The 230,686-nt window shown below is 44.6% G+C and carries 212 protein-coding genes, 1 tRNA gene, 1 other RNA gene, 2 pseudogenes and 5 riboswitches (1 of these 221 cut by a window edge); of the genes and pseudogenes, 49 read left to right on the top strand and 167 right to left on the bottom strand.

The genetic code is table 11. The features are described from left to right. On the bottom strand, positions 1-441 hold the 5' end (the start) of the coding sequence (locus tag AM506_RS11610) for a DEAD/DEAH box helicase (protein ID WP_152968590.1). The gene continues 999 nt to the left of window position 1, outside the view; the window shows 441 of its 1,440 coding nt (coding positions 1-441); its start codon is at positions 439-441; its stop codon lies beyond the left edge, outside the window. A 91-nt stretch (positions 442-532) separates the two neighbouring features. Here AM506_RS11610 and AM506_RS11605 point away from each other — a divergent pair, with 91 nt between their 5' ends. Then, positions 533-988, top strand: a complete 456-nt coding sequence (locus tag AM506_RS11605; protein WP_060672645.1) for a hypothetical protein — start codon at positions 533-535, stop codon at positions 986-988. A 98-nt stretch (positions 989-1,086) separates the two neighbouring features. Here AM506_RS11605 and AM506_RS22510 read toward each other — a convergent pair whose 3' ends face one another. From AM506_RS22510 to AM506_RS11595, 3 genes are all read right to left on the bottom strand, one after another. Beyond that, positions 1,087-1,278, bottom strand: coding sequence for a hypothetical protein (locus AM506_RS22510; RefSeq protein ID WP_152968581.1), 192 nt, complete (start codon positions 1,276-1,278; stop codon positions 1,087-1,089). Between the two features lie 17 nt (positions 1,279-1,295). Next, positions 1,296-2,459, bottom strand: a complete 1,164-nt coding sequence (locus AM506_RS11600) for an iron-containing alcohol dehydrogenase (protein WP_060672644.1) — start codon at positions 2,457-2,459, stop codon at positions 1,296-1,298. Positions 2,460-2,560: 101 nt separating this feature from the next. Beyond that, a complete protein-coding gene (locus AM506_RS11595) occupies positions 2,561-3,436 on the bottom strand; it encodes a LysR family transcriptional regulator (RefSeq protein WP_060672643.1) in 876 nt (291 codons plus the stop codon). Between the two features lie 159 nt (positions 3,437-3,595). On the opposite strand from AM506_RS11595, the gene AM506_RS11590 reads away from it, so the two are divergent. Together AM506_RS11590 and AM506_RS11585 are read left to right on the top strand one after the other, a co-directional pair. Beyond that, positions 3,596-4,147, top strand: a complete 552-nt coding sequence (locus AM506_RS11590; protein WP_060672642.1) for a flavodoxin family protein — start codon at positions 3,596-3,598, stop codon at positions 4,145-4,147. Positions 4,148-4,220: 73 nt separating this feature from the next. After that, complete coding sequence (locus AM506_RS11585; protein WP_060672641.1) at positions 4,221-4,508, top strand: hypothetical protein; 288 nt, start codon at positions 4,221-4,223, stop codon at positions 4,506-4,508. A gap of 333 nt (positions 4,509-4,841) precedes the next feature. Here AM506_RS11585 and AM506_RS11580 read toward each other — a convergent pair whose 3' ends face one another. Together AM506_RS11580 and AM506_RS11575 are read right to left on the bottom strand one after the other, a co-directional pair. Next, positions 4,842-5,468 carry a nuclease-related domain-containing protein gene (locus tag AM506_RS11580; RefSeq protein ID WP_160316871.1) on the bottom strand — a complete coding sequence of 209 codons (627 nt, stop codon included), beginning with the start codon at positions 5,466-5,468 and terminating at the stop codon, positions 4,842-4,844. Positions 5,469-5,615: 147 nt separating this feature from the next. Then, on the bottom strand, positions 5,616-6,044 hold the full coding sequence (locus AM506_RS11575) for a MarR family winged helix-turn-helix transcriptional regulator (protein ID WP_060672639.1): 429 nt from the start codon (positions 6,042-6,044) through the stop codon (positions 5,616-5,618). A 170-nt stretch (positions 6,045-6,214) separates the two neighbouring features. On the opposite strand from AM506_RS11575, the gene AM506_RS11570 reads away from it, so the two are divergent. Both AM506_RS11570 and AM506_RS11565 read left to right on the top strand, forming a co-directional pair. Continuing rightward, the gene (locus AM506_RS11570; protein ID WP_060672638.1) at positions 6,215-6,637 is read left to right on the top strand and encodes an organic hydroperoxide resistance protein; all 423 of its coding nucleotides are present in this window, start codon (positions 6,215-6,217) and stop codon (positions 6,635-6,637) included. Positions 6,638-6,751: 114 nt separating this feature from the next. Further along, entirely contained in the window at positions 6,752-7,942 is a 1,191-nt protein-coding gene (locus AM506_RS11565) for an NAD(P)/FAD-dependent oxidoreductase (RefSeq protein ID WP_060672676.1), read from the top strand. 16 nt (positions 7,943-7,958) lie between these two features. On the opposite strand, the gene AM506_RS11560 is transcribed toward AM506_RS11565, so the two are convergent. The 4 genes from AM506_RS11560 to AM506_RS11545 are packed head-to-tail and all read right to left on the bottom strand — an operon-like array spanning position 7,959 to position 11,476. Continuing rightward, positions 7,959-8,597 carry a Crp/Fnr family transcriptional regulator gene (locus AM506_RS11560; protein WP_060672637.1) on the bottom strand — a complete coding sequence of 213 codons (639 nt, stop codon included), beginning with the start codon at positions 8,595-8,597 and terminating at the stop codon, positions 7,959-7,961. Beyond that, entirely contained in the window at positions 8,594-9,736 is a 1,143-nt protein-coding gene (msrA, locus tag AM506_RS11555) for a peptide-methionine (S)-S-oxide reductase MsrA (RefSeq protein WP_235576095.1), read from the bottom strand. Before msrA ends, AM506_RS11560 begins: the two co-directional genes overlap by 4 nt. Then, positions 9,733-10,788 (bottom strand): sensor histidine kinase, encoded by a 1,056-nt coding sequence (locus tag AM506_RS11550; protein WP_060672636.1) that lies wholly within the window; start codon positions 10,786-10,788, stop codon positions 9,733-9,735. The genes msrA and AM506_RS11550 overlap by 4 nt, the downstream gene beginning before the upstream one ends. Continuing rightward, complete coding sequence (locus AM506_RS11545; RefSeq protein ID WP_060672635.1) at positions 10,775-11,476, bottom strand: response regulator transcription factor; 702 nt, start codon at positions 11,474-11,476, stop codon at positions 10,775-10,777. Before AM506_RS11545 ends, AM506_RS11550 begins: the two co-directional genes overlap by 14 nt. Before the next feature lie 325 nt (positions 11,477-11,801). On the opposite strand from AM506_RS11545, the gene AM506_RS11540 reads away from it, so the two are divergent. The 3 genes from AM506_RS11540 to AM506_RS11530 all read left to right on the top strand — a co-directional run bounded on the left by AM506_RS11540 (position 11,802) and on the right by AM506_RS11530 (position 13,970). Then, positions 11,802-12,884 (top strand): MBL fold metallo-hydrolase, encoded by a 1,083-nt coding sequence (locus tag AM506_RS11540; protein ID WP_060672634.1) that lies wholly within the window; start codon positions 11,802-11,804, stop codon positions 12,882-12,884. 59 nt (positions 12,885-12,943) lie between these two features. After that, on the top strand, positions 12,944-13,510 hold the full coding sequence (locus AM506_RS11535) for a DUF6944 family repetitive protein (protein ID WP_060672633.1): 567 nt from the start codon (positions 12,944-12,946) through the stop codon (positions 13,508-13,510). A 172-nt stretch (positions 13,511-13,682) separates the two neighbouring features. Continuing rightward, a complete protein-coding gene (locus tag AM506_RS11530; RefSeq protein WP_060672632.1) occupies positions 13,683-13,970 on the top strand; it encodes a hypothetical protein in 288 nt (95 codons plus the stop codon). 86 nt (positions 13,971-14,056) lie between these two features. Here AM506_RS11530 and AM506_RS11525 read toward each other — a convergent pair whose 3' ends face one another. Together AM506_RS11525 and AM506_RS11520 are read right to left on the bottom strand one after the other, a co-directional pair. Then, on the bottom strand, positions 14,057-15,034 hold the full coding sequence (locus AM506_RS11525) for an LLM class flavin-dependent oxidoreductase (RefSeq protein WP_060672631.1): 978 nt from the start codon (positions 15,032-15,034) through the stop codon (positions 14,057-14,059). A 126-nt stretch (positions 15,035-15,160) separates the two neighbouring features. Beyond that, positions 15,161-16,009 carry a VOC family protein gene (locus AM506_RS11520; RefSeq protein ID WP_060672630.1) on the bottom strand — a complete coding sequence of 283 codons (849 nt, stop codon included), beginning with the start codon at positions 16,007-16,009 and terminating at the stop codon, positions 15,161-15,163. Between the two features lie 161 nt (positions 16,010-16,170). Between AM506_RS11520 and AM506_RS11515 the strand changes: the two genes are divergently transcribed. Then, positions 16,171-16,485 carry a winged helix-turn-helix transcriptional regulator gene (locus AM506_RS11515; protein ID WP_060672629.1) on the top strand — a complete coding sequence of 105 codons (315 nt, stop codon included), beginning with the start codon at positions 16,171-16,173 and terminating at the stop codon, positions 16,483-16,485. 153 nt (positions 16,486-16,638) lie between these two features. On the opposite strand, the gene AM506_RS22110 is transcribed toward AM506_RS11515, so the two are convergent. Then, positions 16,639-16,794, bottom strand: coding sequence for a DUF1540 domain-containing protein (locus AM506_RS22110; RefSeq protein ID WP_079532121.1), 156 nt, complete (start codon positions 16,792-16,794; stop codon positions 16,639-16,641). Between the two features lie 117 nt (positions 16,795-16,911). After that, positions 16,912-18,120, bottom strand: coding sequence for an MFS transporter (locus tag AM506_RS11510; RefSeq protein WP_060672628.1), 1,209 nt, complete (start codon positions 18,118-18,120; stop codon positions 16,912-16,914). Between the two features lie 147 nt (positions 18,121-18,267). Here AM506_RS11510 and AM506_RS11505 point away from each other — a divergent pair, with 147 nt between their 5' ends. Both AM506_RS11505 and AM506_RS11500 read left to right on the top strand, forming a co-directional pair. After that, positions 18,268-18,696: a MarR family winged helix-turn-helix transcriptional regulator gene (locus tag AM506_RS11505; RefSeq protein WP_060672627.1), complete on the top strand. Its 429-nt coding sequence runs from the start codon at positions 18,268-18,270 to the stop codon at positions 18,694-18,696. A 10-nt stretch (positions 18,697-18,706) separates the two neighbouring features. Beyond that, positions 18,707-19,465, top strand: a complete 759-nt coding sequence (locus AM506_RS11500; RefSeq protein ID WP_060672626.1) for a sugar phosphate isomerase/epimerase family protein — start codon at positions 18,707-18,709, stop codon at positions 19,463-19,465. Between the two features lie 42 nt (positions 19,466-19,507). Here the strand turns inward: AM506_RS11500 and AM506_RS11495 are convergent, their stop codons facing one another. Beyond that, the gene (locus AM506_RS11495) at positions 19,508-20,389 is read right to left on the bottom strand and encodes a zinc-binding dehydrogenase (protein WP_060672625.1); all 882 of its coding nucleotides are present in this window, start codon (positions 20,387-20,389) and stop codon (positions 19,508-19,510) included. Here AM506_RS11495 and AM506_RS22105 point away from each other — a divergent pair. After that, complete coding sequence (locus tag AM506_RS22105) at positions 20,378-20,569, top strand: winged helix-turn-helix transcriptional regulator (protein ID WP_235576094.1); 192 nt, start codon at positions 20,378-20,380, stop codon at positions 20,567-20,569. The genes AM506_RS11495 and AM506_RS22105 overlap by 12 nt on opposite strands. Positions 20,570-20,610: 41 nt before the next feature. Here AM506_RS22105 and AM506_RS11490 read toward each other — a convergent pair whose 3' ends face one another. Continuing rightward, complete coding sequence (locus AM506_RS11490) at positions 20,611-21,501, bottom strand: TIGR01777 family oxidoreductase (RefSeq protein ID WP_060672624.1); 891 nt, start codon at positions 21,499-21,501, stop codon at positions 20,611-20,613. A 345-nt stretch (positions 21,502-21,846) separates the two neighbouring features. Here AM506_RS11490 and AM506_RS11485 point away from each other — a divergent pair, with 345 nt between their 5' ends. Further along, on the top strand, positions 21,847-23,490 hold the full coding sequence (locus AM506_RS11485; RefSeq protein WP_060672623.1) for a M4 family metallopeptidase: 1,644 nt from the start codon (positions 21,847-21,849) through the stop codon (positions 23,488-23,490). A 149-nt stretch (positions 23,491-23,639) separates the two neighbouring features. Here AM506_RS11485 and AM506_RS11480 read toward each other — a convergent pair whose 3' ends face one another. After that, complete coding sequence (locus AM506_RS11480) at positions 23,640-24,587, bottom strand: arginine deiminase family protein (RefSeq protein WP_060672622.1); 948 nt, start codon at positions 24,585-24,587, stop codon at positions 23,640-23,642. A gap of 127 nt (positions 24,588-24,714) precedes the next feature. On the opposite strand from AM506_RS11480, the gene AM506_RS11475 reads away from it, so the two are divergent. Beyond that, entirely contained in the window at positions 24,715-26,025 is a 1,311-nt protein-coding gene (locus AM506_RS11475) for an amino acid permease (protein ID WP_060672621.1), read from the top strand. 4 nt (positions 26,026-26,029) lie between these two features. On the opposite strand, the gene AM506_RS11470 is transcribed toward AM506_RS11475, so the two are convergent. Continuing rightward, positions 26,030-26,767, bottom strand: a complete 738-nt coding sequence (locus tag AM506_RS11470; RefSeq protein WP_060672620.1) for a YqcI/YcgG family protein — start codon at positions 26,765-26,767, stop codon at positions 26,030-26,032. 64 nt (positions 26,768-26,831) lie between these two features. Continuing rightward, positions 26,832-27,461, bottom strand: coding sequence for a LysE family transporter (locus tag AM506_RS11465; protein ID WP_060672619.1), 630 nt, complete (start codon positions 27,459-27,461; stop codon positions 26,832-26,834). A 140-nt stretch (positions 27,462-27,601) separates the two neighbouring features. Between AM506_RS11465 and AM506_RS11460 the strand changes: the two genes are divergently transcribed. Both AM506_RS11460 and AM506_RS11455 read left to right on the top strand, forming a co-directional pair. Then, the gene (locus AM506_RS11460) at positions 27,602-28,240 is read left to right on the top strand and encodes a spore coat protein (protein WP_082386335.1); all 639 of its coding nucleotides are present in this window, start codon (positions 27,602-27,604) and stop codon (positions 28,238-28,240) included. A 117-nt stretch (positions 28,241-28,357) separates the two neighbouring features. Continuing rightward, positions 28,358-28,852, top strand: a complete 495-nt coding sequence (locus tag AM506_RS11455) for a L,D-transpeptidase family protein (RefSeq protein WP_060672618.1) — start codon at positions 28,358-28,360, stop codon at positions 28,850-28,852. Positions 28,853-28,891: 39 nt separating this feature from the next. Here AM506_RS11455 and AM506_RS11450 read toward each other — a convergent pair whose 3' ends face one another. Together AM506_RS11450 and AM506_RS11445 are read right to left on the bottom strand one after the other, a co-directional pair. Continuing rightward, complete coding sequence (locus AM506_RS11450) at positions 28,892-30,088, bottom strand: aspartate kinase (RefSeq protein ID WP_060672617.1); 1,197 nt, start codon at positions 30,086-30,088, stop codon at positions 28,892-28,894. A 44-nt stretch (positions 30,089-30,132) separates the two neighbouring features. Then, on the bottom strand, positions 30,133-31,380 hold the full coding sequence (locus AM506_RS11445) for a homoserine dehydrogenase (RefSeq protein ID WP_082386334.1): 1,248 nt from the start codon (positions 31,378-31,380) through the stop codon (positions 30,133-30,135). A 127-nt stretch (positions 31,381-31,507) separates the two neighbouring features. Beyond that, a riboswitch (SAM riboswitch) is annotated at positions 31,508-31,618 on the bottom strand. Between the two features lie 248 nt (positions 31,619-31,866). On the opposite strand from AM506_RS11445, the gene AM506_RS11440 reads away from it, so the two are divergent. Next, positions 31,867-33,252: a DUF2254 domain-containing protein gene (locus AM506_RS11440; RefSeq protein ID WP_060672616.1), complete on the top strand. Its 1,386-nt coding sequence runs from the start codon at positions 31,867-31,869 to the stop codon at positions 33,250-33,252. 42 nt (positions 33,253-33,294) lie between these two features. Here AM506_RS11440 and AM506_RS11435 read toward each other — a convergent pair whose 3' ends face one another. Both AM506_RS11435 and aspA read right to left on the bottom strand, forming a co-directional pair. Continuing rightward, positions 33,295-34,227: a helix-turn-helix domain-containing protein gene (locus AM506_RS11435; RefSeq protein WP_060672615.1), complete on the bottom strand. Its 933-nt coding sequence runs from the start codon at positions 34,225-34,227 to the stop codon at positions 33,295-33,297. 330 nt (positions 34,228-34,557) lie between these two features. Further along, entirely contained in the window at positions 34,558-35,988 is a 1,431-nt protein-coding gene (gene aspA, locus AM506_RS11430; RefSeq protein WP_060672614.1) for an aspartate ammonia-lyase, read from the bottom strand. 250 nt (positions 35,989-36,238) lie between these two features. On the opposite strand from aspA, the gene AM506_RS11425 reads away from it, so the two are divergent. Next, positions 36,239-36,607: a cytochrome-c oxidase gene (locus AM506_RS11425; RefSeq protein ID WP_060672613.1), complete on the top strand. Its 369-nt coding sequence runs from the start codon at positions 36,239-36,241 to the stop codon at positions 36,605-36,607. A 61-nt stretch (positions 36,608-36,668) separates the two neighbouring features. Here AM506_RS11425 and qoxD read toward each other — a convergent pair whose 3' ends face one another. From qoxD to AM506_RS11370, 11 genes are all read right to left on the bottom strand, one after another. Further along, on the bottom strand, positions 36,669-36,965 hold the full coding sequence (qoxD, locus tag AM506_RS11420) for a cytochrome aa3 quinol oxidase subunit IV (protein WP_060672612.1): 297 nt from the start codon (positions 36,963-36,965) through the stop codon (positions 36,669-36,671). Then, a complete protein-coding gene (gene qoxC, locus AM506_RS11415) occupies positions 36,965-37,576 on the bottom strand; it encodes a cytochrome aa3 quinol oxidase subunit III (RefSeq protein WP_060672611.1) in 612 nt (203 codons plus the stop codon). The genes qoxD and qoxC overlap by 1 nt, the downstream gene beginning before the upstream one ends. A 2-nt stretch (positions 37,577-37,578) precedes the next feature. Continuing rightward, complete coding sequence (qoxB, locus tag AM506_RS11410) at positions 37,579-39,540, bottom strand: cytochrome aa3 quinol oxidase subunit I (protein ID WP_082386333.1); 1,962 nt, start codon at positions 39,538-39,540, stop codon at positions 37,579-37,581. Positions 39,541-39,556: 16 nt separating this feature from the next. Further along, positions 39,557-40,576 (bottom strand): cytochrome aa3 quinol oxidase subunit II, encoded by a 1,020-nt coding sequence (gene qoxA, locus AM506_RS11405; RefSeq protein ID WP_060672610.1) that lies wholly within the window; start codon positions 40,574-40,576, stop codon positions 39,557-39,559. Positions 40,577-40,935: 359 nt separating this feature from the next. Continuing rightward, entirely contained in the window at positions 40,936-42,459 is a 1,524-nt protein-coding gene (locus AM506_RS11400; protein ID WP_060672609.1) for a multicopper oxidase family protein, read from the bottom strand. Between the two features lie 71 nt (positions 42,460-42,530). Beyond that, positions 42,531-42,767 (bottom strand): SHOCT domain-containing protein, encoded by a 237-nt coding sequence (locus AM506_RS11395; RefSeq protein ID WP_060672608.1) that lies wholly within the window; start codon positions 42,765-42,767, stop codon positions 42,531-42,533. A 250-nt stretch (positions 42,768-43,017) separates the two neighbouring features. Continuing rightward, complete coding sequence (locus AM506_RS11390) at positions 43,018-43,299, bottom strand: glutaredoxin family protein (RefSeq protein WP_060672607.1); 282 nt, start codon at positions 43,297-43,299, stop codon at positions 43,018-43,020. 28 nt (positions 43,300-43,327) lie between these two features. Further along, positions 43,328-45,784, bottom strand: a complete 2,457-nt coding sequence (locus AM506_RS11385) for a heavy metal translocating P-type ATPase (RefSeq protein ID WP_060672606.1) — start codon at positions 45,782-45,784, stop codon at positions 43,328-43,330. 15 nt (positions 45,785-45,799) lie between these two features. Beyond that, on the bottom strand, positions 45,800-46,015 hold the full coding sequence (locus AM506_RS11380; protein ID WP_060672605.1) for a heavy-metal-associated domain-containing protein: 216 nt from the start codon (positions 46,013-46,015) through the stop codon (positions 45,800-45,802). A 22-nt stretch (positions 46,016-46,037) separates the two neighbouring features. Continuing rightward, complete coding sequence (locus AM506_RS11375; protein WP_082386332.1) at positions 46,038-46,499, bottom strand: CopY/TcrY family copper transport repressor; 462 nt, start codon at positions 46,497-46,499, stop codon at positions 46,038-46,040. 240 nt (positions 46,500-46,739) lie between these two features. Next, the gene (locus tag AM506_RS11370; protein ID WP_060672604.1) at positions 46,740-47,330 is read right to left on the bottom strand and encodes a DUF1541 domain-containing protein; all 591 of its coding nucleotides are present in this window, start codon (positions 47,328-47,330) and stop codon (positions 46,740-46,742) included. A 221-nt stretch (positions 47,331-47,551) separates the two neighbouring features. Here AM506_RS11370 and AM506_RS11365 point away from each other — a divergent pair, with 221 nt between their 5' ends. Genes AM506_RS11365 through AM506_RS11355 form a run of 3 tightly spaced genes read left to right on the top strand, consistent with a single transcriptional unit; the run spans position 47,552 to position 50,560 of the window. After that, the gene (locus AM506_RS11365) at positions 47,552-48,913 is read left to right on the top strand and encodes a sensor histidine kinase (RefSeq protein WP_060672603.1); all 1,362 of its coding nucleotides are present in this window, start codon (positions 47,552-47,554) and stop codon (positions 48,911-48,913) included. An 18-nt stretch (positions 48,914-48,931) separates the two neighbouring features. Further along, positions 48,932-49,618 (top strand): response regulator transcription factor, encoded by a 687-nt coding sequence (locus AM506_RS11360; RefSeq protein ID WP_060672602.1) that lies wholly within the window; start codon positions 48,932-48,934, stop codon positions 49,616-49,618. Positions 49,619-49,639: 21 nt separating this feature from the next. After that, a complete protein-coding gene (locus AM506_RS11355; RefSeq protein WP_060672601.1) occupies positions 49,640-50,560 on the top strand; it encodes a F510_1955 family glycosylhydrolase in 921 nt (306 codons plus the stop codon). Between the two features lie 50 nt (positions 50,561-50,610). Here AM506_RS11355 and AM506_RS11350 read toward each other — a convergent pair whose 3' ends face one another. Both AM506_RS11350 and AM506_RS11345 read right to left on the bottom strand, forming a co-directional pair. Continuing rightward, a complete protein-coding gene (locus AM506_RS11350) occupies positions 50,611-50,937 on the bottom strand; it encodes a four-helix bundle copper-binding protein (RefSeq protein WP_060672600.1) in 327 nt (108 codons plus the stop codon). 227 nt (positions 50,938-51,164) lie between these two features. Continuing rightward, positions 51,165-52,346, bottom strand: coding sequence for a permease (locus AM506_RS11345; RefSeq protein ID WP_060672599.1), 1,182 nt, complete (start codon positions 52,344-52,346; stop codon positions 51,165-51,167). Between the two features lie 181 nt (positions 52,347-52,527). Between AM506_RS11345 and AM506_RS11340 the strand changes: the two genes are divergently transcribed. Further along, positions 52,528-53,649: a cell wall-binding repeat-containing protein gene (locus AM506_RS11340; protein ID WP_060672598.1), complete on the top strand. Its 1,122-nt coding sequence runs from the start codon at positions 52,528-52,530 to the stop codon at positions 53,647-53,649. Between the two features lie 44 nt (positions 53,650-53,693). On the opposite strand, the gene AM506_RS11335 is transcribed toward AM506_RS11340, so the two are convergent. After that, entirely contained in the window at positions 53,694-55,127 is a 1,434-nt protein-coding gene (locus AM506_RS11335; RefSeq protein WP_152968580.1) for an MATE family efflux transporter, read from the bottom strand. Between the two features lie 327 nt (positions 55,128-55,454). Here AM506_RS11335 and AM506_RS11330 point away from each other — a divergent pair, with 327 nt between their 5' ends. Continuing rightward, positions 55,455-56,330 (top strand): cupredoxin domain-containing protein, encoded by an 876-nt coding sequence (locus AM506_RS11330; protein ID WP_060672596.1) that lies wholly within the window; start codon positions 55,455-55,457, stop codon positions 56,328-56,330. Positions 56,331-56,837: 507 nt separating this feature from the next. Further along, a complete protein-coding gene (locus AM506_RS11325) occupies positions 56,838-58,403 on the top strand; it encodes a multicopper oxidase family protein (protein WP_060672595.1) in 1,566 nt (521 codons plus the stop codon). Between the two features lie 68 nt (positions 58,404-58,471). Here the strand turns inward: AM506_RS11325 and AM506_RS11320 are convergent, their stop codons facing one another. Then, positions 58,472-59,596, bottom strand: coding sequence for an MBL fold metallo-hydrolase (locus tag AM506_RS11320; RefSeq protein WP_060672594.1), 1,125 nt, complete (start codon positions 59,594-59,596; stop codon positions 58,472-58,474). A gap of 182 nt (positions 59,597-59,778) precedes the next feature. Continuing rightward, a complete protein-coding gene (locus AM506_RS11315; RefSeq protein ID WP_060672593.1) occupies positions 59,779-61,803 on the bottom strand; it encodes a copper-translocating P-type ATPase in 2,025 nt (674 codons plus the stop codon). 141 nt (positions 61,804-61,944) lie between these two features. Here AM506_RS11315 and AM506_RS11310 point away from each other — a divergent pair, with 141 nt between their 5' ends. Continuing rightward, a complete protein-coding gene (locus AM506_RS11310) occupies positions 61,945-62,394 on the top strand; it encodes a DUF305 domain-containing protein (protein WP_060672592.1) in 450 nt (149 codons plus the stop codon). Between the two features lie 120 nt (positions 62,395-62,514). On the opposite strand, the gene ssrA is transcribed toward AM506_RS11310, so the two are convergent. The 15 genes from ssrA to AM506_RS11235 all read right to left on the bottom strand — a co-directional run bounded on the left by ssrA (position 62,515) and on the right by AM506_RS11235 (position 77,572). Next, positions 62,515-62,878: a transfer-messenger RNA gene (ssrA, locus tag AM506_RS11305) on the bottom strand. Between the two features lie 148 nt (positions 62,879-63,026). Next, positions 63,027-63,497, bottom strand: a complete 471-nt coding sequence (gene smpB / locus AM506_RS11300) for an SsrA-binding protein SmpB (protein WP_060672591.1) — start codon at positions 63,495-63,497, stop codon at positions 63,027-63,029. Between the two features lie 119 nt (positions 63,498-63,616). After that, on the bottom strand, positions 63,617-65,953 hold the full coding sequence (gene rnr, locus AM506_RS11295; protein WP_060672590.1) for a ribonuclease R: 2,337 nt from the start codon (positions 65,951-65,953) through the stop codon (positions 63,617-63,619). Positions 65,954-65,980: 27 nt separating this feature from the next. Then, positions 65,981-66,727 carry an alpha/beta hydrolase gene (locus tag AM506_RS11290; RefSeq protein WP_060672589.1) on the bottom strand — a complete coding sequence of 249 codons (747 nt, stop codon included), beginning with the start codon at positions 66,725-66,727 and terminating at the stop codon, positions 65,981-65,983. A gap of 320 nt (positions 66,728-67,047) precedes the next feature. Continuing rightward, entirely contained in the window at positions 67,048-67,275 is a 228-nt protein-coding gene (gene secG / locus AM506_RS11285) for a preprotein translocase subunit SecG (protein WP_060672588.1), read from the bottom strand. Positions 67,276-67,438: 163 nt separating this feature from the next. Next, positions 67,439-68,731, bottom strand: coding sequence for a phosphopyruvate hydratase (gene eno, locus AM506_RS11280; protein ID WP_060672587.1), 1,293 nt, complete (start codon positions 68,729-68,731; stop codon positions 67,439-67,441). A 13-nt stretch (positions 68,732-68,744) separates the two neighbouring features. After that, positions 68,745-70,280: a 2,3-bisphosphoglycerate-independent phosphoglycerate mutase gene (gene gpmI, locus AM506_RS11275; RefSeq protein ID WP_060672586.1), complete on the bottom strand. Its 1,536-nt coding sequence runs from the start codon at positions 70,278-70,280 to the stop codon at positions 68,745-68,747. Next, positions 70,273-71,037 (bottom strand): triose-phosphate isomerase, encoded by a 765-nt coding sequence (tpiA, locus tag AM506_RS11270; RefSeq protein WP_060672585.1) that lies wholly within the window; start codon positions 71,035-71,037, stop codon positions 70,273-70,275. The genes gpmI and tpiA overlap by 8 nt, the downstream gene beginning before the upstream one ends. Positions 71,038-71,097: 60 nt before the next feature. Then, entirely contained in the window at positions 71,098-72,282 is a 1,185-nt protein-coding gene (locus tag AM506_RS11265; protein ID WP_060672584.1) for a phosphoglycerate kinase, read from the bottom strand. A 182-nt stretch (positions 72,283-72,464) separates the two neighbouring features. Beyond that, positions 72,465-73,472 carry a type I glyceraldehyde-3-phosphate dehydrogenase gene (gap, locus tag AM506_RS11260; RefSeq protein ID WP_060672583.1) on the bottom strand — a complete coding sequence of 336 codons (1,008 nt, stop codon included), beginning with the start codon at positions 73,470-73,472 and terminating at the stop codon, positions 72,465-72,467. A gap of 55 nt (positions 73,473-73,527) precedes the next feature. Beyond that, positions 73,528-74,547: a sugar-binding transcriptional regulator gene (locus AM506_RS11255; RefSeq protein ID WP_060672582.1), complete on the bottom strand. Its 1,020-nt coding sequence runs from the start codon at positions 74,545-74,547 to the stop codon at positions 73,528-73,530. A gap of 149 nt (positions 74,548-74,696) precedes the next feature. Further along, the gene (locus AM506_RS11250) at positions 74,697-74,942 is read right to left on the bottom strand and encodes a glutaredoxin family protein (RefSeq protein WP_060672581.1); all 246 of its coding nucleotides are present in this window, start codon (positions 74,940-74,942) and stop codon (positions 74,697-74,699) included. A gap of 137 nt (positions 74,943-75,079) precedes the next feature. Next, on the bottom strand, positions 75,080-76,420 hold the full coding sequence (gene rpoN / locus AM506_RS11245) for an RNA polymerase factor sigma-54 (protein ID WP_060672580.1): 1,341 nt from the start codon (positions 76,418-76,420) through the stop codon (positions 75,080-75,082). Between the two features lie 364 nt (positions 76,421-76,784). After that, positions 76,785-77,384 carry a 3'-5' exonuclease gene (locus AM506_RS11240; protein WP_060672579.1) on the bottom strand — a complete coding sequence of 200 codons (600 nt, stop codon included), beginning with the start codon at positions 77,382-77,384 and terminating at the stop codon, positions 76,785-76,787. A gap of 116 nt (positions 77,385-77,500) precedes the next feature. Continuing rightward, positions 77,501-77,572 (bottom strand) — tRNA-Arg (locus AM506_RS11235). A gap of 570 nt (positions 77,573-78,142) precedes the next feature. Here AM506_RS11235 and clpP point away from each other — a divergent pair. Beyond that, a complete protein-coding gene (gene clpP / locus AM506_RS11230) occupies positions 78,143-78,742 on the top strand; it encodes an ATP-dependent Clp endopeptidase proteolytic subunit ClpP (RefSeq protein ID WP_060672578.1) in 600 nt (199 codons plus the stop codon). A gap of 48 nt (positions 78,743-78,790) precedes the next feature. On the opposite strand, the gene AM506_RS11225 is transcribed toward clpP, so the two are convergent. The 13 genes from AM506_RS11225 to AM506_RS11160 form a co-directional block, all read right to left on the bottom strand. After that, positions 78,791-81,661 (bottom strand): ATP-binding protein, encoded by a 2,871-nt coding sequence (locus tag AM506_RS11225; RefSeq protein ID WP_060672577.1) that lies wholly within the window; start codon positions 81,659-81,661, stop codon positions 78,791-78,793. Beyond that, positions 81,648-82,019, bottom strand: a complete 372-nt coding sequence (locus tag AM506_RS11220) for a response regulator transcription factor (RefSeq protein ID WP_060672576.1) — start codon at positions 82,017-82,019, stop codon at positions 81,648-81,650. Before AM506_RS11220 ends, AM506_RS11225 begins: the two co-directional genes overlap by 14 nt. 2 nt (positions 82,020-82,021) lie before the next feature. Then, positions 82,022-85,255, bottom strand: coding sequence for a hypothetical protein (locus tag AM506_RS11215; RefSeq protein ID WP_082386331.1), 3,234 nt, complete (start codon positions 85,253-85,255; stop codon positions 82,022-82,024). Further along, positions 85,252-86,661: a glycosyltransferase family 2 protein gene (locus tag AM506_RS11210; protein WP_060672575.1), complete on the bottom strand. Its 1,410-nt coding sequence runs from the start codon at positions 86,659-86,661 to the stop codon at positions 85,252-85,254. The genes AM506_RS11215 and AM506_RS11210 overlap by 4 nt, the downstream gene beginning before the upstream one ends. Continuing rightward, positions 86,658-87,701, bottom strand: coding sequence for a HEAT repeat domain-containing protein (locus tag AM506_RS11205; RefSeq protein ID WP_060672574.1), 1,044 nt, complete (start codon positions 87,699-87,701; stop codon positions 86,658-86,660). Before AM506_RS11205 ends, AM506_RS11210 begins: the two co-directional genes overlap by 4 nt. 1 nt (position 87,702) lies before the next feature. Further along, positions 87,703-89,304: a GGDEF domain-containing response regulator gene (locus AM506_RS11200; RefSeq protein ID WP_060672573.1), complete on the bottom strand. Its 1,602-nt coding sequence runs from the start codon at positions 89,302-89,304 to the stop codon at positions 87,703-87,705. A 343-nt stretch (positions 89,305-89,647) separates the two neighbouring features. Then, positions 89,648-89,905 (bottom strand): HPr family phosphocarrier protein, encoded by a 258-nt coding sequence (locus AM506_RS11190; RefSeq protein ID WP_060672665.1) that lies wholly within the window; start codon positions 89,903-89,905, stop codon positions 89,648-89,650. A 26-nt stretch (positions 89,906-89,931) separates the two neighbouring features. Next, positions 89,932-90,879, bottom strand: coding sequence for a DNA-binding protein WhiA (gene whiA / locus AM506_RS11185; protein ID WP_060672571.1), 948 nt, complete (start codon positions 90,877-90,879; stop codon positions 89,932-89,934). Between the two features lie 60 nt (positions 90,880-90,939). Beyond that, on the bottom strand, positions 90,940-91,902 hold the full coding sequence (locus AM506_RS11180) for a gluconeogenesis factor YvcK family protein (protein ID WP_060672570.1): 963 nt from the start codon (positions 91,900-91,902) through the stop codon (positions 90,940-90,942). Beyond that, on the bottom strand, positions 91,899-92,792 hold the full coding sequence (gene rapZ / locus AM506_RS11175; protein WP_060672569.1) for an RNase adapter RapZ: 894 nt from the start codon (positions 92,790-92,792) through the stop codon (positions 91,899-91,901). Before rapZ ends, AM506_RS11180 begins: the two co-directional genes overlap by 4 nt. 48 nt (positions 92,793-92,840) lie before the next feature. Further along, complete coding sequence (locus AM506_RS11170) at positions 92,841-93,299, bottom strand: 8-oxo-dGTP diphosphatase (protein ID WP_060672568.1); 459 nt, start codon at positions 93,297-93,299, stop codon at positions 92,841-92,843. Between the two features lie 429 nt (positions 93,300-93,728). Further along, a complete protein-coding gene (locus AM506_RS11165; protein WP_152968579.1) occupies positions 93,729-94,445 on the bottom strand; it encodes a GDSL-type esterase/lipase family protein in 717 nt (238 codons plus the stop codon). Positions 94,446-94,917: 472 nt separating this feature from the next. Beyond that, positions 94,918-95,232, bottom strand: a complete 315-nt coding sequence (locus AM506_RS11160; RefSeq protein WP_060672566.1) for a MerR family transcriptional regulator — start codon at positions 95,230-95,232, stop codon at positions 94,918-94,920. Positions 95,233-95,414: 182 nt separating this feature from the next. Here AM506_RS11160 and AM506_RS22100 point away from each other — a divergent pair, with 182 nt between their 5' ends. Next, positions 95,415-95,567: a Fur-regulated basic protein FbpA gene (locus AM506_RS22100; protein WP_082386330.1), complete on the top strand. Its 153-nt coding sequence runs from the start codon at positions 95,415-95,417 to the stop codon at positions 95,565-95,567. A 51-nt stretch (positions 95,568-95,618) separates the two neighbouring features. On the opposite strand, the gene trxB is transcribed toward AM506_RS22100, so the two are convergent. From trxB to uvrB, 21 genes are all read right to left on the bottom strand, one after another. Next, complete coding sequence (gene trxB, locus AM506_RS11155; protein WP_060672565.1) at positions 95,619-96,566, bottom strand: thioredoxin-disulfide reductase; 948 nt, start codon at positions 96,564-96,566, stop codon at positions 95,619-95,621. 152 nt (positions 96,567-96,718) lie between these two features. Then, positions 96,719-98,230 (bottom strand): tetratricopeptide repeat protein, encoded by a 1,512-nt coding sequence (locus tag AM506_RS11150; RefSeq protein ID WP_060672564.1) that lies wholly within the window; start codon positions 98,228-98,230, stop codon positions 96,719-96,721. A 124-nt stretch (positions 98,231-98,354) separates the two neighbouring features. Continuing rightward, the gene (gene hisIE / locus AM506_RS11145; RefSeq protein WP_060672563.1) at positions 98,355-98,984 is read right to left on the bottom strand and encodes a bifunctional phosphoribosyl-AMP cyclohydrolase/phosphoribosyl-ATP diphosphatase HisIE; all 630 of its coding nucleotides are present in this window, start codon (positions 98,982-98,984) and stop codon (positions 98,355-98,357) included. Beyond that, on the bottom strand, positions 98,981-99,739 hold the full coding sequence (gene hisF, locus AM506_RS11140) for an imidazole glycerol phosphate synthase subunit HisF (RefSeq protein ID WP_060672562.1): 759 nt from the start codon (positions 99,737-99,739) through the stop codon (positions 98,981-98,983). Before hisF ends, hisIE begins: the two co-directional genes overlap by 4 nt. Further along, on the bottom strand, positions 99,733-100,467 hold the full coding sequence (gene hisA / locus AM506_RS11135) for a 1-(5-phosphoribosyl)-5-[(5-phosphoribosylamino)methylideneamino]imidazole-4-carboxamide isomerase (protein ID WP_060672561.1): 735 nt from the start codon (positions 100,465-100,467) through the stop codon (positions 99,733-99,735). The genes hisF and hisA overlap by 7 nt, the downstream gene beginning before the upstream one ends. Then, positions 100,464-101,099: an imidazole glycerol phosphate synthase subunit HisH gene (gene hisH, locus AM506_RS11130; protein ID WP_060672560.1), complete on the bottom strand. Its 636-nt coding sequence runs from the start codon at positions 101,097-101,099 to the stop codon at positions 100,464-100,466. The genes hisA and hisH overlap by 4 nt, the downstream gene beginning before the upstream one ends. A 3-nt stretch (positions 101,100-101,102) precedes the next feature. Further along, complete coding sequence (gene hisB, locus AM506_RS11125) at positions 101,103-101,687, bottom strand: imidazoleglycerol-phosphate dehydratase HisB (RefSeq protein WP_200908442.1); 585 nt, start codon at positions 101,685-101,687, stop codon at positions 101,103-101,105. A gap of 58 nt (positions 101,688-101,745) precedes the next feature. Then, positions 101,746-103,020, bottom strand: coding sequence for a histidinol dehydrogenase (hisD, locus tag AM506_RS11120; RefSeq protein WP_060672663.1), 1,275 nt, complete (start codon positions 103,018-103,020; stop codon positions 101,746-101,748). Between the two features lie 167 nt (positions 103,021-103,187). Next, positions 103,188-103,811 carry an ATP phosphoribosyltransferase gene (hisG, locus tag AM506_RS11115; protein ID WP_060672558.1) on the bottom strand — a complete coding sequence of 208 codons (624 nt, stop codon included), beginning with the start codon at positions 103,809-103,811 and terminating at the stop codon, positions 103,188-103,190. Next, positions 103,808-104,995, bottom strand: a complete 1,188-nt coding sequence (locus tag AM506_RS11110) for an ATP phosphoribosyltransferase regulatory subunit (RefSeq protein ID WP_060672557.1) — start codon at positions 104,993-104,995, stop codon at positions 103,808-103,810. Before AM506_RS11110 ends, hisG begins: the two co-directional genes overlap by 4 nt. A gap of 378 nt (positions 104,996-105,373) precedes the next feature. Next, on the bottom strand, positions 105,374-105,913 hold the full coding sequence (locus tag AM506_RS11105; RefSeq protein WP_060672556.1) for an acyltransferase: 540 nt from the start codon (positions 105,911-105,913) through the stop codon (positions 105,374-105,376). Then, the gene (gene ppaX, locus AM506_RS11100) at positions 105,910-106,560 is read right to left on the bottom strand and encodes a pyrophosphatase PpaX (RefSeq protein WP_060672555.1); all 651 of its coding nucleotides are present in this window, start codon (positions 106,558-106,560) and stop codon (positions 105,910-105,912) included. Before ppaX ends, AM506_RS11105 begins: the two co-directional genes overlap by 4 nt. Further along, on the bottom strand, positions 106,532-107,497 hold the full coding sequence (locus AM506_RS11095) for a nucleoside recognition domain-containing protein (protein WP_060672554.1): 966 nt from the start codon (positions 107,495-107,497) through the stop codon (positions 106,532-106,534). Before AM506_RS11095 ends, ppaX begins: the two co-directional genes overlap by 29 nt. 18 nt (positions 107,498-107,515) lie before the next feature. Then, on the bottom strand, positions 107,516-108,352 hold the full coding sequence (gene lgt, locus AM506_RS11090) for a prolipoprotein diacylglyceryl transferase (RefSeq protein WP_060672553.1): 837 nt from the start codon (positions 108,350-108,352) through the stop codon (positions 107,516-107,518). 31 nt (positions 108,353-108,383) lie between these two features. Then, positions 108,384-109,319 (bottom strand): HPr(Ser) kinase/phosphatase, encoded by a 936-nt coding sequence (gene hprK / locus AM506_RS11085; RefSeq protein ID WP_060672552.1) that lies wholly within the window; start codon positions 109,317-109,319, stop codon positions 108,384-108,386. Between the two features lie 191 nt (positions 109,320-109,510). Then, the gene (locus AM506_RS11080) at positions 109,511-109,867 is read right to left on the bottom strand and encodes a phage holin family protein (protein ID WP_060672551.1); all 357 of its coding nucleotides are present in this window, start codon (positions 109,865-109,867) and stop codon (positions 109,511-109,513) included. Next, positions 109,867-110,070 carry a PspC domain-containing protein gene (locus AM506_RS11075; RefSeq protein ID WP_060672550.1) on the bottom strand — a complete coding sequence of 68 codons (204 nt, stop codon included), beginning with the start codon at positions 110,068-110,070 and terminating at the stop codon, positions 109,867-109,869. The genes AM506_RS11080 and AM506_RS11075 overlap by 1 nt, the downstream gene beginning before the upstream one ends. A gap of 21 nt (positions 110,071-110,091) precedes the next feature. Beyond that, positions 110,092-111,219, bottom strand: coding sequence for a DUF4097 family beta strand repeat-containing protein (locus AM506_RS11070; protein ID WP_060672549.1), 1,128 nt, complete (start codon positions 111,217-111,219; stop codon positions 110,092-110,094). A 22-nt stretch (positions 111,220-111,241) separates the two neighbouring features. Continuing rightward, on the bottom strand, positions 111,242-111,556 hold the full coding sequence (locus tag AM506_RS11065; RefSeq protein ID WP_060672548.1) for a DUF4870 domain-containing protein: 315 nt from the start codon (positions 111,554-111,556) through the stop codon (positions 111,242-111,244). A 484-nt stretch (positions 111,557-112,040) separates the two neighbouring features. Then, positions 112,041-114,914 (bottom strand): excinuclease ABC subunit UvrA, encoded by a 2,874-nt coding sequence (gene uvrA / locus AM506_RS11060; RefSeq protein WP_060672547.1) that lies wholly within the window; start codon positions 114,912-114,914, stop codon positions 112,041-112,043. Positions 114,915-114,921: 7 nt separating this feature from the next. Next, on the bottom strand, positions 114,922-116,904 hold the full coding sequence (uvrB, locus tag AM506_RS11055) for an excinuclease ABC subunit UvrB (protein WP_060672546.1): 1,983 nt from the start codon (positions 116,902-116,904) through the stop codon (positions 114,922-114,924). A gap of 597 nt (positions 116,905-117,501) precedes the next feature. Here uvrB and AM506_RS11050 point away from each other — a divergent pair. Continuing rightward, a complete protein-coding gene (locus AM506_RS11050) occupies positions 117,502-119,514 on the top strand; it encodes an N-acetylmuramoyl-L-alanine amidase (protein WP_060672545.1) in 2,013 nt (670 codons plus the stop codon). 50 nt (positions 119,515-119,564) lie between these two features. Here the strand turns inward: AM506_RS11050 and AM506_RS11045 are convergent, their stop codons facing one another. From AM506_RS11045 to AM506_RS11020, 6 genes are all read right to left on the bottom strand, one after another. After that, positions 119,565-119,795 (bottom strand): CsbA family protein, encoded by a 231-nt coding sequence (locus AM506_RS11045; RefSeq protein WP_034764322.1) that lies wholly within the window; start codon positions 119,793-119,795, stop codon positions 119,565-119,567. A gap of 72 nt (positions 119,796-119,867) precedes the next feature. Further along, positions 119,868-120,509, bottom strand: coding sequence for an HD domain-containing protein (locus AM506_RS11040; RefSeq protein WP_060672544.1), 642 nt, complete (start codon positions 120,507-120,509; stop codon positions 119,868-119,870). 214 nt (positions 120,510-120,723) lie between these two features. After that, positions 120,724-121,899 carry a phosphoglycerate dehydrogenase gene (locus AM506_RS11035; protein ID WP_060672543.1) on the bottom strand — a complete coding sequence of 392 codons (1,176 nt, stop codon included), beginning with the start codon at positions 121,897-121,899 and terminating at the stop codon, positions 120,724-120,726. A 2-nt stretch (positions 121,900-121,901) separates the two neighbouring features. Beyond that, positions 121,902-122,981, bottom strand: coding sequence for a 3-phosphoserine/phosphohydroxythreonine transaminase (gene serC, locus AM506_RS11030; RefSeq protein ID WP_060672661.1), 1,080 nt, complete (start codon positions 122,979-122,981; stop codon positions 121,902-121,904). A 207-nt stretch (positions 122,982-123,188) separates the two neighbouring features. Next, positions 123,189-124,511, bottom strand: a complete 1,323-nt coding sequence (locus AM506_RS11025) for a TrkH family potassium uptake protein (RefSeq protein ID WP_060672542.1) — start codon at positions 124,509-124,511, stop codon at positions 123,189-123,191. 2 nt (positions 124,512-124,513) lie between these two features. Then, on the bottom strand, positions 124,514-125,170 hold the full coding sequence (locus AM506_RS11020; protein ID WP_060672541.1) for a potassium channel family protein: 657 nt from the start codon (positions 125,168-125,170) through the stop codon (positions 124,514-124,516). A 126-nt stretch (positions 125,171-125,296) separates the two neighbouring features. Next, positions 125,297-125,434, bottom strand: a riboswitch (cyclic di-AMP (ydaO/yuaA leader). A gap of 201 nt (positions 125,435-125,635) precedes the next feature. Between AM506_RS11020 and AM506_RS11015 the strand changes: the two genes are divergently transcribed. Together AM506_RS11015 and AM506_RS11010 are read left to right on the top strand one after the other, a co-directional pair. Then, positions 125,636-126,499, top strand: a complete 864-nt coding sequence (locus tag AM506_RS11015; RefSeq protein WP_060672540.1) for a DUF1206 domain-containing protein — start codon at positions 125,636-125,638, stop codon at positions 126,497-126,499. 237 nt (positions 126,500-126,736) lie between these two features. After that, a complete protein-coding gene (locus AM506_RS11010) occupies positions 126,737-127,972 on the top strand; it encodes a dicarboxylate/amino acid:cation symporter (RefSeq protein ID WP_060672539.1) in 1,236 nt (411 codons plus the stop codon). 42 nt (positions 127,973-128,014) lie between these two features. Here AM506_RS11010 and AM506_RS11005 read toward each other — a convergent pair whose 3' ends face one another. The 32 genes and pseudogenes from AM506_RS11005 to flaG all read right to left on the bottom strand — a co-directional run bounded on the left by AM506_RS11005 (position 128,015) and on the right by flaG (position 159,742). After that, on the bottom strand, positions 128,015-129,211 hold the full coding sequence (locus AM506_RS11005) for a PDZ domain-containing protein (protein WP_060672538.1): 1,197 nt from the start codon (positions 129,209-129,211) through the stop codon (positions 128,015-128,017). Between the two features lie 329 nt (positions 129,212-129,540). Further along, positions 129,541-130,569: an alpha/beta hydrolase gene (locus AM506_RS11000; RefSeq protein ID WP_060672537.1), complete on the bottom strand. Its 1,029-nt coding sequence runs from the start codon at positions 130,567-130,569 to the stop codon at positions 129,541-129,543. Positions 130,570-130,586: 17 nt separating this feature from the next. Then, positions 130,587-130,772 (bottom strand): hypothetical protein, encoded by a 186-nt coding sequence (locus tag AM506_RS10995; protein ID WP_060672536.1) that lies wholly within the window; start codon positions 130,770-130,772, stop codon positions 130,587-130,589. Positions 130,773-130,784: 12 nt separating this feature from the next. After that, positions 130,785-131,546, bottom strand: coding sequence for a glucose 1-dehydrogenase (locus AM506_RS10990; protein ID WP_060672535.1), 762 nt, complete (start codon positions 131,544-131,546; stop codon positions 130,785-130,787). A 149-nt stretch (positions 131,547-131,695) separates the two neighbouring features. Further along, complete coding sequence (locus AM506_RS10985) at positions 131,696-133,153, bottom strand: S41 family peptidase (RefSeq protein ID WP_060672534.1); 1,458 nt, start codon at positions 133,151-133,153, stop codon at positions 131,696-131,698. Positions 133,154-133,317: 164 nt separating this feature from the next. Continuing rightward, positions 133,318-134,391 carry a homoserine O-acetyltransferase MetX gene (gene metX / locus AM506_RS10980; protein WP_060672533.1) on the bottom strand — a complete coding sequence of 358 codons (1,074 nt, stop codon included), beginning with the start codon at positions 134,389-134,391 and terminating at the stop codon, positions 133,318-133,320. A 61-nt stretch (positions 134,392-134,452) separates the two neighbouring features. Next, complete coding sequence (locus AM506_RS10975; RefSeq protein WP_060672532.1) at positions 134,453-135,748, bottom strand: O-acetylhomoserine aminocarboxypropyltransferase/cysteine synthase family protein; 1,296 nt, start codon at positions 135,746-135,748, stop codon at positions 134,453-134,455. A 150-nt stretch (positions 135,749-135,898) separates the two neighbouring features. After that, positions 135,899-136,017, bottom strand: a riboswitch (SAM riboswitch). 88 nt (positions 136,018-136,105) lie between these two features. Further along, the gene (locus AM506_RS10970; RefSeq protein WP_060672531.1) at positions 136,106-137,245 is read right to left on the bottom strand and encodes a trans-sulfuration enzyme family protein; all 1,140 of its coding nucleotides are present in this window, start codon (positions 137,243-137,245) and stop codon (positions 136,106-136,108) included. Positions 137,246-137,368: 123 nt separating this feature from the next. Beyond that, positions 137,369-137,749 (bottom strand): DUF302 domain-containing protein, encoded by a 381-nt coding sequence (locus AM506_RS10965; RefSeq protein ID WP_060672530.1) that lies wholly within the window; start codon positions 137,747-137,749, stop codon positions 137,369-137,371. Positions 137,750-137,832: 83 nt separating this feature from the next. Next, positions 137,833-138,414: a redoxin domain-containing protein gene (locus tag AM506_RS10960; protein ID WP_060672529.1), complete on the bottom strand. Its 582-nt coding sequence runs from the start codon at positions 138,412-138,414 to the stop codon at positions 137,833-137,835. Further along, the gene (locus AM506_RS10955) at positions 138,407-139,027 is read right to left on the bottom strand and encodes a hypothetical protein (RefSeq protein ID WP_060672528.1); all 621 of its coding nucleotides are present in this window, start codon (positions 139,025-139,027) and stop codon (positions 138,407-138,409) included. The genes AM506_RS10960 and AM506_RS10955 overlap by 8 nt, the downstream gene beginning before the upstream one ends. Before the next feature lie 21 nt (positions 139,028-139,048). After that, the gene (locus AM506_RS10950; RefSeq protein WP_060672527.1) at positions 139,049-140,101 is read right to left on the bottom strand and encodes a HAMP domain-containing sensor histidine kinase; all 1,053 of its coding nucleotides are present in this window, start codon (positions 140,099-140,101) and stop codon (positions 139,049-139,051) included. Beyond that, positions 140,094-140,780, bottom strand: coding sequence for a response regulator transcription factor (locus AM506_RS10945; RefSeq protein WP_060672526.1), 687 nt, complete (start codon positions 140,778-140,780; stop codon positions 140,094-140,096). The genes AM506_RS10950 and AM506_RS10945 overlap by 8 nt, the downstream gene beginning before the upstream one ends. A 9-nt stretch (positions 140,781-140,789) precedes the next feature. Continuing rightward, positions 140,790-141,500 (bottom strand): cytochrome c biogenesis CcdA family protein, encoded by a 711-nt coding sequence (locus AM506_RS10940; RefSeq protein WP_060672525.1) that lies wholly within the window; start codon positions 141,498-141,500, stop codon positions 140,790-140,792. An 86-nt stretch (positions 141,501-141,586) separates the two neighbouring features. Beyond that, positions 141,587-142,156 carry a class I SAM-dependent methyltransferase gene (locus AM506_RS10935; protein WP_060672524.1) on the bottom strand — a complete coding sequence of 190 codons (570 nt, stop codon included), beginning with the start codon at positions 142,154-142,156 and terminating at the stop codon, positions 141,587-141,589. A gap of 212 nt (positions 142,157-142,368) precedes the next feature. Beyond that, positions 142,369-142,608 carry a hypothetical protein gene (locus tag AM506_RS10930; protein ID WP_152968578.1) on the bottom strand — a complete coding sequence of 80 codons (240 nt, stop codon included), beginning with the start codon at positions 142,606-142,608 and terminating at the stop codon, positions 142,369-142,371. Between the two features lie 123 nt (positions 142,609-142,731). Further along, positions 142,732-142,818, bottom strand: a riboswitch (cyclic di-GMP riboswitch). A 180-nt stretch (positions 142,819-142,998) separates the two neighbouring features. After that, the gene (locus AM506_RS10925) at positions 142,999-144,357 is read right to left on the bottom strand and encodes a murein hydrolase activator EnvC family protein (protein ID WP_060672522.1); all 1,359 of its coding nucleotides are present in this window, start codon (positions 144,355-144,357) and stop codon (positions 142,999-143,001) included. A gap of 39 nt (positions 144,358-144,396) precedes the next feature. Then, on the bottom strand, positions 144,397-145,281 hold the full coding sequence (ftsX, locus tag AM506_RS10920; RefSeq protein WP_060672521.1) for a permease-like cell division protein FtsX: 885 nt from the start codon (positions 145,279-145,281) through the stop codon (positions 144,397-144,399). After that, positions 145,271-145,957, bottom strand: a complete 687-nt coding sequence (ftsE, locus tag AM506_RS10915) for a cell division ATP-binding protein FtsE (RefSeq protein ID WP_060672520.1) — start codon at positions 145,955-145,957, stop codon at positions 145,271-145,273. Before ftsE ends, ftsX begins: the two co-directional genes overlap by 11 nt. A gap of 563 nt (positions 145,958-146,520) precedes the next feature. Next, positions 146,521-146,835 carry a cytochrome c551 gene (gene cccB, locus AM506_RS10910; RefSeq protein WP_060672519.1) on the bottom strand — a complete coding sequence of 105 codons (315 nt, stop codon included), beginning with the start codon at positions 146,833-146,835 and terminating at the stop codon, positions 146,521-146,523. Between the two features lie 76 nt (positions 146,836-146,911). Next, positions 146,912-147,784: a YitT family protein gene (locus AM506_RS10905; RefSeq protein ID WP_152968577.1), complete on the bottom strand. Its 873-nt coding sequence runs from the start codon at positions 147,782-147,784 to the stop codon at positions 146,912-146,914. A gap of 412 nt (positions 147,785-148,196) precedes the next feature. Beyond that, positions 148,197-149,298, bottom strand: a protein-coding gene (prfB, locus tag AM506_RS10900; protein ID WP_152968576.1) for a peptide chain release factor 2 whose coding sequence is annotated in 2 segments (ribosomal slippage) — positions 148,197-149,225 and positions 149,227-149,298 — 1,101 coding nt in all. Because the reading frame shifts where the segments join, the coding sequence is not laid out codon by codon here. Positions 149,299-149,779: 481 nt separating this feature from the next. Beyond that, on the bottom strand, positions 149,780-152,290 hold the full coding sequence (secA, locus tag AM506_RS10895) for a preprotein translocase subunit SecA (RefSeq protein ID WP_060672517.1): 2,511 nt from the start codon (positions 152,288-152,290) through the stop codon (positions 149,780-149,782). 382 nt (positions 152,291-152,672) lie between these two features. Then, positions 152,673-153,788, bottom strand: coding sequence for a YecA family protein (locus AM506_RS10890; RefSeq protein ID WP_060672516.1), 1,116 nt, complete (start codon positions 153,786-153,788; stop codon positions 152,673-152,675). Between the two features lie 130 nt (positions 153,789-153,918). Beyond that, complete coding sequence (locus tag AM506_RS10885; protein WP_060672515.1) at positions 153,919-154,755, bottom strand: DUF1028 domain-containing protein; 837 nt, start codon at positions 154,753-154,755, stop codon at positions 153,919-153,921. A 145-nt stretch (positions 154,756-154,900) separates the two neighbouring features. Further along, positions 154,901-155,479, bottom strand: a complete 579-nt coding sequence (hpf, locus tag AM506_RS10880; protein WP_060672514.1) for a ribosome hibernation-promoting factor, HPF/YfiA family — start codon at positions 155,477-155,479, stop codon at positions 154,901-154,903. A gap of 365 nt (positions 155,480-155,844) precedes the next feature. After that, positions 155,845-156,600: an ABC transporter permease gene (locus AM506_RS10875; protein ID WP_060672513.1), complete on the bottom strand. Its 756-nt coding sequence runs from the start codon at positions 156,598-156,600 to the stop codon at positions 155,845-155,847. 127 nt (positions 156,601-156,727) lie between these two features. Next, a complete protein-coding gene (locus tag AM506_RS10870; RefSeq protein ID WP_060672512.1) occupies positions 156,728-157,081 on the bottom strand; it encodes a hypothetical protein in 354 nt (117 codons plus the stop codon). Positions 157,082-157,122: 41 nt separating this feature from the next. After that, positions 157,123-157,470, bottom strand: coding sequence for a flagellar protein FliT (locus AM506_RS10865; protein WP_060672511.1), 348 nt, complete (start codon positions 157,468-157,470; stop codon positions 157,123-157,125). Next, positions 157,470-157,874, bottom strand: coding sequence for a flagellar export chaperone FliS (gene fliS, locus AM506_RS10860; protein ID WP_060672510.1), 405 nt, complete (start codon positions 157,872-157,874; stop codon positions 157,470-157,472). Before fliS ends, AM506_RS10865 begins: the two co-directional genes overlap by 1 nt. Before the next feature lie 22 nt (positions 157,875-157,896). Continuing rightward, positions 157,897-159,367, bottom strand: a pseudogene (locus AM506_RS10855) (flagellar hook-associated protein 2). A gap of 15 nt (positions 159,368-159,382) precedes the next feature. Continuing rightward, positions 159,383-159,742: a flagellar protein FlaG gene (gene flaG / locus AM506_RS10850; RefSeq protein WP_060672509.1), complete on the bottom strand. Its 360-nt coding sequence runs from the start codon at positions 159,740-159,742 to the stop codon at positions 159,383-159,385. A 156-nt stretch (positions 159,743-159,898) separates the two neighbouring features. Between flaG and AM506_RS10845 the strand changes: the two genes are divergently transcribed. Continuing rightward, on the top strand, positions 159,899-160,831 hold the full coding sequence (locus AM506_RS10845; RefSeq protein ID WP_060672508.1) for a hypothetical protein: 933 nt from the start codon (positions 159,899-159,901) through the stop codon (positions 160,829-160,831). A gap of 45 nt (positions 160,832-160,876) precedes the next feature. Here AM506_RS10845 and AM506_RS10840 read toward each other — a convergent pair. From AM506_RS10840 to AM506_RS10775, 14 genes and pseudogenes are all read right to left on the bottom strand, one after another. Then, a pseudogene (locus AM506_RS10840) lies at positions 160,877-160,993 on the bottom strand (flagellin); the annotation flags it as partial. A 340-nt stretch (positions 160,994-161,333) separates the two neighbouring features. Next, positions 161,334-162,395: a flagellin N-terminal helical domain-containing protein gene (locus tag AM506_RS10835; RefSeq protein WP_060672507.1), complete on the bottom strand. Its 1,062-nt coding sequence runs from the start codon at positions 162,393-162,395 to the stop codon at positions 161,334-161,336. A gap of 157 nt (positions 162,396-162,552) precedes the next feature. Further along, positions 162,553-162,774 carry a carbon storage regulator CsrA gene (gene csrA, locus AM506_RS10830; RefSeq protein WP_060672506.1) on the bottom strand — a complete coding sequence of 74 codons (222 nt, stop codon included), beginning with the start codon at positions 162,772-162,774 and terminating at the stop codon, positions 162,553-162,555. Positions 162,775-162,778: 4 nt separating this feature from the next. Further along, positions 162,779-163,222 carry a flagellar assembly protein FliW gene (fliW, locus tag AM506_RS10825; RefSeq protein WP_060672505.1) on the bottom strand — a complete coding sequence of 148 codons (444 nt, stop codon included), beginning with the start codon at positions 163,220-163,222 and terminating at the stop codon, positions 162,779-162,781. An 18-nt stretch (positions 163,223-163,240) separates the two neighbouring features. Further along, positions 163,241-163,831: a DUF6470 family protein gene (locus tag AM506_RS10820; RefSeq protein ID WP_060672504.1), complete on the bottom strand. Its 591-nt coding sequence runs from the start codon at positions 163,829-163,831 to the stop codon at positions 163,241-163,243. A 74-nt stretch (positions 163,832-163,905) separates the two neighbouring features. Continuing rightward, a complete protein-coding gene (gene flgL, locus AM506_RS10815; RefSeq protein ID WP_060672503.1) occupies positions 163,906-164,811 on the bottom strand; it encodes a flagellar hook-associated protein FlgL in 906 nt (301 codons plus the stop codon). Between the two features lie 14 nt (positions 164,812-164,825). Beyond that, positions 164,826-166,403 carry a flagellar hook-associated protein FlgK gene (gene flgK, locus AM506_RS10810; RefSeq protein WP_060672502.1) on the bottom strand — a complete coding sequence of 526 codons (1,578 nt, stop codon included), beginning with the start codon at positions 166,401-166,403 and terminating at the stop codon, positions 164,826-164,828. 29 nt (positions 166,404-166,432) lie between these two features. Beyond that, positions 166,433-166,927 carry a flagellar protein FlgN gene (locus AM506_RS10805; RefSeq protein WP_060672501.1) on the bottom strand — a complete coding sequence of 165 codons (495 nt, stop codon included), beginning with the start codon at positions 166,925-166,927 and terminating at the stop codon, positions 166,433-166,435. Between the two features lie 16 nt (positions 166,928-166,943). Next, positions 166,944-167,210 (bottom strand): flagellar biosynthesis anti-sigma factor FlgM, encoded by a 267-nt coding sequence (flgM, locus tag AM506_RS10800; protein WP_060672657.1) that lies wholly within the window; start codon positions 167,208-167,210, stop codon positions 166,944-166,946. A gap of 112 nt (positions 167,211-167,322) precedes the next feature. Then, complete coding sequence (locus AM506_RS10795) at positions 167,323-167,739, bottom strand: TIGR03826 family flagellar region protein (protein WP_060672500.1); 417 nt, start codon at positions 167,737-167,739, stop codon at positions 167,323-167,325. Between the two features lie 60 nt (positions 167,740-167,799). Then, on the bottom strand, positions 167,800-168,501 hold the full coding sequence (locus AM506_RS10790) for a ComF family protein (RefSeq protein ID WP_060672499.1): 702 nt from the start codon (positions 168,499-168,501) through the stop codon (positions 167,800-167,802). Then, a complete protein-coding gene (locus AM506_RS10785; protein WP_082386327.1) occupies positions 168,491-169,981 on the bottom strand; it encodes a DEAD/DEAH box helicase in 1,491 nt (496 codons plus the stop codon). Before AM506_RS10785 ends, AM506_RS10790 begins: the two co-directional genes overlap by 11 nt. A 195-nt stretch (positions 169,982-170,176) precedes the next feature. Beyond that, positions 170,177-171,028, bottom strand: coding sequence for a DegV family protein (locus AM506_RS10780; RefSeq protein ID WP_060672498.1), 852 nt, complete (start codon positions 171,026-171,028; stop codon positions 170,177-170,179). Between the two features lie 213 nt (positions 171,029-171,241). Continuing rightward, entirely contained in the window at positions 171,242-172,144 is a 903-nt protein-coding gene (locus AM506_RS10775) for a DMT family transporter (RefSeq protein WP_082386326.1), read from the bottom strand. Positions 172,145-172,395: 251 nt separating this feature from the next. On the opposite strand from AM506_RS10775, the gene AM506_RS10770 reads away from it, so the two are divergent. Together AM506_RS10770 and murB are read left to right on the top strand one after the other, a co-directional pair. Next, positions 172,396-174,456, top strand: a complete 2,061-nt coding sequence (locus tag AM506_RS10770; RefSeq protein ID WP_082386325.1) for a bifunctional 2',3'-cyclic-nucleotide 2'-phosphodiesterase/3'-nucleotidase — start codon at positions 172,396-172,398, stop codon at positions 174,454-174,456. 188 nt (positions 174,457-174,644) lie between these two features. Next, entirely contained in the window at positions 174,645-175,565 is a 921-nt protein-coding gene (murB, locus tag AM506_RS10765; RefSeq protein ID WP_060672497.1) for a UDP-N-acetylmuramate dehydrogenase, read from the top strand. 106 nt (positions 175,566-175,671) lie between these two features. Here the strand turns inward: murB and AM506_RS23325 are convergent, their stop codons facing one another. The 6 genes from AM506_RS23325 to AM506_RS10740 all read right to left on the bottom strand — a co-directional run bounded on the left by AM506_RS23325 (position 175,672) and on the right by AM506_RS10740 (position 180,073). Continuing rightward, complete coding sequence (locus AM506_RS23325; protein ID WP_258264940.1) at positions 175,672-175,800, bottom strand: hypothetical protein; 129 nt, start codon at positions 175,798-175,800, stop codon at positions 175,672-175,674. A 98-nt stretch (positions 175,801-175,898) separates the two neighbouring features. Beyond that, positions 175,899-176,360 (bottom strand): hypothetical protein, encoded by a 462-nt coding sequence (locus tag AM506_RS10760; protein WP_060672496.1) that lies wholly within the window; start codon positions 176,358-176,360, stop codon positions 175,899-175,901. Between the two features lie 133 nt (positions 176,361-176,493). Continuing rightward, entirely contained in the window at positions 176,494-177,387 is an 894-nt protein-coding gene (locus AM506_RS10755; protein ID WP_060672495.1) for a helix-turn-helix domain-containing protein, read from the bottom strand. 175 nt (positions 177,388-177,562) lie between these two features. After that, positions 177,563-178,480, bottom strand: a complete 918-nt coding sequence (locus tag AM506_RS10750; RefSeq protein WP_160316870.1) for a tetratricopeptide repeat protein — start codon at positions 178,478-178,480, stop codon at positions 177,563-177,565. Positions 178,481-178,693: 213 nt separating this feature from the next. Beyond that, positions 178,694-179,080 (bottom strand): SMU1112c/YaeR family gloxylase I-like metalloprotein, encoded by a 387-nt coding sequence (gene gloA2 / locus AM506_RS10745; RefSeq protein WP_060672493.1) that lies wholly within the window; start codon positions 179,078-179,080, stop codon positions 178,694-178,696. A gap of 66 nt (positions 179,081-179,146) precedes the next feature. Then, complete coding sequence (locus tag AM506_RS10740) at positions 179,147-180,073, bottom strand: manganese-dependent inorganic pyrophosphatase (protein ID WP_060672492.1); 927 nt, start codon at positions 180,071-180,073, stop codon at positions 179,147-179,149. Between the two features lie 177 nt (positions 180,074-180,250). On the opposite strand from AM506_RS10740, the gene AM506_RS10735 reads away from it, so the two are divergent. The 4 genes from AM506_RS10735 (at position 180,251) to AM506_RS10725 (ending at position 181,829) form a co-directional block, all read left to right on the top strand. Then, positions 180,251-180,490 carry a hypothetical protein gene (locus tag AM506_RS10735; protein WP_060672491.1) on the top strand — a complete coding sequence of 80 codons (240 nt, stop codon included), beginning with the start codon at positions 180,251-180,253 and terminating at the stop codon, positions 180,488-180,490. Between the two features lie 126 nt (positions 180,491-180,616). After that, entirely contained in the window at positions 180,617-180,805 is a 189-nt protein-coding gene (locus tag AM506_RS10730; protein WP_060672490.1) for a hypothetical protein, read from the top strand. A 55-nt stretch (positions 180,806-180,860) separates the two neighbouring features. Further along, positions 180,861-181,022 carry a hypothetical protein gene (locus AM506_RS22770; protein WP_160316869.1) on the top strand — a complete coding sequence of 54 codons (162 nt, stop codon included), beginning with the start codon at positions 180,861-180,863 and terminating at the stop codon, positions 181,020-181,022. Between the two features lie 15 nt (positions 181,023-181,037). Next, positions 181,038-181,829 carry an SDR family oxidoreductase gene (locus AM506_RS10725; RefSeq protein WP_060672489.1) on the top strand — a complete coding sequence of 264 codons (792 nt, stop codon included), beginning with the start codon at positions 181,038-181,040 and terminating at the stop codon, positions 181,827-181,829. A 79-nt stretch (positions 181,830-181,908) separates the two neighbouring features. Here the strand turns inward: AM506_RS10725 and AM506_RS10720 are convergent, their stop codons facing one another. Continuing rightward, the gene (locus AM506_RS10720; RefSeq protein WP_060672488.1) at positions 181,909-183,915 is read right to left on the bottom strand and encodes a penicillin-binding transpeptidase domain-containing protein; all 2,007 of its coding nucleotides are present in this window, start codon (positions 183,913-183,915) and stop codon (positions 181,909-181,911) included. 251 nt (positions 183,916-184,166) lie between these two features. On the opposite strand from AM506_RS10720, the gene trhO reads away from it, so the two are divergent. Further along, positions 184,167-185,132 (top strand): oxygen-dependent tRNA uridine(34) hydroxylase TrhO, encoded by a 966-nt coding sequence (gene trhO / locus AM506_RS10715; protein WP_060672487.1) that lies wholly within the window; start codon positions 184,167-184,169, stop codon positions 185,130-185,132. Between the two features lie 60 nt (positions 185,133-185,192). On the opposite strand, the gene AM506_RS22095 is transcribed toward trhO, so the two are convergent. After that, positions 185,193-190,451 carry a 5'-nucleotidase C-terminal domain-containing protein gene (locus AM506_RS22095; protein WP_082386323.1) on the bottom strand — a complete coding sequence of 1,753 codons (5,259 nt, stop codon included), beginning with the start codon at positions 190,449-190,451 and terminating at the stop codon, positions 185,193-185,195. Positions 190,452-191,103: 652 nt separating this feature from the next. Between AM506_RS22095 and AM506_RS23400 the strand changes: the two genes are divergently transcribed. After that, positions 191,104-192,258, top strand: a complete 1,155-nt coding sequence (locus tag AM506_RS23400; protein ID WP_060672486.1) for an SEC-C metal-binding domain-containing protein — start codon at positions 191,104-191,106, stop codon at positions 192,256-192,258. 87 nt (positions 192,259-192,345) lie between these two features. On the opposite strand, the gene AM506_RS10700 is transcribed toward AM506_RS23400, so the two are convergent. The 8 genes from AM506_RS10700 to AM506_RS10665 all read right to left on the bottom strand — a co-directional run bounded on the left by AM506_RS10700 (position 192,346) and on the right by AM506_RS10665 (position 201,131). Then, the gene (locus AM506_RS10700; RefSeq protein ID WP_060672485.1) at positions 192,346-193,161 is read right to left on the bottom strand and encodes a MetQ/NlpA family ABC transporter substrate-binding protein; all 816 of its coding nucleotides are present in this window, start codon (positions 193,159-193,161) and stop codon (positions 192,346-192,348) included. Positions 193,162-193,183: 22 nt separating this feature from the next. Then, positions 193,184-193,849 carry a methionine ABC transporter permease gene (locus AM506_RS10695; RefSeq protein WP_060672484.1) on the bottom strand — a complete coding sequence of 222 codons (666 nt, stop codon included), beginning with the start codon at positions 193,847-193,849 and terminating at the stop codon, positions 193,184-193,186. Beyond that, complete coding sequence (locus AM506_RS10690) at positions 193,839-194,852, bottom strand: methionine ABC transporter ATP-binding protein (RefSeq protein WP_060672483.1); 1,014 nt, start codon at positions 194,850-194,852, stop codon at positions 193,839-193,841. Before AM506_RS10690 ends, AM506_RS10695 begins: the two co-directional genes overlap by 11 nt. Positions 194,853-194,921: 69 nt before the next feature. Continuing rightward, positions 194,922-195,027: riboswitch (SAM riboswitch) on the bottom strand. Positions 195,028-195,217: 190 nt separating this feature from the next. Continuing rightward, on the bottom strand, positions 195,218-196,207 hold the full coding sequence (locus AM506_RS10685) for a LacI family DNA-binding transcriptional regulator (RefSeq protein ID WP_060672482.1): 990 nt from the start codon (positions 196,205-196,207) through the stop codon (positions 195,218-195,220). Between the two features lie 94 nt (positions 196,208-196,301). Beyond that, positions 196,302-197,936: an alpha,alpha-phosphotrehalase gene (locus AM506_RS10680; RefSeq protein WP_060672481.1), complete on the bottom strand. Its 1,635-nt coding sequence runs from the start codon at positions 197,934-197,936 to the stop codon at positions 196,302-196,304. A 76-nt stretch (positions 197,937-198,012) separates the two neighbouring features. Next, positions 198,013-198,843 carry a carbohydrate ABC transporter permease gene (locus AM506_RS10675; protein ID WP_060672480.1) on the bottom strand — a complete coding sequence of 277 codons (831 nt, stop codon included), beginning with the start codon at positions 198,841-198,843 and terminating at the stop codon, positions 198,013-198,015. A gap of 33 nt (positions 198,844-198,876) precedes the next feature. After that, positions 198,877-199,779, bottom strand: coding sequence for a carbohydrate ABC transporter permease (locus AM506_RS10670; RefSeq protein WP_060672479.1), 903 nt, complete (start codon positions 199,777-199,779; stop codon positions 198,877-198,879). A gap of 116 nt (positions 199,780-199,895) precedes the next feature. After that, positions 199,896-201,131 carry a sugar ABC transporter substrate-binding protein gene (locus AM506_RS10665; RefSeq protein WP_060672653.1) on the bottom strand — a complete coding sequence of 412 codons (1,236 nt, stop codon included), beginning with the start codon at positions 201,129-201,131 and terminating at the stop codon, positions 199,896-199,898. Between the two features lie 385 nt (positions 201,132-201,516). Here AM506_RS10665 and bglX point away from each other — a divergent pair, with 385 nt between their 5' ends. Together bglX and AM506_RS10655 are read left to right on the top strand one after the other, a co-directional pair. Further along, positions 201,517-203,676: a beta-glucosidase BglX gene (gene bglX, locus AM506_RS10660; RefSeq protein WP_060672478.1), complete on the top strand. Its 2,160-nt coding sequence runs from the start codon at positions 201,517-201,519 to the stop codon at positions 203,674-203,676. Between the two features lie 19 nt (positions 203,677-203,695). Beyond that, the gene (locus AM506_RS10655) at positions 203,696-207,028 is read left to right on the top strand and encodes a GH36-type glycosyl hydrolase domain-containing protein (protein ID WP_060672477.1); all 3,333 of its coding nucleotides are present in this window, start codon (positions 203,696-203,698) and stop codon (positions 207,026-207,028) included. 66 nt (positions 207,029-207,094) lie between these two features. Here the strand turns inward: AM506_RS10655 and AM506_RS10650 are convergent, their stop codons facing one another. The 5 genes from AM506_RS10650 to AM506_RS10630 form a co-directional block, all read right to left on the bottom strand. Then, positions 207,095-207,313, bottom strand: coding sequence for a DUF2922 domain-containing protein (locus AM506_RS10650; protein WP_060672476.1), 219 nt, complete (start codon positions 207,311-207,313; stop codon positions 207,095-207,097). 40 nt (positions 207,314-207,353) lie between these two features. After that, positions 207,354-207,572 carry a DUF1659 domain-containing protein gene (locus AM506_RS10645; protein ID WP_060672475.1) on the bottom strand — a complete coding sequence of 73 codons (219 nt, stop codon included), beginning with the start codon at positions 207,570-207,572 and terminating at the stop codon, positions 207,354-207,356. 201 nt (positions 207,573-207,773) lie between these two features. Beyond that, positions 207,774-210,500: a YhgE/Pip domain-containing protein gene (locus AM506_RS10640; RefSeq protein ID WP_060672474.1), complete on the bottom strand. Its 2,727-nt coding sequence runs from the start codon at positions 210,498-210,500 to the stop codon at positions 207,774-207,776. A 72-nt stretch (positions 210,501-210,572) separates the two neighbouring features. Then, positions 210,573-211,145: a TetR/AcrR family transcriptional regulator gene (locus AM506_RS10635; RefSeq protein WP_060672473.1), complete on the bottom strand. Its 573-nt coding sequence runs from the start codon at positions 211,143-211,145 to the stop codon at positions 210,573-210,575. A gap of 161 nt (positions 211,146-211,306) precedes the next feature. Continuing rightward, positions 211,307-212,686: a Glu/Leu/Phe/Val family dehydrogenase gene (locus AM506_RS10630; RefSeq protein WP_060672472.1), complete on the bottom strand. Its 1,380-nt coding sequence runs from the start codon at positions 212,684-212,686 to the stop codon at positions 211,307-211,309. A gap of 267 nt (positions 212,687-212,953) precedes the next feature. Between AM506_RS10630 and AM506_RS10625 the strand changes: the two genes are divergently transcribed. The 8 genes from AM506_RS10625 (at position 212,954) to AM506_RS10590 (ending at position 222,905) form a co-directional block, all read left to right on the top strand. Beyond that, a complete protein-coding gene (locus AM506_RS10625) occupies positions 212,954-213,742 on the top strand; it encodes an ABC transporter ATP-binding protein (RefSeq protein ID WP_060672471.1) in 789 nt (262 codons plus the stop codon). Further along, complete coding sequence (locus tag AM506_RS10620; protein ID WP_060672470.1) at positions 213,726-214,481, top strand: ABC transporter permease; 756 nt, start codon at positions 213,726-213,728, stop codon at positions 214,479-214,481. The genes AM506_RS10625 and AM506_RS10620 overlap by 17 nt, the downstream gene beginning before the upstream one ends. Before the next feature lie 40 nt (positions 214,482-214,521). Then, on the top strand, positions 214,522-215,514 hold the full coding sequence (locus tag AM506_RS10615; protein ID WP_060672469.1) for an aliphatic sulfonate ABC transporter substrate-binding protein: 993 nt from the start codon (positions 214,522-214,524) through the stop codon (positions 215,512-215,514). A gap of 64 nt (positions 215,515-215,578) precedes the next feature. Further along, entirely contained in the window at positions 215,579-216,169 is a 591-nt protein-coding gene (locus AM506_RS10610; RefSeq protein WP_235576093.1) for an SCO family protein, read from the top strand. Between the two features lie 741 nt (positions 216,170-216,910). Continuing rightward, the gene (locus AM506_RS10605) at positions 216,911-217,480 is read left to right on the top strand and encodes a hypothetical protein (protein WP_060672468.1); all 570 of its coding nucleotides are present in this window, start codon (positions 216,911-216,913) and stop codon (positions 217,478-217,480) included. 544 nt (positions 217,481-218,024) lie between these two features. Beyond that, positions 218,025-220,436 carry a sensor domain-containing protein gene (locus AM506_RS10600; RefSeq protein ID WP_060672467.1) on the top strand — a complete coding sequence of 804 codons (2,412 nt, stop codon included), beginning with the start codon at positions 218,025-218,027 and terminating at the stop codon, positions 220,434-220,436. Between the two features lie 199 nt (positions 220,437-220,635). Then, positions 220,636-221,577, top strand: a complete 942-nt coding sequence (gene galU, locus AM506_RS10595) for a UTP--glucose-1-phosphate uridylyltransferase GalU (RefSeq protein ID WP_235576092.1) — start codon at positions 220,636-220,638, stop codon at positions 221,575-221,577. Beyond that, positions 221,574-222,905 carry a UDP-glucose dehydrogenase family protein gene (locus tag AM506_RS10590; protein WP_060672466.1) on the top strand — a complete coding sequence of 444 codons (1,332 nt, stop codon included), beginning with the start codon at positions 221,574-221,576 and terminating at the stop codon, positions 222,903-222,905. Before galU ends, AM506_RS10590 begins: the two co-directional genes overlap by 4 nt. Before the next feature lie 14 nt (positions 222,906-222,919). Here the strand turns inward: AM506_RS10590 and AM506_RS10585 are convergent, their stop codons facing one another. The 6 genes from AM506_RS10585 to AM506_RS10560 all read right to left on the bottom strand — a co-directional run bounded on the left by AM506_RS10585 (position 222,920) and on the right by AM506_RS10560 (position 230,035). Continuing rightward, positions 222,920-224,041 (bottom strand): sensor histidine kinase, encoded by a 1,122-nt coding sequence (locus tag AM506_RS10585; protein ID WP_060672465.1) that lies wholly within the window; start codon positions 224,039-224,041, stop codon positions 222,920-222,922. A gap of 167 nt (positions 224,042-224,208) precedes the next feature. Further along, complete coding sequence (locus AM506_RS10580) at positions 224,209-225,240, bottom strand: MupG family TIM beta-alpha barrel fold protein (protein WP_060672464.1); 1,032 nt, start codon at positions 225,238-225,240, stop codon at positions 224,209-224,211. Next, positions 225,237-226,595: a PTS transporter subunit EIIC gene (locus tag AM506_RS10575; RefSeq protein WP_430341778.1), complete on the bottom strand. Its 1,359-nt coding sequence runs from the start codon at positions 226,593-226,595 to the stop codon at positions 225,237-225,239. The genes AM506_RS10580 and AM506_RS10575 overlap by 4 nt, the downstream gene beginning before the upstream one ends. Positions 226,596-226,689: 94 nt before the next feature. After that, entirely contained in the window at positions 226,690-227,592 is a 903-nt protein-coding gene (gene murQ, locus AM506_RS10570; RefSeq protein ID WP_060672463.1) for an N-acetylmuramic acid 6-phosphate etherase, read from the bottom strand. Between the two features lie 511 nt (positions 227,593-228,103). After that, positions 228,104-228,634 carry a competence protein ComK gene (locus tag AM506_RS10565; RefSeq protein WP_152968575.1) on the bottom strand — a complete coding sequence of 177 codons (531 nt, stop codon included), beginning with the start codon at positions 228,632-228,634 and terminating at the stop codon, positions 228,104-228,106. A 561-nt stretch (positions 228,635-229,195) separates the two neighbouring features. After that, on the bottom strand, positions 229,196-230,035 hold the full coding sequence (locus AM506_RS10560; protein ID WP_060672461.1) for a tyrosine-type recombinase/integrase: 840 nt from the start codon (positions 230,033-230,035) through the stop codon (positions 229,196-229,198). Positions 230,036-230,686 lie beyond the last annotated feature (651 nt).

Genomic DNA, 230,686 nt, shown 5'->3' with positions numbered 1-230,686 from the left:
ATCGACCGTCTCGCGGCGCACATGATCAAGGAGTCGCCCCGGTGTTCCGATTACGATATGAATCGCCTTATTCTTCAGTCGCTTAATCTGTTTCTCAACATCCTGACCACCATATACGGCTAATACATGTATGTCATCTTCCGTAGAAGAAAGTATTTGATTCAATTCAGCGGTTACCTGAATCGCAAGCTCCCTCGTCGGAGTCACGATAAGAGACTGGATTTCATCTTTTTCCGAGTCGATTTTTGCAAGCATGGGCAGGAGAAACGCCATCGTTTTTCCCGTTCCGGTCTGCGCCTGTCCGATCACGTCCTCACCATTTAATAACACAGGGATGGTTTCGCTCTGAATCGGCGTCGGTTCTGTTATGGATTGTTCTTTTAATGCGTTAACGTACTTAGGTTGAATTCCTAAGGAAGTAAAATCATTCAATGGGGTCACCTCTTTGATACTCATTATACCCGTAATCCTCTTTAGAAAATAGGGCGCTGTGGTATAATGGGAAAATCGTAAAATGAAATGAGGAATCACATTGCTGACATTTGAAGATAAATTAGCTCTCATAGAAGAGTTTCCCGAGCTTACCCGGAAGGACGTTTCACTGAACCGGGTGAACTTCCACTTTGAAGACAGTCTCTATGAAAAAACGACCGTCGTCTATCACCTGCACCCTAACGGGAACGGATTTGTATATACGGGCAGCCTTCCCGGTTATGAAGCGAATCCGAAAGGTCTTGTGAATATCCGGGATTTCAATCGGGATGAACTCCTGACCATCATCCGTGCTTCAATTGATCATCTGGCAACAGAAGAAGAAATCGTGCCTCCCGTGGAACAGTTATGGAAAGATGCGGAAGGGCATTCCCTCACGTTGCTCGAGGAAGATGACCGCTGGAGTATTTATGCCGGTGATAATCTTGAGGACAGCTTCGGCGGGTATGATGAAGCTGCGCTGTATTTGCGTGAAGAAGGGTTTCGGAGACGGTAAATACTTCTCCTGGGTGGCAAGAAGGATGAAAAAAGGACGAATCGGGTGACGATTCGTCCTTTTTTGTCTTAGAGTAGCGTGGATGTGGGGGGATCCGTTCATGGTGCATGGGCATCCAGTCCGGGTGAGGCCAGAATGGGAAGGAATCCAGCCGTTTTTCGAGAAAATCCAGCCGAAACGCGCGTTAATCCGGCCTTTTTTGATGAAAATCCGGCCGCAATGAACCAGAATCCAGCCGATTTCGAGAAGAATCCAGCCGTTTTACTTTTATTTCCCCACACTATACCCAAACCGGCAGCCACATCATCTAAAGAGATCTTGTCAATATATCCCTCACACTGTCCCCATCCATTTCTTTATACGTACCTACGCCAGGCTTGATGAACGTCTTCTCCACAATGGCATCGAACTGACTGTCATCGATGTCATAATCGGCTAGGGTGCCCGGTGCCCCCAGGGAGTTCCAGAAGTCGCGAAGAGCTTTCGCCCCTTCCCGTGCCACGTCGATATCTTCCTTACCATCAGGCGAGACCCCGAACACATTCACCGCAAGCTGTGTGACCCGGGATGGATCCTCTTCCAGCACATGCTCCAGCCAGTTCGGGAAAAGAATCGCAAGACCGCCGCCATGGGGAATATCGTAGATGGCGGAAATGGCATGCTCGATTCGGTGGGTGGCCCAATCCCCTCCATCGGTTCCGTTTGAAAGAGATCCGTTGAAGGCCGTCGTACTGATATACATCATCGTTTCCCTATGCTTGAAGGACTCGAGATCCTCCAGTAGTTTAGGACCGGCTGCAATCGCCGTCCTTAGAAGGGACTCAATGAACCCGTCAATCATCGGTGTATTTTCCGTCCGATGGAAATAATGTTCAAGGGCATGGGACATGCTGTCGACTATCCCATAGATCGTCTGATCGCGGGGTACAGAGAATGTGTAAGAAGGATCCAGTATTGAAAACGTCGGGAACACATGCCGTGATCCCCAACCTAATTTATCATTCGTCTCCCAGTTCGTAATCACAGACACAGAGTTCATTTCAGAACCTGTCGCAGCCAAAGTCAGGACCGTTCCAAAGGGAAGTGCTTCCTCGATCGGGGCTTTGGCGGTGATCAGTTCCCACACGTCCCCCTCGTACTTTGCTCCTGCCGATATCGCTTTTGTGCAGTCGATCACACTTCCACCGCCTACAGCAAGGATGAAGTCGATGCCTTCTTTTATGCAGATATCGACACCTTTACGGACAGTGGTCAGTCGGGGATTGGGTTCGACTCCCTTTAACTCAAAAACGTTGGCTTCCATTTTCCCCAACTCGGTCATCACATCATCGTAAACGCCATTTCTCTTGATGCTTCCTCCCCCATAAACCAGTAAGACCTTCAGTCCCTTGTCCAAAATGGTAGACAGCTGCTTCACTTCATCTTTACCGAAGTAAAGCTTTGTGGGATTGTATTGTAAAAAAGTGTTCATGTTTAGCACCTCTTCGTAAGAATTATCCATTCATTTTACCATTGCTTCGACTCATAAAGTTAACGATAGTTTTTCATCTTATTGATCAATAATTTTGATAGCTAAGTGGTCAGGGCTTCAATCAATTGTGTAAGTGGAGGCGTCAGCCATTTCTTTTCAAGATAAATAATCTGTGTATAGACGGGGCTTTTTTCATGATCAAAAGGAATCTGGACGACCTTTCCACTCTCAATCTCCTTTTGCACGGCTATTTCAGGCAGGATGGCCAGACCCAAGTCGTCGGCTACACACTGTTTGATGGCTTCTAAGCTGCTAAAGGAGATGATAGATTTTGCCTGTACATCGTTCTCTTTTAAAAGTTGCTCCAATAAGACCCGGTACGAACAACCTTTCTCTGTTAAAATGAGGGTTTCCGATTCAAGCTCCCTTACGTTCATTTGTTTCAGGGAATGCAAGCGGTGACCCGGCGGCGCAATCATGACCAATTTCTCCTGCCGGATGGGAATCGTCGTTAAGTCGGGATGTTCTGAAAAACGGTCAAGCAGGATGGCCATATCGTACTTCCCTTCAAGGATACCTTCCTTTAAGTTCGGACATAGTCCGGATTCAAGGAGGATCTTTAATTCAGGGTGCTCGCCCTTCAAGTCCTTAATATAAGGCGTGATGAAATAAGCTGCGAGGGATTCCACGGTCCCGATCCGCAAGGTCCCCCGCAGATTGCTTTCCTGCGAGATCCGTTCTTCCGCTTCATCCAGAAGGGACACTATTTTTTCCACGTAGTAGTAAAGCTCTTCCCCTGACTGTGTGATCCTCATTTTCCCGCCGACCCGTTCGAATAATTTTATCCCATAATGCTCTTCCAGCTTCTTGATCTGGGTCGTCACACTGGACTGGGCATATCCGAGTTCCTCCCCGGTCTTTGTGTAACTCCCCCATTTAACCACTTCCTTAAATGTATAAAAATAGTTCAGATCCATTTTTCCCCTCCTATCATCTATTACAATAATTAGTATCGATAATTATAGATAACTTTAATCTCCCCATCAATGGTATACTCTTAATCATTAAGAATCCCATGTTGGCATTAAAGGCTGTTAAAGCCCAATATACTGAAATGTATAAAGGAGTGTTCATCAATGAAAGTACTGGCCCTTTTAGGAAGCACACGAAAAAACGGGAACTCCGAATATCTTGCGAAAAAAATCGTCGAAGGTACCGACCATACCATCGTTTCCCTTGCCAATCTGCATATTGAACCGATTGAAGACCTGCGTCACGCTGAAGGTGGGTTTCTCCCTGTCGAGGATGATTACGAACAGCTGGTCCAAATGATCGAAGAGCATGACGTATTATTATTCGCAACTCCCCTATACTGGTATGGGATGAGTGGTCCGATGAAGAACTTCTTCGACCGTTGGAGTCAGTATTTGCGCGACGAGCGCTTCAACCTGAAAGAAGAGCTTACGAAGAAAAAGGCGTACGTCGTGATTACCGGAGGAAGCTCGGCCAACATAAAAGGACTTCCCCTTGTACAGCAATTCAATTACATTTTTGAATTTGTCCATATGGAATTCACAGATTATCTGATCGGTGCCGGCGTCAAACCTGGTGAGATCGTGAACGACACGGCTGCACTGGAGAAGGCAGAACGCTGGAACGCGCGATTCAAAATGGATGATCCCTCTTAAGGGGTCATCTTTTTTTGTTAAACCTCACACAATAAGGAAATAGTATGAACAAAACCCTTATTGGAGGCTTTATATGGATTTCCCTACCATTCACACAAACTTCTGGGATGCCGTCATCGCCATTCCCGTCATTATCCTGTTAACCCAGCTAATCAAAGGCTTCTTTAAACCACGAGCTTTTCTGGTACCGAATATTGCCGTTCTACTCGGGCTTTTCATCTCAATTTTCATCAGCCACAGGGGGCATCTCGTCACGGGCATTTTCATGGGCTTTTTTTACGGTTATGCGGCGATTGGGAATTACGCTTCTTTGAAGACTTCGGTGCTGGCTTTTCGGGGGGAGAAGGAGGAGTCGCCATAAGTGGTGATAAGTTGTATGCCCGGTCCCTTGTGGATAACGTCGACGGAAGGCCCAATTTTTGCAGGAGTTTGCGCGCAGTTGAAGTGGACTCCAATTTTAAGAATTCCCTCGCTTGCTTGTTCGTAATAAAGGTATTTATCAGAAACGCATAATCTCTCAATGAATGAGTATGGGCATTCTTTTGAACGGATAAACAGTGCCCGCATCTCCATGTACCACTTATTCTCTCCATAGATCCGGACTGACAGTGAACACAGTATACTCCATGAAGAATAATCGATTGTGAGATATCGAACTGTTTTAACAGGTCATAGGATTGTGGTATGTGATGCTTCAGAATGCTCTCGTCAATTTGGTTACTTGTTGAGGAGATAATGATGGATTTTGATGGGATTGGAAATAGCTTTCAATGTGGAAAAGGAGTTTTGCACTTCTTATCACCCTTTGATAAACCGAATGATCTTGCGAAGAATTTTTTATATGGGAATGTGGGTTGGTAAAGACTACAATGTTCTCGACAGGTATGGACGGGTAATTTCTTTCCACCAGCCACCTTTCAAGGTCCTTTTTTTGTCTGTAGGACTGGAGGATGGGATCCTGAAATACCTCTATTTTACCATTAAGGTTCCGGATCATTTGGTTATAGGTTGTATCAATATAAATTTCTCCTGCAATGTTCTTCACTTCTAAAATGAGAATGAAATTCCTATGAAGGATTAAAGTATCGATTTGGAAAAAGGCGGATTGAATAAAGAGGCGAAGATCGTGGAGAATCAAATATTCTTCTTCTGGGAGTCGATTCAAATAATAGTCCAAAGATAACTCCCCGTGGTATCCTGCCTTGAAATTTCCCAGCTGATGCTCAATCTCATTTCTTCCGCTGAAGGATTTGGGTAAGCGCCGTAATAACACCTCAAGGTTTACGATGATACCAGGGGGTTCATGCTTTTTTACGATCAATAAGATCACTCCTTTAAGATAAGTAGGGTGTTGGGATGGTCTTAGGGGATGATTTCCATCAATTTTTGATGAGAGTTCGGGCCAGACAGCAAAAATCCAGCCGATATCCAAATTATAACAATTCCTATACAGAAATGATAATTATTTTTATCCCTGCAGTTTCCCCAAAATCGTCGTCAGCGTCTGATCCAACTTCGAAAGCTCCTCACCATCCATCTCAAGCCTATCCAATAAACGGGTCGGGACACATTCTGCTTTTGCCTTCATTTCCCGTCCTTTATCCGTAAGACTGATGATGACACTTCTCTCATCCTCCGCCGAACGCTTCCGTTCCACCAGTCCGTTCGCTTCCATCCTTTTCAGCATGGGAGTCAACGTGCCGGAGTCCAGGAATAACTTCCTACCGAGTTCCTTTACCGATATCGTTTTTTCTTCCCATAACACGAGCAAAGCCAAGTATTGAGGATACGTGACACCGATTTCCTCCAGGAGGCTCCGGTAAAGCTTCGTGATCTCCCTCTCAGCTGTATATATTTTAAAACAGATTTGATTTTCCAATAAAAGTGGATCCTTCATACATGTCGATTCCTTTCTTGTACAAACTAATTGTGATTATCATACAAAAAAAAGTATCATTTATCAAATTAAATTTTACACAACTAAATAGTTGACAACTAAATACAAATCTATTATATTTAGTTTTGTAATATTTAATTGTACACAATCAATAAAGAGGAGTGAAAGAAATGAATGCATTATACACAGCAAAAGCAACGGCTAAAGGTGGCCGTGACGGAAAAGTAACAAGCAGTGACGGAGTATTGGATGTTGCTTTGGGCATGCCAAAATCACTTGGTGGTTCCGGAGCAGACGGGGCAACAAATCCTGAACAACTATTTGCAGCTGGATATTCGGCTTGTTTCGACAGCGCTCTTAATTTAGTGGCTCGCCAGGAAAAGAAAAAAATCCAATCCAATGTAACGGCTGAAGTGTCAATCGGTAAAGATACAGACGGAGGATTTAAATTAGGCGTTGTCCTCTCAGTTGCCGTAAATGGTGTAGAACTGGATGAAGCCAAACAACTGGTGGAAAAAGCACATGGTGTATGTCCTTATTCCAAAGCGACAAACGGAAATATCGATGTAGAATTGCATACTGAATTATTTTAACGGATCAGGATGGGCAAATGAATGCCCATCCTTTTGTTGATTTCAAATGTTTTAATCTCCCCTCTTCAAGGGAATGGAATAGGAATAAATTCATTACTCAATGGGGGCACCAGGATGGAATTACACAATGGTCAATTGTTTTGGCCGACCACTTTAAAAAATAGAAAAGAAGATTTTGATCAAAAGTATGATGCAGTCATTATAGGAGGCGGCATGTCCGGGGCATTATGCGCCTATTCACTCGTCCAGGAAGGCTTGAATGTCGCCATCATTGAAAAACGGACGCTTGCTGCCGGCAGTTCATCCGCCAATACAGGTCTGCTTCAATTTTCCAATGACGTCATGCTTCATGATTTGATGGACCAGATCGGAGAAGACAAAGCGGTTCGTTTTTATTCCTTATGTATGGAAGCAGTAGAAAATCTGGAGAAGGTAGCGATGAATCTACCGGTTTCTCCTGATTTCATCCGCAGGAAAAGCATTTACTATGCAAGCACATCCCGACATGTTCCAAAGTTAAAGAAAGAATATAAAACCTTGAATGAGCACGGCTTCCCTGTGGAATATTGGTCTCGTAAAGAGATGAAGGACCGCTTGCCTTTTTCAAAGCCTGGCGCTTTGATCACTCATGGTGACGCAGAAGTGAATCCATACAAATTCGTGAATGGGATATTTGATTATTTAAAAGAAGGAAAGCAAACAACGATCTTCGAAAATCTGGAAGCAACAAACATAGAAGAACATTCTACAGGTGTAAATATCCAAACCCCTGACGGAATCATTCAAGCAACGCACCTGATCCATGCAACAGGCTATGAAACGCCTCCCTTGAATAAGAAAATCGGCTCAGACATCAACAGATCCTATGCCATTGCGACAGAACCGATTGAAGATTTATCTCAATGGGATGACAGAGCGCTCATCTGGGAGACAAAGCGGCCTTATTTATACTTGCGCACTACGGTAGATAATCGAATTATTGCCGGAGGGTTAGACGAAGACCCTGCAGAGGCGCCGCAAAGTGAGAAGAAAATTGAAAAACGCGGAAAGCGGATCGAAAAAGAAGTTCAGAAACTGTTTCCCGACCTGAAGATCAAGATGGACTATGCATGGGGGGCAAGCTTCGGGGAGTCCCTGGACAATCTTCCCTATATCGGAAAACATCCTGAAAAGGAAAGGATTTATTACCTGCTCGGTTATGGCGGAAACGGCACTGTCTACAGCATGCTCGGAGCCAACATCCTGCGGGACCTTATCCTCGACCGTCCAAACCCGGATGCAGAGATTGTCAAATTGGATAGATGAAAGAGAGGACGGACTTTCAGGAAAGATCCGTCCCTTTCACCATATGATAATTTCTATTGATTTTTTGGATGTAGCCTTCTTTGATTAGTTCTTTTGTGAGGCTGGTGACGGTTTCCCTGGTCGAACCAATGAAGCTTGCGATGTCCTGGTGTGTGAGGTGCACATTGATTTTAATCAGGTTACCCTGCTTTTCTCCGAATCGCTTCATTAGAAAGGACAGAAGGAAAAGGATCCTTTCTTTTACAGGGGTATACATGATACGTTCGATGAATAGATTTCGCATTTTCATTTGTTGGTTAAGGGTTGAATATAATTCCGTCACGGTCAGTGAATGTGTGCCTTTCATACTCTCAACCTGTTTGTGAGAGAGTACATGTAAAATTGTCGGATCGATCGTTTCTGCATACACGCCTTCTTCATCTAAACTGAAACTGGGGATATTGCTAAATATCTCACCTTCTCCTAAAACGATAAGGATGGTTTTCCGCCCATCCTCACTGTTCTTATAAAGCTTAATTTTTCCCGAATGAATCATATATAGATGATTATCCAATGAAAAAGGTTGGAAGATGACTTCTTTTTTTGCGTAGTTTACGAGCCTCTCTGACAGTTCTTCTAAAATGGAAGTCGATTGCAACGGGGTGGATGAATTCATAAAGCTCCCTCCTCTTTTGTTCCAAACTGAGACACAAACTCACCGTACCCCTGCTCTTCTAATTCATCCTTCGGGACAAAACGAAGGGCTGCAGAGTTCAAGCAATATCTTAATCCTGTTGGCTTAGGGCCATCTTCAAACACATGACCCAAATGTGAATCGGCGTGTTTACTTCTGACCTCTGTCCTGGCCATGAACAAAGTCCGGTCTTCTACTTCAACAACATTATCTTCCACGAGGGGCTTCGTGAAACTAGGCCATCCTGTTCCACTTTTGTATTTATCCTTTGAACTGAACAAAGGTTCACCCGAGACGACATCCACATAAATGCCTTCCTTTTCGTTATCCCAATATTCATTCTTGAATGCTTCCTCGGTGGCTTCTTCCTGGGTGACTTTGTATTGAATATCCGTCAATTTATCTTTTAATTCTTCATCCGTAAAAGAAGGATAAAGAGAATTGGTTTGGAGTTTAATATGACGGTCATCGCCCCACGCTTCATCCAGAAAATCATCCCTTCCTGAATTACTTCTGTAGAACTTATAGCTTAATTTATTTTTCTTATAATAATCCTGGTGATACTCTTCGGCTTTATAAAAGGTTTTGGCCGGTTGAATTTCTGTTACAATTTCTCCTTTAAAACGTGCCGAGTCTGCCAATTCCTTTTTTGACTGCTGAGCAGTCTTCATCTGTGCTTTATCGTGGTAGAAAATCCCGCTTACATATTGAGGTCCCCGGTCTACGAACTGTCCACCTGCATCCGTCGGGTCAATCTGCCTCCAGAAAACTTCTAGTAATTGTTCATAAGTGATCACGTCAGGATCGTACTCGATTTGGACCGCTTCCACGTGGCCCGTCTGTTTGGAGGATACCTCGTCATAGGTAGGGTTTTTTTCTTCTCCGCCCGTATATCCTGAAATGACCGAGTATACGCCATCCAGTTTTTCAAAAGGTGGTTCCATGCACCAGAAGCATCCCCCTGCAAAGGTAGCAAGTGCATGGTCTTCATCGACTATCTTTGTTTTCACCGCTTCACTTCCCACCGATTTCTGGGTCATGCTTGCATACAGTTTCGGTCCGAAAAATGCTCCAATAGCAACTAAGAGTATCAATCCGATTCCGATCATAATTTTTTTCACTGTCTCTCCTCCTCGCTATTTTCTAAAGGTAATTGAAACCAAAAGGTGCTGCCAGAATGTCCATCACTTTCAACGCCCATTTCCCCACAGTGGAGTTCAATGATTTCCCTGCTGATGGAGAGTCCGAGTCCTGACCCTCCTCCCGCTTTAGTGCGAGACTTTTCCACCCGGTAAAATCGTTCAAAAATGGAGGCCTGTTCTTCACTGGGTATCCCCTTCCCTTGATCTGTCACGGAAAATTCCATTTTTTCTCCTTTTTTGACAGTCCGTATGGTAAAAGCCGTTTGATCAGGCGAGAACGAAAGAGCATTTTGGAGAAGGTTTGTCATGACCCTTTTGATTTGAACAGACATTAACGGAATGAGAGGCAAGCTGTCATCGTACTCGACCCTCACTTGTATTCCTTTCTCCTGTATTCTTCGCTCGAATTGCCCTAGGGTATCAATCAGAAGCTGATCGATTGAAGTATAATGTGGATTCCATGGCAGCTTTCTGTTCTCTAATTGAGAAAATTCCAATACTTCTCCTATCAATAGACTTAATTTTTCCGTTTCAGATAGTATCGTTTCGTAGTATCGCTTCCGGGTCTTCCGATCTTCAATGATGTCATCATTTAAAGCCGCTACAAAGGAATGAATGGATGACAGGGGTGTCCTTAGATCATGTGAGACATTGGCAATCAACTCACTCTTGAATTTTTCTGATTCCTTTAATTCCCAAAACATCTTTTCTATCCTAGTGGACATATCATTAAAGTTGGCAGCGAGCTCCTTGATTTCCTTAGGTCCTGCTTCCGTTACCTTTACCTTAAAATCACCATTGGCCATCTTCCCTGCTTCCCTGCTCATTTGCTTCATGGAATTTAACAAGGGGCTCGTGATCATCAAATTGACTGCAAAAGATAAAACCCCCGCTCCCAATGTAATAAAGAAGAGAAGAATGATGATATCTGTTGAAATAAACATTTGGACATATGATATGGTGAGGAAGATCATAATCACCATCAGGGAAATCGTATTGGCTAAAATGAGGAGGGTCCTAATCTTCATCATGCTGTTCCCCCTCGAATTTATACCCTATCCCCCATACCGTTTTAATCCACTTGGGGTCTGATGGATCAACCTCGATCTTCTCTCTTAACCTGCGAATATGGACATTGATCGTATTGGCATCACCAAGATACTCATATCCCCACAACGTTTCAATCAGTTGGGATTTTGAGAACACCTGAGATGGATGTTTGGCCAGTAAGGATAACAGTTCAAACTCCTTTACCGTCATTTCGACTTCGTTTCTCCCTGCAATCACTCTCCGTTTAGTACGATCAATGAGCAAACCCTCCCACGTAAGAATGTCCTCTTTCCTTTCAGATGAAGAATGGGTTCTTCTTAAAACATTCTTAACCCGTAATAACAGCTCGCGTGGACTAAATGGCTTCGTGATATAATCGTCTGCTCCTAAAGTAAGCCCATAAATACGGTCCTTCTCTTGCCCAAGAGCCGTGAGCATGATAATCGGAGTGTCATGGTCCTCCCTTATTTTTTCAGCTACCTTCCATCCATCCATTTCGGGCATCATGATGTCGAGAATCACAATGTCCGGGTGGAATGCATCATATTGTTGAAGTGCTTCTTTGCCGTTAATGGCCGCACTCACTTCATACCCTTCCCGGACAAGATAGCGTGAACATACATCTACAATATTTTCCTCGTCATCCACTAATAGCACTTTTTTCGCCATTTAAATGCCCCTTCCTTCTATCCCTCTGATTGAGACCTTCTATTCCAAAGGTTTTGTATATATTCATTGTACCGTTAGTCATTTTGTCTGGCGAAGATGAATCGGTTTCCTTTTACGCAGGAGGATGCCGGTGCTACCCTGTCTGAAAAACGAGGAAACGAGTTACTATCTTCTCTAATTCCAATTACCAATAGTATAAAATACAAACCTTATGGAATCTTAACGTAATTCTTAATTATTTCTTAACTATCGTACGGGTTTCGTTTTGGACAGGTTCTTACAAATTTGAGATAGTAAAAGATATCTAACGAAAAGGAGAATCTCCATGTTTATCACTCTTATATTGCTTTTAGCCGTAATTTTGACCGGGATGATGATCGTGAAGTATTACCCCCCACTGGGGAAAAAGCCTTCACGTGAGCGAGTCGGCTCGTCTCTCCAGTATTCTCAAGGATCTTTTCAAAATTTAATACCCACTTCCATGGACACGAGCTTTTCTTCATCCGTTTCAATGATTCGCGACCTTTTCAAACGAAACGCTAATCGCAAGCCTAGACAGGATATTCCACGAGTCGCATTTCCTTCTATTCCCCACCCCCACCCTGTGACGAATGTTACGTGGTTCGGACATTCCGCATCTTTGATTGAAATTGATGGAAAGAGACTTCTCCTTGATCCCATGTTCGGGAGATCCCCTTCCCCATTTCCATGGATCGGTGGAAAACGGTACAGCAAGGAGCTTCCCTTTCAAATCGATGAACTGCCTCCCATCGATGCAGTGATTTTTTCTCATGATCATTATGATCATCTTGATTACGGAACGATTCGGAAACTCCGAAACAAAGTGAAGCAATTCTTCGTTCCTCTTGGTGTAGGGAGTCATTTGGAACGATGGGGAATTCATCCTGAACATATAGCCGAACTAAACTGGTGGGACAAGGTTGAATTCAATGGACTTACCTTAGCCTGTACTCCCGCCAGACATTTTTCCGGTCGGAATTTGAATGACCGTAACGCTACATTATGGTGTTCTTGGGTTATTGCCGGTGAAACTACCAGGATCTTTTTTAGCGGAGATAGTGGTTACGGTCCTCACTTTAAAGAAATAGGGAAGGTCTTTGGTCCTTTCGATTTGACCCTGATGGAATGCGGACAGTATGACCCCAGATGGGCACCGATCCACATGCTCCCTGAAGAGACGGTCCAAGCCCACCTTGATGTGGGAGGGAATTGGCTGCTGCCCATCCACTGGGGGGCCTTTACGCTATCTTTTCACGAGTGGACGGATCCGATTAAAAGGGTCACGAAAAAAGGAGCAGAACGGAATGTGCCCGTTGCCACTCCTAAAATAGGTGAAACATTTCTTCTGGAGGAAGATTCTCTACCCTCTTCGATTTGGTGGGAATGAACAAACAATCGTCCTGATGTATACACTATTTAAGGAACTGTAAAGTAGGCGATTATACTATGAGCAATGAGCAAAAAGCAACGTTCGGAGCGTGGGTTGCAGCCATTGGGACCGTCATTGCCGCCATAGGCAGCACTCCCATTAAAAGGATTCCTGATGGTACACTTAGGTCATTCAATCTCATAGGAAACGAACTTCAAGCTACTGGGAACGCCCTCGAAGCTGATGCCATTGAAGAATTCACACTGACGAAAGTGGGAAATGAAATTCAAGCCATCGGAAACGTAACGGTCATTGCTGGCATCGTCATCGATTTCAATACCATCATCAAGCAGGAGCTGAACATCAAAGGGAATCTCCTCCAGGCGTTGGGGGGATCGGCTGCCCTGGCTGATTCTTTCGATGAAGAACATACACTAGAAGAGCTTTATTCGATCTATGGGAACCTTCTACAAATCATCGGAAACTCTCTCCAAGCCATATCAGGTATCCTCACTTTAAATAATAAAGACAGTGGGAACCTGAATGTTGTCGGCAGTTGGATCCAGGCGATTGGAGCCATTATTTCTGCCCTCGTCCAGACAAAAGAATCCTCTACTTGTAGTTGCTGTACATATAGAATGTAGAGCAACGGGATCAAGTGCTCTACAAGGATGAGTGATTTAACACATGACCATTTTAGTTGTCCTTCTCCTCTCGGTCCATTTTTATAAAATCTCTTTATCTGGGGATATGCCCATACCAATCCATCTCTAAACGAATACTCATAACCTAGATAGAGAGAGGAGGTTTTATGCTATGAATGATTTTCAAGCAGGCAATGAAACGTTTGTAGACTATCATGATTACCGCCGGCCAATCGGACGGGTAGGCTTCGGAAGACCGGGATTTGGAGGGTTCGGGAGACCAGGGTTCGGTTATGGCGGATTCGGAAGACCAGGATTTGGATTCGGCTTCAGTCCGTTTGTGGGAGGACTTGCAGGCGGATTATTAGGAGCAGCATTATTGAGCCCGGGTTATGGGTATGGTTACGGGTATGGATATCCGCCAGCTTATGGCTATCAACCATATCCTTATTATTATTGATTTCATATAAATTGAGAGGGAACCTTATGTGAAAGCGCAATAGGTTCCCTTTCTTATTTTCAGAGGTTTTCTTGCCTCATCTTGACTTAGAGAAGCGCCTCAGCTATCAACTCATACGACCTTACTTTATCTTCAAACTGCGACACGTTAGTGATGATCATAAATTCATCCGTTTGATATATTTCACTTAGCATCCTTAGTTCTTCTTTCACTTTTTGAGGAGTTCCTACTATCGTCCTTTTTCTGTTTTCCTTTACTTTTTCTTTTTCTTTCGGCGTCAGCACTCTTGCCTTTGCTTCTTCTAAGGAAGGAATTTCCGTATCAATCCCCTTTTCTACAGCCAATAACCACAAGTCTTGTGTGAGAGCCATCTCTTCTGCTTCCTCCTCGGTTGGAGCGCAAACGACAAAGATACACACATTGCTCAAAGGTCTGGCTAATGAGGAAGAAGGCTGAAACTGTGTATGGTAATAATCCAGCGCCCGCTTCCCATTGACCGGATTGATGAAGTGACCAAACGTAAAAGCCGTGCCTTTTTCAGCTGCCACCCTGGCACCACGGTGAGTGATCCCCAATATCCATGGAAGTGGAGGAGACGCTGCGTCAGGATAAGCCTTCACGGATTGTCCCGGTGAAAGATGCAAGTAATTCTGAAGTGCCTCCACCTGTCCCGGAAACCCATTCATACTCTTTTTCACCCCATCCGTAAGAGCCATCCGTGTTTCATATGACCCTCCTGGCGAACGACCGATTCCAAGATCAATCCGATTGGGAAATAGGGTTTCCAACACCTTGAAGTCCTCCGCAATTTTGTACGGACTGTATTGTGGAAGGAGGACACCCCCGGATCCTACCCGGATCGTAGTTGTCATGGAGGCAATATGTGAAATCAGTACCTGGGGAGCAGAACCCGCAAGACCATTCGTATTATGATGCTCCGCCACCCAGAATCGTGTGTACCCCAACTGCTCTGTATACTGTGCAAGCCTGACTGTATTCCGAAACGCACTACCTGCGTCCCCTCCCCTTACAATCACAGACTGATCCAATACACTCAACTTCATCCATCCCACTCCCTGCTAACCGAATTTCCTTTAGTATGTACATACCATTATCCCACTAAAATCTGCAGGACCAAAAAAAACTGCTTAGAGGGACGGACCTCGTTTTTCGAGGTCCGTCCCTCCCCTTTACAAGCTTAAATGGATGTGGTTGCCGGATGGGTCCACGGTGAGGATTTTACCGTCGTGTTCCTGGACTGTGGCCCCAATGGACTCCAGACGTTGAATGATGCTGCTTCGTTTTTCTTCATTTGGGAAGTGAAGGGTGAACCAGTTGAGGCCCACGCTGTTTTCAGAAGGAGCCGGTGCGCCTACCCCATTCCACGTATTCAATCCTATGTGATGATGGTACCTGCCTGTCGAAATGAACAGTGCCTGATCCCCGAATCGGCTCACCACGTTAAAGCCAAGACCTTTCCCGTAGAATTCTTCCGCCGACTTCAAATCTGATACGTGAAGATGAATGTGCCCCATCACTGTACCGGCAGGGAGTCCATTCCACGATTTCCCCTCTGCCTCGGCTAATATCCCCCTTGCATCGATGGGATCAACGGCCATCTCGACTTGATCACCATGCCATGTCCAGCCGGATGATGGACGGTCCCTGTAAATCTCGATTCCATTCCCATCAGGATCAGATAAATATAATGCTTCACTGACAAGATGGTCAGAAGAACCGAGCTGTATATTCAGCTTGATCAGATGGGCCAGAATCTTCCCAAGGTCCTCTCTGCTTGGCAGCAACAGAGCAAAATGATACAACCCCGTCGTCCTAGGTTCTTTAGGTAAAGCTTCATCCGGCTCTTCCAGGGATAACAAAGCATGAATGCCGTCTGCCGTTAAGGTCGCCCGTCTTTCTGATTGTTCCAGAACCTTAAACCCGATGACTTCCTTGTAAAAAGATAGAGACTGCTCCAAATCTTGTACGATTAAGCTCACTTCCCCAACAAAGGTATGGGGTTCTTTATGAAAGTTCATTATGATTCCTCCGATTTATTTTTAGACGTTTTTTGTTAGGTTACTTTATGTAACTAATTTTAAGTTAATAACTATCTTCCGTCAAGTAATTAAATTACCCTATCACCTGTTATATGGTATACTACTAAATAGAATTCCCATGATTAAAGGAGGCATTGAAGATGAACCAATCTGAAATATGTCCAAGATTTGAAAAAGCGATTGGCATCTTAAGTCAGCGATGGACGGGACTCATCATTTATCAACTGCTGTCTGGCCCTCAACGGAACTGCACCATCAAAGACGCAATAGGCATCAGCGGCAGACTTCTATCCGAGCGATTAAAAGATCTTGAACAAGAAGGAATCGTTACACGGACCGTCTATCCCGAAACACCGGTGCGGATTGAATATTCGTTAACAAAGAAAGGCTATTCTTTAGAGCCTTTAATGAAGAATATTGAGAAGTGGTCACAGGAGTGGATTGAAAAGGATTGAGAACCCGTCTAGCGGCGGGTTTTTTGTTTGGATTTGGTTGAGGGATTGGAGGAGTCTTTTACTTTAAATGTGGGCTTTTTGTATAACATTGAGAATTATTATCAATACTATACAAAAAGAAGACAACCACGCCTATGGTTGCCTTCTCTCCTATTACATACCAGGTTCGAATGTTTTGCAATCCGTTTCTTCGCTGTTATGCGCTTTGTTCCCTTTATGACTGACTACGAAAATCTGGTCTGCAGAACACTTCTTACCTTCACTGTTGTACCGGCAGTTGCTTACTTCACATAGTACGTCTTGTGCCATGGTTTTACACCTCCCCTGTACCTTTAGAGTGTACGTTTCGTTTCAGGTTCATACCTTCACTTAACCGCTGACGATCAAAAAGGGACTCACCTTCGAAAGGTAAGCCCCTTTTACATTTTATAACTCCAACGCTTCTCCTTGATTTACAGCCTTCGTTCTTCGTTTCGTCACGATTTTATATGCCGCTACTGTGACCAGTACCACTCCACTGCAGATGATATATAAAGCTGAAAAGCCGAACTGCGAGGAAACAAGCCCCAACGCAAACGATCCAACCGCAATCCCGAGGTCATAAAAAATGAAAAACGTGGCCGTCGCATGCCCTGTTCTCCTCTTCGGTGCCGCCTGAATGGACATCGTCTGGAAGCTTGGAAGCAAAGCACCGTACCCAAGTCCGATCAGCGTTCCTGAAATCAATAAGAAAATGACGGAATGAGTCATGCTCAAGAGAATCAGTCCACCGGCAAAGATAATGAGGGACGGGTAGATGACCGCATTGGGTCCCGACCGGTCAAATAATCTCCCTGTATATGGCCGCGACAGCAGCATGGCAGCGGCAAACACGACGAAGAATAAGCTGACGGATTCGAATAGCCCGATAGACTTCGCGTAAACGGAGATAAACGACATGATCCCGGAGTAGGCAAATGAGGTCAGGAACCCTACCAATGCAATCGGGATGGCCTTCACTTCGATTAAATCCTTAAGAGTTAAGCGTCTGCTCACTACCTGTTCCACCACATCGTCCTCCGTCACCTGAATTCCAAATGAGCAAAGAAAGCCTATGACAATAATCAAGGCAAGACCCATAAATAATGTCGTGTACGGGATCCACTGTATAAGGGCGAGGGAAAGAAACGGTCCGACCACGACTGCCAGGTTCATCGACATGGCAAAGTAACCAAGTCCCTCCCCCTTCCTGTTTGCAGGGATCATATCTGCGGCAATCGCCACCATGACCGTTGAACCGACACTAAACCAAATCCCATGGAAAAAACGGAGCCCCATCAAAAAATAAAAATCATTTACCCAATAGTAAATGAATGAGGAAATCCCGAACATCAATACACTGAGGATGAGCGTCTTTTTCTTACCCAGCAGCTCAATGATTTTTCCAGAAAAGGGACGGACAATGATGGCTGATAATAAGAAGACCGTTGTAGCAAGTCCTGCCTGACCTTCCGTTCCATGCAACTCATCGAGCACATACAGGGGCAGGATGGTTAACAATGAGTAAAAAACTAAAAAGAGAAAAAAGTTATTCAGTAACGCCATAAAAAATGGCCGCGTCCAGATGTTTTGTTTTGTTGAATGCTCCACTATCATTCTCCTTCGCGCAATTAATTGTTATACTAATTATATCTACAACATGTATATTTGTAAATATAGTTGTTGTGACAATTAATTCAAATTCTTCCGGAATTCATGTATGATAAAAAGAAGAAACTCATGTAGAAGGTGAAACCAGTGACAATGTCCCGAGATGAAACCATCGGCTTATATACGAGCCGCACAGTAAAAAATATCATTCGATTCCTCACTCTCCATCTGAAAGATTTCGATGTGACACCTGAACAGTGGACCGTTCTGAAGAGACTTGCAGAGCAGGATGGAATCAGTCAAAAAGAGCTTGCCATGAGGTCAGAAAAAGACCAGCCGACCCTGACAAGGATCCTGGATATATTAGAAAGAAAAAAGCTGATCTACAAAGAAAAGAATTCCGAGGATAGAAGATCATTCCTTATTTTCATCACAGAGAAAGGAGTGACGGCGAAGGACGAGCTGTCCCCTTTCATTGAAAATTTGTATGAGGATACGATTCTTAAAGGGATTTCAGAAGAGGAATTAGAAGTATATAAGAGCGTTCTTTCTCAAATCAACGCGAACATGACCAAAGGATAGGAGTGAGCGTATGAAAAAAATTCCTGTTGCCCTCCAGATGTATACATTGCGAAACGAGGCGGAAAAGGACTTTCTCGGTACTCTTAAAAAAGTGGCTGATTTAGGTTATGAAGGTGTCGAGCTTGCCGGTTACGGAGGTCTATCCGTCAAGGAGTTGAAAGATTTACTGGACAAGCTGAATCTTCGTGCCGTCTCCAGTCATATTTCTTTATCTGAACTAAGGAGCAATGTGGATCAGGTGATCGAGGATCAGCTTGCCCTTGACAGTACCTATATCGTATGCCCATATTTGCCCCCTGAAGAACGAACAGAAGATGATTATTTCCGATTGATCGATGACCTGAACTCCATTGGTGCAAAATGCTTTGAAGCGGGTATCACCCTCTGCTATCATCACCATGACTTCGAATTAATGACTCTATCGAACGGGAAAACGGCTCTCGAGACGATTCTGACTGAAACGAATCCCCACACGGTGAAAGCTGAGTTTGATATTTATTGGCTGACCTATGCCGGCGAAAATCCCGTTGAGTGGCTGAAGCGTTACCAGGGACGGACTCCTCTTGTCCATTTAAAAGACATGACAACCGACGGAGAACGATTTTTCGCGGAACTTGGATCAGGTGGACTGGACCTGGAACCCATCCTTGAATTCGGTATGCACAGCGATGTGGACTGGTGGATCGTCGAACAGGACGACTCCAAGATCCCTCCCATCGAAAGCGTGCGAAAAAGTCTTGAATACCTGCGACATAACGAAGTTCGATGAGATAAAAAGGAGAGCCCTGGTACTCGGGCTCTCCTTTTCGTATTATTTCATTTTAGCTACAATCTTACCTTTCACATGGCGATCGGATAAACGGCTGAGGGCTTGCGGGACGTCTTCAAGGGTCACCGTCTCCTTCAGCATGGCATCCAGCTTCCCTTGTTCCAACAGGTCAAGCATTTCATCTCCGATAACCGCAAAGTCCTTTTGGGCTTTGAAGTCATCGGTTTGATGCGCCGCTGCAAGGGCGATTTCATGATAGGAAACGACTTTCGTGAATGATTTGATTTTGGTGAAATCAGGGGCACCGGCGATGTACACCATGTGACCCATATAGGCCAAAGCATCCAGGGAGTCTGTGGCACTTTGTCTGCTGACTGCATCAACAACTGCATCAACACCACGACCATCTGTGATTTCCATCACTCTCCGGGTGACGTCTTCTTCCCGGTAGTCGATACAATAGTCTGCTCCAAGTGATTTCACATAGTGATGATTGTGACGGGAAGCCGTGGAAATGACAGTCTTCCCAGCAAGTTTCGCAAGCTGTACGCCAAACCCGCCTACTCCACCAGCACCTCCATGAATCAAAATGGTGTCGATCTGTTCGAGGGGCAGTTTACGGTGAATGGCCTGATAGGCTGTATATCCCGCGGTCGGAAGTGCTGCCGCATCCTCAAAGGAAACGCTGTCCGGGATACGTGAAACGGTATGGGCAGTGGTGACCGCGTACTCTGCATATCCGCCTTTTTTGGTAAAATTCCCATGATAAACGACACGATCTCCTTCTTTAAAATCTGTTACCCCTTCTCCTGCTTTTGCGACCACTCCTGCCACATCCAATCCGAGAATATGCGGATAGGACCAGGCCGGCATCCCATTCGTGGCTGTCTTGTTACCCAGCAGCTTCGGGAGTTGGAAGAACATGGACTGGTCGAGCGGACGGTGTACCAGGAAGTCCCGCCGAAAGTCGAATATTCGACGACGGAGATGGGTAAGAAACTCCAGGCCACGCTATTTGAGATGTGTAAATGGGGAGATGAATATGCCGAGCAGAAAGGGATCGGGATGAACCGCTGCTGGACGACATATGATTTCATGGAATAGCAAGAAAAGGACTTGTCAGTGTGTGATAAGTCCTTTCGTCTTCACTTGGAGAGGATCTGCCCCAGTGCCTTATCAAGCGTATCATATTGAAAGATGAATCCTGCTTTCTCCAGCCGTTCCGGGAAGACCCACCTGCTTTTCAGAACCAGTTCGGTTTCCGTTTTGATGACCACTGCACCTGCTTCAAGCATCCACTTCGGGGTCGGGAGCCCTATTTTCTTATTCATCACATCCCTCAATTTAGCCATGAGTTCACGATTGGTCACTGGATCCGGCGACGCACAGTTGAACACTCCGCTTAACTCCTTCTCTTCATTCAAAAAAAGAATGATCCGGTACACGTCTTCTACATGAATCCAGCTGAATTTCTGGGTGCCCGGCCCCTGCACCCCTCCGAGACCAAACTTGACCAGGTTTTTGTATGGCGTCATCACGCCGCCATCCGGTCCCAGCACGATAGCGATCCGTAAAGCCGCCTGCCGCGTCTCCGGTAATGAAAAGGAGAAAAATGCTTTCTCCCATTCTTTTGCCACTTCAACGGAAAAGCCCGTACCGATATCTCCGCCTTCCTCCGTCATCGGCCGGTCCTCTGCATGGCGATAGATCGTGGCCGTGCTCGAATTGATCCATAAAGGTGGCGGATTCTGACATTCTAAAAGAGCCATCCCCAATATGTCCGTCGTTTCCGTCCTGGATTTGAAAATGTCCGCTTTATTCTTTTCATTGTACCGACAGTCGACTGACTTGCCTGCAAGATTGATGAGCATTTCCGCCCCTTCCAATGCCTGTACTATTTCACTGGGCCGCTCCCACGACACATGGGGAGACTGTCTTGAAATGATGGTCGCTTTATAGCCCTTCTCGAGAAATTTCTTCTGAAGGTACTGGCCAATGAAACCTGTACCCCCTGCTATGACGATTTTCTTTTCCACAGTATCCACTCATTTCTTTTATGTGAGTTTGTGAATTAATTCACATTAATTATACCAAATGCTGTAACAAATTCAACCGTTTCTTCTCTGATACTCTTTTGCACAAAAAATAGTGGAATATTCCTAGAAAAATATTTTTCACCGAAAGTAACAGATAAAGGTAGAAATTCCCCTCAAATTTGTTTTATATCGACATTATTAAACACTAAATATTTTAAATTTACTGATRATTACCATTTTTTTCATTGTCAACCTTCCTTTTTTTTACTAGACTACTAATTAGCCGCCGGGGCCAAAAGAAATAGCTATTTCCAAAATCTATGATCAAAAGGGGAAATTGTAATTATGTCGAAAAAGAAATTAGTTAGTTTAGCACTAGGTACTTCTCTTGTATTCAGCGCCTCCTTTACGGGTGCATCCGCATTCGCCCAGTCTTCAGATTCTATTACTTCGAAAATGGACATTCATCAAAAGGTCATGAACATAGATAAAAAAGGGCCTAGCTTCATATCTGGGAAACTATCAAAGGGTATTGTGAAGAACGACAAAGACGTGAGAACGTTCATGAAGGAAAATAAAGAGCTGTTCGCCATCGATCCACATTCTGAACTGACATTACTTGAAAAGACGACAGATGATCTTGGAATGTCACATTATCGATTCACTCAATCAGTGGACGGTGTTCCTGTTGAAGGGGCCATCTTCATTGTCCATACAAATAAAAACAATGAAGTGACGGCCACTACAGGTCAGCTATTCAAAGAAGCTTCTAAAAAAGTGACCAAGACAAAATCAAAAATCAATCAAAAATCAGCTACGGATCTTGCTTGGAAACATATCGGTTTATCTAAAGCAGATACAGTGACAGGAACTCAAGACGTTCCCGCCATTGATGGAAAGAAAGATAGTAACGTAGAAAGCACCAATGTGAAGAATGATCTTGTCATCCATGAGAAAGATGGAAAGTTCACTCTTGCTTATAAAGTACAGCTTCAATTCATCGAGCCGTACGGAGCAAACTGGCAGATTTATGTTGATGCCAAAGACGGTTCCATCGTCGAAGCATTTAATGCGGTGACAGATGCTGGTACGACAGGAAGCGGCTACGGGGTTTTAGATGACTATAAAACTCTTAATACTTATTCTTCAAACGGTACCTATTACTTATTTGATGTGACGAAACCGATGAACGGTGTCATTGAAACCTTTACGGCCAGAAATGGGTCCAGTCTGCCTGGTGTCTATTCCACTGACAGCAATAACTCATGGACCGCGTATTCCCAAGCGGCTGACGTCGATGCCCATGCGTATGCCGGCAAAGTCTATGACTATTATAAAAACACACATAACCGCAATAGTTTCGACAATAACGGAGCGACCATCCGTTCGACAGTCCATTACGGATCCAACTACAATAATGCGTTCTGGAATGGTTCACAAATGGTCTATGGTGACGGGGACGGATCGACCTTCACTTCCCTATCAGGTGCACTCGATGTCGTTGCCCATGAACTGACACACGCCGTGACGGAGCGTACTGCCGGATTACAATACCAATATCAATCAGGGGCCCTGAACGAATCATTCTCTGATGTATTCGGCTATTTCTTAGATCCAGGTGATTATTTAATGGGTGAAGATGTCTACACACCTGGCATCTCAGGTGATGCACTGCGCAGTCTTTCTAACCCATCTAAATATGGACAACCGGAACATATGAATAACTATGTGAACACCTCTTCCGATAACGGAGGCGTTCATACAAACTCCGGTATCCCGAACAAAGCGGCTTACAACACGATCTCAAGCATCGGGAAAGCCAAAGCAGAGAAGATCTACTATCGTGCCCTTACTGTCTACTTAACACCAACAAGTAATTTCAGTTATGCACGTGCTGCGCTTCTTCAATCAGCAGCTGACCTGTACGGAAATGGAAGCTCCACTTACAATTCCGTTAAAGCAGCTTGGGACGCTGTCGGGGTTTATTAATTCAGAAGCTATTCAAAATGCAAAAGCCGTCCAATCCGGACGGCTTTTTGTCTGTTATATGATCATAACCGACAGGGTTCAACATCATTTCCTGGGAAAAGCTGTTGAATCCTGTCATTTACGTAGAGAAAACGAGAACCATATTTCAACTATTCTCTCCGTTCTAACGGAAGCGTCATACACCTTATCCCGCCCCCGCCTTTTTCAAGCTCATTCACATCGACTTCTATCAATTTTTTCCCTTTTAATTTCGGATGATCTTTCAATATCTTCTTATTGGCTTTCGTGCTGATCAACAGGGTATCCGGGTCCAGATTCAGAAAATTGATATCCGCGACCGTGTGCTTTATGTCATCCGTCCATAATACGTCGAAGCCCTGACGCTTGATGAATTCTTCCATCATCACGTACCTCCCGCCTTTTTCGTTGACGACTTGTACCGGGAAGAGACGCATATAACTTTTCGCAATCAGGATGTCAGTCCCCGCTACATTGCAGTTCATGTCCAAATGCATCGTTTCACCCGTCCTTGGTAAGTCGATGATCCCGATTTCCGAAAACCCTGCCTGAAAGATCTTCCCCTTCAGTGCTTCTATGCTTTCGATGCTTGATCGAAGGCCGGTATTAATGAAAACAGAGTCCCTGTTCAACACAAACACATCCCCATTTTCCAGAGCCTTCAACCGGTTATTATCCTGAATCGAAAATACCTTCTCATCAAACCAGGATTGAAACAATTCATGACAATGAACATATTCAGGGGCCCTCATGGTAGTTCCTGCATCACCCGGAATCACTGTATTCCCATACACACAAGCCAGATCTCTGACAAAGACCCGGTTAATCAGCTGTTGATTCAGCTCCTTAACCTCATCTTTAAGATATTTAGAGTAGTCGATGACCGCTATTCCTGCATCTTCCATGGCCTGCGTCATCTCTTCATGGTTTTCCTTCGCTTTCTCCTGATTAACAGGTTTCTCCCACCCTACATAATCCGCCGTTCTTTGATCGGGTACATCCACTGATGAAGGCGAGCATACCATGACCGTCTTTAATTCCCCATGTTCGTTCCAGCAATTCGGATGAATCTTTTCCATCAGCCTGCCTCCTCGATTTCACTTTCCCTTACTTTCTCCTTTCTCATGAAAAATCATTCCGATTCCAATCACATAATTCATGAGCGGGAACAACACAATATGAAAGATAAAGGTCAGGTGAAATGATATGAGCAAATGTACGAATCAGACAAATCTATCGTGGTGGCAGCTCTCTTTCATCGGGGTGGGCTGCATCATCGGAACCGGTTATTTCCTTGGGTCTGCCATACCGATTCAAAGAGCGGGCTCCTCGGTTCTCATTGCCTATTTGCTGGCGGGTATCGGCACGTGGATGGTTTTCCAGGCACTGGCCAAACTAACGGCACATCATCCTGAGAAGGGTTCATTCCGGACATATGCTAAACAAGCATACGGTTCCTGGGCAGGTTTCAGTAACGGATGGGTGTATTGGTCTGCAGAAATGTTGATCATGGGAAGTCAATTAACCGCACTCGCCCTCTTCGCCCAATTTTGGTACCCACACATCCCGCTTTGGATATTCACGGCCGGATTTGCCCTTCTCGGTTTGGTGATCATCCTGATGGGAGTCCGGAAAGTGGAACAAATGGAGAATATGTTCGGAGTGATGAAAGCTGCTGCCATCATCATGTTCATCCTCATTGCAGGTGCCGCCATGTTTGGCTGGCTTGGGGGTGAGAGTTCGGGGAGGGTTCTTCAATCTCCCATAAAGGACGTTCTCCCACATGATGGGAAAGGCTTATGGCTCGCCCTTCTTTTTGCCTTCTATGGATTCGGGGGGATTGAAGTGATGGGTCTGATGGCCAAGGAATTGAAGGATCCTAAGGAAGCACCGAAATCAGGGAATATCATGCTTTTGATTTTGACGATCCTTTATATTCTTTCCTTTTATCTCGTATTAAAGCTGGTACCGGTAACCAGGATCGACCCAAATGAAAGCCCATTTCTGACCGCCCTGGACCAATACAGCATTCCATGGGTCCCCCACATATTCAATGCCATTCTGATCATTGCCGGGTTTTCTACCATGGTCGCTTCTTTATACGCCGTCACGACGATGCTCGTGGCACTGGCCGAGGAAGGCGATGCGCCCGGTATTTTTGCCGAAAAGGGGAGATTGGCAGTCCCGCTTCCCGCTTTCGGATTGACCACTTTGGTCGTTGCACTATCCATTGTCGTTGCCATGCTTCTTCCGGATAAACTCTTTGAATATATCACTACCGCTGCAGGGCTGATGCTTCTGTACACATGGCTTTTTATCCTGGCTTCCTTCCATAAACTCATGAGCCAAACAGTGTGGGACCTGACTCGGACGATCATTGCCCTGCTTCTCATTCTGTTTGCCATCAGCGGTACTCTCCTTGATGGAGTAAGCCGCGTCGGCTTCTTTGTCAGTCTTGGATTCATACTCTTGATTGCTATAGCTGCCTTCATAAAAGAAAAAAGAGTTAAAGCCTGATGCTTTAACTCTTAATTTTCTTATGCATATGTGAAAAAGGGCATTTACTCATGGAAGAATCATCATCGCTGAGATAATACTGCTTCCACTCATAGTTGTCTTCCTGTCCGTACCATTTTAGGCTGGGATGAGGATCGACACCGTCATATTCAACGAGCCGTTTTCGAATGACTTTCTTTAATTTCTGACCGAATGTCGTGGAAGAATTGATTTCATCAAATACCCAACGGGGCTGGAAGGCGAGGAGAAAATAGGGAAAGTGTCGACTCTTTCGGACGATATGGGCGGGAGTCGCGCAGAACGCAAAATAAGGTTCCCCGTCAAAACAAAACTCCCATGTGTGGTCATGGGGATCCTTTCCGATACCATCCGGCCAAGGCTTATCATCCAGCTTGTGTACCCGATTCAATAAGTCCCAGAAAATGTGTTGATACGTTTCGACGGAACCCTCGATTTCCTCTGATTGAAAAAACACGACGAGAGATGCATACTTCCCTGTATCCCTTGAAATTCCTCCGTATTCTTTTAATAAAGAGACGAGCATATCCGTCGCTTCATCCTTTCTCGGATCTTCTGCAAAACCGAAGCGTAATGTATCTGTTTGAAATCCTTGTTTACCCGGTACGCACGGGTATGGGTGCTCTTCATCACTCATCACTTCCGAGAAATGTGTATAGGCAGATTGCTGCCAGGAAGTAAGCTCTCCCAAATGTTGGTCGATCCAACCTTTTGAATATATCATGTAGCCGATCCCTCCTAAAGATTACACATCTATCCTATTAGGAGGGCGCCCATTGGGTGTCTGTCTAACCAAACACTATGCGACAGGCCTCTACGCCGAAATAAATGCCGAACCCCATCAGAACGATTCCCGATAGGATGGAAATGGTCCTCAGGATGAGTGGACTCACCAGTTTCCTTGCCCCCGTCGCAACAAACGCCATCGTCACATCCCAAATGGTGATCCCCAGGAATATTCCCAGACTATACAAGAAAAGCTGGGAGGACTCATATGATCTGGACGTCTGTGCGAGGATCGATCCATAGATTCCAAGCCAGAATAAAATGCTTAAAGGATTCGAAATCGCCATAAAGAAACCAGTCCGGAACGCTTTTCCTTTCGACTCATTCTGCGATTGGGGTGAGGAAGATGTGAGGGTTCCGGACTTTTGGATGCTTTCAACCCCCGTGTACGTCAATATAATAAAACCAAAGATCCATAAGCATAGTTTTATTGATGGTGTATCAATGAATTGAGCCAATCCAAAATATATAAAAAGCATAAAGATGCCGTCTGCCAGCATCCCCCCGATTCCAACAAGCCAGGCATGGAAGAAACCGAATCGGATACCCTTGTCCAATTGGGCGGCATTGATCGGTCCCATAGGTGCAGACAGGGATAACCCTAATACGATATAGCTAATAAATATACTCATATCCGTACCACCTTCAAATTGACTTCTCCCTATTGTATTCGGACAGGCCGGGAAGTATTAAACCATTCCCCCTGGAGTCATACATAATTTTAATTTAAGGGGTTATTCTAATCATCGAAACCATTTGAGGAGGAATATGTATGAATAACCAAGGTCAATCCAATGGGATGCCGCAACCCGGCGCTCAAATGCCACCGAATATGATGAACACCCAAAGTCAGGACCATGGGGGTCACGAGCTCTTTGATGCCCATGAAGTCATCGCTGGGATCATCAGCATGCTCGACCAATATCAAATGTATGATCAGCACATTCAGGACCCGGAATTGAAAGATATGGTCAAGCGCCAGACCGACTTCGTGACGACCATGTACAATACCATTGTAGGAAGCTTCTCGACGGGCCAAGACCCTGTAGTGCCGACACAACAATACCAAATGACCCAAAACCATACGACGACTTATGGGATCAAACCCGGAGCACCGAAAAAACCGAATCAATCCGTGCAGGAGCTTTCCGATAAAGGCTTATCCGCTTATATGCTGGGACAGACGAAATCCCTGGCCACACTCCTTGCGATGACGGCTCTCGAGATGACAAATCCCGTGTTGCGCCGTGTTGTTGCAGACAGTGTACCGAATTTCATTGAAATGAGTTATGAAATTTTCCTTTACCAAAATAAGCACGGGTATTATCAGGTTCCACAACTGAATGGACAAGATATGACGCTCATGCTTCAGAGCTATACGACTGTCCCGCAGCAAAACCTGCCTCAATGATCTGTTAGCCCGCATCTTCATGGATGCGGGCTTTTTTGATGTAAGCTCATTGAACCACTTTTCCCCTCCTACATAGAATAGAATGATAAGAATGTGAAAAAAGGAGGTTTGGTACCCTTGATCCACACTGTAAAGACTGGAGAAACTCTTAATCAGATATCAAGGGATTTCAGGACCCCCCTGGCTGACATCCTGAACGCTAATCCCGGTATCGACCCGAATCAACTATACCCGGGCCAGACGATCAACATCCCCGGAATCCCCGATACAACGGGAAATCCCTACAATATTCTAGTGTCTGTTAACAACCGGACCCTCCGATTATTTAAAGATGGGGTCCAAGTGAAAGAATACCCCATTGCCGTAGGTAGGGTCCTGTTCGAAACGCCCATCGGGGAATTCATCATCATCAATAAAGCACCGAATCCAGGGGGACCCTTTGGCACGATGTGGATGAGTTTATCCAAAGAGAGCTATGGGATCCACGGAACCAATAACCCTGCCTCCATAGGGAATGCGGTATCCAAAGGGTGTATCAGGATGAATAACAAAGACGTGGAAGAGCTCTCAAGTATCGTACCGGTCGGGACTCCGGTATCCATCACCCCATAAAGAAAGAAGTGTATAGAGCCGACTATACACTTCTTCCCTTTATAAAATCGCCCTTTTGGATTCAATATAATCCAACCCAAAGTGCATATGAAGGATTCTTGCGGCCTTTTCGACATCCGAGCGATCGACAATGGCGCTTAAGCCCACTGACGATTCCCACTCGGACACTTTCCCTATATGGTAATCATGAAATACATTCGTCACCTTTTCTTTTACTTCCCCTGAAGACTGGATGCTTCCAATCACACATACCTTCGATAAATCTTCCCTTATGTCAAAAGTGGAGTAAGCCTGGTTATACTGACTGACGATTTTTTTTACGAGGGGAACATCCTGATCTTTTATGATCAAGGCCAGGTCTTGCCGATGCTTGATCCTTTCTGTTTCAATATGGTGGGAATCAAGATCGTAGAGGATCAATGATTCCCCTCCATCGCAGCCATGGATCGTAAGGACCGAAATCTCTTCCTGGAGGGCAACACCTACGATGGCATCATTTCTTTGGACTTTCCCGCTGATGACGGTTCCCCTCCCCTCTTTTAAACTGGAACGAACGATCAAAGGTACTCCGTGTTCCTTCGCGTGTTTAATCGCTCTCGGATGTAGGACATTGGCTCCCATCGTGGCAAACCGGAGCATGTCGGTATAGGAGAGACCGTCGATTTTCGCAGCCCGTGAAACCACCATCGGGTCGGAAGTGTACACCCCGTCAACGTCCGTATAAATGTCGCATCGATCCGCATTCAGGGCTGAAGCCAGTGCAGCAGCCGACGTGTCGGATCCGCCCCTGCCTAAAGTGGTGAGCTCCCCCTCTTCGGTGACACCTTGAAAACCGGCCACCACTACGATTCGCCCGTTGGATAATTCCTCTTTTATCCTCCCTGTATCAATGGAAGTGATCTTTGCATTACCGAACACTGCATCGGTCCGGATTCCCGCCTGCCGACCTGTCAAGCTCACGGCTTTCATCCCTCTATGCTGAAGGGCCATCGTCAGAAGGGAAATCGTGACCTGTTCACCTGTTGCGAGGAGCATATCCATCTCTCTTTTACCGGGATCATCAGAAAGTTCCCCAGCCAGTTTCACAAGGGTATCCGTTGTATTGGCCATCGCCGATACGACTACCACGACGTCATTCCCCTTTTCTTTTTCCTTCACAATATATCCTGCCACCCGCTTCATTCGATCCGTAGAACCTACAGAGGTCCCACCAAATTTCTGAACAATGATACTCAAGTGATCCCCCTACTTTCTATCAGATTTCGCTTTTTCTAAAGCGGTCATGAAACAACCATTCCTTCTTTCACTTCATTTTCAAGAGGAATTTCGTTTAAGATCGATACAGCCTGAATGTGTTCTTGTGAGTGAAGAAGGGATTGGAGGTCTTCTTTTCTTCCTTCGACAAAGACATAAAGGTCATTTCCAAGCTGAATGCGGTCCTTTAAGGTGAACGGTGTAATCCAGCTTTGATACTCCTCTTTTTCCTTGAACCGCAGGACCCATTGCCTGATGCTTTCTTCTTGGGTATCTTCGCTCCTCACCGTCTTTTCGGGAGCAACGGTGTATTTCCCCTCTATCAGGGAGAGAAAATCCTCCACCATGGCACTTCCAGTCGGATGTTTCCCCGCTCCGGGACCGAGCAGCGTGACTCTCCCTACCAGACTCCCCTTTAGGGAAATCGCGTTTTCCACATCCTCCACCCCGTAAAACGGATGGGTGTCATGGACAAGGACCGGTTCTACCCCTCCCCTGATGCGATTGAATCCGTCCCGTTCAAGTGATCCTATATGCTTAAATCGCAATCGGAAGGACTCAGCAGCCTGCAGCCATTCCGCCGTCAAATGTGTAATTCCTTTCCGCCTGATATCCTTCCAGTCCGGCTGCCTGCCAAAGGCGGTCTGACTTAAAATCAGAAGCTTATAAAACGCATCATATCCTTCTATGTCGCTCGTGGGATCCGCCTCGGCATACCCCTTTTCTTGGGCCTGCTTTAGGGCAGTTTCAAAAGAAAGTCCCCGTTTCCTCATTTGAGATAGAATGAAGTTGGATGTCCCATTCAATATGCCTTGAATGCTGGTGATTTCATTTACCTTCAGGAGCTGACGGATGGTGCCGATGACCGGGATCCCCCCGGCTGTAGTCGCTTCGAAACCAAGGGACACCCCTTTATTTGAAGCTTTCTTTAGAAGCTCGGGGCCGTATTTTGCAAACATGGCTTTATTAGCCGTTATGACGTGAATCCCCTTCTCGATTGCTTGTGTTATATACGTATAAGTCGGTTCTTCTCCCACTATCGCTTCAAAGATCACATGAAGGTCAGGTATGTCGAGAATGTCTTTAAAATCGGTCGTAACCCTGATGGAGGGATCGATTTCCCTTTGCTTAGAGGGATCCTTGATGAGGATGGCCCTTACCTTTACCTCTTTACCGAGTGCTTCTTTCAATCTTTCCTGATGAGTTTCAATGGCTTCACAGACCCCTTGACCAACGGTTCCAAAGCCCAGAAGCGCCACATTTATCGCTGACATCATTCAGCCTCCTTTTTTCCGGTATTACCTGCACGTACGATTCCTGTCTGAAGGCGTGGTGGTAAGAAAGAGGGTATACAGAAAAGCCCTCTTCTTGTAAGAAGAGGGCTAATTGATCATGCTCCTCCCCTTATCTTCCAGATCCACATGGAATCTGTAGGAATTGGCACCTTTACAGACTGATCCTGCAGGTTGCCGGGCTTCATCGGGCCTATCCCTCCGCCGCTCTTGATAAGAGATATAACGTTATGTTTTCATTTGATATTTGAGTATGAATTGGATTATATAGGGGATTCACCCCTTCGTCAATAGAATATTTGTTATTTTTTAAAAATTCTTTCTAATGAATCAGGATGCGGTATTTCCGATCGGTTTAGTCCAAAATACTCCCGTTTCTATTAATCTTTTTGTAGTAAGGACGTTTTAACCATGTTAGAGAGGGAAAACTAACCCATATCCATTTACTAGAAAGGAACCGGTTCGATCATGTTGAAAAAGATGCTCCCCTTATCCATCAGAAAATATTTGCTCATGTCAAAACGGCAGCGCATGCATGAAATCAGGCTCACCATTTGGTATATGCCCTTCATTTACATATGCCTGTCCTTGCTCATGGTCGCCATTACCCTTTATTTAGATCTCTCTCTGGAAGTGTCACAGTACACGCCTGATGTGTTAAGTATGGATTCATCGGTCACCCGCATTCTGGTGAGTACGCTTATAGGAGGCATCCTGACACTCAGTGCTTTTACACTTAACTCCCTGCTCGTCGTGCTGACGATGTTCAGTGGACAATTCTCACCAAGGATGCTCTTGGATTTCATTTCAGATAAACAAACGCAGCACGCCCTTGGCATTTTCAATGGGAGTTTCGTGTATGTGCTCCTCCTTTTCCTTTTTATCGGAAATTCAAAGAAGGAAATGTTTGTTGCTGCCCCGGTCATGACGATCGGACTGGCGTTCCTGTCATCCCTCACGTTCATATTCTTCATTAATCATGCGTCGACATGGATGCAGGTCCATAATATCACGTACAATATGAAGCAGGTTTCTGAAGTGATGATCAACCAGACGCTTAAAAATGATTTGGAGACCCACCGTACAACAGAACATGGTGACACGATGGACCAGTATAAACAAAATATCATTCACGTGAGTTCCAGGGGATCGGGGTATATCCAATTAATCGATTTTCAAGGAATGATCCAACGGGCAAAGTCCGAGAATCTCGTCATTGAACTTCATTACAAAGTCGGGGATTACGTGTTGGCCGGCAATGAAATCGTGAGCATATGGGGACCGGACACAAAGGAGATTTTAACCAATTTCTACCTTGATTTCATTGAAATGGGGCATAAAGAAACTGAAATTCAAGACTTGCAAATGGGCATTCACAAGCTGGCCGAAGTTGCCATCAAATCACTCGGGAATGATGACCCTAAAACGGCGTCTAATACCATCGATCAGATGGCAGACCTCATGCTGACAATAGAGGATCACCTATCCTTCACCCCTTATCTAATCGATGAGGCAGGCACAATCCGGGTCATCCTTCAATCAGAACCATTTGATTACTACCTGTATCGTGGGTTTGGCTATATCCGTCACTATGCAAAAGACAATCATTTGATCATCACGGACATTGTGCGTGCACTTGCCCTTATTGCTGAATCCATTCAGCCATCCAAGCATCAGAACATTTGGTCATTTGCCTGCAATACCATTGACCATATTGAAAGAGAAGTCATCTATGAATTGGATAAGACCTTTCTCCTGCAGGAAGTCCATAAGCTGGCACGACTCACCAAGAACCTTGAGGAGTATAAGAAGATCGAAAATAAATTCTATCCATCCGCCAATGAAAACACATAAAAAGCTTCATCCCATTTTACGGGATGAAGCTTTTTATGTGCGTTATACCCACGTTTCGACCATAGTGGTGCCTTCCCCTGGGGCTTTTGAAATCACCGAAAGACGTTCCGCCATTTGAAAGGCTTCCTTTGCCTTTCTCTCATTCTTCACTTCACGATATACATTCCCCAAGTTCCTATACAGGATCGCTTTTCTTCCATGATCATGCAAATTATCACAATGCTGTATCAATTCTTTAAGCTTGATTTCCAAGTCTTCAAGATTCTTTTTCCCCATGTTGGATTCCGAAACCAGTTGAATCAAAGCAGCATCGATGCAGCGGTTGAAATTGAACGTTTCCTTAAAGTGTTGTAGGGAAACCTCACTATGATGAATGGCCGACTCATGTTGATTCAATTGGTGATGGGCCAGGGCCATGTGGAAGTGGTATTCGAAATTTATATATATCTTTGCGTCAATTTTTTGTAAAAGTATGATGGCTTCTCTTGCATCACCCTTCAGTAGCTCGAACATCCCATTGAAGTGATAGTATAAGTGATGGTCATACTCCCTCATATAATAGGACAAACGTTTATTGGAAAACTGGTTTAATAGAAAAGCTGCTTCCTGAACATCTCCCTTCCCCATCAGATAGCGGGCTTTGAGAAGTTTATATGTACCGTTCAGTGTTTCAATCTTCACAAGGGGATTCTGCTCAATCGTTTCTTTCAATAATTCCACTTTTCCATTGATCTGCTTGATCATCGCATCGTGCCACATACCCAGGTCCATTTGTAATTTCTCATAGGACTTCCGTTCATTTTCAATATTGATTCCGAGCCTTCGATTAAAGAGATCCAGTTTTTCTTTCGTCACATGCAGGTGACCGCTTTCAATTTTACTAATATGTCCAGGGGTACAAATGCCATCCCCTACTTGTTTCTGGGTCATGCCCTTATAGATTCGGTAATATTTCATACATTCCCCAATGTTCATGTCTTAACCTCCAGGATGCCGTAGTAGAAAGCAACAACAGGTCTAACGTATATTTATTATTATTGTGATATCGTTTTCTACTCCTATTATACTAAGAAATGATTAGTGAGAAATTGGGGTTTTCTAAAGACAGCAGTCACGATCCCCAAGGTCTTTACACCTATAAAAATTCTGGATATTCAAAGGATTACGTTAAAATATTCTCGATTTCTTCAAACAAAGGAACAAACACCCGGTTCTTTCAACCCGTTTTATTATCCCAACTGGAGGCAAAAAGGTATTATACAAAAAAACGTTCCGTCAATTCATAACGGAACGTTTCCATATCATTTATTCCCGATCAAAAAGCAAACGACCCGCAATCCCCGGATTCGTCATTTCATATGGATTCAAGATCAGATCAAGCTCTTCTTCAGTGAGAACATCATATTCAAGGCAAAGCTCTCTTACCGATTTCCCTTTTAGAATGGCTTCCCTCGCGATCCTCGATACGACTTCATATCCCAAGTGAGGGTTAACCGCTGTGATGATCCCTACACTGTTTTCCACATATTCTTTCATACGTGTTTCATTCGCTTCAATCTCAATCAGGCAGTTGTCTGTAAAGCTTCTGAACGCATTGTTCATGATGCTGATCGATTGAAGGAGATTGAATACGAGCACAGGTTCCATCACGTTTAACTCAAGCTGACCGGCTTCTGAGGCCAGTGAAATGGTCTGATCATTCCCCATCACCTGGAAGGCCACCTGATTGATGAGTTCCGGCATGACCGGATTCACTTTACCCGGCATGATGGAAGAACCAGGCTGTCTTGCTGGCAGTGAAATTTCACCAAGCCCGGCACGCGGTCCTGAAGCCATCAAACGAAGATCATTGGCGATTTTGGACATGTTCGTCATACATACTTTCAATGCAGCCGAAACTTCTGTGTAGGCATCGGTGTTTTGTGTGGCGTCCACCAGATGTTCAGCCCCGGTTAATGGCAACCCGCTAATGTCAGCCAGATGTTTGACGACGCTCTTGATATAAACAGGATCCGCATTCAAGCCGGTTCCTACCGCGGTGGCTCCCATATTCACTTCATAAAGATGATCACGGGTACGCCCGATGCGTTTGATATCCCGTTCCACTACTCTGCTATACGCCTCAAACTCTTGTCCAAGGCGAATGGGAACAGCGTCCTGCAGATGGGTACGACCCATTTTAATGACGGGATCGAACTCCTGGGCTTTCTGTCTAAAGGCGTTTAGCATATGCTCCATTGTATCCAGCAGCTTCTCTAGCAGTTTCAGTGTGGAAATATGGATGACTGTCGGGAATACATCATTGGTTGACTGTGACATATTCACATGACTGTTCGGACTTACCTTCCCGTACTCACCTTTTCGATGGGACATGAGCTCAAGTGCGCGGTTGGCAATGACCTCATTGGCATTCATGTTGATGGATGTACCAGCCCCGCCTTGAATGGGATCGACGATAAAGAATTCATGAAGCTTGCCTTCAAGGATTTCATCGGATGCCTGGACGATGGCTTGACCTATTCCGTCATAAAGGCGGGTGGTTTCCATATTGGCCAGTGCAGCCGCTTTCTTAACGACTGCGAGGGCATCGATCATCTCTTTATGAATTTTATAACCTGTGACCGGGAAGTTCTCCACGGCCCTCAATGTTTGTATTCCATAGTATACATCTTCAGGTACTTCTTTTTCCCCAAGAAAATCTTTCTCTATTCTAAATCCACTAGTGACGTTTATCATTTCTCTACTCCCCGTATTCGGATTAGCTGTCTCTAATTGATGATTCTATCAATTTGAGTCGAAGTAGGCAACGTTTTAAGGTCAAAACCATTAATTTCAAAAATTCCAAAAAAACGCTTTCAATTTTCTGATAAGAGCTTTCCTCATTTTCGAAGACGAATGGTCCATCTTTTATTTTTCAAACTCCGTAAGAGACGTTCTACAGGGGTCAAAATACTCATATATTACCAGTGAAAGGAGGATGATTAAAATGGGGATCAAACTGATTAAAATTTCAGTCGTTTACTTTATGATCGGTGTATGTATCGGGCTCTATATGTCCATGGTCCATGACTACACCCTGGCCCCGGTTCATGTTCATATTAACTTATTGGGCTGGACGGCACTGACGCTTGCAGGTCTCATTTATCACTTATTCCCTGCTGTATCGACCACCAAATTGGCCAAAGCTCATTTCTGGCTTCATAATGTCGGTTTGCCACTGATGATGATCGGATTATTCCTGTTTGTACTTGGGAATGAAGCACTCGTTCCGGTCATTGCAACAGGCGGGGTCCTGACGACGGTTGGTATTCTGTTGTTTGGCATCAATATCTTGAAGGAATTGAAAGCGGAATAATCAGCTTAAAGGTATATAATGAAAGAAGCTGTCGGGGGATCCCAACAGCTTCTTTTCTATTTTAATGCATATTGCTCAATACCCAGACAGATCCGGCTACGATGACAATCGCGATAAATGCCGCCGACATCATCTTACCTACCTGCCATTTGCCTTCACCTTCCGTTACGTGCATGAACATGAAGAGCTGAATGGCAGCCTGTATGAAGGCAAGGACGAACACGATCGCTACGATCAGTTCATATGCCATATTCGTATAAAGTCCAAACCAGACAGCTAAGAACGTCAAGGCAATCGATAAGATAAATCCAATGATCTGAGTCCAAGGCAGTCCACTATGATTCGTATGTTGTGACATTATCCCACCATCCCTAATAAGTACACGCTTGTGAACACGAAGATCCAGACAAAGTCCAGAAAGTGCCAATACAAGCTGGATACAAATAGTTTTTTAGCGGTATCAGGATTCAATCCCTGTTTCTTCACTTGGAACATCACGAGGGTAATCCATAAAATCCCAACCGATACGTGGAGACCGTGCGTTCCGGTCAGTAAATAGAAGGATGACCAGAATGAGTTCGTCGTCATTGCTGCCCCTTCATGGACCAAATGGACAAATTCAGTGATTTCCAAGTATAGAAATCCTAATCCGAACAGTAATGTGATGATCAACCAGACCATCATGGATTTGACGTTTCTTTTTCTTAATTCATTTATTGATAATCCAGACGTGAAACTACTGATTAACAATAGCAGCGTCATGATGATCGTATTCTTCATATCAAACACTTCACTTGGAAGCGGGCCACCCATGGTTCCGGCCTTCAGAGCGAAGAACGTTGCGAAAATAGTGGCAAATAAGGCAATCTCCGCACCCAGGAAAACCCAGAATCCGAATATATTCAGTTTACCAATATCAGACTGATATTCAAGCGGCGTGTTTGGATCTATATTTGTACTATGTGCCATGCTCACGCCTCCCTCTTATACGGATTTTCCGTTTTTTCAATTTCTTCTACGCTGACATAATATCCTTCATCATGCTTATGAGACATTAATGAACGATACGCCATACATCCGAAGATACCGATTAGTGCCAATATCGCCATCCAGAACAATTCAAACACTAAACCAAATCCTGCGGCGAAGAATAATGCGGACATGATAAAAGGTGTCCCGGCATTACTTGGCATGTGAATCGGTTTGTATTCAAAGTTATCAGGAATCATCTTTCTTCCTTCTTGCTTCATATCATAAAATGCATCATGACTCTTCACTTCAGGAACATGTGCAAAGTTGTAATGAGGTGCAATCGCTGAGCTTGTTGCCCATTCAAGGGTACGTCCATCCCATGCGTCACCTGTTGTTTCTCTCTTGGCAAAACGGAAGCTGTAATAGATACCGTAAACGAGAATCATGAATCCGACTCCCATTCCGAACGCTCCAACAGAAGAGATCATATTCAATGCCGTCCAGCCGTCTTCAGGTCCGTACGTGTACACACGTCTCGGCATACCCGCGAACCCTAATACGAACTGAGGTAAGAAACATAGATTGAAACCGATGGAGAAGAACCAGAAAGCCCATCTGCCGATCCGTTCGTTCATCTTGTGACCAAACATCTTTGGATACCAGTACGTAAGTCCCGCGAAGCAGGCAAATACAACACCGGCAATCAACGTATAGTGGAAGTGAGCAACCAGGAAGTAGTTATTGTGATATTGGAAATCGGCCGCAGCCATCCCAAGCATAACCCCTGTCACCCCACCGATCAGGAATGTCGGAATGAACGCAACAGACCATAACATCGGTACAGTAAATTCAATCTTACCTTTAAATAACGTACCCAGCCAGTTGAATATCTTGATCCCCGTCGGAATGGCAATCGCCATCGTTGTAATCGAGAACACACTGTTCACTGCTGCGCTTCCACCCATTGTAAAGAAGTGATGGACCCATACGACGAAGCTTAGTCCAGAAATCGCAACAAGTGAGATAATCATAGATTTATAGCCAAATAGTGTTTTTCTTGCAAATGTAGCAATGATTTCTGAGAAAATACCGAAAGCCGGTAATATAACGATATATACTTCCGGATGTCCCCATAGCCAGAAAAGGTTTGCCCATAGCATCGGGTCACCACCACTCGTAAGCGTGAAGAAGTGGGAACCGAAAAGACGGTCAAATGTCATCAGAGCTAATGTGACAGTCAAAATCGGGAAAGCAAATACGATGATGAAAGCCGTGATCAACGTCGTCCACGTGAACATCGGCATGCGAAGAAGCGTCATGCCCGGTGCACGCATCTTGATGATGGTGACGACAAAGTTGATACCCGTCAAGAGTGTACCGATTCCCGATATTTGTAAGCCAAGCAGGTAATAGTTAATACCCGGTCCAGGACTGCCTTCAATGGCAAGTGGTGCGTAGTTCGTCCAGCCGGCATTTGGTGATCCACCGAACACGAAGGACATATTGAAAAGGATTGCCCCGAACATGAATGACCAGAAACTTAAGTTATTCAAGTATGGGAAGGCTACGTCCCTTGCACCGATCTGCAAAGGAACAACCACATTCATCAATCCAAGTAAGAATGGCATCGCCATGAACAGAATCATGATCGTACCATGAGTCGTAAAGATTTCATTGTAATGCTCGGATGTTAAAAATGAATTATCCGGCACTGTCAGCTGTGCCCTCATCAAGAGTGCATCGACTCCTCCACGGAAGAGCATGACTAGTGCAGCCAGGATATACATAATCCCGATTTTTTTATGATCAACGCTTGTGATCCAGTCGTTCCACAACCATTTCCACTTTTTGAAGTAAGTGAGGACTGCAACGATTCCGATTACGGTGAAAACGATCGAAATGTTGGCTCCCAGAATCAACGGATCGTTGAGGATAAGATTATCCTTGATAAAATCAAACATTTAAAGTCCTCCTCTCTTAGTGCTCGTGACCGCCATGATCTTCATGGTCGTCATCTTCATCTTTTTTCTTCATATCGTCATGGTCCATGCCTTCGTGGCCTTCCATATCCATATTGCCATGAACCGACTTAGCATCTTTATCTGCTCCATCCACCGTAGTATCAAGTCCGTACTTCTGGCGGATCGCCATGGCATACTCCGAATTCTTACCATGATCGACGAATGCTAAATGAGTAGATGAAAAAGTCATCTTATCAACCGTCTCAGGAAGCATCAGTTTTTCATACGTATCTTCCGTCAATTTCGGTTCGTCTTGAGCATCTTCTACCCAATCTTCATATTTGTCTTGTTTCATCGCAACAAAATCAAACGTTTGGTGCGTCATACCTTCACCAGTGAAGTTGGAATTTCTTCCATCATACGTTCCGGGTTCATCAGCCTGCAGGTATAAGTCATTGACCATTCCAGGCATACCATAGATCTGACCGCCGATTTGCGGTACCCAGAAGGAAGCCATGGAGTCTGCCGCGGTTACTTTAAAAAGAATCGGATGATCCTCAGGGACATTGACATAGTTTACGGTTTCGATTCCTTCTTCAGGGTAGCTGAAGATCCATTTCCAATCGACAGCCGTCGCATGGATGACGATTGGATCCTTATGAGCAGTCGCTTCCGGTGCGCCCCTTAAATCATACAAGGCTTTGGTATTCGGAATCGATAATGCAATGACGATCAGGACGGGAATCAAAGTCCAAATGATCTCCAGAAAAGTACTTCCATGCATATCCGGTTTGTAGTCACTATTTTTTTTACTGCTTCGATACTTGAATAATATAATCGTGAAGAATCCAAGAACGACAACCATAATGGCAATCATATAGTAAATCGATAGCATGATCAGATCTTTTTGGACGGCTCCGACCGGCCCTTTGGGATCCAGGACAATTAACTCGCTATCCGTACTGAATATAATGATGAAAAATAACGATATTAAACTTATTAAGACAATTAAATACGGTTTAAATTTATTAAACAAAAGAAATCACCTTCCTTTATGTAGAATTTACTCTCGTAGACCTATACTATCAAATTCTCTAATCAGGTACCCTTCATAACTTCATTTTTAAACAGATTTTCGAAATTTCGACGCATTTTATTCACAGAACGGTAACAATGTTGGAAAGAATTGCTCAATGGACAAAAAAATAGCTCTCAAAGTTATCTGAGAATAACGTTGAGAGCGGTTTATAGGTTGATTATTTAGAATATTAATAATCATCATTCGGATAATGAGAGTTGATTTCAAATAGTTTTTCAGCTTACTATTATGTCAGAAAAACGTTCAAATCTAATAAATCTGTCCCCTCAAGAAAGTTTTATATCTGAATGATTTTTTCAGTTAGGCTGATTCTCCTCTTTACCACCTAACTCAAACGGAGAATATACTCCTTCATAATCAACGATTGTCACCATTCCCCTGGCAGCATGATTGTTATCATGGCAATGGAATAACCATTCTCCCACATTATCTGCTTTAAAATAGATGACATATTCCTCACCTGGCTTTACATGTATCAAGTCTTTGACAATCGGCTTTTTAAATTCTTTTCCATTTTTAGAGTTCACCTGGAAACGGTGACCATGAAGGTGCATAGGATGATTCATCCTGCCTTTATTTCTCAGGGTGACTTTTACAATGTCTCCTTCTTCCACCCTAATAGGTGGTGTATCAGGAAAGGTTTCATCGTTAATTTGAAAGGACATACCTTCCCCCATTGACATGCCCATGCTTAAATCCATGTCATAGGTAACATCGGGTTCAGGCTTTTTGTCAAAAATAAGGTTTTCACTTCCATATGAAATTCCTTTCGCCACACCTGCTCCCCTTGCAAGTGACGCTTTTTGATCGGAGTGTTTATCATTAGACACAACTGGTATCATCATGTCTTCCGCGTGTTCTACATTCTGTTCCTGCCCAATGAACACCGTCTCCTGATCGGGCTTCTTAAATTCCACATCCACTCTTTCACCAGGTGCAATTTCAAGAACATTGGTGTTGTGATCTTCAGAGACCACTCCTTCTGCATCATTCGCCATCACCCTCATTGATCCCTCAGGAAAGACCAACCGATGAACCTGGTATCCGGCATTCACGAATCTCAACCTTGCTTTTTCACCCGCTTCCATCGTAAGTGGCTCAATGGCATTTCCGGATTTTCCATTCACGGTAAAGGTATCGTACATTTGTTTCGTATCCGCTTCACCGTCTCCGGACATGGCTCCCTTCATCATCCCTCCCATATTGGAGATATCCTCTTTTTCTTGATCTACTGCCCACTCATCGAGCATGAAGACTTCATCTCTCTTATACTCTTTATCCTTTTCTTCTACAATAAACGATCCATATAAGCCCTTGTCGACCTGTACAGAGCTTTGTTGATGGGAATGATACCAATACGTACCCGCATCATTTGCTATAAATTCGTATGTAAAGCTTTCCCCGGGCTGAACAGCATCTTGAGTCAAACCTGGGATCCCATCCATTTTGTTCGGCAGCAGAACCCCGTGCCAGTGAATTGTCACGGGGACATCAAGCTCGTTCTTAAGCTTTACTTGTACAAAATCACCTTCCGTTACACGAATAGATTTTCCAGGAACCGTACCATTATAAGTCCAAGCATCTACTTTCTTTCCCTCACTGATCTGCCACTCCGTATCCTGAGCCGTTAATTCGAATTTTTTTACATTGCGGTCACCTTTTTCTTGTGCACTAACGTCTAATATACTCGTCCCCCCGTCCTTCACCCCCTTAGGCAATGCCCTCTCCCCGCTTTTATACCAGGGTGATTGAAGAAATACTATCACCCCGATTGCCACTAATAAAGTAATGAGTATGCTTCCAATAATTTTTCTATTCATCGCTGCCTCTCCTAACCGTTTGTCGTACTAATCTGTTTTTTTCTAGTAGAGTCCTTGCTTCTCAATGGTTATTATTCTTGAATTTTCCTTTTAAGCCGTTCATATTCTTCTTCCGTAATTTCCCCTTTTGCCAGTCGGTCCTTTAATAAACTCAATGAATGACGATTCGCATTGTGCGTCAGGTTGTTCTCTTTCGGCGTCTTCGCCCTCATCATCCAAATGAATACGCCCGCAATCGCCACGATCAATATGATAAAAAGAAAGCCGGTCCCAAAAAATCCGCCGCCCATTCCTCCACCATTCATCATAAAATCATCTCCTTTAGGTTTTTCATTCAATTATACCCTTTATGGTATTTTTAAAAACAACCCTTAAGCCACATTCAAAAACCTTTGTCTTTGTAGCATCATGGGGATACCTTAGTTTTCCCCCATAAATGTGCAAATTTAATGAAGAAAACAACTAAAAAAACAAATCAGAAATGCCCTTGATTATTATCTACTGGACATTTCTGATTTGTTTATAGCATCCGTGTCAGCTTTAGCTGATCTAATAAAGTTATTTCAACCCTAATAATTGCTTGATTTCTTCTTTATTGTTCTCAAAACCAATCAAATTCTTTACCACTCTTTTTTGGCCGAATATACCTTTTTTATAGAAAGCAAAGGAAGGAACGATCCTGGAGCCGGTTATCTCCTTGAGCTCTTCCTCAAACCTTTTATCTTCTCCTACATTCTTATGGACATAGGCAATGTTCTTCCCATTCAAGTATTCTTTAGCAGCTTGGCAATCTGAACAGGTGGGTCTGGTATAAAGTTCTAATGCAAGGTCTTTACTCATCGTATTTTAGAGCTCCTTTCATAAAGAACTATTTCTCTGATGGTTTGAATCCTTTCAGGCGAAGGGCGTTCAGCAAGACGGATACGGAGCTGAAGCTCATGGCTGCCCCTGCGATCATTGGATTTAGTAACGGTCCTCCGAACAGGTATAAGATTCCCATGGCAATAGGAATACCGAGGATATTATAACCAAATGCCCAGAAAAGGTTCTGCTTGATATTCCTTATGGTCGCTTTACTTAATTCAACGGCTGTCGGTACATCCATAAGGTCACTTCTCATCAGGACGATGTCTGCCGATTCCATGGCCACGTCCGTACCGGAACCGATGGCAATCCCGATATCAGCTTGCGCAAGGGCGGGAGCGTCATTTATTCCGTCCCCGACCATCGCCACTTTCCTGCCTTCTCCTTGAAGCTTCTTGACTTCATTTGCTTTGTCTTCAGGCAGTACTTCACTCAGCACGCGGTCGATCCCTACTTCTCTCGCGATTGCTTCCGCTGTCCGTTTGTTGTCTCCCGTGATCATTGCCACCTGGAGCCCCATTCTGTGAAGTTTTTCAATGGCTTTTAAACTCGTTTCTTTTACCGTATCGGCGACAGCAATGATGCCCGCAATCTCGTCTTCTACGGCGATGTACATCGGCGTTTTACCCTCGGAGGCCAGCCGGTTCGACACCTCAGCCAATTCACCGACATTGACATCATTTTCATCCATCAGCTTGCGGTTTCCGAGGAGCAGATCGTCTCCTTCGACCGTCACTTCAATTCCCTGTCCAGTAATGGCATCAAAGAAATCGGTTTTGCGAAGGGTGAGCCCTCTCTCCTCCGCCTTACGGACAATCGCTTCGCCAAGCGGATGTTCAGAACCTTTTTCAGCTGAAGCAGCAAGGATCAGAAGCTCTTCTTCTGACATCCCTTCTGACGTCACGATATCCGTCACGACAGGCTTTCCTTCCGTGATGGTGCCGGTTTTATCGAACACGATGGTTTCTATTTTATGGGTCGTTTCAAGAGCGCCGCCGCTCTTAATCAGTACGCCATTCTCAGCACCTTTACCGGTACCGACCATGATCGCTGTAGGTGTGGCGAGTCCCAGTGCACATGGGCAGGCGATGACGAGAATCGAAATGGTAATCGTGAAGGCAAAGAGGCCCGACTCCCCTGAAATGTACCAGGCGATTCCCGATAGAATCGCAAGAACTATGACGATGGGAACGAAATATCCCGATATGACGTCCGCCATTTTGGCAATAGGGGCCTTTGAACCTTGCGCATCTTCCACCAGCTTGATGATCTGCGATAATGCCGTATCCTTTCCGACTTTCGTCGCCTCGTATCGGATGGTACCGTTTTTATTGATGCTTGCACCGATGATGTCAGAACCCGGCGTTTTCTCAACAGGCATACTTTCTCCAGTAAGCATCGCTTCATCGACGGATGTTTTTCCTTCCGTCACGACTCCATCAACGGGAATCTTTTCACCAGGCTTCACGACGATGATATCTCCTACTTCCACTTCTTCGACTGAAATCTCGACTTCCGCTCCATCTCTTACGATAGTGGCTGTTTTAGGTGCCAGCCCCATTAGCTTCTTAATTGCTTCAGACGTTTTCCCTTTCGAAAGGGCCTCGAAATATTTCCCTAATGTAATGAGGGTAAGGATGACGGCTGCCGATTCAAAATAAAGGTTCTGCGCATAGCGTTCACTGCCTGCCAAAATCATGATGCTTGCAAACAAACTATAGAAGAACGCTGCCCCCGTTCCGAGAGCCACCAATGAATCCATATTGGGATGGCGTTTGGAAAGCGTCTTAAACCCAACGGTGAAAAATGGTTTCCCCATCGCTACCACAGGAATGGTAAGAACCAGTTGGATCAATGCAAACCCAGTTGGGTTCACCATTGGATCGATCGCTTCGGGCAGTGGCATGCCGAACATATGCCCCATGGAAACCAGGAGCAAGGGAACGGTGAAGACGGCTGAAACCCAGAAGCGTTTCCACATGGTCTTGATGTGCTGCTCTTTCTTGTCTCTGTCTTCGTCCGCTGAATCTTCTTCGTCAGTGTCCTCCTGCGCTTCATAGCCGGCATCGGAAACGGCATCCTTAATATCAGAAACGGTTACGGCGGTGGGATCATATTTTATGACCATTTTCTCTGTCGCCATATTGACCGTCGATTCCTTAACGCCATCCAATTTTCTTGTCGCCTTTTCCACCGATTGCACACAGGATGCACATGTCATGCCCGTCACGCTAAATGTTTTTTTCTCCATCTCTGTGACTGCTCTATAACCTGCGTTATCCACAGCTTGCTTGATTTCTTCAAGTGAGAGCTCATTTTCGTCATAGGTTATATTCAATTTCTCCGTTGCAAGATTTACGTTTGCTTGTTGAACACCAGCCAGCTTCTTCGTTGCTTTCTCAACAGCCTGTGAACAAGAGGCACATGTCATCCCTTCGATGTTTAATGTTTTTTCAATCATTGTTTTAACCACCCTTTATTTTGCAGGTTCTGTTTGATATCCCGCATCAGACACCACTTTACTTAAACTGTCTGGTGATTGCTTCGATTCGTCATACTTCACCTTAGCCGCACCATTCTCGAGATCAACTTTGGCTTTTTCTACTCCGTCCAGTTCATTTAAAACAGTCTCTACTTTTTTTACACAATTCCCACATGTCATTCCAGATACGTTTAATAATGTTTTTTCCATTGCTAAAACACTCCTTTGATTTTTAATGATGGCAGTTCATGCCGTGATCTTTTTTGCAGGTACACTGTCCGGGTACGCAATTACATGCGATTTCATCGACAGCATCTTTTTTCTTAGTTTGTAAAACTTGTTCAAGAAGAGTGATATCATCATGACTCAGCGTTGCCTCTCCAATCAGGTCGGCAATCGTCTTCCCCACCGCCCGGCTGCATATATGAGTAAATAATCCTGACTTCAATGTTTTGAGGCTTTCTTCCTCACTGACTCCCGGCCTGTAAATGAACCGGTTGCCTATTTTTTCGGTTGTCAGCATCCCTTTTTTGACCAGGCGCCCAATAAAGGTTTTCGTCGTTGCCGGTTTCCACTCTTTCTTTTCCTGAAGGACGGCACTTATTTCCTTGCTGGTCACTTCTTTGAGCGTCCAGACAACTCTCATCACTTCCCACTCAGAATCCGTGATTTCCGGTTTTTCTTCTTTGGGCAAGGTAATCACCCCTCCACTGTTTACAATTGTAATCGATTTATGTTTATAGTTTACAACTGTAATCGATTTTAGTCAACAGATTGAGTTAGAATTAATTAAAAATGGGGTTGTACCCTTATCCTGTGTATATATTGTGTACCACTGGCGGTATTCTATAAACTCCTTCCTTTTTAAAACGAAAATATGCCGTTGGCCAAAAAAGAGATGATTCGTAAAAGATACGGTCATCTCTTTTTTCTTTTATTCAACTGGTGTTAATTCGCTCTCAGTGACCCATTTGTGATTCTTTACTTCTTCTCCACCTGTAGTAGGTGTGTAATCTACCATATAAACCGTCATTTCTTCAGCAGATTCAATGTTAGCCGCCGCCCCTTTCATCCCCTTCATATGATCGGCATTCAAGACGACCTTTTCTCCAGGTTTATACGGCTGATCACCAAAGTCTTTCAGTTCTTCATGAATGACCCATTTATGATCCTCCACTTTCTCTCCACCAGTGGTTGGTGTATAGGTAACAGTATAAACAACCGTGTCGTAAGCCCCTGTAATGGTTGCTTCTGCATCCTTCATACCTTTCATATGATCAGCCTTCATGACGGCCTTGCTTCCCACTTCATATTCTGGGCTAGTTGATTCTTTCAAGCCATTCGGTACCTCTTCCGAACCTGAGTGATTCATGTCATCATGTTCCATACCATCCATTTCTTCGGACTTCTCCGCCTCATTATCACTATTTGTTTTATTCTCATCTTGATTATTTGAACAAGCACTCAACATGAGAAACAGAGCTATAACAATAAATAGGAACCAATTTCTTCTACGTTGTTTCATAAGTAGGACCTCCTCGAGTAATTTCTTTAAGAATTCTACCCAGTAAATATGCAAATTATATGGAGAACAGACAAAGGATATTTTCATTACAGTTTCTTTAGGGTATCGTATTGAGTACTTAACACTAATTGGTGAATTAAAATAGGAGAAATCCCTGTGCATACTTTTTTCATATTTTTCCGCTAAACTAAACAAAGAAATATATAAATGAGGTTGCCAATATGAATAAAATTTCAACCAAGTTAGCTGCTTACTTTACGATAGCCGTATTTATCATGGAAGGTTTGTTAATGTTATACCTCCATGACAATATTATTGATGCTCGGATTCAGGAGGAATTTCAGTCCATCCTATCCCGAGGGAACAGCCATCGTGATGTATTAGAGGATCGTTATTCAAATACGACCTTGCATCATATTGCCCTTATGGAATCCAAAACTGAAACCGAAGTTGTGATAACCGATAAAAATCATCAAGTGATTATCAGTTCGAAGAAACTAACAAAAGGAATGAGGGAATTAATTAATGATAGCCCCCGATCTTTGCCTCGTGAAGGAAGGGTGATTGAAGCTAATTGGAAGGACATGAATTATTTAGCCACGGTTACAGCTTTTGAGAAAGATGGAAACGCAGGCTATGTTTATATGTTTAAAAGCGCAACTCCTTTACGGAACTTAATTAGTAAACTAAACGGACACTTTCTACTTGCAGGAATCATGAGTCTCATCATCTTAGCCTGTATCCATATTCTTCTGTCCAAAATATTGACCCGGCCACTAATTAGAATGAAGCAAGCCACTGAAGAATTGAGCAAAGGGAATTTCGAGGTCAAGCTACCTCACCTGGGAAAAGATGAGCTTGGGGAACTAGCAGCATCAATCAAAACTCTAGCCAATGATTTAGAAACCATTCAACACGACCGATCTGAATTTCTGGCTACTATTTCTCACGAGCTGAGAACCCCCTTGACGTATGTTCTTGGCTATACGAATGTAGCGCTTCGTGAAGAAATCTCTGAATCTGAAAGAAAAGAGTACTTAACGATCATACAGGAAGAATCTAAAACCATTGTCACATTAATCGAAAATCTATTTGAGCTTGCCAAAATTGATAAGAATAACTTTTCCATTCAATTGGAAGAGATTCAACTATCCCCATACTTTCAAAAAATCATTAAAAAGATCACACCTGCTTTTAAAAGTGAGGGAATGAATTTAATCCTATCTATCAAGGATTCATTTTCATTCCATGCAGACCCGATCCGTCTGGAACAAATCATCATGAATCTCTTAGATAACTCCTTGAAATATTCAAAGGCCGGTTCAACAACTACTGTCCTCGTCCGACAGCATGTAACTGGTAAAATGGCCCTTACAATCATCGATCAAGGTATAGGGATTTCAGCTGAGGAGCTGCCTCAGGTATTCAACCGATTGTATCGGGTAGAAAAATCACGCTCAAGGGAATTTGGAGGTTCCGGTCTCGGCTTATCCATCGTAAAGGAGCTCGTGGAAGCTCACGGTGGGAACATCTCGATGAAAAGTGAACCGAATAAGGGGACATCAATTACTATCATAATTTAATCCTTGGAGGTTTGACCTGTGAACACCATTTTATTAATAGATGACGAAACAAAAATGTTAAATCTTTTGGAACTTTATCTCACTCCTCACGATTATACGTGTGTAAAGAAAAATAATGGTTATGATGCGATTCAATATTTGAAACACCATCCAGTAGACCTGATCATTTTAGACATTATGATGCCGGAACTGAATGGCTTTCAAACATGTGAAAAAGTCAGGAACTTTTCCCATGTTCCCATCATCATGTTAACAGCCAGGGGGGAGAAGGGTGACATCGTGAAGGGATTAAACGTAGGTGCCGATGATTATATTACTAAGCCTTTTGACGAAGGTGAACTTATCGCACGGGTAAATGCACTCTTCAGAAGAAAAACCAGTTATGATCAAATAGATGATTCGCAACAACTGACCAGGGGCAGTTTCACATTGGACGGACACACCTATTCGTTAAAGTATCAAAATCAAATTCTTTCCTTAACCTTAAAGGAATACAATATCCTGCATTCCTTGATGAAAAATACCGACCGCGTATATACCAGGGAACAACTCCTTTTGATGGTGTGGGATATCAATTCCAAAACTGACATCAGAACCGTCGATTCACATATCAGGAACCTGAGGGATAAATTAAAAAAAGCCGGATTCCCCATCGAGGACCATTTGAAAACAATCTGGGGCATCGGGTACCAGTGGAAAATATAATAGAGAAAGCGGGAAAAATTAATGAAACACATCAAAACATTCTTTCTAGTATCTTCATTGGGTATCATGGTATCTGGCTGCTCTGCATCAGATGAGGAATATTCCTACGTCAAATCGAAAGATACGACCATCGATCACATTCACGGAATCGGGTATCCGAATAATCAAGGAGATTTGGTCATTGCTACCCATGATGGATTAATGAAATACAAAGATTCCACTTGGTACGGAACCAATAGTCTTAAACACGACTATATGGGTTTCCAGCCGTATAAAGATGGATTTTATTCCAGCGGTCACCCGGAAGAAGGGTCAATATTAAAAAACCCCCTTGGCTTGGTCAAAAGCACCGATGGCGGCAAGTCATTGGACAAGTTGGCCTTATACGGTGAAACCGACTTTCATTATCTCGGGGCCGGGTACCAGTCCAAAGCCATTTATGCGATTAACGAAGAGCCAAACTCTGAGATGGAGACAGGGCTTTACCGCACCATGGATGAAGGGGGAAATTGGGAAAAGGCAGAGATGAAAGGGTTTGACTCTACTTCAATCGGAAATATCGCGGTTCATCCTTCAAAGAAAGAGATGCTGGCCATCTCCAGTAAAGATGGGGTATATGTATCAAAAGACGGCGGAGACTCCTTTACAAAAGTAGAGAATTCCCAAACGGTCACCAGTATCTACTTATCCAAACGGGTCGGGCTTTTTTCCAGTATTGAAGAAGGAAAGATACAATTATACGAATGGGACTTTAAATCTAACAAAGTTCACCCCTACCCTACTCCAAAATTATCTAAAGATAATCCGATTATGTATATCTCCTCCAACCCAGAAAGCTCTGATGAGTGGACGGTCGTGACCTATAATAATGATATTTATCAAACGACCAATAACGGTGAAACATGGGATGAAGTTGTAAATGAAGGAAAGATTGCAAAGTAAGATATTAAAAAGGAGTGGAGATCCATTGAATGGTCTCCACTCCTTTTTGCTTACGCGATTTTCTTACATTCTTCTGCACAATTGAAGCATGCATCGGCACATTTCTGACAATGATCGTGATCATGTTTCTTACATTCTTCCCCGCATGTTTCACAAATCTTCGCACAAACCTGTGCCAGTTCAGCTGCGAATGGTGTTCCCCTCACTAAGGATTGTTCTAAGTATGCACATATGTCCGCACATTCACGATCCAAACGGATACACTCTTTCATCATGTTAATATCCTCTTCTTGTAAACAAGAATCGAAACAGTGGTTACAGGCTTCCATACACTCGTGTAATGCTTTGATGGCAGATTGATACTTTTCATGTGACATTTTATCTTCCTCCTAAGTAATAGTTAGTTGTTACACATTTACTATATCCAGTTAGAAACCCATTAAACGGAAAAAACCCTTTTTTCTCGGTTTTGTCAGGTTTATTTTATTTTGCATAGAATCTGCATAAACACAGGGTATACATAGAAGATTTATAATGTAGGACAAAGGTAAAAAGGATGCCCCATAACTATTGGACATCCCTTATCTTGTATCAATTCACCCTATTAAAAAATAAATAAAATCGTTCCTACTGCTAAATAAACTAAACATACATACGTCACAATCGTCTTGAACTTCGAATCTCCCTCCATCATCATCATGTGCGAGTGGGCATCGGATTCTTTAAATAATTTATTTAAATAGATGGATACACCGGCCACTACCACGAAGACGATATTCAACCAGAATGTATAATCAATCTTAAACGGATCTTCATTCATGACCTGCTTGGCATCTTCAGGGAGAACGCCCATGGCTGTAAATCCGTAGTGCATGCCAAGAGCGGTTAAAATAATGGATACGTAAAAGACACCTGCAATATATAAGGCCGTTTTCAATCCGTAATATTTTTTATGAACAGCAATAATGGGAGGTACGACTAAATCTGAATAAATAAATGCCATGATACCTGCGAAAGCCACTCCACTTGATGCAAGTATGGTGGAGATCGGAATATTCCCCATCGCTCCGATAAAGGTCAGCATTGCAACCAATGGCCCTATGAGTGCATTTTCCAATACCTTTAAGAATGTGTCAGGCTGATCTGCCATAAAGAAACTTTTCCATGTGTCTTCCGATACAAAAGTCGCCATCATCCCTGCAATCGTAAATCCGATCGTGATTTCTTTCCATACCATCTTCCAATTCATGACGAATTCATGACCGACCTGAAGCCAGCCTTCCTTGGATCTTATCTTCTCTTTCCAATCGAAATCCTCATTTTCATCATCTTCATCCTCCACGTGTTCCCTCGCCTCTTCTACCAATTGTCGAGGGAAAGTGAGTTTCACTAATAACCACGTGACGAGGATGAGTACAATTCCACCAATCATTTCAGCTAAAACAAACTGCCATCCTAAAAAGATATAAATTAGGATTCCTAACTCTATGACTAAATTCGTAGACGCAAATAAAAATGCAAGGGTTGGAATAAAATGTGCCCCTTTCTTAAATAAATTCCTTCCAGCCGCCAGAGCCGCAAACGAACAGGATGAACTGATCGCCCCAAACAGCGAGGATAAACCGACGGACTTTAAGCTCGCATTCCCCATATACTTCACCATTTTATCCTTTTGGACAAATGCCTGAATCATGGAGCTGATCAAATACCCTAGTACAAAGGCCCACCCTGATTTCCAGAAGTAACCCAGCGAGGTCTTGGCTGATTCACCGATTAAATCTAACAAAGAATCATCTCCTTTTCTTTTATAGGTGATAATACGATACCCTTTAAATATGCAAATATAATGCAAAATGGAAAAACAACTTGGTTAGAATTGATTTAATAGGGGAATCTTTCATCTGCAAACAATCTGCAAATTTCTGGGGTATAAATCATATGATGACAAATACATTTAGGAGGATTCTATGAAAACACACGAAAAAAGTGAACTATTCGCCAATAAACCAACTACTTTCAACCACCGCTCAGAAGAAAATCTCATAACACTGGACACGAAAAATGTCTCTAGAGTGCAAACAGATCATATTCTGGAGGCTTCCCTCCACACTTCCCAAATGATTTGGCCGGCCACCCATGATGAAACACGCCCCGGCACGGTCATTCTCTATCCTAAACATTCATGGACCACTGGATTGGCATCAGTCAATTTTGTCCATCACCCCAACAACGGGCCCGTTTTCCATTTCGAAACGGATGGGATACCAGAAGAAGTGATAAACGAAATTGAAAGACTGCAGCCTAAAGGGAATTCTGAAGGGATTCAAATAATGCTTATGGGAGACGTGTCTGAACGGGTTTATAACCAAGTATCTTCCTACAAGGTCCAATCATTAGAAGCAGATACTGATGCTCAATTTGCGTATAAAGCAGATGAAGAATATGCAAGGTTGACAGATGAATATCCCGAAAATATTCTTATCGTATCATCCGAGGATGAGGCAAAATTATTTTCCCTTGTAGCTGGTTATTGGATTGCCCATATGCCTGAGCCTATTTTATATGTAAATAGGAATGACATTCCAAACGAAACCATTAAAGCCATCAAGAAAAGAGAGAATCCAAATATATATATTCTAGGCCCTGAAACCATTGTTTCTAAACAGGTAGAAGAAAAGCTGAGTACAATCGGGAACGTGTCTAGAATTCCCGGTAGTAATCCTGTAGAGTGTTCAGTTCAATTTACTATGTTTAAAGACGATGACAGTGGCTTCGGCTGGGGTATCAACAAGCCTGGAAGAGGACTTTCATTTATTTCAACCTCACAGCCTGAATTGGCTATTGTCACTACTCCGTTTTCACACCTTGGAAAGCATTGTCCTCTACTTTGGCTTGATCGGGGTAAGCTGGATGATTCAATCAATCATTTCCTTGCAAAGATTAAACCTACCTTTAAAGAAACTCCACAGGAAGGTCCTTATAATCACTCCTATTTGATAGGAAGTACTGGAACCATTTCTTATGAGACCCAGGGGATAATTGATAACATGCTTGAAATTGTTCCAGAAGACGGCGAAGGACATCACTAATACCGAAATAGTTAAAAGATGGAGCGAAGGATCGCTCCATCTTTTTAGTAGTTATTCACACACCCTGACATATTTTCCTTCGTGGTTTGAGGGTGGCAATGAGATTCTGGATCTTTTTCCGGCTCTACTTTCACCACTATCCACTTGTCACGATGAAATTGTACGGTTAGTACAACGGCTCGAAATGCAATATCCATGCCTATCGCTATCCAGACACCAAACAGCCCCCACTCCAACTGTATCCCTAATACATAAACAAATAGCGTCCGGATAGCCCACATACCGACTCCTGTTAAATACATCGGAAATTTTGTATTATTCGCACCTTGAAATGCACCTGTTAAAATAAGTACAATTGCCAAAAATGGCTGAAACACACCTGAAACCTTCAATGCTGTCCCGATGTTCCCAATCACTACTTTGTCTTCAGTAAATAAACTGCCTGCCGATCCGCCTAAGCTAAATAATATGATCCCAAAGACCGTCATACTTCCTATCGCTAAATACATACACAATTTTGCATATGTTTTCGCATCTTCAAACCTTCCTGCTCCCACCTGCTGACCAACCAGAATCGTTGCTGCTGTAGCAAATCCAAATCCGATCATGTAAGAAAAGACTTCAATATTACCTGCAATCTGATGGGCTGCGAATACATTTGTCCCAAGAGCCACAACAAATCCAAAGTAAACAATTTGACCTGCCCTCATGATCAATCGCTCACCTGCTGCGGGAGTTCCTAGGATAAACAGTTCTTTTAGATGAACAGAGTCTATTTTCCAATATTCTTTTTTGAATGTTAATGAAGTATTTTTTTGAATATAACCTAATAGGATAAAGGTTCCCAGAACACGGGCAATGACAGTAGCAGTTGCCGCTCCGACTATCCCCATTTCAGGTATAAACCAAAATCCAAAGATAAACACATAATCAAGTACCGCATTCACTATGTTAATGACAATACTCGTTTTCATCGGTGACTTTGTGTCGCCAGCCCCCCTGAGAATAGCACTCAAGACGAACATAAGCGCCATAAATATAGATGGAATCGCAACAATCTTAAAATATGTGACCCCCGCATCCAGTACATTGCTTTCAATCCCCATTAGTTTAAGCAATGGCTCTGCAAAGAAGATGGTAATGATTCCTGTGATTAGACCAATTATTATCGTAACAATGATCGATTGCTGAGCAATGTGCCGGGCTTTCTCTATTTTATTGGCACCTATAAAGTTAGCAATATATACATTAGCAGCTACTCCAAGTGCCATGAATAGAGCAAAATAGATGGCAAGAATCGCATTTGTTACTCCTACAGCCGAAACTTGTATTAATCCCAACTTAGACACAAAGTACGTATCTACAAAACCTAAAATAGTTTGAAAAAAGTTCTCTACAACTGCGGGCAGTGCGAGTAAAAGAATCAGCGTTATCTTTTTTCTAACAGTATCTGCTTCATCTACATTTTTAGCTTCAATATGTGTGGTCAGTTTCCTTCCCTCCTAACACCTTTTTATACGACACCTATATCTTTCCCGAAAAATATGAAGAAATTATGCAAACAAAAAGACACTCATATAATGAGTGCGCCCTCTTGAAAATTTAATATTTTATTTGGTTGCTCCCCCTTAGACATGCCCAAACTGACAGATTCCTGAATAGGTACGTTTAGCGGGGGACAGCTTATTGTTAGAATAGCCTGTCTTTTCTGTTCATATTATGTAAGTAAGAAAAGGGGGGCGATAAATATCCAGCCATATGAACTATTTGTATCCATCATTCTTTTTCTTATAGTGTTAATCTGCATGATTATGGCGAAAGTATTTAGAACAAAATTAGATTCGATGTCATTTATGATGATTTCTATGTACACAGGGATGAATGTAGGGCTGACATTAGGTATCCTTTTAGGATCACACTACCAGGGAGACTTATTCCTTTCCACTTTGTTATCCTTAGGTATTGGGGCGTTTTGTGGGTTCATAATTGGCATCCTTCATAGCGTTCTTTCAGCTATTGAAGGAATCATGGCAGGTCTTATGGGAGGTATGATGGGTGCCATGCTGGGAGAAATGATACCTATCACGGAAACTATAACCATTCTAAAAATTTTTTTGTTGCTTTCAATCAGTTCTATCTTTTTGTTTTTCATTCTACCTGGAAGACCGTCTTCGCAACCTTTTGTTACAAAAAAGTGGTTAGTCAAACCCCTTTTCGTATCCATCATCTATGTGACATTATTTGCTTCTGTTGAACTATTGATTTCTGCACCCGTTAGCTCTGATATCACCAAACATCCCACTGATTTTAACTCTCATACTCATGGCGAAGATACACCACATCTAAATGATTTAAATACTAAAAACATTGTCTCCTTAAATATGCATTACCAGCCATCTATCATTACAATTAAAAAAGATATTCTCACCAAAATCGTATTACACAACGAAGATCAGGTTGAACACGATATTGAAATAAAAAATATTGTTACTGACCGTTATATTAAAAAGGAGCAAAAACGCCGCGTTTCCAGCACCAAGGGTACCCTACACCTTCATGCAGATGCAAATAGTTCAAATCAATTAGAATTCGTCCCTGCTGAAAGTGGTGTGTATGAATTTTACTGCACCATTCCAGGACATAAAGAAAGTGGTATGTCAGGCACATTAATTGTGAATTAACTTCCAAATGTAAGATGTCTCAAACAGATTTCTTAGCCAAATTGATCAGATCCCAGACTTGACGGACTTCGCTAATATTAAAATGTTAGTTTTATATTTAATTAACAGTAATAATGAAGTGAAAATCCAAAACAGGGAAGTTCTGTGTCAGTACAGCAGGTCTTCCCTGAATTCATCTTACTAATATGTTGCTTAATCCTCTGAAGGAACAAGCGAGTCCCCTGCCCTTCCTTCATTTTCTCTATTATCTTAAAAAATCAATATAACTCTTTATACTCCTTTTCTTCCCTCGTCCTGTGCTTCTTAACTTCTTTTATTTTGTCTTTTAGCAGTACTTTTCACCTTCACTTCAATGAAGCCTGGAGTTTAATTGGAAAGACGAAATAAATGGTTCTTCTTGATTTGATAGACAAAATTCCTTCAATGCATTATTCATTAAATTGCAACTTTAAATCCTAACAATTTGCATGTTTCTTCCCTACGATTATGTGTAAAGGAGGCTACACCATGAAGATGAAAATAACATTTGTTACAGGCTTTTTATTGCTGCTATTGTCTGCTTGTTCAGCCAATCAGATGGATGATATGGAGGGGATGGATCATCGCAGCACCAATAAGGAAAAAACAGGACAAAATAATCAAACCTCACAAGGAACACAGGACTTAGCAAGTACAAAAGCTCCTGCGATTCTCGAGGGGAAAAATAATGAGTTCAACATCACAGCAAAAGAAGCCACACACCAATTAAGAGGAGATGTCTCTCTTACTGCCTGGACATTTAACGGATCCGTTCCAGGTGACCAGATTCGGATCAAGCAAGGTGAAGAAGTGAAAATAAAGCTGATCAATACACTCCCTGACCCTGTTACCATTCATTGGCATGGCATAACAGTAAAAAACAATATGGATGGCATTCCTGGTGTTACTCAAAATGCAGTGCAACCGGGGGAATCCTTCGTGTATTCTTTTACTCCAAAGGATGCTGGAACTTATATGTACCATACACATCAAGATGGAGTGGAACAAATGGATAAGGGATTGGCGGGCTCCCTCATTGTTGAACCTGTACAACCGGAAAAGCTGAATAAAGATTTCACCTTGGTCTTAGATGAGTGGATGAGCGGTGGGGATTCCTCCAGTATGATGGAGGGAATGAATATGTCCATGGAGAATAATGAAGAGGAAGAAAATCTGATGAGCCACAGCATGGACGGATATGACATCTATACTATTAACGGAAAGAGTGGAAAAGATATTGAACCGTTGAAAGTGAAGGAAGGAGATAAAGTAAGAATACGATTAGTAAACGTCGGATTTATGTCTCACAGCTTCCACCTTCACGGACATGAGGTGAAAGTGGTGGCCATTGATGGGCAATTAGTGAACCAGCCAAAAGGATTTAAAGATGAATTAGTATCAATCGCTCCGGGGGAACGATATGACCTGGAATTTATGGCAGACAATCCAGGGGAATGGTATTTAGAGTCACATGGTAATAAAGAAGGAACAAAAGGGATGAGGACCAAGATTCAATATGAACAACCTGTAGAGAATTCTGATCAATCCAATTCCACTGCAAACCTCCCTATTTTCGACTATACCACTTACGGAAAGTCGAAAGAAGCTAGTTTCACGTTAGACCAAACATACGATTTGGACTACACCATGAATTTGAATACTGAGATGAAAGACCATAAGATGGTTTATACCATTAATGATAAAGTTTTTCCTGAAACTGAAAATATTCAAGTAGAGGAAGGGGACCTTGTCAAGGTACGCTTAAAGAATGATTCTATGGCTGATGATCACCCTATGCATCTTCATGGTCATTTCTTTCAAATTCTGAGTAAAAACGGTAAACCTCTAACGGGTTCCCCAGTGATCAAAGATACGGTAAATGTAAAGCCTGGGGATGAGTATGTGATTGCCTTTAAAGCAGACAATCCGGGAGATTGGCTCTTCCATTGCCACGATCTTCATCACGCTTCTGCAGGGATGATGAACATGTTGAAATATAAAGGCTTCACTCCTGATTTTGAAATAGACCCAAATGCTCAAAACAGTCCTCATTAAACTCAAAGATGGCGACCATTTAAGGTCACCATCTTTTTTTATCCTTTTCTAAGCAACTGTTCCACTAATTATACTGCGCAGCGATTAGGACCCACTTCCATTTCCCTTTGTTGATCCTGATCAGGATTTTTCTTACCCATATTGGTCTTTCGAATGTCTTCATGACTATTGGGTTGTGGAGGTAAGTTCTCTGTTACAAGTTGACGGAACTCCTTTTCATCTTTTACATGTAAACGCTCATTCTTCTTGTATAGCTCCTCAAGCTTTGCATTGACAGTGCCGTCATCGTTGATTTCTTCCATTTCCCCAAAGTGAGCAGGAAGAACAATCAAATCATGTGATAACTCTTGATAGCGATCATACAAGGTTTTACGTAAATCATTTACCCAATCCTCAGCTTTACCTGCCAAATCAGGACGACCAATTGACTCGATAAATAATATATCTCCTGTCATCAAGTATTGATTGTCTACAACAAAACTCGTGCTGCCTATCGTATGTCCCGGAGAATAAAATGCAGAGATTTCGATCTTACCTCCAACATGAATGCTGATGCCATCCTCCAGCTTTTTATAACTAAACGTCAAGCCCTCATCGTCACTTGGTGGAAAATAATAGCTTGCGTTTGTTTCTTCAGCCAAGCTTTTACCACCAGAAATATGATCGGCATGAAGATGAGTATCAAGTACATATTTAATGGTTACACGTTTCTCCTCAGCGAAAGATTTGTACGCTTCTGTCATCCTACTTGGATCTACGACGGCAGCTTCCCCGTTTGAAATAATCATATAAGAAAGACACCCTTTACCAAGGCGAAGAAATTGATAAAGTTCCCCGCCATTTGAGAGATTTCCTACCTTCATTGGCTCTAAATGCTCGCTCCACGCTGTCATACCTCCCTTTAAATAGGTAATCCTTTTCACTCCTGCTTCCTCAAAGTTTTCTACTACCTTTTGAGAAGAGATTCCTTTTGCACAAACAACGTATACAATTTGGTCCTTTGGAAGCTGAGCCTTTACATCTTCCACCCCATTCTCTAGCTTCTGATAAGGTATATTCAAGCTCCGTACATTTCTTCCTTCAATAGCCCAATCGTTATAATCCTGTTCTTTACGGATATCCAACAGAAATACTTCCTCATTTGCAAGAATCTTGCGGGCTAGTTCTTTTGATTCCAACGGTTGTAATGCCATTTTAAAACCTCCATACTTTTAGAAAATGATTTGTCACCAGATCTTTTTTCCTACCGAATTTTTTTATATTCAGTAATGTCGGAAGGAAAGATATGTGCTCCTCTAACAAATACCCCATAACGTATAATTCTAAACGATGAATGTATTCGTATACTATTTTGACTAAGCTTATTAACCATTTATTAATCAATTTTCAGCAGTTTCGCATTGATTGCCACAATAACGGTGCTTAATGACATCAATACAGCACCAACGGCAGGACTCAATACAATGTCTGCGTTAAAAAAGATTCCTGCTGCCAACGGAATGGCAATAATATTGTATCCTGCCGCCCACCATAAATTTTGAATCATTTTTCTATAAGTGCCTTGAGACAGCTTGATGAGATTCACTACATCCTGTGGATTGCTTTTCACCAAAACTACATCGGCCGTTTCAATTGCCACATCCGTTCCCGTTCCGATAGCAATTCCTAAATCAGCTTTGGCCAATGCCGGCGCGTCATTGACTCCGTCTCCTGTCATAGCGACTTTCTTTCCTGATTGTTGAATTTCAATGATTTTATCCGATTTTTGATGGGGCAATACTTCAGCATAGGTTTGGTCTATTCCTAATCGCTCCGCTACATAGTTTGCTACCTGACGGTTATCCCCCGTTAACATAATGGATTCGATCCCCATTCCCTTCAATTCCTGAATGGCTGCTTTGGCTGTTTCTCTCACGATATCTGCTAACGCAATCATACCGGCTAATTCATGATGAACGAGAACAAAGACGACCGTTTTTCCTTCATTTGACCACTCTTTAAAGGAAGACTCATTGTATCTAATCCCTTCATCCTTCATATACCCGGGACTGACTACCATGATTTCCTTCCCCTCGATATTGGCTTTTAGCCCTTTTCCCGTAATGGATTCAAAATCTTTAATGGATTTAATAGATAGCTCCCTCTTCTCTCCTTCCCTAACAATCCCTTTTGCTATGGGGTGTTCTGATTGGGTCTCTACTGAAGTAGCGAGAGTGAGTACCCCAGCTTCATCCCATCCTTCACTTACGTCAACGTTTGTCACACCGAATTGCCCCTCCGTTAATGTTCCGGTTTTATCGAAAACGATGGCATCTATTTTTCTTGCCCCCTCAAAGTTTGTACGATTCCGGATTAACAATCCCTTTCTTGCTGAAATGGCAGTAGATACTGCGATGACAAGAGGAGCAGCCAAACCTAATGCATGAGGGCATGAAATGACCATTACCGTAACCATTCGTTCCATCGCAAAGGATAGGGAGTATCCCAGTGCCAACCACACAATAAAGGTTGTAACCCCGGATCCAAGGGCGAGGTAAAATAGCCACTTGGCTGCCCGGTTAGATAAATCCTGTGTTTTTGATTTTGATTCCTGGGCTTCTTTAACCAGGGTGATGACTTGAGAAAGATATGTATCTCCTCCTGTCTTTTGAACCTTGATGGTCAAGGAACCTTCCCCATTTATAGAGCCTCCGATCACTTCATTTCCTTTCTCCTTATCGACTGGAACCGACTCACCTGTAAGCATGGATTCATCAATGGCCGACTTTCCTTCCACGATTTCTCCATCCCCAGGTACTTTTTCACCTGGCTTTACCAGTACCCTATCCCCATGTTCAACTTTTTCCAAGGACACATCCCTAATGTTCCCATCGCTATCGATCAGATGGGCTTCTGATGGCATTAATTTCACCAGTTCCTCTAATGCCCTGGAAGCACCCATCACCGAGCGCATTTCAATCCAGTGACCAAGGAGCATAATATCAATCAATGTCGCAAGCTCCCAGAAGAAGTTATTTCCTTCAAGTCCAAACACAGCAAAAGAGCTGTACACATAAGCAACGACGATAGCCAAAGCAATCAGTGTCATCATACCTGGATTTTTTCCGGCAAGCTCATCTTTGGCTCCAGTTATAAATGGCCACCCTCCATAAAAAAAGATAACAGTAGAAAGTCCAAATAATATGTACATGTCAAAGGAAAAACGCCAATCTACATTTATTAACATTTGAATCATAGGTGAAAGGATAAGAATAGGAATAGTGATCAAAATCGATATCCAGAACCTTTTCTTAAAATCCTCCACCATATGATCATGATGATTGCCATGATCATGATGTCCGTTATGGTCATCTTCCTTTCTATGATGGTGATCATGAGAATGATTATGGTGTTCACTCATAAAAAAGTCTCCCTTCCATTTTTATATTGATAGAGATAGTATCCCCTGAGATTATGGATATTTTATGCAGAAAGAAATTCTTCCTATGCAAATATTATAGGTAGAAATAGGAAGACTATAACTCAAAGGAGTGATACCTTAATGAAGGCCTATAAAAAATTTGGTGGTATGATCCTCACGTCTACCATTGTCATGTATTTGTTTACGTACTGGAACACCTATAAGGTGGATCATATACTCTTCAGTGAATCCAGGGCCTATATGGCCGTGTTGATGGGTGCATCGATGGCTGTCATCATGTTACTCTTCATGCAAAACATGCTGACAAATCGCAAAATGAATCTCGGTATTATTGTGGGAAGTATTGTAGTATTCTTATTTTCACTTTACTTATTACGCAGTCAGACGCTCGTAGACGATGTGGATTATATGGAAGCAATGATCCCCCATCATTCCATTGCCATCTTAACCAGCGAACGCGCCCAAATTTCCGACCCAAGGGTACGTAAGCTAGCAGACGGCATTATCAAAACCCAAAAGAAAGAAATTGCGGAAATGAAGAAATTAATAGAAGAACTTGAAGATGAATAGGAAAAGAGCCATGTTACTGGTTGTAAGCAGTAACATGGCTCTTTTATTTAATGAAGAAAGCTCGTTTCAATTCAAAAAATCATTAAAATTTATCAAAATAAAAACCACCAAATATGTATTTGGTGGAGACGGTGGGAATCGAACCCACGTCCAGAAACATCGCCACTTAAGCGTCTACGAGCGTAGTCGATATATTCGCAAGTTCGCTACAGCTTCTGCCTATCGACGGGCGTCCGTGCAGCTAGTCTGATTGGTCTCTTCCTTTGTCCTCAGACGGTGGACTCCGGCGTAGCCTACTAAGTGTGAGTCCCTTACCCTACCACATAGGCGATGGAGGGAGGAACAGCTAAAGCGCTATTACGCAGCTAAAGCTAGGTTATTGTTAGTTTTGCCAGTTATTATTGGCTTTGGCGTTTTAACGTAGACGACCCCTACGGCTCGCGACCTAAGCTCGAACTATCCCTGTCGAATCCGTAACGTCCCCATGATAGAAAGGGAAGAACGGGAAAGAATAAGTTCAGCGTGTAAGTCACTTATTCAATTGTTCTTACTGCCGCAATATCCTTGCGACATATACTAGTATAACAAATCCTGAGATAATTGCAAATGCCAGATTCCGGAAATCTGTAGCACTACATTCCTTTTTGGCGCTGAGCCAGTTCCCTTTGGATGGAACGGTTCGCTTCTTTACGCTTCAAGTCTTCACGTTTATCATACTTCTTCTTACCTCGTGCCAGACCGATCAAAAGCTTCGCTACACCATTTTTGATGTATAGCTTCAAAGGAACGATCGAGTAGCCTGCTTCCTTGGAATCTCCGATCAGTTTATTGATTTGCTTTTTGTGAAGCAGTAATTTACGTGTTCTGAGCGGTTCGTGATTAAATCGATTTCCCTGCTCATACGGGCTGATGTGCATATTGTGTACGAAGATTTCACCGTCTTGGACACGGGCAAAGGAATCCTTCAAGTTCACGCGGCCGCCACGGATCGCTTTGATTTCTGTCCCCTGGAGGACCAGTCCCGCTTCGTATGTTTCTTCTACGGCATAGTCATGCCTCGCTTTTTTATTTTGGGCAATAAGCTTGCCTTCTCCCTTTGGCATTGGAATCCCCCTAGTCATTTCCGTCAGTTTACTCATTATTATCTCATATTTTTAAGAAAAATTGTATCGTTACACTCTGAAAAGAAAAGGAGCAAAGGTGACCCCTTGCTCCTGAACCTTTATTTCTTCTTTTTACGTTTGCTTCGAGGTGCATTTTCAAAGTGCTTCTTATTCGTCTTTTTCTTCTTGTTGTTGGGTTTACGTGTGGACCATTCTCCGTCTTTTTTCCGGGAAGAAGAATCTGATTTCCCTCGGTTTGTTTTTCCTTGATCTGACGAAATCGAACGTACACGGCCTTCGCGCTCTTTGCGTTTCCCTTTCATGCCGACAATTTCAAAATCAATGGCACGCTCATCCTTATTCACGCTCACGACACGTACCGTGATTTCGTCACCGATCCTAAACACATTGGCGGTTCTTTCACCAATCATGGCAAGATGACGCTCATCAAACCGGTAATAATCATCCGTCATGTAGCTTACATGGACAAGGCCCTCGATGGTGTTCGGCAATTCGACGAACAGTCCGAAGTTCGTCACGGAACTGATGATGCCGTCGTATTCCTCTCCCACTTTATCTTCCATATACTCTGCTTTTTTCAGTTCATCTGTTTCACGTTCTGCGTCCACTGCACGGCGCTCACGGCTTGATGTATGCTCCGCGATATGACCCATTTGCGCACCCCATTTTTCACGGGTGGCCTGATCTATCTTCCCTTCAATCAAATACGTTCTGATCAAACGGTGAACGATCAAGTCAGGATAACGACGGATCGGGGATGTGAAATGAGTATAGAACTCAGTTGCGAGTCCAAAGTGACCAAGGCTTTCAGGATCGTATTTCGCCTGCTGCATGGAACGCAGCATCATCGTCGAAACGACCATTTCTTCCGGTTCACCCTGTACGTCTTCGACTATTTCCTGAAGGGCACGGGGATGGATGCTATTAGCTGTTCCTTTCACGATCAACCCGAAATTGGTGATGAACTCGAAGAAGCGTTGAAGCTTATCTTCTTTCGGATCTTCATGGATACGGTAGATGAACGGAACTTCCATCCAGTGGAAATGCTCGGCAACCGTCTCATTGGCAACCAGCATGAACTCTTCTATCAGCTTTTCGGCCACTGAACGTTCACGGAGGACGACTTCCGTCGGTGCACCTTCTTCATCGACAAGCACTTTCGCCTCTTTGAAATCAAAATCGATGGCTCCACGTTTCATCCGTTTTGTACGTAGAACCTGGGCAAGGTCTTCCATTTTTTCAAACATCGGCACCAAAGTCTCATATTTCGTGCGGAGCTCTTCGTCTTTCTCAACCAGAATCTTATTTACATCTGAATACGTCATTCGTTCGGTTGTCTTAATGACACTCTGGAAGATTTCATGTTTGACGACATCGCCTTCAGGTGAAATTTCCATGTCACATGATAACGTTAAACGATCAACTTTTGGATTAAGGGAACAAATCCCGTTGGATAATCGATGAGGAATCATCGGGATGACCCGGTCTACAAGATAGACTGACGTCCCCCTATCAAAGGCTTCCTGATCGATCGGGGAACTCTCTTTGACATAGTGCGTGACGTCTGCAATATGTACTCCAAGCTTGTAGTTCCCATTGTCCAATTTCGTCACCGTTACGGCATCATCCAGATCCTTGGCGTCTGCACCATCGATTGTGACGATGGTCTGATCGCGGAGATCTTTCCGGTTCGGAATTTCCGATTCGTCAATTTCACTTGGCACCTTATTCGCCTGATCCATGACTTCCTCAGGAAATTCAACGTCAATCCCGTGCTTATGGATGATGGAAAGAATATCGACTCCCGGATCATTTTTATGTCCGAGGATTTCGATGACTTCCCCTTCGGCACTTTTACGTCCTTCAGGATAGGACGTCAACTTTACGACGACCTTATGTCCTTCGGCAGCTCCCATCTGGGCAGATTTCGGTATGAAGATGTCACTGGCAAACTTCTTATCATCAGGGATGACAAAACCGAAATGCTTGCTTTCCGTGAACGTACCGACCATTTGGTCGACACCGCGTTCGACGATCCGGACGACGGTCCCTTCTCTTCTTGAACCTGAAGAAGAGGTTGAGACCCTTACTAACACAATATCGCCATGCATCGCGTTATTCGTTTCGTTCGGAGGGATGAAGATATCGTCCATCCCGGATTCTTCCGGTATCACAAACGCAAATCCTTTTGCATGAGCCGATACTTTTCCCCTCACCAGATTCATTTTTTCAGGCAGGCCGTAGCGATTGCTTCGTGTGCGTACGACGAGACCCTTTTCTTCCATTACGACAAGTGCTTTGACAAAATCCTTGAAGTTCGTGGACCCTTCAATTCCGAATGCTTCTTCAAGCTCCTGCACTGTCAATGGTTTGTATGCTTCTTCCTTCATATAGGAAAGAAGCCTATCCACATGCACTTTAATATTTTCGTCCATGACAATCCCTCCTGATCATCGAATTCTTCAAACCGTCCAATCCAATTTCTCCAGGAAATCGTAGACGTCTTCATGAAGCTGTTCTTTTTCTTTATCCAATGTAATGACATGACCGGACTCTTCGTACCACTTGATCTCTTTCTCATCCGACTCCACGTTATCGTAAATGATATTCGCAGAATCCGTATTGATCATATGATCATGCCTTGCCTGTACCACGAACGTCGGTGAATAGATCATATCCACGTTTTCACGGACATCTGCAATCAATTCCTGCAGTGCCTTCAATGTATTCATCGGCGTTTTTTTGAACTCTTCTATTTCTTTTTCAATTTGTTCTTCCGGTTTTCCTTCAAACTTTTTAAATTCACGGGCGTAATCGACAACCCCTTTATACATCACGTCTTCACTTTTTATATACATTGGCGCACACATAGGGACAATACCCTTTACAGGTACAGTGTAACCTAATTTAAGAGAAAATACCCCTCCTAGAGAAAGGCCGGCAACCGCAATCTCTTCGTATCCCTTGCTCTTTAAATGCTCATAGCCTTCCATGACATCCTTCCACCAATCTTCGGGTCCTGTATGGACCAATTCTTCCGGTGGCACACCGTGTCCTTTATAATGAGGGGCGTGTGATGAATATCCCTTCTTTTCCAGGAAGCGTCCAAGCATCCGGACGTCTGCTGAATTTCCTGTGAATCCGTGAAGCAGCAATACAGCTCTTGGACCTGCTTCGAATGTGAATGGTTTTGGTAATACAGTTTTCATCGTACATGACTCCTTTTATCTCATTTTAAACAAACGTTTGATTAGTATCCAGAAACCTCGATTTTAAAGGCTTTATCATATTAAACGGTCGTTTAGATGATTTTCGTATGTAATGGGATGTTTGTGGATTTTTTGTTAAACAAACGTTTGATTAGCAGCTGAGAAGCTTGATATTACAGGCTTCGTTCTATTAAACGATCGTTTAGTCCACTCTTCCTCTCTATTTTTAGCAAACATCGGCCTGACAATCCAATATTCCGCTTATAAAATCGGTCTGATAAATAAAAAAACCTGACCTTAATGATCAGGTTTTGTTCGTATTAGATAGCTACGATGGCAATGGTTAGTACGAAGAATAGTACCGATAATACGATTGTGATTCTGTGCAGTACTAAGTCAATACCACGCGCTTTTTGTTTTCCGAAAAGTTGTTCTGCACCACCAGAGATGGCCCCTGAAAGTCCAGCACTTTTACCTGATTGAAGTAATACAAGAGCAATAAGTGCGATGGATACGATAATAAGTAAAGTGACGAGAATTGTGTGCATGAGTCCCACCTCCTGATACGAACATAACATTACTACTAGTTTACCATAGGAAAGATGGAGTGGACAAGGTAATATTGTTTGAATTGTGTAAAGAGTTACGACTGTCTGTCAAACCAAAAAAACAGCCCCGTCCAAAGACGGGGCTGCCTCTCTTCAATCGCTATTAGCGATTAACATTATAGAATGTTTTCGCTCCAAGATATTGAGCTGTGTGAGCCAATTGATCTTCAATGCGAAGAAGTTGGTTGTATTTTGCTACGCGGTCTGTACGTGATGGAGCACCTGTCTTGATTTGACCAGCGTTTGTTGCAACAGCGATGTCAGCGATTGTGCTGTCTTCTGTTTCACCAGAACGGTGAGAGATGACTGCTGTGTAACCAGCGCGTTTCGCCATTTCGATCGCGTCGAATGTTTCAGTCAGTGTACCGATTTGGTTCACTTTGATCAGGATCGAGTTACCGATACCTTGCTCGATACCTTGAGAAAGCTTCGTCGTGTTTGTAACGAATAGGTCATCCCCTACTAATTGAACCTTGTTACCGATACGGTCAGTCAGTAGTTTGAAACCATCCCAGTCGTTTTCGTCAAGACCGTCTTCGATGGAGATGATCGGGTATTTGTTACACATTTCTTCGTACCAATCAACCATTTCTGCTGACGTACGAACGACGCCTTCACCGGAAAGATGGTATTTACCGTCTTCTTTGTTGTAAATTTCAGAAGCTGCAACGTCCATTGCAAGAAGAACTTCTTCTCCTGGCTTGTAACCAGCTTTTTCAATTGCTTCAATGATTGTTGAAAGTGCTTCTTCATTGGACTTAAGGTTTGGAGCGAATCCACCTTCGTCACCAACTGCAGTGTTGTAACCTTTTGATTTAAGAACTGACTTCAAGCTATGGAAGATTTCAGCTCCCATACGAAGACCTTCTTTGAATGTAGGAGCTCCTACAGGCATTACCATGAATTCCTGGATGTCTACGTTATTGTCAGCGTGCTCTCCACCGTTCACGATGTTCATCATTGGTACCGGAAGCTGCTTCGCGTTGAATCCACCAAGGTATTGGTATAATTCCACTCCGAAGAAGTCAGCAGCTGCACGAGCAACAGCCATGGATACTCCAAGGATCGCGTTGGCGCCTAGTTTACCTTTGTTTTCTGTACCGTCAAGAGCGATCATCGCCTGGTCGATTGCTACTTGTTCAGTAACATCGTAACCGATGATTTCTTCAGCGATTTCGTTGTTTACGTTATCGACTGCATTTTGTACCCCTTTACCAAGGTAGCGGTCTTTATCTCCGTCACGAAGTTCAACTGCTTCATATTCACCAGTTGACGCTCCAGATGGAACAAGCGCGCGTCCGAAAGCACCTGATTGTGTGTAAACTTCTACTTCGATTGTTGGGTTACCGCGTGAATCCAATACTTCACGAGCATATACGTCTGTAATAAATGGCATTTAGAATCTCTCCTTATTTTTTAATTAATGATTTTCCAGTCATTTCGTCTGGTTGGTTTACATTTAATAGATCTAACATGGTCGGGGCAAGGTCTCCAAGGATCCCACCGTCACGAAGCTCCACGCCCTCTTTTGTCACGATGACAGGGACTGGGTTCGTCGTGTGGGCCGTCATAGGAGTGCCTTCTTCCGTCACCACTTCATCAGCATTCCCATGGTCTGCTGTGATGATGGCGGAACCGCCTTTTTCAGTGATGAGGTCGATGATCTTCCCTAGACATTCATCCACTGTTTCGATTGCTTTGATCGTTGGCTCAAGCTTACCTGAGTGACCGACCATATCAGGGTTGGCAAAGTTCAGGATAATCGCATCCTGACGATCTTCACGAATCTCTTCAAGTAGTGCATCCGTCACTTCATATGCACTCATTTCAGGCTTCAAGTCATACGTTGCCACTTTAGGAGAATCGATCAGGATCCGTTTTTCACCAGGGAATTCCTCTTCACGTCCACCGCTCATAAAGAACGTGACATGAGGGTATTTCTCCGTTTCAGCGATACGCAATTGCTTCAGTCCATTTTGAGAAAGGACTTCGCCAAGCGTGTTATCAAGGTTCGTCGGTTTGAATGCAACAAATCCGTCAACCGTTTCACTGAATCTTGTCAGGCAGACAAAGTGAAGACCTTTCGGGAACTTGTCTCCGCGATCAAATGAACGGAAATCTGCATTCGCAAATGTATTCGAAATTTGAATCGCACGGTCCGGACGGAAGTTGTAGAAAATGACTGCATCTTCGTCTTTGATTGTTGCGACCGGCTCTCCATTTTCTTTTGTAATGACTGATGGAATCACGAACTCATCATGGATTCCATTTTCATACGAATCGTTTACAAGTTCGATTGGATCCTGATAGCTTGGGCCTTCACCATATACCATGGCACGGTAGGATTTCTCCACTCGTTCCCAACGGTTATCGCGGTCCATTGAATAGTAACGACCTGAAATCGTCGCGAATTGACCGACGCCGATTTCCTTCATTTTTGCTTCAGCGTCTTCAATATACTTCTTCGCCGTTTGAGGGCCGACGTCTCGACCGTCAAGGAAGGCATGGACATAAACGTCTTTCATTCCTTCTTTGGCCGCTAAACCAAGAAGGGCATAAAGATGCTCGATATGGCTGTGCACTCCGCCATCCGAAAGCAGTCCGAAGATATGAAGATTCGTGCCTTTTTCTTTTGCATGATTGATGGCATCCAGGAACGTGGTATTCTGTTCGAATTCCCCTTCACGGATGGCCAGGTTCACACGGGTCAAGCTTTGGTACACGATACGTCCTGCACCGATATTCAAGTGACCCACTTCGGAGTTCCCCATTTGACCTTCAGGGAGTCCTACCGCTTCACCACAGGCGGTCAGTTGATTATGCGGATATTGATTCCACAGGCGGTCAAAGTTCGGCTTGTTTGCCTGAGCGACCGCATTTCCTTCTTTCACATCACGGAAGGCAAAGCCGTCCAGGATGATTAATGCTACTGGTGACTTACTCATTGTTACTAGCACCTTCTAACAATTGAAGGAAGCTTTGTGGTTCAAGGCTTGCTCCACCTACAAGGGCACCATCGATATCAGATTGAGCCATGTATTCTTTGATGTTGGCAGGCTTCACACTTCCACCGTATTGGATGCGCACAGCATCTGCAGCTGTTTCAGAGAATTCCCCTGCAACCACTTGACGTATGTGGGCACATACTTCGTTCGCGTCTTCCGCTGTAGAAGATTTACCTGTACCGATTGCCCAGATTGGCTCATAAGCAATGACCGTTTGTTTCACTTGATCTTCAGAAAGACCTGCAAGTGCTTTTTTTACTTGAGTTCCGACAAGATCCTTCGTTTCATTGTTTTCACGTTGTTCAAGAGTTTCCCCTACACACACGATCGGCGTTAAACCGTGTTTGAATGCAGCAAGAGTCTTCTTATTCACTGACTCGTCTGTTTCATTGAACATTTCGCGACGTTCAGAGTGTCCAAGGATGACATATTGAACACCTAAGTCAGAAAGGGCAACAGGACTTACTTCTCCCGTGAATGCTCCGTTTTCTTCAAAGTGCATGTTTTGAGCACCTACAGCCACTTTAGTATCCTTTGTCAAGTTCACAAGGGTTTCTAAAAATAGGGCTGGTGAACAAATGACAGAATCCACTACTTCCTGATCGGGCACAAGTCCTTTTACTTCTTCAGTGAAGGATTTAGCTTCTCCAAGCGTTTTATTCATTTTCCAGTTACCTGCAATAATCGGTTTACGCATAGTCCTCATCCTTTCTGGTATTAAATCGTTTCTACAAAATTGTTGGTCTTTGAGAAGCGATTATTTATCGTTTAGAGCCACTACTCCAGGAAGTTCTTTTCCTTCCATGAATTCGAGTGATGCTCCACCACCTGTAGAAATATGACTCATCTTATCAGCATAGCCAAACTTTTCAACGGCTGCTGCAGAGTCACCGCCACCGATAACAGAATATGTATCTGTTGCATCGGCTAACGCCTCCGCTACGGCTTTCGTTCCATTTGCAAATGTTTCTAATTCGAATACACCCATCGGTCCATTCCAGATGACAAGCTTAGAATCTTTGATCGTATCCTGGAATAACGCTCTCGTCTTAGGTCCGATATCAAGTGCTTCCCAATCTGAAGGGATGGAATCGATATCCACATCTTTCGTATTTGCATCATTTGAGAAGTCATCAGCAACGACTACATCAACAGGCATAAGGAATTTGACGCCTTTTTCTTCTGCTTTTTTCATGAATTGCTTCGCTAAATCAATTTTATCTTCTTCAAGAAGGGATTTCCCTACTTCATGACCTTGGGCTTTCACGAATGTGTAAGCAAGTCCTCCGCCGATGATCAGGTTGTCCACTTTATCCAACAGGTTGTCGATGACACCGATTTTGTCTTTTACTTTCGCTCCACCGACGATGGCTGTGAATGGGCGTTCAGGATTGGATAGGGCTTTTCCTAATACGTCAAGCTCTTTCTCCATCAGAAGTCCTGCTACAGCCGGAAGGTGTTTCGCGACTCCTTCAGTGGATGCGTGAGCACGGTGAGCAGCACCGAATGCATCGTTCACATAAAGGTCAGCTAACGCTGCAAATTCTTTCGCAAGCTCAGGATCATTCTTCGTTTCACCAGGGTAGAAGCGGACGTTTTCCAATACAAGAACGTCACCTTCAGACATGTCGCCGATCTTTGATTGAACAGCTTCACCATACGCTTCGTCTGCTTTGGCTACGTTTTTTCCAAGAAGTTCGGAAAGTCTCTCAGCCACAGGTGTCAAGCGCAGTTCTTCCACCACTTCACCTTTTGGACGGCCTAAGTGACTAGCCAGAATGACCTTTGCTCCGCCGTCTACTAGATACTTGATCGTAGGGAGAGCAGCTTGAATGCGGGTTTCATCTGTGATCTTGCCTTCTGACATCGGTACGTTGAAGTCTACACGGCAAAATACGCGTTTCCCTCGTACATCGACATCTTTAATCGACTTTTTGTTCATCGTAAAAGGCCTCCTTTGGTTTTCAATTTCTACATCTTTTTCAAAAAAATAGAAACAACAATAAGAAAAGGGAGAGGGGAATCTTCCCCGCTCCCCTTCAACACATCTTCATTATAGATGGTGGGACAAAATTTATCCATCAATCACCATGCTAATGATGTCAATTTACAAAACTTTATAAATTAAAGTCCTTTTGAAGCGATATAACCAGCCAGGTCTACTACACGGTTAGAGTATCCGCTCTCGTTATCGTACCAAGAGATGACTTTCACCATGTTGTCTTCTAGAACCATCGTAGAAAGTGCATCGATTGTAGAAGAAGCAGGGCTGCCGTTGTAGTCAGTAGATACTAAAGGCTCTTCGCTGTAAGCAAGGATTCCTTTAAGATCGCCTTCAGAAGCTTCTTTGAAAGCTGCATTAATGTCTTCAGCCGTTACGTTTTTGTCTAGTTCAGCAACTAAGTCTACTAGAGAAACGTTTGGAGTTGGAACACGAACCGCTCCACCATTCAGTTTCCCTTTAAGCTCAGGAAGAACTAGAGATACAGCTTTCGCAGCACCTGTAGTTGTTGGAATCATGTTCTCAGCAGCTGCACGTGCACGACGGTAATCTTTATGTGGTAAGTCTAAGATTTGTTGGTCGTTTGTATAAGAGTGGATGGTTGTCATCATTCCACGCTTGATTCCGAATTTATCATTAAGAACTTTTGCGAATGGCGCTAGGCAGTTAGTCGTACAAGATGCGTTAGAGATAACGTCATGGCTAGCCGCGTCATATTTATCTTCGTTAACACCCATAACTACAGTGATGTCTTCATCAGATGCAGGAGCAGAGATGATAACTTTCTTCGCACCAGCTTCGATGTGTTTCGCTGCGTCAGCGCGTTTTGTGAAGCGTCCAGTAGATTCAACAACGATATCTACACCAAGATCTCCCCAACCAAGTTGAGCAGGATCGCGCTCAGCTAATACTTTGATTTTTTTACCGCCAACTACAAGGTAGTCACCGTCAACAGTTACTTTCTCTTGAAGAGTTCCGTGAACTGTATCATATTGTAAAAGGTGAGCAAGCATGTTTGCATCAGTTAAGTCATTAACTGCTACTACCTCTACGTCGTTATTTTTAAGTGCTGCACGGAATACATTACGTCCGATACGTCCAAATCCGTTAATACCAATTTTTGTTGCCATGAATAATTTCCTCCTTTAGATAGTTAAGGATGATTTTTTTATATTTCAAAAGGGCTTACCCTTTTAAAAGCTCTCTCGCTGCTCCTTCATCCGTGATGAGCACGGTTTTATGAGGAGCACTCTTCATATACGCCCGAATCGCTTTCGCCTTCGAGCTGCCGCCAGCGACGGCAATGACGTTCTCGATGTGACTTAGATCTTCTAGTTGCAGGCCGATCGTCGGCACCTTATGTACCACTTCACCTGCTTCGTCAAAATAATAACCAAACGCTTCCCCGACGGCATGACCACCGGTGATCTTCTCGAAATCTTCTTCCGTGGTCTTTCGTCTTTCTGCCATTGTGATAGCATCTCCAATTCCATGGAGAACCATGTTAGCCGATTTGATCAAATTAAGGACCTCTTTGATCATCGGTTCTTTCAAGAAGGATTTGTATACTTCTTTACTAACCTGATCCGGCACATACAAAACACGATGTCGCGTTCCTGTGTGCTCTGCCATCTTGGCACAAATGGTATTGGCCTGGTTCTTCACATCTTCCCCGATTCCACCCCGTGCAGGAACAAACAAGGTATCATCAGAGAAATCAGGTGTCAGCCTTTCTGCTACGGCTGCCATCGTCGAACCTCCAGTCACAGCGATGATAGTATTTCCCTTAAGTCGGCGTTTCATACTAGAAGCTGATGCACGCCCTAATTCTTCTTTTACCCAAGGGGACTCATCACTATTCCCAGGAACAATTACAATTTGATTAAGATTTAATAACGTTTTTAATTCCTGTTCCATTACGTTGATTCCTGAAATTTCCCTCATCATGCTTTCAAGGTTCTCTAAAAGCTGGATACCATCTTCCGTCATAACCATCCCGGAAGTTTTGATATCAATGAGATCTTGATTATTCAGGAACTCCACTTCACTTCTCAGTACGCGTTCCGTCAAGCCCATATTCTGAGCAAGACTTCTGCGTCCGACAGGCTGCATGAACCGGATGGAACGTAGAATTTGATGCCTTTTTTGCATAATTTCAAGCAGGTCAGGTAATAATCGCTTTTGTATGTCAATTAAAGATTCCATATTTGAAAGCTCCTTCAAATGAAGTGCGTGGATGTGATGGACTCATTTGGTCCCACATAGACATATTATGTCCCACTACCTCCAAAAAAAATTCATCCCTGCTTTCAAGATTCATTTTATCAGGGTATGAATCGTAATTCAACTAGAAACTATCGGGTTTTTTCATGTAAACGCTTGCTGAGCGTAAAATAATCAATCTGCCCATACTGGAGGATCTCCCCGTCCAGTTCCACGACCGGGATCATCAATCCGAATCGTTCGGTGAGGTCGTCGCTTTTATCAATATCCTCTTCTTCAATGGAAAAGCCCATCTCATCCTGAAGCAGTTTCAAGGTGATTTTTGCGTCTTCGCAAAGTCCGCATTGTGTGCGTGTGTAGAATATAATTGAGTTCATGTACGTACCTCACTTTATGCTGTGTTGGTTTGGTTGGTTGGTTGGTTATGGCGATCCGGTCTGGTGCCTGGCACCGGACTCACTGTTGGTGCCTGGCACCAAAAGCAGTTTTAGTGCCAGGCACCGGCCGAATCGATCTATTCATACCTCTTCCTCATCGTCGAAGAAGTGATCCCCATTTGATCCCGGTATTTGGCAATGGTCCTTCTGGAGACATCATACCCTTTATCCAATAGTAGATTCACAATCTTCTGGTCTGATAGAGGCTTTTTCTTATCTTCTTCATCAATCAGCTTCTGAAGCTCATTTTTCACGGTCCTGGCAGAAGCCGCTTCTGAGTCCTCAAGTTTGACCGATTTGATCGCTGAGGTAAAGAAGTACTTCAACTCGAAGATTCCAAAAGGGGTTTGCATATACTTCCCCTTCACGGCGCGGCTGATTGTCGATTCATGTACATCGATTTCATCGGCCACCTGCTTCAATGTCAGGGGCTGGAGCGCAGATGGCCCTTCCAAAAAGAACGACTTCTGCTTCTCAGCAAGCATCTTCCCCACTTTCAGGATCGTTTGTTTCCGCTGACGTAAACTTTGCAGGAGCCACCGGAAATCCTGCTCCTTCTCTTGAAGATAGGTTTGGACTTCCTTATCCGGGTGATGTTTCAAGAAATCTGTGTACTCTTCATTATAAGTGACGTTCACAGTTGTCCCATCATATAGGGATACGGCCACGGTATGACCTTCGATCACGTTCACCACAAGCTCAGGGATAATGTATTCAGCGATATGCTGAGAGTATTTCGATCCCGGCCTCGGGTTGCAGTGCTGGATGAAATCAGCAGCCTGCTGGATGTCTTTCAGTTCAACCACAAGATCTTTCCTGATCGCCTTCCACTTCTTTTCGGCAAAAGCTTGGAAATGATTGTTTACGATCTTTGTCACCAGAGGGGGAACGTCGGCTTTTCTTTGCAACTGAAGGGAAATGCATTCCTGCAGAGATCTCGCCCCTATCCCAGCCGGTTCCAACTCCTGAATCCTCTTAATATAGGTTTCCAGTTGAGCCCATTCCAAACCATATTTTTGAATGAAGGATGGTTCATCCATTCTTAAATAACCGTTGTCATCCAAGCTGCATATTATTTCATCAAGTATTTTCCGATCAAAAGAAGTAAGCGATTTCAAATTTAATTGAACAGATAAGGCATCCGTAAGGGAACTCGTGGGCACGGAAACATATTCATACCAATCAACCATATGATCGGGATTGCCGGCATTTCGTTTATACGTATAAGGTTCTCGTTGATAGAGGGAGTCTTGTTTAGGCGGTTCTACATGTATAAGGGGATTCTCTAATTGCTTAGCTTCTAAATAAGCATTCAGTTCCATCGTAGAATATTGGAGGATGGTGATGGCTTGAGAAAGCTGCTGCGTCATTTGAAGTTTCAGTTGTTGATTTTGAAATAATCCTGCTTTCAAATTCATGATTACTAACCTCCCATTTATCTATTCTACAATAAAATTGGTGGTTCGTTAATGGGAATTCGTTGGTAGTATTATGTATATGATATTTTCAAAAAAGAATGTGGTGGTTGATTTCCGCTGCAGGTACTCGCTTTCCGCGGGGCTGGCGGTGAGCCTCCTCGGCTACGCCTCCGGGGTCTCACCTGTCCAGCGTTTCCCGCAGGAGTCGAGCACCTTCCGCTACAATCAACATAGCATGTGTGTTTCCTTCATCACAACATCATTTTTTTTATTTAAAATCAATAGAATAGCTGATAATGAAAAAGCACCCTGGAGGATGCTCCAATTGAACATCACTATAAATAGAGGTTCTCGGAAAGTTGAGTTATTTAGCAGATTTACTTACTAGTGAAGAGCGATAGATGCCTTCGGATATTTCTCCCGGTTTGATTCGAGTCTTATGGTAGAGAGAATCAAAGTCCGTAATCTTATACTCTTCTGCTAGCTTTAGCATTAATTGCGCGCAAGCTTTCGCATCATCTGCAGCATGATGGTGATTATCCAATTCGATTCCAAAATATGTACAAATAGACGAGAGCTGATAAGCAGGGAGACCCTTCACCATTTTTCTGGACATTTGATATGTGCAGAGAAATTGGTTGTATACGGGCTTCATTTCATAACGAGCTAAATTATCCCTCAAAGCGTATCCATCAAAGGAAAGATTATGAGCAATCATCAACTTATTCTCTATTTTGTCCTTGATAGAATGATAGAAAGCATCGAACGTCATCGCGCCTTCAACATCCTGTGGTGTAATTCCATGTATGCTGATATTGAACCTATCAAATCCCTCTTCCGGATCGATTAATTCGTAAATGGAATCAACGATTTCACCATTTTCTACAAACACCATTCCGACTGAGCATATACTGTGTCTTGCACGATTAGCCGTTTCAAAATCAAAAGCTATAAAATCTTTCATTCTAATCCACCATCCCCGGTTATAGATTGTTCTTCTTTGCTATTTCAGGAACGAAAAAAAGGTGCCTCCACAAATTATTAACTTGTGGAAGCACCTTCATATCACTCTTTTAACTACGCCCTCGGAGGGAATCGAACCCCCATCTTAAGAACCGGAATCTTACGTGCTATCCGTTGCACCACGAGGGCATGAAATGAATAACCGTCACGAATATATATTATAAGGTAGAAATTGCTTGTTTGCAATAGATATTATTGTATATGTCTTTTTTGATTCCCCATCAATATCTTTTAAAAGGTGCAGCGGAAATTCTTTGTAGTAAATTAACTCTATCAGGATCTACTTTACTCTTTACCTGTCCATATACAGAACCAAAGAGTGGATTGCAGCGGAAGGCACTTGACTCCTGCGGGAAAAGCGGGAAAGTTGAGACCCCACAGGGCAAAGCCCGAGGAGGCTCAACTCACGCCCCGCGGAAAGCAAGTGCCTGCAGCGAAAAGGAACGGTCTTGTTTTCACACTTCACCCGTCTTAAGAACGTTCACTATTTAGTGGATTAATATCCTACTCAAACCATAAACTTTACAAACACCCTCCCGTTTAAAAAAGGAATCAATGGGTATCATGTAGAAAGGATTTATATACAGGGGAATAAAGGAAGCGTTAAGTTTGACCTTTATTGACCATGGGTGTATGATAACAATACAAAGTGAATAAGTAATTCCAACAAATAAAAAGAATTTCTAAGGAGGAACGAGGATGAATTTAATTCCTACAGTTATTGAACAAACAAACCGCGGTGAACGTGCGTATGACATTTATTCACGTTTATTGAAAGACCGTGTCATCATGCTTGGAAGCGGGATCGACGACAATGTGGCAAACTCCATTGTAGCACAGCTTCTTTTCCTTGAATCTGAAAACCCGGAGAAGGATATCTCAATCTACATAAACTCTCCTGGCGGAAGCATCACGGCAGGTATGGCCATCTACGATACAATTCAATATATCAAGCCTGATGTACAGACGATCTGTATCGGTATGGCAGCTTCAATGGGTGCGTTCCTTCTTGCAGCTGGTGCAAAAGGCAAACGCTTAGCCCTTCCAAACGCTGAAGTGATGATTCACCAACCACTTGGTGGAGCTCAAGGTCAGGCGACGGAAATCGAAATCGCTGCGAAGCGTATTCTATTCCTTCGCGAAAAACTGAATCAAATCCTGGCTGATCGCACGGGTCAACCACTTGAAGTGATTTCTAAAGATACGGATCGCGATAACTTCATGACAGCTGAAAGAGCGCTTGAATACGGATTGATCGACCGCATCATCACTCGTAACGATATGGATACTAATAAATAAGAACACGAAATCCCCTTCCCGGGACTCCCGGGAAGGGGATTTTTATTTTTATTGCAACCGTTTTTCCTCAACCGGCACCAAAATTTCACCGTTCATCCCTTTTTTTAACAGCAGATGTAAGATCGTTTTGGAAAGCCTGCTGGGATGATAGGGTTTGACTAAATAATCATTGGCTCCAAGCGTGAGTCCTTTTTCTTTTTCATCCAGCGCGGAAGAAATGATTATCGGTATTTGGGCAAGATGGTGGTCCGATTTCATTTTCTCAAGGACATCCCATCCCGACATGCTTCCTTCAAGCATGATATCCAGGACGACGGCATCAGGTTTCTCTTCCTGCATTTTGGTTAATGCTTCACCACCTGAAGCTGTATGCTGCACCTTGAACCCACTGTCGGAAAGTTCGGCTTTGAGTAAGGATGCCAGATTGATATCATCTTCAATGACGATAATATTCATGCCATCCCCGCTCTGTTCATCCTCTTTGAAGGTTTCGATCGTCACGATCGGCAAACGGATGGTGAACACGCTCCCTTTCCCTTCTTGTGAGGAAACGGTGATGTCCCCTTCATGGGTTTCAATGATTTCCTTTACGATGGTCAGACCCAATCCGGTACCACCGATTCTTCTCTGATCTGAATTATCGACCCGATAAAATTTGTTGAACAGGTTCGGAATCGCTTCCTGTGGAATGCCGAGACCCTCATCCCGAATATCGATGAGGATGTTCTCCTCCCCTTCACGGAACCGGATGGTGATGGTGCCCCCATCAGGAGAATATTTAATGGCATTGCTGATTAGATTGGTGAATGCCTGTGACAACTTATCCCGGTCCCCAAGGACGATCGTGCAGTCCGTATCCCTTGCGATATTGAAAGAGTGATGGGGTGCATTGACCCTTTGGGTATCGATCACCTGTTGAATGACCGGGACAACATCCTCGAATTTTTTATCGAAAGTCTGGCGTCCGGACTCCATGCGCTGCACATCAAGGAAGTCATTGATGAGGGATGTTAACCGCTTTGCTTCCTGGTAGATCGTCGTTAAGTATTTCTTCGTTCTTTCCGGCTTAAGGTCTCTTGTCAGCATCAGTTCCGTAAATCCAAGCACACTGGAAAGCGGTGTGCGAAGTTCATGGCTGACGGTGCTGACAAACTCCGATTTCATTTGATCGACTTCGAATTCTTTCGTGATATCCCGATGAACAAAGATCGTGCCTATCTGCTCTTCCCCGCGATAGAGGGTTTCGGAATATACCTGGAATACTTCTTTACTATCCACCAGGTGATAGGTAAGGAGATGTTTACCTGTCTTCCCTTCCTTCACAATGGTTTCATAATACTCATCCAGTTCCTCTTTGTCTTCCACCCGGTCAATCAGTGCCTGCTTCCAGGTTTGATAGCATGACTGGTGGAGTCCGTCGATCCCATCCTTGATCAGAGCCGACAATTTCCTATTCATCAATAAGCTGTTGCCATCTTTATCGATGAGTTGTATCCCCTCTTGAATATTGTTCAGGATGTCCTGGGTTAATTGACTGTTGGTCTCGGACTCTTCAAAAAGGGTGATCTTTTGCAAGGAGATGGAGATTTGCTTCGCCAGGCTCGTGTATTCGCCCAATTCCTGCTTAGTGAAGTCATTTCCGAAACGGCTGAATACCATGATGGCTTCCACCTGTTGATCGACGGAAAGGACAGGCAAGAATAGGTCATACGAGTAAAGGGTTTCCTCGTGATACCCTTTCTCGGACGGCGCCATTTCCCGTTTAAGTGTGAAGGGCTCCCTCGAATCGAATAATCGCTGATGGATACCGTTATAAATGTACGTCAAGAACTGTTCCGCACCATTTTGGGATATCCCAAATGCTGCATTGGACTTTTGATTATCCATTAGGACAATCATCCCCCGTGAGGCACCCATCACATGACTCATGCTTCTCACGATGCTCTCGAGTACTTCCTGCTTGTTGAGGGAGCTCGATATCCCATGAATGAATTCGTTTCTCCGCTCCAGCTGCGACTCCCTGTTCTTTGTCATATTCAGCAGATGCTCAAGTTCTGATTGCTGGGATTCCAATTCATCCTGCTGAGCCTGCAGTTCTTCATTCTGAGCCAGGAGATGCTCTTCCTTCTCCTGAATTTTATAGATCATCTTTTCGAATGCCCTGGACATCTTACCGATTTCATCTTTCCGTTTATTTTCAAACGTCCATTGTTGGTATGCTTCGTTTTCAGCAATCTGCTCTGCTGCTGATGCCACCTGATCGAGGGGCTGACCGATCCGTTTCGCAATCATCCTCATTAAACGCATGAGTACCAGGAGCATGAGAAAAATAAAGATCACAAAGGCTGTTTGGCTTAGGGACTCTTTCCGTTTCAGCTCATCATATGCACTTCGCTTACTTTGTTCGATTGAGTCTGTATATCTGTTGAGCTGGGTTTGAAAGGTTTCGATTGTAGCCGTTGCACCGTCAGCCGAGGCCTCTTTCACTGCCTCGATATTCCCATTTTCGAAATCACCGATGATCCTCGGTGCCATATCCTTAAAATACAGAGCAGAAAACTCCTCCACATCCTTAAAGAAGAGTTGATCTTCTGTTTCTGTTTTTAATCCTTTCAGTTTTTCCAAGGTGTCTGCCGCTTTTTTCTCTTGAACGAAAATACTTTCTTTTAACTCCTGCCTTCCAAATGCAAGGTATCCCCTCGCATCAAAGAATGCCTTTTGAAAGTTTCTATCCAATTGTTCAGCCAGGTCCTTTTTTTGATTGAGATCGCTCCTCTGAACCTCGTACTCATTTGTAATGGATCGATCGTACAGAAACAAACAGGCCGCCCCGATGAAAAAGATGACGATGAAGCCGCTCATCAATCCGATGAATTGATTTCGTAAGCTCGTTTGAAATAATTCTCTAATTCTCTTCATTCAGTATGTCCTCGATCCGCTGAACAAGCTCTGCAGGACTATACGGCTTGGCAATGAAATAGTCGGCTCCGGACTTCAGAACGAGGTCTTTATCTGCCTGCTGGCTCTTTGCAGACACCATCATTATTTTTACCATGCCTTTATCGGGAGACTTCCTTATTTTTTCAATCACTTCAAGCCCTGTGTATAAAGGCATCATATGATCGAGAAGAATGAGATCATAGTCGTTTTCCATGATGGAATTGATCGCTTCCTCACCGTCGGCTGCTTCATCGAGCTCATGTCCTTCGTCTTCCAGTGTATCCACCATCAGCATCCGGAGGACCTCTTCATCTTCCGCAATCAGAATTCTTGCCATATTCATTCCCCTTCTTTCTCAAAAGCTTCTTTCATTTCATAGTAAGACTGCTTCAATCTCTCATGGGACGTCGGTTCATCCCATGTATCCCAAGAGTATGGATAGAACTGAGCAGGATTGATGAACCCGTCTTCATTCTGTGCCGGATATGAAAATGCCTTTTCTCCGTCGGTTTCATATAAACCGATTCTGATCGAGTCAAGGGTGGTTGAGCTTTGCAGGCCTTTGCCTGACCAGATATCCCCCATTGCCTCCTTCAGGCTCGGATCCTTTACGTTCAGCAACTGCCAGGGAATACGGATTTCATATCGCCCTTCAGAGGAGTCGACGCTGATATCCGTCAATGAATCATACGCTTTATCCTTGGGGTTCGATGTTCCGAACTGGAGAACGCCGGTTTCATAGGATTGGAACGGGATATTTTTCCCTTCTACGTCCAATGATTTATTCAACGTCAACCGGATCGGATGATACACCCCGTTGTTTTTCACATTGGCGTATGTCTCTTCTTCAATCATGTTGAGAACATGCCCATATTGATAGTGATGGGTGTCATAATAGCTGTCGATCCACAAACGTGCTTCTTTCTTCCCGTTTATGTGAAGGGCAAAATCCACTCCCTTTGTGGAAGCACCCTTTACATCCGGAATCATGGATTGCCCCTGATCCCCAATCGTATCGAATAAAAGATACGTGTCTTTTTTTCCTGAAATACGTTTCGAATCGACACGAACATATACAAAACGTTCATCACTCGTCACATACATGCTGTGTCCATCCTTATCAAATGCGGGTTCGATCCCATTGAAGGTCCAATCCTCAGGTCTTCCGTCTACATGGATCATGCTGGATTTACTGGTTCCAGGATCAAAGCTCACCATCCCGAACTGCTGCTCATTCGTTTGGGCATTTTGCCAGAACGGCCGTCTGTCCGGATTGTCATAGTCCATCGTGTTCCATGTTCGCTTGAACCACTCATCCTGCCAGGCAAAGACCATCCCACCGGCCATTCTCTCTTCCACGATATCCTCGAATAATCTCCGGTCGATTTCACCCTGTTCTTTTTCGGAATGATTTCCTTGATCCATACCGTAGACGTTTTTATGGGTAAGGCCGCGTGATCCCGGGACACCGAATTCCGCTACCACTAATGGCATGGAGTGCGCCTTTTTCATGTCATGTAAATAGCCGGCGTAATTATTCTTTTCTCCGCGATGATCGATGTAATTTACATACGGTTGTTCATAGTTCAGAAAGTCAGGGTAATACGGGTAGATATGATAGGAAGCGAATAAACCGGTTTTCAGTTTGTCGGTCCCCTTCATGACGTTCGGGTCCACAGACACCATGTCTTCCTTCTCCAGGGGTTCACTCGGATGATCCAACAGATCGGTGGTCACCCAGTTCGTGAAGCTGACCGGCCTTTGCCACTGATAAGTCTCGGTTTCATACTTGATCCCTTCATTCATTCTCTCTGTCAGCCAGATTTCAAACGGCTCTGCCTCTTCCGTTTCAATGTATTCACCCTTGAAGTCCCCGAGTCCTTTATGTTTTTCATTTGTCGCAAGGACCACTTCAGGATCCCACTCGACCCCAAAGACCCACCCAAGAACATAAGGTGATATATCGTAGGTGTATGATCCCGACGCATGGCCTTTTCGTTCAGGGATTTCAGCGTTCCCGTGAACGAGATCGATGGTTTTTTTAATTTCTGACGCAAATTCGTCTGTGTTTTCTTTAGCAAAGGCATCTTCGGATCTTAAGAAAATTTCTTCATTGACCCACACGCCATGGAATAAATACAACGGCTTATCTGCCATTTGATTGTATTCGTAAAAAGCTTCATAAAATTCTGGGGGATGGATGGTGTAAATCCTCAGGGCGTTGGCATTCATGGCTCCGATCTGCTTGAACCACCTCAAATATTCCTCTTTTGAAATCGCGGTTTCACCAGGAAATGAACCCGGCCTCGCGATTCCCATATTCACACCCTTTATGAGGAGGTCTTCCCACTTACCGTCCTTCTTCACTTGAATGTAATCCGAGCCCGTTTTCCCGGCAAGGTTCAGGCCATTTTCTCTCGTGATTTCGATGTTGTCCTTCTTCCCACGCTCTTCACCCTTTTGGATATCCTTTAGGATTGCCGTCATGATCGGAGTATAGGCCTTCCAGTAAAATTGGGAAGGATCATTGGGACTGTTTGACCCCGTCCATCTCCTCCAGGAAGAAAATCCAACGGTTTGATACAGATCGGGCACATCTGCCTGATCAGCATAATCCCCGCTGAAATAGTACGTGTCGAATTGACGGTTCCGGCCGTGAACGACGGCGGGGAACGTAACGGGAAGATTCAGTGCTTTCATGGTGTCCTTCCCCTTCTCAGACAGCGACAGCGTATAGTTGGCCACGATTTCATCCGGGTCGATCGCTTCCACGATATCGAACCAGTATGAATAAGGGGTGCTGATTTCTTTTCCAATTAAATCTTCCCCCCGGGAGGTAGTGGAAAAGACCGCACCTTTCTTCCCGATGTCATCCTTATCCAACACCACCAGCCGATCATTCTCATCCACCAGTACATAACCAGGTCCCGTGAAATTGAACGCTTCTTCATACTGCTTCTCGTAGTTGTCCCTTACCCATTGAGGCACTTCGCTATTTTCCAGTTCAGTGAAATACCTTCCAATCCAGCCCGACCACTCCAGATTGAACAGGGAATAGAACTTCTTCCGGGTTTCTTCTTCCGTAGGCTGTGCCATGGAATTGAACTCGGCGATCAAAGTTTTTCCATCCTTCATCGCCATGGTTTTTAATGCGTTCATATCCTCCTCGGTCAAGCCTCCGTAAAGCTTGGAAGACCGCTTGCCCGAGACATTTTTGTTTTGGAACTCTTCTTCATACACACCATACGTATCGGCTATGTAAACAGCATCATACTTGTCAGTGGATGAGGGAATATTTTTCACATCAAAGGTTTGATCCTTTCCAGGAACAAACCCAATATAATCTTTCTTCAGATCATACCGTTCCCCGTTTGATTGAACATATTTCTGTTGATTTAACAGCCACATAAGACCTTTATGTTCGCGATAAGTAGTATCCGGTACTGTTTTATCAATGATCAGTACATCCACGTTCTGTTCCTTTTTGAGCTGCCACAGCCAAAAAGGGGCTGACACCAAAAGGACGATGCTTACGATGAATAAGAGAAAGAAATAGGATTTCAGCTTTGTCATTTCGATACTCCTTTTCTCGCCATTTCTCCCCAACCCCTCTTTTTGCGGATCACGTCCAAGATCCCTTCACATCGCCAGAAGACGGTCAACGGACGGTACCATAACGTCTCGGTCAATGAATAGGCGAAAAGTCTGCCGATATCGGTTGCTTTCGGGAACTTCCGGACGGACCATTCTTCCAGGAGGACCGCAGCCATGGATAACACCGACCCATATAGGATGGATAACAAGAATAATAGAATGGCGAATTCCAGATAAACCCCGCCAAGGAAAATAGAGAGGACCATGATGATGTACCCCATCAATTCAACGACCGGGCCGAGAAATTCAATGATTAAAAAATATGGCATGGAAATCATGCCGATTGATCCGTACTTCGGATTAAACAGGAGCCGGCGGTGGATCCAAAGGCTTTCAAACAAGCCGCGATGCCATCTGCTCCGTTGACGGCGTAAATATTTCAACGATTCCGGTGCTTCTGTCCAGCTCACTGGATCCGGCACATAGACGATTTTCTTATCGGCTTTTTGTTCTTTCACATAACGGTGAAGCCTGACAACGAGCTCCATATCCTCTCCCACCGTATGGGAATATCCACCGGCATCGACGACCCAGCGTTTCGAGAATACACCGAACGCCCCCGATACGATCAGAAGGAGATTATGACGGCTCAAACCGATCCTTCCCATCAGGAACGCCCTTAAGTACTCGATCACCTGCATCACGACGAGTGGTGAGCGGGAAAGACCCACCTTCACGATTTCACCGCTTTCAATCTCGCATCCATTTGCAATTCGGATGCTTCCTCCGGAGGCTATGACCTCCCCATCGGATTCGACGATCGGTTTCATCACTTTCAGGAAAGCGGTCCGTTCGAGAACCGAGTCCCCATCGATGGAACAGAAATAAGGGAAGTTCGATACATTGATCCCGGCATTCAAGGCATCTGCCTTGCCTCCGTTTTCCTTATCGATCACCAATAAATTTTTATATAATTTCGACTGATACACACCCTTCACCGGCTGTGTTTTCAGCTGCTGGCGGATCACCCACTTGATTTTCACCAACTGAAAGGTTTCCACGAGCTTTTCCATGGAATCATCGGTGGAGCCATCGTTAACGATGATGATTTCGTATTCCGGATATTCAATGCTCAATAATGATCTTACCGTCGCCATGATGCCGACAGATTCATTGTAAGCGGGGACCAGTATGGAAACAGGCTTCGTCTGATGGAGGTGTAAAAGCTCTTCGTACGGCTCCCACTCATCGAGACCATAGGTTTTCCTTAATTGAAAGAGGGAGATCACGAGTAGAATCGTATAAAACGAGACGACGAGAATCATATAAAGGAGAACGAACCATCCAATGGAAATCAGGATGTTCCCCCAATCGATCGCATTCATGAAACCGCCCCCCTTTCCAGCCACTGTTCGGCCATATCCCTTGCATAACCATCTTCCGCATATGCGGCAATTTCCCTTAACAATGCTTGTCCATTTTCCAGACGCAAAAGGGATTGAGCTGCCTGGGAGCGAACATAAAAGGACGGGTCGCTCATAAGGTTCTGTAAGACAGGACTCAGCTCCGTGGAACGGATGTATTCACATGCTTTAATGGCCATCAGCCGTTCCTGCCATGAATCTGCGTGTAAATGAACGGAAAGTGTCGGTATATCAAGGTAAAACTCCATCCCCACCACTGCCTTCAAGGCACGGACCCTGAGCTCAGTGGTCCCGGTATCCAGTAAGTGCTTGAGAAACGAAACATGCTCCATTCGATTCTTCACCCCGATTGAATCGATGAGGGCAAACCTCATGACTTCAGGCAGATTATCAAAGGCAGAGATCAGAGGCCTGAACTGGTCTTCCCTGAATGAATGAAACAAGAGACTGAATTCGAATTCCGACAACTCATGCTTCGTCTCACTCAACCTCTCAACCAGTTTCTTTTCATCAAACAGCACTTGAATTTTTAACAGCTGCATCTCTTCCGCTTTGCTGACCTTTTTTGAAGCGTGGAGTTTCTTTAATGGTTCTAGCATACTCTTCATCTTAAAGTCGTGTATCCAATACAGGGCATTCATCCGGATACTCCACCGCCTGTGCTTCAGCTGGGATAAAATGAACGGTTGAAAATGTTCTTCCGCAAACCCCTGTAAACGTTCCTGCATGTCTTCCGAGGCAAACATTTTCGAGAAGCTGGCCAGCAACTCGATCAGCGCCCGTGTTTGCAAAGGAGAACGAACAGATAACTCTTCCGCCTCCACCCCCTCATGCAAAAATTGAAAAAGTGCCAACTGATATTCCTCTTTATATCGTTCAATCTGGTTCCTATTTTTATTATCAATCACTTTTTTTAACATCAAATACAGGCAAAGACCCGTCAATATCACGAGCAAAATGACCAGGGCAATAGAAAAATATAAAAGCTCCCGCGAGTACAATTCACCTCATCCTTTTTAGCATTTGACCTAAACGGGCCTCGAGCTCAAGTAGTTTAAACGGTTTCGTCATATAATCATCGGCTCCGAGCTGAAGGGATCTTGAAATGTCCCTTTCACTTTTACGGGAGGTAAGCATGAGCACTTTGTAGCGATCCGAATCACTTCTTGAGCGAATCTGCTCCAGTACTTCCAACCCGTCCATCTTCGGCATCACCCCGTCTAAAATCACGAGACAGGGATTTCCTTCATGCCAATCCGAGGCTATAAAAGCAGCGCCGTCTTTAAATGTGTGGATGTCATACTGAATATGCTGCTCTCCTGGCAGTTTCGACACGATATCCTTCATCACTGTCCGAATGATCGGGTCATCATCGACGATGGCAATCTTCATGATTTTGTGAGGGGAATGCTCCCCTACCTTCCCGTCCATCTTCACGACATTCCTGCCGCTGCTTTTCGCTTCATAAAGGGCATTATCCGCAAGCTTAAGCCATGTATCAAATGGCTTCGCCGGATCAGCGATTTCTGCCACGCCTGCCGAAAAGGTACAGGAAAAGGCGGGATTTGCCTGAAACACCATTTGACTGAATCTCTTACGTATATCATCGACAAATGTGCACGCTTCTTTTAGAGACGTGTGTGGGAAGAGGATGACAAATTCTTCGCCTCCAAAGCGAAATACCGTGTCCTGAATCCTCGTTTCGGATTTCAGTTGTGAAGCAAATTCCTTCAGCACCCGATCCCCCATCAGATGACCGTAGCGGTCGTTCACTCCTTTGAAATCGTCGAGATCAAGGACGGCCACACAGTACGAATCCCTCCTGCGTGCCCAGTCGCTTTGTACTTGGGCATACGACTGACTCAAGAATTTACGGTTATAAACCATTGTCAATTCATCGATCAATACAAGCTCTTCCATTTGCTTCTTTCGTTCCATCTGCCTCTTCACCCGTACAATGAACTCATCAAGGTCAAATGGCTTGGCGATAAAGTCATCCGCCCCCATCTGATAGCTCTTCATCCGGACTTCTTTACTATCCTCCACGCTCACCATGATCGTTGGAATGAACTGCTGTTTCAGCTTCTTCTTAAAAAAGTCCAGAACCTCGAATCCATTCGTCCCATCCATATAAATGTCGATGATCGCACAATCCGGCCTCACATCATAGTACGACATGATGGCCTTATCAGGATTGGCGATGGGAACGACGTACCACCCGATCTTCTCCAATTCCTCCTTCATATACATAAGGAAGGACGTATCATCATCAATGAGTAACACGACAGGTTCTTCCCCATCCCTGCTTTGCTTGCCGGGGAATACTTCGATCGATTCCCCCTCAAAGTGATAACAGTACTGGATAATATCAAACAGTTCTTCCTTCACCTCTGAAATCGACCACGTCCGCGTTTCTTTTTCATCATGCTGATCCATCAATTCACGGGCACGTTCCCCGATTGTATATAAACCAAGAACCGAGGCCGACCCCGCCATGGAGTGGATGAAGCGGTACACTTCTTCGTGGGGGATGATGGCCCCGGCTTCCCATTCTTCTAATTTTTTTCTAATATTATTAAAGAAATGATTTGTGTATTTTTCCATAAGGCATCGTCTTCCTTCGTCGTGAACTTCTCTTGCAAATCACAGGGATTTTTCCGGTGCATTTTTGTGTAATGTATTTATTCAAACTCATTCTATTATACTCTGTACTTTCTAGTTTAATAGGTGAGGAATGGAAATATTATGTGTCTTTTTGTCCATTCTTGTGAGTATCCTGAAAAGTTCAATGTAACAAAAAAAGGAGGACACTTCCATTATGGATGTGAAATAAATGGAAAAAAGATTCGAAAGAATGAGTTGTTTCCTCTCGATTGGAACAGAAAAAAACCCATAGAAAAAGCCGGTGACCACTCCCCGGTCACCGGCTTTTTCTGAAGTTGCACATTTACGCTTCTTTTTGAACGAATCCTTCAAGGGCGACGAGCGCTTCTTCTTCGTCGCTTCCGTCCGCTACCAATGTGATGGCAGAGCCGGTGGAGATCGCTAGACTCATCAAGCCCATGATGCTTTTGGCATTGACCTTCTTCCCGTCCTTCTCTAAGAAGATTTCAGATGAGAAACGGTTTGCCTCCTGTACGAATAATGCTGCCGGGCGCGCCTGAAGACCCGTCTTCAATTTCACTTCTACTTGTTTTTCCACCATGATCATTCTCTCCCCTTTGTCCTTAATTAAGTATTGAGCTTTTCTCCCGCTCTTAACTTCTCTGCCAGTTGATCGATTTTCCGTAAGCGGTGATTGATTCCTGATTTACTGATCGTGCCGCCTGAAACCATTTCCCCCAGTTCTTTCAACGTGACATCCTGATAGTTCACCCGAAGCTCTGCTATCTCCCTTAGTTTATCGGGTAAAACCTGCAATCCTACATGTCTTTCGATAAACTTGATGTTTTCTACCTGCCTTAGGGCTGCACCGATGGTTTTATTCAAATTAGCCGTCTCGCAGTTCACCAGACGATTAACGGAATTTCTCATATCACGGACGATCCGGACATCCTCAAATCGGAGCAGGGCGTTGTGTGCCCCTATGATATTCAGGAACTCCGTGATTTTCTCCGCTTCCTTCAAATACGTAATGAAGCCTTTTTTCCGTTCAAGGGTCTTACTGTTCAACCCGAAGGAATTCATCAGCTCGGACAACGCCTCGTTGTGTTCAGAATAAAGAGAAAAGATTTCTAAATGATACGATGATGTTTCCGGATTGTTGACCGAACCGCCGGCAAGGAATGCTCCCCTTAGGTATGAGCGCCTGCAGCATTTCTTCTTGATCAGGTCTTCCGCTATATTATGGATAAAGGTGAAATGTTCACCCAGTATTTTTAAGTCCTCAAGGATCATCTTTGTATCTTCTTTGATTCGCACAATGTACACATTGTTTTTCTTCAGCCGCATCTTCTTTCGTACCAGAAGCTCTACCGGGGTGTCGTACCCTTTTTTGATTAAGGTATAGATCCTTCTGGCAATGGCGGCGTTTTCGGTTTGAATATTGACGACGAGCATTTGATTCGAGAAGGACAATGAACCATTCATGCGAATCAATGCGGAAAGTTCTGCACTTGCACAGCAATCCTTCACTTCAATATTAGTCAGTTCTTTTTTCGTTTCAGATGCAAACGACATCCCCATCACCTCCTAGCAAACGCTTGCACAACCTTATACGCAAGAAATTTCCGTTGTATATCAGTTGGTTGATTCTTTCAAATAAGAATAAATAATATCCGCGACCTTCTCTGTGTTATGACGGACAAGATGGTTGTCATAGGAGAGAATCTCTTCTGCGATCACTTCCAAGCCCATGGATTTTAATTTATCCACATCGAAATGAACGGGGCTCGCCTGCTCTTCATTATATCTTTCCAGTACCTCTTTTGGTACCTGTTTCTTGTTTACCAAGATATAATCAATGCTTGGGGTTTCCAGATGATCGTATAATGCCTTCACGTGGTCGCTCGCTGAATAATCCAGGGTCTCCCCTGCCTGGGTCATGATATTGCAAATATACATCTTCTTGGCTTCCGCCTGGCAGACGGCTTCGCCAATTCCGGGGACAAGGAGATTCGGTAAGATACTAGTATATAGGCTTCCCGGTCCCATCACAATTAAATCGGCTTCCTTGATGGCACGTAAGGTTTCACTCAATGCTTTGATGCTGTCCGGCTTCAGGAAGACACGTTTGATCTTCTTTCCGGCTTTCGGAATGGCGGATTCCCCCGTCACGATCGTCCCATCCTCCATTTCAGCCTTGAGGATGACACTCTGATTCGCTGACGGAAGCACCTTTCCCTTCACATTCAATACCCTGCTCATTTCCTGAATCGCATGGACAAAGTCTCCTGTAATGGAAGCAAGGGCCGCGATGATCAAGTTCCCGAGGGCATGACCGGAAAGTTCATTCGTCGTTTCAAATCGATGCTGAAACATTTGTTCAACCAGTGGCTCTACTTCTGACAGGGCAGCAAGGACATTTCGTATATCCCCCGGTGGAGGTATGTCCAGGCTGTCCCGCAAACGACCGGAACTGCCGCCGTCATCTGCAACGGTGACGATGGCCGATATATCAATCGGGTGTCGCTTCAATCCCCTGAGGAGGACCGGCAGGCCGGTTCCTCCCCCGATCACGACGACCTTGGGTGTATGTGTCATGTTGTTAGACCCTTTCTCTTCTGGATGTCTCGATGAGAAATTTTCGTTTGGTAGTCTTTTTCAAAATGATGTCCAAGATATTCTGCTAACGCAACCGAACGATGCTGTCCGCCTGTGCATCCAATCGCGATGACGAGCTGACTCTTTCCTTCACGCTTGTATTGGGGAAGCATGAACGAGAGCAGGTCGGTTACTTTTTCGATGAATTTATTCGTTTCATTCCATTTCAACACATAGGTTGATACCTCTTCATCCAATCCCGTTTTCGGTCTCATATGATCGATATAATGGGGGTTGGGAAGAAAGCGTACGTCAAACACCAGGTCGGCATCGATGGGAATCCCATGCTTGAAACCGAATGATACGACATTCACCGTGAAAATCGTTTTCTTATTCACCGAGAATTCCGTTAAAATCTTTTCCCGCAGCTCTCTTGGCTTCATGGTGGAAGTGGTATAGATCAGCTGTGAACGCCCCTTCAATTCTTCAAGGAGCTCCCTTTCCTGACGGATCCCCTCAAGCGGCAAGCCCGATGGAGCCAAAGGATGGGAACGACGCGTTTCCTTGTATCTTCTGACAAGGGACGAATCATCTGCATCAAGATAGAGGATCCGTGGGGATACCCATGAGGTTTCCGCCAGTTCGTCCAATGCCTTAAACAGATGATCGAAGAATTCCCTTCCCCTGAGGTCCATGACAAGGGCGACCTTATTCATTTTATTACCGGACTCTTTCATCAGTTCCAAAAATTTTGGAAGAAGAGTGGGTGGCAGATTGTCCACACAGAAGAATCCTAAATCCTCAAAGCTTTGAATGGCAACGGTTTTGCCAGCTCCGGACATACCCGTTATGATGACCAATTGAACATCGTTTGTCGAACCTGTACTCATGCTCTTCCCCCGCTTTTATCGTAATATTCTATATGGAAAATTCGTTATTTAACTTGGATCCAGTCGATAAGATAATAATTTAAAATCAGGCGTATAGGTGAATGTCCCATAAATCGTATTCTTTCCGTGCAATAGATAATCCAGAATATGATAATCTCCTTCAGCCATCGGCAAATTCTTGACCTCGTCAATCGGATGCCATTTGATCTTGCCTTCTTCCGATTCCTGAAGATTGACTCCGTCCGCCTCTGTAGCAAAGAAAGAGAACATCATCCACTCCGAAACGATTTGGTCACCATCTTTAATAATGAACGTAAAGACGCCTTTTAAATCGGGATTCTTTAAGTAGATGCCCGTTTCCTCGCGATACTCCCGGATGACGGTATCCCTGATCGATTCACCGGACTCCATCTTTCCACCCGGGGCGACCCACCAGTTCCTTCTTGGTTTTTGGAGAAGGAGCACCTTGTCTCCATCCAGATATAAACAATTTGTGACACGTTGCACTACCTTCACCTCAATCTTGATGATTCGGGAGCGATGGATGCATCCGTCCCGATTACTGTCAACTTCATTCCTTACATTATACTATGATTGCAGACAAGCTACAATGTCTCCGCCTGCCGGAAAACGTGTCGATTGAAATCGAAAGTTAATGGGACAGGTTTTGACATGATAAGGAGTCTGCAAATGATTGGTACAGGAACCCTAAATCACTATAACAGCAAAAAATGCAAAAAAAATAGACACAGGCGATTCCTGTGTCATCTAAGGGATTTATTACTTAAAAGGGGGTCAATTTCTTATTCTCTATATTACCCGAAAATTGTTTCACTAGTGTTACAACAGATTTAAAACGGTATTACGGAATTGTTAATGTTACAAACGTAGTTGTGCAAACCATCCCGAATTCCCACGAATCCTGTAAAAATAAGGTTAAAAGTCATAGTTCTTCATGACTTGATCTGCCATTAATTCGTACCCTTTTCCATTAGGATGAAGGGAATCGTGGAAATAGTTTTCCTTGGACTTTCCTTTGAATAATGGATTCGTCGATACGTATTTAACATTTTCATGTTTTTCTGCTTCCTTCTTCATCGACTTATTCCAATCATCCACATATGCTTCGATTTTATCGCTGTCTTTGTCCGGGTATGGATTATACAATCCCAACACGATGATATCCGCTTTTTTGCTCGCTCTCCCGACAATATTCAGGATCTTATCCAAATGATCGAGATAATCTTTTTTCGCTTCCATGATTTCATCGTGGTGTAAAGGGAACAAATCTCCACCATTGTTCTTGATTAAATCATTGGTTCCAATGTTGATGATATATACATCCGCTTCACTCAAATCCTCGGCAACCTCAGGCTTGACGATCTGTGCGAGTAACTGGTCCGACTGCTGCCCGGGTATTCCAAGATTTTGGAAGTTATACGACTTCTTGGTATGTTCTTTGTTTACTTTCTCTTCTAACCGCCCGATATACCCTGCTTCCTTCTTATCACCATAGCCGTAAGTGAGGGAATCCCCCAGTGCAATTACTCGTTTTTTTGAAGAGGACTCTGTCTCATCTGCAAAAAAACTGAAGTAGACGATGGGAATAAGAGCAAACAGTACGACAACCGCTGCGAGTTTCACTATTTTCATTGTTGATCCGACCTTCCGAAATAAACTGAGATGACTTTCATAATAGTCGTTATTCCCTGTTGGAGGGGTTATAACCCTGTTTATTTTTGGAAAATGGTTGTCGGTTGGTCGGTTTGTTTCAAAGAATGAGTGGATAGGAGAAATTGTTTTGTAGATGGCCATTTGTGAGCCTTCTTTACACGGTATGTGGCAATTGTTACTTGATTCTTTGTGGATCTCTGGTGATGAGCTGAATTTTCACATGCCTCATAGGGTATTATCAGAGGTATAGTTTGAAAAGTCCAGCCGTTTTGGACGGAAATTGAGCCGAAAAGGGAGAAAATCCAGCCGTTCTCGAGCTTAATCCAGCCAAAACCAGGAGTAATCCAGCCGTTTTACTTTTTTTACCACAAACTAACCTTCTAATACCCCATGACACTTTCAGATAAAATTACATTGACGTCACTCCAAAGATCCCGAGGTCCGTCCCTCTTTACTTTTTCTGTATACCGAACCGTGCATTCAGCTGGCCTTTGATCATTTTCTGTTTGGCTTCTTTTTTCTCTTTTATGGTTAGGTCATGTTTGATTTCTTTCGTCGTGACCCCTTCTTCACGCTGGTCGGCGATATCCATCAATCGTTCCACGTCGGAAAAGGAGTATTTGCGATATCCCCTGTTTGAGCGCTGTGGAAAGATCAGATTCTTCTCTTCGTAATAGCGGATCTTCCTCTCGGTCAATCCGGTCAATTCGCTCACGACTCCGATCGAAATTACTTTTTTATCTTTATAGGAAGGTTCATTATCCACGGCTGCCTCATCCTCCTAAGCAGGGAATAGGTTGATTATACATGTCCTGCCAGGGGATTTGGACTATAATGTTAGAAAACCTTACAAAGAATTCTTAATTGGTAGAAAACTTAACAAACAAGAAGACTTTCCGAATAGATCCCCGTACACTTTCCTTAAGAATCCAAAAGGAGTGAACCCGCATGCCATTTTTACGTGAAGCCGTTGAACGACAAAGACAACAATTTATTCGTCGGTTGGTAGAAGCTGGTGTTTACAAGCCATGTGATGAAGGATTGAAGAAGTTGACCCTGTCGGAGTTGGTGTATGTGTTTAATAAGCACAAGAAGAATTGAATTATAAAAAAAGCCTTACGAAGGTATTCCCTTCGTAAGGCTTTAGTTGCATTATCCGTTTTTGACTTTTTCTTTCAGCTCTTCGATGTAGTGCTGAGCGGTTTGTGCGGCGATACTGCCGTCACCTGTTGCTGTAACGATTTGACGAAGTTGCTTTTCACGGACATCTCCGGCTGCAAAGATACCAGGTACCTTTGTTTCCATTTGTTCGTTCGTTTCGATGTATCCTTCAGAGTTGATGATTCCGAGGTTCGCGAATGGCTTCGTCAATGGAAGCATTCCGATATAGATGAAGACACCATCCGCCTGGAAATCTGTTTCTTCTCCATTTTCAGTGGATACAAGGGTCACACTTCCGACTTTGCCGTCTTTATCGTTGATTTCCTTTATTGTATGGTTCCAGATGAAATCAACTTTCTCGTTATCGAATGCACGCTGCTGTAGGATCTTTTGAGCACGAAGCTCACCGCGGCGGTGAACGATCGTCACTTTGTTAGCGAATCTTGTCAGGTAAACCCCTTCTTCAACGGCAGAGTCCCCTCCACCAACGACAACAAGGTCTTTTCCTTTAAAGAATGCTCCGTCACATACGGCACAGTAAGATACTCCGCGTCCACCCAGTTCTTTTTCACCAGGGACACCGATTTTCTTGTATTCGGCACCCGTTGTGATGATCACGGCACGGGCATTGAATTCTTTCGAACCGGTTTTGACGATTTTGAAATCCTCGCCGTCCACGATTTCCTTGATGTCTCCGTATGCGTATTCCGCACCGAATTTTTTTGCATGGTCAAACATTTTATTAGAAAGGTCAGGTCCAAGAATATGGTCGAAGCCAGGATAGTTTTCCACTTCTTCCGTATTCGCCATTTGTCCGCCCGGCACTCCTCTTTCAAGCATAAGCGTTGAAAGGCTTGCACGTGACGTATAAACAGCTGCAGTCATTCCTGCAGGGCCTGCACCTACAATGATTACATCATAAATTTTTTCTTCAGACATCATGACATTCTCCTTCCGAAACAGTCGTAAGCACATTCTTTATTCAATACTATGGCCAAAGGTTGGAATGGCGTCCAGAAGCCTTCAAACTATAGTATTTACTTCCTACACCTATCCTATAAAAAATAGGTTCATATCGTCCAAAAATATGCTCAGGGCAGGTAACTTTCCACGACCGCTATATATTTTGTCAGTGTGCTTGTGGATAAGTCGAACCGGTCGCAAAGCTGCTTCTTCGTCACCTTTTCATTCCTGAGGCGGTTCCAGACGAATTCCGTTGCCGCTGCAAATGCTTTGGCATTCTTGAAGGTTTCCCGTTCTTTGATGCCCCGGTAGGCGATCGTGAACCACGTAAGGAACAAACCGGATTCCACGCTCGTGATCGGGTGATGATCGCCATATAGATGAAGGGCGACCTGATGCATATTCTGGATTTCCTGATTCACCTTGATCGAGCTGTTGCCGTTACTATTCAATACCTGCGCCAAATACACCTTCTCGACAATCGACAGATCCTCTACATCACAAAAATCTGCGTGAGTGAGGATGGCCCTTTGATTATCAGAGATGGACGTCAGGAAAAGGCCGAATAATTTCTCTTCCGTATACTCGCTTTGAAGCTTTTTCAAAATGGAAGTGACATGATTTTCAAAGCCTTCCGCCTGTTTGTGGTCGTTCCAAGGCTCGAGCCCTTCTTTTTCAGGGTTGATATCCAGTACCTTTTTCCACGCATTACGGGCCGTATCCTCATGACCTGTCTCATAAGCTGAATAAGACAACCAGTAATAAAAGCTCGAGTCGCCTTCAAAGCCGATCTTCTGAAGGGACTTCAGCCAATCATACGCACGCTTAGAATGACCCACAAGTGCAAATGTGGCCCCGAGCTTGTAACGGTGCTCATGGAGCAGGGGACGGACCTTCTCAAGACCCTGGATCAGTTGTTCAAGCTCATCATGGCGCTTTTGATAGAAATAAAAGACCGCCGTATTGCACAGCGCATGAAGATTACCCGGATTCTTCTCAAGCACCTCTTTCAGAGTAGCGGACGCTTTATCCACTTCTCCCAGATAGAAGTAGGCAAGGGCCAGATTATTATAAGCCGACCAGAATTCAGGATAGTCCCGGATGACCTCCTGTAACGTATCCACCGCTTTCTGGAAGTGACCGGATTCGAGGAGCTCCCTTGCTTTCTCCTGCTGGACGATGAGCTCATCATGCTCATACAGATCATCCACAATCAAGTCGGAATCGAGTTCCAGAAGCTCCAACAAGTCTTCGGCATCCTCGACGAATTCACCGTATTCTTCTTTCTCAAGATAGGTGGAGACCTGTTCGTAAGCCTCTTTAAATAAGCCTAGGTGGGCATAGTTATTGGCCAAGAAATAATGGCATTCCGTCATACGGGGATCGAGATCCTCTAGTATGTTATGCAATAAATCATTGGAACGCTTGTATTCACCAAGCTCCGTATACACAATCGATAACTGACAGGCAATCATCGGTTCAATCGGTTCTAATTGAAATGCTCTATTTAAATATTTTAATGATTTTTTAAGTTCACGACGTTGATAAGCTTTCATCCCTTTGTTGTAGTAATACTCACCAGTCGGGACAAAAGACAACACTTTCGCTTCTTCACTACTTAATTTTGACCCTTTTCTCATCAAAGTCCTCCGAAACGTTCATAGTATAACTACAGTAGTATATCATACAATACACCCGTACTAAACTACCATATTTTGAGGGACGGACCTTCGCGCTTGGCGCGAAGGTCCGTCCCTCTGTGTGTTATTTATTATGACGTTCCACGAGGACATCCAAGACCGTTTCGAGTGGAAGTTTTTGTTCTCTTAATAGGACGAGGACGTGGTAGAAGAGGTCGGCGACCTCCCATTTCAATTCTTCACTGTCCCTGTTTTTTGCGGCAATGATCACTTCTGATGCTTCTTCTCCTACTTTTTTAAGGATTTTGTCGACTCCTTCTTCAAAAAGGTAGGTTGTGTATGCTCCTTTCGGGCGCTCGATTTCACGGGTTTCAATAAGTTTTTCCAAAATGAGAAGAATATTTTCTTTTGATGCTCTCTCCTTACCAAAGACTTTTTCATGGAAACAGCTGTCCTCACCTTTATGGCAGGCAGGACCTTTCTTCGAGACGAGGACCAGAAGGGCATCTTGATCACAATCCCACGTGATATTCTCGACAGTTTGGGTATTACCGCTCGTTTCCCCCTTATGCCAAAGCTCTTGGCGGGACCTGGAATAGAACCAGGTTTCCCCTGTCTCTACGGTTTTTTTAAGTGACGTTTCATTCATATAGGCTAATGTGAGTACATCTTTCGTTACAGCATCCTGTACGATGGCGGGCACAAGGCCTTTGTCGTCGTACTTCACGGATGTGATCCAATCAGTGTTTGTCATCGTACATGCACCTCTTCTTTTCGTAAGTAGCTTTTTACTTCTTCTACACTCGTTTCTTTATAATGAAAAATGGAAGCTGCCAGGGCAGCGTCAGCTTTCCCTTCGGTGAACACGTCTTTAAAGTGGCCGGCATTCCCCGCTCCGCCGGAAGCAATCACAGGAATCGACACCGCTTCGCTGACTGCCTTTGTAAGAGCGAGATTAAAACCTTTCTTCTCTCCATCGCTGTCCATGCTCGTCAGTAAGATTTCCCCCGCTCCGAGGGCTTCTACTTCCTTCGCCCATTCAACTGCATCAAGGTCTTTCAGCTTCCTGCCTCCGTGGGTGTAAACCTTCCACCCCTTGGTTCCTTCATCATATTTGGCATCGATCGCAACTACGATACATTGGGAGCCGAAGTAGTCGGCCCCTTCCCGGACAAGCTCAGGGCGAAGTACGGCAGCTGTGTTCAGGGAGACTTTGTCCGCCCCAGCCCGCAGGATCGCTTTCATATCCTCCACAGAATTGATTCCACCACCCACTGTGAAAGGAATCGCTAATTCGGCTGCCACATGTTGAACGACCTCGACCATGGTTTTGCGGCCTTCATGTGATGCGGAAATATCCAGGAACACCAGTTCATCCGCGCCTTGCTCATCGTATACCTTGGCAAGTTCAACAGGGTCCCCCGCATCTTGCAGCTCCATGAACTGAATGCCTTTTACCACCCGGCCGTCCTTTACGTCCAAGCAAGGGACGATCCGTTTCGTTAACATGACCTCACCTCGTTTACAGCTTCACTGACAGTGAACTTCCCTGTGTAAAGGGATTTCCCGCAAATGGCACCCGATACACCCCGGGATTCATATTCCTTTAACGTCTTTAAGTCTTCCAGTGAGCTAATGCCTCCAGACGCAATCACTGATTTCCCCGTTTGTTCGGCAAGATCCACAACCGCTTCAACATTGGGACCAGATAGCATTCCGTCTGTGGCAATATCGGTAAAAATGAATGTTTCCGCACCGGCTTCTGCGAGTTCCTTTCCAAGATCGACGGCTTTAAGGGCAGACGTTTCCAGCCAGCCGTGGGTCGCTACATAACCATCCTTTGCGTCTAATCCGATGGCAATCTTATCCCCATATTCCCGAAGCCATTCTTTCACTTGTTCCGTATTGGAAACAGCAATGCTGCCAATGATGACCCGGTCGACACCCCTGTTCAAATAGTGCTCGATATCCTCTTTCGTGCGGATGCCTCCTCCGATCTGTACCTTGGCATGTAGTTTTTCTGCAACGGCAATCACGAATTCATCATTGATCCGGGTGCCTTCCTTTGCCCCGTCAAGATCCACCATATGAATCCACTCGGCCCCTTCATCGGCGAATTTTTTTGCCATATCGAAGGGAGAGTCTCCATACACCGTTTCCTGATTATAATCCCCCTGAATGAGACGAACGCATTTTCCGCCCCGCATATCAATGGCAGGATAGATTGTAAAACTCATGAGACCCTCTCCTTCACTCGTTTTGTAAAGTTTTCTAACAGCTGCATGCCAAGCTCCCCGCTTTTTTCAGGGTGGAACTGCATGCCGTAAATATTGTCACGACTCACGACGGCAGGGATTTCAACTCCTGCATAATCAGCGCTTGCCGCAATCACGTCTTTGGATCCTTCATGCACATAATAAGAATGCACGAAGTAAACATAGCCTTCCGCTAACCCTTCTAAAAGGATGGAGCTTTTTTGGTAACAGAGAAGATTCCAGCCCATATGAGGGACTTTGTAGGCATTCCCGTCTCTGTCCTCTTTTGGAATGCGTAGCACTTCACCGGGCAGCAGGGCCAATCCCTTCGTCGTTCCATGTTCCCTGCTTTCTTCAAAAAGAAGCTGCATACCTAAACAAATCCCAAGGAGCGGCTTGCCGCTTTCCGCAAACGTAAGGATGGTTTCTTTTAGATGAGTGGTTTCAAGAAGACTCATGGCATCCTTAAAGGCACCGACCCCGGGTAAAATCAATCCACCCGCACTCAATAACTCTTCTTGCACATCACTTATAAAGTAAGGGACGTTCAACCGTTCCAGCGCTTTACTGACGCTGAACAGATTTCCCATTCCATAATCCACAATTCCGATCATGAATCATAACATTCCCTTCGTTGATGGTACCCCTTTTATCCGGGGATCGATCGTGGTCGCTTCATCGAGGGCCCGTCCCAGTGCTTTGAAGATCGCTTCAATGATATGGTGGGTATTGTGACCGTAATGCACGATAACATGAAGATTCATCCGGGCTTCAAGGGCAAGTTTCCACAGGAATTCATGGACAAGCTCCGTATCGAAGGTCCCCACTTTCTGACTTGGAAGTTCTGCCCGGAATTCAAGATGAGGACGGTTGCTCAGATCCACCACGACCTGGGCAAGGGCTTCATCCATCGGGACCATGGCCGATCCATAACGCTTGATGCCTTTCTTGTCTCCCAGGGACTCAAGCAGAGCCTGTCCGAGGCAAATCCCGATATCCTCAGTCGTGTGATGATCATCGACCTCCGTGTCCCCGTCGGCCTCGATCGTACAATCAAATTGTCCGTGCTTTGTGAACAGGTCCATCATATGACTCATGAACGGGACCCCTGTCTCGATCTTCGAATTCCCTTCGCCGTCGATTCCAAAACTCAACCGGATATCTGTCTCATTCGTCTTACGCACAATCTCTGCACTTCTCACCATGATGTCCTCCTTTTTTGGAGGGACGGACCTCTCGTTGAAGGTCCGTCCCTCTTCCCTATTTTTCTTTATCGAATCGAATCTCCACTGCCCTCGCATGGGCTTCAAGACCCTCTAATCGGGCAAGTTTCGCGATTTTTCCGTAGTTTTTTTCCAGTGCCGTTTCACTATAGGATATGACACTTGTCTTTTTCATAAATTCATCTACATTCAACGGACTTGAGAAACGGGCTGTCCCGTTCGTCGGAAGAACGTGATTCGGCCCTGCAAAGTAATCCCCGACAGGTTCAGAGCTGAATCGTCCAAGGAAGATCGCTCCGGCATGGCGAATTTTCGCCATCGTTTCAAAGGGTTTTTCCGTTAAGATTTCTACATGCTCTGCAGCAAGCTTATTGACGACGTCGATTCCTTCTTCAATATCCCCCGTCACATAGATCGCACCAAAATCCGTGATCGATTGACGGGCGATCTCTTCCCGGGGCAGAGTTGCCAGTTGACGCTCAACCTCAGCGGATACCTCTTCCGCAAGTGCCGCTGAACTGGTCACCAGGACTGCTGAAGCAAGGGCATCATGCTCCGCCTGGGAAAGGAGGTCTGCAGCAATTTCATCTGCCCGCTGATTTCCGTCGGCCAGGATCACGATTTCACTCGGCCCGGCAATCATATCAATATCCACGTCACCGAACACTTCCCGTTTGGCGAGTGCAACGTAAATGTTCCCCGGCCCCGTGATTTTATCCACAGGCGCGATGGATTCCGTCCCGTATGCAAGTGCGGCCACGGCCTGAGCGCCGCCGACTTTAAAGATTTCCTCCACTCCTGCTACCTTCGCGGCCACGAGAACCCCCGGAGATAACGTTCCATCCTTGCCTGGAGGTGAAACCATTGTAATTCTTTTCACTCCGGCCACTTTTGCCGGAAGGACATTCATCAATACGGATGACGGATAGGCTGCGGTCCCACCCGGAACGTATACACCAACCGAATCAAGAGGCGTCAGCTTTTGACCCAACATCGTTCCATCTTCATCTGTTGTAAACCATGACGACCTCTTTTGCTGTGCATGAAAGTCCCGGATATTATCCGCCGCTTCTTCAATGATCGCTATCATTTCCGGATCGAGAGAGGAGAAAGCTTCCTCTATCTCACGCTCAGACACTTTGTAGTTCTCTAAATGGACACCATCGAATGTCTCTGTATACCCACGTACCGCTTTGTCTCCATCCTTTTTCACAGCAGAAATGATCCCCTGGACCGCCCTGCGCTGCTCCTCCGTACCACTATCCACAGAGCGCTTGATCGACGCCCCGCTAATATCCCTAATAATCTTCACAACATTCACCAACCTTTATGAGGGACGGACCTCTTATCAGGACCAGTCACTCTATGTAATCTCTATTCAGAGGGACGGACCTCGATTTCCATCGATATTCCGTCCCGAAAGCTTCTTAAATACCTGCAAACGCTACATTCCGGACTCTAAAAAGAGAGGTCCGTCCCTCACCCGATGATGCGGGTGAGGCGGGTGACGAGGTCTTCGATTTTTTCGTCTTTCATCCGGTAGCTGACGGGGTTGACGATGAGGCGTGAGGTGATGCCGATGATGGTTTCGTATTCGACCAGGCCGTTTTCTTTCAGGGTACGACCAGTAGATACTATATCGACGATGCGGTCGGCAAGCCCGATCAACGGCGCGAGTTCGATGGAACCGTTCAATTTAATGATTTCCACCTGCTCTCCCTGCTCCCGGAAATAGGAGGAAGCGACATTCGGATACTTGGTTGCGATCTTCGGCGCCACATCACTCATTTTCGTATTCGGCAGCCCCGCTACCGCCAGATAACAACCACTGATTCGAAGATCGAGGAGCTCGTAGACGTCCCTTTCTTCTTCAAGCATGACGTCCTTCCCGGCAATCCCTAAGTCAGCCACACCATGCTCCACATAAGTCGGGACATCCATCGGTTTGGCGAGGATGAAACGCAAGTCCTCCTCGGGCACCTCGATTATGAGCTTTCGTGAATCATCGAATTCTGGAGGCAGATTATAGTCGGCCTTCCTTAGTAGTTCCACTGCTTCTTCAAATATCCTGCCTTTTGGCATGGCAATGGTTAACGAACTCATGATGTTTCACCGCCTTTCCGGTCCTGTCCCACGACGAAGTGGACATTGCTGAACCCCTTTGTGAATTCGTCCACATCTCCTACACCCTTCCAGTTCTGCAGCACAACCTCGACCCCTTTATTTCTCAAATCACGGGCCAGGCTGATGGCTTCCCTCCTGCGCTCATCACTGAACAGGACACACTGCTGAAGGGTGGAAGATAATTCAACCTGCATGGCTTCCAGCACATAGTCAAGACGTAACCCGAAGCCTGTTGCCCCGGAATTCTTACCGAATTTTTCAAGGAGCTTGTTGTAGCGTCCGCCATTCCCGATGGCAAATCCGACATTCTCCCCGTACACTTCAAATAAAATGCCGGAATAATAGCTCATATGACTGACAAGACTCAAGTCGAATTTCACATATTTCTCCACTTCATAATCTTTTAAAATACTCCACAGATCTTTCAGCTGCTCCAAGGCACCCAGTCCTTTTCCTCCTTCGAGGAGATCATATGCTTCACGGAGCACATCTTCTGATCCCCGTAATTGCAGGAACCGGAAAAGCCTTTCTTTATCGATGGATGATAGGGCCAGTTCGTTGACATGCTGACGGTAGCCTACGTAATTTTTTTCATATAAATATCTTCTTAACGTGTCTGCCCTTTCTTCCGTACCGACGATCTGAGTGAACAGCTCCTGTACAAACCCGATATGGCCGATGGAAATCTTGAAATGCTCCAAGCCTGCTTCTTTTAGAACCGATACCATAAGGGCGATCACTTCGGCATCAGCACTGACAGAATCGTCCCCGATGCATTCGATCCCCACCTGTTCAAATTCTGCCGGCCTCCCGCCTTCCCGCTGCTGGGCCCTGAAGACTGAATTGGAATAGGCAAGTCTGAGAGGGGCTTCTTCTTTTAATAATTTTGACGCTGCAACCCGCGCGATCGGGGCAGTCATATCCGGCCTCAACACGAGTGTATGCCCCTGTTGATCCAATAGCTTGAAAAGCTGTTGATCAAGGATCGCCGATGCTTCCCCGACGGTTTCATAATACTCCAGGCTCGGGGTTTCAATGAACCGGTAACCCCAAAGCTTCATTGCCTGTTCCATTTTCTTCTTCGTCTGATCTTTGATCTCATATAAATCAGGAAATGTATCTCTCATTCCCAATGGCTTCTCGAACATAAATAAATTCGTCATAAGAACCACCTTTGGCGTATTAATTCATCTATTTTTCCCTTAACGAGGGATTGTTACTACTTCTCGATTATTCAGAAATCCTTTAGTTCGCTAATGTGCTAATAAAATAAAGTTATTTGTAGTGTAGCGTTTCTTTTTTTATTCGTCAACCGTTTTGAGCGGGGAATTGTCAGGGGAGTGTTGCAGGACTTGGAAGGTTCTGTGGGGGCTTTAGTTATCTGCTGTTTTCAAAATATATCAGAACATATCGGCGACAAAATTTATTCACCTGCCAAATATCCAATATATCTGCCATTCGACAAATTCCGTCGCACTTCCTGCCCTTTTCGCAAAAATAAAAAAAGGCAAAGACAGAATCCTCTATCTTTGCCTTTTCCCTTATTCTTCTTTATTCAACCCATAGATGCTGTCTTCCCGCCATCTTTCCGCCAACTCGTCTTTCGTATAGATGACTTTCATCGGGTTCCCACCGACGAAGGCCCCTGCCGGGACGTCTTTATGTACGAGGGTACCCGCTGAGACGATGGCACCATCACCGATCTTCACGCCCGGTAATACCGTCGTGTTGGCACCGATCATCACTTCCGATCCGATCTCCACCTCTCCCAGTCGGTACTCCTTGATCAAATACTCATGGGCAAGAATCGTCGTATTATATCCGATGACCGTGTTCCGTCCAACGGAAATCTTCTCCGGAAACATCACATCCAGCATCACCATCAGGGCGAAGGACGTGTGTTCACCGATCTTCATCCGCAGAAACGTCTTGTACAGCCAGTTTTTCATTCCTAAAAATGGCGTGTAACGGGCAAGCTGGATGACGATGAAATTTTTGACGACCTTCCCGAATGGTACGGTTTTGTACACATGCCAGAGGGAATTTGCTCCTTCAACAGGGTAGCGGGTCGTCCGTCTCATACAGTCGGGGCTCCCACGATCGCTAGTAAGTCCTTCATGTTTTCAAGCATGAAGTCCGGTTCGTAGTGGGCAAGATGTACTCTTCCCTTGGCACTCCAGGCAACCCCTGCCGACAGGACGCCTGCATTTTTCCCGGCTAAAATGTCGTGGTGATTGTCTCCGATCATGATGGCTTCAGAAGGGGAAGATCCCAATAGCACCAATGCTTTTTCGATCGGTTCTGGATGGGGCTTCGCGTTCTCCACCTCATCAAGGGTGATGATGACGTCAAAGAACGGACGAAGATTCATCAGATCCAATCCTTTCAATACCACATCACGGACCTTCGTCGACACGATCGCTAATTTGTATCCATTGTCGTAAAGGGTCTTCACGGTTTCATAGACTCCCTCGAACTCTGTCACGAGGGAATCATGATGCTCGTGATTGTAGGCACGATAGTGAGCACACATTTCTTCCATCTTATCGGGATCCAATCCACCGAAGGACTCTTCAAGTGGCGGTCCCATAAAAGGATGAACGTCCTCTTCCCCGTATTGCCCCGGATAATAATGATTCAATGTATGCAAAAAGGATGAAATGATCAGATCATTCGTGTTGATCAATGTCCCATCCAAGTCAAATAGAATTGTTGTAATCCTGCTCATAATGCAGCTCCTTTTCTTTCTTAGCATCAACTTTATTCCAGATATACGCCACCACCATCGTTAACAGGATGGCGGTCACCAGCCTGATCAAAAGAAGTGGCAGTACAGGTATGCCAAGGGGGATGAAGATCACTGTATCCTCCACCACTGCGTGACATGCAACTAAAAAGAGGAAAGCGATCGTGACATCTTTCTTACTCACTCCATCTTCCTTGACCGCCTGGATCATGACACCCGCCCCGTAGGCAAGACCGATGACGAGTCCTGCCACCATTGTCGTCGACGTATTCTCATTCATCCCGAGGGCCCGTGTAGCAGGGGACATCCAGCGGGAAAATGCGTCCATCCATTTCAAGTCTTTCATCACCTGAATGATGATCATCAGAGGAATGACGATCAGCGCCAATTGAAGGACACCGAACCCTGCTTTCTCAAGGCCAAGTAAGACAATCTCACCCCATCCATCGGGCTCCGCCTGTTGTGGTGGCATCATGCCATACTTGGCAATATCAGATCCACCGCTCCATACGAGATTGATGATGACGGCAGAGAGAAGGGCGAGTCCGATCCTCACCGTGACAATCAGCCAGATCTTCACGCCAACTTTTGACGCGACCGTCGATTCAATGAACAGATTATGTGAGAAAGACAGCATCACCGCAATGATGAAGACTTCTTTCACCGTTAAATCAAGGGACAAAATCCCTCCGATCCCTGCATATAGGTTAAGAAAATTCCCAAGGACAAGGGGAATCGCCGCATCACCAGAAAGACCGAGAAGCCTCATGAACGGCGAGATCTTCTCCATGATCCATGGCAGGACCGGTGTGTACTGCAGCAAAAAGACGATCAGCGTAATGGGAAAAATGACTTTCCCCAACGACCACGTAGTCTTCAATCCTGTGAGTCCGCCATTTTTCAAAGATGACATCCACATAGTTCCCTCTCCCCTTTGTTATGCGTTCACTGTATCCGTCTTTTCATCGTATGCCTTTTGGGCAAGACCCGCTTTTCTTCTGTAAAAGAACACAGCAATCGCGGCAATGATCAGGACGATGGAAATCACTTGAGCGAATCGTAAAGATCCAAGCATCAGACTATCCGTCCTCAGTCCCTCTACATAGAAGCGTCCGATTGAATACCATACTACATACACAAGGAACAATTCTCCCCGGCGCAGCCAGTCGGCTTTTCTTCTCAGGACAAGCAGCAGGATCAACCCTGCGAAACTCCAAAGAGATTCATATAAGAAGGTAGGCTGGTAATACGCACCGTCAATGTACATTTGATTGATGATAAAATCAGGAAGCTTTAAACCTTCAAGGAATGCACGTGACACTTCACCACCGTGGGCCTCCTGGTTAACAAAGTTCCCCCAGCGTCCGATCGCCTGACCGAGGATGATGCTTGGTGCGGCGATATCCGTCAGTTTCCAGAAAGACAGTCCTTTCACTTTCGCAAAAACAACCGTGGTCAGAACGGATCCGATCAACGCGCCATGGATGGCAATCCCGCCATTCCATACTTTGATGATATCCCCCGGATGATCGGCATAGTAATTGTCCCACTCAAAGGCAACATAATAAATCCTGGCGCAGATAATGGCGATGGGAATCGCCCAGACTAGCAAATCGATGAAGGTATCGGGATGAAGACCTAAACGCTTGCTTTCACGAATGACTAAATATAGTCCTATTGCAATCCCAAGTCCGATGATGACTCCATACCAGTGTACCTGGATCGGACCGAGTGAAATGGCAATGGGATCGATTGGCGTAATATTCTCGTTCATTGTGTCTCTCCTTTTTTATTATATGTAAAGCTTAGATATCTTCATTCTCTCCGTCTTCAATCACATCAGCCAGACGGTTTGTAAACTGTTCGGCGGCATTGACGCCCATTCGTTTCAGGCGGAAGTTCATGGCAGCCACCTCGATGATGACGGCAAGATTTCGACCCGGGCGGACCGGCACGGTATATTTCGTAATATCCGTATCGATGATTCTCATTGTCTCTTCTTCCAGTCCAAGGCGGTCATATTGTTTCGTTTTATCCCATAGTTCAAGATTGATGCACAGGGTAATGCGTTTATAGTTTCGCACGGCTCCGGCTCCGAACAGCGTCATCACATTGATGATCCCGAGTCCCCGGATCTCAAGGAGATGTTCGATCAACTCAGGGGAGCTTCCGATCAACGTATCCATATCCTCCTGTCTGATTTCCACGCAATCATCGGCCACAAGACGATGCCCTCTTTTCACTAGCTCAAGGGCGGTTTCACTTTTCCCGACGCCGCTTTTTCCAGTGATCAAAACCCCGACTCCGTAGATGTCGACCAATACACCGTGGATTGCCGTAGTAGGAGCAAGCTTACTTTCCAAGTAATTCGTCAGTCTTGAAGAAAACCGTGTCGTTTTCATGGACGAACGCATGACTGGAACATCATAGCGATTCGCTGCTTCCACGAGCTCATCCGGTATCTCAAGGTCTCTTGAAATAATGATGCCGGGGGTGATATCTGTACAGAGCGCTTCCATCCTGCGCTTGCGTTCTGCTTCATCCAGCAATTCGAGGAAGGATAATTCGGTTTTCCCCAGTAATTGAATCCGTTCGGCGGGATAGTAGTTGAAATACCCGGCAATTTCGAGTCCGGGACGGGAAATATCACTCGTCGTAATCGGTCTATGTAAACCTTCTTCTCCGCCGATAAGATCCAATTTAAACTTCTCGACGATATCTTTTGTGCGAACTTTAGCCAAAAGTAGCTCCTCCTTCACGTTACACTCGCTTCATATTTATAAGCGTACTCTAACCTATTTTAGCAATAATGGAGAAAAGCGCAAGGAGGCTTGCTTAGTCAAACAAATGAATAAAAGCGCAGCCTTCGCTGCGCTTCAGAAATTCCTTCATAAAAAAACTCCGGTTCAAGAAAACCGGAGTCCTTTTTCATTCATTTTTCTTTCATCGGGTCGAGCACCGCTTTCTGGATGACCAAATTGGCAAGTGACAAAATGATCGATGCCAGAAAGGCCATGCCGAAACCTGATAGTTCAAAACTGCTTCCCATCAGTCCATCGGTCAGTAATAACGTGATGGCGTTGATGACGAATAAAAACAGTCCCAGTGATAAAATCGTGACCGGCAATGTCAGGATGATCAAAATGGGTTTCACGAGTACATTCAGAATCGAGAGGATAAAGCTTGCTCCAATTGCAGCCCCGATCCCCGACACTTCAAACCCGTCAAAAAAGCCGGCTAATGCAACAAAAATCACTGCATTGATTAAAATTCCAATAATCCATCTCATTATCTGATGGCTTCCTCCTCATGTGGCAGCACGAAGGCCAATAAACCGTAAATGATACCCAGCGGGAAAAATCCCGTTGGTATGAGCAGGATGATGAAGATCACCCTCAGAATCGTTGAATCAATCCCTGCATAACGGGACAACCCTCCAATCACCCCGGCAATCTTACGGTCAGACCTTGATCGTGCTAATCGTTTTTTCATCTCTATTCCCTCTTTCTCATCTTATGCGTTGTCCTTATTAACATTCTTCTGTTCATGTTTTTTTATGAGGACAGATCCTGCTTTTGTTTCCGCAAAAAGATGAAGCTTATCAGCTGAATCAGTCTTACGGCTGAATCGGATCGATTTTTGCACCACTTCATTTTTTTCCTCTAATACATCAATACCCTGAAGTTCGACCTTGAAACTACCGAAATTCGATTTGGCTTCTCCGGATATGTTGATGTTTTCTGGAACAAATAAATCGATATTGCCCGTCACGGTTTTGGCGTGTACCGTATCTGATTTCTCCCCGGTCAGTGCACATACGATATTTCCATTCAGGGATTGAACATCCGAATAGGAGATATCTCCTTCAACATGCACCTTTCCGTTAATGGATTCTGCCTCCACATGATCTGCTTTAGCGTTCAAAATGGAAATCGCACCGTTGGACGTTTCGACTTCCGCTTTCTTAGAAGTCAGGCGGTCGATCTGTATCTTCCCATTGGCAGCCTTAGCACGGAGGTCTTGAACATCTAAATCCCCCGCTTTTAACCCACCATTGAATAATCGGACAGAAATCCTTTTATACTGGTGTTTAGGGATATATAACTTAGAGTCAACCTTCATCCATTTTAATTGCGTCGAGTAATAGAGCGTATCCCCGTCAACGGCAAAGGACGTATTCTCCATAAACTGCTTTCTCGCTTCTTCATGATCTTCCGTACGATACACCTTGGCTTCACATTCCACCCGGACTTCCTCACCATCCCATGGGATAAGCTCCACTTTTCCGTTAGCCACATCGATGTCAATTTTTTCAAAGTTCGTATTTGGCTGCTGGTAGACGTGGGACAATTCCACAGATTGATTCCATTGAAAGTCGAAGTCGAAATTCTTGATCTTATGGAGTGCCGAATTCATGAAATCCATAAGCTTATCTTTTGGATTCCCTGAATGAGACGTGTGCTCTTTTTCTTCCTTTTTATCATCTTGGAAGATGGATACAAACTCATCAAGGAAATCCTTCTCTTTCGGTTTCGATGTATGCGGCTTTTTATCAAGTGCTTCCAGCAATGCCACAGCTTCCTGTGCCGAAATCGTTCCATTTTCCAACATATCCAAAATGCGTTTACGTTCTTCATTCATACTCTTTCATCCCCTTTATTGATTATAAAAGTACTTTGATGCCCTTATACACATTCCAAATGACCACGACAACACTAAGTAATATGGCTAAACCGATCATGATGACGGTAAAAACCGGCAATCCCGCCCCACTAGCGAAACCCCCCATATCCATAACCAAACCTGCAAACACAAGGGGAACCGCTATGACCGGTAATAAATGAGATAATAATGCTGCTTTTGCATCCTTTTTTACGTATGGATTATCTGTTAGAAAATATACGAACAAAGGAAAAAGGAAGCCGGCAAAAAATATACTAAAATAGCATAGAGCTGACAGTACCTTATTGGTCTCCATCTTCATCATCTCCTCTACTATTATTTACGATACGCTGGGCAAAAAGTTTCAATGCATTTGTTATAATCTTATTTTCTCATATGGGAAGTGTGCCTAGACTCCACCTTGAGGCTGAGTTTGGGTAGGTATGGAGAGGTGTTTTTCTATTTCAGAATGAATCATGCCCAGATACTCTTAATGAAGTGAGTGGTAGTTGATTTCCGCTGCAGGTGCTCGCTTTCCGTGGGGCGTGAGTTGAGCCTCCTCGGGCTTCGCCCTGCGGGGTCTCAACTTTCCCGCTTTTCCCACAGGAGTCGAGCACCTTCCGCTTCAATCAACTTTCCAAGCATATTTTTAACTTAAAACTCAGTCATAAGCCATCATTAAACAAGAGTGCTCTTACACACTCTCCCCTTCTTACTAAAATAGTAATGATGAAGTGAAAACTCACTGCCCTGTTCATTCTGTGAAAAAAGAGAGATGCTCGATGCATCTCTCTTCATGATTAATTTGTGACTTCTTCTTTTTCGCGGATTTTCTTTTTCATGCGTTCTCGATCGCGTTCGAGGACGGGTTTCAGGTATTTCCCTGTGTAGGAGCCTTTTACTTCGGCCACTTTTTCAGGGGTGCCGGTTGCGACGATTTTACCGCCTTTGTCCCCGCCTTCCGGTCCAAGGTCGACCAGGTAGTCGGCTGCCTTGATGACGTCGAGATTGTGTTCTATGACAAGGACGGTGTCCCCGTTTTCGACGAGTCGTTGAAGGACAACAAGGAGACGGGCGATGTCATCGACATGAAGTCCTGTCGTCGGTTCATCGAGGATGTAGAGAGAGCGGCCTGTTGAACGGCGATGCAATTCGGACGCCAGTTTCACACGCTGGGCTTCCCCACCCGATAACGTAGTGGCCGGCTGACCTAGAGTGATGTAGCCAAGACCCACGTCAAAGATGGTCTGCAGCTTACGTTTGATCTTCGGAATGTTTTCGAAGAATTTCACGGCATCTTCGACGGTCATTCCAAGGACGTCGGAGATATTTTTATCTTTGTATTTCACTTCAAGTGTTTCCCGGTTATACCGTTTCCCGTGGCAAACTTCGCAAGGAACATATACATCCGGCAGGAAGTGCATTTCGATCTTGATGATCCCGTCTCCACGACACGCTTCACAACGGCCACCCTTGACGTTAAAGCTGAAGCGACCTTTTTTATAACCACGAACTTTTGCTTCGTTTGTGGTGGCAAATACATCACGGATATCGTCGAACACACCTGTGTACGTAGCCGGATTGGACCTCGGCGTACGTCCGATCGGTGATTGATCGATATCAATGACTTTATCCAAATGTTCTATTCCCTTCACTTCTTTATGCTCACCAGGCTTTGATTTCGCATTATGAAGTTTTTGGGCAAGTGACTTGTGGAGGATTTCATTGATCAGTGTACTCTTCCCTGATCCCGATACCCCGGTCACAGCTGAAAAGATCCCTAAAGGAAGCTTGACTTTGACGTTGCTCAAGTTATTTTCCTTCGCCCCTATAATCTCGAGGTAACGGCCGTCCGGCTTGCGTCTTTCCTGTGGAAGAGGGATGAATTTCTTCCCTGACAAATACTGACCGGTCAATGAGTTCGAATCATCCATCACTTCCTGTGGCGTTCCGGCTGAAACGACTTCCCCACCGTGAACTCCCGCACCAGGTCCGATATCAATGAGATAATCTGCCGCCATCATCGTATCTTCATCATGCTCTACAACAATTAAGGTATTTCCGATTTCACGCATATTCTTTAACGTATCAATCAGTCTATCATTATCCCGCTGGTGCAAGCCGATGGACGGTTCATCCAAGATATAAAGTACTCCAGTCAGACGGGAACCGATTTGAGTGGCCAGGCGAATCCGCTGGGCCTCCCCTCCTGAAAGCGTCCCTGCCGCGCGGCTGAGTGTCAGGTACTCAAGACCTACATTCACAAGGAAACCAAGGCGTTCACGGATTTCCCTGAGTATCAGGTTGGCAATCTTCATGTCTTTTTCGGAAAGTTGGAGTTTTTGGAAGAACTGATCTGCTTCTTCAATTGAAAAAGCCGTCACTTCGCCGATATGAAGTGAATCCACTTTCACGGCGAGGCTCTCTTCTTTCAAGCGATGGCCGTTGCAGGCAGGGCAGTCCTGCTGCGCCATGTACTTTTCCATCTGCTCCCTGATATAATCCGAGCTCGTTTCACGATAGCGGCGTTCCACATTGGGAATGACCCCTTCGAAACGAAGGTAGTTTTCCCGGACCTGGCCGAAATCGTTTTCGTAACGGAAATACATTTCATCCTTACCCGATCCGTAAAGGATCTTATCCATTTGATGTTTCGGGAGATCCTTTACGGGGATATCCATGGGAATCTCATAATGGTCGCAGACCGCTTTCAGCAGGGACGGATAATATTGAGAACTTGTCGGTTCCCACGGGGCGATCGCATGCTCATCGAGGGTACGATCCCAATTGGGGATGACAAGTTCTTTATCCACCTCAAGCTTGGTTCCTAGTCCATCACAACTCGGGCATGCCCCAAACGGACTATTGAAGGAAAACATCCTTGGTTCAAGTTCCGTGATGGAAAATCCACAGTATGGACAAGCATGATGTTCACTGAATAGAAGCTCATCTTCCCCGATGACATCGATGATCACCTGACCATCTGCCAATCTCAGTGCCGTTTCAAGGGAGTCGGAGAGGCGGGCTGCCACTCCTTCCTTCACAACGATCCGGTCGATGATGACTTCGATGGAGTGCTTTTTATTTTTCTCCAATGAGATTTCTTCACCAAGGTCCTGTACCTCACCATTGATGCGGACACGTACGAACCCCTGCTTCTTGATGTCTTCCAGTGTCTTGACATGGGTCCCTTTTCGGCCTGAAACAACGGGTGCTAGTACTTGCAGCTTCGTTCTTTCAGGATATTCAAGGACCCTGTCCACCATCTGTTCAATCGTCTGGGAGGTGATTTCGATCCCGTGATTCGGACAGATCGGTTTTCCAACCCTCGCAAACAACAGACGAAGATAATCATAAATTTCCGTTACGGTACCTACTGTTGAACGGGGATTGCGGCTTGTCGTTTTTTGATCGATGGAAATTGCCGGTGATAATCCTTCGATGGCGTCGACATCGGGCTTATCCATCTGACCGAGAAATTGCCGGGCATAAGCAGACAGAGATTCAACATATCGTCTCTGTCCCTCTGCATAAATGGTATCAAAGGCAAGGGAAGATTTCCCCGAACCCGACAGTCCGGTCAATACGACCAGTTGATCCCTTGGGATGTTGATATCTATATTTTTTAAATTATGAGCCCTTGCTCCTTGTACGATGATTTTATCCTGCGCCATGATTCGTTCATCCTTCCGCCTTAAGCTCAAGAATGGTATCACGAAGCTGTGCTGCGCGCTCAAAGTCTAACGCCTTGGCCGCTTCCTTCATTTCCACTTCTAAGCTAGCAATAAGTTTTTGTCGCTCCGGTTTAGACATGTTCGAGACTTTTGTCTGCTCTCCTCCATAAACCTCTTCATCTTCTGCTGTACGAGTCGCCCTGATGACGTCTCGAATATCTTTTTGGATGGTTGTCGGGGTCACGCCGTGCTTTTGATTGTATTCCTCTTGCATCGTCCGGCGACGCTCTGTTTCGTCCAGAGCTTTTCGCATGGAGTCTGTGATTTTATTTGCATACATGATGACCCTTCCGTTACTGTTACGGGCCGCACGTCCGATTGTCTGGATAAGGGAACGCTCAGAACGGAGGAATCCCTCTTTATCAGCATCCAGTATCGTTACGAGTGAAACTTCTGGAATGTCCAATCCTTCACGGAGCAGGTTGATTCCCACTAATACGTCATACTTTCCTAAGCGGAGATCCCGAATGATTTCAATTCGTTCCAATGTCTTGATTTCAGAATGGAGATATTGAACCTTGATGCCCATTTCCTTCAAATAGGCAGACAGGTCCTCGGACATTTTCTTTGTTAAGGTTGTCACAAGAACACGCTCGTTCTTCTCGATTCGTTCATTGATCTCTCCTAATAGATCATCGATTTGACCTTCAATTGGACGAACCTCGATGATCGGATCTAACAAGCCGGTCGGTCGAATGATCTGCTCGACCATTTCCGGACTATGCTCCAATTCATATGGACCAGGTGTCGCAGAAACATAGAGAAGCTGTTTGGTTTTCTTGTCAAACTCTTCGAATCGAAGCGGACGATTGTCCATGGCTGACGGCAGTCGGAATCCATGATCCACCAGCACTTTCTTACGTGCCTGGTCACCGTTGAACATCCCCCTTATTTGAGGTAACGTTACGTGAGACTCATCGACTACAATCAGAAAGTCATCTGGAAAATAGTCCAGGAGAGTATAGGGAGTCGATCCGGCCGGTCTGAGGGTAAGGTGTCGGGAGTAATTCTCAATTCCCGAGCAAAAGCCCATCTCCCTCATCATCTCCAGATCATAACGGGTCCTTTGCTCCAAACGCTGGGCCTCAAGCAGTTTATTCTCTTCTTTCATGACGGCCAACTGCTCTTCAAGCTCTTTTTCGATATTTTTGACGGCAACCTCCAATTTCTCCTGGCGGGTTACGAAGTGGGATGCCGGGAATAATCTCATATGATCTCGGTCTCCTATGATTTCACCGGTCAGGGCATCCACTTCACGAATCCGGTCAATCTCATCCCCGAAAAACTCAACACGCATACAGTGTTCATCACGGGAAGCAGGGAAAATTTCCACCACGTCTCCGCGCACACGGAAAGTCCCGCGCTGAAAGTCTATATCATTTCGTTCATATTGGATATCCACAAGCTTACGGAGCAATTGGTTCCGTTCGATTTCCATCCCTGTTCTGAGGGAAAGGACGAGCTCACGATACTCTTCCGGATTACCTAAACCGTAAATACAGGACACGCTGGCAATGATGATGACATCTTTCCGTTCAAACAGGGAAGATGTGGCAGAGTGTCTCAATTTATCGATTTCATCATTGATGCTGGCATCCTTTTCGATGAAGGTATCGGTTTGCGGAACATATGCTTCCGGCTGATAGTAATCATAGTAACTGACAAAATATTCAACGGCGTTATCAGGGAAAAACTCTTTAAACTCACTGTAGAGCTGTCCCGCCAACGTTTTATTATGGGCGATGATGAGGGTCGGCTTTTCAACCTGCTTGATTACATTGGATACAGTGAAGGTTTTCCCTGTCCCGGTTGCCCCAAGTAAGGTTTGATGCCGTTTCCCTTCATTTATACCTTGTACCAGCTTTTCTATGGCAAGGGGCTGGTCCCCCTCTGGTTTATATTTTGATTTGAGCTCGAATTGATCTTTCACCGTGAAACCTCCTATAATAAAGGACTGCTACCTTGTATTTACCTACTTATACCCATCTTAAACACTGCACATTCATTTATACACATTCTACCACATTTCCTCCCTTATTAACCAACAATAAGCGAACAAAAGTTCGTTTTTTCTTTTTGAGGGACGGACCTTTAAAACCCTCGCTTTTAACACTGTGGATAAGTTAACTTTTTGAACAAACTGACCCAAAGTATCGTGAATTCGACAAAGAAAGGAGAATGATCATCTTCTTTCGACAACATTCGAACATTTCTATACACAACCTGTGTATAACTATGTGCATAAGTGGAGTTTTCTTGTGGAAAATACGTAAACTTATGCACATTTCGTCAAATTTCTTGTGAACAAATCCCGTGTATTCGATTTCAATCTGTGAATAACCATCAAAAACACACTGTTATTCACATAATTCACTCTTTATCCACAATTCACTTATTTCCTCCCTCATTCCCTTCTTCATAAATTATTCATCTAGGCATATATCCAATAATTGATTGACTATTCAGTCTATTTTTCTTTAAGCTTTTTAATAGATTCAATTAAAATACATAAGCACAGGAGGAATGTATGAAAAATTCAAGATGGTTGAAAGTCGCAGGCAGTCTCAGTTTAACGGGGTTCTTACTAGGTTCCGCCATGACACCCTTGTCTCCATCCCTTTCTTCTCAAGGAATTGCACGTGCCGCCACGATGGATTCATCCGAATTGCAAAAAACATTTCAACAAGCCGCTCAAGAATTTGACGTACCAGTCGAAATACTCCTTGCAGTGGGTTATAACATGTCGTTATGGGAGCATCATGAAGGAAAACCGAGCGCTTCCGGCGGCTACGGGTTGATGCATCTGACGGATGTCAATGTGGATGATTTGGAAGCCCCTGACACATCGGACAATCCGCTCCATATGTTTCTATCAGGAAAAGAAGACGATCCCATGCAAGGTGTGCTGACAGACGGAAAGCAAGCAGCGGTGTCTCTTTCAGATCCTACCCTTCACACACTAACAGCTGCGGCGGACTTGCTTTCCCTCCCATCCGAGGATTTAAAGAAAGATAAAAAACAAAACATCCGGGGAGCTGCGGCATTACTTGCAACGTATGCGAATCAGACAGTCGGTAAAAATCCGACTGGCCTTGACGATTGGTACGGGGCCGTTGCCAAATACAGTGGTTCTTCCGATGAGACAGGAGCAAGGGATTTTGCCGATCGGGTATATGAAACGATCAACAATGGAGCGGCGAAACAGACGGAAGATGGCTCATCCATCCAACTCGCTCCAAAACAAATCACTCCCGATAAAGAAACCATCAAATCATTACATTTAAAAACAGACGGCGGAGAAAACAAGGCCGATTGTCCGAAAGGCCTTGCCTGCCATTTCGTCCCGGCAGCCTACAAGAAAATCAATCATGACGGTACATTCTATGAGTGGTCTTACGGTAACTACGACAAAGCCAATCGTCCATATGATAACCAGGAAATCAAATACATCGTCCTCCACGATACGGAAATTAGCTATGATCTCACCAAAACCGTGTTCCAGAGGGAAACGACCCAGGCTTCCTCTCACTATGTGATCCGCTCTTCAGATGGCGATATCACCCAAATGATAGACAATAAAGATGTAGCATGGCATGCGGGCAACTGGTATTTCAATTCCAAGAGTATCGGGATCGAACATGAAGGGATCGCCATTGAAGGGGCAGACTGGTACAACGAACAGCTGTACCATGCCTCCGCACGTTTAGTGAAGCATCTCTCAAAGGAGTACAATATCCCGTTGGACCGTGATCACATCATCGCCCATGATGAAGTGCCGGGTACATCCGCAAACAGACAGTCCACCATGCACTGGGATCCGGGCCCATTCTGGGATTGGGCACATTATATGAAGATTTTGGGGGCACCCCTTGAGTCAGGGAAGAAGCAAAAAGATGTAGTCCAGATCAATCCGAACTTCAACAAGAACATGCCGGACCTTCAGACACCGACGGGTGAGCCTGTTCCAAAGCAACCGGCAAACTTCGTCTACCTGTATAGTGCTCCAAGCTTTGATGCTCCCCTTATCAAAGACGCCGCACTTCCGAATGCCCATCCTTTAGATGCGTCGAATTGGGGAAATAAAGCAGTGACAGGTCAAACGTTTTATAAGGCAGAAGACGAAGGTGACTGGACGGCGATCTGGTACGGGGCTCAAAAAGCGTGGTTCTATAATCCAAAAGGGAAAAACACCACAAAAGGTTCTGGGATCGTCATCACCGCGAAAGAAGGAAAAACGGGCATTCCTGTTTACGGTTTGGCTTATCCCGAAGCGGAAGCATTTCCTGAAGGCATTCCGGTAAGAGGGATGGATGTGCTTCAATATACACTCACCCCGGGACAGAAATATGTCGCCACCGAGAAAGTGAAAGGAAGCTATTACAGCGCGCCTGTTTATACGTACAATCCGGCGACGACCCACAAGATCGTCTGGGGAGACGACGAATTTTATCTGATTCACCTGAATCACCGTCTTGCCTTTGTAAGAGCTGAAGATGTGGATGTTGTGGAGAATCCCAAGCCTAAGCACTATAAACGATAAAAAAACAAGGCCATCCTTTTAACCATAGGTGGCCTTGTTTTTCGTCGTGGCTATGCACTTCTCTTCGCTTTTTTCATCATCCGGTCACTATACCAGAATCCGGCGGTGAGCGATGCCGCGTCTATGACTATGAGCAACCATGAATCCGTATATCCCTTTGACACCGAAGCCGCTATGAGAGCAACGGTCAGAATCAAGCCGACATAATGATTATACGTCACCCTGGTGAACAGAACGACAAGCAATCCCGGTAAAAATAAGCCTAAAATAATTTTGGACACGTTCAACTCTCCTTGTAAATAAGGGAATAACACATATTCTACCGAAGTTTCCCCTATCTGGAAAGGGGGTTCTTACTCTTCAGCCTCCCGGATCAGTTTCTGTGTCCGTTCTTTCAGCTCATGATGGGGGATGAATTTTTCAGACAGCATATCAGGAAGGATGTATTCAAGAAAGTATTGAACGCATTCCATGTCCTTATATTTAACGATCGTCGTCAGTGCCTCCTGATAAATTTCAATAAACAACGGTTCAGGATTTCCTTTTTGGATTTCTCCGAAGGATTCGTATAAAAGATCGATTTTATCTGCGACGGACAAAATCCTTCCTTCCAGCGTCTCGTCCTTTCCTTCTTTGAAACGTTCCCGGTACACTTCCTGGAATTGCGGGGGAAACTCCGTTGTGATGAATTTATTCACCATCTGATCCTCCACCTGGCTGAAGAGCTCTCTTAATTTTCCCGAAGCATATTTCACAGGGGTCTTGATATCTCCGGTGAACAATTCTGCGTAGTCATGATTCAATGCTTTTTCGTAGAGGGCTTTCCAATCCAGTTCTTTCCCGTTCTGTTCCTCCACCGTCCCGAGAAACTGGGCGATTTTCGTTACTTTAAAGGAGTGGCTGGCCACATTATGCTCGTGGTATTTGAAGCGACCCGGACAGCGGATGAGTGTCTCGAGATCTGATAAGCTTTTAAAATAATGATGAATTCCCATGGTATTCTCCTCTCACTGATTATCTTTACTTTATGAAAATAGTATCAAGGAGAGTCGGCCGATGCAACGATTGGTGGCTTATCCTTTTCTACTTCTCTTACTAATATGGTATTTTACGGTGGAATGATACGTGCGGATTGCCTGTCCATGTTTTTTCAGGATAGCAAGGGGTGATAAAAAAACTCCCTCATCAAATAAGGGAGTGTTTGTCACTTTATATGAGGCGTACGGATACGACGCCGGTGATGTTTTTCATTTTTTGTTTCACTTCGGCATGTTCATCTTCCGCTAATTTCTGGTCAAGGTCGATCATGGTGTACGCCCACGTGCTCTTACTGCGATTGATCATATCAGCGATGTTAACGGCATAACCTGACAGGACCGTGGCGATTTGTCCCACCATGTTCGGGATGTTCTGATGCATGACCGTCACTCTCATCTTCCCGCTGTATGGAAGCTCGACGTCCGGGAGGTTGACCGCATGTTTGATATTCCCTGTTTCAAGATAGGTTTTCAGCTGCTTAGTGGCCATGATGGCACAGTTTTCTTCCGATTCGACGGTGGAAGCACCGAGATGCGGTACCGGCACGACATTTTTCATGGCGAGGACCCTTTGATTCGGGAAGTCCGTCACGTATTTCCTGACAACTCCTGACTCCAGTGCACCGGCCATGGCATCCTCTTCCACCAGTTCACCCCTTGAAAAGTTCAGGATCGTCATCCCTTTTTTCATTTTCCCAAATGCCTCTTCACTTACAAAGCTTGCCGTTTTGTCTGTCAAAGGGATGTGCAGCGTGACAAAATCACACGCTGCCCACACTTCTTCAATGTGATGGGCGCGCTTCACATCCTGCGATAAACGCCATGCAGCGTCAACAGAGATAAATGGATCATAGGCTACTACATCCATCCCGAGGGCAAGGGCATCGTTAGCGACAAGGACACCGATCGCTCCCAAGCCGACGACTCCGAGCTTCTTCCCTTTGATCTCACTTCCTACGAATTCCTTTTTCTTCGCTTCCACGACACCCGGGACATCATCTTCCGACTCTTTTAACGAGTTTGTCCAGCCGACGGCAGAATACAGGTTACGGGAGGAAGCGATCAGATTGGCAAGGACCAGCTCCTTGACCGCATTGGCATTGGCACCGGGTGTATTGAAAACGACTATCCCCTTTTCCGTACAGAGATCGATGGGGATATTATTGACACCGGCTCCTGCACGGGCGATCGCCTTGACGGATGCCGGGAAATCGTAATCATGAAGGTTCTTCGATCTGACGAGGATTCCATCCGGATCCCCGTTCCCATTCAGATGATAGTTCAGATCGCCCTCGATCAGTGATAATCCGCTTTGACTGATGGCGTTATACGTATTAATTGAAATCATGCTCAACATCCTCCTCGATCAGATTCAAATTTTTTCATGAAATCGACCAGCGATTCCACTCCTTCAAGTGGCATGGCGTTGTATAGACTCGCCCTCATTCCTCCAACGGAACGATGACCTTTTAAAAATTCAAACCCCTGCGCTTTGGCTCCCTTTAAAAAATCCGCGTCCAGTTCTTCACTGCCCGTGGAAAAAGGAATGTTCATCAAGGAACGATTTTTCTCCGGTACGGGGTTTTGAAATAATGATGATTCATCAATACAGTCGTATAGAAGAGCGGCTTTCCTCTCATTATGGGCCTGCATCCCTTCCACTCCACCGTTCTCCTTCACCCATTCCAGTACAAGTTTCAGGACGTAGATGGAAAAGGTCGGCGGCGTATTGAAGAGGGAATCATGCTTTACATACGTTTCGTAGTTCAGCATCGTCGGACAACTCCCCGGTGCCTTCCCGATGAGACTATCGTGAATGATGGCAACGGTCACCCCGGATGGGCCGAGGTTCTTCTGGGCGCCTGCATAAATGAGCCCGAAAGAGGAAACATCTATTTTCTCAGAAAGGATATGAGATGACATGTCGGCCACGAGGGGAATGCCTCCCGTATCGGGATATTCATGGAACCGGGTTCCCTCGATCGTATTATTGGATGTGATATGTACATAGCTCGCTTCCGTTGAAAAGTCCTCTGGTTCATAGTCCGGGATCTCAAATGGTTCTGAGGGAGACAACCTCCGTACCTCTCCCACTTTCCCCGCTTCTTTTATCGCTTTCTTCGACCAACTGCCTGTTTCGATATAGGTCGCTTCCTGATCTTCACCCAGCAGATTAAGGGGGATCGTGGAGAACTGCAGGGAAGCTCCCCCCTGCATAAAGACCACTTGATAATTCTCAGGGATAGAAAGAAGTTCCCTCAGTAATCCTTGTGCTTCTTCTATTATATTTTGAAAAGGGGCCGACCGATGACTCAATTCCATCACAGACATACCCGTTTCCCGATAATTCAATAACTCGGCTTGAACCTTCCTCAACACAGGCTCAGGCAACACAGCAGGACCAGCAGAAAAATTATACACACGCTTCAACAACAGCACCACCAAAAGTTCAGAATTTTTCAACAGTATAATCCCGTACAAGACTTTCGTCAATATCAGTAACCGATGATGAAAACGCTTAATAAGATTGTTTTTAGCCTCATGCGTGGTCATGGACGGAATCTTGCTGGTTTTATAAAAAATCGGCTTCCCCGCTCACCCCTTTAGGGTAAAGCACGAAAGCCGATTACATAGCTATTAACCTGTAAGGATATCTTCTTTAGGATAGCGGATTTTCTCTTTGTCAGGGCGAGACAGGGAGAACGCCAAGGTGAGCGGACCGAGTTTCCCGACAAACATGACAATGATGATGACCCACTTCCCTACTATGGAAAGAGATCCCGTTATCCCCATGGATAATCCCACTGTACCGAAAGCAGACACCACTTCAAACACAAGGGACAGGAACGATGCATCATGTTCCGTCATTTCCAGGAAAAAAAGAGCAGTAAATACGAGTAGCACACTGATCATCGACAGAGCCAAAGCTTTGAAAATATGCGCTTGATCAATTGTTCGCCTGAAGATACGGATATCTTTTTTCTCTTTTAAAAAGGCGATCATACTCAATGAGATGACCACAAAGGTTGTCAGCTTGATTCCCCCGCCTGTTGATGCACTACCTGCTCCGATAAACATTAACAGGATGGTAAATAGCAGCGTGGAACGCTCCATGCTTCCGTAATCAAGTGAGTTGAATCCCGCTGTACGGGGGGTGACCGCTTGAAAGTACGAAGCAAATAATTTATCCGGAAGTGGCAGATGTGCCAGGGTATTCGGATTATTATACTCCAGGACGAATATCATCATAAATGCCATGACGTTGATGATGAAGGTTCCAAGGACCATGATTTTCGTATGCAGGGATAACTGACGGATCGTCTTTGATCTCCACAAATCCACCAGTACCGTGAACCCGATCCCTCCCAGTATAAATAGGAATGAAATTGTCAGGTTGATGATCGGACTTCCCACATATCCCATCAAACTATCGGAAAACAGGGAAAAGCCGGCATTGTTAAACGCAGATATGGAATGAAAGATACTTACATACAAGCCCCGTTTCCAACCAAACTCCGGAACCCATTCAGTCGCTAATAACAACACTGCAAAACCTTCAACTATAAATGAAAAGATAAATAAATATTTCACAAGCTTGATGACTCCGCCTACGGAAGTCTGATTCAGTGCCTGTTGCAGAAGCAACCGTTCTTTGAAACCGATCTTCTTACCGAGCATCATAAAGATCAAGACCGCAAAGGACATGATGCCGAGTCCACCGATCTGGATCAGGCTCATGACGACCACTTCACCGAACAGAGTGAAAGCCCCTCCCGTATCCACCACGGCAAGCCCCGTCACCGTCATGGCTGATGTCGTCGTGAACAATGCGTCAAGCCATGAGATATGTTCAGTGGTGGCAAATGGAAGCTTTAAGAGCACCATCCCCAGTATGATGAAAAATAGAAAGGTCACTACAAGAAGCTGCGGCGGACTTAACCGGATGACCTTCTGCTTCATTCTTATACACCTTCTTTTTCAAATCGATTTATATCCCGATTGTGTCCTATAACGATCAGAATATCCTCTAATTCAACCACCTCATCGGCAGAAGGAGAAACAATGACTTCTTCCCCGCGATGGATAGCGATGATATTACAGCCGAATTTGGCCCGGACGTCGAGATCATTCAGCGTTTTATTCGCTACCTTCTTTGAAGCATATACCTCAACGATGCTGTGTTCTTTTGACAGCTCTATATAGTCGATGATTTTTTCAGACGTGATATGGTGGGCGATCCTTCTGGCCATGTCCCGCTCCGGATGAATGACCTTATCCGCACCAATCCGGTCCAGTACCTTCTGGTGATAGGAGTTCGATGCTTTCACCCATACTTCCTTGACCCCTAATTCCTTGAGAAGGAGCGTGGTGAGGACACTTGCCTCGATATTATCCCCGAAGGACACAATCACGTGATCGAAGTTCCTTAAACCAAGGGATTTCAATACCGACTCATCCATGGCATTCGCCTGCACAGCGTGGGTGGCAATATCGATAAATTTTTGTACCACATCGTGATTTATATCGATGGCCAGCACTTCCACATCCAGATCAGCCAGTTCCTGAACCAGATTCCCTCCAAATCTCCCTAAACCTATAACAGCAAACTGCTTTTTCATGATGAAATCCTCCAAAACCTTTTTTATAGCTTAACCAATTACTTCCTATTCATGACTTTACTCCCGCGTTAAACAACGCAAAAAGACCACCAGGAACTAAGCCTGTGGTCGTCCAGATCACAAGTATCATCCTCTCCCAATACGCTTACGGAGTTAGCTGACGGATTCGGGTCATGGAAGTGGCCCTACCTTTCAACAGAAAGGATTCACCCCTGAAACTAGTGGGTCCCCCGCTTCAATAAATGAATTAAGCGATAAAGAATATTCATTTGATGATAGATATATTACTCCTCTAAACAGGGGTTGTAAATAGGTTATTTGTAAAAAATCCTTACCTGAAAAACAGGAAAAATCATCTTCATTCATCCAACATTTACTGTTCGTTAAATAGGTTTGTATTTTCGTTATTCAGGGAATAGCATACATTAGTCATACGAAATTTGAATCAGAAGGGAAGAAACGTTTATGGCAGGAATTTCATCCATTACCTCCTCAACGGAGAATAATGAAAGTTCATCCGTTTCATCTAATGATATAAAGCCCTGGATCAGGGGATTTGCACGAATTGGTTACATTTCAAGAGGGATCGTTTATATGCTCATCGGGGCATTGGCCGTGATGGCGGCACTCGGGATAGGAGGAAGTACATCTGACTCAAGCGGTGCCTTTACGGCTGTCGCAAGCAAGCCTTTCGGTGAGGTCCTTCTCTGGATCCTCGGAGTCGGCTTGATCGGGATCGTACTTTGGCGCCTTATCCAAGTGATCAAAGATCCTGAACATGTAAAAAACGGCGGTAAGTCCATGTTCAGAAGACTCGCCAATCTGATCAGCGGAATCGCCTATGGTTCCTTAACCTATAACGCCATTGCCATCGCCATGCACGCCAAAAGCTCGGGATCCGGTTCAGGTTCCAAACAGACACTGTCAGCCAAATTATTGGCACAGCCTTTCGGTCAATGGATCGTCGGGATTGTCGGACTGATCATAATTGGATTCGCACTCTATGAAATTCATAAAGCTTATACCGAAAAATACACCGACAAATTCAAACGCCATGAAATGACGGAGAAAGAATGGGAACTTGGAAGAAAAACCGGGAAACTTGGACTGTACTCACGCGGTATCGTCTTCCTGCTGATAGGATACTTCTTTATCCAGACAGCCATCACGGCAGACCCGGATAAGACGAAGGGACTTGACGGGGCATTATCGGAACTCGCTCAGCAGCCTTTCGGACAATGGCTGCTCGGAATTGTCGCCATTGGATTATTTTTATATGGTGTCTTTCAGATATTAAAAGGAAAGAACCGTCATTTGACGATTTATTAAGGAAGTGAGGGAGCTGTCGAAACGGCAGCTCCTTCTTTATGTATCTCTTTACTCCTCTTACGGTAAACATCCACAATCAGACGCAGCCCCCATCACAAGCACGGATTTTGACAGTTCCATGCATCTGTTGTATCTTATGTCAATGAATACCCACTAAACGCATAAGTTTTATAAAGATATGATATTATGTTCTCTATTTTTGGGGAATCTACAATTATCAGAAGGAGGCGTCAACCAATGAAATCTCTTTGGAGAGGTTATCTCAATACATCCCTGATCATGAAAATAACCGTGGCTCTCGTACTTGGGATTGCCGTCGGTGTGATATTTGGTAAAGATGCGTCGGTCCTTACACCCCTTGGCGATATTTTGATTCGCTTGCTTAAGTTCCTGATCATCCCCCTCATTCTTTTTACCTTGATGGTCGGTGTGAACCAGACCAGTGTAAATAAACTTGGAAGAATGGGTGGAAAAACGTTCTTATACTACTTATTCTCATCGACTTTAGCCATTATGGTCGGTATTGCCGTCGCCAGCATATTTAAACCCGGAACGGGCATGACCCTTGATACGACGGAAAAATTCAAGGTACCCGAAAATCCCGGGGTCACCAGTGTGCTTCTCAATATCATCCCTGATAATATCGTCACGGCATTCACAGATATGAATCTCCTGGGGATTATCTTTACAGCGATCGTATTTGGTATCGCGATTTCATATTTACGGTCTTCAGCAGATTACCACGAACTCGGTGAACATGTATACAAAGTCGTGAATGGCTTAAACGAAGCCACACTGTCAATTATGAAGGTGGTCCTTCAATACGTTCCGATCGGAATCTTTGCCATCATGGCCAACACGGTCGGGAATCAGGGACTCGATACATTAGTATCCTTAGGGAATATGATTCTTGTTCTTTATATTGCATTGTTTGTCCAATTGGCTATCTATATGATTGCTCTGGCTGGATTCAAGATCAGTCCCGGCAAATTCTTTGCTCAAGCACGTACACCAATGGTCACAGCCTTTGTGACCCAAAGCAGCTCTGGCACCCTGCCATTAACATTGAATGCAGCAAAAAATCTCGGTTTGCCAAAAAGTTTATACGGCTTCAGCCTGCCACTCGGCGCCACAATTAATATGGATGGAGCTGCGATTCGTATTGCAGTATCCGCTGTGTTTGCGGCTAATGTCGTTGGTAATCCATTGAGTCTGACCGATATGATGGTCGTTGTCCTTGTAGGAACATTGGCTTCCATCGGAACAGCGGGCGTCCCTGGAGCAGGAATCATCATGATCGCCACCGTTTTTGCTCAGCTTGGTCTGCCGATGGAAACCGTTGCCCTCCTGACAGCCATTGATGCTTTAGTAGGTATGGGATGTACGGCCCTGAATGTAACAGGGGATCTAGTTGGTACGTCGATTATTGATAAAACGGAGAAGGATGACAAACAAGCTCCTTCCCTTTCATAAATCCCATGAAAAAAAGGATAGCCGCGGCTATCCTTTTTTCTATTACGAAACCTGGTGATGCTCCCACCCTGAAGCTTCATCGGCAAAAATGATCCCCAGTTCATGATGGTCACCTTCATACAGGGCTCCCTGGGTAAAACGATTTTCACCATTCGTCCCCAGAACCTCCAGCTTACAATAGGCTCCGTTCTTTTGGAGCGCTTCATAAAATGCCCGTTCCGTATTCACTTCGACACCGTTCACCTTCAGGACGATTTCCCCCACTTGGAGTGTCAGCTTCCTGGCGGGTGAACCTGGGAGGATACCGAGGATCATGACGCCATTAGGCTGTCGTTTGAAGAAATACGGTTTTGAATCTTCCGCACTACGGTAACGGTAACCGATCCATGCACGGCCAAGGATGGCCACACCTGCTGCACCGAGAGAAAACAGCGGGGCCCAGAATCCTGTTACAGCTAAGGTCAATACAAATGCACCGAGCCAGAACACACGGGATCCGGTCTGCTTGATCGCGACTTCAGGCAGCGTGCTTTTGACCAACTGTTGAAACCCGAGGAGAAACGGTACACATAGTAATGAATACGTTTCAGTGCCCAAGGTAAACACCGGCCACCATTCAAATGGAATGGTCAATGACCCTGTGGGTACCAATACAAACATAGGCACAAGCCATAATTTTTTTCCGAGATGGGCCCCCACCTTCAACCCACGTGCACTTTTAAGCAAGCGGGGTGAAGTGTGCTTCCAACCGTTCAGTACAATCAGGATTCCTTCAATCATCGTCAATAAACCAAGTAGAACGACGATGGAACTGAAGAGACCCAGATTTAAGCGTTCCACGTATGTATTTACATAAGGGATGTCCCACTGAAAATAATCCACCGCGACTAAGATAAGGTAAGAAAAACCTACTGTCATGGTCGCTGACATAAGCTGAAAACGTCCCGTCAACGCAAACAGGATCGACACAGCTCCGATAAGGAGGATGCCGGCGAAGGGAATGACCACTCCCACTGCAACTGTCGCAACAGAAAACAACAATCCAAGGACGATTCCGTATGAAAATAGCACCCGCAAGTCATGGTACCCATCCAGCAATCTCGTATTGAAATCTCTCCGTTCTCTTTTCACACGATAATAGCCGGCCATAACAGCGAAAAACACAGAAAGATATAGTACAGGATGCAGAAATAATTTCCCTGCCCCTTTTAAAACCTCGAGTAACCAAAGCTCAATCAATGATCCGTCACCACCTTTTGCAAGAAAATTTGCATTATCTACTATTTTATCAAAAGACAGTGTTAAAACCTATTGCTATTTTATTCAATCGTTTTACGATTCGATTTCATTTCCGACAGCATTCTTCATATTTTCCCGGGAAATGATGTCGATTGGATGGGAATGGAATCATGATTTGAAGAAAAAGAGACGGTGGAAATGATCCCCATCCGCCTCTATTCCTTATTGAAAATAAGATTTGATAAACTCTTTAAAAACGAAAAAGGCAAAGCCCATGTAATCAATAGGGGCGTCTATTTCCCACTCCAGCATCATATATTTTCCTCCTTTTATTTAGAGTGTAAGTGTAACCACTCTATTAATTCCGCGGATATCCCATATTTAATGAGACTGGCATGTCCACCAGCCACCTCAGCCGTTTGTTTATTCTTACTCGACACAAGCTCCAACAACGGAGTGCTGATTGAGGGCGGGACCAGCTGGTCATATTGGGAGGAAATCAGGTAAAGATTCGAATCAATTGATTGCAGGTCAATGGTCTCTCCTGATAATTTGAACTCCCCGCCCATCAAAACATTCTCTTTTATAAAATAGGTGAGTATATCCCTTCCCATTGCACCGGTGAGGGGGAGATGATCATTTGTCCATTGATTGAACCGGAGCCAATAGTGGGCATAATCTTTATCGTAGGCTTTATTGAGGAGTGACAAATAAGGAGAAAAGTAAACGGGAGACGTCAAAGCCCTCATTCCATAACGGATAAAGGGGGCTGGTATGATGCCGATATCACTCATGATTCCCGTGACGTCCAATTCATCTTTTTTCAATGCGTCCACCCAGCTGTGGTAATCGGGGATCTGGTCAAAGTCGATCGGAGTGACAAAAAGGATTAGATTTCGGATCAGATGCGAATTTAAAGCTGCATAGATGACCGCTAACGTCCCTCCTAAGCAAAATCCGGAAAGGGAGATCTCTTTCTTCCCACAATGTTGAAGGGCCTTCTTGATGCATGGATCCACGTAGTGAGACAAATACTCAGCCAATCCTACTCCCTTCTCTTCCAATACAGGTTCACCGAATTCGAGAAGGTAGACATCGTATCCTTCTCCAAGGAATTTCCCTATCAGACTATGTTCTTTTGTGAGATCCAGAATCGAAGGCTTGTTGATATGTGAATAGAGTAAAAAGACAGGGATATGACCATTATTATTTTCTGAAGCGTAGAACCATAGTTTACTATTGTATAGATTCCAAATTTCCTCCCGTGGAAAGTTCGGCTGCCACTCGCTCTTATTTTGCAGTGTGTCCATAAAACCTTTCCATCGGGCCATTTCCTTCTCATTGTTCATTTCTTTCATCGTAACACCGCCATTCATTATTCTTTTAACGCTTGCGCAAGGGACAGGAGTTGAATGAAACACATGACAGCTTGGAGAAGTTCTAGCCATGACTTGACGGACTCCACCAATTCGGGGTCATCCAACTTCTCTTTAACCGCTTGATTCAGTTCATATTCCACACTCATCCCGATTTTTTTCAGATCTTCATAAAATTGATCCATTCCTTTCCCTCCTTATACCTGTGCACGGATGCCGCCATCCACGACTAAAATATGACCATTGATATAATCCGAGGCAGAAGAAGACAGGAAGATGGCCACCCCGTTCAAATCCCCTGCTTGTCCAAATCTTCTTGCAGGTATATGCTGCTTGATCATGTTTCCCTGACTTGCAAAAAGCTCCTTCGTGATTTTGGTCGGAAAGAACCCCGGAGCGATGGCATTCACCTGGATATTATGCGGAGCAAGTTTCACTGCAAGATCCTTTGTCAACGTCATGACGGCCCCTTTGCTCGTATTATAGGGTACCGTGTCCATCAGCATGGGATTCGTCCCGCCAAATCCCGTAACCGACGCGATGTTGATGATCTTCCCCGCTTTTTGCTTCACCATGACCCGGGACACTTCCTGGGAAAACAAAAAAGACCCCTTTACATTGACATCCATCACCTTGTCCCATTTATCTTCAGGGATGTCAGCAAAAGGACCGGCCCAGGATGTCCCGCTATTATTGATCAAAATATCGATTCTTCCAAACTCTTTCATCACTGTTTCCACAACCTGTATTACATCTGACTTCTGGGTAACATCGCAAGGAATGGCAAGTGACCGGACGCCTGAACCGATCAATGCTTCCTTCACTTCATCACACGCCGACTGGTTCCTCGAGCAGATCACGACATGCGCTCCAGCTCCTCCCAATGCCAGGGCCATCTCTTTCCCGAGACCCCTCCCGCCGCCTGTGACGATGGCGACTTTGTCTTTAACCGAGAACATTTTATCAATCTCCTTTCTATTAAAATAAAGGTCATTATTATAATAGATAGATTCAGGGAATGAGTGCGTATTCTCCGCTCCAAAGGGCAGAAATGAATCAAATGTCCCCACAAAAAAGAGACCTCTCAAGAAAGAGAGATCTCTTTTATTTACTGCTGCTTATTGGCCGTTCGCTCTATATACTCCAAGGCTGCCTGAAGCTGCAGATCATTCTTTTCATTCTGAACCGCTTCAAAGATTTCTTCCTGAAGTCTTTCTCCGGTCTTGGCATCAATCACACCCGTGACGTCGAGACTTTCCTGGATTTGGAAATCCTTGACGGCTTTAGCGGTTTTCTTACTGAAATAACCATCGACCCGGTCAAGGGTGAATCCTAATCCCTGAAGCATTTCCTGGGCGTTTTGCACCTGCTCGTTGTTTGCTCCTTCTTCCAGTGGTTTTTCCACTTGAAGGGGGTGGGCATAGAAGTAGGCTGGTTGTCTGACCGGGATATCCGGTTTGATCCCCTTCTTATGAATCCAATTCCCATTCGGCGTCAGCCATTTGAACATGGTGAGCTTAATATTGCTTCCATCTCCCATCGGCACTGCCTGCTGGACGGTCCCTTTCCCGAAGCTCTTCGTCCCGATCAGCGGATATCCTTCCGCTTCTTTCAGCGCACCGGCAAGGATTTCAGAAGCAGATGCACTGCCCTCATCGATGAGAACAACGACAGGATACGCTTTTCTTTCCTTGCTGTTTGAGAAGGATTTTAGCACCTCTCCGCTTCGTTCCTGGATCTGCACATACGGTTTTTTCTCTGTGACGAACTGTTTGAGGATGTCTTCCACGCTTGAAAGGAGTCCACCCGGGTTACCCCTCACATCCAGAACCAATCCTTCTACTTTTTTCTTCTCGAGTTCTGCCAGCTGCTTTTTAAAATCGACGGCTGTGTTTTCCGAGAAGGTCGTAATTTGGATGTAGCCGGTTTTCTTCCCGTCGACTTCCTTCACATCGGAGATCACCGTTTCAACAGGGATATCGTCCCGCTTCACGGACACCTCGATCGGATCTGAAAGTCCCTCTCTCGTAATCTCCAATTTTACCTCCGTACCCTTTTTCCCTCTGATCTTCAAGGTGGCTTCATAAAGGTCAAGCCCGTCGATGCTATTCCCATCCACTTTGATGATGCGGTCATTCGGTTTCAGACCGGCTTTCTCAGCTGGTGAATTTTTAAAAGGAGCCACAATGACCAGTTTCCCGTCCATGATCGTGACCTCTGCCCCGATCCCTTCAAAGGAGGAATCCAATGCGTCATTGAACTGGGATGCGGTTTCAGCATTCATATAAACAGAATACGGATCATCCAGGGTCTTCAGCATCCCCTGAATCGCCCCTTCCACGAGCTGTCCCTTGTCTACATCCTGAAAGAACTTGTCACTGATCAAATCATACGCGACTTCTACCTTATGAAGCTTATCATTCAGCTCCCCTTTGCCGTTAAACTGGGCAAGCTCGTCCCCAGACCCGGAACTGCCCGTCCACTCCAAGCCGCCATACATTCCCCCTGCACCGATCACCATGCTAATGATGATGGTGATGATGAGCTTTCTGCCCGTCCACTCCATATATTCCCCTCCAGCTTGTCGTTTGTTTATGGTTTGGATGGGCGCAAGCGTACGCTTTCCCACCCAACGAAAAAAGACACCACACAAAAACGCGCTCAGGCGGTGCGATGTCTTTGCTTATTTAACTATATGCCGGAGGGGGACGAGTTATGATTGGCAGTCGATTATTTCATGCCCGTCACGATTTTCTGACCTTGATGGTTTTTGAGATGAGAAGAGATGATCCCTCCCCATTTCTCGAATTCCACGAGAAAACCATCATGACCGAATGCTGTCGGGATAAAATAATGTTCACCCTTGGGGGCTCCAATGGTGAATTCCTTTAAATAGTGGGGAGAATAAATCAAATCACCCTCATAGCTGATCGATACCAGCTTGCACGGATAGGAATCGGCAACTGCTTCCGTCCCTCCTCTTCCCCTCCCGATATCGTGGCTGTTCATCGCCTTAAGGAGGGTAAGATAGCTGTTCGGATCAAATCGCTTACCGAGTTTCTTTCCTTGGTAATCAAGATAGCTTTCTATATTGTACTGCTCATTCGTCCTCTCCCGCTGAAACCTCTGATCAAACAATTCCTGGGTGCGGTACGTTACCATCCCGACCATCCTGGCAATCTCAAGCCCTTTTAAAATGGCTCCATGGGGATAGTGCCCCCTTTGAAACTCTGGGTCCCCTTCAATCGCTGTGATCCCGATATGATTGAACGCGAGACCATAATCATTTAAGGCAGGTGAGACGGCGAGAGCGAATACCTTATGAATATACGTCGGGTACATGGCCCCCCACTCCAATGCCTGCATGCCCCCCAACGATCCGCCGATCACCGCTTCGATGTGGTCGACGGATAGCTCTTGAAGTGCTTCATATTGGGCATGGACCATGTCCCGTATAGTAATGTACGGGAAGTCCGGTCCGTAACGTTCTCCGGTTTCCGGATTGGTGGACGTCGGACCCGTACTTCCCTCACACCCCCCTAATACATTGAAAGCAATCACATTGTAAAGATCCGTATCAATGTATGAACCGGGCCCGATCAGGCCATCCCACCAGCCCCGGTCCTCACTCGTCCCTTTCAAAATATGGGTGCCGGTGAGGGCGTGGCATACGAGGATGACGGGACCTTCCTTATTGCCGATCCGTTCATATGCCAGATTTATATGGTGTAACGTGGTGCCTGACTCTAACGTGAGGGATGGGATGGTAATGGAGCTTACTTCGTATGAGTATGAATTCTCCATTCCTCCACCTCCTTTTTTGGTCTGTTTTCTCATGAGCTTTTTTCAAAAAACCCCTTACTTCTTACACCCGTGACGTTTCCAACGCCACTTCAATGGCATGATCCAGATCCTCGATCAAGTCCTTAGCAGATTCCAATCCGACGGAAAGTCTTACAAGGTCCTCGGTTACGCCTGTGGCCCGGATTTCCTGGTCGTTCAATTGCTGATGCGTCGTGGACGCAGGATGGATGATCAATGACTTCGCATCCCCTACATTGGCAACATGGGACCAGAGGGAGATGTTGTCGACGACTTTACGTCCTGAATCCCTGCCCCCTTTGATTCCAAAGACAACGATGGAACCCGCTCCGTTCTTCAAATATTTTTGAGCAAGTGCGTGGGATGGATGCTGAGGCAGTCCAGGATAAGACACCCATGCGACTCCGCTATGCTGATTCAGGTGCTCTGCAATCTTCAAGGCGTTTTCCGTGTGACGCTCGATGCGGAGATGAAGGGTTTCCAGTCCTTGCAACAACAGAAATGCGTTTTGTGGACTTAAGCACGCCCCGAGATCCCTAAGCAGCTGCACCCTTAATTTTGTGATGAAAGCTGCCGCTCCCACATCCTGTGCGTAGCGAAGTCCGTTATAGCTTCTATCTTCTTCTGTAAATCCAGGGAACTTTTCATGATTCCAATCAAACTTTCCGCCGTCAATGACGACGCCCCCGATGGCCGTACCGTGGCCGCCGATCCATTTCGTGGCAGAGTGGATGACGATGTCTGCGCCCCATTCAATCGGCTTGCACACATATGGCGTCGCAAAGGTGTTATCTATGATAAGCGGGATATGATGATCATGGGCCACTTTCGCAACCGACTCGATGTCCAGGACGTGGAGGCTCGGATTTCCGATCGTCTCGGCGAATACCGCTTTCGTTTTTGGCGTAATCGCTTTTCGGAAGTTCTCCGGATCAGTCGGATCGACGAAATGAACCTTGATTCCGTATTTCGGGAGAGTCGTAGAGAATAAATTATACGTTCCACCGTATAGATTGGTGGCTGCCACAATTTCATCCCCTGCTCCTGCGATATTTAAAATGGACAGGGAGATGGCCGCCATGCCCGATGACACCCCAAGAGCCCCGATTCCACCTTCTAAAAGGGCAAGGCGCTTCTCCAGCACGTCAACGGTCGGATTCATGATCCGCGTATAGATGTTTCCCGGTTCTTCAAGGGCGAATAGCTTCGCTGCATGGTCGCTGTTGTCGAACACGTATGAGGTCGTTTGATAGATGGGTACCGCTCTAGAGCCTGTGGTTGGGTCCGGCTCCTGGCCGCCGTGAAGAAGCAGTGTGTCGAAATCGAATGATTTGGTCATTTGTAATTCCTCCTAATTGTTATTGTTTTTTGGGATTCTGTTGAACTAGGTTTCTGAAAAATCGAAGAAGAATAGTTACCTAAGAAGATAGAAGAGGATAAAATAAAAAACCCTCTTCCTAAGAAGAGGGTCTAATTGAATAGGGTCCTCCTCTTATCTTTCAGGCAGATAGCCTGCAGGAATTAGCACCTTTTCATGTGACGCCTGCTGCGTACATGAAGGTTGCCGGGTTTCATCGGGCCTAGTCCCTCCACCTCTCTGGATAAGAGCATGTAGTTGTCAAAGTTAAAAATTCTTACGTTGAGATGAATTATAAAGGGTAACCGGCCTCAACGTCAAGGCTATTTTCAGAATTTTTTATTTTTTGGCAGAAGCTGCAATCGCCTCGTTAAATTGAGAAACGATATCTTCCCCATCCTCGATACCTAATGATATGCGCACCACATGGGTGTTGATGCCGAGTTTTTCCTGTGCTTCTTTTGGAAGGGCACGGTGAGATGTTCCGAGTGGATAGGAAACCGTTGTTTCTACTCCGGCCAGGGACGGGATGATCTTGATCCATCCAAGGGACTTGAAGAATGTGCTGATATCGCAGCTGCGATCGAGTTCGATAGTGACGATCGCCCCATTCCCTTTATCGGATAGATCGGTTGGATAATAGACCCTTTTCACCTGGTCATTGGTGCGCAGTTCATCTGCAAGGGTTCCCGCGTTCTGAGCCTGGGTTCCCACCCGGAGCGCCAGTGTTTTCGCCCCCCGGCATGTGAGCCATGCTTCAAATGGGCTCAAGTTCGAACCGATGTTGACGACCTTCCCCCTTGCTTTATTCACTAGCTCTTCTTTTCCGACTACGACTCCAGCAGTGATATCGCTATGCCCGCCGATATACTTCGTGGCGCTGTGAGCGACCAGATCGACACCTTCAAGGAAGGGCTGACGCAGAAATGGGGTCGCGAATGTATTGTCGATCATCGTTTTCAGGTTGTGCTTCTCGGCAAGGGCTACCATTCTTGAAATATCTTCAACCCGCATAAACGGATTTGTCACGGTCTCACTGTAGAGAAGTTTGGTTTTGGGAGTGAGTGCTGCCTCGATTTCTTCCTCACTCGTAAAATCAACGAAAGAGGTGGCTATGCCAAATGATTTCAGCTCTTCTTTCAGCATATGGAAGGTGCCTCCGTATAAATCCTCCGCCGCAATGATATGGTCCCCTGACTGGACGACTGCCAGGATCCCAACCAGGATGGCTGACAAGCCGGAAGACGTGGCGACACCCGCAGGCGCCCCTTCAAGATCCGCTACCATCTTCCCTAGTTCATCCGTGTTCGGGTTACCCGTTCTTGAATAAAGATAGGGGGACTTCCCTTCATAGAAACCCTCCAGCTCCTCCAGAGACGTAAAAGAAAAAGCAGACGTCTGGTAAATCGGCGTCGTCTTACTGCGAATTTCCTCGGTTCCTTTCAGCTGACTATGTACAACCTTGGTGGTGAATTTCATTTCGCTGTCATCCTTCCTGAATCTATGTATTTTTAAAATTGTATCATATTCAGAAGATTGTGAGGAGTATGAGGTGTTGGATGCAAAAAAAGAACCCGTCGCTTTTGCAACAGGTTCTAATCGTCAGACGTTTTCTAAACACCCGATCAGGCGATTTTCGATTTCCAACGCCAATCGTTTCAGTTCATCGTTATCTACCATTTCAATCAGCTTGCTCGGCTTTGCCATACCGATCTTGGTCGTTCCGTTTTCCGTGTATACCGTCACTTTACACGGCAGGAAATAGCTGACGAGCAAGCTTTCTTCCAGCACCTTTTTCGCTTCGTGGGGATTACATACTTCCAGGACGACTACTTCTTCATTAAAATCCAGCCCTTTATCCTGAAGCTTGGCGGCCAGGTCAAGATTCCAAAGAACCCCGAAGCTTTCTTCTTTCAAGGCTGCTTCAACTGCTGATACCGCTTCTTTCACATTCATTGAAACTTCTTTTGTGTAATGGAACATATTGATCCTCCTTTTCGAGTCTTGGTTACTTATACCTCATAGCGTATGCAATGAAACGTCTGGTCAGAGGTCCGTCCCTCCCATTATTCCATCCCTCTGACCATTTTACCCATCATTTCTTCGTTCATGGGGCCGACAATTTTGTGCCGGATAAGGCCGTTTGTGTCGATCATGTAAGTGGTCGGGATCGTGAATGCCCGGTACTCACCGCCGATATCCCCTTTTTCATCCAGAAGGATCGGAAAAGTAAGTTCATAGCCGTCGACAAATTGCTGGACTGCTTTCTTCCCCTCATCCTGTGACGTCAAGTTGACGGCAAGGATTTCGACATTCTCTTTTTTCGCGTTTTTTTCGTAATACTGTTCCATATGAGGCATTTCCGCTTTACACGGCGGGCACCAGGTGGCCCAGAAGTTCAGGATCACCTTCTTGCCTTGATAGTCGGAGAGCTTGACTTCCTCACCATCTAAAGTAGTTAAGGAAAAGTCCGGTGCAGAATCCCCTTTGGTGAGTCCCTCCTTGGCGTCAGAAAGATCCATGGATTCTTTGGCCAACTGGGCAGCTTCTTCCTTCGCCTTTTTTTCCTGTTGATCCTGGAACAAATTCACGAGGAAAATCCCGATCAGCAGGGCGACGATTGCCAGAGCGAAATTTCGTTTATTCATTTTTAGTTTTCCTCCTTACCGTTAAAAGAAAGATGAGACCGATCATCATCACTAAATACGTCCAAGTGATGATGGATAATTCGAAGCCGCCGATCAAAGTGTTAAGAAATAATTGGAAAAGGGTGAACAAAACCAATATTTGTCCAGCCCACATCCCTCCATCAGACCCTGCTGATTTTTTCATCATAAAATAAACCATCATCAGATTGAGAACGGACTGAATACCTGCTAAAAGAAAGTCATCATGGAGCATATGTAAGACAACTTCAAAGACTAGTACCATAGTCATCCATGAAATGATAAGGATAGATGGACGGTCGACTTTCCTGAAAAAGATGTACAGGAGAACAGCTGCCAAGCCTAACCAATACCCAATGATTCCTCCGTGAAAGTAGAGAATTGTAAAGGGGTGCTTGATGACCGTTTGAAAGTCGACCACAATCACACTCAATTTCCAGACAAGTATAAAAATCAAAATAGCATTCGAATACCAGTCACTGGCCTTTCGGTTCCAGAAGTATAGGAATAAGAAAGTCAGTACGAATGAGGCGATGATGGCCCCCCATGAGGAGGGGAATGTGAAGGAACCGATAGTGTACCATTGCTCTGTCATGTATTCTCCTCAAATCATTCGTTATTTGGGAAGTCGTATCTCAAAGGTATGATGAAGGCCATCGGTTTCAAGGGAAAGATCTCCTCCATGAGCAAGTACAATCTCTTTTGCAATGGCCAGTCCGAGTCCTGTTCCGCCTGTCAAAGGCGACCTCGAAGTATCCACACGATAGAAGCGCTCAAAGATCAGCTCGCTTTCTTCAACAGGAATCCTTCTTCCTTCATGGGAGAACCGGATCACATAAGATTCCTCCTCAATAAAGCTTTCTATTCGTACCTTCTTCCCATTGTCGTAATCCACAATATTTTGAAGGAGATTGCTCAGCACTTGATTAAGACCATCAATGCTTCCCTCCAACGTAAAAGGTTCAAGAGTGTCATCCACCAAGATCCCTTTTTCAAGGAATTTAATATGAAAGGTGGTGATCCGTCTCTTTATCAGCTGATGAATCAAAATATCTTCCCTTTTGAAGTTCTTCATTTCCCCATCGGATATCCATTGATTGATCCGGACGAGTTGTTCCAGCAATCGTTCGATCCGGGTTGTTTCTTCTTGAAGGGAACGATACATTTCTTGATCGCCTTTAACAATTCCTTTTTCAAGACCTTCAAGGTATCCTGATAAATTCGTCAGGGGAGTTCTTAATTCATGAGACAGATCTTTTAATAACCGGTTTTGCTTTGATTTTACGCGAGCCGTCCGTTCTGTTAAATCATTAAAGGCATCATTCAGCTCTTTCACCTCATAAATCAGAGGATTCTTCAGTGGCTTCGGGTGATTTCCTTTTTTCAATTCTTGAGTTGCGGCTGTTAATTTTTTTAATGGGTGAATCAGCCACTTTAATAAAAGGAAGTGAAAGCCGCCGGCAAGGAGAAAGGCTAGAATGCTTACTTTCACCAAATATTGATTAAGTAGGATCTCCAGGTTCGTCCCTGTAATTTCTTGCTGATTGACGAGGGTGCACGCATAGTTTTTGACCGTGAATCCAGCTATGGCGATGACAATCGCAATGATAATCGTATTAAGAAAAGTCAACTGAGTGAATATCCCCCACACTTCTTTTCTTTTACGCATCGAACTTATACCCCATCCCTCTGACGGTTTGTATAAAAGATTGATGGGTGCACGCTTGAAGTTTCTTTCGGAGGTGGCGGATATGGACATCGATTGTCCGTTCCGAGACGATTTTTTGATTCATATCATACAAGGCACCAAGAATCTGCTGTCTTGAAATCACTTGACCCGAATGGATCATTAAAAACTCGAGGATCCTGAATTCAAAGGACGTTAATTCCAGGGTGTCCCCTTTATAGGTGACCTCACCTTTCATCGGCTTCAGCGTCAATCCTTTTTTACTGAGCTTTTGGCAGCGCGTCCCTGTTCTGCGAAGGACTGTGTCCACCCTTGTCACAAGTTCAGAAGGACTGAATGGTTTTGTGACGTAATCATCCGCCCCGGCCTTCAATCCAAGGATTCTTTCATCCTCCGTCGTTTTGGCTGTCACAAAGATAATACCGATATCACTTTTCTCTTCTTCACGAATCCATCTGCACAACTCTTCTCCCTGGGTTTTTGGAAGCATCAGATCCAGGATGGCGAAGCAAGGGTCATGCTCTTTGAATAATCGTTTTCCTTCTTCACCATCCTCGGCTTCAAACACTTCATACCCGTCTTTTTCAAGAAAGAGCTTGATCAGCTTGCGTATCTTTACATCGTCTTCAACAATCAGAATCGTCTTATTTTGAACCTTCATACTCTCCCCCTATGTTGAAAAGAAACTAAAAACGGAAAGATAAGAGCTGATTTGCTGCATCTTCCCACTAAACACAAGAAACCCCAAGATGATCATCAATGTTCCATTGATTTTTGAAAGCCCAGGCAGGATTCTATTGATCGTCTTCATCACGGTGAATGTCTTGGTGATCATCATGGAGATAAGCAGGAAGGGAACTGCCAATCCAATTGAATAGACGATCAGCAGGACTACTCCTTGTGTCAATGTACTGCTGGCACTTGCTAACAACAAAATAGAAGAAAGCGTCAATCCGACGCATGGTGACCATCCACTGGCAAAAGCCATCCCCAGCAGAATCGATCCAAAAGCCGTCCCTTTTTTCTTCGTTTCAAACGATCTCGTATCTTTCAGTAAAAATGAAAAACTAAGCCAGCCCATCATTTGCAACCCAAACACAATAATAAGAATCCCTGCAATCTGTTCAATGTAGATCCGATATTCAGAGAACATTTCTCCAAGAAAGCTGGCAGAAGCCCCCATTAGAATGAAAATGAGGGAAAATCCCGCAATGAAACCAAAGGATCGCAGTAAAACCACCGATCGTTCCACATTCATATGCCCATCCTGTGCCTGTCCACCAGTTAAATGACTGACATAAGCCGGCAGAAGCGGAAATACGCACGGCGAAAAAAAGGATAATGCTCCTGCTGCCAGCGCAAACCATATCGAAACTTCCATCAGACTGTTCACTCCTTTACAAGGACAGTATGAACAGGGAATGTTAATATTTGATTAAGAAAACCCAACTTTATAAAATTTCTATCTTATTCTTTATTTGCAACGATATAGTAGACGGAGTCATGTAGATGCCCTACCGTTGTCTTGAACCCTGCTGACTTGAGCTGACGTTCGAGTTCCTCAGATGGAATACGTTCTTCCAATGAGGGTCCCATTTCAGATTCCACCGCTTCCCAATCAAGAATCAGCCATCGCCCGTCATCCTTCAGCATATCATGGAGATCCTGAAAGACTTTGATCAGATCCGGGACTTCATGTAAGACGAAAGCAGAGACGGTCTTATCCAATGTACCTTTGTTAAAGCTTAAGTATTCAAGGGATGATTTTACATACACGATATTATCTATGTTTTCTTCCCCAGCCCGGTGTTTCAGATACTCAAGCATTTCCTGTTGCAGATCTACCGCCTGAACTTTCGTGTCCACTTTCTTGGCAATCGGAAGGGTTAAATAACCATTTCCGCAGCCCAAGTCGGCTACGATATCGTCCTGTTTCAATTGAAGCAGTTCTAATACTTTATCCACAGGTACAAGCTCTTGTCGCTTTGGATCAAGCAGCTTTGAAGCTTTGTGATGTTCAAATAAATGTCCGGTCATGACGTTTCCTCCATTCAGAATATACCCTATTATGTATTAGTATCTTAAATTTCCATCTTTCAAGCAAGTGATTTACTCATAGTGTATCCCTTTAAGTCATTATTACAGATAATATGGCTGTTGTTTTTCTCTTCAAAAAAGGACCCTTCGTTGAAGGACCCTTTCATATATGACGTGTAACATTTTATCCACCCTGTGAAGGAAGTTGCTTTCTAAGCTGCTTTCAACCCTTCCAGGATGAGCATGAAGTATTTGACGGTATCTCCACCGCGCTGATTGATAATGTCAATGTCATGAAGGATCTTTATGACCTCTTCGGTACCGACACAGTCAATAAACATTTCACTCACTTCTTCCGCAGAATACTCACCAATATGTGTATACTTTAATGCGGTACGATTCCTTCTGCAGAAACTTCTTAATTGTCTTTTTATATCTGCTAACTCCAACATCATCATCCTTCATACAGATTCAAATCCAACTAACACAAACCTTTCAGAGAAAAAGCCCACCAAAAAGGCAGGCTGAATGATACTAGAATAAATTTCGAGTTAGTATTCATTGCTTCCATTGTTTTCGGTAACCCGGCGATCATTATTTTTTAAAATAGAAGACCCGTAGTTTTGCGTCCTAATCTTTCAATTAGTTTGCCTTTTTCGAAAAATCACTTGAATATTGTCATTATACTAGAAGAATAAGGATATGAAAACAGTCTTTAGTAAACAAGTTGTCGATTAAATTTCCCCTTTCTTAACCAGCAGTGGATGGGCATGGAATTAGAGGAGCTTTTGCATTCACTCAAAAAAATCCCCACCTCTAAACAGAAGCGGGGATTTTCAAACTTAAAAGTTAATATATTGACGTGGGTTTACAGCATTTGAATGCGATGCACTCCAAGAACCTCTGTACAGTTCAAAATGTAAATGCTGTCCGAAAGAAAATCCTGTGTTACCCATGTAACCGATTTGGTCACCTTTGTTCACTGCTTGTCCAGTGCTCACTAATGAAGAAGACATGTGAGCATATACAGTTGTGAACATTTGGCCGTTGATAGAGTGAGTGATGTACACTACATTACCATAGCTTGAGCTGTAGTGGCTCTTAATGACATAACCATCTGCTGCTGCAGAGATTGGAACACTTCCTCGTGCTGCAATATCAGTACCATAGTGGAAACGTCGCTCACCATTTAAAACGTCCCAGCCGAAATTGGTTGTGATTGTTCCACGTGCTGGTGCTGTCCATGCTCCTGCACTTACAGGTGCACTTGGAGCCGTAGCTGTTGTTGCCGCAGGAGCCGAAGAAGATCCGCCGCTACTGCTTGATGTAGCTTGTTTCTGTGCTGCTGCACGTTTCGCCGCTTCAGCTTCCGCCTGGCGCTTACGTTCGATTTCACGCTGGCGTGCTAACTCTGCCAGACGTGCTTGTTCAGCCTGGATTTCACCTTCAAGCTGGTGCTCCATTTTAGAAAGTTCATTCGATTCTTGTTCAAGATCTGCTTTTTCTACTTTCAAGGATGCCTGCTGAGCTTCAAGCTGCTTGAATAGTTCAGCTTTTTTAGCTTTTTGACTATTCAGGTCTTGTTTTAAAGATTCAAGATTCGCTTTGGAAGATTCGAGGTCAGCAAGTTCTTTTTCCACTTCCGCCTGCTTTTTCTCTAATTCTTCTTGATCGCGTTTTTGTTCGTCCATGATCTTTTTATCGGCACTTACGATTGTATTAACTGCTGTTACACGGTTGATGAAGTCTCCGAAGCTCTCCGCCCCAAGAAGTACGTCAAGATAATTGGCAGAACCGCCTTTTTCCTGAATGGCACGAGCACGTTCCTTCAGAAGTTCGTTACGTTCTTCAATCTTTTTCTTTAATTCTTCAATATCCGCTTTAAGCTTATTGATCTTAGCTGTTGTTTCATCAATTTCTTTTGTTTTTTCTGCAATCTTCGTTTCTGTATCTTTTAATTTCGTACTGATTTCGGCAATCTGTGATTCAATGTCTTTTTGTTTACTAATAGTTTGGTCAATTTGAGATTTTTTCTCATTAATCTTGCCATTGACCTCTTCTTTTTTAGATGAAACGCCGTCCTGCTGTTTCTTTAAGTCCTCCACGGAGGAGTTAGCGCTAGCAGTGGTTGCTAACGTTGGTAGACTTCCGATTGTTAATGCTGCTGCAATAGATAATGATATAAAATACTTCTTGTTCAAGCGGCATGCTCCTTTCAGCTTCTATCAACCTATCAAATTTTACACTTTTAAGAATTTACGAACAGACATAAAGCTTCCCCAAGCCCCGATCAGGCAACCCATTAATAGAATTAATCCGTTTACTTGATAGATAAAGGGGGTAAAATCTAATATCTGAATAAAATTGTTTTGTAGTTTTGGTTCAATAAATCCATAGGCATAGTAGTAACCTGTTGAGACAAGAGCGATCGGGATAATAGAACCTAAAATTCCAAGCCATAATCCTTCTAATATGAATGGCCAGCGTACAAACCAGTTGGTTGCACCCACGAGTTTCATTATCTCGATTTCCCTTCTTCTAGCGACAATGGTAATTTTGATTGTATTTGAAATAAGGAACATCGCCGTGAACAACAGACCGATGATCAACACAAGTCCAACATTCCGACTCATTTCCAGTACATTGAATAATCTTTCAATCTTCGCCTCACCATAAAGGGCTTCATTGACACCTTCATATTTGCTGATTTGACCAGCAATTCTACCGGTGTCACGCGGATTATCCGCTTTTACGATGAACACATCATATAATGGGTTATCTTGTTCAAATAATCTGAAATCGTCTCCCAGATCTTTGACCAGATTCTGAAGTTCTTCTTCTTTGGAAGAATACTCAACTGATTCCACACCACTTATATTTTGTATCTTTTTTTCTATTTGATCAGTTTGGGATTTTTCAGTTCCAATATCGAGTAAGACACGCACTTCAACGTCTTTTTCAATATCGGTTGCTACCTTGTTCATGTTTAGCATTAAAACGATGAACACACCAACAAGTAGTAATGTCACGGTAACGGCGCTCACTGATGCAAATGTCATCCAGCCGTTTCGGCCAATGCTCTTGAAGCTTTCTCTGAAGTGGCGGCCATACGTTCTAGCTTTCATAACCGTAATCACCTCGCTGTTCGTCCCGGACAATCCGGCCATTTTCAATGGCGATTACCCGATGCTTGATCGTATTCACGATTTCCCGGTTATGCGTAGCCATGATCACCGTGGTTCCACGGTTGCTGATTTCTTCAAAAATGTTCATGATATCCCATGATGTTTCGGGATCAAGGTTTCCAGTAGGCTCATCTGCTATCACAAGCTTTGGCGTATTGACGATGGATCGTGCAATCGATACACGCTGCTGCTCTCCACCCGATAATTCATTCGGTAGCATTCTTGCTTTATGTTTTAACCCTACCAGGTCCAGTACTTCCATGACTCTTTTCTTTATTTGCTTCGGATGTTCTTCTATCACTTCAAGTGCGAAGGCAATGTTTTCATAAATTGTCAGCGATGGTAACAGCTTGAAATCCTGGAATACAACCCCCACGTTTCTTCTTAAGTATGGAACTCTACTATTTTTTATTTTTGCGAGATTGATACCATTTACAACGATATCTCCTTTGGAAGGACGTTCTTCGCGGTACATCATTTTAATAAAAGTAGACTTCCCGGCACCACTCGGCCCCACAACATACACAAATTCGCCTTGCTTGATGTGGACGTTAAAGCCATTGGCAGCCATGACACCGTTGCTGTACTGCTTGTAGACGTCTTTCATTTCTATCATTTCAAATCACCTAATTTGTATTATGTAGTTACCCTCTTGGCTGTTATCGACATATGTACACGGCACGTAACCAAAGTCGTCTTTATCACCGTTAGACAAAAATTGGTGAAAAACCTCGAATTACGCTTCCGAAAATTATTATAACATCTCTTTATAGTAAGTTAAGGATAAAAATTATTACATTTACATTTCAGAACGTGAAAAAATGTGAATTTTTTACCTGTTTTGTTGTCGATTTTACCTATAAATCAATAAAATTATAGTCTTATATACCTATTATCTGGTACTAATACTACATTCTTATTTCTGAGGATCCTATCATGACAAACGTTAAGGGGATGCTAATCTGATAAAGTTACTAGGTTATAAATGAGAACATTTTATAGAGTATTGAATGGGGGAATATCACATGAAAAAGTTCTGTAACAAAGACTTAAAGAAGGGGTGAAAAAATCTGTGGATATCTAATATGTTTTTAAAACATCGGTTTAAGTCATTGAAATTTATAGCAAATCTACTCAGAAAAATAAAAGAAGAACCCAAAATGGATTCTTCTCCCGATCTTATTTCTTCTTCGATAACCATTCAGCCACTGCGTCAGCTTCCTCACCATCTATGAGTCCAGGAGGCATTTGGCCTTTACCATTTTTAATCGTTTCACGGATTTCATCTTTGCTTAGTTGGGCACCGATATTTTTCAGGGCCGGGCCCATTCCGCCTTCAAGGTTTCCCCCATGGCAGCTGGTGCACTTATTGTTTACGATTTTTTCAGGGTCTACTCCACCGGAGCTTGTTTCTGTACTGTCGCCGCCATCTCCACCGCAGGCTGCAAGTACTAATGAAGCGCCAAAAAGAACACCAAGTAGCTTTTTCTTCATTTATTATCCCCCTAGGAATCCATTTTCAGAGTCGCGGATGTGAGGTCCGTCCCTCCCTTACATAATTATACCAAGTTTAAACCCGTTTGAAACCTTCCCCAAGAACTTCCGAAGCGTCCATTGTGACGACGAATGCAGCGGGGTCAATCGTTTTGACCAGTTGTTTCAGTTTTGTGAATTCTGTCTGGTCGACGACACACATGAGGATCGGCCGTTCATCATCTGTGTAACCACCGTATGCTGATAGTTTTGTCACTCCACGGTCGATTTTATTCAGAATTCCTTCCCGAACTTCTTCCTGGCGGTTAGTGATGATCAGGGCCATTTTGGATCTGCTTATCCCAACCTGAACCAGATCGATGGATTTACTTGTTACATATAGTCCGATAAGTGCATATAATCCACGCTCGATATCATAGACAATGGCTGCGGACAGAACAATCATGCCGTCGATCATAGCCACACATGTTCCCAGTGAGAGCCCGGTGAACTTATTTACGATCTGGGCTGCTAGGTCCGTCCCTCCAGTGGAAGCTCTTCCACGAAAGACGATTCCTAAACCAAGTCCTACCCCAATGCCCCCGAAAAGGGCTCCAAGCAGGGGATCTTCCGTCCATGGCTTCCAGTCTTCGGTCAAGAATACGACAAGTGGTAGAAATACCGTACCGATGGCTGTTTTGACACCAAATTGCAGTCCCAGAAAGATTAAGCCAGCAATGAATAATGGTATATTGAACGCCCACTGAACATATGCCGGCTTCCAGTCAAACAGTCCATTCAAAAGCGTCGATATCCCGCTCACCCCTCCTGAAGCTACTTCATTCGGTAGTAAGAACACATTAAACGCAATGGCCACAATCGTTGACCCAAACACAACAAACAAATACTCTAACAACTTTTCTTTCCGCGGATTAAATGCCTGCTCGCGACGCCTTTCCTTCAAACCCATCCAGTACGACTCCTTTAACCTATGTATTAATAGTATGAGTACAAACCCTTCCTTTGATGCAACTCTCCTCGAGGGACGGACCTCTATAGGTCACGTGTTATTTGTGAAAGAGTATACATATGCATCCAAAAAAGAAGTACTTCTATTTTTATAAATCCATGATGAAGAAGGTGATATAGATGGCGATCCACTTGATGAATCCCTCTGTATCAACCTTTGAGAGTATAGCATGGGTGCCTGAAGGTGTAAATAACAGTTCAATAACGTGTTAAAGCATTAATGAGGTGAGGTTCGAGGGACGGACCTTGGCCGGGAGCAAAACAGTTGCTTCATCGTGCTGCTTGAGGTCCGTCCCTCAAACAGATTAAAAAACTGACCCAGCCAATGGTTAGCGGGGTCAGTTTTTTGTGTATTATTTGATTTTGGATCGCAGATAAGCATTGATGAATGGATCGATGTCGCCGTCCATGACGCCTTGTACGTTTCCTGATTCTGTGTTGGTTCTGTGGTCTTTGACCATGGAGTATGGGTGGAAGACGTAGGAACGGATCTGGCTTCCCCATCCGATTTCCTTTTGCTCACCACGGATTTCAGCAAGTTCCTGCTCCTGCTCTTCGATCCGCTTCTGGTAAAGCTTCGCTTTCAGCATTTTCATCGCTGACTCACGGTTCTTGATTTGTGAACGCTCGGATTGACACGTTACTACCACATTGGTCGGTAAGTGAGTGATACGGACCGCTGAGTCAGTCGTATTGATGTGCTGTCCACCGGCTCCACTTGCACGGTACGTATCGATTTTCAGATCTTCCGTACGGATGTCGATTTCGATTTCTTCATTGAATTCAGGCATGACTTCACAAGACACGAAGGAAGTGTGACGACGGCCTGACGAATCGAATGGAGAAATACGCACAAGACGATGAACGCCTTTTTCAGCTTTTAAGTAGCCATATGCATTGTGTCCTTTGATTCCTAAAGTCACACTCTTGATTCCAGCCTCATCTCCAGCCAGATAATCAAGGGTTTCAACTTTGAATCCTCTTTTTTCAGCCCAGCGTGTGTACATACGCAGCAGCATAGAACCCCAGTCCTGTGACTCGGTTCCACCTGCACCTGGGTGAAGTTCCAGGATGGCATTGTTTTTGTCATGTTCTTCACTTAAAAGAAGTTGAAGCTCGTAATCATTCAAGCGTTTGACGAGATCACCAAGCTCTGCTTCAAGATCCTGTTGAAGTTCTTCGTCCGGTTCTTCTTTTACAAGTTCAAGGGTTAATTCAAGGTTTTCTTGAGATTCAAGCATTGATTTGTAATCATTGACAAGTTCCTTCAATCCGTTTCCTTCATTGATCAGTCCTTGTGCTGTTTGCTGGTCATCCCAGAAGTCGGGCTGGACCATGATTTCGTCGAGTTCCTGGATTCTGGCCTCTTTGTTTTCTAAGTCAAAGAGACCCCCTGAAGTCCGCTAATGTCTTAGCTGATTTTTCTAACTCTGCTCTGATTTCTGATAGTTCCATGTGTGGTCACCTCTATAGTTATTTGGGTTGTTGAGATTATTTTATTGGGATTATACCAGAAGTAGAATGGCTGGAGTTTCTATTAGACAGTAGTGGTTGATTTCCGCTGCAGGTGCTCGCTTTCCGCGGGGCGGGCGGTGAGCCTCCTCGGCTCCGCCTGCGGGGTCTCACCTGTCTAGCTCCGGCGGCTAGCCCCTCGAGGTCATAAGCTAAATGGTCCAAGAAGGCAAAGCGCGCCTTCTTAGGCCCATTCATCTTATGCTTGTCGGGGCTGTGCAAGCCGCCTCCGCTTTTCGTACTGTCCCACTTTTCCCGCAGGAGTCGAGCACCTTCCGCTCCAATCAACAGTGCTTTTAAAAAAGCCTGCTTGCAAGATCATCCACTATTAATCCCCTCTACTTTGACTACCCATAAAAAACGGAAAAGTACCTGGGACTTATTTTAGCAAAGTTAGTCCCAGGTATCATCTGATTTCTTTTCGTTATCCTGTTATGCCGTGGCAGTGTTTGTATTTTTTGCCGCTTCCGCATGGGCATGGGTCGTTTCGGCCGACGTCTGCTTGTTTGCGGACTGGTTGTTTTTTGGCTTTTGCTCCGTCTTCTTTCGGGTTCACCGCTTGACCTTTGGCCACTTCCTGGCGTTCCAGGTTGTTGCGGATTTCCGCTTTCATGACATATTTTGCCACGTCTTCTTCGATGGCGAGTACCATGCTTTCGAACATGGCGAATCCTTCATGCTGGTATTCACGCAGTGGATCGTTTTGTCCGTATGCACGGAGATGGATACCCTGGCGAAGTTGATCCATGGCATCGATGTGATCGATCCATTTCGTATCAACTGCGCGAAGCAGGATGACTTTTTCAAACTCACGCATCTGCTCAGGTGTAAGCTGCTCTTCTTTTTCGTTGTAGCGATGCTGTACGTCTTCAAAGATGAGAGCCATCATTTCATCGGCTTCTTTTCCACGAAGGTCGTCGACTGTCACGTCATTTTCCGGTAGAAGATTGGCGTTGACGTAATCCACAATACCTTGAAGATTCCAATTCTCCATCTCTTCTTCTGCCGTATGAGCCGCTACTTGTCGTTCGATGACTGATTTGATCATGCCTTCTACGATGTCTCGAAGGTTTTCAGAGTCGATGACTTCATTACGCTGTTTGTAGATGATTTCACGCTGTTGGCGCAGAACATCATCGTATTGAAGAAGCTGCTTACGAGCGTCGAAGTTGTTTCCTTCCACTCGTTTTTGAGCTGATTCTACAGCACGGCTGACCATTTTACTTTGGATTGGCTGGGAGTCATCCATTCCAAGGCGTTCCATCATGCTCTTCATATTGTCGGAGCCGAATCTTCTCATCAGTTCATCTTCCATTGAAAGATAGAATTGAGTAACCCCTGGATCTCCCTGACGTCCGGAACGTCCACGAAGCTGATTATCGATACGTCTTGATTCGTGACGCTCCGTACCGATAACGGCAAGACCGCCAACCTCGATGACGCCTTCGCCAAGCTTGATATCCGTACCACGACCGGCCATGTTGGTTGCGATCGTAACGGCACCAGGCTGACCCGCTTCTAAAATGATTTCCGCTTCACGGCCATGGTTTTTCGCATTCAACACATTGTGGCGTACGCCTTTTTTTGTCAGAAGCTGAGAGATAAGCTCTGACGTTTCAACGGCAACCGTACCGACCAGTACAGGCTGTCCTTTTTCATGACGTTCTTTAATGTCTTCCACTACCGCATTGAACTTCCCTTCGATGGAAGCGTAAATTAAATCGGCGCGGTCATCACGAACGATCGGTCTATTCGTCGGGATGACAATGACGTTCATATTGTAGATATTACGGAATTCTTCTTCTTCCGTCTTCGCCGTACCGGTCATACCGGAAAGCTTTTCGTACATACGGAAGTAGTTCTGGAACGTGATCGTTGCCATTGTCATACTTTCGTTCTGGATTTCAAGACCTTCTTTGGCTTCAATCGATTGGTGAAGTCCATCACTGTAACGACGACCCTTCATCAAGCGGCCCGTAAAGGAGTCAACGATGATGATTTCGCCTTCCTGAACCACATAATCCACATCACGATGCATACTAACGTGGGCTTTTAATGCCTGGTTGATGTGGTGGTTAAGGGTTACGTGTGAAATATCGAACAGGTTATCAATATGGAAGGCTCTTTCCACCTTGCTGATCCCGTCTTCCGTTAATTGAACACCTTTTGTCTTCTCATCATATGTGTAATCTTCTTCTTTTTTCAGTGTATGGACAACGGCATTTGCCTGGATATAAAGCTGAGGCGTACGCTGGGCGTTACCTGAAATGATCAATGGTGTGCGTGCTTCATCAATCAAGATGGAGTCGACCTCATCGATTACGGCAAAATGAAGGCTGCGCTGAACCATTTGATCTTTGTACAGAACCATATTGTCACGCAGGTAATCGAATCCGAACTCGTTATTCGTACCATACGTGATGTCTGCGCTATAAGCTTCGCGTTTCTCATCTTTTGACATGGAGTTAAGATTAAGTCCAACAGTCAGCCCTAAGAAATTGTATAGTTTACCCATTTCCTCGGCATCACGGCTGGCAAGATAATCATTGACCGTGATAACGTGAACGCCTTTTCCCGTGATAGCGTTCAAGTACACAGGCATTGTCGCCGTCAGGGTTTTACCTTCACCGGTTTTCATCTCGGAGATGTTCCCGCCATGCAGGGAAACACCACCCATAAGCTGAACGCGGTACGGATATAAACCAAGTACGCGTCGTGCCGCTTCACGAACAACCGCGAACGCTTCAACGAGCATATCTTCAAGATCTTCACCCTTTTGATAGCGCTCTTTGAAACGCTCCGTCCTTTCACGGATTTCATCATCCGTCAAACGCTCCATATCAGGACCTAATTCTTCTATTTGATCGGCCAGTTTCTCCAGCCTCTTTAATTCTCTTTTATTCGCATCGAACACTTTATTTAATAGACCAAGCATGTATAAACGCTCCTTTATCTGTGTTGGAATGAGAGCCAAACGTCACAAGTATAACGAAAATAAATGAGATTCCGATGAGAAATATGTGAATTCCCTGTAAAAAACAAGGCGAATCACTTCACATCACTCTACTTAAAATTCGCTACAAAAACCAATTATCCTCCCACACAAACACGATATTTTCCCTATCAATCTTACCACTATCCCATATCGGTTACAACTTAAGGCTTTGAGGGACGGACCTCCCTATTTCACTGTTTTGGAAGGTTGGATGCTTTCATATCAAGCTTTCTTTCCATAACGGTCGTGATTTGGGAGGTCCGTCCCTCAAAAAAAGCCGCCTTTATCAGACGACTTTTGTAGGATGTGTATTGAGTTTGGTTTAGGCGTTCGTTGCGTTCAGCAGTTCGTAGACGGTGTCCTGGTAGCTTTCCCAGATTTGCTTGCTTCGTCTTGAGATGCTGTTGGCAGAGACATCGAAGTATTCGGCCAGCTCCTTTTGAACGTGGCGGATACTGATTTCGTCGATGTTTTTCGCCATGTCGACCATAGCCCCCGAGTAGATTTTCGGGTTGCGAATCGTAGGGCGTTCTGTGTAGAAGTATTTTTCCAATACGGCTACGAGCAGTTCACTTTCCTTTTTGTCTTCCCCTTTTTCAAAGAGGAAGTTTTGAAGAGAGGTGATCGCTTCGTTGTATTCAGGGGTCTTCCAGATCTCTACACCTTCAATAGAATCCCCGGTGTTTTCATCTTCATCCTTACCTGCATCGGCACCGGCAGATTGAGAGGCTGCTTTTCCAGCCTTCTTCTTCTCCGCGCTATAAAGCACGAATCCGACATCTGCGATTTCCAGGTACTGACCTGATAAGTAATCATGCAGAGTGTCAAATTCACCCTGTTCAAAACGGATCTTCACTAACTCCATCGCCGCTTTTTCAATAGCAGGATAAATGAAGTATTGAGCAAACGGAAGATACTTCTCTCCGTTCGGCAATAGTAATCCCAGGAAGAAGCTGTTCTCTTCAAGCTTACCGAATTTTTCCGTCACGATAAGCGTATCTCCAGTTATCGCTTCCCCTACACGCAATGTATTGTCATCAAGCTTTTCTACCGTACCAGCTGTCACCCGTACATTCTTCCACGATTCCAATACCTCAGCTGTCTGTGGTCGAGTCACCGTGCTCAGCTGCTTATCCACAAATCGTTCGATCAAACGAACACCGTCAGCATCCTTCTGAGTCGCTCCGTACCAGCTGACAAATGACATTTCATAAATATCGGGATCAGCCTGCATCAAGTCCATCTTCGAAAGATAGTGATGGTAGGATTCCTCCATCTCAGCAGACTGGGCCGTAGCGATGAAATCATACAGCTGTGCCTGCAGCACGTCCAGCTCCTGACTCACCAGCGTATCTATATTCACAACGTTTTCACAGCATTTCTTATATTTCTTTCCACTGCCACATGGGCATGGTTCATTTCTTCCGACTGTACTCATGTTTGTATTTACCTCCAACTTCTCTGAGTCCCGTACACAAAGGTTCATTATATAACATTTCCGGCAAGCATTAAACTGTTTTAAAACAAGAAAAAAGAACCAGTCACTTTACGACTGGTTCTTTTTACAATTATCTTCCTTGATTTTTCATATAATCCAAGACATCCAGATCGATATAATTCTCATCCTGCTCACGCATTTCAAAGTTTTCCGTGTGAAGGTAGTCTTTCAAATTTTGATAGAGGGACTGCTTTTCTTTCGCATATCCAAGACGGATGAGCTCCCGTTCCACATCATCGTGAATCTCACCTTCAAGGAGTACCACCCTGCCGGCATCCGACTCTTTAAAATACAGCTGGTGCAAATGATAGATCCGCTTCAATTCCTTAATAGGAGAGGCATGATCGTCGACCCTCAGATCAATATACCGATCGTTGAAACCGCCGTATCCTCCTTTTTCTTTTACGACTAAAAGGGCAGCGGACTGCATGCCCCGGGAATCACCGCCCGCTTCCTGGCCGGCAGCAAGGGCATGGAGCAGCCTTTCAGCCAAGGATCCCGTGGTGGACTCAAAGGTATCCGCCATCGCCTTCACGGTTTGACCATCCACTAAAATATTGCCTTGAGCTGCAAAATGCTTTCCAGTCTGTCCACCTGCCCAGTCATAGCAGCCTTCACCGGTAAAAGTGGCGGGGTTCCCACACGCATCGATCAATCCCACCTGGCGCAATGGTCGCTCCGGGTCATCTTTTATGATGATATCGAGTGCCTCTTCCGCTGTCTTGCCTTCCTCCATCAATTGGAGTGCGTAGGGACCGTAAGAAGTGTTCGCATACGACTGAGTCGCCACCGCCCCTACTCCCGCTTTCGCAAACGGCACAACCGAACCAACACCGAGGAACTTGGATTGGACCGCTATCCCCCATTCTTTCTCTTCCGGGTCAAAACCTACAATGGAATACGTCATGGTGAAGTCCTCCTTTAGATTAAAGCGTCTATTTAAAACAAAACCCTTATTTTATACTATCAAGATTCTACAAAAAGGGAGAAAAACCTCTTTTTCACAAAAAACCCTGCAGTCCAGGAGACTACAGGGTTTAAGGTTATTCAGATTAGTTTGTTTCAATCAAGCCGTACTTGCCGTCACGACGCTTGTACACAATGTTCGTTGCGTTTGTCTCTGCGTCCGTGAAGATAAAGAATGTGTGACCCAGCATATTCATCTGCAGGATCGCTTCTTCACTGTCCATCGGTTTAAGATTGAACTGCTTCGTTCTTACTACTTCCGTATCGTCCTCATCCTCCAGTTCAACAGCAGCTGCGCCGTTAGGAGAAACATGATTCAAATCTTCCTGAGCCGCGAAGAACTCTTTCGGGCTACCCTTTTCACGCATCTTACGGTTCACTCTGGTCTTATGTTTGCGAATTTGACGCTCCAATTTATCTACTATCAGATCAATGGCCGCATACATATCTGCGTTGCGTTCCTCTGCACGTAGCACTAATTGCGGCATTGGAATAGTCACTTCAGTTTTCGTATTTTTATCAGGATACACTTTTAAATTAACATGTACATTTGCATCAGGAGTTTCATTAAAGTAACGGTCTAACTTGCCAATCTTCTTCTCCACGTGTTCGCGAATCGCTGGAGTTACCTCAATGTTCTCGCCTCGAATGTTGTAGTTCAACATGTAAACTCCTCCTTTTAAAAATAAAGCTATGTTTATATATTCTCCATTCCCTTTATGAATCCTTCTTAAACTTTCTAAATTTTTCGTCAATTTTTCGTGAAGTTTGTAAGGTGGTGTCGAAAGTGTTGATGTATCAAGGGGTGTCGAATGTTAGAGTGCGGTGATGATTTGCGAGTGTTTTGCGTTCAACTGGCACTCTTTATAGTATTATTATCTCACTTTTTTGGGGGATTAGACGGTGGGGATTTGGAGGTTTTGTGAAGGGTTTGGGGCGGAATAGTGAAGTTTATTTTATAGGGGGACTATAACCGGATTTTGCACCTGGTACATTCGGGTTTTGGTGTACCAGGTGCAAAAACAATCCACTATACATCCACATCCCGCCGCCCAAAACTCCACCAAGCCAATCCACCGAATCCCACCATATACACCACAATCACCCCCACCGAAAACCAAAACGTCATCCCTTCAAAAGGCGGAGTCCCGAAGAAATACTGCTGCAAATCGATATTCGCAAAGAGCAGATATCTTCCCCACTTCAATCCCTGCTCGTTCATCAGAACCAAAAAGGTCCCGGCGGAAAAGGTCAGAAAGATGGTAGAACCAATCGCGAACGAACTGCTTCTCGACACGACCGAAAAGGTAAAAGCGAAGGAACAAATCACTATCATTTCTATGAATCTCAGTACGTAAGCACCTGTCACGATAAAAAAGTTCTCGTTCAAATCAAAGAAGCTATCATAGAACCACAGAGAACCGAGCACGGCGGAAAACAAGAAATGAGAGGCTGTTAAAACAGTAGCGATGACTAGCACGGTTATGTATTTGGAAAGTAAAATTTTCACACGGTTAATAGGTCGGATGAGCAAAAGCTTGATGGTGCCGGACGAGAATTCACTTGAAACGATATCTCCGGCAATGATCAGACTGAAGAGTTGAATGATCATAAGGAGGTTTGAGCTGATTCTCATGTACTCCCAAAATGAAAATTGGATGCCGTCAAATAGCAGATAGACAAAAATCGACGTGATGGAATCGATGAACACAATGAGTGCCAGTGAGATCCACATACGTGGTCGGGAGACTTGTTTTATGAGTTCATTGGTGATTAAATTCATCATGTTTCTTCATCCATTTCATACTTGATTGGCCAACACACTATTTTCCATACCGGCATCCTTCAGCATTTTTCTATTATTATAGCATGAGAGTTTTTGGAAAAAGAAAAAAGCCTCGGGGATTCGAGACTTAGTGTGTTAGATATGGGTTTAGTTCGGTTTCAATCGCTGCTTTCCAGGTAGAAAAGGCTGGGGACAGGTCTTCCTGAACGATACTTTGTTTGAATGTGTTGTTATCCAATCGTCCGTCCAGTTTCCATGCCTGATCCGTCACGGTATCAAATCCGGTTAAAGCTTTCCGAATGTCTTCCTCACCAAACATTTCTTTCAACAAGGGATTGCTTTCTGAAATCTGACCAATGGCCATGAAGACATCGGATAGGACCTGATCCCCTTCTGTTTTTCTTAAATCCGTGAAGCTTGCTTCCACATAGTTCAGTGCTTCTTCAATTGTGTCGAGCATCCCGACGTATTGGCTGACCAATTCGTACTGTTTTTCGTCTAGTTTCGTTGTTAAAGAATCACCTATTTCTTTTTATCGTAGAACATTCCATCGTATTGTAAGGATTCGTAAGGGTTTGAGTATTTTTGAGCAGACGTTTTTTTCTTGGTTAGGCCGTTCATGTCACGTTTAATTTCCAAGCGTAATTGAGCCAACTGCCGTCCAATCTGCTGGTTCCAAGTATTCATCTGCTTGCCGAGCGCCTGCTCTTCCTGAGTATAGGGTGGCTTTATGGTATCAACTAGGCTTTGTCTCTTTTCTAAAAGTGCTTCGACTTCCTGGATCGTAGTTTCCCTGTTTTCATCATTCACCTGTTCCAATGCTTCTTTCAATTGCTTCGTGATGGTATAGCATAGAAGAACGGAACTCATTACGCTTGTCCACCTTGACCGGCATACTGCTTCTGGCGGTTCAGTTGAATGACTTCTTTCCATGTGTCACGGAAGTCTGTGATGAGACCCTCTACCTCTTCTAAAATCGCCGCGTCATTATTTATATTAGCTTCCGTTAAGCGACGGTTTATGTAGTCGTAAAGGGACATCAGGTTTTGCGAGACTTCAAGATCCGTGTTCAACGTCACCATCAGCTCGTTCACGATGGCTTGGGTCTTTTGGATATTCGTATTTTTCAGTTCAATATTTTTATCTTCAATTGCTTTTTTGGCAATATGAATAAATTTCACGCTTCCGTTATAGAGCATAAGGGTGAGTTCACCTGGTGAGGCGGTGTTGACCGAGTTATTCTGGTATGCTGCATACGGGTTGTTGATGGCCATAGTGACACTCCTTTAGGTATGATTAGCCGCCGAATTGGTTCATGAGGAACATGGATTGTTCGTTGGAACGCTGGATGGCTTTTTCCATGGCGGTGAATTGACGCCAGTACCGGTCTTCGACTTGGTTTAATCGGTCCTCGAATCGGTCCATTTGGCTGTCCATGTTATTTAGTAAACGGCCCAGGGTAAATGTATTATTGGTGCTCGAAGCTTTCCCTGCTTTTTGCTCAATGCTATCCATTGTATCCTTCAACGTATCACGTAAACGACGGGCGATCCCTTGTTCATTTGACGTCACACCATCTTTGGCAAAAATCTCGTAGATTGTATTCGGGTCTTTGGAAATCGCTTCTTTCAGCTTGTTTTCATCAATAATCAGCTTTCCACGATCAAGGTAGTTACTTGATGTTTTGATTCCGATCTGGGCTAGTTGGTCAATGCCTGATGTTCCACCGGAAATCGGTGTATACATGTCAGTCCGCATTTTGTTCAAACCCGAAGATAAGACTGAATCATTGCGCAGTGTACCACTACGGGATTTTTCTTCCCATAATTCGATTTCTTTTTCTTCCATTGACTCTTTTTGTTCGGCAGTCAATGGTTGGAAGTCACGGTATTTCTTTTCGTTTACTTCTCCATTTACTTTTTCGATAAGTTTATTATATTCGTCGACGAATTTGACGAGTTTTTCTAGGATTTTGTCGGTGTCAGGTGCAGAAGTAAAGTTGACAGGACCTGTTGACTCGTTTTTCAACGTTAGTTCAAAACCATTAATCGTAAAGGTGTTAGAAGGTCTCGTTGTCGTAAGTCCATTATAGGTGAACGTTGCGTTTACCCCTTCCTGACGCACTCCACTGAAATTTGTATCCGTTAATTGCAGACTATCAAAAAAAGTACCTGTTTCATCCGAAAGAGCGATATCATTCCCTGTCGCATCACCTGAATTTTTAGCAGTAAAAGAAAATTTCTGTGACTTCTCGTCAAAGAAAACAGAAACTCCCGACTGTTGATTGATCTTTGATATCAAACTATTTAAAGTCTCTTTTTCTGGATCAAATTCAATGGATATTCCTTTAGGATCTAACGTCCCATCTTTAAGAACAGATTTAATATTTATTTTTTGAGTACCAGTAAGGCCCATTAAATCTTTTATCGTCTTGGATGAATCCGTAATTCCGGTAACTCCACTAATGGTCGTAGCAGATTTTGCTAGGTTTCCAACTTCCAGTGTTCCCGAAAAATCGGTTGTCGAATTAATATTTTTCACAGACACGACAGAAGGATCAGATACACTAATCGTCTTCGTCAAAAATAAGGTTACTAAAATCAAACACCATCTTATTCATATCCCGGTAATCATCACGCTGCCATTCAAGGTATTGCTTCTTCTGTTCCAATTTATCTAAAGGAATTCGTTCAGCCTTCATTAAGTCTTTAATGATTTGATCCGTGTCCATACCACTGGCAAGGCCACCAATTCGCATATCAGCCATATGTATCTCCTTCCGTTAAACCTTTTTATCGACCATTAAACCAACAAATTCCGTCATTGCGGCATGCATATCAAGAATTCTCTTTGCCGGTATTTCCTTTACTATCTCCTGCGTCCGATCATCCACGATCGTCACATAGTATTCTTTCAATTTATCATGAAATTCAAATTTGAGATGTGTATTCGAAGTGGACATAAACTCATTCATCCCATGAACGACATCTTCCATTTTTTCTTTGGTGACAGGTTCTTTGGTTGTGGTTTCTTCATGCTGTCGTTCCTGCGCTTGAATTTGTTTCACTTCTTCGCTTGCTTGATTCTCTAATCTAGTAAATGATTGCACTCCTGAAATTCCACCTGTCACTTTATCAATCATCTTTTGAACCTCCTGAGGGTTATATGGGTTATATCGGAGTTTGGTGGGGAAAGTTTAGGTGAGATTAGGAGAAATAAGTGGGATTTAGAGTTATATAAGTTATCTAGAGGGTATAATTAAAAAGAACAACTGTTCTCTTAGGGAAGGTGGGAGGAAATGTTTGCGTGTGAAGAATTCTTATCTATGGTTTGTGGAAAATTGCTAGGTGATGGATGCATTGTAAAACAAGAAGGAAGAAAACCTCGTTTTCAATTCATACATTCAATCAAAGACAAAGAATGGTGTTATTACTGTTACTCTAAGCTTAAAGACTACCTTCCATTAACAGGTCCACATTATAAAAAAATTGAAGATAACCGTGTTAATGCAGGTTATACAGAATCATATTACGTACAATCGCGCACTCATGGCCACATTACTAACTTAAGATCAATCTGGTACAAGAATGGAAAGAAAGTTCTCCCATTTGAGTTTTTAATGAAGTACCTGACTCCTCTTGCACTCGCATGGTGGTATCAAGATGACGGGAACCTCAAGAAAGACTCTACTATTCCTCGAAAAATCATTCTATCGACTGACAGTTTCACACCAGCTGAGAACAATAAATTATGCCATTTACTTAAAGATAAATACTCGTTACTCTTTTCAATGGATAAACAAAACCGGATTCTTCTCTATGATCAGTTTCAGATTCAATACTTTCTCTTTTTGGTCAGCCCTCATCTCCACCCATGTATGTATAGAAAGACTATTACTTCTTGTGATATCTATAATCATTTTTCAAATCCAAAGCGGACTACAATTTATTTACCGGCCCATCTAAAGTTAACTTCACCCACAAGAGAAATTAATGAAAGGTTATCAGTGCTTCCAGATATTTTTTCGGCCATTAAAGACGGTGACTTTTATACTAATGAGTTATTAACATTTATCGAGTCTACTAAAACATATGTTACTAAGAAACCATATCAAATTGTCGTGTCTGAAGAAAACCTTCAGAACCTTTTTATATTAAATAAAATGACGGGATTAAATGCTAGTATTTTCGCTCACATATGCTTTATGGTACAACCAATATTCTCAAAGTAAAAAGAGACCCTAGTAATACTAGAGTCTCTAATAAAGAAGTCAATATTAACGAAGAAGTTGTAAAACTCCTTGAGGCTGCTGGTTGGCTTGCGCTAGCATAGCTTGAGCAGCTTGAGAAAGAATAGAATTCTTCGTTTGGTTCATCATTTCTTTCGCCATCGTGCGAACATTTACTTTCATAAATGACCAGACTATATCTTCACCCTCTATAAATAGTAGGGGTTGGGCACTTCGGATTCACAATGCTGATGACCATTGTTTCACCTACGGATTTCATCATCATAGCTTGCGCCTTAGATGGTCTATCCTAGTCGTTGAACCTTCTCCACTCTTTCAAGACAGGAGCTTGGCTGCTGATTGCCCAATCTCTTCTTTTATTAAAGCCATCACGTTTGTCGTTTCCAACTACGTTGTGGCAAGAAAAGCTCTAAGGGGTTTCCAGCAATTCACCCAATTATGATCTCTGGCCGTTACCAGCCAGGACGACTGTGCTTATCACTGCTTAGGCAGCTAAAGCATAATCTACGTCACGAACACGTGATTCTGCAGCAGTTAGGTTTTCAGATGAAGTGTTCAAGTTATTAATTGAATGTTCTAAGCGGTTTTGGAAAGCACCTAATTGTGAACGTTGTGCAGAAACTTCTTTAATCGCTTGGTCAATTACCTTAATATTTTCATCAAATCCAGCACCGGCACTAGTTAAATTTACAGCAGATAAATCCGAGACAGCTCCACTAGCACCAGTTCCTAATGCAGAAGATCTCATGTCATTAACACCTATGTTTAAAGTAGTCCCACTGTTTGCACCAATTTGGAAACTTATCTGATTTCCAGAAGTCGTAATGTTTTTGGCATCTAAAGAGGTGCCACCTCCATCATAATCTGATAAGTCAGCATCAGCACTAAAGCTTAATTTCAAGCCAATATTGTCAAAATTTAACGTTTGTCCTGCTTTGATTGCTGCTGGATCGATAGAAATCTGTTGAGTTGTACTTCCATCAGATACACTAATAAATTCAGACCCCGCAGTTAAATCTAAACCGAATGTTAAAGTTGAACCTGAAGCAACTCCAGATGCATCAACTGAAATCCCAGCTGCAGTTAAATCACTCATAGCAGCAGTTCCATCTGCAGCCTGTACTCCTAAACTACCATTTAATAATGTTTTAGTATTAAATTCTGTCTTATTACCAATTCGAGTAATTTCCTCAGAAAGCTGATCAAATTCTTTTTGTATTTCCCCTAAATCATCATTAGTATTTGTATCATTATTCGCCTGTACTCCTAACTCACGCATACGTTGTAAAATCGAATGAGTTTCGTTTAGTGCCCCTTCAGCGGTTTGGATCAGAGATATACCATCCTGGGCATTACGAGATGATTGGTCTAATCCGCGAATCTGACCACGCATTTTCTCTGAAATTGCTAAGCCAGCTGCATCGTCACCAGCACGGTTAATGCGAAGACCAGAAGACAATTTTTCCATTGATTTAGATTGGTTAGTTGAAGCACTATTTAACTGACGATACGTGTTAAGCGCCGCAATATTATGATTAATTCTCATAACAATAATTTCCTCCTTGAAAGTAAGTCCACATCCATGTGAACTATATCATTTTTTAGTTTGCAACAAGTCACAAAGGTCGGCCGCCCTTCTCCTCATTGCTTACAATACTATTATCGGTCGTTTCTACTAGTCTTTAATAGTATAAGAAAAATAATTAATCATTTTTTGGTAAAAGATTAAATAGATTGTCTATTCCTTTCGAAGCTTCGGTGTTTTCTTCCTGGATAGAGAGATAGACCTCTTTCCGATGGATATCCACGTTCTTTGGTGCGTCGATTCCGAGTTTCACTTGATCACCACTTACCGAAATGACCGTTAGCTCAATGTCATCCCCAATCTGAATGATTTCTCCCGTTTTTCTTGTCAGTACTAACATTACCTCACCCCTTCTTTCCTGCAGGCTGAGCAAAGATCAGGTGCTTGGTTTGATAGCTTGTGTTAGTTAAGATGACTTGCTTGCCTTTACGGTTTGCTAGATTGATAATGATTGGCGCCTGTAGATTTGCGGTAGATTCATTAAGCGTTTCTCGCACAGTAAGAATAGAAAGCACCTGAACTTCTTTTTCAGAAGGATTATCCAGTAACTCCACACTCGCCTGATCCATCTCAAAATCATATTCCTTAAAAAACACAAACGGATCTGTCACGACAAAACCGAGCTGAGATGTTGTCACCGATTGCAATATATGAAACCACTCATTTTCAGGTAGTGGCAACAGTACAAACTGCTTCTCTTCTCCAAATCCAGGGATCCCGTGTTCAAATGTCACCACTTCTTCCGATTTCACTTCTATTTTTCCATGATATTTCGTATTAATTTTCATAGGCTTCATTCCTTCATTCTATATTTCTTGTTCATAGTTAATCCCTACATGCATCAAATTCGCAAAATCAATTTGTAGGTCTGCGTATCGTTTTAAACTAACATCCACTTTGGCAGGTGTGTACTGTATATTAGGCTTTTGAGGACGAGAGTGATTCACGACTTTTTGAGGTTCAACGTTTATCTTCACATTTCCCGGATCATAGCTGATTTTGACGCTTCCTGCGGAGGGAATCCATCCGATGTTGAATTCATACATCGGATCTTCACTGTTTCGTTTAGCCTGGGCGGCAATCGCACCCCCGCCATTCTCAATCATCATTAGCTCATCCCCGTCCTGGGCGACACGTGCTAGTCCTGTCAGCCAGTCTTCATATCCTTGTTGGGAATATTCTTCTATCCTGCGACGCACCGATTTCAAGTCCATATCGGCCCGTGCCTCGGTTTGATCGATGGTCAGTTTGGACGGTGTACGCTCAATCTCCATCTTTGCCTGGGGCTGCTGGATATCCAATTCTGCCGGTGGCTGTTCGATGTCCATGCGTCCTGGAGTCGTCCGGATGCTAATTGCCGCTGACGTGGAATGCAATCTTATTTGTGGAACGTTCACGCCTATTCACCTCCATATAAAAAGGGACTGACCCTAAGGTGACGAAACACCTTAAAGGGTCAGTCCCCTTGCTTTTATCGTAGAAAATCCATTAATGTCGGCTGAATGATTCTGGCTCCGACGCTGAGTGCCGCTCTGTGGACACTTTCCTGGGTTTTCAAATCAGTTATGACGCGTTCGATGTCGGCGTCCTCATTATCTGAAAGAATTTGGTTCGCTGTTACTTCCTGTTGACCCAGTCGGTCGTCTACCATTTCAAGACGATTATAACGGGCACCAAGTTCTGAACGTTCTGCTGATAACGTGTTCATGACACTGTCCAGATTCTCTAGCTCTGTATCAAGAGCAGAATCATCTCCTGACTCCAATGCTTTTTGGATGTTGTGGACCGTGTCGAACAGTTTCTGATTAAAGACCTTATTCGGATTAACATTAGCTTTTAAAGACACTCCCTGTGAAACCTCTACGGGATAAGAATCGATAGCACTGTTTCCTAAATTGTCAGCGACCTGCGGAGCACTTCCATCTGCGGGATTTCTATCCTTAATCGGAGAATTCCCTACGTCTGTTCCATGAAAAATATATCTTCCCGCTACTTTCGTTTCAGCCACACTGACAAGGTCATTTTTAATTTGCTCTATCTCAACAGCAACAGCTTTCCGGTCCTCAGGGCTTAAAGTTCCATTCTTACCCTGCAACGTCAATTCCCGAACACGCTGCAACCCTTGATTCGCTTGATCGATTCCAGACTCCGAGTTCTCCATCCACAAATAAAGCTCGGAAAGATTCCGCTTATACTGCTCAATCCCGGTGAGATTAGAACGATAAAACATCCCTTTCATCGCAACAACCGGATCATCCGAAGGATTCGTGATCTTCTTTCCTGTCGCCAACTGGTCCTGTAGCTGCCCCATTCGTCCATAAGAAGAACTTAAATTTCTCATCGAGTTCGCTGTCAACATACTTTGTGTTACACGCATAGCATTTCACCTACCTATCTTCCAACGGTTCCCATGCCGTTGATGATTTTGTCGAGCATTTCGTCCTGCAGTGTGATCATTCTGGCAGAGGCGTTGTATGCATGCTGGAATTTGATCATGTCGGTCATTTCTTCGTCAAGGGACACTCCGCTGACGGACATTCGGCGTTCGTCCACGGCTCCTCTTAGTACAGCGGAGTTCTTTGCGAGTCGAACGGACTCTTGTGACTCTACCGCCATTTTTCCGATTACAGATTCAAAGTGGCTTTGGAATGAAGCTTCTTTTTCACCATAAGACAATTTGGTTGTTGTGATGATGTTGGCCAAAGCCAGTACATTTGAGGCGTCTCCAAGGGTAGGATTATCTTCACCTGCTGTTGCGATATTATCCAGATTGCTCATGTCCTTTGAAACCTGAATTCTTTGGGCGAAGCCTTCTTTTTCTACATCCTCGAGATCTGCTGCTGTATTCTTTGCATCCTGGAAGAACTTCGGTGTATCCGGAGTATCGGTGTCAGGATCAAAGTTTGGATCGTTCATCTGTTCTGGCGTGAATCCTTGTTGATGCTGATCATTGAATGCTTTGGCGAATTCGTACGCCATGCTGTCCAGTTCATCCAGCATGCTGATATAGGAGCCTTCTGCTTCATCGTCTTTATTTTTGAATCCGTATGTATCGACAAGGGCTCTCAGTTTTCCTTCGCCTTGTGATAGGAAGTCATTAATATCAAGTGTTTGTTGACCAATTGAGACAGAATCGACCGTATTTTGCGGGCCATCAAAGGTAAGCTTAACTTCATTCACACCATTTTTCCCGACGAGATTGACGGCAGGGTTTCCGTCTTTTCCTACAAGCGTTACTGTGACGGCACCTTCTGCGATAGGAGACGACTGTCCTCCATTGGACTGGTAGCTCGTTTGGATGGAAACATGCTGTGAAAGTTCATCGATCAAGCGGTCCCGCTCATCGTATAGATCATTCGGTAGGTAGCCGTGTGGTTCAACATCGGCTATTTGTTTATTGATATTATCGATTTGTCTCGATAGGGAATTGATTTGCTTTTCGCTGACAGACAGCTCATTTTTCAGATCGCCTCTGACACTCGTTAAAGAAGAAGATAGGTAATTGAATGTTTCAGCAACGGCTTTCCCTCTTTCGACTACCACTGAACGTGCACCTGCATTGGAAGGGTTAACGGCTAGATCCTGAAGGGACTGCCAGAACATATCCATCGTTTTTGATAAGCCTGAATCGGATGGTTCGTTCATAACTTCTTCCATCTTTTTCATCGCTTCCATTTTTGTGTCCCAGTAGCCGAGCTTTTGGTTTTCGCCTCTATACTGCATGTCCAGAAATGAATCACGCACGCGTTGAATCGAACCGGCTTCGACTCCCGTACCGATTTGGCCTGGGATTTGTGGACGGTTCATAGAGGGAGCAGGATAGGGTGTCGTTTGTTCAAAGTTGACTCGTTGTCGGGTATATCCAGGGGTATTCGCGTTGGAGATATTGTGGCCGGTTGTATAAAGGGCGCCCTGCTGAGTGTACATGCCCCGTTTTGCCGTTTCCAGGCCCATAAAAGTGGATCGCATGGTGTTGCCTCCGTTTCAATTAATAAGTGCTATGCTTTCGAATCAAAGATGGATCGACTTGCCGGTGCTTTCTTTTCACCGTTCGGCCGTGAATAGGTAGTTTGATCCTGCTGGGGTTGAGTCATGGATAGATTCATATTTACGAATTGTAGAGATTGATAGACCAGCTTTTGATTCAGCTCGTTTTGAACCCTCAATTCTCCGATGATATCGACAAGCTTTTGCTGCCACTCGGCAAGTGTTTCTTGTTCTTGTGGTGAACTGTGCTCAATGCACTGAGATATTGTTGGTGCCTCGATAAAAGCCACTCCCCGTGAATTAAGATAGTGACTGGATTCTCTTTGTCGCTCTGCCTCCACCGTATTGATGGCGGCCAGATGCTTCTGCTCATCCTTCAACACCCGGTCGAGTTCACTCATATCACCTTTTTTAATCACATCCGTTTTATTCACAGAAAGGTCGAACAAACTTTTGTGCAGCTTATAGAGTTTTTCAAGTGTTGTCGTAAGGTTTGTGGCTGACATGTTTGTTCGCTCCCCTTTATTGTCCGTTATAGAAATTCTTTAATCCTTTAGCAACGGCTTTCGGGTCGATGGTGTAATTCCCGCTCTGTACCTGATCTTTTAGAGAGTCCACTCTGGCTTGGCGCTCTTTGCCGAGTTTAGAAACCTCCTGCATCTCTTTGGCAGCAGAAGAAATTTCAATTTTGTCGGATGCCGGTTTGCCCGTTTTTCCGACCTGGTCCATTTTATTAAGATTACGCTTATAAGGATTAATGTTCTGATTTCCGATAGAGTTAATCTTCATCATTTTCCCTCGCTTTCTTCACGTACATGGTTTCTACCTAGTATATCGGATATAAACGCGTTTTGTTTAGTAATAGAGCCTGGTTAGTTCTTCCTCTTTATTTTGCTTGATACTAGTTCTTTTCTCTCATGGTGTAATACGTTCTCTGACCCGATTCCTGGGATTTTTTCTTCCATTCCTGTTCCGTTTCGAATTTTTCCAGATCACTGGCAAGCTCAGAAGAACAGTCACCGCAGATTCGTCCCGTCCCTATAATCTTCCCACATTTGTCACAAGGATAACCCATATTCGGAAATTGCCTCGTCTGGATTCGGCCTTTTTTCACCCATTTATATAGAAGTTCCTCGTCTACCCCCGTCACTTCAATGACACGATCCATCGTGGCAGCACGGTTCTCTCGCTTCTTTAAAAATTGGTAAACGGTCTCGTACATGTTCTCTTCTTCTCTAAAACATTTATCACATACATCACGGAATTTATTTTTCATGAATATTGCATTGCATCGTGGACAATTGATGATTTCTGACATATCTGTTTCCTCCCGGTGAAGCTTCTCTTACACTTTATATCGGCAGGAAAGGGGTTTGCTTTAACCCCTGGCGAGAGTTAAGGATGATACCTCGTCAGCACCAGCGTCCTTCAGCAACTTTGCCGCCTGCCTCAACGTCGTCCCCGTCGTATAAATATCATCAAACAGCAGAATCGACTTGCCTTTCACATCACACTCTGCCAACTGAAAAACCTGCTCCTGGCGAAGACGCTCAGCACGCGTCTTCTTCGACTGCTTTTCAGAATGCAAACGCGTGAGGATATGTGAGGGACGGACCTCTGATTCTTCCAACAGTGCGGTAGATTGATTGAACCCTCTCTCATAGAGGCGTTCATCGCTGAGTGGGATGGGGATGATGTGGTCATATTCCATTTTTGCGAGATAGGATTTAATACTATGGGAGAAGGCTTGTGCCAACGCGTAATCCCCCCGGTATTTGTATCTGGCCAAGTACTCTTTCAAAAAATCATTATAGTGATACAATGAATCGTTTTTATGAAGAACCCCCTTCCACTCCGGATCCTGGTCCCACCGATGGCAGTCCAGGCAGATGTCTTCTTTTACGAGATTGGAAGGCAATGCCTCCAGTGAACGGGAACACCCTCTGCAGAGCTCCCCTTCTATCTTCTCCAACTGACTCTCGCATTCCTGACATAAAAATTGAGGCTCCCTGTAAAATAACCCTCTCCACGACCATACCTCTTCCACTTCGCTGCTACAATTCAAACAGTTAGCGACCATGAATCAGTCCCCTTCTCCCGGCTTCTTTGTTCATTTGGTAGATATGAAGCAGCGCTTTGATCATTTCCCTTGTGCGGCCGTAATGGAAATACACGATATCCCCTGTTGGATAGTCAGCGCTCCTCCCCACCCTGCCGGCGATCTGAACGAGGGCACTTTCGGTGAAAATCTTTTCTTCGGCTCCAAGGACCGCAACATCGATGTTCGGGATTGTCACTCCCCGTTCTAAAATGGTTGTCGTAAGTAAAATCGGAATCTCTCCCTGTCTCATCTTCAAGACTTTTTCTTTTCGTTGGGGGTCTTCAGCATGGACCGATTCGATAAGGGGATTCATTTCTTGGAATAAAGACAGGGCTTGTTCCATAAGATCGACGGTCGGAAAGAAAATCAGGGCTTGTTTGGAGTGTTTGAGTCTTAATGAGGTCCAATTTTTCAATGCTGGGGGAATACGGTTTTTCTTCAGGGATTTTTTCCAGAGTCCGCACCAGACAAATCTGGGTAGTGGGATTGGATGACGGTGGAAGCGGGCCGGGATTTGGATGAAGGTCCTTTTTTCCCGGGCACATTCCTGTTGCGTTTTCTGGTCCGGGGTTGCCGTCAAGTATATGGTGGACGATTGGGTCTTCCGGGCTTTTTCTACCGCCCCTTGAAGAGAGGAATCGTAGGAGTAGGGGAACGCATCGACCTCGTCTATGATCATGACATCGAAGGCTTCTTTGTACCTGTACAGTTGATGGGTAGTAGATAGAACAAGTTGACCATAGCTATGCCGTTCCTCTGAGCCCCCGTACAGGGTGGTGACCTCTGTTTGGGGAAACACTTTTTTGAGGCGGGGAGACAGTTCCAGGATGACATCGGTACGGGGTGCGGCAATACAGACACGTTTATTTTGCTGAAGGGCTTCGTATATGCCTTCAAAGAGCACTTCGGTCTTGCCGGCTCCACATACGGCCCAGACGAGAAGGTCGGTGTTTGTTTGAATCGCAGATATCATTTGTTCCGAGGCTGCTTTTTGCGCTTCTGAAAGGGTACCGGACCAGTCGAACGTTACCGATGGAGACTCCGGTCCGGGACCATTCCACCTTAGGAGTGGCGTGCACTCAGACACCCTTCCCATCATGATGCAATTCCGGCAGTAGGTGCATTGGGTGTGGCATCTTGAACAATGGAAGGTGGCAAATAGATGAGGTTTGTTATTTCCACAACGATGACACAGACCTGTGTCTACACCCTTTTCATAGGAAACATAGCCGTTCACATAGTGCTCATGGAGGACCTGAATTGGAAATGGAATCTCGTCTATTAATAGAGACCTTCCACTTAGATAGGATTGCAGCTCTGATGAAAATGGAAAGGATGGATTCATTGGTTGAGGCGGAATGGAAGTGAATTCTGAGATTTTTTGGAAAGGGGGGTGTGGTTCTTTTATAAGAGGCTCAGGGATTAACCTGTGTTCCATTAAAGCAAAACGCAACGGCATCACTCCTTATGTGGGATAGTATTGTATTCTACATTGGAGGGTGAAAATCCTTCCTAATAAAAAATGGTGCCAGGCACAAAACGATTGTTTCGTGCCTGGCACCATTAGAGAGTGCGGTAGTGTGCACCTGGTACATCAAGCAAAGTTTGTACCAGGTACAACAAGCGCCACTTGTACCAGGTACAAATCAGAAATCTACCTACTCATCTTCCTCGCCCAGCCCATTCCCATCGAACCCTCACCTAAATGAGTCCCGATGACCGGACCAAAATAACTCACATTGAATTCCACGTTCGGATATTTCTCTTGAAGCTCGTTCTTCCACTCGATCGCTTCTTCCTCCCGATTGGCATGAATGATGGAAGCTTGATAGGATACGCCGGACTTCACGGCTTCTTCAAGAATGCCTTCCACACGCTTCAACGCTTTCTTTTTTGTGCGGATTTTTTCAAACGGGACGATCACTTTGTCCACGAAGTGCAGCAGTGGTTTTACCTGTAACAGGCTTCCGATGATGGCCTGTGCTTGGGATAACCGTCCTCCGCGCTGCAGGTGGGCAAGGTCATCCACCATGAAGTAAGCCTGTACGGACTCCTTCATTTCATCCAATAACCCAACGATTTCTTCTGCCGTTTTTCCTTCGCGCTCAAGCTTCGCCCCCTCAATGGCATAGAAGCCTTGGATCATACAGCTGATTTCAGAGTCGTATGGGTATACTTTAATACTCTCGACCATTTCACCTGCCTGCACGGCACCTTGGTACGTCCCGCTGATTCCGCTGGATAGGTGGATGGAAATGACGGCATCGTAGTCTTTGGAAAGTTCCTCGAACAGCTCGACGAATTTTCCGACCGGGGGCTGTGATGTGGTCGGGAGCTTTTCCTGGATGCTGACTTCTTCGTAAAATTCACTTGCCGTAATATCAACTTCTTCTTGATAGGTTTCTCCTCCGAAAATGACGCTGAGAGGAATCATATGTATGTTGAGCTGATCACGCAATTCTTTCGGGATGTAGGCGGTACTATCCGTTACAATTGCCGTTTTCATATAGAATTACCATCCTTATGTTTTATTTTTAATAGCATGTGCTATGCGTTAGTCTACCTTATGTATCTTACTCATTTTATATGAAAATAAGTTGGTTTGCATCAGTTTCCGGGGAGTTTCGGTTCCCGGAAACTAAACAAACGTTTGACTGGTACGCTCACCCCTTGTGGGACAAGGGATTCAACATACTAATCAAACGTTTGTTTAAAGGTCTTACCTCGTCCCTGCCGGCAGGGATGTGATGATTTTCTTGGATTTTCTGGACGATAGGAATACGCCTGCGAATATGATCAGCAAACCTAAAATGAGATTGTGGGTCACCTGCTCCCTTAGAAGCACGAATCCCCAGATCATCGCCGTACCCGGAATCAGGTACGTCACAGTCGATGCGAACTCGGGGCTTCCATTGGTCATGATGTAGAAATACAGAAGTGTCGCCACACCTGACCCGAGGCAGCCCAGTCCTAATATGCCGAGGATGACCTCTCCTGACGCTAAATCACCGACAGAGATCGGATCCGTGATCATCATGCCGACAAACCCGACCGCGGCCCCGATCAACAGCTGGAACGTAGAAATGACGACTACACTCGTTCCTGCCAGGTATTTTTTCGTGAACTGGGAAGCAAAGGCATAGCTCATCGTCGCCAGTACCATCGTCCCCACCCCTACAAAGTCAGACGTGAAGATGCCGCTCACTTCAAAGTTCATCAGCACGAGGATGCCGATGAAGCCGACTGCGATCCCGATCCACTGGAACCCCCTCAACACGACAGAGAAGAATAAAAATCCAACCAACCCTGTCCAAATCGGCGTGGTCGCGTTCAGGATGGAAGCGGTATTGCTGTTGATCTGCGTTTCACTTAAGGCGATCAGAGTCCAGGGCAGTGCGGCATTCCCGATTCCCACTACAATCAGTCTCCATATTGGGAGGGGCTGCTTCCCTTCTTTTTTCCTTTGAATGAAAAAGATCGGAAGTAGTACGAGGGCCCCTGCCAGGCATCGCAAAAACACCGTCCCCCACACTCCTGCCGGTTCCACTAACCATTTTATAAAGACGAAAGACATGCCCCAGATCAGGCTTAAGCCGATTAGCGCCGTGTATAATCGTGCCAAATTGCACCCTCCTCTCTTTTGTATCGGAAAAGTATATTTTAGTAGATGAATAGATGTTATAGCATATTTTTGATATGTTCTATCCTATCTTATTACCCCTCAAAAATAAACCAGCAATTTACGCACCCTCTTCGCTTTACAAAACTATTACATTTTTCAAATAAATCATACTTTTACACCATTTTTATTTCATGTTGATATGCTAGCATGTAATTGTTTGACAATTAACTACATAAATAGGAGCGATTCTTTTGAAAAAAACATCCAATAAGAAAAAAGTCATTGCCGGCAGCGCTTTAGCCTTTGGACTTCTGATTCCTCAAGCCACTCCTTCCATTACTTATGCAGACGTCATGGACAAAGATATCGTGAAGCTTCGTATACTTGAAACCACCGACATCCATGTGAACCTCTCAAACTATGATTACTATCAAGATACAGTGACAGATAAATACGGACTCGCCAAAACGGCTACCCTGATCAAACAGGCACGAGCTGAATCGCAGAACTCATTATTGTTCGATAACGGAGATCTCATCCAGGGAAATCCACTTGGAGATTATGTAGCAAAAGAAGATCCGCTTCAAGATGGGGAAATCCACCCTGTCTACAAAGCGATGAACCTGCTGGATTATGATGCCGGAAACGTCGGGAATCATGAGTTCAACTACGGTCTTGATTTCCTCGGTACATCATTAAAAGGCTCCAACTTTCCATATGTGAATGCCAATGTGTATGTAGATGATAAAGACGGGAATCCAGACAATGATAAAAACTATTTTATACCGTATGAAATCCTTGATCGCACGGTAGTCGATGAAGACGGTGAAGAGCATGCAATCAAAGTCGGCGTCATCGGATTCGTCCCTCCCCAGATCATGCAGTGGGATAAGGGGAATCTGGAAGGAAAAGTGATTGCGAAGGATATCATTGAGACTGCGAACAAGTTCGTTCCTCAGATGAAGGCAGACGGTGCTGATGTCATTGTCGCGATTCCTCACTCTGGCATCGGAAATGTGACACAGGAAGGCATGGAGGAAAACGCAACGTATGATCTTTCTAAAGTAGAGGGAATCAATGCGATCTTGTTTGGCCATTCACACGGGGTCTTCCCTTCTGATTCGTATAGCGGGATTGAAGGGGTAGACGTGAAGAAAGGAACGATCAATGGTGTCGGATCGGTTATGCCTGGTTCCTGGGGAGATCATCTCGGACTCGTTGACCTTGAACTTGAATTGAAAGACGGGAAATGGAATGTGACGAATACGCAGGCTTCCACCCGCTCTATTCTGAATCCGGACGGAACACCTGCTGTCGAGGCAGACCAAAGCATCCTCGACGCAGTGAAAGAAGAGCACGAGGCGACGATTGAATGGGTCCGCAGTGCAGTCGGTGAGACGACGTCCCCAATCAACAGTTATTTTGCTTTAGTGAGTGATGATCCGTCTGTACAGATCGTAACGAATGCACAGAAATGGTATATCGAGAAGTATATCAAGGGGACAGAGTATGATGGCATCCCGGTTCTATCTGCAGGTGCCCCGTTCAAAGCGGGTACACGTGCAAATCCTGATTATTATACAGACATACCGGCAGGTGAAATCGCAATTAAGAACGTATCTGACCTGTACCTCTATCCAAACACACTTCAGGCTGTGTTGCTTACAGGTGCTGACGTGAAAGAATGGCTTGAGATGTCTGCCGGTCAATTCAATCAAATCGATCCTTCTACATCAGAAGAACAAAACCTTGTGAACGGTGACTACCGCTCTTATAACTTTGATGTCATTGACGGCGTCACCTATGAAATCGATGTAACCAAGCCTTCTAAGTACGATGCTGAAGGCGCTCTGGTAAACAAAGACTCAAACCGTATCAAGAATCTGAAATTTAATGGGAAAGCCATTGATCCGAACAAACAATTCATTGTTGCGACCAATAACTATCGTGCAACCGGAAAATTCCCGGGCGTTAAAAACTCAGAAATCATTGTCAAATCACCAGATGAGAATCGAAACGTGATCATCGATTATATCATGGAGAAAAAGACCATCGATCCGGAAGCGGATGGGAACTGGTCCTTTACCCCTGTGAAAGGTAATACAAATATCGTTTTCGAAACGTCGCTGAAAGCCCAGAATTACATCAAGGATGCGAGAAAGTATAAGTTCCTCGGAGAACAGGACAGTGGGTTTGGTAAGTATTCGATCAAACTAAAAGAAAGCGATGGAACGAATCCCGGACAGGAAAAGAAAGAAAACCGCGGGTTCATCACAAACCTCATCTCGAATGTAGCTAATCTCTTAAAATAACCGGCAATTCCAGGAACCTCCAATTCGGGGGTTCTTTTTCTTATTTAAGGAGGAGGATCTTCCTCCAATAGACGGATATTCACCACTCCCAACTGAAACCATTTAACTTTCATGGGTTTTCGTCATATAATGGTGGGGTAGGATTGAATAGTGAAGAGATGAAAATTACTTTATAGGACTGATATAGAATGTACAATAAAGAAAAAGTGTTTGAAGAATTAACGAAGGTCATGCATTCGGACAATATTAAGCGTGACGAATTGTTACGGGATCATTTGTATACGAAGCTCGGGGGAAGAGCAGACTTCTTCCTTACCCCGACCACATACGAGGAAGTTCAAAACATCGTAAAGCTTTCGAATAAAGTCGATGTGCCGTTCACGTTACTCGGAAACGGCTCGAATTTGATCGTGAAAGATGGCGGAATTCGCGGCATTGTCCTTCACTTAAAGAACTTTAAGGACATTAAAACAACCGATCAGCTGATTGTGGCTCAAAGTGGCGCCGCCATCATCGATGTGTCGAGACGCGCTTTAGCCGAGCAGCTATCGGGACTGGAGTTTGCATGTGGTATTCCAGGTACTGTAGGCGGTGCCCTGTTCATGAACGCTGGGGCGTATGGTGGAGAGATCAAGGATGTCCTTGATTACTGTCATGTCGTCGATCGTGACGGCAACCTTGTGAAACGGACGGCGGCAGAACTTGAGCTTGACTACCGTCACAGTAATATCTCTGAAAAAGGGGATATCGTCCTGGAGGCGACATTCAGCCTGCAGCCTGCGGTCTATGAGGACATCAAGGCCATCATGGACGACTTAACGGACAAACGGGAATCCAAGCAGCCACTTGAATATCCATCATGCGGAAGTGTCTTTAAGCGCCCTCCTGGATATTTCGCAGGGAAATTGATTCAGGACAGCGAGCTTCAAGGGACGAACTTCGGAGGTGCAGAAGTATCCACCAAACACGCCGGCTTCATTGTGAATAAAGACAACGCCACGGCAACTGATTATATTTCACTGATTGAACATGTTCAGAAGACGGTGAAAGAAAAGTTTGATGTAGAGCTTGAACGGGAAGTCCGTATCATCGGGGAAGACCTGGATTAATGAAGAGTCGGGAATCAGTGGATTTCCGGCTTTTTTACATATAAACATAAAAAAACAGCCTAAACGAATTTAGACTGAGAAGGGGAATCTTTTTCAAAAGGAACCATCAGCTATTCTTTTTAGCAACAGGGGCGGGCTTGGTTCTGCGATATTCCCTCAGTCTTGTAATCTGGGATTGAGATACTTTCGCATCCAGTTCATAGGCTTCGCGAGCCTTAAAATAGAGCAGTGACACAGCTAATGCCCTCCTTTGTAAATAATTAGTTTCTTATTACCCGGACCACACGGGATAAAACCAATTACGTTAAAAAAGTTTTGTTTCCATTTATTACCTTAGAAATGATAATTCCACAGGATCCTCCATTCATCCTCTTCTAACGCTACGTAACACGTTTGAGTAATCATCAGCTCTCCGAATTTGCTATCGAAATACATGTTCACTTCCCCTTTCCTGACATTTTTGAACTGAAGCCCTTCGTCATTAAACGTAAACTCCTTCACCTTTTCTATGCTCCCCACTTCTACATCGAACTCATCTACCCCCATATGCCCCAGAAATACGTGATTCTTCGTTTGGATATAGGAGGACTTGGGAAACTTGTTTTTCATCTCCGAGTGAAAAAGCTCCCATGCATTGCCGAAGTCCCCATCTTTTTCAAAGTCATAAAACTCCTCGATCACTTCTTCAGGTGTATCAGGTTCCTGGCTTTTTCCGATAAACGCGAACAGAGCCACCAACAGGATGATTGCCCCGACTGCACCGATTATCAGAGGAACCGGGCTTTTCCTTCTCATACATCCACACCCCTCACCTACAGTTCATCTTATGAGGGACATGCAAGATGTATGAAAAATAAAAACGCTTCATGAACCATTCAAGGTGTCATGAAGCGCCAATGAGGATACACAAAAGGGGAACACACCCATTTCATAAGATTCCCAATTTACGAGAGATGTCTTCCCGCTTTTTTTGAAGGTATTGGTGGTACCGGTTATCTTCATACATGTCAAATATTAAAATGGATTTGTCTATAAATGATAAGGCTTTTTCCAGTTCTCCCTCTAGTTCATAATTGTATCCAGTATGATAATAAAGTTCGCCCAAACCAAATAAATGTTCCTCTTCCAAACACCATTTGATTGCCTGATCACAGTAGGAATTGGACTCTTTGTACTTCCCTAACCTGGTTAACGTTCTGGCGATATTATAAAGCAATCGTGTTTTAATCGATTTGTCATTAAGCTGGGTGCTTGATTGTATAGCAGATCGAACTTCATCATAGATAGCCAAAGACTCCTGCAAATTTCCTTGTCCATGTTCGAAAGCCCCTAGGGTCATTTGTATTTCGATTTCACGTTCTGTCATGGCCCGCTTTTTATTTGTAGTTAGTGAAAGTGCCTCTTTCAAAAGAGCCAGCCCGTTCTTCTGGTCTTTCTCGATTTCAAATAGATAAATACTTTTATGCCAATACAGCAATTGCAGATTGGTTGGATTTCTAAAAAAGAGAGGATTTTTTTCTTCTGCCTTTACCATCTCGATCATTTCATCATATTGTAATCTTACCCTGAAGTTTCTTAATTGACGCTCGACTTCTTTTACATAGTCCAGTCGTGGGGTTGTGCCGATTTCAAAGAAGTAGTTTACGTCCACACCGAGTTTTTCGGAAATTTGATAAAGAGCCGTAGCACTTGGGTAAATGTCTCCTTTTTCTATCCGGCTGACTAACGCCTGTGTACAGATTCCCTCCGCCAGATCCCCTTGCGTTAACCCAACGACCTTTCTTAACTCCTTTATCTTTTTACCAATGATTGAGTAGTCCACATCCCCACCTCCTCTAAATATTAATATCTTTATATTTTTAATGATAACATGCCATTTCTGCAGGGAAATCTGATTCTAGTCAGCCTCAATAGCCGAGAACAGAACTACATACATTTCTTCCTTATGATTTAATAAACCTAACGACAAATTACAATACCTTTTGATAGCCCTTCTCCTAGTGGGAAGTGCTCTTTTTTTTGAAAGTTCCCCTATTTACATCATCTATAAGCTTCTCCATTTTCCCTCTTATAAATCGGACGAATTCCATGTTGTTTTGGATTTCAAAAAAGGCGGCAGCTTTTTCAAAATAAGGTAATGCTTGTTCATAATCGCCTATAAGCTCAAGATTATATCCAAGATGGTAATGGAGTTGAGCAAACCCATACATATGCTCTTCTTTAATGATCCACTTGATTGCCTTTTGACAATATTGAATGGATTCCTGATAATTTCCAAGCCTTGTGTAAACTCTTGCCATGTTATAAAGGAGCTTCGTTTTGATCGATTTATCCTGCAACCACTCAGCTGTAGATAATGCAGTCTTTACTTCAGAATAATGACATAGAGACTTTTGATAATTTTCATTAGTGAAATGAAAAGCTCCCAGGGTGAGAAGGATTTCCATTTCTATTTCCGACAATACTTTTTTACTGTCAGCTGTCATTTGAAATGCTTTGTGTAAAAGGTCAAAAGCAGTATCTTGATCTTTTACAACTTCAAAATGATAGATTCCCTTATGCCAACAAAGGAGCTGAGCATTTGCAGGGTCCTTGAATAGTGGATTATTTTCTTCGTTTTTGACCATTTCCATCATTTCAATATATTGATGATTAATCCGCAATTTACGTAGTTGCCTTTCCACTTCTTTAATGTAATCGAGACAGGGAGTCATTCCGATTTCAAAGAAATAGTTTACATCCACTCCAAGTTTTTTGGAAATCTGATAAAGGGCAGTGGCACTGGGATAAATATCCCCTTTCTCCATTCTACTGATCAAAGCCTGAGTGCAGATTCCATCAGCTAATTCATCTTGAGTTAACCTAATAGCTCTCCTCATCTCCCTTATCTTTGTCCCAATAATCGAGTAATCCACCATCTATCCCCCCTAACTGCAAAATATTAATATATTTATATATTATCAGAATCCATGCAATTTTCTCAGGTAAAATACCTTAAATTCACTCACACAAACTCAGACCGCCAATACAAACATTTCTAATCTATGTTTTAATAATTGTAACGACAAATTACAATACCTTTTGACAGCACTTCTCTTAATGGGAAGTGCTCTTTTTTTTGATCTCCATCAGATTTCATATATCTCCAACGGCAGTCCATCCGGATCTTCGAAGAACGTGAATGATTTATGGGTATACGGATCTAGCCTTATTTCTTCGGTTTCAATCCCCTTTTGATTTAACTCTTTTACAGACCCTTCTATATCTTCGACTTCAAAGGCTAAATGGCGCAGCCCTTGAGCTTCCGGATAACTTGGCCGTGTCGGGGCGTCAGGGAATGAGAAGAGTTCGATGATATACTCTCCGTTTAACGTGAGATCGAGTTTATAAGAATCTCTTTCTTCCCTGTATATTTCCTGCTTTATATCCAACCCGAGTTTGTTGACGTAAAAGTCTTTGGATTTGGTATAATTCGAGCAAATGATGGCGATGTGGTGGATTTTTTTGAAGTTCATGTTGGACCTCTCCCTTTATTTATATAAAAAAGAAGCAGCCAAAAGACTGCCCCTTCCAATTTTTCCTTATTTCATCGCATCCGTCAACACAGGTACAATCTGCTTCTTACGGGACACCACGCCTTTTAATAAAGCCGTGTTGTTTTGAAGTGTAACGTTGAACGCTTTCTCCACTTCAGCCGATTTGCTTCCCAGGGCAAGAGCTGTCGAATCGTTTTCCAGAATGTCCGTCACGACAAGAAGGAATAGATCCAGTCCTTTTTCCTTGATCATCGTTTCCATGGCCGCCTCGACTTCTGCCTGACGTCCGAATACGTCATTCGTATCCACAACATTGATTTGAGCCACTTCCACTTTTGCGTTACCCATGGAGAATTCTTTTGCATCAAGGGTCACAAGTTCCGCGACTGATTTCGTGCTCATGTTCGCACCGGCCTTCAGCATTTCCAAGCCGTACACCTGTGGGTCGACGCCTGCAATTTCAGCCAGTTCATTTGCTGCTGCTACGTCTTCGGCCGTGCATGTTGGAGATTTGAATAATAGGGAATCCGAGATGATTGCTGAAAGCATGAGTCCAGCCATCTCCTTCGTCACTTCTACTCCCTTTTCCTTGTAGATCTTGTTTAGGATTGTTGCCGTACATCCAACCGGCTCGGCGCGGTAGTACAATGGATCAGCCGTTTCGAAGTTTGCGATACGGTGGTGATCGATGACTTCAAGAACGCGTACTTCCTCGATGTCCTCAGCACTCTGCTGGCGCTCGTTATGGTCAACGAGGATGACCGTATCCGTCTCAGCGGCAACCTTTTCTACTAAGCGCGGTGCATCGACTTTAAAGTAATCAAGGGCATACTGTGTTTCACCGTTCACTTCACCTAGACGAATCGGCTCCACGTCCATCCCGATTTTTGATTTCAAATCAGCATAAACCAGTGCCGATGTGATCGTATCTGTGTCCGGATTTTTGTGTCCGAAAATTAGTGTTTTACTCATTGACCATTCTCCTAACTCTATGTAATGTGATTCGTTTGTTATCTCTCTTTACATTTTCTTATATTACCATATTTAAAAGCAAAACCGTATCCGTAAGGGTGGATTTTTTCCAGTGATTGTGAAGGTAACATTCCCAGATTCTGTGTTATAATAATGCACAAGGAGGTGAAAAATGCTATGGATCAGATTTTACAAGCCATAAGAGAACTTCAAGGACAAATGACTCGTTTTGAAAACAACATAAATGAGCGAATGACGAAAATTGAAAATCGCATGGACAAGCTCGAATCCAGAATGACCGTACTCGAAGAAAATCAGCAGGATACTCATGACAATATCGCTATTCTGGTTAAAGAAAACTGGGATCAGAAGAAAGACCTTCTTAAGGTGAAGCGACGAGTGGGGATGGAGCAATAATACTCATAACTAACCCACTCTCTGCTTTTAGTGATCATTTCCTCAGGTTGGATTCCTATACCCATGCCTTCAACCCCATTTCATATTCCCCTATAATATAAGAATGATAACCCAAGGAGGAAACGTATGCTGAATCGTGAAGATCTCCTGCAAAACCTCATCAATAAACTGAAAACCTCAGATGAATACCGTGTATTGTCACCACACGATCAGAAAAGACTCCAGTCTGCTCTTATTGAACAATTCCAAGCACTCGACTTAATTCAATTTCTCCCTAGCCGTACTAACCCACAGATAGAAAGAGAAGTAACATAGCCAACTGATCAGTTCGTTCAGAAAATTCAAAATCTTAGATGCTGATGCAATCGGATTGGAGGATTGCGTTCAGGCACTGGAAGAAGGGGCGAAAACGAAAATACCAGTGGCCGTTGCCTGCGGTGCAGTCGGTTTTGCCGTATTCGTCTTTGTTCTGTTTTGGAACTATCAGGGAAAGGGTAAACCGATGAACAAAGAGATCAATATTCCCAATTAAATGAGGTGGATGGAAATGGATTTCGGATTAAAAGATAAAGCAGTCATTGTAACGGCTTCAAGTAAGGGTTTAGGAAAAGCCACGGCACTGGAACTGGCAAGAGAAGGAGCACGCGTGCTTATTTCCAGCAGACATGAAGAAGAACTTCAAAAGACCGCAAATGAAATCATTGATTTAACTGGGAATCAGCACATTTATTTCACGAGATGCGATATGACGAAGCCGGAAGATATCCGGTCCCTCGTTGAGACAGCGGTATCGAAACTGGGTGGAGTGGATATTCTCGTCAATAATACTGGCGGTCCACCAGCGGGAGGATTTCAAAAATTCGAGGATGACGATTGGCAGTATGCTTTTGAATTGAACCTGCTCAGTTATATTCGAACGATCAGAGAGGTTCTCCCCCATATGAAAAGGAATAATGGCGGACGGATCGTGAATATTGCTTCATCTTCCACGAAGCAAGCAATCGACGGTCTGATTCTTTCCAATACGTTCAGGACCGGAATGGTCGGGTTATCTAAAAGCTTATCAAGGGAACTCGCCCAGGATCACATTCTCATCAACACGGTCGGTCCCGGAAGAATTGCAACAGACCGGGTGGCAGAGCTTGATCAAATAAACGCTGAGAAGCGGAATATGACCGTTGACGAGCTAAGAAGTATGAGTGAGAAGGCGATCCCTATAGGGAGATATGGTGAGCCGGACGAGTTTGCCAGGGTGATTGCCTTCCTTGTTTCAGACGCAAATACCTATTTAACCGGTCAATCCCTGGTTGTCGATGGTGGAATGGTTACAGCACTATAACGCTCTAATCCCCAAAGCATGCCTTTGGGGATTTTTCACTGGAACATAAAAAAGAGAGGAGCATCTGCCCCTCTCTATGCTATTTCCAGCTATCATAAAACTTCTTCGCCACTTGAACGGTATGGGTGCTCCCGCCTTCCCCCTGCACATTTTCAAGGAGCATGGCAAGAACCATGGATGGGTCATTCTGATCATAGGAAACGAACACTCCATTTTCTGTGCCTGTTGTCCCCTGTTCAGACTTGATCTCTGCCGTCCCTGTTTTACCGGCAATCGCTTTTCCTTCTACACTCGCTTTTCCAGCGATGCCTTCTGTGACCACTTTGCGAAAATTCGTTTTCATCATGTCTGCCTGCTCTTTCGAAAGCAGGTCTTTCTTCCATACTTTTGGTTCTTCTTCCTTCAGGAGTTTTGGTTCCATCATGGTGCCATCATTGATGATCCCGCCGTATGCACTTGCTATATGAACGATACTCATCAGCACCTCCCCTTGACCGAAAGCCGAATCCGCCAGCTGTACTTCTTTGGAGATTTTGCCGTCGTTCGAAACCTGTGACTCATAAATAGGATACGACATAGAAATTTCTTCGCCAAAACCGAAATCCTTCAAACCGGCAATAAACGTCTCTGCACCCATTTCTAATCCGACTCGGGCAAAATAAATGTTATCCGAGAATTTAAGGGCGCTTTCCAGATCCACTTTGCTCTCATTGTCAAAGACACGGACCACTTTATAATTCCCCCATGATTTATCTTTTTGCCACTTCTTCCCGGGGATATCATAGACCTTGTTTGGATCCAGCTTGCCGGATTTCAGACCGACGGATGCCGTGATGCCTTTCATCGTCGATCCCGGTGAAAAAGCAAGTGGGAATCGATTCCGGAGCGGCTTGTTCGGATCATCCGCCAGTTTCTTATATTGTTCTGAAGACATCCCCAATACGAACTCATTCGGATCATAGGCAGGTGTGCTCACAAGGGCAAGCGCTTCTCCCGTTTGGGGGTTGATGGCGGCTGCGGTCCCTGGCTCATCCTTCATTTGTGCGTATATCTTCTCTTGCATCTCGGCATCGATGGTGAGAGTGATATTCTTTCCGTCTTCAACCGTTTGCTCGGCTACGGTGAAGGTGTCTTCTGAATCTTGTTTCTTCAGATAGATGCGCTGTCCGTCTTTGCCCCGCAGCTGATCCTCATAGACTTCCTCTGCTCCACTTAAACCCATCAATGATTGAGAAGTATAGCCTTTGTCCTTCAGCTTCTCCAATTTCTCTGCCGTAAGCTTTCCGATATAACCGGTGAGATGGGCAGTGGCTTCTCCGTATGGGTATTCCCTGGCAGGCACCCGCTTGGAATAAAGCCCGTCCAGTTCAATTACGTCCAGTGCGAGAGGACGCTCTTTTAAGGCGATTTTTTTAATTGGGACGAAATAGTCAGGCTTCACCCAGCTTGCGTCCAATTTATTCTTTATTTGTTCGGGTGATAAATCCAGTAAAGATGACAGCTTGCTCAAGTCATTTTCATTGAACTCTTTCGGGACAATCCCGAGCTCAAATGCCTCCCCGTTGACAGCAAGGGGCTGCTGATTCCGGTCGAGGATCTCCCCACGTTTGGCCGAGATGCTCTCCACTCCGACTTTATCATCCTTTTCCATTTCAGGCAGGATGAACGAAGGGTCCCAATCCACGAACCAGTTTTCATCGTCGTCTTTCTTTTCTTTTGTCAACGTGACATCTTTTTTATACGAAACTTCACCGGCGAGGGTGTTAAATGAAATGGTCATGGGAAACTCCGCTTTCGATTCTTTGTCCCATTCGACTTCTTTGTCCGGCTTTTTAAAGGATACTTTGACATCCTTCACTTCCAGATCTTTATAGATATCTTTGTATCTCGTGACGAAATCTTCTTTTTTGAATGTTTCTTTGGTAGAGGCGTTCACATAGTCTGAGAACATACTATCAAATTTTCCTTTATTCCAAAGATCCACGTACTCCTCTAGGCGATCATCCGGCTGAGCCTTTTCCTGACATCCGGCGACCATTAGACTGAGAGTGACGAAGAGACAAAGCAGCATGATTTTTTTGATCATATGTAGTGACAACCCCTTATTTATTCTTATATTCATTGTTTCAAATCGTATCCAGATTTACAAATTTAATGTATTTATTTTCTTTATTTTAAACCAATTTTCGCCACCATTTCCTCACAATCCCCAGTATTTCTCACTCTCATATGATGCAATTTCGTAAAAATTTGTTATAATAGTACATCGTAAGAGTAATAAGGAACTGAATCCTAAGATTATATCTTGCAAATATATATCGATAGGTGGAAATAAACATGAAAGATTATCGAGTACTACTGTATTACAACTATGTTGACATCGAGAACCCGGAGGAAGTCACTGCCCAGCACAAACAAATGTGTGCTGATATCGGCCTTATGGGACGCATCCTGATTTCGTCTGAAGGAATCAACGGAACATGTTCCGGGACGATCGAGCAGACGGATGCGTATATGGAAGCAATGAGACAGGATCCTCATTTCAAGGATACTGTATTCAAGATTGACGAAGCAAACGGTCATGCGTTCAAGAAATTGAAAGTGAAGCACCGTCCAGAGCTTGTCACTCTTCGTCTTGAAGATGATGTGAATCCGAATGAACTTACAGGTGAATACCTTGATCCAAAGGATTTCTTTGAACAGATCCAGCAGGAAGATACGATCCTTCTTGATGCACGTAATGACTATGAATATGAACTTGGACACTTCAGAGGAGCCGTGAAGCCGGATATCAAAAACTTCCGCGATCTTCCGAACTGGGTCCGCGATAATAAAGATATATTAGAAGGCAAGAAAATCATTACGTATTGTACAGGTGGGATCCGCTGCGAAAAATTCTCAGGCTGGTTAGTCAAAGAAGGCTTTGAGAATGTTGCACAGCTCCACGGTGGAATCGCAACCTACGGAAAAGACCCTGAAGTAAAAGGTCAACTGTGGGACGGTCAGCTTTACGTATTCGACGAGCGTATCGGTGTTCCTGTCAACCAGACAGAACACGTTGTCGTAGGGAAAGATTTCTACAGTGGCGAACCTTGTGAGCGCTACGTAAACTGTGCTTACCCGCCTTGTAACCGAAAGATCCTTTGCTCCGAAGAAAATGAGCATAAATATATGAGAAGCTGCTCGGATGAGTGCCGCAAGAGCCCTGAGAACCGCTATGTCATGGAACATGGTTTGACGGAGGAAGAAGTGGCAGAGCGTTTGGCAGTGATTGAGAACGAGAAAGAAAAAGCGACGATATAAATTGCATAAAAAGCACTGGCTGATTACTCAGCCAGTGCTTTTTTTAATCTTCTTCCGGAATTACGGTCTGCCACATAATCCAAATAATGTACATAACCAATTCTTTAACTTTTTAATAAAGTCGAAGAAATCGTCTTGCCAGCCACCATCTCCAGAATCATCTTGTTGTTCTTCTTGAATGATTCTTCCTTCAACCTTTGGAGACACATTTTTGTGCTTAGCCAAATAGTCAGTGAATACTTCATAATCCACTTGGAATAGTTCCGTCATTCGACCTTCATCTTTAGCTGCTTTAAACATGCTGTAACCGTCACCGCCATCAGCTGTAAAGGCATTGGTTGCGACTGTGTACATCTTTTCAGGGTCAATTTCCTTAAATCCTTTATCTGTTTTCACTTCTACAAACCATACACGCTCACCAACCGGTTTGTTAATGTCGTATTTGAAGTTGATTCCAGATACTTGAAGGAAACGGCCTTCCCCGGTTTCGATTGCACTTACACTGTGCTCCAGGGCATCCAGAATCTCCTGACCAGTTAAATCAAGGGTTACCAGATTATTACCGAACGGCATCGTTGTTAAAACTTCACCCAAAGTGATTTTCCCTTTATCGATGGAAGCACGGATACCGCCGCCGTTTTGAAGTCCAATATGGGTCTTCACCGATTCATTTGCCTTTTCTACCATGGCATCTGCAATCAGATTTCCTAAGTTGGTTTCTTTCGTACGGACATCTGCGCGTTCCCCGTTTAAAGCTACTTTTGTTTTACCTACGACTTCGTTTTTAATTTCTTCCAAAGGTGCTTTGAACTCATTTACTTTCGCAAGTGCATCAGGATCTTCTTCGTATTCCTTGAGGTCAAGTACCTCCCCCTCATGACTTGTTATGACACCTTCAGAGTCGAACGTGACGTCTAATAACCCAAGAAGATTTAAATACTCTCCTGCTTGTACGATCAAAGTAGGTTCTTCTTTATCGATGACTACCGGCTCATCCAACACAGTATGGGAATGGCCTCCGACAATAACGTCAATTCCATCAACTGCTTCAGCAAGTTCCAGGTCATGTGAGTACCCAAGATGAGAAAGAACGATAATCTTGTTTACACCTTCATCTTTTAGCATGTCGATTGTAGCAGCTGATTTTTCGGCTGCATCTTCAAAAACAATATTTTCTCCTGGGCTTGAGAGAAATTCTGTTTCAGGAGTTGTCAGTCCGAAGATCCCTACTTTTTCCCCGTCTACTTCTTTAATAATGGCAGGGTAGATGTTCCCGCCTTCACCCGGAGTTCCCACTTCATTTTTCTTAAGTGGTTCAAGGTCAGCATCTCCTGTCACTTGGACATTTGAAGAGACCATTGGAAAATTCATTTCCTTAATAAAGTTTGCTAATGTCTTAGAGTCTTTATCGAATTCGTGGTTCCCTAGAGTCATAGCATCATAACCCAGTTCATTCATGAACCATAGATCCGCGAGACCTGAGTATTGGCGGAAGTAGAGTGTTCCGGAGAATACATCCCCTGCATCCAATAAGAGAGAATTCTCTTTTTTTGAACGAACATCTTTCACCGCTGTGAATAAGCGTGGGTACCCTTCCACGTGTGCATGCGTATCGTTCGTATGCATAATGGATAATTGGAAATCTTCATTTTCTTCAGGTGCTGCTTCTTGAACGATGCGTCCTTCCACCACTGGTGAAACCGGATTGTTCTTCTCAAGATATGAAGTGAACACTTCAAAGTCTGCTACAAACAGTTCCGTTTGACGACCTTCTTCTTTCGCTTCCTTGAACATCGTATATCCGTCTCCACCATTTGCCGTGAATGCGTTAGTGGCAACAGAGTACATTTTTTCAGGGTCGATTTTTTCATATCCATTGCTTGTTTTCACTTCTAGATACCATACCCGTTCCCCGGCAGGCTTATTAACGTCATACTTATATTTGATTCCTGTTACTTGTAGGAATTCCCCTGGTGCATCCTGGCCTTCAACTCTTGATACACTGTGTTCAAGTGCGTCTTTAATTTCCTGACCAGTTAAATCCAGCGTGACAAGTTGATTTCCGAATGGCATTGTTGTTAATACTTCTCCAAGGGTGATGTCCCCCGCATCGATAGAAGCACGGATCCCCCCGCCATTTTGAAGTCCGATGTACGTTTCGACGGACTCATTGGCCCTTGCAACCATTCCATCAGCGATTAAATTACCTAAGTTCGTTTCTTTTCTGCGGACGTCGGCACGTTCTCCATTCAGAGCTACCTCTGAGTTTCCGACCACTTCACTCTTCAACTCTTCAAGGGGAGCTTTGAACTCTTCCACTTTTGCAAGTGCATCAGCATCTGCCTCATAACTTTCAAGGTTAAGCACTTCACCTGAATGGTTCGTGACAACACCATCATCATCGAATGTAACATCCAATAAACCAAGCAGATTCAAGTACTCTCCAGCCTGCACGATTACAGTCGGTTCTTCTTTATCAATCACAACTGGTTCTTCCAATACGGTATGGGAGTGACCACCGACGATCACATCAATACCATCTACCTCTTCAGCCAGTTCCAAATCTTGAGCATAACCCAAGTGAGATAGGGCGATGACCTTATTGACTCCTTCATTTTTCAGCATATCAATTGTTGAGGCTGCTTTTTCAGCAGGGTTTTCAAAGGAAATATTTTCTCCTGGATTAGAGATGAATTCAGTATCCGGAGTGGTTAATCCAAAGATCCCTACTTTTTCCCCATCCACTTCCTTGACCATAGCAGGGTAGATATTTCCACCTTCACCTGGTGTACCGATTTCATTTTTCACAAGTGGCTCTAAATCTGTATCACCCGTAACCGATACATTCGATGAAACCATTGGGAAATTCATTTCCTTAATGAAGTCTGCTAAGGTTTTTGAATCTTTATCAAATTCGTGATTACCAAAGGTCATGGCATCATATCCAAGCTCATTCATGAACCAAAGATCGGCAAGACCTTTATATTGACGGAAGTAAAGTGTTCCCGAGAATACATCACCTGCGTCTAATAATAGAGAGTTTTCCTTTTCAGCACGAACCTCGTTCACTGCTGTAAAGAGTTTAGGATAACCTTCCACGTGTGCATGTGTATCATTTGTGTGCATGATGGAAAGGTCGAACCCTTCTTTACTCTCCGGTGATAAATCAAACTGCCCGATATAGGCATCATGATCGCTCGCACGTCCATGTTCTTCCATGTAAGGAGAGTTAAAGTTGACGATATCATATTCTGCACCCGCAGCTAGACGGTTTGAAACCAGCATATGATCCAATACTTGTGCATTCCCTTGGTACGTATACGTGTATCGTTCGCTTGCAGGAAGTGTCTCAACAAGATTTGTCAACTCTTCGCCCTTCAGTTTTTGTAAAGGCGCGGAGAATTCAAAGTCGTTTAAGTCTCCCATTACGACTACGTTAGCGTCTTCATTCTTATCCTCAATATCAGAGACGAATGAATTCACAATTTCCGCAATTTGCAGACGCTGTTCTTCACTTCCCAGTACAGGTGGCTGATTTTTACCGAATACGGGTTGATCTCCACCTTTGGAGTTAAAGTGATTGTTCACGACGATAACGTCTTCGCCTTTAAAGTTGAACTGTGCCGCTAATGGCTTGCGGCTGTCATCGAATGCTGGGTTCATCGGGTCGATTCTTCCCGGATTCAATGTCAAAGATCCGTTATCATAAGCTACAGCTGTTGTAGCGTCCCCCTTTGTACCTTCTGTTAATGACACACGGTCAGGATTATAGAGGAAGCCAACACGGATATTCCCCCCAGGTACCCCGCCATCTTCTTTATCTTGAGGAGCTATTTCTGTCCATGAATAGGTAGGGCCTCCGAAGCCTGCAATGGCGTCACTCAGTGCTTTATAGTTAGCATCAGCCTTCACAACTCCATCATCCGTTGTACCGCTTTCATCCAATACTTCCACTAAACCGATGATGTCAGGAGAGTTCAAATTCTCCACCATTGATTTCGCAAGCTTATCCCGCTTCGCTGTATCGGATGCTGCAAAGTTCTCAATGTTGTAACCTGCTACGGTTAATTTGTCATCTTCCTTTTCAATCGTTGTCACTTCCGGAGTGAATTCACGCTCTGTCAATTCCGGAAGACTTTCTTCATTTACAAGTATTTTAAAATTACTGAAGCTGTAACTGACTACTCCTGTTACTGTTCCATTAAATTTGTCACCTGTTTTCGTAACGAAATCCCGGTTATCAAGTAAAAGGAACATCCTTTCAGGGTTTTGGTTTTCTTTTGTTAATAGTGGTGCGCCTTCTTTTGTATACGATTTGTCTTCCACTTTCTCAGTGATGACAGGGACTTCCCCATATTTCTGAGGACCTGTCACAGTTGGATGATCAAGTGAAACACGCATTCCTTCAAGGCTTTCGTAAAAATCGATCGCGTCCTGTTCTGGATCAAATTCCCCGAATTGATCGTTATCGACAACGATTGTAGGAGGATTTACGTATTCCCCCATCACCAGTGCTGCCGGGAGGTCATTGTTACCTGAATCAACGATTACATTCCCATACTGTGCGTTTAATTCGGTCATCGCAAGATCTGTTTGTAATTTTTCGTTATATCCATCCAGTACCCATTCTTTCACCTGACCATCAACAGCCACTTTATCGCCAAGCTTCACTCCATGAGCCGGCTTATAGACAAGTATTGCTTCTGATGTTTTATCATTATCATCTGCTTGGGCATCTTGCATGTAGAAATTGCTGGCATCCACGACGTGAGTGACGATCCCCTCTACGCCTTTTACTTTTTCTGTATTGTAAGGCGATGTATGTGCTTCACCTTGAATATCATGAATCCGCAAGCCTTCAATACCATCATATGGGGTTGGTTCATCCGGATCTTCCCCTTCAAAGGACATGGCTGTAGGAGATTTTAGTCCTGGTGCGGTAAAGTAAGCTTCAAGACTTCCTGTAATGATGACTTTTTTCCCTATGATATCCGGGTTTGATTTAAGCCCGAATTCTGCTCGGAAAGCAGTTGGCAGCTGAACCGGAAGAATCTTGGAAGCATCCGTCTCATCGGGACTGTCTGCAATGGCTAAATTGTAATCATTTCCAAAAGGGGTTTCGAAATTATAACTTTTGTTACCTGTCGTGTGGGCAACAATATAACCCGTGACGGTTCCTGTTCCTGTATTGTTTTCTATTGCTTCCTGGACCGTTAAATAGTCTGCTGCTGAAGCCATTGAGCCAATCGGAACAATATAACTTACAAGCATGGCCAAGATCGTTGTTACGATGAACAACTGTTTCTTCAAAATCTTCAACCTGGTTCCTCCTCAAAATGTGTTCGAATAGTGAGATAAGCCTATGTATCTGTTCCTACATGTTTTAGCTATATCCCCCAGCCCTTTGTCTATGGCATAAATACCTTCTAAGGATTTGTAAGCGCTTTCTTTATAGTATAATCGTTTCCCTTGGAAAGCATCGATTCATGCCAAAAATACGTAGATTAATGAATGATATTGACTACAATCTACCTATTTGGAAACACCCCCGCTTGTTTATTTCACCTGGTTCACATTCTGTTGAAACTTGTAAACCAAGTACTCTATAAATATATCATTTTTTTGTCGAGGATTATTGAATTATATAAAAATTTACAAAAATGGGACAATTGATTCATATTATATTAAAAAAGGATGTCGAATAGGAGGGACATCTGTCCTCCGGGAGCTCTTTAATAATATATAGAATTCGACTGCAGTTTGGATTTTGACCTTTTCCTGATTTGAAGGCTTTTACTTAATGTCAGTGGACCGGTATAAAAGTCATTGGTAATATCCCTTTCCTGTATCAGCCTCTTCAGTTTTCGTTGCATTAGCATCTGAGCTACTTGTATGCCGAGGTCCGTCCCTCTTCCCTTTTCCCCTTCCACCCATTACACTTAAGGAAAATATCATGATAGAGGATGGTTGGATGAGTCGTTTTGTTGAGAGAGTAGAGCCTTATTTTTTGAGTGAGGATCCGTTTGTGCAGAGGTATGCGATTGAAATGTTGGAAGGTTCCTATTTGGTTGATGGTGATACCTTTTTAACCGGGTTAAAAGCCCATGACCGGGGACAGGTTTCGGAATACTCTTCACCTGTACTTCCTTACTTAATGTACATGCCGTTGAATGAGGAAGGGATGAAGGAGGCACTCAATCGGTTGAAGAGTCTGAGCAAAAAGGATACAGACGTACTCTTCTACATTCAATTACTAGCGAATTCCGATACAGATTTACTGATTGCATACAGAAATGAATTGAAGCCTTTTGTAGATGAAGAGCAGCTAAAGAAAATTGCGATGCTTCCCTCATTAAAAGAAGAGGAATTATTCATGGAGCTTGCTGACGTCATGTTTAACTTGAATACGTATGATTATGATCAAGTGTATTTTGACCATGGGAAAAGGATCGTTTACGAGCTGGTTAAAAAAGGCGAGATTAGAAGCTTTGACGCACAGATTGAGGAAGATGAGTTAGTCGGCTTCGAGCTCATATACACAGTGTATATGTCTGGGGAAATCCGCGAAGAGAGCGTGATTCCACAATTGGTGAACCTTTTCAAAAACGAGGAAGCAGAAGATTTACTGTTGGAGGAAGTGGCCAATGCCCTGGTGAAGATAGGAACAGATCAGGTTGTGGCTGAGGTTGAAAAAGTGGCTCTCTATGGTAATACCTATTTCTATACACTGGACGTATTAGGGAGAATAAAAAGCGCGGAGGCGGAACAAGCACTGTTGCGATTATTTGATCAAACAGATGACATTACCGCTAAAACGCTGATCTCGGATTATTTATGTCAGCAGTTATCAACTGAAGCGATTCCCAAAATCGCAGCGTTCATTGAAGAAGGCTATGATGAGAATATGCTTTGTCTGGAAGAATCCATTTACGTGAACTCTGTCATGAACGGAATCGATCATCCTAAGCTCATTAAATGGCGGAACTTCATCGAAGAAGTGGAACGCCAATCACTGGATGAACAACCGATCCTCGTGACACAACCCGTCCAAACAGGAGACAAAGTCGGACGCAACGACCCCTGCCCGTGCGGAAGCGGGAAAAAGTATAAGAAGTGCTGCCTATAAGTGAGGGACGGACCTCCGCATTTTCATGCGGAAGCCCGTCCCTATCGTTCTGCTGTTTAATTTCGGTGAAATTGGAGGTCCGTCCCTCTACTCCATCCACTCCGGTTTGCCGAAGCCTTTGAATTCGGTGTCTATGACTTTCTCGAATTCATCTGCTTGGACGACGGCTTTGATGTCTTTGGCAAGTTGTGAGTCGACGTCTTTTGTGTTCACGACTACGCGGTTTCGGTATTGATCAGGCATGTCCTCCAATTGCAAGGCATCGAGAAGGTCCATATCTGCTGCCAGTGCATAGTTCCCAGGTACTGCTGATAAATCGACACTGTCGACAGCCCTTGGAAGCTGTGCGGCTTCGATCGGTTTGAACTGCAGGTTTTTCACGTTTTCATCAATGTCTTTTTCGGATACGGTCAATGGATCCGTGTCCGGTTTTAACGTGATCAGCTTGGCATCTTCCAGGATTTGAAAGGCACGTGCCGCGTTCGTCGGATCATTCGGGATGGCGATGGCACTGCCTTCTTTGATGTCCTTGATGGAATTGAACTTCTGTGAGTAGATCCCCATCGGCGCCGTCGGTACGACAATCACTTCAGATAGGTCCATGTTATGCTGCTTCGCGAAGGTTTCCATGTAGATTTTGTGCTGGAAAAGATTCGCATCCAAATCTCCTTCTGAGAGTGCGTTGTTCGGCTGTATGTAATCACTGAATTCCTTCACTTCCACCGTGTAGCCTTTTTCTTCAAGTCCCGGCTTGATCGCTTTGGTCACCATGTCACTGTAAGGACCGGATGTCGCTCCGATGGTTACTTCTTTATTATCTTCAGAGCTTGCCTCTTCTCCGCCGCAGGCAGCCAGTAAGCTTACTGTTACCGCTAATGCTACAAATAATATCCACTTTTTCACTTGTTGTTCCCCCTAAAGTTCGTTATCGTTTATCCACCAATCGTGCAAACACATCACCCGTATACTGGATGAGTTGAACCAGGCAAATCAGGATGACGACGGTGGCGATCATCACCGTGTTATCGTACCTGTAATACCCGAAGCGAATGGCCAGGTCCCCGACTCCGCCGCCGCCTACGATGCCGGCCATGGCGGAATAGGCGACTAAACTGATCGTTGTAATCGTGATCGCCTGAATGACGGCAGGCCGTGCTTCCGGCAACAGCACGTCTTTGATGATCATCCATGGACTCGCCCCAACGGAAACCGATGCTTCAATGACTCCCTTATCAATTTCCCTCAAAGACGTTTCTACCATTCTTGCAAAAAACGGAATGCCCGCCACCGAGAGTGATACGGATGCCGCTGTCGGCCCGATCGTCGTCCCGGTCAATAGTTTGGTTAATGGTAAGAGTGCAACTAATAGAATGATGAACGGAACCGAGCGGACCATGTTCACGACGAATCCCACCACTTTTTTTATCACGCTATTTTGTAAAAATAAGCCTTTGTCTGTCACGAAAAGCAGAATCCCAAGTGGCAATCCCACTATAATCGCCACGGCTAATGAGATCCCCACCATATACACCGTTTCAAAAAAGGCTTTATTCAATTCTGGCAGTATAGCAGTCAATGAATCAGGCAGCATCCTCTAACACCTCCAGGCTCTGTGTCTTCGCTGTAATATAACGGATCGCCGCTTCGATTTCGTCGGGTGACCCGATCAGCTCCATAATGAAGATTCCAAGTGGGACATCCTGAATATATTCAATTTTGCCGTGCAGGATATTCCCCCGCACCTTGTACCGTTGAAACACCTCTGATACGACGCTTTCCTCTGCGATCGACCCTTTAAATTGAATCTTGATGAGTTTCCCTTTTCTCGATTCCACCAGGTGCTGCGGCAGTTCGAATTGGAGTATCGTTTCGATGAACTGCTTCGTCAAAGGCTGTTTCGGTTCGGCAAACAGGTCATACACGGGACCTTCCTCCACGATCTTCCCGTCCTGCATCACGGCCATCCGGTCACAGATTTCCTTCACCACTTCCATCTCATGGGTGATGAGGACAATCGTCAATCCCAGCTCCTTGTTGATTTTTTTCAAAAGCCTCAGGATCGATTTCGTCGTATTCGGATCCAACGCCGATGTTGCTTCGTCGCAAAGCAATACCGATGGGTTATTGGCAAGTGCCCTCGCGATTCCGACTCTCTGCTTCTGTCCGCCGCTGAGCTGGGCCGGATAAGCGTCGGCTTTGTCTGAAAGACCGACCATCTCCAGGAGCTCGACGACTCTCGGTTTGATTTTCGCTTTCGGTACATGCGCCGCTTTCAAGGCAAATGCCAGATTATCAAAAACCGTCTTCGACTTGATCAGGTGAAAATGCTGGAAGATCATGCTCGTTTTCTGACGGGCAAGCCTCAGCTCCTTGGACGAGAGTTTCGTGAAATCCTGTCCATCAATGATGATCTCCCCTGATGTCGGGGTTTCAAGTAAGTTCAGGCAGCGAATGAGTGAACTCTTCCCCGCTCCGCTGTATCCGACGATCCCGAAGATTTCACCCTTTTTGATCGTGACAGAGACGTTGTCGACACCGACCACCGTTTGCTTTTTCGTTTTGTACGTTTTTACCAGATTCCGAATCTCGATCAATGTGCACACCCCTTTTTCTCCAATAAAAAATGCCTCTTTCAACTGAAAGAAGCATCGCCTGTTTATCTCGACTTATCTCTCAGAATGAAATCATTCTGCAGGAATTAGCACCGTTCCATTTCTGGAGGTTGCCGGACGTCATAGGGCCTGATCCCTCGGTCACTCTGGATAATTGAATGTATGTAATTTTCGAAAATTTATCTTATAGAGGATAATACTGGGTATGGGACGTGAAGTCAATAGGGGATTTCGGGGATGGTTTTGTGTAAGCGTTATCTTTACTGTCATATCAAGGAAATATTTTTGTTCATTAAAAAACCCGACCTTTCCCACACATCCGGGAAAGATCAGGCTCTCACACTCGTCTACCGTTTTTTCACAGAATCCCTTTCAACAAGCTCCGTTGTCAGCTTGTAATACGAATCGACCTTTTCCTTCAAGAGCATCTGAAAGATAAGGTGAACAGCCAGGGCACCGGCTTCATATTTCGGCTGCCTCATGGTCGTCAGTGGCGGGGATACGTATTCTGACAGCTGGATGTCGTCAAAGCCAATGATGGAAATGTCCCCTGGAACGGAAATGTTTTTTTCGTTCAGTGCCTGCAAGCCCCCGATGGCCATTTCATCATTCGCGTAGAAGATGGCCTGCGGGACATCCCGCTGGGCGATCAGCATTTTCGTCGCCTGATAGCCCCCTTCACGGGTGAAGCCCCCGGAGACTTTCCATTTGGATTTATAATCGATGCCATGTTTGTCCAGTGCCTCCCGGAAGCCCTGGAAACGAAGCTCGTTGTCATGTGAGTTGTAAGGTCCGCTGATAAAAGCGATGTCACGGCTTCCTCTTTCAATCAAGTGTTCAGTGGCGACAAATGCTCCGTGCACATTATCGACTTCGATCTGGGTAACGTAATCGCTTTTGATGCTCCGGTCGAGGACCACAATGGGAAAGCCTTCCCTTGCCGATTCCAGGATGGTCTCATCATTGATATTATGGGCAAGGATAATGACGCCGTCGACGCGTTTTTCTTTTAAAAATTTGACGGCTGTGGACTGTGCTCCTCCGATGGAACTGCACGCGATCAGATCATAACCGTTCGTGGAGGTCACATCCTGTACGCCCTTGATAAGTTCTGAGTAATAAGGTCCTGACAGATCGCTCAGAATCAAGGCGATGGTATTCGTGCTTGTCCGCTTTAAATCCGAAGCTAGCCCGTTTTTTTGGTAATTCAATTGTTTGGCTGCCGCTAAAACTTTCTGTCGTGTTTCTTCACTGACTTTCTTACTGTTGTTCAATGCATAAGAAGCGGTCGAAACGGCGACACCGGAAAGCTTAGCCACATCTTTGATGGTTGCCATAAGTTCACATCCTAATTGCTAAATAAATGAAGGCATCCTTCTTTACTGTTTTCATCTGTTCATTATACATGAAAGCGCTTCAAGTATTGGGTTATTATTCTAATAAGTATACGATCGCTTCGTAGGGACGAAGGGTGTTGATGTCTGATGGCCGTTCACTGGAATCCGAATAGTTGCTAATGAGGATTTCGGTATGGGCATCATCCACTGCTTCCGGCAAATGGAATTCACTATTTCCTCCGTAGAAGTTCGCGACGACCAACAAGGTTTGATCTTCCCATTTCCGTGTGTACGCCATGATTTCGGGATGATCCCCCAGTAGTAACTCATACTCCCCATAAACAAGGATATCCAATCGCTTCCTCAGTGCAATGAGCTTTTGATAATGATGGAAGATCGAGTCCTGATCCTTCATTGCCTGTTCTGCGTTGATTTCTTTGAAATTGGAATTCACTTCAATCCACGGATTCCCCTCGGTAAAACCGCCATGATTATCGTCATTCCATTGAAACGGTGTCCTGGCATTGTCCCTGCCCTTCGTCCGGATCGATTCCATAATCTCACCCTCTAGGACACCTTCTGTTTTCTTTTCATGAAAATAGTTAATCGTTTCAATGTCACGGTATTGGGTGATATCGTCCCAGTAACTATTCGTCATCCCGATTTCTTCACCTTGATAGACGAAAGGCGTCCCCTGCATCATGTGAAGGACCGTTGCCAGCATCTTGGCGGATTCTATCCGGTACTCTTGATCGTTCCCCCACCTGGATACGATTCGGGGCTGATCGTGATTATTCCAGTATAAACTGTTCCATCCTTTCTGAAAAAGGGAGGTCTGCCACTTGCTCAGCACCTTTTTCAGCTCCACGAAATCCAGTTCCTTCAACGCCCACTTCCCTTCCCCTGCCCGCTCGTCCAGGGACATATGCTGGAAGGTGAACACCATGTCCAGTTCATCCCGCCCTTTCCCTGTATAAAGCTGAGCCGTTTCAGGGGTGGCGGATGGGGTCTCACCGACCGTGACAGTCGGATAATGAGAAAGGACTTTTTCATGCATTTCCTGTAAATACTCATGAAGCTTCGGCCCGTCGGTCAGTACGTTCTCATCGACTTCTTTCCCGATTAAATCGATTACATCCATGCGGAATCCGCTGACCCCTTTAGCGAGCCAGTAGTTCATCATCTTGTACAGATGTTCCCGGACTTCAGGGTTATGAAGATTGAGGTCCGGCTGTTTTTTACTGAAGAGATGAAAGTAACACTCGCCTGTTTGTTCATCCCATTCCCAGGCAGATCCACTGAAGACGGACTGGATGTCACTCGGAGGACCGTCCTGACTTTCCCTCCAAATATAGTAATCGCGATAAGGGTTATCCTTTGATTTCCTCGATTCTTCAAACCATGCGTGCTCATCGGATGTATGGTTGATGACGAGGTCCATCATGATGTGGATGTCCCTTTTCTTTGCTTCTTCTATTAATCTTTCCATGTCTTCCATGGTACCGAAATCGGGCATGATGTCATAGTAATTGCTGATGTCATAGCCGTTATCGTCATTCGGGGATTGATAGACCGGGCTCAGCCAGATGATATCGATGCCGAGAAGTTCGAGATAATCGAGCTTTTCGATGATGCCGGGAATGTCACCGATCCCGTCCCCGTTGGAATCATTGAAGCTTCGGGGGTATATTTGATAAATCGTGGACTTCTGCCACCATGCTTTTTCCATCGTTTCACCTCATAAGCTTTCTTTTAAGGAAATATACCAGGTACATCCATAAAGCTCTGTACCTGGTACATGTTGATTATTTGATGCCTGACATTGTGAATCCTTCGACGATGTATTTCTGGAAGAAGGAGAAGATGATGATGATCGGCACGACCATGAAGGCTGCGCCGGCCATTTGCAGGCCGAAGTTGTTGGCATATTGGCCCTGGAGCAGTGAAAGCCCGACGGATAAGGTGTAGAGACTTTCGTCGTTGGCGATGATCAACGGCCATAGGAAGCTGTTCCAGGCTCCGATAAATGTGAGGATTCCCTGCACGGCGAAGATCGGCTTCGCAATCGGTACGATCAAGCGGAAGAAAATGTAGAATTCCCCTGCCCCGTCAAGCCTCGCTGCTTCGATCAGGTCAGTCGGGATCGTCGTCATGAACTGCCTGAATAAGAAAATACTGAAGGCAGCGGCCAGTCCCGGCAGCACGATCCCCGTCATCGTGTTCGTGAGTCCCATTTCATTTAAAATCAGGTAAACTGGGATCATCGTTACCTGTGCAGGGATCATCATCGTTGCCAGGACGATATAGAAGATCTTTTCCCTGCCTTTAAATTGATACTTGGCAAATCCATAACCGGCCATGGCATTAAAGAATAGACCGACAAAGGAAAATAAAACGATGATGAGCGTATTTCGTAAATAGACGCCGAAATTCATGCTTTCAAATAAATTCACGTAGTTTTCGAGTGTCGGATTCTCCGGTATTAAGCTTGGAGGTATTTGAAGCACTTCACTTTCAGGCTTGAATGAGCTTGAGATCATCCAAATAAAAGGCACGGATACAATGATCCCGCCGAGAGCAAGCAAAAGGATGATAAAGAGCTTCTCAGCCTTCGATTTCGTTGTTTTGTTTTTCATATTATTCAGCCCCGATACTGTATAGTTTCATTCTTAATATTCTGTATCAGATTTTCTCAATTTAAATTGAAGTAGCGTGATGATAATGATGATGATGAACAGGATGAATGAGCCTGCTGCTGCATATCCGAATTCACTGAACTGGAACCCACGTTGATAGATGAATAACGCCATGGAAATCGTTCCATCAAGGGGACCTCCGTTCGTCATGACGAATGGTTCTTCGAAGAATTGGAGCCATCCGATCAGTGTTGTGACGGTGACGAAGAAAGTGGCGTAGCGCAGTAACGGGATCGTCACATTCCTCAGTACCTGCCATCTGTTGGCGCCATCCATTTCCGCTGCTTCATAATAGGATTTTGGAATTCCCTGCAAGGCAGCAAGGAATATGATCATATTGATCCCGACCCCTTTCCATACGGCTAACACAATCAACGATAGCTTGGCGATCGTTGGCTCTCCTAACCAAGGAATCTTCTCGACATCCAGTAATGATAGTAAGTAGTTAAATAATCCGTATTCGGTATTGTATAAGAACCCCCATATCACGGCAACGGCAATGATATTGGTGATGGAAGGCATGTAGTATACTCCGCGGAATACGGTAAACAGCTTGCTTGTCCCATAATTCAACAGCAAGGCAATCCCTAATGAGAACATAATCACAAGAGGAACACCGATGATCACATAGAACAATGTGTTGAATATCGCCTTGTGAAACAACTCGTCCGACACTAACGCTGAGTAATTGTCCATTCCGATAAAGCTGACATTCGACCAGTCGGCAAGCCCTTTTAAATCAAGGTCGGTGAAACTGATCAAAAAAGCTACAATAATCGGAACAATACTGAAAACAGTTAAAATGATCACTGCAGGAGCAATAAACACATAGGGATGCTTATTTTTGCTCATACTGTTTTTCCATCCATTGCTCATGATATCCCACCTATCTAAACGCACGCAAAATGATGTTAAAAATGGAGTTCAGGCTGCACACCTGTAACTCCATTTTATTCTTATGCCAAGCGTCAGTTTTGTTTATTTAGTCTCTCTTACTTCTCTACGATTTCATTTGCTTTCTTATTGAATTTCTCAAGCTCTTTGTCCACATCTGCTCCACCTACCGTGACTTTTTCAATGGTAGAAAGGAACTCCTGTGCAATTACTTCGAATTCCTTGATTTGCGGAGATGCTTTTGTATCTTCCAGTTGTTGACCGAAGACAGACAGCATCGGATCTTCTTTCAGCTTCGGTTCTTCCCATGCATCCACACGTGAAGGAAGCGTATTCGATACGTCCAGCCATTCCATTTGCGTGTCCACTTTATTCATATATGAAATGAATTTCAGTGATTCGTCCACATTTTCAGAATTATGGAAAACAGATAGATTGGATCCACCCATGCTTGATGTGTTTGTTTCTTTCTTAGGCATAACGGCTACAGCCCATTTATCCTTCAAGTCAGGTGCCTGGTCGTTGATGATGTTGATCATCCATGGGCCACTGAAGAACATTGGCTTCGCACCTTCTTTAAATGCCTGTACGATATCGATTCCTTCTGTCGTAGGACTGATACCTTCTTTAAAGTAGTTTGTGTAATACTCCATTGCTTCCTTGAATTCAGGAGAATCGAAGTTCATCTTATCTTTACCTTCAAATTCGTACCCATTCTGCCACGCAAAGATGAAAGGTGTAATCTGGTCATTGCGGTCGATATCCAACCCGTACACGTCGTCGCCCCGGTCGTTCAGCTTTCCTGCGGCATCCTTCAGTTCATCCCAAGTAGCAGGAGCCTTGTCATATCCGACTTCTTTCAATAGATCTGTGCGGTAGTATAGTACGCGAGTATCGATATACCATGGAACACCGATGACTTTGTCGTCATACTTCATAGAAGTGACGGACCCTTCAAAGTAATTTTCAGGTTTGAATTCCGGGTAGTCTTCCAAGTAAGGAGTCAGGTCAAGCAGTGCACCTGCATCTGCGAATTCCGGTACCCATGTCGTTCCTAATTGAAGGACGTCCGGGCCATTTCCTGAAGCGACTGCCGTAAGCAGTTTATCATGAGCATTGCCCCAAGGGATCGCTTGGATCTTAACAGAGATATCTTTGTTTTCTTCTTCAAACTTTGAAGCCATTTCCTTCAGCTTCTTACCTTCTTCACCCATCGCCCACACGGTAATTTCTTTCTTTCCATCCTTCGATTCTCCATTGCCTCCGCAGGCTGTAAGAATCGTGGATAAAGCCAAAATACCGATTAGTAGTAAGGACCACATTTTCTTTTTCATTTCCCCATCTCCATTTCCATTTGATTTGAACCCTTTAAAAATGGTAAAGCGCATTGAATGGTTCCTCATTTCATAGAAGGAATGATTCTGACATGAAAAATCACTCAAGTTATTGAAACGTTTCGATGATTATATTATAATCAAACGTGAATACGCTTTCAACACTTTTTTCGAAATTACTTAATTCAACCTATTTCAAGGCTGGAAAAGGCACCTATAATACAAGACAAATACTGGTATGTCGCACCAAAAGGTAGTTTATGGATAAGAATGGACGGGTTGACTATCCGCTGGAACCCGCTTATAATTCAACTCAATTGTTTATCGAAACGTTTCACCTTAAATGAAAAACAAACGATAAAATTCGAATACGGAGGATCTATTAATGAGGGAGAACAAGCTGCTATCACTATTGAATCAAATGACATTGGATGAAAAAATCGCCCAGCTTATGCAATTGGCCACACCTTTTTTCAAAGGGGCAAAAGAACAGGGACAAATCACCGGACCCATGGCTGAGATGGGAGTGACCGGGGAAGTTGTTCAAAACAGCGGTTCCGTCCTCGGGGCATCGGGAGCGAACGAAATCATCAACATCCAGCGAACGCATCTGGAAGAAAACCGGTTGGGGATTCCTTTATTATTCATGTCCGATATCGTCCATGGCTATAAAACGATATTCCCTGTGCCACTCGCCATCGGCTGTTCCTGGGATCTGGAGTTAACTGAGAAAAGCGCGGAGATCGCAGCAAAGGAAGCTTCTGTTTCAGGCGTCCATGTGACGTTTGCTCCGATGGTCGATCTTGTCCGGGACCCTCGCTGGGGAAGAGTGATGGAATCGACGGGAGAAGATCCTTTCCTCAATAGTGAATTCGCACGTGCCTTCGTCCGCGGATTCCAAGGTCAGGATTTGACGACGGAAGTCGAACGGGTGGCTGCTTGCGTGAAGCACTTTGCGGCTTACGGGGCACCAGAAGGCGGACGTGATTATAATACCGTCGATATGTCTGAGAGAGAGCTTCGCGAGAATTATCTGCCTGCCTACCAGGCTGCCCTTGAAGAAGGCTGCGAAATGGTGATGACTGCCTTTAACACCGTCTTCGGCATCCCGGCAACCGGAAACAAACGGTTGATGCGTGATCTTCTCCGGAAAGAAATGGGGTTTGACGGCGTTCTTATTTCCGATTGGGGAGCCGTGAAGGAAATGATCCCCCATGGTGTCGCAGAGAACGAAAAGGAAGCTGCTTATAAGGCGATCACGGCAGGGGTGGATATTGAAATGATGACAACTGCCTATGTGAATCACTTAAAAGAGCTTGTAGTGGAAAAAATGGTGGATGAGTCGATCATTGATGAGGCAGTCTTACGGATTTTACAGTTAAAAGAAAAGCTGGGCTTGTTTGAGAACCCGTATCGCGGGGCAAACGTGGAACGTGAAGCCGAAGTCGTCATGAGCGCAGAACATCGAAACACTGCTCGGGAGCTCGCGGCCAAATCCTCCGTCCTTTTGAAAAATGAACAGATCCTCCCTCTTCATAAAGAACAAAAAGTGGCCCTTATCGGACCATTTGCAGACAGCGGGGACATATTGGGACCATGGTCATGGCTCGGATCCAAAGATGAAGCCGTCACTGTGAAGGAAGGATTCCTTTCGAAAACGAGCTCCTTAACCGTCGCCAAAGGCTGTGACATCGAAACCATCACAGACCTGCAAGTGGAAGAAGCAATGAAAGCTGCCAAAGACGCGGATGTGATCGTATTGGCATTAGGAGAAGATTCGGAAATGAGCGGTGAAGCCGGATGCAGAGCGAACATCCAGCTCCCTTCTGCTCAATTACAACTTATCGGGCATCTGAAAACATTGGATAAGCCGATGGTTGCTGTTCTGTTTAACGGACGCCCCCTTGACTTACACGGAGTTGTAGACGAAACAGACGCAGTGTTGGAGGCCTGGTATCCAGGTACGGAAGGCGGGAGTGCCATAGCCGATTTGTTATATGGAGACGTGAATCCTTCAGGACGTTTAACCATGTCCTTCCCTTATCATGTGGGACAGGTTCCTGTTTATTATAACCATTTCAATACAGGAAGACCCCAAGGGGCACCCGATGCACAGGAACGGTATGTATCGCAATACCTGGACATCCCGAACGATCCGCTCCTGCCATTCGGATTCGGTTTAAGCTACACTACCTTCACGTATGCTGACTTGAAGCTTTCCCGGGAGACGATGACCGGCGAACAGTCCCTCGATGTTTCCATTCAGGTGACGAATGACGGAACGGTCGCAGGCGAAGAAGTCGTTCAGCTTTATATCCGCGATCATAGCGGAGAAGTGATCCGCCCAGTGAAGGAATTGAAGGATTTCAGGAAAATCAGCCTGAAGCCTGGAGAAACGAGAAACGTAACGTTTACCATTTCGGAAGAACAACTAAGATATCATCATTCAGACCTTCAGTATAAGAGCGATCCGGGGACGTTTACGGCTTATATAGGAAGAAACAGCAAGGACGTCATCGAACGCACATTCATTTTGAAAAAATAAAGGAATCGAGGGGAACACGATGCATACACATGTTCAAGTAACATCAGGAGATCTACAATTTGAATTTTTAAAAAGCGGCGATCTATTCGCCGTCACACATAAACAGAATATGATCAATCAGTTAATGACGAATCCCATCGACGGCTCACTCAATAATCTGTATTTGCGCATCCATGAGCCTTCAGGAATCCACTCCATCCCTCTTATCGGGGTGAAGTCATCAAGCAACGTCCAATTCGCTGAATCACAGGTCAGATGGACGGGATCCTATGAAACGATTTCATACGAAGTGACGTTCACCTTAACAGAAAAAGGCGCATGGTTCTGGGATGTGTCCCTTGATGGGACTAGTGCTGAAGTGGACGTCATTTACGGACAGGACCTCGGTCTTGCAGATATCGGGGCCGTCCGCTCCAACGAAGCCTATATGTCACAGTACATCGACCACAAAGTGTTCCAGGATGAAGAGAAAGGCTACGTCCTCTGCTCCCGGCAGAACCAGCCCCAATCAAGCGGGTTCCCTTATATTCAACAGGGCTCCCTCGGCAAGACAAGCGGCTACTCCACGGACGGATTTCAATTTTATGGACTGACATATAAAGATACAAATGAGCCCGAAGCGTTAAAAAGCGCCTCCCTTGCAAACGAAGTCTATCAATATGAGTTTGCTTATACAGCACTTCAATCGGAAAAAATCCGGCTGAACGGGTCGACGCATGTTGTTTTCTACGGCGCCTTCAAAGAAAATCATGAAGCCGCCATTTCTTCACTGGAGTTTCAGGAAGAAATAGAACCCGCATGGGAAGAAGCGGCACAGGTTCAATCTGATTTCGCTCCATTAAAAGAGCAGGTACGTTTGAACCCGGAATTCGGTGATCCACTTTCTTCTCTATCCTTAACCGAGGAAGAAGTCGCCGCCTATTTCCCTGTCAGGCATAATGAAGAGCGCGAAGGAGATTCACTCCTCTCCTTCTTCACTGAAACCCATGAACATGTCGTACTGAAAGAAAAAGAATTGATGACGGAAAGACCCCATGGGCATATTCTGATGTCGGGAAACAACCATCAATTGAAGGAAGATACAATTACCACGACTTCATTCATGTATGGATTATTCAATTCACAGCTCGTTGTCGGCAATACTTCGTTCAACAAAATGCTGACGAATCAGCGAAATCATCTGAATGTCATGAAAACGTCCGGTCAGCGAATATACATCGAGTTGGGCGGATCGTATCGATTACTCGCCATGCCGTCCATGTTTGAACTTGGGTTCAACTATGCCCGCTGGTACTATAAAACGGCTGATGATACGATCATCGTCACCAACTATACAGTCGTCGATTCACCAGAAGTCACGCTTCATGTTGAATCAAAAAAAAACCGTCACTACCGCTACCTTGTCACGAACCAGGTAACGATGAACAACCACGAATATGAAGTCGGGTTTCATGTGGAAGAAGGGGAAAATGGGTTGAAAATAACGGCTGACCGTCAATCTGAGAGCAGCGGCATTTTCCCGGAATTAAGCTATCGAATGAAAGTCGATGGTGCCTCCATCGAGGTCGGGAATGAAGAAAGAATCGCACAACATGTTGAACAATATTCCGCATCACTGATCGTGATGGATGTAAGTGAAACAGCCGAGTGGAAGATGACGATCCAAGGGTTGATGAATGGGGAAGAACGGCCGTTTACAAAACGGGATATGCCGGACGAAATCGAAACGCATCGTGCCTATTATCATCAGGTCATGAACGGATTCAAACTCTCTTTAGGGGAGCAAGTACCCGCGGAATTGGAAAAAGTGAACGCACTCGCCTGGTGGTACACCCATAATATGCTTGTGCATTATTCCGTCCCCCACGGACTGGAACAATACGGCGGCGCTGCGTGGGGTACCCGCGACGTATGCCAGGGGCCGACAGAATACTTTATGGCCACCCAAAACTATCAATCTGTTAAAGAAATCATCAAGACCGTCTACTCACATCAGTATGAAGATGACGGAAACTGGCCGCAATGGTTCATGTTCGACCGTTACTACAAGTTCCAACAGGATGACAGCCACGGGGATATCATCGTCTGGCCGCTGAAAGTCGTCGGTGACTACATCGCTGCGACGAATGATTATGACATTCTCCATGAGAGAATCCCTTATACGGAGCGGAACGGTTTTGGTTTTACAAAAGGAAAAGAAACACTGCTTCACCATATTCAAAAAGAAATCTCCTACATCAAGGAGAATTTCCTCCACGACACCTTCTTATCTTCCTATGGTGATGGAGATTGGGACGATACCTTGCAGCCTGCCAACGCTCAATTGAAGAAATACATGGCAAGCAGCTGGACCGTCGCCCTGACGTATCAGGTGCTTGTGAAATTGGAAACGGTCCTTGAAGGTACATTCGAAGAGGAGGCACAGGAAATCGGTGCACTGGCACGTGGAATACAGAAGGATTTCAACACCTATATTCTGAAGGATGAGGTCATCCCGGGATTTGTTTATATGGAGGAGCCGGGTAGCCCTGAGTTCATGGTGCATCCAACAGATACAAAGACCGGTATTCATTACCGCCTGCTGCCAATGAACCGGAGCATCATTTCAGAATTATTCACCCCGGAACAGGCAGACACACACTATCAGCTCGTCAAAGAGCATCTGTATTGTCCCGACGGCGTACGCTTGATGAACCGCCCGGCCAAGTACGAAGGCGGTGTCAGCACCCACTTCAAACGGGCCGAGCAGGCTTCGAATTTCGGTCGTGAAATCGGTCTTCAATACGTCCACGCCCATATCAGGTATGTAGAAGCCATGGCGAAGCTCGGTAAAACCGATGAAGTGTGGCAAGGATTACAAATCATCAATCCGATTGGTTTGAAAGACGTTGTCCCGAATGCGGAAAGAAGACAGAGCAATGCGTACTTCAGCAGTTCTGACGGGAAATTCAATACCCGCTATGAAGCACAGGAACGTTTCAACGAACTCCGTGACGGAAGCGTACCAGTCAAAGGCGGATGGAGAATCTACTCCAGCGGGCCGGGAATCTATATGAACCAGCTGATTTCAAATTGTTTAGGCGTTCGTCAAGAAGCGGGAGATTTGATCATCGACCCGGTGCTGCCAGACAAGCTGGACGGATTGAGAATGGACTTCGAGATCACGAATCGTCCTGTCACCTTCGTCTATCATCTTGGCAACCCTGATTCAAAACGGGTTGTGGTGAACGGCGAGGAAGCACGATTTGAATCCCTATCCAACCGTTACCGTTCAGGCGGGATCAAATTGAAGCAGCAGGAACTTGAGAAATGGCTTCATGAGGAAGCAAATACGATTGAAGTATACGTATAAGATCAAAAAAAGGGCAGCGGGAACCGTAATGGTTTCCGCTGCCTCTTTAAAATTCCCTCAACTAAATTACATCACATCATAATCCGTCACATTACGTTCCACCACGCGGGCACCTTCCACGCTTACAAATGCACCCGTCGAGCTTGCGAACACATTGGTCGTGATCAGATTGTCCATCGCTGCTTTAACAGCCACCGTATCAATCGGCTCGATCGGGTCATTGATGGATAACTTCGCTGACTTCCCCGCTTCGGTTTTAAATTCCAGTTCCAATACTTTTGCCATCGTTTATACCTCCTTCCCATGTGATATCACTCACTTTTCATTACTCATTAATGTCAAAACTCTGGAGCTTCTCAACGTTGAATAGCGCTTTGGATGAAAGACTTGCGATGGATAACGCCGCACTGTTCATTTCATCGGCTGACGCCAGGGCATTAATGTAGCTGTACGACTTGTACGCGAACTTAGGCTTTCCTTTCTCATCCTGGCCGTCATTGTAAGCGAGACGAATTCTCGTCGACTTCAGATCCGCTGTTGCCATGTGCCTCACCTCCTTTCACCCTTTATATAGGGATTGGGGAAATGATAAGACACCCTTTCACGAAAAAAAAACCGGAGATCAATGTCTCCGGTTTTCATCAGAACCTGGGACCGCCAACCGAACCGCTCCCGCTATAACAGAGGGACGGACCTCCACTCCTAGCACCAGCTCCTAGGAATAGAGGTCCGTCCCTCAAATGGTTTATGCTTCTATTTCCCGATAGTGCTTTCTGCGATGGATGCGAAATCTGAATGTGAGATAAAGGATGGTTCCTCCCATGGAAACGAATAAGAAGATGAGGGTGAACATCACATTATACCACATGAACGCATAATCCCCTGTGGAGATGATGGCTCTGAACGCATTGATCGTGTACGTCATCGGCAAGAATTTTGAGAAATGCTGCAGGAATTCAGGGACCAGTTCAATTGGATAGGTACCTGCACTGCTCGTCAATTGTAAGATCAATATGAGAATCCCGATGAATCGCCCTGGATTATCAAGGGATGTCACCAGGAATTGGACAATCGATAAGAACGTCCAGCTCGCCAGGATACTCATCATGATAAAGAGCGGGATACTGGTCACTTCAAGGCCGAGTCCCCATAAAAGAATAGAATCTGCCAGCAGTGCCTGGAAAACCCCTGCAAACATGAGAACACCGAATTTCCCGATGAACCATCCGAATCCGCTTCTCGGCGTGACAGCCGGTTCCCGCATCGGGAAGATGATCGAAATCACGAGCGCCCCGACAAATAAGCTGAGTGACAGGAAGTACGGGGTGAAGCCCGTTCCATAGTTCGGTACATCGTGGATCGGTTTGTCTGTCAAGGTGACTGGTTTTGCGAACATTTCATAGATGTCGTCATTGGCGTTGACGTCATTCGCATCCTCGGCGCCGTCCGCAAGCTTGTTTTTCAGCTCGGATGATCCATCCGTCAGTTTATTCAGGCCGTCTGTCAGATCCGTTGAACCATATGAAAGCTTCCCAAGACCGGATGATAAGTCTGTAGACCCGTTCCGGAGTTCTCCCAGGCCGCTCATAAGATCCTTGAACTTGGATGAAAACATCCCCAGTCCTTCTGACAGGTCATTCGATCCTTGTGAGAGCTCTCCAAGTCCGTTATACAATTTCCCGGATCCGTCATATAAGCCGCCAAGACCATTGACAAGCCGATCGGAGCCTGAAGATAATTGGCTCGTGCCATCAGCCAGGTCTGATGATCCTTTGGCGAGTTTCGCGGATCCTTCTTGTAGGGCATCGGTTCCATCGTCGAGTTTACCGAGGCCTGCCGTTAAGGCGGTGCTTCCGTTTTCGAGTTGCTGAACCCCTGTTTGGGCCTCACCTAGTTTTTCACTGAATTGAGAAAGACCGGCAACGAGTTGATTTTGGCCATCAGCCAGTCGATCTGCTCCATCTGCCAGCTTCTGCTGACCGTCTGTAATCTGACCGAATCCGTTTAAGATCTTTGACTGGCCATCAGATACTTCTTTCGCACCCGATGAGAGGTCTTTCGATTTGGACTGCAGCACAGTTGCATTGTCTGAAAGCTGCTGCAATCCTCCACTTACCTCCTGGCTTCCTCCCGTCAATTGACCTAGAGATGATTTAAGTTCTTGCAGTCTTTGCTTTTGAGCAGGATCCTGTTCCTGTTCAATCAGGGCATCGACATTGGCCGTTTCTTCCTGAAGCCCTTGACTGACCTGATCTGATCCTGCTTTTGTATCGCTGGCACCGTTTTTGAAATCAGTGGCTTTGCCAGATAATAATTCTGCCCCATCTGCCACCTTTTTTGACCCTTCTGCCAAAGCTGGTAGATTACTATTCATTTCATTTAAACCGGCCAGTGACTGATGAAGGCCACCTGCAAGATCCTCTGCGCCTTTCTGTGAGTCCTTCGCCCCGGTCAGAAGTTTTTGATTCCCTTCTGTCATTTGCGTGAGGGCTGCATCAAAGGATTGTAGGCCGTCCGACACTTTTTTAGAGCCGGCGTAAGCTGAATCGACACCTGTTGAAAAAGCAGTGGACTTCCCGGCGAGTTCCTGGAGCTTTTGATTTAACGTTTGAGCTCCGCTATTCACGCTGTTGATTCCGCCGTTCAGGTCCTTGGCGCCGTTTTGGGCTTTGCCGATGTTTTCTTTCAGTGCGCCTGCTCCGCTTTGGGCCGAGTTGACTCCATTTTCAAGCTTATTCGCACCCTCTGCAACGGATCCGACACCGTCATCGAGTTTATTCGCTCCCGATTCGGCATCTCCCAGACCGCCCGACAGTTTATTGGCGCCTTCATGAGCGGAATCGATCCCGTCATGAAGGTCATCTGACCCTGTTGTGGCGTCGCCAAGCTTATCGTTCAGTTCCCCGGCTCCATCGCTTGCTTCAGTCAGTCCGTCCCCGACCTCCTTGATCTGGTCAAACATCGATTCGGCATAGGTTTTGGTAACCGCGCCGGATACTTCTTCCTTAATCTTCTCAATCGCCGAGTCTCCTATTTTAGAAGAAAGATAGTTTGAACCCTGATTGGCCGTATAGACCAATTCCAGTTTCTCGGGGTGGACGTCCTCGAGGGTCGTCGCATGCTGAGAGAAATTCTCGGGGATTTCGATCTTTAAATAATAGTCCCGGTTCTCAAGTCCCCGATCGGCTTTCTCTTCATCTACGAATCTCCAATCAAATGTGTCGTTCTCTTTCAGGTCTTCTACAAAGTCTTTTCCAATCGTCAGTTTTTCACCGTTGAAATCGGCACCTTTATCATTGTTGACGACGGCGACAGGGAGCTGATCCACCTGGCCGTACGGATCCCAGAATGCCCATAAGAATGTTCCGCTGTATAACACAGGGATAAACAACACTGCTAAGACGGCAATCAACAGGGTCTTATTCGTAAAGATGTTACGAAATTCACCCTTAAGTGAATGCAATCCTTTCATTTTATCATTCCTTTCGAATATATGACTATTTTCACCATTCGGTCATAAGAGTCTAAAAAAAGAAAGGACCATTTACGTGGATAATCCTTTCAGTAAATAATCCTCCATGATTGCGGCAATTTTTTCAGATGATAGGGGTGGATGATTCCGTTCCCAATCAGACACAAGGGAAATGTATACTTTCAACAAGATAAATGAAATGATTTCCGAATCGCAAGGCTTGATCTGCCCACTCTCCATAGCCCGATCAATCTTGCTCTTTACATAGGCGATCAATTCATTTTCAATATGATGAAGCATTTCCTCCACGGCACGGGTACCGATTTGTTTCTCTTCCTCGATCAACTTCAGCATCAGCTGATGATCGGTCCGGTACTCAAGAAGCGTAATCAATGCCTCGTGGACATTTTCATAAAAGCTGTTGTCAGGTTGGATGGCAAGATCTGCTGACGATTTCATTTCCCTTACCATGCTATAGACGATTTCTTCGAACAGTTCATCCTTATTCTTGAAGAACGTGTAGATCGTCCCTTTCCCGACATTCGCAAGCTTCGCTACCTGATCCATCGTCGTCGCCTTATATCCAAACAGCGAAAAAGACTTCGTCGCCGCTTCCACAATCAACTCTCTTCGATCAATAGACATCCTTTTTCATAACCCCCTGACCAAACCAGTGTTTCGTTCAAACCCATTCTAAAACCCACTATAACATCTCCACGGAATAGATTCAAAGATGAAGAAAGTAGGAGGGACGGACCTCGACTCCTAGTACCAGCTCCTAGGAATAGAGGTCCGTCCCTCAAATGTTAATACAGTTTTCCTTGTCTATAGAGGACCGTCGATAGTTTCATGACGGAGTGGATGTAGCAGTTCTGTCGGAGTGGGAATGGATCTCCGAAGAATAGGGGCAGGACGGTGTCGAGGGTGGTTTTCATTTTGTCGTAGAGGAGGTTGAAGACTTCTTCCTCTGTGTAGAACTGGGTCTCCCTGCCCTGCAGCCATTCGAAGTAGGATACGATGACCCCACCGGCATTGGCGAGGATATCCGGGATGATGATGACCCCTTTTTCACTCAAATATGTGTCAGCTTCAGTGGTGATCGGTGCATTCGCTCCTTCGACGATGATCCTTGCTTTGACTTTCCCTACATTGTCCTTGTGCACCTGATCTTCAAGGGCAGCAAGCATCAGAACGTCAACATCCAGATAAAGGACCTCATCTCGCTCTTGAATTTCCGCCGTTACGCCTATTTTCTTCAACTGGCCGTCTTCAGTCGGCAGGTCACCCTTATTCTTCATCGTGAACTCGACCAGAGCCGGGATGTCCAAGCCATCTGCATTGAACAGCGTCACATTCCGGTCACTCACCGCCACCACTTTATTTTGCAGATGAGTGGATTTGTGGGCTTCAAGGGCTGCTACTGATCCTACATTACCAAATCCCTGCACAGCAACTGTCAAAGGCCGATCTTCATAATCAAGGGCCGTTTTCGCGAAGATATTATCCGTCTTCGTCAGCAGGCTCTTCTGCTCCTTCACGAAATTATGGACCAGGTAGCGGAATGTAAAGAACACACCTTTGCCCGTCGCTTCCCGTCGGCCAAGAGACCCTCCATTCACGACGCTTTTTCCGGTAAAGCTCCCCCTGTAAGGCATACCTGGACGAATGCTCTTATACTCCGCCATCATCCAGTCCATTTCACGTTCGCCGGAGCCCATATCAGGAGCCGGGATATCCTTGTCCGGTCCAAGGATATCACTGAAGTACTGCACGTATTTCCTCGCGATGAGATGTAACTCCTTCTCTGAGTACTCACGGGGATTCAGGATGATCCCGCCTTTCCCGCCTCCGAAAGGTACATCATGAAGGGCATTCTTAAGGGTCATTAATGATGCCAGGTTCACGACCTCTTCTTCATTCACCGACTCATGGAAACGGATCCCGCCCTTATATGGCCCGAGGGCATTATTATGCTGAACGCGGAACGATGGGATCCGGACGACTTTCTCATCATCGAGGGGAATCCGCAGATACGATTTATGTACGTGATTCGGCGTAGACAGGATCGACGTCAACGACGTAAACGCTTTCTTTCTGTTCTCACCTTTCACTTCCGGTAAAAATGACTGGTCTTCAAGTAACGCATTTAATGATTTCTGGACAATATCTCTTGTTTGGCTGATCAAATTCGGTCCCTCCTATTTGGTTTAATGAAAATTTTGGTATTTAGTATAGGGTTACCCTTTTTGGGGTGGTTAAAAACGACTATTGGGAAAGTCTTGAATTCAATTTTTTTCATTATAAAAGCTATTTTCTAAACCTTTCCTCCCAAAAGGCATAAGCGGGAAAATTTCATGATAAAGGAAACCTTGACAACCTCACCCAATATACTATAATTGTATTATTTATATTCCGACTAAACTAATAAGAATTATAAGATAAGGGGTGATGAGATGTTCATTGAGATCAACCGTTTAAATAAGCAATATCTTGATAAGACGGGGAAGCCCACTGAAGTGCTGAAAGAGATTAATCTCGAGATTGATAAGGGTGAATTCGTATCCATCCTCGGTCCATCGGGTTGTGGGAAATCCACCCTTCTTTCAATTGTGGCAGGATTGACGGATTCTACATCCGGAGAAGTCCTTGTAGACGGAAATCCGATAAAGAAACCCGGAAAAGACCGGGGCATGGTCTTTCAGCAGGCCGCGCTGTTTCCGTGGCTGAATGTCCGGGACAACGTTACTTTCCCTTTAAAAAAAGAAATGTCCAAGAAAGAAGCAAGAGCCCAGGCCGCCAAATACTTACATATGGTCCAGCTCGGAAACTATCAGGATCATTACCCTCACGAACTCTCAGGAGGGATGCAGCAGCGGGTGGCAATCGCCCGTGCTCTCTCCATGAATCCGGAGATCCTGCTCATGGATGAACCATTCGGCGCCCTGGATGAACAGACCCGCTCCCGCCTCCATCATCAGCTCGAAACAATCTGGATGGAAACGAAGAAGACCGTCCTGTTCGTCACTCACAGCATCTCGGAGTCTATCAAGCTATCAGACCGGATCATCGTCATGGGGACCCGGCCCGGAACGATTTTGGCAGATATCAAAGTGAATCTCCCTCGTCCCCGGGATGCCCATAAGGAAGAAATGGTGAAAATCGAAGAACATATCATGAGCTTTTTAAAGAAGGAAATCGACAAAGTAATAAGTGAGGAATTGGCCTATGAACACAGCTCTTAAACGCATCATCTTCTTTGCCCTCATCATCGGCCTTTGGGAATCGGGGTCACGATTGGGATTCTGGACGGAAATCGTCCTTCCTTCTCCGACTTCCGTTTTCCATGCACTCTACACAGGCATTGCCGATCAGACCCTAATCATTGATTTGATCGCGAGCTTCAAACGTCTCTTTATCGGTCTTGGGATTTCATTAATCATCGGCACAAGCATCGGCGTACTTCTGGCTAAATCCAAAACCGCCGATGATACGCTCGGGTCATTGCTTCTAGCTTTCCAAAGTGTACCGAGCATCGTCTGGCTGCCCTTAGCGATCATGTGGTTCGGACTCAATGAAAAAGCCGTCATATTCGTCGTCATCCTCGGGGGAACATTCGTCATGGCCCTGAATATCCGTATGGGAATCAAAAACGTCTCTCCCCTCTTTTTAAAAGCCGCACAAACGATGGGCTCGAGAGGATTGGATTTATTCATCCGGGTCATCTTCCCGGCATCGATCCCTTATGTAGTCACCGGATCGCGCCTTGCCTGGGCATTCGCATGGCGGGCACTGATGGCAGGCGAACTCCTCAGTACAGGTCCGGGGCTTGGATACACGCTCCGCTACGCCTCGGATTTCGGTGACATGAGCCTTGTGATCGCCGTCATGATCATCATCGGCGTCATCGGGGCCATCGTCGATCAGTTACTTTTCCAGCGAATCGAGAAATCCGTGATCAAGCGCTGGGGATTGGAATCGTAAAAAAAATTTGCGGGTTCACCCGCCATTAGGAGGATAAATAATGAAAAAAACATTTTTACTATTCACGATTTTCTTCACATTCCTTGGGGTTCTCTCAGGCTGCGGAACAGAAAAGAGCTCGGGAGATGTCAGCAAGAAAGTCGTCATCGGCTACTTCCCGAATATTAACCACGTCCCGGCCATGGTGGCGAAAGACAAAGGATTTTATGAAAAAGAGCTGGGAGACGGCACGAAGGTCGAGTACAAAACGTTCCCGGATGGTTCTTCGTTCATGACCGCCTTGAAGACGGGTGATATCGATGCGGGGCTTGTTGGACCAGGGCCTGCCATGAATAACTATATGACCGGTGCTGACGTGAAGATCATCGGAGGCGGTTCAACGGGAGGTACCGTGGTCCTTGCGAGTAAGGAAAGCGGCGTGAAATCCGTGGACGATTTTGCAGGTAAATCCTTCATCACTCCGGCAGTCGGTTGTACCCATGATGTACAGGTGGAAACGTTCCTCGGCGAGCATGGGATCGAGTCCCAGCGCATCGGAGGCACCATGAAGCACGTAACAGGGAATCCTGCCCAGTATGCGAATATGTTGAAATCAGGGAAAGTCGACATCGCCGTCGCTCCTGAACCTTGGGCCGCGGTGATCCAGCAGGAAACCGGAGCGAACATCATCATCGATCATGATGAAATTTCCTTCGGGGAAACACTTCCTGCTTCCGTACTTGTGGCCTCAGGCAAATCGGTAAAAGAAAATCCGGACACGATTCAAAAAATCGTGGATGCCCATAAAGAAGCGACTTCATTCATTGAGAAAAACCCTGAAGAAGCGAAAGAAATCACGATCAAAGACGTAAAAGAAGTCACCGGACAGGAACTGAGCAAGGAAGTCGTCGACCAGGCTTGGGAACGAATCGGATTCACGTACAAAGTGGATTCAAACGCCGTCCAGGCATTCGCCGACTCCTCCTACGAACTCAAATTCCTGAAAGAAAAACCAGAATTCACCGATCTCATCGACAAACAATTCATCGACTAACGAACAAGGTCCGTCCCTCCACGTTTGAGGGACGGACCTCTATTATAGAAGGAGGTAGTTTGCAGTGGGTGTGAAGTCTATGGTTTCTATTTTCGCCTTGTGTTTGCTGTTGTTGGGCGGATGTCAGGGGCAGGATGTGGAGGAGTCGTTTCCGATGAAGGTGGAGGTCGGGGTCCTGTCCGCCGTTGATCAGGATGGGGAGAAGACGTCGCTTGCCGCTCTCAATAAAGGGAAGATCATCGTAGCCGATTTTATTTTTACAAATTGTGATACGGTCTGCCTGCCGATGACGGCGAACATGGCTAAACTTCAGAAGAGGGTCGCCGAGGCCGGGTTGGAGGATGAGGTCCAATTGGTTTCGATCAGCGTCGATCCAGAGCATGATACGCCGGATGTGCTGAAGGAATACAGCGGCCGGTATGAATTCGATGACGGGAACTGGAGCTTCCTGACGGGATACACTCGGGATAAGATTGAATCCTTCGCTAATGTATCGTTTAAAACTCCCGCCGCTGCGGTCGAGGGTTCAGACCAGTTTGTCCACGGGACCTCTTTTTATCTTGTGAGTGAGAACGGCGTTTTGTTGAAGCAGTATGAAGGCGTGTCGAATCCTCCATATGAGGAAATGATTGAAGATATTAAGCGATTGAAGTGACCTTTCCGTGTGGTTCTAAGGGGTTCCGTTTAGGGAGAGAAAATAGCAAATAGCATTATAAATAGCAGGCTAATTCGCATATGAAATAGACCTGCTTTATTTGTTGTTATAACAATGTTCTCATTCGTTTTGGGAGTGAATTAGCACATCAAATAGCACCTTAATTAACAAGCGTACAATAATTATTGTCCAGCTTAAAAATGAGGTGCTAATTAGGGTGTTAAATGACTTGTCAATTCACATCCTGTTCTTGCGGATATGAGCCTCTATTGAGGAATTGTGTGATACAATTGTAAATAATGGATATTCCATTAAAGGGCAGGTTAGTTGAACAAGAGTGAAAGGTAACATCATTTTATTGAGGGGTGAGATTTATGGGCTTTTGGTATTTCTTAATATTGTTTGTAGGAATATTTTTAGTTGTTAAAGGTCTACGTGGGAATAAAAAAATTAGCTTGATAATTGTAGGGCTTTTATGTACTGCGTTCTCAATATTTATGTTTTCTCCAGGGAGTGCTGAAATCATTTCGGAATTGTTTAATTTGGATTAGAGTGAACACCTACTGTGGATTTTTACTAACGGGGGCAATAACTGAAGATCAGCTAATTGATCGCCGGCTACTGCCCTTCTTCAATTAACGGGGCAGGATAATTGAAGACGGTGCTATTCTATTTTGAGAATAAAAGGAACAGGAAATGTAAATAAAGTCAAAAACATTATTGGAAAAGTAGGTGCGCTAATTGTCTGATATTGAAAAAATAGATGAACTGTTAATATCCCTAATTAAAGAATCTCCAACCTTGAATAATGGGTTCAACATAATTGAGAAGTATGCAAAAAGTATAGATGATTCAGCGGATTTAAAAGACTTTAGGAACCAACTAACTGATAGCTATAAACAATTTGAGGATTGGCTTAATTGTTTGTTTGAACAAGAGAAAGTTCCAAATAACATACTTGCTTTTAATTTTGGTCTTTTTGAAAGTGAAGACGGTATTCAGCTTTATATAACAGGTTCGACTGAATGGGAAATTGATGATGAGGAGTGGGCGAGTAATAACGATTATTTTCTTGAAGGAAGGTATGCTAATATAACCCTATATAATGATTTGTATAATTTTTGGGAAGATGATTTTTATTTAGGGTTATTTCTAACGATTTCATCAACAATCACTCTTGCAAATAACTATTTGCTTTCTCACCCTTCACGATTCTCAAAAGAAGTGGTATTTGCAACGGGATTTGATGATGGTGACTTATATAACTTTGCAAAAAAAACTGATGAAAAAGTAACGAGTTTGTTCAACTAACGGGGGCTTTAACGGAATAAGAAGTTAATAAAGACATAAAAACCCAGAGTACTCTGGGTTTTTTACTGTTAAATATAGTGCTATTTACATCACTATTTCTGCTGCTAATTGGGGGTGAGATTTAAGGTTTTCCCTCCCTCAACGGGACCCGTTAGTGTGGTTCGGGGAGGTTTTTTTATTGTTTGAGGACTTATTGGGAGTAAGGGAGGTTATTCTTCCATAGAACTTGGACTTTTTCCTATCCTTCTCACGGCTGCTTTAGGAATCATGCGTCTTTTTGGGGTAATCAAGCGGGAATTCGGCTTTTCATGCGGAATAAAAATGATTCATGACCCATACACAGGAATCATGCCCCATTTCAGATAATCATGCCGGTTTGTCGAAAAATCTTTAAGCGCTTCCCCCTCCCTTTTTAGAAATTCCCGAAGTAGTAATTCTCTCCTTCAACCCCTTGTCGATTATCAGAAAAAAACATGAAAAATAAGAAAATTCCGTCGAAATACATGATATACTGTTAGAAATAGGTATTTTGACGGAGGTATAAATGACTGATATTCTAGTGGTTTTTATTAATATAACATTGAGTGTCCTATTATCGGCCGGCTGTAGCTATTTGGCACTGAAGGAAGCGTTCAAGCGAAACGGCCAGAAACAATTAGTGAGCAAAAAGGAGTTATGGCTCCCTTCCTTTATTTATACGATTTTTTACTGCCTGCTTCACGCTTCCGTGATGTGGATGGTTTCATATGATATTTTCATCGAGCGTTTCATCTATTTCGCTCCGATCTTTTTGGTGATTTGTTTTTTCAGTATTTATCTGTCTTTACGTCTATTTCAGAATGTGAATACGGATAAGGTTCACTTTTTCAAGGGAGGGTTCATCTTTTCCCTGATCATGTTGGCGGGGAATTTCGCCACGTGTACCGGGCTGATTTATCCTTATGTTGAATTAAAACCGATGTACATAGGGCTGACGATCTTGATGACTCTTGGTGTGACGTTTCCTTTTTTCCGGATGCTCCTGCAGCTCAACAACCAGGAAAACAGTTCCTATCGAGGGAAAACGCACGCATTTTGGAGCTTCATTATTGGCCTTGGTTTCTCAGGGATAACCTATCTCACGGCTTATTCCCTTCTTTCACCTGAGAAATATGGACCGCAGCTTTCCCGGGTGGAAAACAATCAGATGCTTCCTTTTATCATTGAGATGGCCATCCTGCTGGCACTCTGGTTCATTCCGGACCAATTGGCCAATGATTTACATAAAAAACAGATGAAGAATATTTACGAGAAGGAACAAGAATACAGGTCATTATATCAGAATAATCTTTCCGCCATTTTTACATATAATCGGAATGCCGTCATCATAGAAGCCAATAATAGAGCTGCGGATATGACGGGCTATCCTATCGAGATGATGATTGGTCGAGTCTTCCAATCGTATGTCATGAAGAAGGATCTGGACGAGATCCAGACCGCATTCCAGAAATCCTTGATCGGGGAGCCCTCGAAGTTCGAAATGAAGTTCCCCCACCGAAAAGGGCACATCATGTCCATTCAGGTCATCGTGGTGCCGATTCATCTCGATGGGGAAGTGACAGGTGCCCATGTCCTGGCGACAGATATTACGGAAGCGATCCGGGACAAGGAGCAAATCCAGTACCTCGCCTATCATGATGAACTGACCGGATTACCGAACCGGCGCCATTTTAATGAAGAATTCGAGAAAAAAGTACAGGAGGGTCATGAGCAGATGGCTATCCTGCTCCTCGACTTGAACCGATTTAAAATCGTCAATGACACACTGGGACATGGATACGGGGATGAGCTGATCTCCCGTGTAGGAAAAAGATGCGTAAAAGTGCTGGGCACGAAAGGCTTCATTGCACGGATGAGCGGTGACGAGTTCATCGTGCTTCTTCCTTCCATCGGATGCCGGAATGACGTCCATAGGGTGGCGGCTGCGATTCATGAAAGCCTGGAGACCCCATTTGATATCGGGGGCCATGACATCATCACTTCCACTTCCATCGGGATTTCCCTTTACCCTCAAGACGGACATGATCTTTCCACCCTGTTGAAAAAGGCAGATATCGCCATGTATACGATGAAAAAGAGCGAAGGCGCGTATCAGCTTTTATTTTCCGATCAGCTTGAGGAGAAAGGGATCAACCCGATTGAGCTTGAGGAAAACCTGAGAAAAGCACTGATCAATGAAGAGTTTGAGCTTTATTATCAACCTCAACTTTCCTTGACGACAAACACGATCGTCGGGGTGGAAGCCCTGGTCAGATGGAACCATCCTGTGAAAGGATTGATTTCACCCGTGGACTTCATTCCTTTGGCTGAAGAAACGGGGCTGATCATTCCACTTGGACACCGCATTCTGATTGAAGCCTGCAAGCAACTGAAGATCTGGATGCAGGAAGGTCATGAGTTCAAGATTTCCATCAATGTTTCTTCCCGTCAATTTCATGATGTCACATTTGTCGATATGGTTAGGGATGTTCTGAACACATACGACGTCCCCCCTTCCCTCATCGAACTCGAAGTAACGGAAAGCACGACGATGCATCATGTGGAAGAAGCCCTGACGAAACTGACGACCCTGCGGGAAATCGGCGTATCCATTGCCATTGATGATTTCGGCATTGAATACAGCTCGTTAAGCTACCTGCAGAAATTCTCGATTCAGACCCTTAAGATCGACCGCAGCTTCATCATGGGACTGGATGATCATGAGTCCAATAAAGCCATCGTTTCCGCAATTCATGCCATGGCCAAGCATTTGAATCTGACCATTGTGGCAGAAGGTGTGGAAACCGAATCACAGCTGGCATGGTTGAAGGAATTGCAGTGTGAGTATGCTCAAGGGTTTTACTTCAGCAGACCTGTGCCGGCTGGGGAGCTGAGTGACTATATTGATGGTCGGGAAACTGAAGTTGTGATCGTTTAACAGTATAATAAGTGAAGTGGGTCCCGGAGGATTGCTGTCGGGACTTTTTTCGTGAAATAGGAAAGGTTTTGTAAAGACAGATGCTACCCTTCACACTAATATCATGTAAATTTTTCGTAAAACCAGCCTTTCCCAAAGGATATCCTTCTCCCTCGTCTGATAATATAGAAGAAGATACATATTTTCGGAGGTGTAAAGAGTGAAGCAATCCGATCTCTCCTTATTATTAGCATCATCCATTCCCAAGAAGAAGAAAGTAACAAAAGCCATCATCCCTGCAGCCGGACTCGGCACACGATTTCTCCCGGCCACGAAGGCCCAGCCGAAGGAAATGCTTCCGATCGTAGATAAACCGACCATTCAATACATCATTGAAGAGGCCGTGCATTCCGGGATCACGGATATCATCATCATAACGGGCCGGGGCAAAAGGAGTATCGAGGATCACTTTGATAAATCATATGAATTGGAAGCAACCTTGGAGAAAAAAGAAAAATGGGATGCCCTTGAGGAAGTGCAGTCGATTGCGAATCTGGCAAACATTCATTATATCAGACAGAAGGAGCCGCTGGGGCTGGGCCATGCCGTCCTGTGTGCCCGTTCCTTCATAGGGGATGATCCGTTTGCCGTCATGCTGGGGGATGATATGATTCTTTCTGACCAACCATGTGTCAGCCAGCTGATTGATTCTTTCAATGAGTTTCAAGCACCGATCATCGGGGTTCAGGAAGTGAAGGAGGAAGAAGTATCGAAGTACGGGATCGTCAGTCCTTTCCCAACGGATAATTCGAAAGATGACCACCTTCACCGAATCCGGGGACTGGTTGAAAAACCTCTTCCACATGAAGCTCCTTCAAACCTGGCGATCATGGGCCGATACATTTTAACCCCTGAGATTTTCTCGTATTTAGATCGATTATCCGTGGGTGCGGGTGGAGAATTTCAGTTGACCGACGCATTGAACCACTATAATCAAGAACACTTTATGTATGCGAAAGTTTTTGACGGAGACCGCTATGACATAGGAGATAAGTTCGGATTCATTAAAGCAACGATTGAATGTGCGATGAAAAGGCCGGAACTCCAATCCTCCTTAACCTCATATTTGAAAGAACTGCTTAAAAAGGTGGGAACCGAATGAATATTTCAGTGATCGGTGCCGGCTATGTTGGTCTTGTCACAGGGGCATGCCTGGCGGAAATCGGGCACCACGTTATATGTCTGGACGTAAACAAAGAAAAAGTGGAGATGTTAAAGAGCGGGAAGTCCCCTATCTATGAACCCGGGATAGACGATTTATTGCAAAAGACCACCCAGTCCGGCCATTTGTCCTTTACCACAGACTATCCCGTTGCCTGCGAAAAGGCTGAAGTGATCATCATTGCCGTGGGAACCCCTTCCCGTCCGGACGGCTCTGCCGACCTGTCCGCCCTTCAGGATGTGGCGGAGAAAATCGGTTTCCATGCCAGGCACGATGGACCGATTATCGTCACGAAGAGTACCGTACCCGTTGGGACCAATCGCAAGATCCGCTCCTGGTTGAACACCCATCAGACCGGTAAGTTCAGGATTGCTTCAAATCCCGAATTTCTTAGAGAAGGATCCGCCATCCATGATACGTTCAACGGTGATAGGATCGTCATCGGCGCGGAAGAGGAAGAAACAGCTAAGAGATTAGAAGAAATGGTCGCACCGTTTGGGGTGCCGATTTTACACACGTCAATCGAAAGCGCCGAAATGATCAAATATTCCTCTAACGCCTTTTTAGCAACCAAGATCAGCTTCATCAATGAAATCGCCAATTTATGCGAAAAGCTTGGGGCGAACGTTGAAGATGTGGCAAAAGGAATGGGCATGGATCAGCGAATCGGTTCGTCCTTCCTTCAAGCCGGCATTGGCTATGGGGGATCATGCTTTCCGAAAGATACGAACGCCCTCGTCCAAATGGCCGGGGAAATGGAGCATGATTTCGAATTGTTGGAATCGGTCATTCACGTCAATGCCAAACAACAAGTAAAATTGGTTCAAATGGCGAAAAAGCGTTTCAAGGACCTGAAGGGTAAGCGGGCAGGACTATTGGGCCTCTCCTTCAAACCCAATACGGACGACATCAGAGAAGCGGCTTCCATGGAAATGATCAATCTGCTGCTGGATGAAGGTGTCCAGGTTACGGTCTACGATCCGGTTGCTCAGGAAAATGTAAAATCCATCCTTGGTTCGCGTGTGATATATGCAGACCATTGCTTTGAAGCCATCGAGGATCAGGAGATGTTATTTATCGCGACCGAATGGGAGGAATTTAAGGTCTTACGATTGAAAACCATCTCCAAGCTTATGGAAAACCCTATACTATTTGATGGCCGTAATTGTTTTTCCGTTGAGGAAGCTGAAGGTGCGGCCATTGATTATTATTCGATCGGCAGACCTGCCGTCATCCATTCCGTATTAAAAACACCTCATTCCGAGTGAATGAGGTGTTTTCATTACATCACAATGTTTGATTCCACAGGGATGCCGATCGTAAACGTTGTCCATTCTTCATTAGAATGACAGCTTATGTTGCCACCATGCTTTTCAATCAGCTTCTTACAAATATACAGACCGATCCCGGTCCCAAGGTCCTTCGTCGTGTAAAAAGGTTCAAAGATCGCTTCGATGGTTTCTTCTTTGATCTGTGGGCCATTGTTGGAGATGACGAGATTCGTCCTGCCTTCTTTTACATTACAGGAGACGTTGATATGCCTGTGCCCGTCCACTTCCTGTAGGGCATCGATGGAGTTCATGATGAGATTGAGAAATACCTGTCTTAATTCATCCCGGTTTCCGAACACCTTGATGTCGGCATCACATTTAAACTCGATTGAAACATCCCCATCCAGCAGGGTCGGGTACAGGAACTCGATCGTCTCTTCCAAATGATCGGACAGGATGATTTCTTCCCTTGTACTATCGATCAGGTCTTTTCTCGATACGTGGAGGAACTGGGAAATGCGGTAATTCAATTGTTCCAGCTCATGCTGCATGATATCCAGGTAAGGGAGGTCAGGATAGCCGTTCTGCAGGAGCTTGGTAAAGCCGATGATGGACGTCAGGGGGTTCCGGAATTCATGAACGAAGCTTGAACTCATCTGACCGAGGATCGTCAAACGTTCCTTGTGGGTCTGGTCGATATACAGTTCCTTCTCTTGAAGCTGCTGCTCTTTGATTTCCGTATATTTTCTCACGGCGAGATAGGAAAAGCGGTCAAACAGGGAATTGATATCTTCAATCAATGGCTGCAAATCCCTCAGTTCGATTCCAGAATTACTTACCCATTTGATGACGATGCTCTTGCCTATATTCACATTGTAAACAAATTCGCTGATATTCACGTTGGCATTGACCCGTTCAAGGGCCGTCTTGTGAGCAAGTGTGGTGATTTCATCTTCCGTGAGGGGCTTCACGATCGCACGCTTCACTAATTGAAACATTTTCACACCATTATTCAGAACTTCTTCTTTATATAAATCGTTATCTGAAAGCACGATACTTTTGCGCCAATTATGTAGAAATTCGTCTGAATGATCCTCCAGGTATTGTATCAGCAAGGTTGAAGCACTAGTCATTGATTGGCATTCCCTTCATTCCGGTTATTGTCGAAATATTCGTTGATAATATCATAACAGAAAAAAAGGGCAATTTAATGAGTATATGTAAAAATGTCATGAAAAGAAGACATTTGAATCCCTTGTAAAATGAAAAAGAGCATGGGGATGTGCCCACGCTCTTTTCGCTACTTTTCAAAAAGGTCCGTCCCTCTGATCACTCGAAGCTTTTGGCCCGGTTGAAGCCATTCTAGTAAAGGAAGATCTTCGTCACATACTCTTCCTATAACATTGACTGCGGGGTTACTTTCTAAGTCACGTCGAACAATCTGCATTTCCCCTCTATACCGCCCATACAGATCATTATCCTGTGTAAACGTGCCCCGTGGCCGATCCACTGTATCAAGGGGAGGCACCTCATCCTTCGTCCTTGTATCAAGCAACCTGAGTACGTCCCGACCAGGATCCGGCCGGAGCCGATACTCCCCTTCGATTTCACCGCTACCCTTGTACGAGAGCTCGATGACATTTTCCTGATCAAAGTGATGGAGCTTTCGAAGCAGTTCCCCCGAACATCCGGGATCACCGACAAAGACGCCGGTCACACCCCACCGCTTCAACTGGACGGCGCTGACATAAGGATTTTGGCCGCGATGATCTTCGAGTGTAGGCAGCCCTAGATGGAGGGGACCCCGCTTTTTTTCATCTCCCGGTATAAATGCATAGACAGGAATTCCGAGCCTATCATACAAGTCTTGCTGCTTCAGGAAAAACTCCTCATCCAGCCCCGTTTCCGGTTTCGGGTAAAAGTTATGCCAACTAATCATGTTTCCTGTTTCCAGGCCGCAATCGATCCACCGTTGCAGTTCTTTTTCTCCAACGGTACTGGCATTGATGGCGATCCGAAAATGACGGGATAACCCGAGCATTTCATCCGTCGTGAATCCATCATCCAGTCTCAGGGACGTGACACCCAATTCTTTCAGTTCTTCAAAATGATGAAGACCGAGAAGAGCGGGCGTCTTCTTCGAAACATCGGCAAACACCTGGAATCCCTCCCTTTTAAAAAGGGATAGGAGACCCTTCACCCGCTCGGAACTTATCCCTGATTCTTCCGGGATATGAAGGGAGGTAAAAGCGAGTTTGACACCTGATGCCGAGGCACGAAGAATTCTCGCTTCGGCATCTTCATCAGACAGATAGACTGAAATGCCGATCATTCAAACTCACTCGCCATTTCATCCTTGAACCCGAACATGTACGTCAGAGCGAATCCTGCCGCATAGGCAATCAATAGTCCAAGAGTATAGTAGAGGATCTCCCCAGCGTTGACTAAGAAGATCAACGGCAGACCGGATACCCCGATGGCAAACGTCGCCACATCGAAGTACGCCTGGAAGGCTCCACCGAACCCTGCTCCTAAACAGGCCGTCAGGAATGGTCTTCCTAAAGGAAGAGTGACACCGAAGATCAGTGGCTCACCGATTCCAAGCATCCCGGCAGGAAGCGCCCCGCCGATCGCCCGCTTCAGCTTCTTCTTTTTCGTTTTCATGAAGATGGCAAATGCAGCTCCAACTTGACCGGCTCCACCCATGGCAAGGATCGGCAACAGCGGGTCGTCCCCGATTGTATTGATCAGCTCCAAATGCACCGGCGTCAATCCTTGATGCAAGCCTGTCACAACGAGTGGCAGGAAGGTAGCGCCAAGTACGAACCCGGCAACAATGCCGCCCATGTCAATAAGAGAAAGAAGACCATTTGTAATAATATCTGAAATAAAACCACCCACCGGCATAAATACCGTGTATGTCAATAAACCTGTAACAAGCAACGCAATCGTCGGCGTCACAATAATGTCGATCGCCTGTGGAATGACTTTTCGAACATTCTTTTCAACAAACGCCATGAAGATGGCTGCAATCAGAACACCGATCAACCCGCCCCGTCCAGGCAGCAGATTTTCCCCAAACAGTGTCACATCACCAATGGCAGGATTGATGATCAGAATACCGGCCAAACCTCCAAGTGCAGCCGATCCGCCGAATTCCTTCGCTGCATTCATCCCGACAAGGATACCAAGGTAACCGAATAACCCGCTTCCGATGATGGAAAGCATCATGACAAGCTGGGATTCCCCGTTCAGCCAGCCTGCCTGTACGAAGAACTTCGTGAACCCGGTGATCAATCCTGATGCGATCAGTGCAGGGATCAAGGGTATGAAGATATTCGCCACGCGTCTTAGAAGCAGCTTGAATGGCGTCGCGTTCTTTTTCTTCAGATCAGCCTTTTGCTCTGCTGCCCGTGCTTTCAGGTCAAGATCCCCTTTTGTTTCAGCAACGAGCTTCCCGAATTCTTCCGTCACCTTATTGACTTTTCCCGGTCCCAAGATGACCTGGTACGTTTCATCCTCCACGAACCCGAGTACCCCTTCTATCTTCTTGATCTCGGCTTTCTGGACAAGCTCTTCGTTATACACCTTCACTCTCAATCTCGTCATGCAATGTTCATAGCTTGCGATATTATCAGCACCGCCAAACCGTCCCAAAATGACTCCAGCCAATTCTTTATTCGTCACATTCACCTTCCCCTTTCGTTCCTTTGTTCTATTGATTGTCCCTCCCATTCTATTTCTATGAACGGATGGGGACAGGTACCCCTATACGATCAGCCTATTTTTCAATCGCCAGCCGGACATATCCGTTGGCATCTTCCAGGCGGCTCTTCGCTTCTTCGTACTCACAGCCGAGTGTGATCATCACGATCGAAGGCTTCACTTCATTATTCGCCTTCTTCAGCGTCGCTGCTGCCGTTTCTTTATCAGCCCCCGTGATGCTCTCGATGATGCCGATCGCCCGCTGCTCAAGCTTATAATTGCTGATATTCACATCGACCATCAGGTTACCGTAGGCTTTCCCTAGCTTGATCATGCTTGCAGTGGAAATCATATTCAGCACCATTTTCTGAGCCGTACCCGCCTTTAAACGGGTGGATCCCGTCAATGCTTCGGGACCTGCATCCACTTCGATTGCATGCTCTGCTTCGGCAGAGATTTTCGACCCTGTATTGCAGGAAAGAGCCACGGCTGTTGCCCCTACCTCCCTTGCATACCTCAAACCACCGATGACATAAGGGGTACGCCCGCTTGCTGCGATGCCGACAACGGTGTCCATAGGAGTCAGTCCGATTCCTTTCAGATCCGATACACCTAATCCTTCATCATCCTCGGCTCCTTCTACCGCTTTCACGAACGCCTTCTCACCGCCGGCAATCAAACCGACGACGACCTCACTACCCACGCTGAAGGTCGGCGGGCATTCCACCGCATCCAGGACACCGAGCCTGCCGCTTGTACCGGCTCCCATATAAATCAGCCTTCCACCTTGAGAGATGGATGTCACGACCTTATCGACCACTTCTTCTATTTGAGGGATGACGAGCCTTACCGCTTCCGCCACCTTCTGATCTTCCTCATTCATCATGTAAAGAATGTCGCCGGTACTCGCTGTATCGATCCCGAGCGTATTCTGATTCACCTTCTCTGTTGATAATTCAAAAACATTATCTTCTTTCACAAGTCATTCCTCCCAGAAATCTGTATGCGTTTTCATTAATTCTATTATAATCGTTTTTAAAATAATATTTCAATTACATTTTACATTATATGAAATTTAATTTTAGAATAGACCGGTGTTTTTGGTGGGAATAGCGGTGGATTTTTCTAATTTAATCGTTATTTTCTTATTAATAGGAAGAGTGCTGGTTGATTTCCGCTGCAGGTGCTCGCTTTCCGCGGGGCTGGCGGTGAGCCTCCTCGGGCTTTGCCCTGTGGGGTCTCACCTGTCCAGCATTTCCCGCAGGAGTCGAGCACCTTCCGCTCCAATCAACTTCATGGGCATAAAAAATATATCGAAAAACACCACACGTTTTAGAGTTCACTCAATCCATACTAGTTAATAGAGGATTATTAGATTCAATTATTTAACAACCTCATTAAATAGACACGATACATTCAACCAACGACAAATAGGAGTTGGAACACGTTTCCTACTCCTGTTTTTTGAGATTCAGTTCGAGGTCCGTCCCTCAGGAATCGGCGCCGAATTCGTCCGGGTTCTGGAGGTGTGAGTGGAATCCTGGGAGGTAGAGCCCGGTTTCGTTGCGGTTCATGGATGAGATGGTCGGGATGGTGGAGAAATGGGTCATGGTGACGGCTGCCCTCTCCCTCTGTTTGGTGATGACACTTTCTGAACAGTTGATTTCAAGTTCTTCGCCGTTTGTAAAATGCACATAGGTTTTTCCTTCTCTGGTGGAGGTTGACTCGATATGCTGGCAGAACAGCCACATACAATCATAATCGGTTGGGGCCATGGTGGGTATCGCATAGATGTATTGCTGCGGGCAGATCATAAGAGGTGTTTTTCTAAGGTAGTCGAATGCATGCCGGACGGCTTTGATCCTTCCATCGTATGTGGACCTGTACACCATACAGGATTCGTCCAGAATTTCCATGGAGGATTTTTCACTGTAAGTCTTTCTCCTATCAAAGTCATGGACCACCGACTGGTGAACCCCATCATACGCCGGACAAATTGCCACAGTCCTTCGAGTAACCATCTCTTTTAAACTTTTCAAATCTAACACCTTCCTTTTTCCCTTTTTGTCATAAGCCCCTATTATCAGATTCTTCTTAGATATGAGACTTTATTACTATTATATACCAATACCAGAATATTTCCATTTATATTTGTTGTTTTTGAGAAAAATCTCATAATTTGAGGAAATGAGTATTTTTTCGTCGAAAACACTAGCCAGTCCATTCCATTTTGCAAACTTATTATGGTATATTTTTCATAGTATATTTGTAAATTCCTTTGTGTTGAAAGGAAAAAGGCTTGTTAAATGTTATTAATCTTCTAAGAAAATTGCAAAGTGATTCAGTGGATGACGAACATCTGATGAATATGTATGAGTTGTTGTTCCATCACTATCCTGCTGGATGTTGACGGCAATATTATCGCGTCCAATGTCGCATCCGATTGTGGGTGGGAAAAATAAACCCTATATTTAAGGCAGATAAACCTCATGTTTATCTGCCTTTTACAATTTAAATTGATGCCATCCCATCAAGAAGTTTTCATTCTTGACCTGGGTGGATTCTTTGTGTTTGCTATTTTGTCATCCTTCAATCGAAAAAGTCTTTCGAATCGCATCCTCATACTCCGAATGCTGCACTCTGGATTTGGCATATTTTTTCGTTACATTTATATCCTTATGACCAGCGAGCTTAGAGACCACTTCCAGGCCCACACCCTTATCGATTAATTGCTGACAGAAGGTATGGCGTAATTTCTGAGCATTCACACCGTATTTCTTTAACATATACTGCACAGCTCTCTCTGTTAGTCTCTCATTGGATTTTGATACAAACAACGCCTTCTCCGTAGGATTAAGTGGTAAATATTTCGTGAGATGATCTTTCAGTTCATCAGATAAGGGGATGACCCTTTCTTCCCCATGAGGTGACATTACCTTTAGATTGCCTTCAAGAAAATCAAGATCAGACTGATTCAATCCACAAAGCTCAGACACTCTTATCCCTGTGTGAAGAAGCATGTATACAATGGCTATATTTCTTTCATTCTCATGCTCTCTTACTTCCGATAACAACATCTCACAATCTTTCTTCATAAGAACATCTATTTCATCATTCTTATCAGCCTTTTGAATTTGGATACCCAACGTGACTTGTGGCTTCTTTAAATATTTTGAAAAAGTTCTGATTGCTCCCAGAATTTTATCTGTTGTAATTGGGCTCTTTCCCTTTTCTTCTAAAAATAGGATGTAGTCCTGAACATCTGTCTGAGTTACCTCTTCGAGTGTTTGCTGATTTTCCTGAAGCCAATGTTCAAATTTCTTAAGTTCTTGATGGTAAGTTGAAATGGTATTTAATGATTTCCCTTCCTGTTCAAGCCACTTTAAAAACGAATCAATCGAAGTACTAGAAGAACTTTGCAAGAGTACCACCCTTTCAGATCAAACCTCTATTTACTTAATATCGTAGAACGAATGGAAGAAGAAGTCAACTTCTCCGAATATAAGATATTCTTTCTTCACCATTGCCTGACAACTGGTATGGAGCATATGGTTGGTTTTATGAGTGATGTGAGTTAGATAGTCTACATGTCGGGTTTTTAATGGAAAATTGCAGATTATGAATGTATACAGGGGATTAGATTCAATCAATTGGCCTTATTGGAGGGAGTATGAACTTTTCACGAGGAGTCTGGTCCTGGGATTTAGGGATTTGGCTGTTATTACTCAGATTATGAACTTAAATATGAACGTGGGTAGGAGGGTGTTGGAATACTCTTGATTGAATCACCTAACCTGGGTGGAATCATGCGTCATTGGATGAAGTTCATGCCGGTATTTCAATAATCGTGCGGGAAAAAGGTTTTTCAAGCTGCGTCGGGATTTATCATGCGACATTCCAATTATTCGTGCCAACGTGTCGAAATTTCTTTACCGCGTCCCCACCAGTACACTAATTCCTCATTCGCCCTCCCTCTTCCTCAACAGGTAGATCCTCCGTTCCTCAAACAGACTCTCTTTCACTATGTTCTTCGAACAAATCCAATCAAAACCAAAAAAAGAGTAACTCCTAAG

The organism is Rossellomorea vietnamensis (assembly GCF_001305855.1).
Taxonomy (GTDB): domain Bacteria; phylum Bacillota; class Bacilli; order Bacillales; family Bacillaceae_B; genus Rossellomorea; species Rossellomorea vietnamensis_A.
This window is presented reverse-complemented; position numbering and strand designations above follow the sequence as displayed.

What these genes read in the sequence shown, in the direction of transcription:
- AM506_RS11600 (WP_060672644.1), bottom strand. Translation starts at nt 2,459, where the DNA reads ATGAACACTTTTTTACAATACAATCCCACAAAGCTTTACTTCGGTAAA.
- AM506_RS11595 (WP_060672643.1), bottom strand. Translation starts at nt 3,436, where the DNA reads ATGGATCTGAACTATTTTTATACATTTAAGGAAGTGGTTAAATGGGGG.
- AM506_RS11590 (WP_060672642.1), top strand. Translation starts at nt 3,596, where the DNA reads ATGAAAGTACTGGCCCTTTTAGGAAGCACACGAAAAAACGGGAACTCC.
- AM506_RS11585 (WP_060672641.1), top strand. Translation starts at nt 4,221, where the DNA reads ATGGATTTCCCTACCATTCACACAAACTTCTGGGATGCCGTCATCGCC.
- AM506_RS11575 (WP_060672639.1), bottom strand. Translation starts at nt 6,044, where the DNA reads ATGAAGGATCCACTTTTATTGGAAAATCAAATCTGTTTTAAAATATAT.
- AM506_RS11570 (WP_060672638.1), top strand. Translation starts at nt 6,215, where the DNA reads ATGAATGCATTATACACAGCAAAAGCAACGGCTAAAGGTGGCCGTGAC.
- AM506_RS11565 (WP_060672676.1), top strand. Translation starts at nt 6,752, where the DNA reads ATGGAATTACACAATGGTCAATTGTTTTGGCCGACCACTTTAAAAAAT.
- AM506_RS11560 (WP_060672637.1), bottom strand. Translation starts at nt 8,597, where the DNA reads ATGAATTCATCCACCCCGTTGCAATCGACTTCCATTTTAGAAGAACTG.
- AM506_RS11550 (WP_060672636.1), bottom strand. Translation starts at nt 10,788, where the DNA reads ATGATGAAGATTAGGACCCTCCTCATTTTAGCCAATACGATTTCCCTG.
- AM506_RS11545 (WP_060672635.1), bottom strand. Translation starts at nt 11,476, where the DNA reads ATGGCGAAAAAAGTGCTATTAGTGGATGACGAGGAAAATATTGTAGAT.
- AM506_RS11540 (WP_060672634.1), top strand. Translation starts at nt 11,802, where the DNA reads ATGTTTATCACTCTTATATTGCTTTTAGCCGTAATTTTGACCGGGATG.
- AM506_RS11535 (WP_060672633.1), top strand. Translation starts at nt 12,944, where the DNA reads ATGAGCAATGAGCAAAAAGCAACGTTCGGAGCGTGGGTTGCAGCCATT.
- AM506_RS11530 (WP_060672632.1), top strand. Translation starts at nt 13,683, where the DNA reads ATGAATGATTTTCAAGCAGGCAATGAAACGTTTGTAGACTATCATGAT.
- AM506_RS11525 (WP_060672631.1), bottom strand. Translation starts at nt 15,034, where the DNA reads ATGAAGTTGAGTGTATTGGATCAGTCTGTGATTGTAAGGGGAGGGGAC.
- AM506_RS11520 (WP_060672630.1), bottom strand. Translation starts at nt 16,009, where the DNA reads ATGAACTTTCATAAAGAACCCCATACCTTTGTTGGGGAAGTGAGCTTA.
- AM506_RS11515 (WP_060672629.1), top strand. Translation starts at nt 16,171, where the DNA reads ATGAACCAATCTGAAATATGTCCAAGATTTGAAAAAGCGATTGGCATC.
- AM506_RS22110 (WP_079532121.1), bottom strand. Translation starts at nt 16,794, where the DNA reads ATGGCACAAGACGTACTATGTGAAGTAAGCAACTGCCGGTACAACAGT.
- AM506_RS11510 (WP_060672628.1), bottom strand. Translation starts at nt 18,120, where the DNA reads ATGATAGTGGAGCATTCAACAAAACAAAACATCTGGACGCGGCCATTT.
- AM506_RS11505 (WP_060672627.1), top strand. Translation starts at nt 18,268, where the DNA reads ATGTCCCGAGATGAAACCATCGGCTTATATACGAGCCGCACAGTAAAA.
- AM506_RS11500 (WP_060672626.1), top strand. Translation starts at nt 18,707, where the DNA reads ATGAAAAAAATTCCTGTTGCCCTCCAGATGTATACATTGCGAAACGAG.
- AM506_RS11495 (WP_060672625.1), bottom strand. Translation starts at nt 20,389, where the DNA reads ATGTTCTTCCAACTCCCGAAGCTGCTGGGTAACAAGACAGCCACGAAT.
- AM506_RS11485 (WP_060672623.1), top strand. Translation starts at nt 21,847, where the DNA reads ATGTCGAAAAAGAAATTAGTTAGTTTAGCACTAGGTACTTCTCTTGTA.
- AM506_RS11480 (WP_060672622.1), bottom strand. Translation starts at nt 24,587, where the DNA reads ATGGAAAAGATTCATCCGAATTGCTGGAACGAACATGGGGAATTAAAG.
- AM506_RS11475 (WP_060672621.1), top strand. Translation starts at nt 24,715, where the DNA reads ATGAGCAAATGTACGAATCAGACAAATCTATCGTGGTGGCAGCTCTCT.
- AM506_RS11470 (WP_060672620.1), bottom strand. Translation starts at nt 26,767, where the DNA reads ATGATATATTCAAAAGGTTGGATCGACCAACATTTGGGAGAGCTTACT.
- AM506_RS11465 (WP_060672619.1), bottom strand. Translation starts at nt 27,461, where the DNA reads ATGAGTATATTTATTAGCTATATCGTATTAGGGTTATCCCTGTCTGCA.
- AM506_RS11460 (WP_082386335.1), top strand. Translation starts at nt 27,602, where the DNA reads ATGAATAACCAAGGTCAATCCAATGGGATGCCGCAACCCGGCGCTCAA.
- AM506_RS11445 (WP_082386334.1), bottom strand. Translation starts at nt 31,380, where the DNA reads ATGTCAGCGATAAATGTGGCGCTTCTGGGCTTTGGAACCGTTGGTCAA.
- AM506_RS11440 (WP_060672616.1), top strand. Translation starts at nt 31,867, where the DNA reads ATGTTGAAAAAGATGCTCCCCTTATCCATCAGAAAATATTTGCTCATG.
- AM506_RS11435 (WP_060672615.1), bottom strand. Translation starts at nt 34,227, where the DNA reads ATGAACATTGGGGAATGTATGAAATATTACCGAATCTATAAGGGCATG.
- aspA (WP_060672614.1), bottom strand. Translation starts at nt 35,988, where the DNA reads ATGATAAACGTCACTAGTGGATTTAGAATAGAGAAAGATTTTCTTGGG.
- AM506_RS11425 (WP_060672613.1), top strand. Translation starts at nt 36,239, where the DNA reads ATGGGGATCAAACTGATTAAAATTTCAGTCGTTTACTTTATGATCGGT.
- qoxD (WP_060672612.1), bottom strand. Translation starts at nt 36,965, where the DNA reads ATGTCACAACATACGAATCATAGTGGACTGCCTTGGACTCAGATCATT.
- qoxC (WP_060672611.1), bottom strand. Translation starts at nt 37,576, where the DNA reads ATGGCACATAGTACAAATATAGATCCAAACACGCCGCTTGAATATCAG.
- qoxB (WP_082386333.1), bottom strand. Translation starts at nt 39,540, where the DNA reads ATGTTTGATTTTATCAAGGATAATCTTATCCTCAACGATCCGTTGATT.
- AM506_RS11400 (WP_060672609.1), bottom strand. Translation starts at nt 42,459, where the DNA reads ATGAATAGAAAAATTATTGGAAGCATACTCATTACTTTATTAGTGGCA.
- AM506_RS11395 (WP_060672608.1), bottom strand. Translation starts at nt 42,767, where the DNA reads ATGATGAATGGTGGAGGAATGGGCGGCGGATTTTTTGGGACCGGCTTT.
- AM506_RS11390 (WP_060672607.1), bottom strand. Translation starts at nt 43,299, where the DNA reads ATGAGTAAAGACCTTGCATTAGAACTTTATACCAGACCCACCTGTTCA.
- AM506_RS11385 (WP_060672606.1), bottom strand. Translation starts at nt 45,784, where the DNA reads ATGATTGAAAAAACATTAAACATCGAAGGGATGACATGTGCCTCTTGT.
- AM506_RS11380 (WP_060672605.1), bottom strand. Translation starts at nt 46,015, where the DNA reads ATGGAAAAAACATTATTAAACGTATCTGGAATGACATGTGGGAATTGT.
- AM506_RS11370 (WP_060672604.1), bottom strand. Translation starts at nt 47,330, where the DNA reads ATGAAACAACGTAGAAGAAATTGGTTCCTATTTATTGTTATAGCTCTG.
- AM506_RS11365 (WP_060672603.1), top strand. Translation starts at nt 47,552, where the DNA reads ATGAATAAAATTTCAACCAAGTTAGCTGCTTACTTTACGATAGCCGTA.
- AM506_RS11355 (WP_060672601.1), top strand. Translation starts at nt 49,640, where the DNA reads ATGAAACACATCAAAACATTCTTTCTAGTATCTTCATTGGGTATCATG.
- AM506_RS11350 (WP_060672600.1), bottom strand. Translation starts at nt 50,937, where the DNA reads ATGTCACATGAAAAGTATCAATCTGCCATCAAAGCATTACACGAGTGT.
- AM506_RS11340 (WP_060672598.1), top strand. Translation starts at nt 52,528, where the DNA reads ATGAAAACACACGAAAAAAGTGAACTATTCGCCAATAAACCAACTACT.
- AM506_RS11330 (WP_060672596.1), top strand. Translation starts at nt 55,455, where the DNA reads ATGATTATGGCGAAAGTATTTAGAACAAAATTAGATTCGATGTCATTT.
- AM506_RS11325 (WP_060672595.1), top strand. Translation starts at nt 56,838, where the DNA reads ATGAAGATGAAAATAACATTTGTTACAGGCTTTTTATTGCTGCTATTG.
- AM506_RS11320 (WP_060672594.1), bottom strand. Translation starts at nt 59,596, where the DNA reads ATGGCATTACAACCGTTGGAATCAAAAGAACTAGCCCGCAAGATTCTT.
- AM506_RS11315 (WP_060672593.1), bottom strand. Translation starts at nt 61,803, where the DNA reads ATGAGTGAACACCATAATCATTCTCATGATCACCATCATAGAAAGGAA.
- AM506_RS11310 (WP_060672592.1), top strand. Translation starts at nt 61,945, where the DNA reads ATGAAGGCCTATAAAAAATTTGGTGGTATGATCCTCACGTCTACCATT.
- smpB (WP_060672591.1), bottom strand. Translation starts at nt 63,497, where the DNA reads ATGCCAAAGGGAGAAGGCAAGCTTATTGCCCAAAATAAAAAAGCGAGG.
- rnr (WP_060672590.1), bottom strand. Translation starts at nt 65,953, where the DNA reads ATGGACGAAAATATTAAAGTGCATGTGGATAGGCTTCTTTCCTATATG.
- AM506_RS11290 (WP_060672589.1), bottom strand. Translation starts at nt 66,727, where the DNA reads ATGAAAACTGTATTACCAAAACCATTCACATTCGAAGCAGGTCCAAGA.
- secG (WP_060672588.1), bottom strand. Translation starts at nt 67,275, where the DNA reads ATGCACACAATTCTCGTCACTTTACTTATTATCGTATCCATCGCACTT.
- eno (WP_060672587.1), bottom strand. Translation starts at nt 68,731, where the DNA reads ATGCCATTTATTACAGACGTATATGCTCGTGAAGTATTGGATTCACGC.
- gpmI (WP_060672586.1), bottom strand. Translation starts at nt 70,280, where the DNA reads ATGAGTAAGTCACCAGTAGCATTAATCATCCTGGACGGCTTTGCCTTC.
- tpiA (WP_060672585.1), bottom strand. Translation starts at nt 71,037, where the DNA reads ATGCGTAAACCGATTATTGCAGGTAACTGGAAAATGAATAAAACGCTT.
- AM506_RS11265 (WP_060672584.1), bottom strand. Translation starts at nt 72,282, where the DNA reads ATGAACAAAAAGTCGATTAAAGATGTCGATGTACGAGGGAAACGCGTA.
- gap (WP_060672583.1), bottom strand. Translation starts at nt 73,472, where the DNA reads ATGGCAACAAAAATTGGTATTAACGGATTTGGACGTATCGGACGTAAT.
- AM506_RS11255 (WP_060672582.1), bottom strand. Translation starts at nt 74,547, where the DNA reads ATGGAATCTTTAATTGACATACAAAAGCGATTATTACCTGACCTGCTT.
- AM506_RS11250 (WP_060672581.1), bottom strand. Translation starts at nt 74,942, where the DNA reads ATGAACTCAATTATATTCTACACACGCACACAATGCGGACTTTGCGAA.
- rpoN (WP_060672580.1), bottom strand. Translation starts at nt 76,420, where the DNA reads ATGAATTTGAAAGCAGGATTATTTCAAAATCAACAACTGAAACTTCAA.
- AM506_RS11240 (WP_060672579.1), bottom strand. Translation starts at nt 77,384, where the DNA reads ATGAAAGATTTTATAGCTTTTGATTTTGAAACGGCTAATCGTGCAAGA.
- clpP (WP_060672578.1), top strand. Translation starts at nt 78,143, where the DNA reads ATGAATTTAATTCCTACAGTTATTGAACAAACAAACCGCGGTGAACGT.
- AM506_RS11225 (WP_060672577.1), bottom strand. Translation starts at nt 81,661, where the DNA reads ATGAAGAGAATTAGAGAATTATTTCAAACGAGCTTACGAAATCAATTC.
- AM506_RS11220 (WP_060672576.1), bottom strand. Translation starts at nt 82,019, where the DNA reads ATGGCAAGAATTCTGATTGCGGAAGATGAAGAGGTCCTCCGGATGCTG.
- AM506_RS11215 (WP_082386331.1), bottom strand. Translation starts at nt 85,255, where the DNA reads ATGACAAAGCTGAAATCCTATTTCTTTCTCTTATTCATCGTAAGCATC.
- AM506_RS11210 (WP_060672575.1), bottom strand. Translation starts at nt 86,661, where the DNA reads ATGAATGCGATCGATTGGGGGAACATCCTGATTTCCATTGGATGGTTC.
- AM506_RS11200 (WP_060672573.1), bottom strand. Translation starts at nt 89,304, where the DNA reads ATGGAAAAATACACAAATCATTTCTTTAATAATATTAGAAAAAAATTA.
- AM506_RS11190 (WP_060672665.1), bottom strand. Translation starts at nt 89,905, where the DNA reads ATGGTGGAAAAACAAGTAGAAGTGAAATTGAAGACGGGTCTTCAGGCG.
- whiA (WP_060672571.1), bottom strand. Translation starts at nt 90,879, where the DNA reads ATGTCGTTTGCATCTGAAACGAAAAAAGAACTGACTAATATTGAAGTG.
- AM506_RS11180 (WP_060672570.1), bottom strand. Translation starts at nt 91,902, where the DNA reads ATGACACATACACCCAAGGTCGTCGTGATCGGGGGAGGAACCGGCCTG.
- rapZ (WP_060672569.1), bottom strand. Translation starts at nt 92,792, where the DNA reads ATGAGTACAGGTTCGACAAACGATGTTCAATTGGTCATCATAACGGGT.
- AM506_RS11165 (WP_152968579.1), bottom strand. Translation starts at nt 94,445, where the DNA reads ATGAAAATAGTGAAACTCGCAGCGGTTGTCGTACTGTTTGCTCTTATT.
- AM506_RS22100 (WP_082386330.1), top strand. Translation starts at nt 95,415, where the DNA reads ATGCCATTTTTACGTGAAGCCGTTGAACGACAAAGACAACAATTTATT.
- trxB (WP_060672565.1), bottom strand. Translation starts at nt 96,566, where the DNA reads ATGTCTGAAGAAAAAATTTATGATGTAATCATTGTAGGTGCAGGCCCT.
- AM506_RS11150 (WP_060672564.1), bottom strand. Translation starts at nt 98,230, where the DNA reads ATGAGAAAAGGGTCAAAATTAAGTAGTGAAGAAGCGAAAGTGTTGTCT.
- hisIE (WP_060672563.1), bottom strand. Translation starts at nt 98,984, where the DNA reads ATGACAAACACTGATTGGATCACATCCGTGAAGTACGACGACAAAGGC.
- hisF (WP_060672562.1), bottom strand. Translation starts at nt 99,739, where the DNA reads ATGTTAACGAAACGGATCGTCCCTTGCTTGGACGTAAAGGACGGCCGG.
- hisA (WP_060672561.1), bottom strand. Translation starts at nt 100,467, where the DNA reads ATGAGTTTTACAATCTATCCTGCCATTGATATGCGGGGCGGAAAATGC.
- hisH (WP_060672560.1), bottom strand. Translation starts at nt 101,099, where the DNA reads ATGATCGGAATTGTGGATTATGGAATGGGAAATCTGTTCAGCGTCAGT.
- hisG (WP_060672558.1), bottom strand. Translation starts at nt 103,811, where the DNA reads ATGAGTTCGTTAACCATTGCCATGCCAAAAGGCAGGATATTTGAAGAA.
- AM506_RS11110 (WP_060672557.1), bottom strand. Translation starts at nt 104,995, where the DNA reads ATGACGAATTTATTTATGTTCGAGAAGCCATTGGGAATGAGAGATACA.
- AM506_RS11105 (WP_060672556.1), bottom strand. Translation starts at nt 105,913, where the DNA reads ATGAGACGGACGACCCGCTACCCTGTTGAAGGAGCAAATTCCCTCTGG.
- ppaX (WP_060672555.1), bottom strand. Translation starts at nt 106,560, where the DNA reads ATGAGCAGGATTACAACAATTCTATTTGACTTGGATGGGACATTGATC.
- AM506_RS11095 (WP_060672554.1), bottom strand. Translation starts at nt 107,497, where the DNA reads ATGTGGATGTCATCTTTGAAAAATGGCGGACTCACAGGATTGAAGACT.
- lgt (WP_060672553.1), bottom strand. Translation starts at nt 108,352, where the DNA reads ATGAACGAGAATATTACGCCAATCGATCCCATTGCCATTTCACTCGGT.
- AM506_RS11080 (WP_060672551.1), bottom strand. Translation starts at nt 109,867, where the DNA reads ATGAGATGGATTATTGGAATTTTAATCAATGCAGTGATTTTTGTTGCA.
- AM506_RS11075 (WP_060672550.1), bottom strand. Translation starts at nt 110,070, where the DNA reads ATGAAAAAACGATTAGCACGATCAAGGTCTGACCGTAAGATTGCCGGG.
- AM506_RS11070 (WP_060672549.1), bottom strand. Translation starts at nt 111,219, where the DNA reads ATGAATGAAGAACGTAAACGCATTTTGGATATGTTGGAAAATGGAACG.
- AM506_RS11065 (WP_060672548.1), bottom strand. Translation starts at nt 111,556, where the DNA reads ATGGAGACCAATAAGGTACTGTCAGCTCTATGCTATTTTAGTATATTT.
- uvrA (WP_060672547.1), bottom strand. Translation starts at nt 114,914, where the DNA reads ATGGCGCAGGATAAAATCATCGTACAAGGAGCAAGGGCTCATAATTTA.
- AM506_RS11050 (WP_060672545.1), top strand. Translation starts at nt 117,502, where the DNA reads ATGAAAAATTCAAGATGGTTGAAAGTCGCAGGCAGTCTCAGTTTAACG.
- AM506_RS11040 (WP_060672544.1), bottom strand. Translation starts at nt 120,509, where the DNA reads ATGGGAATTCATCATTATTTTAAAAGCTTATCAGATCTCGAGACACTC.
- AM506_RS11035 (WP_060672543.1), bottom strand. Translation starts at nt 121,899, where the DNA reads ATGATTTCAATTAATACGTATAACGCCATCAGTCAAAGCGGATTATCA.
- AM506_RS11025 (WP_060672542.1), bottom strand. Translation starts at nt 124,511, where the DNA reads ATGAAGCAGAAGGTCATCCGGTTAAGTCCGCCGCAGCTTCTTGTAGTG.
- AM506_RS11020 (WP_060672541.1), bottom strand. Translation starts at nt 125,170, where the DNA reads ATGAAAAAGCAGTTTGCTGTTATAGGTTTAGGGAGATTTGGAGGGAAT.
- AM506_RS11015 (WP_060672540.1), top strand. Translation starts at nt 125,636, where the DNA reads ATGGCAGGAATTTCATCCATTACCTCCTCAACGGAGAATAATGAAAGT.
- AM506_RS11010 (WP_060672539.1), top strand. Translation starts at nt 126,737, where the DNA reads ATGAAATCTCTTTGGAGAGGTTATCTCAATACATCCCTGATCATGAAA.
- AM506_RS11000 (WP_060672537.1), bottom strand. Translation starts at nt 130,569, where the DNA reads ATGAAAGAAATGAACAATGAGAAGGAAATGGCCCGATGGAAAGGTTTT.
- AM506_RS10995 (WP_060672536.1), bottom strand. Translation starts at nt 130,772, where the DNA reads ATGGATCAATTTTATGAAGATCTGAAAAAAATCGGGATGAGTGTGGAA.
- AM506_RS10990 (WP_060672535.1), bottom strand. Translation starts at nt 131,546, where the DNA reads ATGTTCTCGGTTAAAGACAAAGTCGCCATCGTCACAGGCGGCGGGAGG.
- AM506_RS10985 (WP_060672534.1), bottom strand. Translation starts at nt 133,153, where the DNA reads ATGGAGTGGACGGGCAGAAAGCTCATCATCACCATCATCATTAGCATG.
- metX (WP_060672533.1), bottom strand. Translation starts at nt 134,391, where the DNA reads ATGGAGAATTCATACTCATACGAAGTAAGCTCCATTACCATCCCATCC.
- AM506_RS10975 (WP_060672532.1), bottom strand. Translation starts at nt 135,748, where the DNA reads ATGACCAAATCATTCGATTTCGACACACTGCTTCTTCACGGCGGCCAG.
- AM506_RS10970 (WP_060672531.1), bottom strand. Translation starts at nt 137,245, where the DNA reads ATGAAATTCACCACCAAGGTTGTACATAGTCAGCTGAAAGGAACCGAG.
- AM506_RS10965 (WP_060672530.1), bottom strand. Translation starts at nt 137,749, where the DNA reads ATGTTCCATTACACAAAAGAAGTTTCAATGAATGTGAAAGAAGCGGTA.
- AM506_RS10960 (WP_060672529.1), bottom strand. Translation starts at nt 138,414, where the DNA reads ATGAATAAACGAAATTTCGCTCTGGCAATCGTCGCCCTGCTGATCGGG.
- AM506_RS10955 (WP_060672528.1), bottom strand. Translation starts at nt 139,027, where the DNA reads ATGACAGAGCAATGGTACACTATCGGTTCCTTCACATTCCCCTCCTCA.
- AM506_RS10950 (WP_060672527.1), bottom strand. Translation starts at nt 140,101, where the DNA reads ATGCGTAAAAGAAAAGAAGTGTGGGGGATATTCACTCAGTTGACTTTT.
- AM506_RS10945 (WP_060672526.1), bottom strand. Translation starts at nt 140,780, where the DNA reads ATGAAGGTTCAAAATAAGACGATTCTGATTGTTGAAGACGATGTAAAG.
- AM506_RS10940 (WP_060672525.1), bottom strand. Translation starts at nt 141,500, where the DNA reads ATGGAAGTTTCGATATGGTTTGCGCTGGCAGCAGGAGCATTATCCTTT.
- AM506_RS10935 (WP_060672524.1), bottom strand. Translation starts at nt 142,156, where the DNA reads ATGACCGGACATTTATTTGAACATCACAAAGCTTCAAAGCTGCTTGAT.
- AM506_RS10930 (WP_152968578.1), bottom strand. Translation starts at nt 142,608, where the DNA reads ATGTTGGAGTTAGCAGATATAAAAAGACAATTAAGAAGTTTCTGCAGA.
- ftsX (WP_060672521.1), bottom strand. Translation starts at nt 145,281, where the DNA reads ATGAAAGCTAGAACGTATGGCCGCCACTTCAGAGAAAGCTTCAAGAGC.
- ftsE (WP_060672520.1), bottom strand. Translation starts at nt 145,957, where the DNA reads ATGATAGAAATGAAAGACGTCTACAAGCAGTACAGCAACGGTGTCATG.
- cccB (WP_060672519.1), bottom strand. Translation starts at nt 146,835, where the DNA reads ATGAAGAAAAAGCTACTTGGTGTTCTTTTTGGCGCTTCATTAGTACTT.
- AM506_RS10905 (WP_152968577.1), bottom strand. Translation starts at nt 147,784, where the DNA reads ATGGGTTTGAAGGAAAGGCGTCGCGAGCAGGCATTTAATCCGCGGAAA.
- secA (WP_060672517.1), bottom strand. Translation starts at nt 152,290, where the DNA reads ATGCTTGGTCTATTAAATAAAGTGTTCGATGCGAATAAAAGAGAATTA.
- AM506_RS10890 (WP_060672516.1), bottom strand. Translation starts at nt 153,788, where the DNA reads ATGAGTACAGTCGGAAGAAATGAACCATGCCCATGTGGCAGTGGAAAG.
- AM506_RS10885 (WP_060672515.1), bottom strand. Translation starts at nt 154,755, where the DNA reads ATGACGTATTCCATTGTAGGTTTTGACCCGGAAGAGAAAGAATGGGGG.
- hpf (WP_060672514.1), bottom strand. Translation starts at nt 155,479, where the DNA reads ATGTTGAACTACAACATTCGAGGCGAGAACATTGAGGTAACTCCAGCG.
- AM506_RS10875 (WP_060672513.1), bottom strand. Translation starts at nt 156,600, where the DNA reads ATGATGAATTTAATCACCAATGAACTCATAAAACAAGTCTCCCGACCA.
- AM506_RS10865 (WP_060672511.1), bottom strand. Translation starts at nt 157,470, where the DNA reads ATGAGTTCCGTTCTTCTATGCTATACCATCACGAAGCAATTGAAAGAA.
- fliS (WP_060672510.1), bottom strand. Translation starts at nt 157,874, where the DNA reads ATGGCCATCAACAACCCGTATGCAGCATACCAGAATAACTCGGTCAAC.
- flaG (WP_060672509.1), bottom strand. Translation starts at nt 159,742, where the DNA reads ATGATTGATAAAGTGACAGGTGGAATTTCAGGAGTGCAATCATTTACT.
- AM506_RS10845 (WP_060672508.1), top strand. Translation starts at nt 159,899, where the DNA reads ATGTTTGCGTGTGAAGAATTCTTATCTATGGTTTGTGGAAAATTGCTA.
- AM506_RS10835 (WP_060672507.1), bottom strand. Translation starts at nt 162,395, where the DNA reads ATGAGAATTAATCATAATATTGCGGCGCTTAACACGTATCGTCAGTTA.
- csrA (WP_060672506.1), bottom strand. Translation starts at nt 162,774, where the DNA reads ATGTTAGTACTGACAAGAAAAACGGGAGAAATCATTCAGATTGGGGAT.
- fliW (WP_060672505.1), bottom strand. Translation starts at nt 163,222, where the DNA reads ATGAAAATTAATACGAAATATCATGGAAAAATAGAAGTGAAATCGGAA.
- flgL (WP_060672503.1), bottom strand. Translation starts at nt 164,811, where the DNA reads ATGCGTGTAACACAAAGTATGTTGACAGCGAACTCGATGAGAAATTTA.
- flgK (WP_060672502.1), bottom strand. Translation starts at nt 166,403, where the DNA reads ATGCGATCCACTTTTATGGGCCTGGAAACGGCAAAACGGGGCATGTAC.
- AM506_RS10805 (WP_060672501.1), bottom strand. Translation starts at nt 166,927, where the DNA reads ATGTCAGCCACAAACCTTACGACAACACTTGAAAAACTCTATAAGCTG.
- flgM (WP_060672657.1), bottom strand. Translation starts at nt 167,210, where the DNA reads ATGAAGATTAACTCTATCGGAAATCAGAACATTAATCCTTATAAGCGT.
- AM506_RS10795 (WP_060672500.1), bottom strand. Translation starts at nt 167,739, where the DNA reads ATGTCAGAAATCATCAATTGTCCACGATGCAATGCAATATTCATGAAA.
- AM506_RS10790 (WP_060672499.1), bottom strand. Translation starts at nt 168,501, where the DNA reads ATGGTCGCTAACTGTTTGAATTGTAGCAGCGAAGTGGAAGAGGTATGG.
- AM506_RS10785 (WP_082386327.1), bottom strand. Translation starts at nt 169,981, where the DNA reads ATGCCGTTGCGTTTTGCTTTAATGGAACACAGGTTAATCCCTGAGCCT.
- AM506_RS10780 (WP_060672498.1), bottom strand. Translation starts at nt 171,028, where the DNA reads ATGAAAACGGCAATTGTAACGGATAGTACCGCCTACATCCCGAAAGAA.
- murB (WP_060672497.1), top strand. Translation starts at nt 174,645, where the DNA reads ATGTACAATAAAGAAAAAGTGTTTGAAGAATTAACGAAGGTCATGCAT.
- AM506_RS10760 (WP_060672496.1), bottom strand. Translation starts at nt 176,360, where the DNA reads ATGAGAAGGAAAAGCCCGGTTCCTCTGATAATCGGTGCAGTCGGGGCA.
- gloA2 (WP_060672493.1), bottom strand. Translation starts at nt 179,080, where the DNA reads ATGAACTTCAAAAAAATCCACCACATCGCCATCATTTGCTCGAATTAT.
- AM506_RS10740 (WP_060672492.1), bottom strand. Translation starts at nt 180,073, where the DNA reads ATGAGTAAAACACTAATTTTCGGACACAAAAATCCGGACACAGATACG.
- AM506_RS10735 (WP_060672491.1), top strand. Translation starts at nt 180,251, where the DNA reads ATGGATCAGATTTTACAAGCCATAAGAGAACTTCAAGGACAAATGACT.
- AM506_RS10730 (WP_060672490.1), top strand. Translation starts at nt 180,617, where the DNA reads ATGCTGAATCGTGAAGATCTCCTGCAAAACCTCATCAATAAACTGAAA.
- AM506_RS10725 (WP_060672489.1), top strand. Translation starts at nt 181,038, where the DNA reads ATGGATTTCGGATTAAAAGATAAAGCAGTCATTGTAACGGCTTCAAGT.
- AM506_RS10720 (WP_060672488.1), bottom strand. Translation starts at nt 183,915, where the DNA reads ATGATCAAAAAAATCATGCTGCTTTGTCTCTTCGTCACTCTCAGTCTA.
- trhO (WP_060672487.1), top strand. Translation starts at nt 184,167, where the DNA reads ATGAAAGATTATCGAGTACTACTGTATTACAACTATGTTGACATCGAG.
- AM506_RS23400 (WP_060672486.1), top strand. Translation starts at nt 191,104, where the DNA reads ATGAGTCGTTTTGTTGAGAGAGTAGAGCCTTATTTTTTGAGTGAGGAT.
- AM506_RS10695 (WP_060672484.1), bottom strand. Translation starts at nt 193,849, where the DNA reads ATGCTGCCTGATTCATTGACTGCTATACTGCCAGAATTGAATAAAGCC.
- AM506_RS10685 (WP_060672482.1), bottom strand. Translation starts at nt 196,207, where the DNA reads ATGGCAACCATCAAAGATGTGGCTAAGCTTTCCGGTGTCGCCGTTTCG.
- AM506_RS10680 (WP_060672481.1), bottom strand. Translation starts at nt 197,936, where the DNA reads ATGGAAAAAGCATGGTGGCAGAAGTCCACGATTTATCAAATATACCCC.
- AM506_RS10675 (WP_060672480.1), bottom strand. Translation starts at nt 198,843, where the DNA reads ATGAAAAACAAAACAACGAAATCGAAGGCTGAGAAGCTCTTTATCATC.
- AM506_RS10670 (WP_060672479.1), bottom strand. Translation starts at nt 199,779, where the DNA reads ATGAGCAATGGATGGAAAAACAGTATGAGCAAAAATAAGCATCCCTAT.
- AM506_RS10665 (WP_060672653.1), bottom strand. Translation starts at nt 201,131, where the DNA reads ATGAAAAAGAAAATGTGGTCCTTACTACTAATCGGTATTTTGGCTTTA.
- bglX (WP_060672478.1), top strand. Translation starts at nt 201,517, where the DNA reads ATGAGGGAGAACAAGCTGCTATCACTATTGAATCAAATGACATTGGAT.
- AM506_RS10655 (WP_060672477.1), top strand. Translation starts at nt 203,696, where the DNA reads ATGCATACACATGTTCAAGTAACATCAGGAGATCTACAATTTGAATTT.
- AM506_RS10650 (WP_060672476.1), bottom strand. Translation starts at nt 207,313, where the DNA reads ATGGCAAAAGTATTGGAACTGGAATTTAAAACCGAAGCGGGGAAGTCA.
- AM506_RS10645 (WP_060672475.1), bottom strand. Translation starts at nt 207,572, where the DNA reads ATGGCAACAGCGGATCTGAAGTCGACGAGAATTCGTCTCGCTTACAAT.
- AM506_RS10640 (WP_060672474.1), bottom strand. Translation starts at nt 210,500, where the DNA reads ATGAAAGGATTGCATTCACTTAAGGGTGAATTTCGTAACATCTTTACG.
- AM506_RS10635 (WP_060672473.1), bottom strand. Translation starts at nt 211,145, where the DNA reads ATGTCTATTGATCGAAGAGAGTTGATTGTGGAAGCGGCGACGAAGTCT.
- AM506_RS10625 (WP_060672471.1), top strand. Translation starts at nt 212,954, where the DNA reads ATGTTCATTGAGATCAACCGTTTAAATAAGCAATATCTTGATAAGACG.
- AM506_RS10620 (WP_060672470.1), top strand. Translation starts at nt 213,726, where the DNA reads ATGAACACAGCTCTTAAACGCATCATCTTCTTTGCCCTCATCATCGGC.
- AM506_RS10615 (WP_060672469.1), top strand. Translation starts at nt 214,522, where the DNA reads ATGAAAAAAACATTTTTACTATTCACGATTTTCTTCACATTCCTTGGG.
- AM506_RS10600 (WP_060672467.1), top strand. Translation starts at nt 218,025, where the DNA reads ATGACTGATATTCTAGTGGTTTTTATTAATATAACATTGAGTGTCCTA.
- AM506_RS10590 (WP_060672466.1), top strand. Translation starts at nt 221,574, where the DNA reads ATGAATATTTCAGTGATCGGTGCCGGCTATGTTGGTCTTGTCACAGGG.
- AM506_RS10585 (WP_060672465.1), bottom strand. Translation starts at nt 224,041, where the DNA reads ATGACTAGTGCTTCAACCTTGCTGATACAATACCTGGAGGATCATTCA.
- AM506_RS10580 (WP_060672464.1), bottom strand. Translation starts at nt 225,240, where the DNA reads ATGATCGGCATTTCAGTCTATCTGTCTGATGAAGATGCCGAAGCGAGA.
- AM506_RS10565 (WP_152968575.1), bottom strand. Translation starts at nt 228,634, where the DNA reads ATGGTTACTCGAAGGACTGTGGCAATTTGTCCGGCGTATGATGGGGTT.